Raw genomic sequence first — 204,133 nt, forward strand, 5'->3', positions numbered from 1 at the left:
GAACACTCCGTGCGCCAAGCACAGCACTGTTTTCAGTGCGTCCATCCGTCTCAGGTTCGCTCCGACAAAAATCCACCGCCTGGATAGTTGGAGAGCCCGTGATGAGCACAGAAATAAAAAGTACAAAACTGAAAAATACCGTGCACCTGAGTGAATCGGCCAAGGTCGACACCGGCTCCGTGCAACCCTTTACCCGCTCGCAAAAAATCTACGTGCAGGGCACTCGCCCGGATATCCGCGTGCCGATGCGCGAAATCAGCCTGGACGTCACCCCCACCGACTTCGGCGGCGAAATCAACGCGCCGGTCACCGTTTACGACACGTCCGGCCCCTACACCGACCCGAATGTGATCATCGACGTGCGCAAAGGCCTGGGCGATGTGCGTTCGCCATGGATCGAATCGCGCGGCGACACCGAGCGCCTGCCCGGCCTGAGCTCGCACTTCGGCCAGCAGCGTCTCAACGACGCCGAACTGACTGCGCTGCGTTTCGCCCATGTGAAGAACCCACGCCGGGCCAAGGCCGGTGCCAACATCACGCAGATGCACTACGCCCGCAAAGGCATCATCACCGCCGAGATGGAATACGTCGCCATCCGCGAAAACATGAAGCTTGAAGAGGCCCGCGCCAGTGGCCTGCTCGACCAGCAACACGCCGGCCACAGCTTCGGCGCCAGCGTGCCGAAAATCATCACCCCGGAATTTGTGCGCGAGGAAATCGCACGCGGCCGCGCGATCATCCCGGCCAACATCAACCACACCGAGCTGGAACCGATGATCATCGGCCGTAACTTCCTGGTGAAGATCAACGGCAACATCGGCAACAGCGCCCTGGGTTCGTCCATTGAAGAAGAAGTGGCGAAACTGACATGGGGCATTCGCTGGGGTTCGGACACGGTGATGGACCTGTCCACCGGCAAGCACATCCATGAAACCCGCGAGTGGATCATCCGCAACTCGCCGGTGCCGATCGGCACCGTGCCGATCTACCAGGCACTGGAAAAAGTGGGTGGCGTCGCCGAAGACCTGACCTGGGAATTGTTCCGTGACACCCTGATCGAACAGGCCGAGCAGGGCGTCGACTACTTCACCATCCACGCCGGCGTCCTGCTGCGCTACGTGCCGCTGACCGCCAAACGCGTCACTGGCATCGTGTCCCGTGGCGGTTCGATCATGGCCAAGTGGTGCCTGGCGCACCACAAAGAGAACTTCACCTACACGCATTTCGACGAAATCTGCGAAATCATGAAGGCCTATGACGTCAGTTTCTCCCTCGGCGACGGCCTGCGCCCGGGCTCGATTGCCGACGCCAACGACGCCGCGCAATTCGGTGAGTTGGAAACCCTCGGTGAACTGACCAAGACGGCCTGGAAGCACGACGTGCAAACCATGATCGAAGGCCCCGGCCACGTGCCGATGCAGTTGATCAAGGAGAACATGGACAAGCAGTTGGAGTGCTGCGACGAGGCGCCGTTCTATACCCTCGGCCCGCTGACCACCGACATTGCACCGGGCTACGACCACATCACCTCCGGTATCGGTGCCGCGATGATCGGCTGGTTCGGTTGCGCCATGCTCTGCTACGTCACGCCCAAGGAACACCTGGGTTTGCCGAACAAGGATGATGTGAAGACCGGGATCATTACCTACAAGATCGCAGCCCATGCCGCCGACTTGGCCAAAGGGCATCCGGGCGCGCAGATCCGCGACAATGCCTTGAGCAAGGCGCGCTTCGAGTTCCGTTGGGAAGACCAGTTCAACCTGGGCCTGGATCCGGACACCGCGCGTTCCTATCACGACGAAACCCTGCCGAAAGACTCGGCCAAAGTCGCGCATTTCTGTTCGATGTGCGGGCCGAAATTCTGCTCGATGAAGATCACCCAGGAAGTGCGTGAGTACGCGGCCAACCAGCGGATCGATGCGGTGGATGTCGACGTGGCCAAGGGCTTGGCCGAGCAGGCGCAGCGGTTCAAGCAGGAAGGCAGCCAGCTCTACAAAAAAGTCTGATCGCAGATGCTGGGCGCCTGTACGGGCCTCATCGGGGGCAAGCGCCCTCCCACATTTTTGAATGTATTCGCAGTTCAAACAGTGGGAGGGGCTCGCCCCCGATAGCACTTCAACAAACAACCCATGCCCCTCAGAGATACAACCCTTGAGCATTCAACCGAGTACCTACTCTCCTGAGATAGCAGTGCCAAGTGACAAGCGCGTATTCGGCGCCCGCGATTTGTTTTCCCTGTGGTTCTCCCTCGGCATCGGCCTGATGGTCCTGCAGACCGGTGCCTTGCTCGCGCCGGGCCTGGGCCTGTCCGGCTCGTTGCTGGCGATCTTCCTCGGCACCCTGGTAGGGGTGCTGTTACTGGCCGCTGTTGGCGTAATCGGCAGCGACACCGGCCTGTCCGCCATGGCGGCCCTCAAACTCAGCCTCGGCACCCAAGGCGCGAGCCTGCCGGCGTTGCTGAACCTGTTGCAGCTGGTCGGCTGGGGCTCGTTCGAAATTATCGTCATGCGCGACGCCGCCAGCTTGTTGGGCACGCGGGCGTTCAGCGAAGGCAGCCTGTTGGCGAGCCCTCTGTTGTGGACGTTGGTGTTCGGTGGTTTGGCGACCCTGCTGGCGGTCAGCGGCCCTTTGACTTTTGTACGCCAGATCCTGCGCAAATGGGGCATCTGGCTGCTGCTCGCCGCTTGCCTGTGGCTGACCTGGAACCTGTTCGCCAAGGCCGACCTCGCTGCGCTGTGGTCCCAGGCCGGTGACGGTACGATGCCGTTCGCGGTGGGTTTTGATATCGCGATCGCCATGCCGCTGTCGTGGCTGCCGCTGATTGCCGACTACTCGCGTTTCGGCAAACGCGCAAAAAGCGTGTTCGGCGGTACCGCGCTGGGCTTCTTTATCGGTAATTTCTGGCTGATGAGCCTGGGTGTGGCCTACACCCTGGCGTTTGCGCCCAGCGGCGAAGTGAATGCGCTATTGCTCGCGCTGGCCGGTGCGGGCCTGGGGATTCCGCTGTTGCTGATCCTGCTGGATGAAACGGAAAACGCCTTTGCCGATATTCACTCGGCGGCGGTGTCCAGCGGGATGCTACTGCGCTGGAAGGTCGAGCACCTGGCGCTGGTCATCGGGGTGATCTGCACCTTGATCGCCTGCCTTGCGCCGCTGGCGCAATACCAGAACTTCCTGCTGCTGATCGGCTCAGTGTTTGCGCCGTTGTTCGGCGTGGTGCTGGTGGACCACTTCATCCTGCGCCGCCGTGGCCGCGGCGCCGTCACTCATCTGCACTGGCCGGCGCTGGTGGCCTGGATGGGCGGCATCGCTGCCTATCACCTGCTGGCCAACCTGTATCCGAATGTCGGTGCGACCCTGCCGGCGCTGGTGCTGGCAGGGCTGCTGCAGTTCATCCTGGGCCGGGCCTTCAGTGGCGTGCGGGCATCAGCTCAGGCTTGAGTACGCCGGTGAGACGTGCGTAGGGGATGGTCATTTCGATCAGCCCCAATGCGTACGGGCCGATGGTGGCCACGTTGTACTTGAGCACCACGCCATTGCTGGTCAAGGCCACGTTCGGGGTCTTCTGGAATGGCCAGTTCTTCACGAACTCCGGGTCACGGTCCATCTGCGAGTTGATCAGCCAACTGTTGTGAGCGACTTTCGCAGTGTTCCAGAACGCCTGTTCCTGGCCTGGCAGCAACATGTCGGCGAGGCTCAGCTCCTTGTGCAGCTGGCGCGAATAGTTGATGAAACCACGGCCCGGCTCACCGTGGGCTGCGCCGGTATCCAGGTAGCTGGACACTTCGATGATCACCAGTCCGTCATGCTGCTCGCGTACCTTGGCTTGCAGATACATGCTGTTGCGGTCGGCGGACTCGCGCAGGAACTTGTCCCGGTAAGCGTTCAAGGTCGGCGGCACGCTTGCCCCCGGCGTGGTCCGGGTCATCTGCAGCAGGCGCTGTTCCACCAGGGTGTCGAGTTGCGGCTCGGTGGGGAAATGCACGGTATCGATGTTGACCAGCGGGCAATCCGGGCTGTTGCAGCCGGGCTTGATCTGTTCCGAGGCGTCCGGCTGGGTGTCCAGCGGTTTGAGATAGCTGGGTTGGAACAGACTCTGGCAGGCACCCAGAGTCAAGGCAATGCAAGCCACGGAGGCGATTTTTAAAAGCGACATGTGCGTCCTTCGTAAATCGATGGAAAGCGAAAAGAGTAGCGCTTGGACTGCCCACAAGGCAGTCAGTTCGCCACTAGACTGATGAGAGTGAGTTTGACGCCCGCCGTCTATCCCGGCAACTGGAAAGGGGCTGCATCCGGGGGCGTGAGCGCGTTAGGATGGCGCCAATTGTATGGGTACAACGGGAATGGATATGACGGACATTGCGAAGTCGACGCCGAGCAAGATCGAAATCGTTCAGCACGACAATGCCTACCAGGGCTTCTACAAGCTTGATCGCGTGCAGTTGCGCCATGAAAAGTTCGATGGCGGCATGAGCCGGGTGATCAACCGCGAAGTCTTCGTTCGGCATGACGCAGTCTGCGTGCTGCCTTACGACCCGCAGCGTGACGAAGTGGTGTTGATCGAGCAGTTTCGCGTAGGCGCCATGGGCCGTACCGACAACCCCTGGCTGGTGGAAATGGTTGCGGGGCTGATTGACAAGGACGAGCAACCGGAGGAGGTTGCACACCGCGAAGCCGAGGAGGAAGCTGGGCTGACCTTCTCCGCTTTATGGCCGATTACGAAGTATTTCCCTTCGCCCGGCGGCAGTACCGAATTCGTTCACCTGTACCTGGGCCGTTGCGACAGCACAGGCGCCGGAGGCGTTCATGGACTGGAAGAAGAGGCCGAAGATATCCGCGTCACCCGCTGGGCGTTCGAAGATGCTCTGCAGGCGGTGCGTGACGGTAAGATTTCCAATGCAGCCAGCATCATCGCCCTGCAATGGCTTGCGCTTAATCGCGCGGAAGTGAGGGGGTTATGGCAGTAAAGGCACGGGAACGATATCGAGTTGACCTGATCGGGCTTCAAGCCGCCTGCGAGGCCAACTATGCGCGGCTGATGCGCCTGCTTCCCGACATGCGCCATGCGCCCGAGGCACGGCGCATTGCCGTGACCCATGGCGACCAGATGCTCGGCGTGTTGACGCTTGAAGTCATCATCAACTGCCCCTACACCACCACCCTGCGCGTGCGTCAGGAACACAGCCTGCCATGGTTGCCGGTGCCGCAGCTGGAAGTGCAGGTGTACCACGATGCACGGATGGCCGAAGTGATCAGCGCCGAACATGCGCGGCGTTTTCGCAGCATCTATCCGTACCCGAATGTGTTCATGCACCAGCCCGATGAGAAAGCACAGCTCAATGTGTTCCTCGGTGAGTGGTTGAGCCACTGCCTGGCCCTGGGCCACGAGTTCGAAGTCGTGCGGTAGATGTGAACTGCGTCTGCTTCCCCAGGTTTCCTCTTTGTGTCCTGCCCAGCATAATCGCGCCAGTCGCCCATTTTCCTGTGATTGCCTTGGGAGAACGCCTTGCCGAGCGTATCCACCGTGAACCCTGACGCACCCGCATTGCTGGTGCAACTGTCTGACAGCCACCTGTTTGCCGAGGCAAGCGGCACGTTGCTGGGCATGAACACCCGCGAAAGCCTTCAGCGGGTGATCGAGTTGGTGCGCGCGCAGCAGCCGCAGATCGATCTGGTGCTGGCGACAGGCGATTTGTCCCAGGACGGTACGCTTGAGTCGTATCAGCAGTTTCGTGACATGACCCGTCAGATCGACGCGCCGGCGCGCTGGATTCCCGGCAACCATGACGAACCGCAAGTCATGGCCCATGCTGCCGTGCACAGCGATTTGCTGGAGCCGGTGCTCGACATTGGCCACTGGCGGGTCACCTTGCTGGATTCCGCCGTGCCCGGCTCGGTACCCGGCTACCTGCAAGACCAGCAATTGCAATTGCTCGCCCAGGCCCTGAGCGAGGCGCCGAACCGGCACCATCTGGTGTGCTTTCACCATCACCCGGTGCCCATCGGGTGTGCGTGGATGGAGCCGATCGGCCTGCGCAACCCGGAAGCCTTGTTTGCCGTGCTCGACCGTTTCCCGCAGGTCAGGGCTGTGCTCTGGGGGCATGTGCATCAAGAGATTGATGGCGAACGCAACGGCGTGCGCCTGCTGGCCTCGCCGTCCACGTGCATCCAGTTCGCCCCGGGCAGTGAAGACTTCCAGGTCAGCGAGCAGGCGCCGGGCTACCGCTGGCTGCGCCTGCATGCCGACGGACGGTTGGAAACCGGTGTTGAGCGGGTAAAAAATTTTGTGTTCACCATAGATTACGGCAGTAACGGCTACTAGTAGTGAGCGGGGCAAGCCCTAATGCCAGTCAGTTAAGGATTAACGCGGTCACTGTGGGAGGGGGCTTGCTCCCGATGGACTGCGTAGCAGGCCCATTTTTGAGGCCGCTGCGCGGCCTATCGGGAGCAAGTCGAATCGTCGCACCGCCCCTCCCACAATTTATTCATCGCCCGCTTTATCGCTTAACTAACTGGCATTAGGGCAAGCCCGCTCACTACTGAGATTTACCTGTAAACTGCGCCTCTTTGGCTGCTGCACGGAGAGCCCGGCATGTCCGCTTCGATCTTGTATATCCACGGTTTCAACAGCGCGCCTGCGTCCAACAAGGCCAGCCAGTTGACTGCTGTGATGGATAGCCTCGGCTTGGCCGACCAGTTGCGCGTGCCGGCGCTGCATCACCACCCGCGTCAGGCGATTCCTCAATTGGAGGAGGCCATTGCGCAGTTGGGGCGGCCGCTGCTGGTCGGCAGCTCACTCGGCGGCTACTATGCAACCCATCTTGCCGAGCGCCATGGCCTCAAGGCGCTGCTGGTCAACCCGGCGGTCAGCCCCCATCGGATGTTCGATGGTTACCTGGGCACTCAGACCAATCTTTACACCGGTGAGGCCTGGGAATTGACCCACGATCACGTCGCGGCCCTGGCCGAGCTGGAAGTGCCGGCGCCGCTGGACGCCGGGCGTTACCAGGTGTGGTTGCAGACCGGGGATGAAACCCTGGATTATCGCCTCGCCCAACAGTATTACCGGGCCTGTGCCTTGCGTATCCAGGCCGGTGGCGACCATGGTTACCAAGGGTTCGCCCAGCAATTGCCGGCGATGTTGAGTTTTGCCGGCATCGGCGCAGATCAGTATCAATCCTTCGACTTTGCGGCACTGTAAAGTCGCAGGTCATTTTTTAATCGAACGACTCACGACGAGACCCCATGGCCACTCCCAGCGCTAGCTCTTATAACGCCGACGCCATCGAAGTCCTCTCGGGCCTCGACCCGGTGCGCAAACGCCCCGGCATGTACACCGACACCAGTCGGCCGAACCACCTTGCCCAGGAAGTCATCGACAACAGCGTCGACGAAGCCTTGGCCGGGCATGCCAAGTCGGTGCATGTCATTCTTCACGCCGACCACTCCCTTGAAGTGTCCGACGATGGTCGCGGCATGCCGGTGGACATCCACCCGGAAGAGGGGGTGCCGGGCGTCGAGCTGATCCTCACCAAGCTGCATGCCGGTGGCAAGTTTTCCAACAAGAACTACCAGTTCTCCGGCGGCCTGCACGGTGTAGGCATTTCCGTGGTCAACGCCCTGTCCACGCTGGTGCGGGTCAAGGTCAAGCGTGACGGCAACGAGTACCAGATGACGTTCGCCGATGGCTACAAGGCCACCGACCTGGAAGTGATCGGCACCGTTGGCAAGCGCAACACCGGCACCAGCGTGTACTTTGCGCCGGACCCGAAATACTTCGATTCACCGAAATTCTCCATCAGCCGCCTCAAGCATGTGCTCAAGGCCAAGGCCGTGTTGTGTCCGGGCCTGCTCGTCACCTTTGAAGACAAAGGCACCGGCGAGAAGGTCGAGTGGCACTACGAAGACGGCCTGCGCTCCTATCTGGAAGACTCGGTCAGCGATTTCGAACGCCTGCCCAACGAGCCGTTCTGCGGCAGCCTGGCGGGTAATAAAGAGGCCGTCGACTGGGCTCTGCTGTGGTTGCCCGAAGGTGGCGACAGCGTGCAGGAAAGCTACGTCAACCTGATCCCCACCGCTCAGGGCGGCACTCACGTCAACGGTTTGCGCCAGGGTTTGCTGGACGCCATGCGCGAGTTCTGCGAATACCGCAGCCTGTTGCCACGCGGTGTGAAGCTGGCGCCGGAAGACGTGTGGGAGCGCATCGCGTTCGTGCTGTCGATGAAGATGCAGGAACCGCAATTTTCCGGCCAGACCAAGGAGCGCCTGTCGTCCCGTGAAGCGGCGGCGTTTGTTTCCGGAGTGGTCAAGGATGCCTTCAGCCTGTGGCTCAACGAGCACCCGGAGCTGGGCCTGGCCCTGGCGGAACTGGCGATCAGCAACGCCGGCCGACGCCTGAAGGCGAGCAAGAAAGTCGAGCGCAAGCGCATCACCCAAGGCCCGGCGCTGCCAGGCAAACTGGCCGATTGCGCGGGGCAGGACCCGATGCGTTCCGAACTGTTCCTGGTGGAGGGTGACTCCGCCGGTGGTTCCGCCAAGCAGGCGCGGGACAAGGAATTCCAGGCGATCCTGCCGTTACGCGGCAAGATCCTGAACACCTGGGAAGTCGACGGCAGTGAGGTCCTTGCCAGCCAGGAAGTGCACAACATTGCCGTGGCTATTGGCGTGGACCCGGGCGCAGAGGACATGAGCCAGCTGCGTTACGGCAAAATCTGCATCCTGGCCGACGCCGACTCCGACGGCCTGCACATCGCCACCTTGCTCTGCGCGCTGTTCGTCCAGCACTTCCGCCCGTTGGTGGAGGCCGGCCACGTTTATGTCGCCATGCCGCCGCTGTACCGTATCGACCTGGGCAAGGATATCTTCTACGCCCTGGACGAAGCCGAGCGCGATGGCATTCTCGATCGCCTGGTGGCCGAGAAGAAGCGTGGCAAGCCGCAGGTCACGCGATTCAAGGGGCTGGGTGAGATGAACCCGCCGCAGCTGCGCGAAACCACCATGGACCCGAACACTCGGCGTCTGGTGCAACTGACCCTGGACGATTTCGTCGCCACCGCCGAAATGATGGACATGCTGCTGGCCAAGAAACGCGCCGGCGACCGTAAATCCTGGCTGGAATCCAACGGCAACCTGGCCGAGGTTTTGGGCTGATGCGCACAGGTTTCGCCTTGGCGATCCTGATGTTGAGCGGGTTGGCGGCCACCGAAGGGGTCGCCGCGCCCGTGGCTGAGCTCAAGCTGGTAGGCGAACACCCGGTGGACGGTATGCGCGGCGGTAACCTGTCGGGCCTGGCCTTGTGCGGCAAGGAACTGTGGACGGTGTCGGACCGTGACGACGACCAGATCTATCGCCTGGATATCAGTGCGCCGACCTGGAAGGCCGAAACGGTAAAGATCGACGTGCCACCGGTGCCTGACTCCGGGTTGCCGTGGGGCTTGCGTTCGCGGACCAAGGCCGCGTCCTTCATTCGCGGGGGCGACCTGGATTTTGAAGGCATCACCTGCGATGCCGTAGGCAATCGTTACATTGTCAGCGAAGCCCATGCGGCGGTGCTGCAGGTGCCGGCAACGGGGACTGCCGAGTGGTTGAAAATTGCTCCGGGCATGGTGCGTGAAGCCCGGGCCAGTGGCATGTTGCTGCACTTCAATGCCTTGTTTGAGGGCCTGGCGGTGAATGCCGAGGGCAATCAGATCTGGCTGGCGGCCGAACGCGAGCGACGTGGCCTGATCGCCATCAAGCGCGGGCAGAGCGTATGGGACTGCGACGGCCCCTGCGTATTGCTCAGCGAAGCGGGCCAGGAAGTGCAGCCGGCGCAGTTTGAAGATGCCAAGGCGGTGTCCAAGGACTTCGCCGATCTGGCGCTGTACAACGGCAAGCTGTTTACCCTGGAGCGCAATGCGTTCCAGATTTGCCGGCGCGATACCCTCACCGCCAAGGTCGAGCTGTGCTGGTCATTTGCCGACGAGGCGCTGACGCCCAACCGACGTTATGCCCAGCCCTACGGCCTGGCTGAAGCCCTGATAGTGGATGCAGACGGTGCCTGGGTGGGCATCGACAATAATTTCGGCCCACGGGCCGATGGTGAGAAACGCCCAATGGTCTATCGTTTCGCCGCCCCGGCCGGTGGCTGGAGCGCCCAGCCATGAACCACTGCTTTTTTGAATTGACTCAGCGCGGCGGCAATTCCGCTGCGCCTTACCTGATATTGATGAGGCCCGCATGAGTGACATCCTCGCAGACAGCTTAGATGGCGTAGAACGCCGGTCGCTGGCTGACTTCACCGAAAAGGCCTACCTCAACTACTCCATGTACGTGATCATGGACCGTGCTTTGCCGCATATCGGCGACGGCCTGAAACCCGTGCAGCGGCGTATCGTCTACGCCATGAGTGAGCTGGGCCTGGACGCCGACTCCAAGCACAAGAAATCGGCGCGTACCGTCGGTGACGTGCTCGGTAAGTTCCACCCCCACGGCGACTCGGCCTGCTACGAAGCCATGGTGCTGATGGCGCAGCCGTTCAGCTACCGCTACACCTTGGTGGACGGGCAGGGTAACTGGGGTGCGCCGGATGATCCGAAGTCCTTTGCCGCCATGCGTTACACCGAGGCGCGTCTGTCGCGTTACTCGGAAGTCCTGCTCAGCGAGCTGGGCCAGGGCACGGCGGACTGGGGGCCGAACTTTGACGGCACCCTCGACGAACCCTTGGTGTTGCCTGCACGTTTGCCGAATATTCTGCTCAATGGCACTACCGGCATCGCGGTCGGCATGGCCACCGACGTGCCACCCCACAACTTGCGCGAAGTCGCCACGGCGTGCGTACGTTTGCTGGATGAGCCCAAAGCGACGGTCGAGCAGCTCTGCGAGCATATCCAGGGCCCGGACTATCCGACCGAAGCGGAAATCATCACGCCGCGCGCCGACCTGCTGAAGATGTATGAAACCGGCAAGGGCTCGGTGCGCATGCGCGCCGTGTACCACATCGAAGATGGCGACATTATCGTCACCGCGCTGCCGCATCAGGTGTCCGGCGCCAAGGTGTTGGAGCAGATCGCTGCGCTGATGCAGGCCAAACCGTCGAAATTGCCGCAAGTCGCCGACCTGCGTGACGAGTCCGACCACGAGAACCCCTGCCGCATCGTGATCATCCCGACCAACAGCCGGGTCGATCACGAGGTGCTGATGCAGCATCTGTTCGCCAGCACCGATCTGGAGTCCAGCTACCGTGTCAACGTCAACATTATTGGCCTGGACGGCAAGCCGCAGTTGAAGAACCTGCGCAACCTGCTGGTGGAGTGGCTGGAGTTCCGCGTGCAGACCGTGCGCCGCCGCCTGCAGTTTCGCCTCGACAAGGTCGAGCGCCGCCTGCACCTGTTGGACGGTTTGCTGATTGCCTACCTCAACCTGGATGAAGTGATCCACATCATCCGCACCGCCGAGCACCCGAAAACCGAACTGATCGCGCGTTTCGAGCTTAGTGAGATCCAGGCGGACTACATCCTCGATACCCGCTTGCGTCAGCTGGCGCGGCTGGAAGAAATGAAGCTGCGGGATGAACAGGACGCACTGCTCAAGGAGCAAGCCAAGCTGCAAGCCCTGCTGGGCAGTGAAGCCAAGCTCAAGAAACTGGTGCGCAGCGAGCTGATCAAAGACGCGGAAACCTACGGTGATGAACGTCGTTCGCCAATCGTCGAGCGTGCGGAAGCCAAGGCGCTGACGGAAACCGAACTGCTGCCGAACGAGAAAATTACCGTCGTTCTGTCGGAAAAGGGTTGGGTTCGTTCCGCCAAGGGGCATGATATTGACGCTACCGGGCTCTCCTACAAAGCCGGTGATGGCTTCAAGACCGCTGCGGCCGGCCGTTCCAACCAGTTTGCGGTGTTCATTGACTCCACCGGGCGTAGTTATTCGGTGCCGGCCCACACCTTGCCTTCGGCGCGGGGCCAGGGCGAGCCGCTGACAGGCCGCCTTACGCCGCCGCCGGGTGCGAATTTCGAGTGTGTGCTGCTGCCGGATGATGATGCGCTGTACGTGATCGCCTCCGACGCTGGTTACGGCTTCGTGGTCAAGGGTGAAGACCTGCAGGCCAAGAACAAGGCGGGCAAGGCTCTGTTGAGCCTGCCGAATAATGCCAAAGTGATATTGCCGCGCCCGGTGGATGATCGTGAGAGCAACTGGCTGGCCTCGGTGACCACTGAAGGCCGTTTGCTGGTGTTCAAGATCAGCGACCTGCCGCAGTTGGGCAAAGGCAAGGGCAACAAGATTATCGGGATTCCCGGGGAGCGGGTGGCCAGTCGTGAGGAGTACGTGACCGACATCGCCGTGATCCCGGAAGGCGCGACCCTGGTGCTTCAGGCCGGTAAGCGCACATTGTCGCTGCGCCCTGACGACCTTGAGCACTACAAGGGTGAGCGCGGTCGACGAGGCAACAAACTGCCGCGAGGCTTCCAGCGAGTGGATGCTTTGTTGGTGGAAGCGCCGCTTTAAGGCGTACTAAGACGCTCGATCTACGATTTAACCCGTAGATCGACGCTTTGGCGCTGGAGTCATGGCGCATATTCACGGATGATATGGCCTTTCCAGCGCCGGCGTGGCCGAGCGTGTTTAGGTATTTTTTGTATTACGTTGTGGTTCGCCTTGTGGCAGCCACCTGGATGGGATGATGACTGCTCCACGCCTTCCTCTATTTTTAATGCTCGCTGGCCTCCTGGGGTTGGCGGGTTGCAGCACGCACCAACCGGTGTCGCTGTACCAGCTGGACAGCGGAAGTCCGGCTCAGCCTGCCCAAGCGGCGGGCATGGCCGTATTGCTGGGCCCGGTGGTCGTTGCCGATTACCTGCAACGCGAGACCCTGCTACAACGTCAGAACGACGGCAGCCTGCAAGGTTCCACCGATGGGCGTTGGGCGGGCAGTTTGTCGTCCGATATCAATCAGTTGATGCTGCGTCAGGTGGCCGGTCAATTGGACAGCCAGCGTGTGGTGCTGGCACCTGCTCCAACCGGGTTTACGCCGGATGTGCAGGTTTTGCTGACCATCACCCGGCTCGACTCTGGTGCATCGCAGCCAGCAATCCTGGATGCCCAGTGGCGCTTGATCGATCGCCGTGGCCAGGTGCGTGATAACCGCATCGTGCACCTGCAGGAAGAGCACGTCGGCACCACCGCGTCCCAGGTCCAGGCCCAAGGCGTGTTGTTGCAGCATTTGGCGCAGCAGTTGTCGGTAGCGATCAAGCCATTGGCCAATCAGCCGGCGGTCGCCGAAGCGCCGCGCAAACCAGCGCCGGTACATGCCAAGCCGGCAGCCCCGGAAAAGCCGAAGATGCCGATGGCCACGCCGATTCGTACGGACATGGAAGTGTTCAGGTTCTAAGCCAAACCGCAGATACAAAAAAGGCCCGCTGATTCAGCGGGCCTTTTTGTGTGCGCCGGATTTGAGTGGCGCTGAAGATCAATTGTGGGAGGGAGCAAGCCCCCTCCCACACAAGCCCGCACCGCCGTGTTTCAAGGCTTGGTGCGGGTTTCATGCATCCGCGCCAACTGCCGTTCGAGCATCGACGGGTACGGCTCCATCAGGCGTTCCACGCAGCTTGCACCTTCGGGGCTGGCGATTGGACGGATACGTGCGCGCTGGCGAATCAAGGCGTCTTCGCTGATCTTGCGCTCCACCAGCAGCAAATTGCGGCTGTGTTGGGACAAGGCCAGCGCATCCTGGGCGATCTCGGTCAACAGCAAGTCGATCTGGCTCATGCCGAACAGGTCGTCGCCGACGGTCAGGCCCAGTTGCAGTTGCAAGGTAATGCCGCTGTCCGCCACTTCGATTTGCAGGGCATGGCCCAGGGCGCGCAGCAGCTCACCGCAGCAGATGGCGTTGGTCAGATAGTCTTCGCCACTGTCTTCGCTGTGGAACAGCATCAAGGTGCTGCCATCGTTCAGGGTGTGCAACTCGCTTTGATACAGCGAGGCGGCCTGGTCGAGGCAGTCACGGTAGCGTTCGAGCAATTCCGTCAGGCGGGCGCGGGGCAGACGACGCAGTTGGTCCTGGGCACCCAGTTGTACCGCCAATACCGCGCTGTGCTGGGGCTCGGCGTTCTTCACGGGGACCGGCTTGGGGGCCATGACTGGCGCAGCGGCCGACGTGTCGCGCAAGTCGGCGAACGGGTCTTCGTCGTCCAGTTCGTCTTCTTCAGCCTTGACCACGTGGCGCGGCATTGCCTTCAACCCGGCTACCGGGGCGCTGTCATCAAAGCCTGGGTCACGCAGGTCGCGTACTTCAAACTCGGGCTCATCGGCCTCGTTGTATTCGGGCTCGGGTTCCGGCTCAGGTTCGCGCACCACCGGCTCCGGGGCGAAGCTGGCGTGAAGCTGGCGGGCGAGATCGCCGATTTCGTCCTGGCGGTCGGTGGCCGGGGTATGTTCGTCGATATCCCGCAGCCAGATGCGCAACTGCATCAGCGGCGTGGAGATATGCCGACCCAGGCGCAAGCTCAAGGCCAGGGCCAGTGCCAACAGGATCGCACTGAGAATGCCCATGCTTTGCAGGCTGATGGTCATCGGCTGCTGGAATTGCTGCATATCCAGGCTGATACGCAACTGGCCGGCCTTCACGTCCTGGAACGTGATGTTGCTCTGGTACAGACCCTCGGCCTCACCCAGCAGGCCGTTTTTCGGGCGCTGCCCGGCTTCGGCCATGATCCGGTTATCCACACTGTAGATAGCGGCGTGAGCCACCAGCGGGTTCTTGGTCAGGTTATTGAGTAGCACGTTCAGGCTGAGGATGTCGTTGGACACCAGCAACTCAGTCGCCGACGTGGCGGTCTGGGTTGTCAGGCTCGCGCCCAGCGCGTCAGCTTGTTCGTGCATGGCCTGCTTGAACTGCAAACCCATCACACAGGCGTAGATCACCAAGGCCAGGGCGACCAGGATCACGTTATGGCTGGCGATGCGTAATGCGATCGGCACACGGCGGTGGCGCAGTGCCCGGAAGATCAGCAGGAAGAAGTTATCGGTTTTTACTGGCGTGGGCCGGTTCACTTGCGCTCGGCTCTTGGTCCGTGAAGTTGACGCGCAGTATAGCGATAGCCCTAGGGCCGGCAAAGCGCTGGCTGTGCCCGATGGTCACTGAAAGTGGGTAGAATGCGGTTTTTTTCCAGCCTGGGGGTGCGCTTTGCGCGAAATTGTCCTGATAAACATCACCGGTGAAGACCGCCCGGGTCTCACCGCAGCCATTACCGGCGTGCTGGCCCAGGGTGGTGTGAACATTCTCGACATCGGTCAGGCGGTGATCCACGACACCTTGTCCTTCGGCATCCTTGTCGAAATCCCGAGCACCGAGCAGGCGTCCTCGGTACTCAAGGACATCCTGTTTACGGCATACAAGCTCGATCAACAGGTGCGATTCACCCCCGTGTCCGAAGAGGACTACCAGCATTGGGTCGACGGTCAGGGCAAAAAACGCCACATCGTGACCCTGTTGACCCGCAAGGTGACGGCTGAACAATTGCAGCGCGTCAGTTCGATCACTGCCCAGTATGGTTTGAATATCGACCACATCGACCGTCTGTCGGGTCGTATGCCCCTGGACACGCCAGCCGACAAAGGCAAGGGCTGCATCGAGTTCTCTGTGCGTGGCGAGCCGGCTGACCCACAGGCATTACGCGCCGAATTCCTGAGCGTGGCCCAGGCGCTGAATGTCGACATCGCCTTCCAGGAAGATTCGCTGTTCCGCCGCAATCGTCGCCTGGCGGTGTTCGACATGGACTCCACGCTGATCGAGGCCGAAGTGATTGACGAGTTGGCCAAGGCCGCCGGTGTGGGCGAGCAGGTCTCCGAGATTACCGAGCGCGCCATGGCCGGCGAACTGGATTTCCGTGCCAGTTTCAAGGAGCGCCTGGCGCTGCTCAAGGGGCTGGACGTGAGCGTGCTGGATTCGATCGGTGCTTCGCTGCGATTGACCGAAGGCGCTGAAACCCTGTTCGCTGAACTCAAGCGCCTGGGTTACAAAACCGCGATCCTGTCCGGCGGCTTCACCTACTTTGCCAAGCAACTGCAGGCCAAGCTGGGTATCGACTATGTGTTCGCCAACGAATTGGAAGTGGTGGATGGCAAGGTGACCGGCGTGGCGGTAGAGCCGATTGTCGATGCGCAGCGCAAGGCCGACCTGCTGAAGGAATTGGCGCATAAGGAAGGTTTGCGCCTGGAGCAGACCATTGCGGTCGGCGACGGCGCCAATGACTTGCCGATGCTGGCGATTGCCGGGTTGGGGGTGGCGTTCCGCGCCAAACCACTGGTCAAGCAATCGGCCAAGCAGGCGATTTCGACCCTGGGGTTGGATGGCGTGTTGTATCTACTGGGCTTTCGTGACCGCGATGGTCAGCTCTAAGCGGCTCTCACTGTAGGAATACAAGCAAAAAATGTGGGAGGGGGCTTGCTCCCGATAGCAGGTCATCAGTCAGTACATCTGTTGACTGAATCACCGCTATCGGGAGCAAGCCCCCTCCCACATTTGATTTTCGTCGGCTTCAGGTCAGGCTTTAGGTGAGCCAATACCCTGGCCCATCTGCACGGGCGAACCTGCCACCAGTTCTTCAGCCCACTTCACCTGATCCGGCCCGAACAGCACGATGGCGGTCGAGCCCAGCTTGAAGCGGCCCAGCTCCGCACCTTTCTCCAAGTGAATCGGCGCACGCGCGGCTTCGTCGTAGCGGAAGGTTTTCAGCTCGCGTTTCGGTGGTGTCACCAGGCCTGCCCACACGGTTTCAATCGACGCCACGATCATTGCACCCACCAGCACTACCGCCATCGGGCCGCGTTCGGTGTCGAACAGGCAGACAACACGCTCATTACGCGCAAACAGCTCCGGCACGTTTTCAGCCGTGGTCTGGTTCACCGAGAAAATCCGCCCGGGCACATACACCATCTCACGCAACGTACCGGCCAGGGGCATGTGCACGCGGTGGTAGTCTTTGGGCGACAGGTAGATCGTGGCGAAATCGCCGCCCATGAACGGCGCAGCAACCGCTGTATCACCACCCAACAGTTCCACCACGCTGAAGCTGTGGCCCTTGGCCTGGAACACGCGGCCGTGTTCGATAGGGCCAAGCTGGCTGACCGCGCCATCGGCAGGGCTGAGCACTGCGCCTGGGGTTTGATCCAGCGGGCGAGCACCGTCTTTCAGCGCGCGGGTGAAGAAGGCATTGAAGTGCTCGTAGGCGGTCAGGTCTTCAACCAGGGCCTGGGACATGTCCACTTGATAGCGCTTGGCAAACCATTGGGTGAAAGCATTCTTGAACCAGCGCACGCGACACTCGGCAATGCACCCGGCCAGGCGCGACAGCAAGTGGTGCGGCAACAGGTACTGGCTGAGGATGAATAACTGCTTTTTCATTGACTGTCCTTAAACCTTAAATCTCAACGGGGGTGTCGGGGTGGTTGCCCCATTCGCCCCAGGAACCGGCATAACCTTTGACTCGCGGATAACCGAGCGCCTTGGCCACCAGGTAGGTGAAGCCAGAGCGATGGTGAGTCTGGCAGTGGGTGATGATTTCTTTGTCGCGGGTCAGCCCGAGGTCTTCGAGGATCTGCGGCATGTCACGACGGATGCGCAGGTTGCGTGCCTTGTCCATGCCGGCAGTCCACTCGAAGTTCACCGCGCCGGGAATGTGACCGCCCTTGGCGGCGAGGACTTTCTCGCCGGAATATTCCAGCGGTCCGCGTGCGTCCCAGATGCCCAGGTCAGCCGCGCCGAGACGGCTTTGCAGGTATTCGCGGGTGGCGGTAGGGCCGTCGTGCAAGGTCAGGCTGACCGGGCCACCAACGGGGGCGGGCACCTCGGTGGAAAGCGGGTGCTGGCTTTCCAGCCATGCGAGCAGGCCGCCGTCCAGGTAGTGGTATTTCTGGTGGCCGATCACGTCGAGCATCCAGATAAAACGTCCGGCCCAGCCACCGCCTTCGTCGTCGTAGACCACGTAGGTTGCGTTCGGGGTGTGGCCCAGTTCGCCGAACAGCTTTTGCAGGTCGGCTTTGCTCGGCAGCAAGCCGGGAGCCGGTGGCTGGCCCAACTGGGTGCGCTTGGGGTCAACGAAATGCGCGCCTGGGATATGACCCTCGGCGTAGCGGGCGGCGCTGGTGAGGTCCACCAGAATCAGGTGTTCGGCATCCAGTCGACCGAGCAGGTCGCCGGGTTCGATCACCAGCGGCAAGCCAGAGAAGTCAGGCATGTGAGGTCTCCTGGGCACAAATGTTGGCGATAAAGGACGGCGATTGTAGCGCAAGCATCAAGTGCTGCGGTTGGTAAAGCTGTGCAGTGCTTTCTCGACGCATTGCGCTGTTTTGCCGAAGGCCTGCACCGTGGTTTCCGAGAACGGCCCGCCGCCCTGGTCGGCGACCATCAGCATGACCACTCGGCCGTTGCAGCTCAGGGAGCGCAACAACAGGTGTTCGCCGGTAAACAGGCGACGCAGCACTGGCGGCAGCAGTGCAGAGAACTGTGCGTGGTTGTCGGGTGTGAGACGCACCTGCGCGGACTTTTCCAACAGCCGTTGCAGCAGCGTGCTATTGACCACGTCCAGGCTCAGGTTTGCGGCGTCCTTGGGCAACCCTTCGGCTTGATGCACGCGCAAGGTACTCAAGGCGCGGTCGGCCATGAACAGCAGCACCCGTTGCATGCCGCTCGCCACCAATGCTTCTTTGGCGCAAGTGGTCAGGTGCATGGCGTTGGCAAAGCGGTTCGGTTCAACCAGCAACTCGGTACAGCGCTTGCGCCATACGGCCAAGGCTTCGGCGGTGGGCGGTGGTGCGGGCAGCAAGCCGCGATGGACCTTCTGCACATGCCACGGCCAGATCAGCGACAAGGCCGGGTGCCAGAGGTCGGGCATCAGGGTATGGCGGGCGCTGGTCACCGCTTGCTGGTGGGCTTGCTGCTGCACATCGCCCAGGGGGGCTTCCAGGTAGAGCGCAGTCAGATATTGCCAGCGTTCGGTATGCGGGCAGGTCCAGGATTCCTGGGCCGACATTGCCAGGCCGTTAGCCAGCAGCACCGTATTGGCCGGCTGGTTCAACCAACGGCGCAGGTTGGGTTCGGCGTCGAGCAACTGCTGGTGGCGCAGTTCATCTTCCTCACGGGCGATATGCAGCGCCTTGACCAGCAAGCGTTGTTCGCTCAGCAGCAGGTTGTAGCCCTGGGACACCCAGATCGGCAAGTGCCACGCTTCGGTCAAGCCAAGGCACAAATCCAGCAGCCGTACGCCGAACAATTCCTGCTCGACCTGGCGTGCCGGCTGGCCCTTGTGGATCACCCGCAATTCCCATTCTTCCAGGAGCTTGGGGTAGGTGACGGCCATCGGCCAAAGCGGCGATAAAAACAGCAGGCTGCCCCAGTGAATGTCTTGCCACAAGCGCGCCAGGCGACTGCCGAATAAACCGTTGGCTTGCTGCGATGCGTGCAGGCTCACCAGCAGCAGTTGGCGCAAGGCCACGGGGATTTCCTTGGCCGGCACCGAGGGCAGGCGCGCCAGTAATTCTTCGGCACGCTTGAGGCCGAGGCGGTTGAGCGCCACTTCGAGGTTTTCCGCAGGGGCCGCGAGGCTGCCGTGGGTGTGGCTGTTGGCCTCGCGCATCACGCTGAGTACCAACGCCGGGCTGTCTTGCATCAGCTCGGCAATATCTCGCAATGAACTGCGGCTATCGCGAATGGCTTTGCACACGCGCTCGTGGCTGGCTTGGGGAATGGGCAGCAGCACATCATCCAGGCGCTTGATCCAAGCGGCGAGGGTGGTCGGTTTTGCAGTTGGGACTGTCGTTTCATTAGCCATGATTGGGGCGCGGTCATCACATGCATTCAACACGCCCGGAATGGGCCGAATTGGCTTTTCGCCTTAACGGGCTATAGTCTGGCGCAGTTTTGCCGATAAGTAGAACAAGAGTTTTTCTGCTACACCCACTATGTCCATGAACCCGACGGCGCAAGTACCCATCTCCTATGGCTAAAATTATCGGCATCATCGTCGTCCTCGCGAGCGTGCTCGGCGGTTACGTCCTTTCCCACGGTAAAATTGCCGCGTTGATCCAGCCTTTCGAAGTGATGATCATCGGCGGGGCGGCATTCGGTGCATTCCTGCAAGCCAACCCTGGGTACATGACCATGCATGTGGTCAAAAAATCCCTGAGCATGTTTGGTTCACGCTTTTCCCACACCTTCTATCTGGAAGTGCTGGGCCTGGTCTACGAGATCCTCAACAAGAGTCGCCGCGAGGGGATGATGGCCATCGAGGCCGACATCGAAGATGCGGCGGCCAGCCCGATTTTCGCCAAGTACCCGGCCGTGCTCAAAGACGAGCGCATGACCGCCTATATCTGCGATTACCTGCGCATCATGTCTTCCGGCAACATGGCTCCCCACGAGTTGGAAGGCCTGTTCGACATGGAGCTGTTCAGCCTCAAGGAAGAACTGGAACACCCCTCTCACGCTGTCACCGGCATTGCCGACGGCATGCCGGGCTTCGGTATCGTCGCGGCGGTACTCGGTATCGTGGTGACCATGGCGTCCCTGGGCGATGGCGACCAGAAGGCCATCGGCATGCACGTGGGTGCGGCGTTGGTGGGTACATTCTTCGGTATTCTTGCGGCCTACGGTTTCTTTGGCCCGCTGGCGACTTCCCTGGCGCATGATGCCAAGGAAGAGATCAACCTCTATGAAGCGATCAAGGCGTGCCTGGTCGCTTCGGCCTCCGGCATGCCGCCATCGCTGGCGGTGGAGTTCGGTCGCAAGGTGCTGTACCCGAAACATCGCCCAAGCTTCGCCGAGCTGGAACAAGCGGTTCGTGGTCGCTAAGTCATGGAAAACAACCAGCCGATAATCATCAAGCGCGTCAAGCGCTTCGCAGCGGGGCACCACGGCGGCGCCTGGAAAATCGCCTTCGCCGACTTTGCGACGGCGATGATGGCGTTCTTCCTGGTTCTGTGGCTGATGTCTACCGCCACGCCGGAACAGAAGATCGCCATTGCCGGTTACTTCAAAGACCCCATTGGCTTCTCGGAAAGCGGTACGCCTTTTGTGATCGACCTCGGCGGTTCGCCGCAGTTGGCGCCTGAGCGCACGATCAACCCGGAGGTCAAGACCGAGGCCCCCCAGGAAAAAATCCCCGTCGAGCGCGACACGGTCGAGGCCATGGCTGAGCAAGTCGAGCAGGAGCGCCTGGAACTGCTGCTCAAGGAACTGCAGACCAAGGTCGAAGAAAACCCGCAACTGCTGAAGTTCAAGGATCAGATCTCCTTCGAGATCACGCCCGAGGGCCTGCGTATCCAGATCACCGACGCCGCTAACCGGCCGATGTTCGACTCCGGCAGTGCTCGCTTGAAGCCGTACTTCGAAGATATCCTGCTGGCCATGGCCGACACCATCAAGGCGGTGCCGAACAAGATCAGCATCAGCGGCCACACCGACGCCAAGCCCTATGCAGGCCAGGGCGACTTCGGCAACTGGGAACTCTCGGCCAACCGCGCCAACGCTGCCCGTCGTGCGCTGGTGGCGGGCAGCTATCCGGACCCGCAAGTGGCGCGAGTGGTGGGTTTTGCTTCGTCGCAATTGTTTGATCCCGCAGACCCGTTCAACCCGGTCAACCGCCGGATCGATATCGTGGTGCTGACCAAAAAGGCCCAGCGCGCGATCGAGGGTGATCACAGTGCGGCGCCTGCGGTACCGAAACCTGGCGAAGGCGCGCCAGGGGAAGTTCCGGCTGACCCGAACGCCATTCCTCCAGGGCAGGAGCCGTTGCCGGCCCATGAGCTACGGCAGAAGCTGAACCTGTTTGATGATGGTGGAGTGAAGGATCCTACGGTGCCTGCACCCAAGTCGTAATCACCATGCAAAAAGGCCGCGATGATCGCGGCCTTTTCGTTGGTGCAGGTTAGTAACTGTTCTCCGGCAAACTCGCAATGATCGACCGATAGCTGTTCATCCGTTGCTGCTGCACACGGCCATCTTCCAGGGCCTTGAGCAACGCACAGCCCGGCTCACGGTCGTGTTTGCAGTCGCGGAAGCGGCAGGTGCCGATCAGGTCGTTGAATTCGATGAAGCCCGCCTCCACATCGCTGCGGCTGACATGGCCGAGGCCGAATTCCCGGATGCCCGGGGAGTCGATCAGCTCACCGCCACCGGGGAAGTGGAACAGTCGCGCGGTGGTGGTGGTGTGGGTGCCCTGGCCGGACAGCTCCGACAGCGGCCCCACGCGGGTCTCGACTTCCGGCAGCAGGCTGTTGACCAGCGATGACTTGCCTACGCCCGACTGGCCGACGAATACGCTGATGCGCCCGTCCAGTTGTTGTTGCAGCTGTTCCATGCCATTGCCGTGATGCGCCGAGACTTCCAGCACCGGGTAACCCAAGGTGCGGTAGACCGCCAGCAATGCGTTGAGCGCCGGCGCGTTTTGTTCGTCGATCAAGTCGAATTTGTTCAGCAGCAACAGCGGGCGAATGCCGGCATGTTCGGCGGCCACCAGGTAGCGGTCGATCAGGTTGGCATGGGGCTCGGGCAGCGGCGCGAACACAATCACGATCATGTCGACGTTGGCGGCCACCGGCTTGAGCTGGCCACGGCTGTCCGGGCGGCGCAGTTCGGTGGTGCGTGGCAACTGGGCGACGATTACGCCAATGCCCTGGTTGCCGGCACGCCACACAACCCGGTCGCCGGTGACCAGCGCTGGCAGGTTGGCGCGCAAGTGGCAGCGGAAAACCTGGCCGGCGAGTTCGCCTTCCAGCGCCTCGACCTCGACCTGCACGCCGAAGTGCGCGATCACCAGGCCCGTTTGTTCGGGGCCCAGGTCGCCGCCTTCGAGCGCTTCCACGGCGGAGGATTCACGTTTGGCGGCGCGAGCGGCGCGTTCACCCTGAATCTTTTCGATGCGCCAGTTTTGGCGGCGATTGAGCTGGCGTTTGGCCATTGGTGTTCCGTGTCGATAATGCAAAGGATAGGTGAAACGGTCGCGAGTCTAGCATGCCCCCGCCTGCTAAACTGCGCAGCCACGCCAAGGTGCCAAGAGAATCAAGCCATGCAAAACCCACAGAACCTGATTTGGATCGATCTGGAAATGACCGGTCTGAACCCCGACACCGACGTCATCATCGAGATGGCAACCATTGTCACCGACAGCAACCTCAACACCCTGGCCGAAGGTCCGGTGATTGCCATCCATCACAGTGATGCAGTGTTGGCCACCATGGACGAGTGGAATACCCGCACCCACGGCAACTCCGGCCTGACCCAGCGGGTGCGCGACAGCCGTATCAGTATGGCCGAAGCCGAGGCCCAGACCATCGCCTTCCTGGAGAAGTGGGTGCCCAAGGGCAAGTCACCGATCTGCGGCAACAGTATCTGCCAGGACCGCCGCTTCCTTTATACCCACATGAAGGCGCTGGAAAGCTACTTCCATTACCGCAACCTGGATGTGTCCACCTTGAAAGAGCTGGCCGCACGCTGGGCGCCGGAAGTCAAAGACAGCTTCCACAAAGGCAGCACGCACCTGGCGCTGGATGATATTCGCGAGTCGATTGCCGAGTTGCAGCACTACCGCAAGCATTTCATCAAGGCTTGATGATAAGGACTGCTTCATGCTGCTTATGCTTTACCTCATCGCCATCACGGCCGAAGCCATGACCGGCGCTCTGTCCGCCGGGCGCCGTGGCATGGACTGGTTTGGCGTGGTGCTGATCGCCTGCGTCACTGCCCTGGGCGGTGGTTCGGTGCGCGATGTGTTGCTGGGGCATTACCCGCTGACGTGGGTCAAGCACCCGGAATACCTGGTGCTGACGTCGGTTGCCGCACTGGTGACGATCTTTATCGCACCGCTGATGCGCCATCTGCGCTCGCTGTTCCTGGCGCTGGACGCCGTGGGGCTGGTGGCGTTTACCTTGATCGGCTGCATGACCGCCCTGGAAATGGGTCACGGCATGCTGGTGGCTGTGGTCAGTGGCGTGATCACTGGGGTGTTTGGCGGCATCCTGCGGGATATCTTCTGCAACGACATTCCCCTGATCTTCCGCCGTGAGCTATACGCCAGCGTTTCGTTCCTTGCCGCGTGGTTCTACATGCTGTGCCTGTATCTGGAGCTGCCGAGCGAGCAAGCGATTTTGCTGACGCTGTTCAGCGGCTTTCTATTGCGGTTGCTGGCGATCCGTTTCCACTGGGAAATGCCCAAGTTCGTCTACAACGACGACGTGCACTGACGCCCGGCGTGCTGGTTCAGCGCCCACTCGACGTGTTCGCGTACCAGTTCCGACGGATAATCCCGGCGTGCCTTCAACGCCTCCAGCACCGGGATGCTCGACGGCGCGTTGCCCAGGCCCACCGCCAAGTTGCGTAGCCAGCGCTCGTAACCGGCGCGACGTAGCGGTGAGCCCTCGGTGCTGCTGAGGAATTTATCCTCGTCCCACATGAACAGCTCGGCCAGTTCGGCGTTATCCAGGTTGTGGCGTGGCTTGAAATCACCCTCGGCGGTAGGCCGGGCGAAACGATTCCACGGGCAAACGATCTGACAGTCATCGCAGCCGAACACGCGATTGCCGATCAGCGGGCGCAGGTCTTCGGGGATCGCACTCTTGAGCTCGATGGTCAGGTAGGAAATGCAGCGTCGGGCGTCCAGCACATAGGGGCCGATGAAGGCATTGGTCGGGCAGATGTCCAGGCACGCGGTGCAGCGGCCGCAGTGTTCGGTGTCATGGGGCGCGTCCACCGGCAGCGGCAAGTCGACAAACAGTTCGCTCAGGAAGAAGTAGCTGCCGGCCTTGCGGTTGAGTACCAGGGTGTTCTTGCCGATCCAGCCCAACCCGGCTTGTTCGGCGATGGCTTTTTCCAGCACGGGCGCGCTGTCCACGAAGGCGCGAAAGCCAAACGGGCCGATCTGTGCCTGAATGCGCTCGGCCAGTTGCTGTACGCGCTTGCGGATCAGCTTGTGATAGTCACGACCCAGGGCATAGCGCGAGATATAGGCTTTTTCCGGTTGCGCCAGCAATTGCGCCATTTGCGTGTCGCCGGGCAGGTAGTCCATGCGCAGCGAGACCACGCGCAAGGTGCCCGGTACCAGCTCGTCCGGGTGGGAGCGCTTGCTGCCATGGGCGCCCATGTACTCCATCTCGCCGTGATAACCCGCGGCGAGCCAGCGTTGCAGGTGCTGTTCATGCTCGGCCAGGTCCAGGCCGCTGATGCCGACTTGTTGAAAGCCCAGTTCGCGGCCCCAGTCTTTGATCGATTGGGCGAGGGCGGGCAGATCGGAGGTAATAGCAGGCATGAGACACGGGAAACCACGGGTGAGATGCGTATAATTCTGCCAGACATCGGAGCTTGAAGACGCATGCCGCAGACAAAACACGAAATAACCGACGTTCAGCCTTTGTTGCCCGGCCATTTGCCGCAACTGGCTGCGCGTCCTCCGCAGGCCCATAAAGGCTCGTTCGGCCACCTGCTGGTCATCGGCGGTGACCACGGCTTTGGCGGTGCTGCGCTGCTGAGTACCGAAAGCGCCTTGCGCAGTGGTGCCGGCATGGTGTCCCTGGCGACGCGGGCGGAGCATGTGCCGGCGGCGCTGGCGCGCTTGCCGGAGGTCATGACCGTCGGCGTCAGTTCGGCTAACCAATTGATGGGGTTGCTGGAAAAAATCTCGGTGATTGTCATTGGCCCTGGCCTGGGTGAGGCATCCTGGGGCAAAAGCCTGCTGTCGGCTGCCGCCAACGCCCGGCAGCCGCAAGTCTGGGATGCGGATGCGTTGAATCAACTGGCCAAGGGCGGTGTCAGTTTGCCGGTTGGCTCGGTCATCACCCCGCACCCTGGCGAAGCGGCGCGTTTGTTGGGGCTCACGACAGCCGAGGTTCAGGCCGAGCGTCTTAAGGTGGCGCGCGCTTTAAGCCAGAAATTCAATGCAGTCGTTATCCTCAAGGGTGCTGGCAGTTTGATTGCCAGCCCGGACGGTCGGGTTTCCCGCTGTGATCGTGGTCATCCGGCGATGGCCACGGCGGGGCTGGGTGATGTCCTGGCGGGCTTGGTCGGCGCCTTGCTGGCTCAAGGTATGCCGGCCTATGAGGCGGGCTGTCTGGCCGTGTGGCTGCACGCCGCGGCGGGAGAGCGCCAAGGTACCCTGGGTCGCGGGCTGGCTGCCAGTGACCTGATTCCTGCCATTCGTCAATTGCTGGAGGAGCAATCGCCGTGTCTGAAGTAACCCTGTTTCTGGCAGATGAAGACGCAATGGTCGCATTCGGCCATCGCATCGCCCAAGTGACGGCGGGCACCGGGCTGATTTTTCTTGAAGGTGACCTGGGGGCGGGCAAAACCACGCTCTCGCGCGGCATCATTCGTGGCTTGGGCCACACGGGCGCGGTTAAAAGCCCGACGTTCACACTGGTCGAGCCTTACGAAATTGGCCAGGTGCGAGCTTTCCATTTCGACCTTTATCGCCTGGTCGATCCCGAAGAGCTGGAGTACATGGGCATCCGGGATTATTTCGACGAAGACGCGTTGTGCCTGATCGAGTGGCCAGATAAAGGCACAGGCTTTTTGCCAAAGCCGGACCTGACCATTACCATTACGCCGCATGAATCAGGACGTCAGTTGAAGTTGTTGCCCCAAAGCGTGCGCGGCCAGTCCTGGTGCGCCGCTTTGGCATTGGAATTCAAATAATTGGTGGGGTTAGGTATGCGCTTTCGCGCGTTGGTTGCTGTCGTAGGGGTATTGCTTGCGGCAATGACTGTCAATGCTCTGGCTGCTTCGCAGGTGAAAAGTGTTCGCCTGTGGCGAGCGCCGGATAACACGCGACTGGTGTTCGACCTGTCTGGCCCGGTCCAGCACAGTGTCTTTACCCTGACGGCGCCCGATCGCCTGGTGATCGACATCAATGGCGCGTCCCTGGCCGCGCCGCTCAAGGTGTCCACCGCCAACACCCCGATTACCGCCATGCGCTCGGCCCAGCGTACGCCGACCGATCTGCGTGTGGTCATCGACCTGAAAAAGGCCGTGACCCCGAAAAGCTTCTCCCTGGCGCCGAATGCCCAGTACGGCAACCGGCTGGTGGTCGATCTGTTCGACAATGCCTCCGATGCCAACCCGACGCCCGTGCCGACCCCGAGTGTTGCCACGGTACCGGCCGTGCCGGTCAACCCGTCGCAGCCGCAGGTCAAGTTGCCGCCACCCCCACCGGCCCCGCCGGGCAAGCGTGACATTATTGTGGTGATCGATGCCGGCCATGGTGGCGAAGACCCGGGCGCATCCGGCTCGCGGGGCCAGCATGAAAAAGACGTAGTGTTGGCCATCGCCCGTGAGCTGCAGCGCCAGGTCAATGCGATGAAAGGCTATCGCGCCGAGCTGACCCGTACCGGTGACTACTTCATTCCATTGCGCGGCCGTACGGAAATCGCCCGCAAGAAAGGCGCCGACCTGTTTGTGTCGATCCACGCCGACGCCGCACCCTCGTCCGCCGCCTTCGGCGCCTCGGTGTTCGCCCTGTCCGATCGCGGCGCGACTTCCGAGACTGCCCGTTGGCTGGCCGACAGCGAAAACCGTTCCGACTTGATCGGCGGGGCCGGCAACGTGTCTCTGGATGACAAGGACAAAATGCTCGCCGGCGTGCTGCTCGACCTGTCGATGACTGCTTCGCTGACTTCCAGCCTGAATGTCGGCCAGAAAGTGCTGAGCAATATTGGCCGGGTCACTTCGCTGCACAAGCAGCGTGTCGAGCAGGCTGGGTTCATGGTGTTGAAGTCGCCGGATATCCCGTCGATCCTGGTGGAAACCGGCTTTATCTCCAATTCCAACGAAGCCTCCAAGCTGGCCAGTACCAGCCACCAGCAGGCGCTGGCGCGTTCGATCAGCGCCGGTATCCGCCAGTTCTTCCAGCAGAACCCGCCGCCGGGCACTTACATTGCCTGGCTGCGCGACTCCGGGAAAATCGCCCAGGGCCCGCGTGACCACCGCGTGCAGCCCGGCGACACCCTGGCCATGCTGGCCGTGCGCTTCCAGGTTTCGCCTGCCACGTTGCGCAGTGCTAATGGCCTGAAAACCGATGAATTGAAAGTCGGCCAGGTATTGACCATTCCCGGCACTGAATTGGCGGCGCAGTAATGAGCGAATCACAGTTGAACAGCGGCGCACGCATCGAACTGCTCAGCCCGCGCCTGGCCAACCAGATTGCCGCGGGCGAAGTGGTTGAGCGTCCGGCGTCGGTGATCAAGGAGCTGCTGGAGAACAGTATCGACTCTGGCGCCAAGCGTATCGATGTCGATGTGGAGCAGGGCGGCGTCAAGCTCCTGCGCGTGCGCGACGACGGTAGCGGCATCTCCTCCGATGACCTGCCGCTGGCTCTGGCGCGTCACGCCACCAGCAAGATTCGCGACCTGGAAGACCTTGAGCGGGTGATGAGCCTGGGTTTTCGCGGTGAGGCCTTGGCCTCCATCAGCTCCGTGGCCCGCCTGACCCTGACCTCGCGGACCCGTGGTGCCGACCAGGCCTGGCAGGTAGAAACCGAAGGCCGTGACATGGCGCCTCGAGTCCAGCCGGCTGCGCACCCGGTGGGCACTTCGGTGGAAGTGCGCGACTTGTTCTTCAATACCCCGGCGCGCCGCAAGTTCCTCAAGGCTGAAAAAACCGAATTCGATCACCTGCAGGAAGTCATCAAGCGCTTGGCGCTGGCCCGTTTCGACGTGGCTTTTCATCTGCGCCACAACGGCAAGACCATCCTCAGCCTGCATGAAGCCAATGACGACGCTGCCCGTGCACGGCGTGTGGCGGCTGTTTGCGGGTCGGGTTTCCTGGAGCAGGCACTGCCGATTGAGATCGAGCGCAACGGCTTGCGCCTGTGGGGTTGGGTCGGGTTGCCGACGTTCTCCCGTAGTCAGGCGGACCTGCAGTATTTCTTCGTGAATGGTCGTGCAGTACGCGATAAGTTAGTGGCCCATGCGGTGCGCCAGGCGTATCGCGACGTTCTGTTCAATGGGCGGCACCCCACGTTTGTGCTGTTTTTTGAGGTCGACCCGTCGGTGGTCGACGTCAACGTGCATCCGACCAAGCATGAAGTGCGTTTTCGTGACGGGCGCATGGTGCATGACTTCCTCTATGGCACGTTGCACCGTGCCTTGGGCGATGTGCGTCCGGATGATCAGTTGTCTGCGCCGATCGTGACGGCGGTGGTGCGGCCGAGCGGTCCGGAGGCCGGCGAGTTTGGTCCACAGGGCGAAATGAGCCTGGCGGCCAATTTGTTGCAATCGCCGCAGCCACAGCCGTCATACACCGCGCCGGGTTCCGGTTCGGGCGCGGGTTATCAGTACCAATACACGCCGCGTCCGCAGTCGACAGTGCCGGTGGCGGAGGCCAAGGCGGCCTATCGCGAGTTTTTTGCGCCATTGCCGGGTGCCGAGCCGGGCGCCGTTGCGTTGCCGGAGGGTGGGGGTGATATTCCACCGCTGGGTTATGCGTTGGCACAACTCAAAGGCATCTACATCCTGGCGGAAAACGCGCACGGCCTGGTGCTGGTCGATATGCATGCCGCCCATGAGCGGATCATGTACGAGCGCTTGAAGATCGCCATGGCCAGCGAAGGTCTCAGCGGTCAGCCGCTGTTGGTGCCCGAATCCCTGGCGGTCAGCCAGCGGGAAGCCGATTGCGCCGAAGAGCATCACGGCGTGTTCCAGAAACTGGGCTTCGAATTGCAGCGCCTTGGGCCGGAAACCCTGGCGATCCGCCAGATTCCTGCGCTGCTCAAGCAGGCTGAAGCCAACCGCCTGGTCGCTGATGTGCTGGCGGACCTGATGGAGTACGGCACCAGCGATCGTATCCAGGCGCACATCAATGAGCTGCTTGGCACCATGGCCTGTCATGGCGCCATCCGCGCCAATCGCCGCCTGGCCCTGCCGGAAATGAACGGGCTGCTGCGCGACATGGAAAACACCGAGCGCAGCGGGCAATGCAACCATGGTCGACCGACCTGGACCCAGATGGGCCTGGACGATCTGGACAAACTGTTCCTGCGCGGCCGTTGATGAGTGCCTTGCCCCCCGCCATCTTCCTGATGGGCCCCACGGCCGCCGGCAAGACCGACCTGGCCATCGAGCTGACCAAAGTGTTGCCGTGCGAGCTGATCAGTGTCGACTCTGCCCTGGTTTACCGGGACATGGACATCGGTACGGCCAAGCCCTCAAAAGCGCTATTGGCCCAATATCCGCACCGGTTGATCGACATTATCGACCCGGCCGAAAGCTATTCTGCGGCGGATTTCCGTACCGACGCTCTGGCTGCCATGGCTGAGATCACCGCGCGGGGCAATATTCCGCTGCTGGTGGGCGGTACGATGCTCTACTACAAGGCTTTGCAGGAAGGCCTGGCGGATATGCCGCCGGCTGATGCCCAGGTGCGCGCCGAGCTTGAAGAGGAGGCTGCACGCCTTGGTTGGCAAGCGCTGCACGATCAGTTGGCGGCGGTTGACCCGGTCTCTGCCGCGCGCATTCACCCCAATGACCCCCAGCGCCTCACGCGCGCCCTGGAAGTCTGGCGTGTGAGCGGCCAGACCATGACTGAACACAGGCTGAAACAAACTGCGCAAAGTGCTGATGCAGACGCATCTGGACAGTCACAATTGCCCTATACTGTGGCGAATCTGGCGATTGCTCCGGCAAATCGCCAGGTGCTGCATGAACGAATTGCACAAAGATTCACAATTATGTTGGAACAGGGGTTTGTGGACGAGGTCGTAGCACTGCGTTCAAGAGGTGACCTGCATCCCGGGCTACCTTCCATACGTGCTGTAGGCTATCGCCAAGTCTGGGATCACCTGGATGGCAAGCTGACGTGGGCCGAAATGCAGGAGCGCGGCATCATCGCCACGCGCCAATTGGCCAAACGCCAGTTCACCTGGCTGCGCAGCTGGAGCGATTTGCACTGGTTGGACAGCCTGGACAGCGACAATCTGTCACGCGCCTTGAAATACTTGGGAACGGTCTCCATATTGAGCTGAGTCCTTGCAATTGCCGTCTATCCTTGGGGGTGTGACGGCCATAAGCTATCTATTTTCCGCTTTTTTATTATTGATCCTTATAGGAGTGCGACACATGTCAAAAGGGCATTCGCTACAAGACCCTTACTTGAATACTTTACGTAAAGAGAAAGTGGGGGTTTCCATCTACCTGGTGAACGGTATCAAACTGCAAGGTACGATCGAATCGTTCGACCAGTTCGTGATCCTGCTGAAGAACACCGTCAGCCAGATGGTTTACAAGCACGCTATCTCGACAGTTGTTCCAGTTCGTCCAATCCGTCTGCCTAGCGCAGCAGGTGACGATGCAGCTGACGCTGAGCCAGGTAACGCCTGATAGGAGTCTCCTTTGTTCTTTGAGCGCCACGGTGGTGGTGAGCGAGTCATTCTCGTTCACTTGGATGGACAGGACCCTGAGGCGCGCGAAGATCCGCAGGAGTTTCAGGAGTTGGCAAATTCGGCCGGCGCCGAGACCGTTGCGTTTTTTAACGTGCCGCGTCATCGGCCAACCGCCAAATTCCTGATTGGCAGCGGCAAGGTCGAGGAACTGCGTGACCTGGTGCACGCCGAAGAAGCCGATCTGGTGATCTTCAATCACGTCCTCACACCCAGTCAGGAACGTAACCTCGAACGTGTCTTCGAGTGTCGCGTGATCGACCGTACCGGTCTGATTCTCGATATCTTCGCCCAGCGCGCCCGTACCCATGAAGGCAAGCTCCAGGTTGAACTGGCCCAGCTTGACCACATGAGCACCCGGCTGGTTCGCGGCTGGACTCACCTTGAACGCCAGGGTGGTGGTATCGGTATGCGCGGCCCGGGTGAAACCCAGCTTGAAACCGACCGACGCCTGTTGCGGGTTCGCCTGCGTCAGATCAAGGGCCGCCTGGAAAAAGTGCGTAGCCAACGCGAACAGTCACGCCGTGGTCGTTCCCGTGCGGATATTCCTACCGTTTCCCTGGTGGGCTACACCAACGCCGGTAAATCCACGCTGTTCAATAACGTGACGAAGTCCGACGTATACGCGGCCGACCAACTGTTCGCCACGCTCGACCCGACCTTGCGCCGTCTGGACCTGGATGACCTGGGGCCGATTGTCCTGGCGGATACGGTGGGCTTTATTCGTCATTTGCCCCACAAGCTGGTCGAAGCGTTTCGGTCTACGCTCGAAGAGTCGAGCAACTCGGATCTGTTGTTGCACGTGATCGATGCGGCCGAACCGGATCGCATGTTGCAGATTGAACAGGTGATGTTGGTGCTGGGCGAGATTGGTGCACAGGACTTGCCGATCCTCGAGGTCTATAACAAACTCGATTTGCTTGAAGGCGTAGAGCCACAAATTCAACGCGATGAGAACGGCAAGCCCCAGCGGGTATGGCTGTCAGCGCGTGATGGCAGTGGTTTGGAATTACTCGAACAAGCCATTGCCGAGCTGTTGGGCAGCGATTTGTTTATCGGCACCTTGCGCTTGCCGCAGCGTTTTGCTCGACTGCGTGCACAGTTTTTCGAGTTGGGCGCAGTGCAGAAAGAAGAACATGACGACGAAGGTGTCAGCTTGCTGGCCGTTCGATTGCCGCGCTCGGAACTGAATCGGCTGGTCAGCCGTGAAGGCGTCGTACCGGCGGAGTTCATCGAACAACACACTTTGCAATAAAAGCCTGAGAAAGCGGTTGTGTCGCAGTAGCAGGCATTCTGTAGCATTGGTCGGCGCGCCGTGGGCGCGTCTTTGCTTTATCAGATGGAGAGCGCTATGGCTTGGAATGAGCCGGGTGGCAACTCGAATAATCAGGATCCTTGGGGTGGTAAGCGCCGCAATAATGGCGACCGCAAGGGGCCGCCGGATCTCGACGAGGCCTTCCGAAAGCTGCAGGAAAGCCTGAATGGGTTGTTCGGTGGTGGGAAAAAAAGTGGTGGTGACGACGGCGGTCGCACAAGCAAGGGTGGCGGCTATGGCCTGCTGGGCCTGGGTCTTGTCGTGCTGGCGGCCGTATGGCTGTACAGCGCGGTCTACGTAGTCGACGAGCAGGAGCAGGCTGTCGTGCTGCGCTTCGGCAAGTACTACGAGACGGTAGGGCCGGGCCTGAATATCTACTTCCCGCCGATCGACAAGAAGTACATGGAGAACGTCACGCGTGAGCGTGCCTACACCAAGCAGGGCCAGATGCTGACCGAAGACGAGAACATCGTCGAAGTGCCGCTGACCGTGCAGTACAAGATCAGCAACCTGCAGGACTTCGTGCTGAACGTCGACCAGCCTGAGATCAGCCTGCAGCACGCAACCGAAAGCGCCCTGCGCCATGTGGTGGGGTCCACTGCGATGGACCAGGTGCTGACCGAAGGGCGTGAGTTGATGGCCAGCGAAATCAAGGAGCGCCTGCAACGGTTCCTCGATACCTATCGCACCGGTATCACCGTCACTCAGGTGAACGTGCAGAGCGCAGCGGCACCGCGTGAAGTGCAGGAAGCCTTTGACGACGTGATCCGCGCCCGTGAAGACGAGCAGCGTTCGCGCAACCAGGCTGAAACCTATGCCAACGGCGTCGTGCCGGAAGCCCGTGGTCAGGCCCAGCGTATCCTTGAGGATGCCAACGGTTACCGTGACGAAGTGGTTTCCCGCGCCAAGGGTGAGGCAGATCGCTTTACCAAGCTGGTTGCCGAGTACCGCAAGGCTCCGGAAGTCACGCGTGAGCGTTTGTACCTGGACACCATGCAGGAAGTCTTCAGCAACACCAGCAAGGTTCTCGTGACCGGCAACAAAGGTGGGCAGAACAACCTGTTGTACCTGCCGCTGGACAAGATGATCGAAGGTGGCCGTAGCGGCACCAACGCGCCGTCTACCGGTTCGACGGCTGCTGCCAACGAAGCGAGCGCCCGTTCGGCCGCTGACTTGCTGCAACAGCAAACACGTACCAGGGAGAGTCGTTGATGAGCAATAAATCGCTGACCGCCCTGATTGTGGGCGTCGTCGTGGTCATCGCTGCCTGGAACTGCTTCTACATCGTGTCTCAGACCGAGCGTGCGGTGTTGCTGCAATTCGGTCGCGTGGTGCAGGCGGACGTCCAGCCAGGCCTGCATGTGAAGGTTCCTTACGTCAACCAGGTGCGCAAGTTCGACGCCCGCCTGATGACCCTGGATGCACCGACGCAACGCTTCCTGACCCTGGAAAAGAAAGCCGTGATGGTTGACGCCTATGCCAAGTGGCGCGTCAAGGATGCCGAGCGTTTCTACACTGCGACCTCCGGCCTCAAGCAGATTGCCGACGAGCGTTTGTCGCGCCGCCTGGAATCGGGCCTGCGTGACCAGTTTGGTAAGCGCACCCTGCACGAGGTGGTGTCCGGTGAACGTGATGCGCTGATGGCTGATATCACGCGCTCGTTGAACACGATGGCGGAAAAAGAGCTGGGCATTGAAGTGATCGATGTTCGGGTCAAGGCCATCGATCTGCCGAAGGAAGTGAACCGCAGCGTGTTCGAGCGCATGAGCACCGAGCGTGAGCGTGAAGCCCGCGAGCACCGTGCCAAGGGTAACGAGTTGGCCGAAGGTATCCGTGCGGATGCCGACCGTCAGCGCCGTGTACTGTTGGCGGAAGCCTATCGCGAGTCTGAAGAGGCCCGTGGTGATGGCGACGCTCAAGCCGCGGCGATCTACGCCAAGGCCTATGGGCAGGACCAGGAGTTCTACGCGTTCTACCGTAGCCTGCGTGCCTACCGTGAAAGCTTCGCAAACAAAACCGACGTCATGGTGCTGGACCCAAGTAGCGAGTTCTTCCGCTACCTGGAAAAAGCCAAGTAATCAGCGCGTTGCTGTGTAGGACTTACTCCGTCGGGCGGCTAAAACGCCTGGCGGGGTGATCCTTTCAGAAAACGGGTGTATGATGCGGCAGCCGGGAAATTCCCGGCTTTTTTGCGTCTGCATGTTTGATTCGGCAGGCGTGACAGGTTTTTCGAGGAAAGTGCCCGACGAGGCCGCTGGCAGGCCGATCGTCACGTCGCTCTTGCGCGTGGTTTATGCAGGCGGCGGGTATTTTCTGCTTCACTCAAGGCTCGGCCGAGGGCTGGCCGCCCGGATCATAGGGGAATGGCGTAATGGCAACGGTAGACCGCTGGCTGCTGCCAGATGGCATCGAAGAAGTACTGCCACCGGAAGCTGCGCGCATTGAAGTAGCGCGTCGCCAGGTGTTGGATCTGTTCCAGAGCTGGGGTTACGAGTTTGTCGTCACCCCTCATATCGAGTACCTGGAATCCCTGCTGACCGGCGCGGGCCAGGACCTGGATTTGCGCACCTTCAAGGTCATCGACCCGCAATCAGGCCGGCAAATGGGTTTCCGTGCCGACATCACGCCGCAAGTGGCGCGTATCGATGCGCACACCCTGCGTCGCGAAGGCCCGAGCCGTCTGTGTTACGCCGGTAGCGTGCTGCACGCGCAGCCTCGTGCCTTGTCGTCTTCCCGCAGCCCGATCCAGCTGGGTGCCGAGTTGTACGGCGATGCCAGTCCAAGCAGCGACGTTGAAGTGATCAGCTTGATGCTGGCCATGCTGCAACTGGCTGATGTGCCGGATGTCCACATGGACCTGGGGCATGTCGGTATCTACCGGGGCCTGGCCCGTGCGGCCGGTTTGTCCGGTGAAGTGGAACAACAGTTGTTCGATGCCCTGCAACGCAAGGCTATCGATGAAGTCATTGCCCTGACCGCTGGCGTGCCTGCCGACCTGGCCGACATGCTGCGTGCGCTGGTGAACCTGTGCGGTGGCCGTGAAGTGCTGGTGGCTGCGCGTGAGCGCCTGGCCAATGCGCCGGCGCCCGTACTGGCTGCACTGGACGACGTGCTGGCAATTGCCGAGCAGTTGTCGGCGCGCTTCCCGCAGTTGCCGCTGTACTTCGACCTGGGTGAATTGCGCGGCTACCACTACCACACCGGTGTAGTGTTCGCCGTATTTGTCCCGGGTGTTGGCCAGGCCATCGCCCAGGGCGGTCGTTATGACGACATTGGCGCCGACTTCGGTCGAGCCCGCCCGGCGACTGGCTTTTCCACCGATTTGAAAACCCTGGTGACCCTGGGGCGTGCTGAGGTCGAGCTGCCGTCTGGTGGCATCTGGATGCCCGACAGTACGGACGCAGCACTCTGGCAGCAGGTTTGCCAGTTGCGCGGTGAGGGTCAGCGTGTCGTCCAGGCGTTGCCTGGGCAGCCATTGGCCGCCGCCCGTGAAGCGGACTGTGACCGGCAATTGATTCTGCAGAACGGGCTTTGGCAAGTATCGCCACTGGCTTCTTGAGTTTTCCTGCCGGCTATTGCCGGCACCAAGTTTGCGCGAATGAGGACAAGTGTTATGGGTAAGAATGTCGTAGTCCTGGGCACCCAGTGGGGTGATGAGGGCAAAGGCAAGATCGTTGATCTGCTGACCGAACATGCTGCCGCCGTAGTGCGCTACCAAGGTGGCCACAACGCTGGCCACACTCTGGTCATCGATGGCGAAAAAACCGTCTTGCACCTGATCCCGTCGGGCGTGCTGCGCGAAGGCGTGCAGTGCCTGATCGGCAACGGTGTGGTGGTTGCACCTGACGCCTTGCTGCGTGAGATCACCAAGCTGGAAGAGAAAGGCGTACCGGTGCGCGAGCGCCTGCGTATCAGCCCGTCCTGCCCGCTGATCCTGTCCTTCCATGTTGCGTTGGACCAGGCTCGTGAAAAGGCGCGTGGCGAGCTGAAGATCGGTACCACCGGTCGCGGTATCGGCCCGGCCTATGAAGACAAGGTCGCACGCCGTGGCCTGCGTGTGGGCGACCTGCTCAACATGCCGCGCTTTAAAGACAAGCTGCGTGAGCTGGTGGATTACCACAACTTCATGCTGGTGGGTTACTACAAAGAGCCGGCGATCGAGTTCGACAAGACCCTGGCTGAGTGCAAGGAATACGCCGAGCTGCTCAAGCCGTTGATGCTGGACGTGACTGCCGAGCTGCACGAGCTGCGTCGCGCCGGTAAAGACATCATGTTCGAAGGCGCCCAGGGTTCGCTGCTGGACATCGACCACGGTACCTATCCGTACGTGACCAGTTCCAACACCACCGCAGGTGGCGTTGCAACGGGTTCGGGCGTGGGGCCTATGTTCCTGGACTACATCCTGGGCATCACCAAGGCCTACACCACGCGTGTCGGTTCGGGTCCGTTCCCGACTGAGCTGTTCGACGAAGTCGGTGCACACCTGGCCAAGCAAGGTCACGAGTTCGGTGCGACCACCGGGCGTGCCCGTCGTTGCGGCTGGTTCGATGCCGTTATCCTGCGTCGCGCTATCGACGTGAACAGCATCTCGGGCATCTGCCTGACCAAGCTGGACGTACTCGATGGTCTGGAAACCATCAATATCTGCGTTGGCTACAAAGATGCAGATGGCAATAGCGTTGCCCCGACTGACGCCGACAGCTATGTGGGCCTGCAGCCGGTGTACGAAGAAGTGCCGGGCTGGACCGAATCGACCGTGGGTGCCAAGACCCTGGAAGAGCTGCCGGCCAATGCCCGCGCTTACATCAAGCGCGTGGAAGAGCTGATTGGCGCACCGATCGACATTATTTCGACGGGCCCTGACCGCAACGAAACCATCGTTCTGCGTCATCCGTTCGCTTAATAAGCTGTTGATGTAAAAAGCAAAGGGCTCCTTCGGGAGCCCTTTGTCGTTTGTGACGGGCGAACGGCACGGCCCTTGCTTCGCTTCTTCCTTTCGCGGCGCCATCAGATTAATGGCACCCAGGGTGGAGGGATTCTCGATGTCTGCCGTTCTCTCATTGTTACAAAGCCGTCTGTTGCGGCCGGTGTTCGTTACTCTTGGTATCGCTCTTTTGGTGCAAGTGCTGGTGGCCGTCGCTCTGACGCGGAGCACCGTCACTGCGCTTGAGGCTGATTTGGGCAATCGGCTGGGGGTCGATAGCCAGAAGCTGTCTGGCGAGTTGGCCCAGGCCGGTAAGGAAGTCACGTCCAGCCTGGACAGCTTGTCGACCAATACCCGTCAGCGCCTGACAGTGGGGCTTTCAACCCGACTGCAGGAAGAGCAGAAGCAACTGCGTGCGACCCTGGAAAAAGACCTGAAGGACTCCGCCAATGACATGGCGCAACTGCTGGCCTCGGTGGCGCCCCGCGCCATGTGGGACAGTGACGTGCCGACGCTGTCGGAGTTCGCCCGGCGTGCCCAGCGCAATCCCAACGTACTGTTCGTGGTCTATGACGACGCGGCGGGCGAGCATTTGACCCGCTACCTCAATCGCGAAAACCCGATCAACCAGGCGCTGCTGGAAAAGGGCAGGGGTGAGCGCGCGCTGGATAAAGTGCTGGATGCGGCGAAAGATGATCCGTCAGTGTTCTATGTCGAAGCGTCCATCAGCCCCAACGGTGTGGAAATCGGCAAGGTGCGCATGGGGGTTTCCACCGCTGCAGTGGAGGCGGATCTGGCTGCGCTGGATAAGCGCTTCGCAGCCCTGATCGCCAGTGGCGACCAGTTGGTGGGCGACAGTCTCAAGGGGGCGGCGGCTGACAGCGCTGCCGCCATGGGGGCCCGCTTGCAATCCGCGCAAGCCACGGCCACCCAGATGAGCGCCAACACCGCCAGCGTTGTGCAGGACGCCGCCGGCACCTTGCGCTGGCGCATCGGCATGGGCTTGGCGCTGGTTGGTTTCGGCGTGTTGCTGCTGATCGCTATCGTGCTGGGGCGTCGTGTGGTCAATCGCTTGAAGTTGCTGATTGCGGCCATGGATGACTTGGCGGCGGGCGAGGGGGATCTTACCAAACGTGTGCAAATCAATAGCCAGGACGAAATCGGCGCCATGGCCTCGGCGGTCAATCGCTTTGTCGACAAGTTGCAGCCGATTGTGCGCGAGGCGGGCGATGTGGCTCAGCGAACCGGCGTGGAAATCGGAGCCATGACCCAGCGCAATGCCGGTGCTGATGCGGCGGCTGGTTTGCAGCGCGACGAAGTGGCCGAGAGCTTGCGCGCGCTGTCGCAGATGGCGGATGAGGCTCAGGCCGAAAGCCATGCGATGCAGGCAGCGTTGCAGCAGGTAGTGGATATTCGTCAGGCCACGGATGAGAACTCGCGGACTTCCGCGCAAGTCGGTAACTTGATCGAGGCCTTGGCGGGGCAAGTGCAGGCCGGTTCCCAGGTGATCGAGCGGTTGGCGCAGCAGAGTGAGCAGATCGAGGTGGTACTGACGGTGATCCACGGGATTGCCGAGCAGACCAACCTGTTGGCGCTCAACGCCGCAATCGAGGCGGCGCGGGCCGGAGAGACCGGACGCGGCTTTGCGGTCGTGGCAGATGAGGTGCGGGCATTGGCCAGTAAAACCCAAAGCTCCACCGGTGACATCCAGGCCCATATCGTGGCGTTGCAGCAGGGCGCGCGTGAGGCGGTGGAAACCATCGGCAAGGCAGGGCGCCAGGCCAGCGAGGGGCTGCTGGTGTTGCGCGACAGTGTGCGCTTGCAGCAGACCGTACAGGTGTCGGTTGAGCAGGTGCATGCGGCGATCGGTTTGGCGACGCGTGCGGCCGAGCACCAGGCCCAGGGTGCTCATGCGGTACGGGGGCGGGTCGAGGTGATCCATGCGCAGGCGGAGCGTGCCGCGCAGGCAGTGGTAGAAACCACCGCCAGCGGCAAGGTGCTGGACGGGTTGGCGGCGCAATTGAAGGCGAGCCTGGGGCAGTTCCGGGCCTAGTGGCTCAGGTGCATCCGGGGGTGTCAGCGCAGATGCTGGCACCCCGGCACTGGAGAATGAGCTGTTGGGAATATTTTCGAACGTCAGAAACGAAAAAACCCGCTTTCGCGGGTTTGATCTGAATTTGGTGCCCAGGAGAAGACTCGAACTTCCACGACCGTAAGGTCACCAGCACCTGAAGCTGGCGTGTCTACCAATTTCACCACCTGGGCATTATCAGCAGCGCTTGCGCTGTTGATGGAGCGAACTATACGGAGGGCTTTTTGATCTGTAAACCCCTGATAACAAAAATATAAATCAATATTCCCGTTAAAAATCAAAGGCCTGAAACGAAAAAACCCGCTTTCGCGGGTTTGATCTGAATTTGGTGCCCAGGAGAAGACTCGAACTTCCACGACCTTGCGATCACCAGCACCTGAAGCTGGCGTGTCTACCAATTTCACCACCTGGGCAGCATCAACAACGTTGCCGTCGTCGATGGCGCGCACTATACGGAGCGATTTTTTGGCTGTAAACCCCTGCGATGAAAAAAACCTGGAAAATTTCGCCAATGGTCGTGCAAGGTAGCCGTCAGGGGCTGCAAAAGGCTTTTAAACGCTTGTTGAAACCTGAAATTTCCCGTTTCAATACGCGTATGCCAAACTAACCCTCATATAGACAAGGTGAAAACTCTCTAATGGCCGATTGGCAGTCCCTCGATCCCGAGGCCGCTCGTGAAGCGGAAAAATATGAAAACCCTATTCCTAGCCGCGAACTGATCCTGGCGCATCTCGCCGATCGGGGTTCGCCTGCTAGCCGCGAGCAATTGGTTGAAGAGTTCGGTCTGACCACCGAAGACCAACTCGAAGCGCTGCGCCGCCGCCTGCGTGCCATGGAGCGCGACGCACAACTGATCTACACCCGCCGTGGTACTTACGCGCCGGTGGACAAGCTCGACCTGATCCTGGGCCGTATTGCCGGCCACCGTGACGGTTTCGGCTTTCTGATCCCGGATGACGGCAGCGACGACCTGTTCATGAGCCCGGCGCAAATGCGTCTGGTATTCGATGGCGACCGTGCCCTGGCGCGCGTGTCCGGCCTGGACCGTCGCGGTCGCCGTGAAGGCGTGATCGTCGAGGTCGTATCGCGTGCCCACGAGTCCATCGTCGGCCGTTATTTCGAAGAAGGCGGTATCGGCTTCGTTGTACCGGATAACCCGAAGGTTCAGCAGGAAGTGCTGATTACCCCCGGCCGCAATGGCGCCGCCAAGGTCGGTCAGTTCGTTGAGGTGAAAATCACCCACTGGCCAACGGCGCGCTTCCAGCCACAGGGCGATATCGTTGAAGTGGTCGGCAACTACATGGCGCCGGGCATGGAAATCGATGTCGCGCTGCGTACCTACGATATTCCTCACGTCTGGCCTGAGGCTGTGCTCAAGGAAGCCGGCAAGCTCAAGCCTGAAGTGGAAGAAAAGGACAAAGAGAAACGCATCGATCTGCGCCATCTGCCGTTCGTCACCATCGACGGCGAAGATGCCCGCGACTTCGACGATGCGGTCTACTGCGAAGCCAAGCCCGGCAAGCTGCGTCTGTTCTCCGGCGGCTGGAAGTTGTACGTGGCGATTGCCGACGTATCCAGCTATGTGAAGATCGGCTCGGCGCTGGACAATGAAGCCCAGGTACGCGGCAACTCGGTTTACTTCCCCGAGCGCGTGATCCCGATGCTGCCTGAGCAGCTGTCCAACGGCCTGTGCTCGCTGAATCCGAAAGTCGACCGTTTGGCCATGGTGTGCGAGATGACTATCTCGAAAACCGGCGAAATGACCGATTACCAGTTCTACGAAGCGGTGATCCATTCCCAGGCGCGCCTGACCTACAACAAGGTCAGCACCATCCTGGAAACACCGAAGACCAGCGAAGCCAAGGCCCTGCGTGCCGAATACGCTGGCGTGGTGCCGCACCTCAAGCAGCTGTATGCGCTGTACAAGGTGTTGCTGGGTGCACGTCATACCCGTGGCGCGATCGATTTTGAAACCCAGGAAACCCGGATTGTCTTCGGTTCCGAGCGCAAGATCGCCGCAATCACCCCGACCACGCGTAACGATGCGCACAAGCTGATCGAGGAATGCATGCTGGCGGCCAACGTGGCCACCGCCGAATTCCTGAAAAAGCATGAAATCCCTGCGCTGTACCGTGTGCACGATGGCCCGCCACCTGAGCGACTGGAAAAACTGCGCGCGTTCCTCGGTGAGCTAGGCCTGTCCCTGCATAAAGGCAAGGACGGCCCGACGCCGAAGGATTACCAGGCTTTGTTGGCCGGCATCAAAGATCGTCCGGATTACCATGTGATCCAGACCGTCATGCTGCGCTCGCTGAGTCAGGCGGTGTACAGCGCCGACAACCAGGGGCACTTCGGTCTGAATTACGAGGCGTACACCCACTTCACCTCGCCGATCCGCCGTTACCCGGACCTGCTGACGCACCGGGCGATCCGCAGCGTGATCCACTCCAAGCAGAACACTCCGCACGTCAAGCGCGCCGGTGCGATGACCATTCCGAAGGCGCGCATCTATCCGTACGACGAAGCGGCCCTGGAACAGTTGGGCGAGCAGTGCTCCATGAGCGAGCGTCGTGCCGATGAAGCGACCCGCGACGTGGTGAACTGGCTCAAGTGCGAGTTCATGAAGGATCGCGTGGGCGAGTCGTTCCCTGGCGTGATCACGGCCGTGACCGGTTTTGGTTTGTTCGTCGAGCTGACCGACATCTACGTCGAGGGCCTGGTGCACGTGACCGCCTTGCCAGGTGACTACTATCACTTCGATCCTGTGCATCACCGCCTGGCGGGTGAGCGTACCGGTCGCAGTTTCCGTCTGGGCGACACCGTGGAAGTGCAGGTCATGCGCGTTGATCTCGACGAGCGCAAGATCGACTTCGGCATGTCTGACAAACCCGCCGAATCACCGGGCAGTCGCAAAAAACGTGGGGGTGATACCCCGGCGCCAGCCTCCAAAGGCAAAAGTGCTCCTGCGAAAGCCGCCGAGCCTGAGTCCGCCAAGGCCGGCCGTCGTTCTTCCAGCAAGGACAAGGTCTCCGAAGCCTACCGCCCAAGCGATGCCGCGGCTAAAAACGCTGAGGTACGCAAGAGTCGCGAGTTGAAGCAGCAGTTGCTCAACGAAGCCAAAAGCGGTGGTAAACCGGCGTCGGGCGGTAAGTCGCGTGGGCCGGAAAGCTCGTCGAGCAAGACCAGTAAACATCGTAAAGGCCCGTCCAAGACGGGTTCGGCTCCTGCAAAGAGCAGTGGGTCGCGCAAACCTAAGGCCAAGTCATGAGTCTGGAAAAAATCTACGGCGTGCACGCCGTAGAAGCACTGCTGCGTCACCATCCCAAGCGCGTCAAACAAGTGTGGCTGGCGGAAGGCCGCAGTGAGCCGCGTGTGCAAACGCTGGTCGAGTTGGCCAACGAAAACCGCGTCGCCATCGGCCAGGCTGAGCGTCGTGAGATGGATGCGTGGGTGGAAGGTGTGCACCAGGGTGTGGTCGCGGACGTCAGTCCGAGCCAGGTCTGGGGCGAAGCGATGCTGGATGAACTGCTCGACCGCACCGAAGGTGCGCCGCTGCTGCTGGTGCTGGACGGCGTGACCGACCCGCACAACCTCGGCGCTTGCCTGCGCTCGGCAGATGCCGCCGGTGCGCTGGCGGTGATCGTGCCTAAGGACAAGTCGGCTACCTTGACGCCGGTCGTGCGTAAAGTCGCCTGTGGCGCGGCGGAAGTTATTCCGCTGGTGGCCGTGACCAACCTGGCGCGTACCCTGGAAAAACTCCAGCAGCGTGGCCTGTGGGTGGTGGGTACGGCAGGGGAGGCCGAGGTCAGTATTTATGACCAGGACCTCACCGGCCCGACCATCTTGATCATGGGCGCCGAAGGCAAGGGCATGCGCCGCCTGACCCGTGAGCATTGCGATTACCTGGTGCATTTGCCGATGGCCGGTAGCGTCAGCAGTCTTAACGTGTCGGTCGCGACGGGTGTGTGCCTGTTCGAGGCCCAGCGTCAGCGTGGCGCGAAGGCTAAAACCAAGAAGTAATCTCGAGCCGGGCCTGGATCCAAACTGTGGGAGGGGGCTTGCTCCCGATAGCGGTGTGACAGTCGCCAGATGCAGTGACTGATACTCTGTCATCGGGAGCAAGCCCCCTCCCACAGTTATTCTGGGGTGTATGGAAGATTGTTCAAATAATCACCAATCACCTTGCGCGCTTTCTCCCCCTTCTCTACAATTGCGCCCCTTGCCTTCCTGGCAGGCACCGATGTGCCTCCGTGCGGCAAGATCCATAAGTGTCATTCACTCCTTGTCTGACCGTTTTTGAGCGGCAGGCTACAACCCGTAAGGAGCATTCATGCGTCATTACGAAATCATCTTTTTGGTCCACCCGGATCAAAGCGAGCAAGTCGGCGGCATGGTTGAGCGTTACACCAAGCTGATCGAAGAAGACGGCGGCAAAATCCACCGTCTGGAAGATTGGGGCCGTCGTCAACTGGCCTACGCAATCAACAATGTTCACAAGGCTCACTACGTGATGCTGAACGTTGAGTGCACCGGCAAGGCCCTGGCCGAGCTGGAAGACAACTTCCGCTACAACGATGCAGTGATCCGTAACCTGGTCATCCGTCGCGAAGAAGCCGTTACCGGCCAATCCGAGATGCTCAAGGCTGAAGAAAACCGCAGTGAGCGCCGTGAGCGTCGCGACCGTCCTGAGCACGAAGGCGCTGATAGCGCTGACAGTGATGACAGCGACAACAGCGATAACGCTGACGAGTAATCCACGGACCTTTTAAGGAGCCTATCAAATGGCACGTTTCTTCCGTCGTCGTAAATTCTGCCGCTTCACCGCTGAAGACGTGAAAGAGATCGATTACAAAGATCTCAACACTCTGAAAGCCTACGTATCCGAGACCGGCAAAATCGTTCCAAGCCGTATCACCGGTACCAAAGCTCGTTATCAGCGTCAGCTGGCCACCGCTATCAAGCGCGCCCGCTTCCTGGCCCTGCTGGCCTACACCGACAGCCACGGCCGCTGAGACCGGGCAGTCGACAAGTAGTAAGGGATTGAATGCATGCGCGCCTTAGCTGAGTTCATCATGCGCGGCCGTGTGCAGGCCACTCTGGTAGTGGCTGGCTTTGCGGCATTGCCGTTGTTTTATTGGTTGGGTGCTGCTGCAGGCTGCCTTGTGCTCCTGCGGCGCGGTTTGAAGGACGCCGTTGGCGTTCTTGCCCTGGGATTGTTGCCGGCCTTGATCTGGTGGCTGCAATTGGGTGATCCACGGGTACTTCTGGTACTGCTGGGGTCATCGAGCCTTGCGTTGGTTTTGCGCGCAAGTGAGTCCTGGGTCCGTACGCTGCTGGTCAGCGTGGCATTGGGTTTGGTGTACTCGGTGATGCTTGGCGCGGCTTTCCGCCCACAGATCGAGGCGCTGGCACAAGAGATCGTCAAGATCCTGCCGCTGGCCCTCGGGGATATCTACCAGCAATTGTCGGTAGATGAGCGAGCGCGGTTTGTGTCACTGATTGCCCCGGTCCTGACCGGCCTGATTGCGGCATTGTTGCAGGTTGTCAGCGTTATGAGCCTGATTCTTGGGCGTTACTGGCAGGCGTTGTTGTACAACCCGGGTGGTTTTGGTCGCGAATTTCGCAGTATCAGAATCCCGACGGGGCCGGCGATGTTGCTGCTGGCGTGCATGGTTGTCGGGCCGAACTTCGGTCCTCAGATGGCCTTGCTGGCGCCGATTTGCAGCGTACCGCTGGTGTTTGCCGGACTGGCCCTGATTCATGGGCTGGTTGCGCGAAAGCGCCTGGCCAGGTTCTGGCTGGTGGGGTTGTACGTCACGCTGTTGCTGTTCATGCAGCTGATCTATCCGTTACTCGTGGTTTTGGCCATTGTCGACGGCCTGATTGATTTTCGCGGTCGTCTGGCGCCGAAAGACGCCGATAACGCGAACGGTGAAGGTTAAAAGTTAGAGGATTTTCACATGCAACTGATCCTTCTGGAAAAAGTCGCCAACCTGGGCAACCTGGGCGACAAAGTGAACGTTAAGGCCGGCTACGGTCGTAACTACCTGCTGCCATACGGCAAAGCCACCGCTGCAACCGCTGCCAACCTGGCTGCGTTTGAAGAGCGTCGTGCTGAGCTGGAAAAAGCAGCAGCAGACAAAAAAGCTTCGGCTGAAACTCGCGCTGCCCAACTGGCTGAGCTGGAAGTGACTATCACTGCCACCGCCGGTGACGAAGGCAAGCTGTTCGGTTCGATCGGCACCCACGACATCGCTGATGCACTGACCGCCTCGGGCGTTGAAGTGCAGAAGAGCGAAGTTCGTCTGCCGAACGGCACCATCCGCAACGTAGGCGAATTCGACGTAGCTGTGCACCTGCACGCTGAAGTTGAAGCCACCGTACGCGTTGTCGTGGTAGCAGCTTAAGTCGCACCTAACTGGCTGGCACCTCGTGTGCCGGGCGGTTAACATCGGGCACGATCCTGTTTACAGGTCGTGCCTTTTGTTTTTCTACAGACCCCCAATTCCAAGTGGCCATGAACGATATTTCAGCTCCTGAGCAATACGATCTGCAAACCGCTGCCCTGAAGGTGCCGCCGCATTCCATCGAGGCCGAACAGGCCGTGCTCGGTGGCTTGATGCTGGACAACAACGCCTGGGAACGCGTGCTGGATCAAGTCTCGGACGGTGATTTCTATCGGCATGACCACCGCTTGATCTTCCGCGCCATCGCCAAGCTGGCCGATCAGAACTCGCCGATCGACGTGGTAACCCTGGCCGAACAACTCGACAAGGAAGGCCAGACCTCCCAGGTTGGCGGCCTCGGTTACCTGGGTGAACTGGCGAAAAACACGCCGTCCGTCGCCAACATCAAGGCCTATGCCCAGATCGTTCGCCAGCGGGCCACTCTGCGTCAATTGATCGGTATCAGCACCGAAATCGCCGACAGTGCGTTCAACCCCGAAGGGCGTACCGCCGAAGAGATTCTGGATGAGGCCGAGCGCCAGATCTTCCAGATTGCTGAGGCACGCCCCAAGACCGGCGGCCCGGTAGGCGTCAACGAGCTGTTGACCAAGGCCATCGATCGCATCGACACCCTGTTCAATACCGATGCCGCCATTACCGGTATTTCCACCGGCTACACCGACCTCGACGAGAAAACCAGCGGCCTGCAACCTGCCGACTTGATCATCGTCGCCGGCCGTCCATCCATGGGTAAGACCACCTTTGCGATGAACCTGGTGGAAAACGCCGTGTTGCGCAGCGACAAGACCGTCCTGGTGTATTCCCTGGAGATGCCAGGCGAATCGCTGGTCATGCGGATGCTCTCGTCGCTGGGGCGTATCGACCAGACCAAGGTACGTTCCGGCCAGTTGGAAGATGACGATTGGCCACGCCTGACCTCGGCGGTCAATCTGCTCAACGATCGCAAGCTGTTCATCGACGACACCGCGGGCATCAGCCCCTCCGAGATGCGTGCGCGTACGCGGCGCCTGGTGCGTGAACACGGTGACATCGCCCTGATCATGATCGACTACCTGCAGTTGATGCAGATCCCAGGCTCCAGCGGCGACAACCGTACCAACGAGATTTCTGAAATCTCCCGGTCCTTGAAAGCCCTGGCCAAGGAATTCAACTGCCCGGTGGTGGCGCTGTCCCAGCTCAACCGCTCCCTGGAGCAACGTCCCAACAAGCGTCCGGTGAACTCCGACTTGCGCGAATCCGGAGCGATCGAGCAGGACGCCGACGTGATCATGTTCGTCTACCGCGACGAGGTGTATCACCCGGAAACCGAGCACAAGGGCATTGCCGAGATCATCATCGGCAAGCAGCGGAACGGTCCTATCGGATTTATCCGCCTGGCGTTTATCGGCAAATACACCCGCTTCGAGAACCTCGCGCCGGGTAGCTACAATTTCGACGACGACGAATAAGCCATCTGCTCAATTCCGACCGTTATCGTCGGAATTGGTCAAAATTTGTGCTATATTTCGCGCCCGCGATTTTTCATCGCAGTTTTTTCATCTCAACACCGGTCACCGTCATGCAAACAGCCAAGCCGTTATTTGACTATCCCAAGTACTGGGCCGAGTGTTTCGGTCCAGCGCCGTTCCTGCCGATGAGCAGGGGGGAGATGGATCAGCTTGGCTGGGATTCCTGCGACATCATCATCGTCACCGGTGATGCCTACGTTGACCATCCGTCGTTCGGCATGGCGATCATCGGCCGGCTGCTGGAGTCCCAGGGCTTTCGCGTCGGGATCATTGCCCAGCCGAACTGGCAGTCCAAAGACGACTTCATGAAGCTCGGCGAGCCGAACCTGTTCTTCGGCGTCGCGGCCGGCAACATGGACTCCATGATCAACCGCTACACCGCCGACAAGAAAATCCGCTCCGACGACGCCTACACTCCCGGCGGCATGGCCGGCAAGCGCCCGGACCGTGCAAGCCTGGTGTACAGCCAGCGTTGCAAGGAAGCCTATAAGCACGTGCCGATCGTGCTCGGCGGCATTGAAGCGTCCCTGCGCCGCATCGCCCACTATGACTACTGGCAGGACCGTGTGCGCAACTCGATCCTGATCGACGCCAGCGCCGATATCCTGCTGTACGGCAACGCCGAGCGGGCGATCGTCGAGGTTGCCCAGCGCCTGTCGTGGGGCCACAAGATCGAAGACATCACCGACGTACGCGGCACCGCATTCATACGCCGTGATACACCGGCGGGCTGGTACGAAGTGGACTCCACCCGTATCGACCGTCCGGGCAAGATCGACAAGATCATCAACCCGTACGTGAACACCCAGGACACCCAGGCTTGCGCCATCGAGCAGGAAAAGGGGCCGGTTGAGGATCCGACGGAGGCCAAGGTTGTGCAGATCCTGGCCAGCCCGAAGATGACCCGCGACAAGACCGTGATCCGCCTGCCCTCGGTGGAAAAGGTGCGCAACGACGCCGTGCTCTACGCCCACGCCAACCGCGTGCTGCACCTGGAGACCAACCCGGGCAACGCCCGCGCCCTGGTGCAGAAGCACGGTGAAGTGGACGTGTGGTTCAACCCGCCGCCCATCCCGATGACCACCGAAGAAATGGACTACGTGTTCGGCATGCCTTACGCACGTATCCCGCACCCGGCGTATGGCAAGGAAAAAATCCCGGCCTACGACATGATCCGTTTCTCGGTGAACATCATGCGTGGCTGCTTCGGCGGCTGCACGTTCTGCTCGATCACCGAGCACGAAGGTCGCATCATCCAGAACCGCTCCGAAGAGTCGATCATTCGCGAGATCGAAGAGATCCGCGACAAGGTTCCCGGCTTTACCGGAGTGATCTCCGACCTCGGCGGCCCGACCGCGAACATGTACCGCATCGCCTGCAAGAGCCCGGAAATCGAATCTGCGTGCCGCAAGCCATCGTGTGTGTTCCCGGGCATCTGCCCGAACCTGAACACCGACCATTCGTCGTTGATCCAGCTGTACCGCAGCGCCCGTGCATTGCCGGGTGTGAAGAAGATCCTGATCGCCTCCGGCCTGCGTTACGACCTGGCCGTCGAGTCGCCGGAGTACGTCAAGGAGTTGGTCACCCATCACGTCGGCGGCTACCTCAAGATCGCCCCGGAGCATACCGAGGAAGGTCCGCTCAACCAGATGATGAAGCCGGGCATTGGCAGCTATGACAAGTTCAAGCGCATGTTCGAGAAGTACACCAAGGAAGCGGGCAAGGAGCAGTACCTGATTCCTTACTTCATCGCGGCTCACCCCGGCACCACCGATGAAGACATGATGAACCTGGCCCTGTGGCTCAAGGGCAACGGCTTCCGCGCCGACCAGGTGCAGGCGTTCTACCCGTCACCGATGGCCACGGCCACGGCGATGTACCACTCGGGCAAGAACCCGCTGCGCAAGGTCACCTACAAGAGCGACGCGGTGACCATCGTCAAGAGCGAGGAGCAGCGCCGCCTGCACAAGGCGTTCCTGCGTTACCACGACCCGAAAGGCTGGCCGATGCTGCGTGAGGCATTGACCCGCATGGGCCGTGCCGACCTGATCGGGCCGGGCAAGGACCAACTGATCCCGCTGCATCAACCGGCTACCGACAGCTACCAGAGCGCCCGTCGCAAGAACTCGACACCGGCAGGCAGCCACAAGGTCGCCAAGGACACCACCACCAGGGTCCTGACCCAGCACACCGGCCTGCCACCGCGTGGCAGCGACGGCAGCAACCCGTGGGACAAGCGCGAGCAAGCCAAGGCCGCGGCCCAGGCGCGCAACAAGCAGGCCGCCAAGGAGCGCACCGATGCGGCCAAGGGCAAAGGCAAGAAGCCTGCCCGCAAGCCGGTCGTACCGCGTTGATCGCAGCCTGAAACGCAAAACGCCAGCCTCGTGCTGGCGTTTTGCTTTCTAGGCGTTGGGTAGCCTGTTTGTTAAGGTGTCGCCCATTGAACCGTCATCGGGGGCAAGCCCCCTCCCACATTGGATCGGGTTCACACATCAAAGGGTGGGAGGGGGCTTGCCCCCGATAGCGTCAGTCCAGTCACCCCCCTCTTTTCAAGGAAGAACACCCATGGGCAACCCCCTGGCCAGCATCGGCATGGACTTCAACCGCTCCCAGTTCATGGCCCGCCAGCGCATCGAAAGCCAGATCAACCTGCCGCGCCTGTTTGCGGCCATTGACGCCGACCCCGGCATTGTCGGCGCGGGTGTCGTGTACATCGACGCCGACTTTAATGTCGTGACCCTGCGTGAATTCAAGCCCATCTGCAGCATCAAGCCCAAGCGCGTCATTATCCGTGAGGCGCAGAAGTACATCGCGCCAGCTCAGTTTGTCGAGCAGGTGAAGACCGACCCGCGAGAAGAGCGCCTGAGGAAAGAGGTGTTCGACATGGGCTTGTCCTGCGGCGCCGCCGTGATCGGCTGGATTGTGGTGTTCAGCGGTAGCGTTGCGGTGCCGTTCACGGCGGGTGCCAGCGCTTTTGTGGTCGGCATTGGCGTGACGGCGGCGCTGGCCGGCAGTGCGCAATGTGGGTTCGGTGTAGCGCGCACCTACAACGAGATTCTTGACCCCGACGCTAACGATCGCTTGGACGATACCGAGTGGTACAACGCCGTTTCCCCCGTGCTCGATGCGGTCTCATTGGTGGGTATCGGGACCGGCGCGCTCACAACCGTGAAACTGCTCAAGGCCAACAAGGCCGCCGCGCTTGGCAAGAGTTGGTACCAGTTGCTCAAGGGCTTGAGCCGTCAGGAGCGTAAAAAGCTGACCAAGGAGCTGTTAAGCCTGCGCGATCCCAGCCTCACGCCCAAGTTGCTCAAGTTGCAGCAGCGCGCGGGCAAATTGACCAAGAGCTATACGTCCACCGAAATTCGTCACGCCACCCTCACCCAGATGAAGGATGCGCTGGGCGGCCTGCTGGGTATCGTGGGCAGCTATCGCAGCGGTAACGTGGGCACCGCCAGTACCCTGGCGATCGGCTTGTACGAGGACCTGACGGAATGAGCGGCTTTCCCGACATGGCGGCCTTCCTGCGCCGCTATTTTCCGGTTTTCATGGGCACGATCTTCATGGCGATCTTTTCCGGTTCGTCTGCTGTGTCCATGGCAGGGGTGACTTATTGGCGCGACGCTGATCCGGCGCTCAAGTCCAGCTACTCCGGGCTGCTGATCCTGCTGCTGGTAGTCGTGATCGTATTCAGCAACGTCATGATTGCGCGCGGACGCACCTGGGCCACTGGCCTGATGGCGGTTTACCTGGGCGGCTGTCTGCTGTTTGTATTGCCGATGATTCAGTATCACCTTCATGCGCTGGCTTACGGCTCGGGAGTGTTTTTCCCGCTGATGGGGTTGTTATTGCTCAACAGCAAACGCCACCGTGAAATGCGCCAGAAGCTGGTCGAGGTCCGTCACCTGCGTGAAACCATGATCGCCCAACGCAAAAACCATTGACTGGGTAGATTCGCCACCTGTCTTCGCAGGTTCGCCACAATTATGTGCGAGCCTCGCACCACGGCACTCACCTGGGCGCCGTTTTGGTGCTGTACTGCACCGGGTCCTACGATAAAGCGCAATGACCGCTGCTCTGGCATAAGTCTTGCGCGCTTTGTTTCCATGCCCTGGCTCGCAGGAGGCCGCCGTGTCGATTCATGTCGCGTTGCACCACGTCACCCATTACCGCTACGACCGTGCGGTAGAACTCGGCCCGCAGATCGTGCGTTTGCGTCCGGCGGCCCATAGCCGCACGCGGATACTGTCCTACGCGCTGAAAGTGCTGCCCGAGCAGCATTTCATCAATTGGCAGCAAGACCCCCAGGGCAATTACCTGGCGCGGCTGGTGTTCCCGGAAAAAACTGACGAGCTGCGTATCGAAGTGGACCTGGTCGCCGAGATGGCAGTGTTCAACCCGTTCGATTTTTTCCTTGAGCCCTATGCCGAAAAAATCCCTTTCAGCTACGCCGCCGACGAGCAGCGCGAGTTGGCGCCATACCTGGAAACCCTGCCGCTGACGCCGACGTTTGCCGCCTACCTGGCCGGCATCGACCGTACGCCGCTGCCGGCGGTGGACTTCCTGGTGGCGCTCAATCAGCGGTTGGCTAGCGATATCGCTTACCTGATCCGTATGGAACCCGGTGTGCAAACCCCGGAGTTCACCCTGGAAAACGCTTCCGGTTCGTGCCGCGACTCGGCCTGGCTGCTGGTGCAATTGCTGCGCAACCTCGGGCTGGCGGCACGATTTGTGTCCGGCTACCTGATCCAACTGACCGCCGACGTCAAAGCCCTCGACGGCCCGTCCGGCACCGACGTGGACTTCACCGACCTGCATGCGTGGTGCGAAGTGTATTTGCCCGGTGCAGGATGGATCGGCCTGGATGCCACTTCCGGGTTGTTCGCCGGTGAAGGTCATATTCCTTTGGCTTGTAGTCCCGACCCATCCTCTGCCGCGCCGATCAGTGGGCTGGTGGAACCGTGCGAGTGCGAATTCACCCATGAAATGTCGGTGGAGCGCATTTGGGAAGCGCCACGGGTGACCAAGCCCTACACCGAAGAGCAGTGGCTGGCGATCCAGGCGCTGGGCCGTCAGATCGACAGTGACCTGCTCAAGGATGACGTGCGCCTGACCATGGGCGGCGAGCCGACCTTTGTCTCCATCGACGACCCCGACGGTGCCGAGTGGAACACCGCCGCGCTGGGGCCGAATAAGCGGCGCCTGTCTGCCGAGCTGTTCCAGCGCATGCGCAAGCACTACGCGCCGACGGGGCTGGTGCACTTCGGGCAGGGCAAGTGGTACCCCGGCGAGCAACTGCCGCGCTGGTCGCTCAACTGTTACTGGCGCCGCGACGGGGTGCCGATCTGGCACAACCCTGCGCTGATCGCCGATGAACAGCAGGACTACGGCGCCGACGAGGCGCTGGCCGGGCGCTTCCTGGCCAGCGTCGCCGAGCGCCTCAAGCTGCCTGCGCGTTTCGTGTTCCCGGCCTTCGAAGACAACTTCTACTACCTGTGGCGCGAGGGCGCGCTGCCGCAAAACGTCACCGCCCAGGATCCGCGCCTGAGCGATGAGCTGGAGCGCGAACGCCTGCGCAAAGTCTTCAGCCAGGGCCTGGATAAAGTCATCGGCCACGTGCTGCCGCTGGCGCGCACGGCGGCCAATGATCGTTGGCAGAGCGGGCGCTGGTACTTGCGCGATAACCACTGTCGGCTGGTGCCGGGGGACTCGCCGCTCGGCTACCGCCTGCCATTGGCGTCGCAACCATGGGTGAGCGCGGCGGAGTATCCCTTCGTGCATCCGGTTGACCCCAATCAGGATCAACCGGAGCTGCCGACGCCTGCGCAACTGAAGAGTCACGACGAGCCCGCGCCTGGCGACGAGCGCGTGCCCACAGTGGATGAGTCCGCCGATTGGCTGACCCGCACCGCGCTGTGTGCTGAAGCGCGGGGCGGGCGCCTGTACCTGTTCATGCCGCCGCTGGAGCGCGTCGAGGATTACCTGGAGCTGGTGGCCGCCATCGAAGCCACCGCCGAAGAGTTGCATTGCCCCGTACTGCTGGAAGGTTACGAGCCGCCGTTTGACATGCGCCTGAGCAACTTTCGCGTCACGCCGGACCCGGGTGTGATCGAGGTCAACGTGCAACCTTCCGCCACCTGGGACGAGTTGGTGGAGCGCACCGAATTCCTCTACGAAGAGGCGCGACAAACCCGCCTGACCACCGAAAAATTCATGATCGACGGGCGCCACACCGGCACCGGTGGCGGTAACCACTTTGTCATGGGCGGCGCAACGCCCAAGGATTCACCGTTCCTGCGCCGGCCGGATCTGCTGCGCAGCCTGATCAGCTACTGGCACAACCACCCTTCGCTGTCCTACCTGTTTTCCGGGTTGTTCATCGGCCCGACCTCCCAGGCACCGCGGGTCGACGAGGCGCGTAACGACGCGCTGTACGAGCTGGAAATCGCTTTCGCCCAAATGCCGGCGCCCGGCGAAGAGTGCGCGCCGTGGCTGGTCGATCGCCTGCTGCGCAACCTGCTGATCGACGTGACGGGTAACACCCACCGCGCGGAATTCTGCATCGACAAACTTTACTCGCCCGACGGTGCCACTGGCCGCCTGGGCCTGCTGGAGCTGCGCGCTTTTGAGATGCCGCCCCATGCGCGCATGAGCTTGACTCAGCAACTGCTGCTGCGCGCCTTGGTTGCGCGTTTCTGGCGCGAACCTTATGCGCCGCCGAAACTGGCGCGCTGGGGTACCGAGCTGCATGACCGTTTCCTGTTGCCGCACTTTATCGAGCAGGACTTTGCCGATGTGATCGTCGAGCTGAATGCCGCCGGTTATCCGCTGCGTGCCGAATGGTTTGCGGCGCATCTGGCGTTTCGTTTCCCCAAGGTCGGCGACTACGCGGTCGGTGGCATCGAGCTGGAACTGCGCCAGGCCCTCGAACCCTGGCACGTGCTGGGCGAAGAGGGCGCGGCGGGCGGTACGGTGCGCTATGTGGATTCGTCGCTGGAACGCCTGCAAGTGAAACTCACCGGGTTGGCGCCGCAACGCTACCTGCTGACCTGCAACGGTATTGCGGTACCGCTGCAAGCCACCGGGCGAGTCGGTGAATTTGTCGCCGGCGTGCGTTACCGCGCCTGGCAACCGGCCAACTGCCTGCAACCGACCATCCCGGTGCATGCGCCGCTGGTGTTCGACCTGCTCGACACCTGGATGCAACGCTCCCTCGGCGGCTGCCAATACCATGTGGCCCACCCGGGCGGGCGTAATTACGACAGCTTGCCGGTGAACGCCAACGAAGCCGAGAGCCGGCGCATGGCGCGGTTTTTCCGTCTTGGCCATAGTCCGGGCAAGCTCCCTGTACCGCCGGTGGTCATCAACGATGAGTTACCGATGACCCTGGATTTGCGGCGTTTTCCCAATAAAAATGACTGACGCGGATCAACTATGAGACGGCGCTTGTGTGGCGAGGGAGCTTGCTCCCGCTGGAGTGCGAAGCGCTCCCGGGATCTCCGGGGCCGCTACGCAGCCCAGCGTGAGCAAGCTCCCTCGCCACACAAACCCTGTCCACATTAGACTGCGGTGACTTTGACCCCCTTTGCCCTGCCGAGCGTTCCATGTCCGACTTGCTCGACCGTTACCCGCTGACTGCGGGCACTTATCACGAATTGCTGGATGACAGCGGCGCGGTGCGTGCCCATTGGCAGCGCCTGCTCGACCACTTGCAACGCAGTACGCCTGCGCAACTGGCCCAGCGTCAGGCGCTGTTGACCCGGCAGATCCAGGAAAACGGCGTGACCTACAACGTCTACGCCGACCCCAAGGGCGCCGACCGCCCGTGGGAACTGGATCTGCTGCCCCATGTGCTGGCTGCCGATGAATGGCAGCACCTCGCTGCGGGGATCGCCCAGCGCGCGCGCTTGCTCAATGCCGTGCTGGCCGATCTCTACGGCCCGCAACGCTTGATCAAGGAAGGCTTGCTTCCGGCCGAGCTGGTGTTCGGGCATAACAACTTCCTGTGGCCGTGCCAGGGTATCCAGCCGCCGCAGGGGACGTTCCTGCACCTGTATGCGGTGGACCTGGCGCGTACGCCGGATGGCCGCTGGTGGGTCACCGCCGACCGCACCCAGGCGCCGTCGGGTGCGGGTTATGCCTTGGAAAACCGCACTATCGTGTCGCGTGCGTTCCCGGACCTGTACCGCGATCTGCAAGTGCAGCACCTCACCGGTTTCTTCCGCACCCTGCAGGAAACCCTGGCTCGCCAGGCGCCTGGCGATGACCAGCCGCCGCTGATTGTGTTGCTCACGCCGGGGCGCTTCAACGAAAGTTATTTCGAACATCTCTACCTTGCGCGCCAGCTCGGTTACCCGCTGGTGGAGGGCGGTGATCTCACCGTGCGTGACAGCACGGTGTTCCTCAAAACCCTCAGTGGCCTGCGCCGGGTGCACGCCATCATGCGCCGGCTGGATGACGACTTCTGCGACCCGCTGGAATTGCGCACCGACTCGGCCCTCGGCGTGCCCGGCCTGCTGGATGCGGCGCGCCAGGGCAACGTATTGGTCGCCAATGCGTTGGGCAGCGGTGTGTTGGAGTCCCCAGGCCTGCTCGGCTTTTTGCCGAAGATCAACGAGTTTTTATTTGGCGAAGCATTGATCCTGCCGTCCATCGCCACCTGGTGGTGCGGTGAGGGGCCGGTGCTCGCAAAAGCCTTGGAGAAACTCCCGGAACTGCTGATCAAACCGGCGTTTCCTTCGCAAAGTTTCACCCCGGTCTTCGGGCGTGATTTGAACGACGAACAACGCGAAGCCCTGGCCGAACGCATGCGTGCGCGACCCTATGCGTATGTCGCCCAGGAGTTGGCGCAACTGTCCCAGGCTCCGGTGTGGCATACCGTGGATGACCACCTGCAACACCGCGCCATTGGCATGCGCGTCTACGCCGTGGCGAGTGAGGAAGGTTATCGCGTGCTGCCGGGCGGGCTGACCCGCGTGGCGGCCGAGGCGGATGCCGAAGTGGTGTCGATGCAGCGCGGTGGCGCGAGCAAAGACACCTGGGTGCTCGGCGAACGCGCCGCCGGGGGCGAGCATTGGCGCGCACAGCGGGCGATCGGTGTGCATGACCTGGTGCGCCGCGATCCTTATCTGCCGTCGCGGGTGGTGGAGAACCTGTTCTGGTTTGGTCGTTATTGCGAGCGCTGTGATAACAGCGCGCGCTGGCTGCGCATCGTGTTGGCGCGCTATGTCGACGGTGACGATCCGCGGGCGTTGCAGGCGGCGGTCGAGCTGGGTGACAGCCTGCACTTGTTGCCGGAGGAGGGTGAGTTGCCTGAGCGCCTGTTGGCGGCCTTGCTGGGCGATGACTGGCCGTCGAGCCTGCGCGCCAATCTGCAGCGTTTGCAGTGGGCGGCGTCCCAGGTGCGCGGTAAGTTGTCGCGGGAAAACTGGCAGGCGTTGGTGGAGCTGCAACGCGAAGCGCTGGAGTTGGAAAGCGAAGCGCCGGACTTCGGCGAGCTGCTGGACTTCCTCAACCGTTTGGTGATGTCGCTGGCGGCGCTGTCCGGGTTTGCCCTGGACGATATGACTCGCGACGAAGGCTGGCGCTTCTTGATGATGGGGCGGCGCATCGAGCGCCTGCAATTTCTGAGCAGCAGCCTCGCGGCGTTCCTGCGCGGTATGGCGGTGTTCGATCAGGCGGGGCTGGAATGGTTGCTGGAGCTGGGTAACAGCAGCATCACCTATCGTTCTCGCTACCTGGCGGTGCCGCAATTGATTCCGGTGCTCGACTTGTTGCTGCTGGATGAGCAGAACCCCCATGCCGTGCTGTTCCAGCTCAAATTGGTGAGCCGTACCCTGCGCCGTCTCAACGATGACTTCGGGGTGCCACGGGAAACCGGCCTCGGGCCTCTGGTGGAGCGCCTGACGCGGTTTGACCTGGGCTGCCTGGAGAACCCGCTGTTCGGCGAGTCCAGCGTACGCGCCGCATTGGACGGCCTGGCCGACCTGCTGCAGGCGGTGGCCGATGAGAGTGGGCAGGTGTCGGATCGCCTGGCGTTGCGTCACTTTGCCCATGTGGATGATGTCAGCCAACAAACGGTGTCGGTGTGATGAGTGCGCGCTACCAGATTTTCCATGATACCCATTACCACTATGACAGCCCGGTGTCCCTGGCTCAGCAATTGGCACACTTGTGGCCCAGGCCCTGCGCCTGGCAGCGCTGCAGTTCGCAGCAACTGGATATCAGCCCGCAGCCGTCTTCGCGGCGGGATGAGCTGGACGTGTTCGGCAACCCGATCACCCGTCTCGCGTTCGAACGGCCTCATGACGAGCTGCTGGTGAATGCCGGGCTGACCGTAGAGGTGCTGGCGCGGCCGGCGCTGGACTTTGAGCAGTCACCCGCCTGGGATCAGACCCGTGACAGCCTGACCTACAGCAGCCAGCCGATGTCGGCGCCACTGATCGAAGCCTGCCGCTATCGCTTTGAATCGCCTTACGTGCACTTGAAGAAAACCTTCGTTGAGTTCTCCGAAAGCTGTTTCCCCCCAGGCATGCCGTTGCTGCTGGGGACGCAAGCGTTGATGGAGAAGATCTTCAGTGAGTTCACGTTCGATGCCGAAGCCACCCAGGTCGCCACGCCCCTGGTGGAAGTGCTGGAGCGCCGCCGCGGCGTCTGCCAGGACTTTGCCCACCTGATGCTCGCCTGCCTGCGCTCGCGGGGCCTGGCGGCGCGCTACATCAGCGGCTACCTGCTGACCCAGCCACCGCCGGGGCAGCCGCGTCTGATCGGCGCGGACGCGTCCCATGCCTGGGTTTCGGTGTATTGCCCGGTGTCGGGCTGGGTGGATTTCGATCCGACGAACAATGTGCAGCCGGCACTGGAGCACATCACCCTGGCCTGGGGCCGGGATTTCTCGGATGTATCGCCGTTGCGAGGGGTGATTCTGGGAGGGGGGAGCCATGACCCGGAGGTGCGGGTGACGGTGATGCCGCTGCAATGACCCTGGATTGTGGTGAGCCGGTCGGGCCTGCTCACCACAAAGCAATTTATTGCGCCGGATCCTTTGGTGTTTCAGCCTCGTCGTTCGTCTCTTCACCATCCACATCATGGTTCAGCGCGTTCGCTTCTCCTTCTGCGGCGGCTTTCTTGCGTTGCAGTTTTTCCTCTTTCTTCTGCTCCTTGGCCAAGTCTCTCTGACGTTTGGCGAAGGAGTAATTAGGTTTGGCCATGGGCGATCCTCTAGGGTCGAAGGTGAGGGTGGCGGCGCTCGGCTGCCTTGGGCTGCCATGGTAGCAGCTTAGCCGCGCGCTTGGCCTTCACTTACCGCAGGCGTAGGCCGCGAACAGGCCTTTGAACAATTGATTGAGGTGCATGGCTCGGACTCCGTTGGGTGATGGGCCGATCATAGACAGGTCGTAGTACTTTGGCTGGTAGATTGTGTTGATACGGCTGATAGCCTAAAGTTGTATACAATCTGTTGATTCAGATCATAAGAATTCCTGCCTGCTTGAGGCACCCTTGTCGCAATCCGCGTTTTTTAAACCCTGCCTTGGAGATTCACATGTTTGCCAAACTCGTTGCTGTTTCCCTGCTGACTCTGGCGAGCGGCCAGTTGCTTGCTGCAGAGTGCAAGGTCACCGTCGACTCCACTGATCAAATGTCCTTTAACACCAAGGCCATTGAAATCGACAAAAGCTGCAAGACATTCACCGTCGAGCTGACCCACTCCGGCAGCTTGCCGAAAAACGTCATGGGCCATAACTGGGTGCTGAGTTCCGCTGCCGACATGCCAGGTATCGCCAGCGACGGCATGGCCGCCGGTCTCGACAAGAACTACCTGAAAGACGGCGACACCCGCATCATCGCCCACACCAAGATCATCGGTGCCGGCGAGAAAGACTCGGTGACCTTCGATGTGTCGAAGCTGGCAGCGGGTACCGACTATGCGTTCTTCTGCTCGTTCCCGGGCCACATCTCGATGATGAAAGGCACTGTGACCGTCAAGTAAGACCGCGTCATCGTTCATCGGGGGCAAGCCCCTCCCACAGGTTGGAATGCATTCCAAGTGTGGGAGGGGGCTTGCCCCCGATGACATTCTGCAAATCAACCCAACACTATCGAGTTCGCCTCAAGGCGCAAACGGCATCACCCGCTTGTGCTCGGTCTTGCGATACGTATCGCAAATGATCTTGAACGCTTCCTCACGTACCGGCTCGCCGTGCAGGAACGCATCGATCTCGGCATAGGTCACGCCGTGGGACGCCTCGTCCGGCTTGCCCGGTGACAGGTCTTCCAGGTCGGCCGTCGGCACCTTCTCCACCAACGACTCCGGCGCGCCAAAGTGCCGCGCAATCGCTCGCACCTGATGCTTTACCAGCCCGCTCAGCGGTGCCAGGTCACAGGCCCCGTCACCGAACTTGGTGAAAAAGCCCATGACCGCTTCCGCCGCATGGTCAGTGCCGATTACCAGCCCACCCGTAGCCCCCGCGATGGTGTATTGCGCGACCATGCGCATGCGCGCCTTGGTGTTGCCCAGTACGAAATCGCGGGAGACTGCCGCCTTGCCTTCAAACGCCGCCACTTCATTGGCCAGGGATTTCACTGCCGGGCCGATGTTCACGGTGTGGCGCTCGTCCGGCTCGATAAAGTCCACCGAAGCCTGGGCATCGTGTTCGTCGAACTGGGTTTCGTAAGGCAGGCGCACTGCGATAAAGCGGTAGGCTTGGTCACCGGTGGTGGCGCGCAGCTCCTTCATCGCGCGCTGGGCCAGGAGGCCCGCGGTCAGCGAGTCGACGCCGCCGCTGATGCCCAGCACCAACGTCTTGAGCCCGGAATTGCGCAGGCAATCCTGGATAAAAGCCACGCGGCGAGCCACTTCGGCCTCAAGGGCGGCCGGGTCTTTGAACGGCGCTTGGACCTTGAGCTGCTGCGCAATCTCACGCTGTACGGCTTGCATGATTCACTCCTTGCTGGATAGGGCAGGTACTTTGAAAACGTGACGCAAATAGGCGACGAAATTCGGGTCGGTGCAATGGGTCTTGCCCGCCTCATCAGAGATCTTCGCCACCGGCTGGCCATTGCAGGCCGTCATTTTAAGCACGATGCTCATCGGCTCAACCCCTGGGATATCACAGGTCAGGTTGGTGCCGATGCCGAAGCTCACATTGATCCGACCGCGCAGCGCTCGGAATATCTCCAGGGCCTTGGGCAGTGTCAGGCTGTCGGAGAACACCAGGGTCTTGCTCATCGGCTCGATACCGAGCTTGTGGTAGTGGGCGATGGCTTTCTCGGCCCACTGCACGGGGTCGCCGGAGTCGTGGCGCAGGCCGTCGAACAGCTTGGCGAAGTACAAATCGAAGTCGCCGAGGAACGCATCGGTGGTGATGCAATCGGTCAGGGCAATGCCCAGCAGGCCACGGTATTCGCGGACCCAGCAGTCGAGCGCGGCGATCTGGCTGTCGATCAGGCGCGGGCCGAGCTGCTGATGCGCCATGATCCACTCGTGAGCCATGGTGCCCAGGGGTTTCATGCCCAGCTCGCGGGCCAGGTGCACGTTGCTGGTGCCGACGAATCGACCGGGGAAGTCATGCTTGAGCACATTGACCACTTCTTCCTGCACCCGGTACGAGAAGCGTCGACGCGTGCCGAAGTCGGCCACCTGCAACTCCGACAGCTCGTCGCTGCTGGCGTTGTCGGTGAGCCAGTCGAACTTGCGATACAGCTGCTCGCGGGCCTGTTCCAGGATCACGGTCTGGTAGCGGTAGCGGTTACGTACTTCGCTGACGATGGCCAGCATCGGCACTTCAAACAGGATCACATGCAGCCACGGCCCGCGCAGGCGGATGAACAACTCGCCGTTCTCGATGCCGGTTTGCACGTAACGCAGGTTGAAGCGGAACAACCCGAGAAAACGCAGGAAGTCCGGCTTCATGAAGCTGATGCGCTCCAGGAAACTCAGTTGGTCAGCGCTCAGGCTCAGTTCGGCGAGACGCTCGATCTGGTAGCGGATTTCTGCCAGGTACGGGCGCAGGTCTTCGCTGTTACGGCAACGGAATTCCCATTCAACTTCCACGTTGGGGTAGTTGTGCAGCACCGCCTGCATCATGGTCAGCTTGTAGAAGTCGGTGTCGAGCAGGTTCTGCACGATGCGATCGGCAAACACACTCTCGCTCATTATGGGAATCTCCAGACGGGTCGGCGAGGGGCGCCGGCCGTTACGCACGATTAAGGAATGGCGCTAGTGGCGCATAGACCCATGGGGTTTTGCCAGTGATTTTTTCGGGTGTGACGACTGGCCTCATCGGGAGCAAGCCCCCTTCCACAGGTTGGAATGCATTCCAAGTGTGGGAGGGGGGTTGCTCCCGATTGCGGTATCCCGGGTACTAAGCCACTTGCTCCATCATCCATTTCACGAATTCGCGTACCTTGGGCACCTCTGCCGAGTGCTCGGGATAAGCCAGGTAATACGCGTCCTGGCTTGGCATCGCATGCTGCCAGGGAATCACCAGCTTGCCCTCGGCCAGCTCTTCCTCCACCAGAAACCGCGGCAGCAGCGCCACGCCACAGCCCACCTGTGCCGCACGAATGCACATATAGAAGGTGTCGAAACGCGGCCCGTGGTAGCTGTGTTCGGTCTGGTAGCCTTGGCTCGCGAACCAGTCGTGCCAGCCTTGGGGGCGTGAGGCGTTTTGCAGCAGTACCAGCTCGCTCAGTTGGGTCGGATCGCTGAACGGCTTGGCCGGCAGGCTCTCCGGCGCGCACACCGGCACCAATTCCTCGCTGAACAGTTTCAGGCTCTCGGTGCCGGCGCGTGAGCCCTGGCCGAAGTAAAAGGCCATGTCCGCCTTGCCTTGCAGCAGTTCATCGGGGGCTTGCTCGTTGCACAGGTCGAGGTGGATCTGCGGGTGACGCAAACGCCAGCCCTTGAGGCGTGGCACCAGCCAGCGTGCGCCAAAGGTGTACGGCGTGGACACGCGCAATACCTCGGTCTCGCCGCCGTAGGAACGCAGGTAATGGGTGGACATCTCCACCTGCGTGAGGATCTTGCGCACTTCCACCAGGTACAGATCCCCTGCCGGCGTCATCTGCAGGCGGCGGCGTACTCGGCGGAACAGCAGGTGTTGCAGCAGTTCTTCCAGTTGCGCCACTTGCTTGCTCACCGCGCTCTGCGTGAGGTTCAACTCCTCGGCGGCGCGGGTGAAGCTCAAATGGCGGGTGGCGGCTTCGAAACACTGCAGGGCGGTGATCGAAGGCAAATGTCTTTTGTTCAGCACGGCACGCCTCGTCTGATGCTTTGCATGAATAAACGGAATGATATCTCGCCTAATCGTCGTTTGTTGGCAAGTCTTGGGCCAGCTACAAATAAGCTCTGGATCGCCGTGCTGGGCGCGGCGCGAATTTTCTGTCTGCAGATTGAAGGAGCGACCCATGGTTGCCGCATTGCTTGATCGCCTCGGGGTAGACCCGGCGTTGTACCAGTCGGGTAAACAACCCGTGCATTCGCCGATTGATGGCAGCCGTATCGGCAGCGTGCATTGGGAAGGTGCCGCCGAGGTGGAGCAACAGGTCAGTCGCGCCGAGCATGCATTCGAAGCCTGGCGCAAGGTGCCGGCCCCGCGTCGTGGCGAGCTGGTGCGCCAGTTCGGCGACGTGCTGCGCGAATACAAGGCCGACCTGGGCGAACTGGTGTCCTGGGAAGCGGGCAAGATCACCCAGGAAGGCTTGGGTGAAGTACAGGAAATGATCGACATCTGCGATTTCGCCGTCGGCCTGTCCCGCCAGCTGTACGGCTTGACCATTGCCTCCGAGCGCCCCGGCCACCACATGCGTGAAACCTGGCACCCGCTGGGTGTAGTCGGAGTGATCAGCGCGTTCAACTTCCCGGTGGCGGTGTGGGCGTGGAACACGGCCCTGGCGTTGGTGTGCGGTAACGCGGTGATCTGGAAACCATCAGAAAAGACCCCGCTCACCGCCCTGGCCTGCCAGGCGCTGTTCGAGCGCGTGCTGAAGCATTTCAACGATGCGCCGCCGTACCTGAGCCAAGTCATCATCGGTGGCCGCGATGCTGGCGCCGCGTTGGTGGATGACCCGCGCGTGGCTCTGATCAGCGCTACCGGCAGCACCCGCATGGGCCGCGAAGTGGCGCCCAAAGTCGCCGCACGCTTTGCCCGCAGCATTCTCGAACTGGGCGGCAACAACGCGATGATCCTCGGTCCGAGCGCCGACCTGGACATGGCCGTGCGCGCCATCCTGTTCAGTGCGGTCGGCACCGCCGGCCAGCGTTGCACCACCTTGCGCCGCCTGATCGCCCATGAGTCGGTCAAGGAAGAAATCGTCACCCGCCTCAAGGCTGCCTATGCCAAAGTGCGCATCGGCCACCCGCTGGAAGGCAACCTGATCGGCCCGCTGATTGATAAACACAGCTTTGAAAATATGCAGGACGCGCTGGAGCAGGCCCTGAGCGAAGGCGGCAAGGTGTTCGGCGGCAAGCGTCAGTTGGAGGACAAGTTCCCCAACGCCTATTACGTATCGCCTGCCATCGTGGAAATGCCCGAGCAGAGCGACGTGGTGTGCAGCGAAACCTTTGCGCCGATCCTGTATGTGATCGGCTACAGCGACTTCAACGAGGCCCTGCGCCTGAACAACGCCGTGCCGCAAGGGTTGTCGTCGTGCATCTTCACCACGGATGTCCGTGAAGCCGAACAGTTCATGTCGGCGGTGGGCAGTGATTGCGGGATCGCCAACGTCAACATCGGCCCGAGCGGCGCGGAAATCGGCGGCGCGTTTGGCGGTGAGAAAGAAACCGGCGGCGGGCGTGAGTCGGGTTCGGATGCGTGGCGCGGCTATATGCGTCGCCAGACCAACACCGTGAACTACTCGCTGGAATTGCCGTTGGCACAGGGCATCACCTTCGACTGATGATGATCGTTCCCACGCTCCGCGTGGGAATGCATCCTGTGACGCTCCGCGTCACGACCTGAAGCGGGCGCGCAGCGCCCAGTGCTACATTCCCACGCAGAGCGTGGGAACGAGCGGTGGTGAATTCATCCCGGAGTCTGGCAATGGCACTACGCGAAACATGTTTATGGGAATACCTCACCCCCGGCCGGCCGGATCGTGCCGCGCTCAAGGGCGAGGTCAAGGTGGATGTGTGTGTGATCGGCGCCGGGATCACGGGTTTGTCGGCCGCCATTCACTTGCTGGAACAGGGTAAGAGCGTTGCTGTGCTGGAGGCCCATCGCACCGGCCATGGTGGTTCGGGGCGTAACGTCGGGTTGGTCAACGCCGGTTTGTGGATTCCTCCGGACGAAATCGAAGCCGGTTTCGGCGAAGCGGTAGGCAGCCAGCTCAACCGCATGCTGGGCGCAGCACCGTCCCTGGTGTTCAGCCTGGTCGACAAATACAACATCGATTGCCAATTGCGTCGCGAGGGCACCTTGCACATGGCGCACAACGCGCGTGGCGAGGCGGATCTGCGCAGTCGTGAAGAACAATGGAAGCGCCGTGGCGCGCCGGTTGAGCTGCTCACCGGGCAGGCGTGCGAGCAGGCTACGGGCACCCGCAAGATTGCCGCCGCGCTGCTGGATCGGCGTGCTGGCACCTTGAATCCAATGGCCTATACCACCGGATTGGCGAATGCCGCGGTTGGCCTGGGTGGGCAGTTGTTCGACCATTCGCCGGTCACCCAGCTCGAGCGCCAAGGTTCACACTGGTCGGTGCAGACCGCGCAGGGCTCTGTGCAGGCTGCGCAGGTGGTGATCGCCTCCAATGCCTACACCGAAGGTGAGTGGACTGAGCTGCGGCGCAATTTTTTCCCCGGCTACTACTATCAGGTCGCCTCCGCGCCGCTGACTGACGCCGCCGCCGAGCAGATTCTGCACGGTGGGCAAGGTTCATGGGACACCCGCCAGGTGTTGAGCAGTATCCGCCGCGACGCCGACGGCCGCCTGTTGCTCGGCAGCCTGGGCAACGGCAATCAGAAGCCGGCCTGGTTCCTCAAGGCGTGGGCCGATCGGGTGCAGCAGCATTACTTCCCGTACCTCAAATCGGTGCAGTGGGAATACACCTGGACTGGCTGTATTGCCTTCACCCCGGACCATTTGATGCGCCTGTTCGAGCCTGCGCCGGGCCTGGTGGCCGTCACGGGTTATAACGGGCGTGGCGTGACCACCGGTAGCGTGGTCGGCAAGGCGTTCGCCGACTATTTATGCCACCAGGATCCCCAGGCGTTGCCGATTCCTTTTGCGCCGATGCAGCCGTTGGTCGGGGTGGGCCTGCGCAGTTGCCTGTATGAGGCCGGATTCTCGCTGTATCACGCGGGGCAGTGCCTGCGGATCGTGATCTGATCGGCGAGATACCTGTCAAAAGCCTGCATTTTCTTAGCCGGCTACTAATCTGTATTGGTGCAAGTCGTAGCAATCGCGCACTGTAAATGTGCAGTTCCGTTACGCACGTTGTTACAGGTGTAGGAACTGTCGTTTATCCGTCTGGTTGCAGGTGCGACCTGCTCGGGTTGTACTTTTTGCGGTGGAAGGTTGCACCTCCTGACGCTAGACGGTTGCACGTCCTGGCGAAAGGCGGCGAAACACCCGTGATAACAATGACACCGTGTCTTTTTGAAGAATAAAAACGTAATGGCACGCGCCTTGCTCTGGGCTTTCAGTGGAAAGTTTGAATGCAAGTTGTCGTGCCATAAATCAAAAATATCGGAGCACCACTCATGTCCCAGACGTTTTACAAGAAAGGTTTCCTGGCTCTCGCCGTCGCAGCGGCGCTGGGTGTTTCTACGTTTGTTCAAGCTGATGTGAAGATTGGCGTGGCCGGCCCGATGACGGGTGCCAACGCAGCTTTCGGTGAGCAGTACATGAAGGGTGCCCAAGCGGCGGCCGATGTGATCAACAAGGCGGGCGGTATCAACGGCGAACAGATCAAGCTGGTCGCCGGTGACGACGCCTGTGAACCCAAGCAGGCCGTGGCCGTGGCCAACCGCCTGGCGGACCAGGATAAAGTGATCGGCGTGGTCGGGCACTTCTGCTCGTCCAACACCATCCCGGCCTCCGAGGTCTACGACGAAGCGGGCATCATCGCGATCACCCCAGGCTCCACCAACCCACAAGTGACCGAACGCGGCCTGGGCGCCATGTTCCGCATGTGCGGGCGGGACGACCAGCAAGGTATCGTCGCCGGCGACTACATCGTCGACGTGCTCAAGGGCAAGAAAGTCGCAGTCATCAACGACAAGGACACCTACGGCAAGGGCCTGGCCGACGCTACCTCCGCCCAGTTGACCAAGCGCGGCGTGAAGCCTGTGCTGGAAGAGGGCCTGACCCGTGGCGAGAAAGACTTCAGCGCCCTGGTGACCAAGATCCGCTCCCTGGACGCCGACGTTGTGTACTTCGGCGGCCTGCACCCGGAAGCCGGTCCTTTGGTTCGTCAGATTCGTGAAGCGGGCCTCAAAGCCAAGTTCATGTCCGATGACGGCGTAGTGACCGACGAACTGGCGAAAACAGCCGGTGGCAACCAGTACGTAGACGGCGTGCTCATGACATTCGGCGCCGATCCGCGCTTGCTGCCTGACAGCAAGGCCGTGGTGGATGAGTTCCGTAAGGCCGGTTACGAGCCTGAAGGCTACACCCTGTACGCCTATGCCTCGATCCAGGCCCTGGCCGCCGGTTTCAACGGTGCCAAGTCCAACAAGGGCGAAGACGCCGCCAAGTGGCTCAAGGCTCACCCGGTGAAAACCGTCATGGGCGAAAAAGCCTGGGATGCCAAGGGCGACCTGAAGGTCTCCGACTACGTGGTTTACGAGTGGGATAAAGACGGCAAATACCACCAGCTGGAAAAACAGAAGTAAGCATTAGCACCACAGCTCCAATGTGGGAGGGGGCTTGCTCCCGATCGCGGTGTGTCAGTCAGCCTGTTCAAACCTGATCCACCGCCATCGGGAGCAAGCCCCTCTCACAGGGGAGTGGTGTTGTCATCAAGATCTGTCTTTTCCTCCAGAAGTGCCGCACACCCACCGGTGTGCAGGTGCTCACCGCGTGAGATTGCGTTATGGATGGTATTTTCCTGCAGCAACTGGTCAACGGCCTGACCCTCGGGTCGGTCTATGGCCTGATCGCCATCGGCTACACAATGGTCTATGGCATCATTGGCATGATCAACTTCGCCCACGGCGAGGTTTATATGATTTCCGCTTACCTCGCGGCGATCAGTCTGGCACTGCTGGCTTACTTCGGCATCGAATCCTTTCCGCTGCTCATTCTCGGCACCTTGATCTTCACCGTGGTCGTCACCGGCGTGTACGGTTGGGTCATCGAGCGTGTCGCCTACAAACCCCTGCGTAACTCCACCCGCCTGGCACCGCTGATCAGCGCTATCGGCATCTCCCTGATCCTGCAGAACTACGCGCAGATCGCCCAGGGCGCCAAGCAACAAGGTATTCCCACCCTGCTGGCCGGGGCCTGGCGTGTCGACATCGGCAGCGGGTTCGTCCAGCTCACGTACACCAAGGTCTTCATCCTGGTCGCCGCCTTCGCGGGCATGGCCCTGCTGACCTATGTGATCAAGTACACCAAGCTCGGCCGCATGTGCCGCGCCACCCAGCAAGACCGCAAGATGGCCTCGATCCTGGGCATCAACACCGACCGGGTGATCTCCTACGTGTTCGTCATCGGCGCCGCCATGGCCGCGCTGGCCGGCGTGCTGATCACGCTCAATTACGGCACCTTCGACTTCTATGCCGGCTTCATCATCGGCATCAAGGCGTTCACCGCAGCGGTACTCGGCGGCATCGGCTCCCTGCCTGGGGCGATGCTGGGCGGGATCATCCTCGGTATCTCCGAGTCGTTGTTCTCGGGGTTGATCAACTCTGACTACAAAGACGTGTTCAGTTTCTCCCTGCTGGTGGTGATTCTGATTTTCCGTCCTCAGGGCCTGCTTGGTCGCCCACTTGTGGCGAAGGTGTAAACATGTCTGCTGCCAAATCTATCGATATCAAGAAAAGCGTGGTCGATACGGTCCTTGCCGGGCTGATTGCGCTGGTTGTGTTCGGCCCCATCGTCGGCGTGGTCCTCGACGGCTACAGCTTCAACCTGGAACCGGCCCGCGTGGGCTTGCTGGTCGCCATTGTGATGGTCGGCCGTTTCGCCATGAGCCTGTTCCTGCAAACCTCGAAGGGCCTGAAGATTCTGCAGGGCTTCGAGACCAGTGGTTCCGGCGTGCACGTGCTGGCGCCGGACTACAAGTCGCGGCTGCGCTGGATCATCCCGGCGCTGATCGTGATTGCCATCGTGTTCCCGATCTTCGCCAACAAGTACCTGCTGACCGTGGTGATCCTCGGGCTGATCTACGTATTGCTGGGCCTGGGCCTCAACATCGTGGTGGGCCTGGCCGGTCTGCTCGACCTGGGTTACGTGGCGTTCTACGCCATCGGTGCCTATGGCTTGGCGCTGGGTTATCAATACCTGGGGCTGGGTTTCTGGTCGGTGCTGCCACTGGCGGCTATCGCGGCGGCATTAGCGGGGTGCATTCTCGGCTTCCCGGTGTTGCGAATGCACGGCGATTACCTGGCCATCGTGACCCTGGGCTTCGGTGAGATCATCCGCCTGGTGCTGAACAACTGGCTGTCGTTCACCGGTGGCCCGAACGGCATGCCGGTGCCATCACCGACCTTCCTCGGCCTGGAGTTCGGCCGCAAGGCGAAGGACGGCGGGGTTCCTTTCCACGAGTTTTTCGGTATCGATTACAACGCCAACATCAAGTTCATGTTCATCTACATCGTGCTGTTCCTGGTGGTGCTGGCCGTGCTGTACATCAAGCACCGCCTGACCCGCATGCCGGTGGGTCGCGCCTGGGAAGCCTTGCGCGAAGACGAGATCGCCTGCCGCTCCATGGGCCTGAACCACGTACTGGTCAAGCTCTCGGCGTTCACCATCGGTGCGTCCACGGCCGGTTTGGCCGGGGTGTTCTTTGCCAGCTACCAGGGTTTCGTCAACCCGTCGTCGTTCACCTTCTTCGAGTCGGCGCTGATCCTGGCCATCGTGGTCTTGGGCGGCATGGGCTCGACGGTGGGCGTGGTCATCGCGGCGTTCGTGCTGACGGTCGCGCCGGAGCTGCTGCGTAGCTTCTCCGAATACCGCGTGCTGCTGTTTGGCGTGTTGATGGTGGTGATGATGATCTGGCGGCCACGCGGCCTGATACGGATCAGCCGCACGGGTGTGACGCCACGCAAGGGGGTCGCACCATGAGCAAGGAAATCGTGCTGTCCGTGGAAAACCTGATGATGCACTTCGGTGGCATCAAGGCCCTGAGCGATGTGAGTCTCAAGGTCGAACGCAACTCGATCTTCGCCCTGATCGGCCCCAATGGTGCGGGCAAGACCACGGTGTTCAACTGCCTCACCGGCTTTTATAAAGCCAGTGGCGGCAAGATCGAACTCAATGTGCGTGGCAAGCAGACCAACGTCATCCAGTTGCTCGGCGAGCGCTTCCAGCCTGTCGACTTCGTATCGCCGAAAAGCTTCTTCAGCCGGGTGTACTACAAGATGTTCGGTGGCACCCACCTGGTGAACCGCGCAGGTTTGGCGCGGACTTTCCAGAACATTCGCCTGTTCAAGGAAATGTCGGTGGTGGAAAACCTGCTGGTGGCCCAGCACATGTGGGTCAACCGCAACATGCTCGCGGGCATCCTCAACACCAAGGGCTACCGCAAGGCCGAAAGCGACGCGTTGGACCATGCGTTCTACTGGCTTGAAGTGGTGGACCTGGTGGACTGCGCCAACCGCCTGGCCGGCGAACTTTCCTATGGCCAGCAGCGCCGCCTGGAAATCGCCCGCGCCATGTGCACACGGCCGCAGATCATCTGCCTGGACGAACCGGCAGCCGGCCTCAACCCCCAGGAAACCGAAGCCCTCAGTGCGATGATTCGCCTGCTGCGCGACGAACACGACCTCACGGTGGTGCTGATCGAACACGACATGGGTATGGTGATGAGCATTTCCGACCACATCGTGGTGCTCGACCACGGTAACGTGATTGCCGAAGGGGGGCCGGACGCGATCCGCAACGACCCGAAAGTGATTGCCGCCTACCTGGGCGCCGACGAGGAGGAGCTGGCATGAGCGCACCCATCCTCGAAATGAAGGACCTGGACGTGTACTACGGCCCGATACAGGCCCTCAAGAAAGTCTCGCTGCACATCAACGAAGGCGAAACCGTGAGCCTGATCGGCTCCAACGGTGCGGGTAAATCCACACTGCTGATGTCGATCTTCGGCCAGCCACGGGCCGAGTCGGGGCAGATTCTTTATAGCGGCGTCGACATTACCCACAAGTCCTCGCACTACATTGCCTCCAACGGCATCGCACAGTCGCCGGAAGGGCGGCGGGTATTCCCCGACATGACCGTCGAGGAAAACCTGCTGATGGGCACTATCCCGATTGGCGACAAGTACGCGCAGGAAGATATGCAACGCATGTTCGAGCTGTTCCCGCGACTCAAGGAACGCCGTAACCAGCGCGCCATGACTATGTCGGGTGGCGAACAGCAAATGCTCGCCATCGCCCGCGCCCTGATGAGCCGGCCCAAGCTGTTGCTGCTGGACGAGCCTAGCCTGGGCCTGGCGCCGATCGTGGTGAAGCAGATCTTCTCCACCTTGCGCGAGCTGGCGTCCACCGGGATGACTATCTTCCTGGTGGAGCAGAACGCCAACCATGCGTTGCGCCTGTCGGACCGGGCCTATGTGATGGTCAACGGCGAGATCCGTCTCACAGGTACCGGTAAAGAGCTGTTGGTGAACGAGGAAGTGCGCAACGCCTACCTGGGCGGGCACTGATCCTCGTCATCTGATCGTTCCCACGCTCCGCGTGGGAACGCCTCTTGTGACGCTCTGCGTCACGCTTTGGACGCGGAGCGTCCTCGGATGCATTCCCACGCAGAGCGTGGGAACGATCAGGTGTCCACAGGCACTCGACCAAATTGTGGAAAACAAATCCAGCCTGCCTCTAAAGCGCGACATATAGCCGCCGCAAATCCCTGTTTTGTCACAGTTTTGACTTGTCCCCATCCGCTGTGGAACCGGCTGTGGGTAACGTGGGAGTAGCTGGCTGAAAGCCTTTAACGGCGTGGCCTGCAGCGCGTCGATTGTTTTTTGATCAGGGGCTTTTTCGCGACCGCCCGAGGGGTTTGTCAACCTGTTTAAAGACACAGGTATATGACGGTTTTGTGTTGATCAAGCCTGTGGATAAGTCTGTGATTAAACTCTGGAAAGACCGCCGCAGAGGCCGAAATGACTGGCCTGGAGCCATCGCTCGAACTTTTTCCTTCAGTCAGGGCCTACATACGCCTTGGCCCAGGTCAAGCAAAAAACTTTCTAAAACTCCCTGGAGCCCTTGTATTGAGCGGCCTGAGCGGTTTTTTACTTGCCCCCAAAGACTGTGGGTGCAGTTGTGGATAACCTGCGTGCATATGGCTACAGGCCACGGTTTGTAAGGGTTTGCTGGGTCTGGTTAAAAAGTGATCAGCTGTGCGTGAAGTTATTTGCTTAATGGTTGCTGCAACGTCGGGGTAAGGGCATTCTGCTGGCAACTTTTTTCCCGATGCCCGCAAGGAGAACACCATGTCCGACACGCTGTTTATTACCGGCGCCACTTCAGGTTTTGGCGAAGCTTGTGCCCGTCGTTTTGCCGACGCCGGCTGGAAACTGGTGCTCACGGGGCGTCGTGCCGACCGCTTGAACGCACTGGTCGAAGAGCTTTCCAAGCAGACTGAAGTACATGGCCTGGTGGTGGACGTACGGGACCGCAAGGGCATGGAAGACGCCATCGCCAACCTGCCGCCGTCGTTCGCCAAGCTGCGCGGGCTGATCAACAACGCCGGCCTGGCCGTGGGCACCGATCCTGCGCCCAAGTGCAACCTCGACGATTGGGAAACCATGGTCGACACCAACATCAAAGGCCTGTTGACCACCACCAACCTGCTGTTGCCACGCCTGATCGCCTACGGGCGTGGCGCCGGCATCATCAACCTGGGCTCCATCGCCGGTAACTACCCGTACCCGGGCAGCCATGTGTATGGCGGTTCCAAGGCATTCGTGAAGCAGTTTTCGCTGAACCTGCGCTGCGACCTGCAAGGCACTGGCGTGCGTGTGACCAACATCGAGCCGGGCCTGTGTGAGAGCGAGTTCTCGCTGGTGCGCTTCGGCGGTGACCAGGCACGGTACGACGCTACCTATGCGGGTGCCGAGCCGATCCAGCCGCAGGACATTGCCGATACCATTTTCTGGGTGTTGAACACGCCGGCACATGTGAACATCAACCGCCTGGAGCTGATGCCGGTGAGCCAGACCTGGGCGGGTTTTACGATTGAGCGCGGGGCCAAGTAAGGCGTCAGACCGTGTCGCGGCCATCGGGAGCAAGCCCCCTCCCACACTTGACCGTATTTCAAAGTTGAAACTCAGTCGAATGTGGGAGGGGGCTTGCCCCCGAAGGCGTCAAATCGGCCAAAACACGACATAAGGTACACTCCACCCCTGAAAACCCCTCCGCACTGTGCGGTTTAAAGGTTTTGACGGGAGGAAATGTGAGTAACCGAGGTGAGCAGGCACTGCTCAAACAATCGACCATCCTGATGTTCGCCGTTGCGATCGCCGGGATTGTCACGGGTGTGATTTCTGGCGCCCAATCCATTTTATTCGACGGCTTTTTCTCGCTGATCGCCACCGCCATCAAGGTGTTGATGCTGATCACGGCCAAGCTGATCGCGAAAAAAAGCAACGAGCGTTTCCAGTTCGGTTATTGGCACCTGGAGCCGATGGTGTTGCTGATCGAAGGCAGCTTCCTGCTGCTGATCGCCATCTACGCGTTTCTCAACGGTGTATTCGGCATTATCAATGGCGGGCGTGAGATCGAGTTGGGGCTGGTGATCCTCTATGCGGCGGTGTTTACCGTCGTCGAGTTCGCCTACTTTTTTTACGTGCGCTATCGCAATCGCCGGCTGAAATCTTCACTGATCCAGTTCGATAACATCAGCTGGCTGGTGGACGCGATGCTGTCGGTGGGCTTGCTGATCAGCTTTCTCGCTGCCCTGTTACTCAAGTCCCAGGGCTACGGCGAGTGGGCTGTGTATGTCGACCCATTGATTCTGATCCTGCTGGCCCTGAGCATGCTGGCCCCGGCCTTGAAGATCCTGCGCCCGGCGCTGCGCGAGGTGCTGGGGATCGCCCCGGACCAGTTGGACGACACCGTGCGCAAAGTGATGGACGCGGCGCAGGCCCGACATGGTTTCGACGACTACGTGTCTTACGTACAGAAGCACGGGCGTGCACGGTTTATCGAGATTCATGTGGTACTGCCGGCGGATTACCCGGTGGATAACATCGCGACGCTGGATCGGCTGCGCGAAGAGATATCCACAGGGCTCGGCACGCCGGATGCGGCGCGCTGGCTGACGATCAGCTTTACCGCAGATCGCAAGTGGATTGCATGAGGCCCTGGTAGCAGGTCGCCAAGTGGTAGGGCGTGGTCGACGGCATGTCCCGTCGGCTCACGTCGCCCTTGGCATCCAGGCATTCATGCCAGCCTTTGTCATGCAGGAAGCGTTGTTGCAGCGCCAGCAACTGGCGTTGCAACACTGCCTCACTGCCCGGTCGCAGGGTCAGGGCCCGCAGGTATTCGGCCTGGGCCCAGATCCGTTGGGTGCCGTCGCGCACATGGCCGTTGAGGGCAAGCATGCCGCTGACCGCGCCGCTGGCTTTATCCACACCCTTGAGTTCGGCGTAGGCAAATGCCCGCGACAATGCTGCATGCAGCGGCGTGCCGCGCAGCACGGGTGAAGACTCCAGCAAAAAGAACCATTCGAACTGGTGCCCCGGCTCAAACCAGTTATCCACAGCGCCCAGCGGTTTTTCCATCATCACGCCATGCTGAGGATCGATAAAGCGCTTGTGCAGCGCACCTGCCAAATCCAGCAGCGCATCTTGGGTGACTGCATCTTCACGCACCGCCAGCGTCGCGAGGAAGCCTTCGGCGAGGTGCATCAGCGGGTTTTGCAACGGGCCGGATTTGAGGGATGACCAGTTGCGCTCCAAGACCGCTTCGTACAGGCCGTCGCCGGTAGCGAAACGTTCGGCGACCACTGACAGGGCGGCGTCCAGCACGGATTCGACCAACGGCTCGCGCACCTTGGCCCAGTAGTGGGCGCAGGCGAAGATGATGAAGGCGTGGGTGTACAGGTCTTTGCGCTTGTCCAGCGGCTGGCCGGTCGGGTCGATGCTGTAGAACCAGCCACCGTGCTCGGCGTCATGGAAATGCCGTTGCAGGGAGCGGAACAGCGCCGCTGCACGCTCTTGGGCAAAGGCGGCGCCCGGCTCGCCGATCAGGCTGGCGAACAGGTACAACTGCCGGGCACAGGCCATGGCGCGGTAGCGTTGCGGGGGCAGTGGCCGGTGATCGGCGTCCAGCGCCTCGTAGGGCAGCGCCAGGTCGGCATTCCAGCCCGGGCCTTGCCAGAGTGGCACGATCAGGTCATGGAAGTGCGTGAGCACAGAATTCAAGGAGGGTTGGGAAGCGATGGGCATCAGCTGGCGTCGTCACGGCAGGGGTGTAGGCGCGCATGGTAGCAGGCTTGGGTTCTGTGGTGTCCGGTCTACCGCTATCGGGAGCAAGCCCCCTCCCACACTCGACACTGTTCCAACTTTGAAACACCGTTAAGTGTGGGAGGGGGCTTGCTCCCGATGACGCCTATACAGGCACTGCAATATTCAGCCGGCGAGCAGCCACACCCCCGTCGCCGCCGATGCCGCACCGGCGACTCGCACCAACGGCGCGGCCGCCGCCGGCAGGAAGCGCACCACCGCATAACCGGCAGCGTGCAGGGCAGCGGTCGCACCGACGAACCCTGCCGCATACGCCCAAGGGCTGGACATAGCCGGCAGTTCCAAGCCATGCGCCACGCCATGGAACAACGCAAACAACGCCGTCGCCCCCACGGCCACGAACAATGGCGGCCGTACCACCAAGGCAACGGCCAGGCCCAATGCCAGCACCGAGGCGGCAATCCCGCTTTCCAGTGCCGGCAACTGCAGCCCTTCGAAGCCCAGCAAGCCACCTATCAGCATGGTGCCGACAAAGGTACAAGGCAGTGCCCAGCGCGCATTGCCTGTTTGCTGCGCCGCCCACAAGCCGACTGCAACCATGGCCAGCAGATGGTCGATACCGCCCAGTGGGTGGCTGATGCCGGCCACCAGGCCATTGTCGCCATGGCCCGGGTGGGCGAAGGCGAGGGCGGGGGCCAGCAGCAGGCTGGCGGCGGCGAAAAGTTTCTTGAGGCTCATAACAGGCTCCTTAAAGGGATGATCAGGCGGCGGTCAGCAAACCCTGACGTTCGATAAAGGCGACGATGTCATCCAGGCCGACGCCGGTTTTCTGGTTGCTGAACACAAAGGGTTTACCGTTGCGCATCCGCTGGGTGTCGCTGTTCATCAGTTCCAGCGAGGCGCCCACCAGCGGCGCCAGGTCGATCTTGTTGATCACCAGCAAGTCGGATTTGCAGATGCCCGGCCCGCCTTTGCGCGGCAGTTTGTCGCCGGCGGACACATCGATGACATAGATGGTCAGGTCCGACAGTTCCGGGCTGAAGGTCGCCGACAGGTTGTCGCCGCCGGACTCCACCAGGATCAGGTCCAGGCCAGGAAAGCGACGGTTGAGCTGGTCCACCGCTTCCAGGTTGATCGAGGCATCTTCACGAATCGCCGTGTGCGGGCAGCCGCCGGTTTCCACGCCGATGATGCGCTCAGGCGCCAAGGCTTGGTTGCGTACCAGGAAGTCGGCGTCTTCGCGGGTATAGATATCGTTGGTGACCACCGCCAGGTTGTAGCGGTCGCGCAGCGCGAGGCACAGGGCCAGGGTCAGGGCGGTCTTGCCGGAGCCCACCGGGCCACCGATGCCGACACGCAGGGGTTGTGTGTTCATGTGTCTCTCCAAGATAAACCGCTCCTAGGAACGGAACAGGCGGCTGTACTGGCGTTCGTGGGCCATACACGCCAGGGACAGGCCGAACGCGGCGCTGCCGAAGTGGTTGGGGTCGATATGCGTGGCATCCTGCTGGGCTTGTTGCAGCAACGGCAGCAGTTCGCTGGTCAGGCGTTGAGCGGCCTGCTGCCCCAGGGGCAGGGTTTTCATCAGCACGGCCAGTTGGTTTTCCAGCCAGCTCCACAGCCAGGCGGCGAGGGCGTCGTCGGGGCTGATGTGCCAGGCGCGTGCCGCCAGCGCCCAGCCCAGGGCCAGATGCGGTTCGGCGCACGGCTCAAGAAATGTACGGGCGGCGGCATCCAGCTCGGGCAGGCCGTTGAGCAGTTGTTGCAGGGAATAGCCCATCTGGCGGCTTTCCTGATACAGCTCGCGGGTCTCACGGCTGGCGCGATGTTCTTCGCATAGCTGCGTGAGGCGCGGCCAATCCTGTGCGGCGGCGGCGTTGCAATGGGCGAGCAGCAGCGGTGCTTCGAAGCGGGCGAGGTTGAGCAGCAACTGGTCGCTGATCCATCGCTGGGCGCTGGCCGCATCCTTCACACGGCCATTTTCCACGGCCATTTCCAGGCCCTGGGAATAGCTGTAGCCACCAATCGGCAATTGCGGACTGGCCAGGCGCAGCAAGGCCCAGGCTGGGTTCACGGGCGCACGCCGAACTGGTGCAGCTTGGGCGGGTAGTTGAAATCTTCATCGCCATGGCGCGAATGATGGTGACCACCGCCGTAGGCACCGTGCTCCGGTTGAAAGGGCGCTTCGATGGTTTGCGTCTGTGCCCCCAGTTGTTCGAGCATGGCCTTGAGCACGTAGTCATCGAGCAGACGCAACCAGCCGTCCCCGACCTGCAGCGCCACATGGCGGTTGCCCAGGTGGTAAGCCGCCCGCGTCAGTTCAAACGCACTGCTGCAGGTGACGTGCAGCAGTTGTTCAGGCCGGGCGCACACACGTACGACGCGTCCGTCTTCGGCCTGCAGGAATTCGCCATCGTGCAACGGGGGCTGGCCACGCTCCAGGAAAAGGCCGACGTCTTCACCGTCGGCACTGAAACAGCGCAGGCGGCTTTTGCTGCGCGCTTCAAAATTCAGCAGCAACTCGGCGGCCCAGAGGGCTTGGGGGGCGATTCGGCGGTGGATCACCAGCATCAGAAAGCTTCCGGCTAAGAGCGATGAAACAGCTAGAGCAAGGGGCTTGCCAACCTGGATGGGAAGTAGGAATTGCCTGTAGGTAAGTACGTCGGCGCCACCTAATAGGGCGTCGGAATATTCTCGGAGTGTTCCAAATTGGTGCGCTAATTGGCTTGGTGCACCCGTCATGGGCGTTTTCGGATTTGTCCTACAGGTACTCAGGATTTGCCGTTCAAGACGTTACCGACATGATCATTAGGCTGTGCGTCGTGTTTAATCCACTGCGACGTTCATCATGTTTAGATCATTGTGTTGTTTAGTACTCATCAGCCTGTCTTTTGTCATCTCATCGGCTTCGGCTTCCTTGCAGCCCCAGCCCACCTTCAGTCGCTCGCTGAAGGAAACGGCAATCGACGATATCGTCGACCGCGCCCATGAACTGCTGGGCACGCCGTACAAATGGGGCGGCACGTCAGTGCAACAGGGCTTCGATTGCAGCAGTTTCCTGGTCTACCTGTTCAAGACCGAAGCCCAGATCCAGATCCCCCGCACCACGGCCGCGATGCACCGCTCCTCGGCTCCAACCATCAAACGCAACGCCCTCAAGCCTGGCGACGCGGTGTTTTTCAAAGGCAATGGGCGCGGTCAGGTCAGCCATGTCGGCCTTTATATAGGCGAGGGTAAATTCATCCATTCGCCGCGCACCGGCAAGAACATCCGCATCGACTCGTTGAGCAACCGCTACTGGAACAAGAACTACACCACGGCCAAGCGCTTTCACTCAGCGGGCTGATGGCGTCATTCGGTGCTGCCCAGGCCTTGCCAGTGCTTCAAGCCGATAAAGATAAAGCGCAATTGCTGGGTGATTTTCGCCTGGGGCGTGAGGTGCGCGGGCAACGCATGGGCGGGTGGGTCAATGATGTCGGGCAGGGTGGCGAAGACGCTCTTGACGATCAAGTCGGCCATCACATGCAAGCCTTCGGCATCCAGGTGTTGCAGCTTGGGCATCAGGGTGAGGTCCGCCGCCAGGTCGCGGGTGATGTCTTCGCGCAGTGCGCCGATGGCTTGGCGCACGGCCAGGCAACCACCGTATTGCTCGCGTGCCAGAAACAGGAACTGTGAGCGATTGGCCGACACCACGTCCAGAAAGATACGTACCGAGGCGTCAATAATGCCGCCCATCACGAATTCGTTGTGGCGTACCAGGCGAATCGTGGCGCGGAAGGTCTGGCCCACTTCACTCACCAACACCAGGCCAAGTTGGTCCATATCGGCAAAGTGGCGGTAGAAGCCGGTAGGCACGATCCCCGCCTTCTTGGCCACTTCGCGCAGGCTCAGGCTGCCAAACCCTCGGCCACCCTCCATCAGATGGCGGGCTGCATCCATCAGGGCGAGGCGGGTCTGTTGCTTCTGTTCGGCGCGGGGCAGCATGGGCGGGAGGGCTTAAGTCGGCAAGTACAGCGACGCACTCTAGCAAAAGCGCTTTGCCGGCGTCGAACTTGGCGAGAACAATGCGTGACGCGGTCTATATAAAAGCAAAAGCCCGATCGGCTGATCGGGCTTTTTTCTGGGCCACCACGGGCTTAGCTCTGTGCTTGATGCAGTTCTTGCAGGCGGTCTGCACCACCTTCAGCAACGCCGTCGGTGTAAGCACGTTTGTTAGCTTGTTCTGCGCCGCCTTCTACCAAACCTTTCTCTTGCAGGCGATCATAGCCACCTTCAGCAACGCCTTCGGTGTAGGCGCGTTTGTTGGCGTGTTCCGAACCGTTTTCAGCAACGGCGCCTTTGGCGTAGTCGCGATTTTCGTCTTCTTGCGAACCGCTGCGGGCCAGGGTTTGGCTGGATTGCACGGCTTGGGCTTTATTCTGTGGAGTCGCTTGTTCGGCGGCTGGCAAGGCAAAAGCACTGGAAGCCAGGACGGACAGCAGTACGGTAGCGAGTATTTGGCGTTTCATGATAGTTGCTCCTTGGGAGGGCGATAAATTGGGTACAGGGCTAATGCTACTCTTGATAAGTCGATATAAAAGTTCATAAACACAATGGTAATAATCAACGGAATTGATTGTTCCGTGCAGAGGCTCTAGCGCGGGCCTCTCAAGCCCGCGCTTTTGCACCGTGGTGGGTATTTTCGACACGAACACGGGTAACAATGGTGCGCCGTTGATGATGGAAATTGCCTGTTCGGTCAGAAAAATAGCTTTTTGCGGCTAAAACCGCAGGCCGGTTAAACCCCCAGGCGGTTTGCCAGTCACAGCTTTATAAGCGGCTCCAAAGGAGCAGCCTTGCCAGTCGTATTCAGGAGTCCTGTGCAATGACGCGCACTCGTAAAATTGTGGTTTGGAGCTGCGCCAGCTTCGTTCTGTTAATCGCCGTGGCGGTAGTGGTCCTGGCATTCTTTGACTGGAACCGCATCAAGCCGCCGCTCAATGCCAAAGTCTCCGAAGAACTGCATCGCCCGTTCGCCATCAACGGCAACCTCGCGGTGGTGTGGCAGCGTGAGCCCGATGAAGGTGGTTGGCGCGCCTGGGTACCGTGGCCTCATGTGATCGCTGAAGACCTGACCCTGGGCAACCCCGACTGGTCGAAAAAGCCGCAGATGGTCACGCTCAAGAAAGTCGAGTTGCGTATTTCGCCGCTGGCGTTGCTGGTGCAGCGCGTGGTGATCCCGCGTATCGACCTCACCGAGCCGAGTGCCGACTTGCAACGCCTGGCTGACGGCCGCGCCAACTGGACGTTCAAGTTTGACCCCAAGGATCCGAATGCCGAACCTTCGAGCTGGGTGGTGGACATCGGTGCCATCGGCTTCGACAAAGGCCATGTGACCCTTGACGACCAAACCCTCAAGACCCAGCTGGACGTCATCATCGATCCGCTGGGTAAACCCATCCCTTTCGGTGAGATCGTCGGCGATGCCGATGCCAAGAAGGCCCTGGAAAAAGGCTCGGCGCCCCAAGACTATGCGTTCGGGCTCAAGGTCAAAGGCCAGTATCACGGCCAGAAACTCGACGGCACCGGCAAGATCGGCGGCCTGCTGGCGTTGCAGGACGCCGCCAAGCCATTCCCGTTGCAGGCCCAGGTGCAGGTGGCCGACACCCGTATAGCGCTGGCCGGCACCCTTACCGATCCGCTGAACCTCGGCGCCCTCGACCTGCGCCTGAAACTCTCCGGCAGCAGTTTGGGCAACCTGTACCCGTTGACCGGTGTAACCCTGCCGGACTCCCCGGCTTATTCCACCGACGGTCACCTGATCGCCAAGCTGCATGAAGCCAGCGGCGCGTCCTTTCGCTACGAAAACTTCAACGGCAAGATCGGCAACAGCGATATCCACGGCGACCTGGGCTATGTAGCCAGCCAGCCACGCCCAAAGCTCACGGGCACCTTGCTCTCCAACCAACTGTTGATGGCCGACCTCGCGCCCTTGATCGGCGCGGACTCCAATGCCAAGCAGAAAGCCCGTGGCGGCGCGAGCAAGCAGCCGGCAACGAAGGTCCTGCCGGTGGAAGAGTTCCGCACCGACCGCTGGCACGATATGGATGCCGACGTGGAGTTCACCGGCAAACGCATCGTGCACAGTGCCGAGCTGCCCTTCACCGACCTCTATACGCATCTGGTGCTCAATGACGGCCAGCTCAGCCTCGAACCCCTGCGTTTCGGCGTGGCGGGCGGCAAGCTGGATGCGCAGATTCGCCTGAATGGCCGCACCACACCGATGGAAGGCCGCGCCAAACTCACCGCGCGCAACTTCAAGCTCAAGCAGTTGTTCCCCACCTTCGAACCGATGAAAACCAGCTTTGGTGAACTCAACGGCGACGCGGATATCGCCGGGCGCGGCAACTCCGTGGCGGCGCTGCTGGGCACCTCCAATGGCGACCTGAAGATGTTGATCAACGATGGCGCCATCAGTCGTGGCCTGATGGAGATCGCCGGGCTTAACGTTGGCAACTACGTGGTGGGTCGCCTGTTCGGCGACAAGGAAGTGAAGATCAATTGCGCGGCGGCCGATTTCGGCATCAAGACCGGCTTGGCGACCACGCGGCTGTTTGTGTTCGATACCGAGAACGCCATCATCTACATCGATGGCACGGCGAATATGGCCACGGAGCAGTTGGACCTGACCATCACGCCGGAATCGAAAGGCTTCCGCCTGTTCTCCCTGCGTTCACCGTTGTACGTCAATGGGCCGTTCATCAAGCCCAATGCCGGGGTAAAAGCCATCCCGCTGGCCTTGCGGGGTGCGGGCATGGTGGCGCTGGGTGTGATCGCGGGGCCCGCTGCGGGGTTGCTGGCGTTGGTTGCACCGAGCGGTGATGAGCCCAACCAGTGCGCGCCGTTGCTGCAGCAGATGAAGGAGGGCAAGGCGCCGAAAACCGTAAAAGGTTAAGGCCCCAATATCCATCCCAAATGTGGGAAGGGGCTTGCTCCCGATGGCGATGAGTCAGTCAATTGCGATATCGACTGATTCACCGTCATCGGGAGCAAGCCCCCTCCCACAGAGACAGCGTTAAGCCTTAACTGACTGGCATTAAGGCAAACCCCCTCCCATATTGGCCATGCATGTTGCCGGGTTACAGGCTTTCCAGAATGTCGGCCATGTCGTCGGCATGCTCTTCTTCCTGGGCGAGGATTTCTTCGAAGAGGCGGCGGGTGGTCGGGTCTTTATCGCCGATGTACTGGATGATTTCGCGGTAGCTGTCCACTGCGATACGCTCGGCCACCAGGTCTTCGTAGACCATCTCTTTCAGCGAGTTGCCGGCCACGTACTGGGCGTGGGAGTTTTTCGTCAGCAGGTCCGGGTTGAACTCCGGCTCACCGCCCAGTTGCACAATGCGTTCGGCAAGTTTGTCGGCGTGCTCGGCTTCCTGGGTCGCGTGTTCAAGGAATTCATCGGCGGCGACGGAGGCTTTGATACCGCTGGCCATGAAGTAGTGACGCTTGTAGCGCAGTACGCAGACCAATTCAGTGGCCAACGACGCATTGAGCAAGCGGATGATTTCTTCGCGGTCGGCGTCGTAGCCTTCGGTGACGGCACCGTTTTCGACGTTCTGGCGGGCGCGGCTGCGCAAGGTGGCGACGTCGGTCAAGTTTGCTTGGGTCATCTCGATCTCCTGGTACTAATCCGGTGTTGCGCCACGCTCTGCCGGCGTGATCGCGTCCAGTTGTGAGTCCCAGGCAAGGGCAAAAGTTTTATCGGATTTGCGCCGACTTCACTTCTTCTTGCATCCATTGGAAAAACGCCCGCACGGGGGGATGCCGCTCGCGCCCCGGTACGCAAAGCGCGCTGTAACCGGCGCCGTCGACGCTGACGTCGGGGCGATAAGGCACCAGCAAGCCGCTGGCGATACTTTCCGACACGAGGATATTGCTTGCCAGTACCAAGCCCTGGCCGGCAATCGCCGCCTGCAGCGCATAGTGTTCTTCGTCGTATTCGCGCAATGGCGAAGCTTGCGCCAGCCATTGCTCCCCGGCTTTGTCGCACCAGGCTTGCCAACCCAGGGCGTAGAGCTTGGAGTTATGCCAGCGCACGCTGATCAACGTCGGCACCTGGCTGCCGGCCCGCGCCACCTGCTCAGGGGAGCCATACACCGCAAAGTGTTCATCGAACAGGCACTGGCCATACAACTGCGGGTAGTCGCCGAGGCTGTAGCGAATCACCAGATCGATGCTGGCATCCTGTTGCAAGTCGACGACTTCGCATTGGGTGTCCAGGCGCAGGTTGATATCCGGATGAGCGGCGTAGAAGCGGCCCAGGCGAGGCACCAGCCATAGCGCGGCAAAGGCCGGTGTCGTCGACACCGTGAGCTGCCCGGCACTGCGTTGCGGGCGCAAGCTGTCCAGGCTTTGCGCCACATCCAGCAACGCGCCGTGCAGGCTGTGAAACAGCCGCTCGCCGCCTTCGGTCAGGCGCACCTGGCGCGGCAGGCGTTCGAACAGCGCAAGGCCCAGCCAGGTTTCCAGTGAGCGAATCTGATGGGACACCGCCGTAGGCGTTACCGCCAGTTCCTCGGCGGCCGCCTTGAAGCTCAACAGGCGCGATGCGGATTCAAACGTACGCAGGGCGGTCAGGGGCAGGGCAGCGAACATTCGGGCTCCATAGATGAAATTTATTCATCCGGATTAACTATTGCTCATTTGTCGGTGGGCACGCTCGATTTTAGATTGGCGAGCATAAAGGCGCCATCCAGGTTGCCTGAGTGTACCCTCTGAAGGTTTGCATAGATGAAAAAAATGCTTGTTATACACGCCAGTCCACGCGGTGAGCGCTCCCATTCCCGGCGCCTGGCCGAGTCGTTCCTCTCCGCTTGGCAAGCCGCCAACCCCGACGCTCGCCTGACCCGTCGTGAAGTCGGACGGGCCTTTATTCCCCACGTCACCGAAGCCTTCGTCGCGGCGAATTTCTACCCTGAGCCGCAAGCGTTGCCGAACGTGATGAAGGCTGATTTGCAATTGAGCGACGAACTGGTCGGTGAACTGATCGAACACGAGCTGCTGGTGATTTCCATGCCGCTGTACAACTTCGGCGTACCCAGTGGGCTCAAGGCCTGGATCGATCAAATCGTGCGTTTGGGCCTGACCTTCGACATCACGCAAGACAGCCAGGGCATCGCCCAGTACCAGCCGTTGCTCAAGGGCAAGCGCGCATTGATCATCACCAGCCGCGGCGGCAATGGGTTTGGACCGGGCGGTGAATACGAATGGATGAACCATGCCGACCCGCACCTGCGCACGGTGCTGGGTTATATCGGTATCGATGATGTGCGGGTGATTGCCGCCGAGGGCGAAGAGTCGGACAAGCGTGTATTCCTGCGCGCCTGTGACGAAGCCGAGCGCCAACTGCATGACCTGGCCGGGCATTTCTGAACCCCCCGGCAGTCACGGGGCGGTCATATCGATTGGACTAGGATGGTGTTATTGCCGACACGATCAGGATATGCGCTCCATGCCCGACTCCCTCGCCACGCGTTACCCCCTGGTATTGGTCCCCGGCATGCTGGGCTTTGTGCGCCTGGGCGGGTTTCCATACTGGTACGGCATAGTCCCGGCGCTGCAGGCGGGCGGGGCGCAGGTCTTTCCTGTGCAAGTCGCGCCGCTCGACTCCAGCGAGGTGCGCGGCGAGCAATTGCTGGTGCACATCGAGCGCATTTGCCGTGAGACCGGCGCCGACAAGGTCAACCTGATCGGCCACAGCCAGGGCGCGCTCACTGCTCGCTATGCAGCGGCCAAGCACCCGGAATGGGTGGCATCGGTGACCTCGGTGGCCGGGCCCAACCACGGCTCGGAACTGGCCGACCATTTCCATCTCCATTACCCGCCCGAGGGTGTAAAAGGTCGCATCATCAGCGCGCTGTTTCATCTGGTCGCCTGGGGCATGGGCGTGCTGGAGACCGGCTATCGCGGGCCGCGCTTCAAGGCGGATCTGCGCGCTTCGCATCAGTCACTGACTAGCGAGGGCGTAACGCTGTTCAATCGCCAGTACCCACAGGGGCTACCCCAGGCATGGGGCGGGCAGGGCCCGGAGGAGGTCAACGGTGTGCGCTATTACTCGTGGTCGGGCACCTTGCAGCCGGGCATCACCGACCGAGGGCGCAATCTGTTCGACGGGAGCCATCGAAGCTGCCGCTTGTTCGCCCGCAGCTTTGTGCGGGAAAAGGGCCAGTGCGACGGCATGGTCGGGCGCTACAGCTCGCACCTGGGGGTGGTAATCGGTGACGACTATGCCTTGGATCACTTCGACATCGTCAACCAATCCATGGGCCTGGTGGGCAAGGGCGCCGAGCCTATCCGCTTGTTTGTCGAGCATGCGCGGCGCTTGAAGGATGCCGGGGTTTAAAGCGTGATGAGTTCAGGCCGCTCTGACCGGTGTGGTCCAGCGCTCCGACAGAATCACCCCACCCAACGTCAGCAAACCGCCCACCAAGTGATACAGCGCCAACTCTTCCTTCAATACCAGCGCAGCAATCAGCGCCGTGATCAACGGCAGCAGGTTGAAAAACAGCGTGGTGCGGCTGGGGCCCAGGGTCTTCACCGAGTGCATCCAGGCCAACGGCGCGAGCATCGAAGCCAGCAAGCAGGCGTACAGCACCAGTGGAATATTCGCCCAGCCCAAGCCGGCCTTGGCCGAGAACAGGAACAGCGGAAACAGCACTACCACGGCCACCAGCACTTGCAGATACAGCAACACCAGCGGTGGCAGGCGCAACTGCCATTTTTTCAACAGGGTGCTGTAGACCGCGTAGGCGAGCGTGGCCACCAGCATCATGCCGTCGCCCAGGTTGACCCCATGTTGCAGCAGCGCGCCCAGGCTGCCGGCCGATACCACCACGACCACGCCGGCAAATGACAGCACAGCACCGGTAAGGGCGCCGAAGGTGAGACGCTGGCCGAGGCTGATGATCGCGGCGGTCAGTGCCATCAACGGCATCAACGACAAGATGATGCCCATGTTGGTCGCGCTCGTCAGGGACGCTGCGTAGTACGCCAGGCTCTGGTACACGGCCATGCCGAGCACGCCGAGGATAAAGATCTTGCCAAGGTTCGGGCGGATGTTCGACCAATGGGCAATCACCGGCTTGAGCATGAACGGGGTGAACAACAGTGCCGCCAGCAGCCAGCGATAAAAGCCGATCTCCGACGGGAAAATCGAGCCCACGGCCAGTTTGTTGACAACGGTGTTGCCGGCCCAGATAAAAATGGCCAGCAGGGGATACGCGTATTGCATCGAGAGAAACCTGGTGTATTGACGAGGCGCGATTATCCGCTGTCTGGATAGCGGCTTATACTGCAAACCAGACAACCGACCCTTGTATCCAGACAACATGGCCAGACATACCGTACGCCTCGCGGATTTCCGCCAGCTGCCAAGCCCCGTGTACTTCCGTTACTCCGATTTCGCCCCCGATACCGAGTGCACCCCACACGAGCACTTCTGGGGATCGCTGGATTATTCCGCCAGCGGCGTCATGCGCATGGAGGTGGCGGGCAGCCGCTTCATGTCGCCCCCGCAGTATGCGGTGTGGGTGCCGCCGCATACCGAGCACAGTTCCTACAATGCCGAGGCGATTGTCTACCATTCGGTGGGCCTGGCCCCGGAGCTTTGTGAGCAGCTACCCGCGCAGCCGTGCACCCTGGCCATCAGTGACATTCTCAAGGCCATCCTGCGCGATTTCGCCCAGCGCGGCGTCAATATCCCGCAGGCCGACGCTGATATTCGCCTGGCCCAGGTGCTGGTGGACCAGCTCAAGCAAGCACCGATCCACGATTGCTTTCTGCCTTACGCACGCCATCCCGGGCTGTTGAGTGTGTTGGAAGGCATGCAAGCCGAGCCCGGCGATAATCGGCCGTTGGCACAATGGGCCGAGCAGGTGCACGTCAGCGAACGCACCCTGGCGCGGCAATTTGTGCGGGAGTTGGGCATGAGCTTCGGTGAGTGGCGCCAGCGTCTGCGCTACCTGGCCGCCATCGAGGCGCTGGACAGCGAACGCAGTGTGCAACACGTCGCTTTTGACCTCGGCTACAGCACCGCGTCGGCCTTCATCGCCATGTTCCAGCGCCACGCCGGTTGCACGCCGGAGCAGTACCGTCGGTCAAATATTCGCGGACGCTGAAGATGTAACAGGTTTTGGCTACACTGCTCGTAGGCCGTGCCCCTTCGGCACGGTAACAGGGAGAAAACTCCATGAAGATGTTGCGTGTTCCGCTGTTGATGATCGGTTTGTTGCTGTGTTCCCAGAGCTTTGCCGAGACCGCTCAGCAAAACAAAATGACCACCTGTAACGCCGATGCCACCACCAAGGCGCTCAAGGGCGATGAGCGCAAAGCCTTCATGAGCACATGCCTCAAGGCCGCCCCGGCTCCGGCTGCGAAAACCCTGACCCCTCAGCAGCAAAAGATGAAAGACTGCAATGCCACGGCGAAAACCCAGGCCTTGACCGGCGATGCGCGCAAGACTTTTATGAGCACTTGCCTGAAGAAGTAATAGCCCCAAGCCATAGAAGGCTGCGACACTCGCACACAGCCCTCTGCTGCCGGGACGAGCGATTTCGTTCCGGCGGCAACATCCTTTAACGTCGTCCGTTTTGAGGCTGTATGCCAACGTTTTCTCAGCGTCACGTATTGTTGCTGGTCAGTTGCATCATCATTTTCGGCGGGTTGCTGCTGGTCCTGCCATTGAAACTACTGCCTAGCCTGCTGGCGGGTTTGCTGGTGTATGAGCTGGTCAATATGCTCACCCCGCAATTGCAACGGCTGATCGAAGGGCGACGTGCGCGTTGGCTCGCGGTGGCCTTGCTCGGCACATTGATCGTCAGCGTTCTGACGCTGATCTTCGCCGGTGCCATCAGCTTCCTGCTCCACGAAGCGGAAAACCCCGGGGCTTCCCTCGACAAATTCATGGGGGTGGTCGACCGCGCACGCGGCCAGTTGCCGCCGTTCCTCGATGCCTACCTGCCCGCCAGCGCCGCCGAGTTCCGCGTGGCCATCGGCGACTGGCTGAGCAAACACCTGAGCGAACTGCAACTGGTGGGCAAAGATGCCGCCCACATGTTCGTCACCCTACTGATCGGTATGGTGCTCGGTGCGATTATCGCCTTGCAGCGCGTGCCCGACCTGACCAAACGCAAACCCCTGGCCGCCGCGCTGTTCGACCGTCTGCACCTGCTGGTCCAGGCGTTTCGCAACATCGTATTCGCCCAGATCAAGATCGCCGCGCTCAACACCGCCTTCACCGCCGTGTTCCTGGCCGTGGTGCTGCCTTTGTGCGGCATCCACCTGCCGTTGACCAAGACCCTGATCGTACTGACCTTCCTGCTGGGCCTGCTGCCGGTGATCGGCAACCTGCTGTCCAACACCCTGATCACGATCGTGGCGTTGTCGCTGTCGATTTGGGTGGCGGTCGCGGCGTTGGGGTATCTGATCGTGATCCACAAGGTCGAGTACTTTCTCAACGCGCGCATTGTGGGCGGGCAGATCAGCGCCAAATCATGGGAGCTGCTGTTGGCGATGTTGGTATTCGAGGCGGCGTTCGGCTTGCCCGGCGTTGTAGCGGGGCCGATTTACTATGCGTATCTCAAGAGTGAGCTGAAGCTCGGGGGGATGGTTTAAGGCTTGTGCTGTCTGGGCCGGCCCCATCGGGAGCAAGTCGAATCGTCGCACCGCCCCTCCCACACTTTGACCTGTGAATACATTCAGAATGTGGGAGGGGGCTTGCTCCCGATGGGGGCGCCACGGTCTTCCAGCTGAAACTCAGTAGCCGTACCGCTTGCTGGCTTCAATCGCCAGGCCACTGCCGATACTGCCGAAGATATTCCCTTCCACATGCCGCGCCTTCGGCAGCATCGCCGAGATGCTGTGGCGCAGTGCCGGAATACCGCTGGAACCGCCGGTAAAGAACACCGTGTCCACCTGCTCGACGCCTACGCAGGCGTCGTTGAGCAACTGCGTCACGCTACCGCGCACCCGCTCCAGCAGGCTGTCGATGGACGACTCGAACAAGGCCCGGCTGAGGTCGACGCTCAGGCCTTTTTCGATACGGTCCAGTGGCACATGGCGGTTTTCTTCGTGGGTCAGCTGGATCTTGGTCTCTTCCACTTCCATCGCCAACCAGTGGCCGGCGCGCTGTTCGATCAGCTTGAACAGCCGGTCGATGCCGCCGGTGTCTTCGATGTCGTAGCGCATGCTGCCCAGCGCCAGTTGGGATTTTTGCGAGTACACCGAGTTGATGGTGTGCCAGGTCGCCAGGTTCATGTGATGGCTGGTGGGCATATAGGCACCGCTTTTCATGCGGCTGCCGTAGCCGAACAACGGCATCATGCCGGCCAGCGACAGTTGCTTGTCGAAGTCGGTGCCGCCGATGTGCACGCCGCCGGTGGCGAGGATGTCGGCGTGGCGATTATCGACGGTGCGGCGTTCCGGGCTCAGGCGCACCAGGGAAAAGTCTGAAGTACCGCCGCCGATGTCGACGATCAGCACCAACTCTTCTTTTTCGATGGTGGACTCGTAGTCGAATGCCGCCGCAATCGGTTCGTACTGGAACGAGACTTCCTTGAAGCCCAGCTTGCGCGCCACCTCCACCAGAGTGTCTTCGGCTTCTTTATCGGCCAGCGGGTCGTCATCGACGAAGAACACCGGGCGGCCCAGCACAACTTCCTCGAACTCGCGGCCGGCGGTGGCTTCGGCGCGATTCTTGAGCTGGCCGATAAACAGGCCCAGCAAGTCCTTGAACGGCATCGCAGTGCCCAGCACGCTGGTGTCGTGCTTGATCAGCTTGGACCCCAGCAGGCTCTTGAGCGAGCGCATCAAACGGCCTTCGTAGCCTTCGAGGTACTCGTGCAGGGCCAGGCGGCCGTAGACCGGACGACGTTCCTCGATGTTGAAGAACACCACCGACGGCAGGGTAATCTTGTCGTCTTCCAGCGCGATGAGCGTTTCCATGCCGGGGCGGATCCAGCCGACGGTGGAGTTGGACGTGCCGAAGTCGATGCCGCAGGCACGGGCTGGGGAGGGGCTGTTCATGGCTATCGGGTTCCGGTCGAAAAAACGGCCGCGCAGTGTATGCCAGTCGAAGGCGGATGCGTAGGCCAACGCTCTGTTAAATCGTGCTTGAAAGTGCGCAATTTGCCCCCACATCTGTTGCATACGGCAAGCGCCGATAACACTTTGACGCACTCCCAGGCCACAAGACTCAACAGGTGCAAAGCAGCGCACGTTGTGCCCCGGGCTGTGCGATCCCGATTTAGGATGGTGAACCGCCGATGGATTTCAAAGACTACTACAAGATATTGGGCGTTGAGCCGAGCGCGGACGACAAGGCAATCAAGGCCGCCTATCGCAAGCTCGCGCGCAAATATCACCCCGATGTAAGCAAGGAAAAAGACGCCGAGGAGAAATTCAAGGACGCGTCCGAAGCCTACGAGGCGCTCAAAAGCGCCGACAAACGTGCCGAGTACGATGAACTGCGCAAGTACGGCCAGCATGGCCAGCCGTTTCAGGGGCCGCCGGGCTGGCAGAGCCGTGGCGGTTTCGGCGGCGGCCAGGATGCGGGCGATTTTTCGGACTTCTTCAGCTCGATCTTCGGCTCGCGTGGCGACGCTTTCGGCGGTGGCCAGCGCCGACCTGCCGGGCGTAAAGGCCAGGACGTGGAGATGCAACTGACGGTGTCCCTCGAGGAGACGCTGTCTGCCGAGTCCAAGCAGATCAACTTCCAGGTGCCGCAATACGACGCCTCGGGCCGTCACGTCAGCAACACCACCAAGAGCCTGAATGTGAAGATTCCCGCCGGCGTGGCCGACGGCGAGCGCATCCGCCTCAAGGCGCAGGGCGCACCGGGTATTGGCGGCGGGGCCAATGGCGACCTGTACCTGATCATCAAGTTTGCACCGCACGCCAAATTTGAAGTGGACGGCGAAAACCTGGTGATCAACCTGCCGCTGGCGCCCTGGGAATTGGCGCTGGGTGCCGAGGTGGCGGTGCCGACCCTCACCGGCAAGATCAACCTCAAGGTGCCGGCCGGCAGCCAGAATGGCCAGCGCATGCGCGCCAAGGGCCACGGTTTGCTGAACAAGGCCGGGCAGCGGGGTTACCTGTTCGTGCAGCTCAAGGCGGTGATGCCGAAGGCGGCTGACGATGAGGTCAAGGCGCTGTGGCAGGAGCTGGCACAGAAAGCCGCGTTCAACCCGCGCGAAAACTTCTGATCCTCAGTGCAGCGCCCCGGCGGGGGCGCTGCATGGCGACAACTATCTACGCCCGCCCGCCGCTATTGACGTGATGTGCTAGCGCTCCCATCTACTGGAGCGACACCATGCCCGACGTCACCCGCCCTGCCGTTTCATCCGGCATTCACGGCGCTTTCCTCACGCGCGCCATCCCGCCCTGGTTTTCCCAGGCTCGCCTGCCCCGCCAGCAAGCACTGGCCGAGCATGCCCTGGTCATCCCCGCCTGGTACATCAAGGCCACTGCAGCACAAAAAAACGCCTTGGCCGCCAGCCATGCCAAATACCGCACGGTCTTCAATCAGGTCGACGCTACGCTTGCGACGATCCAGGATGTCCAGGCATTCGCCGAACCGCTGCTCAAGGCCGCGATCAAGGAGCGTTTCAAGCTCGATATAGACGTGCGCAACGTCTACCTGGCGCGCAAATTCGCGCCCGGCGCCCGTGATGACTTCTATAGTTTTTTCAGCTTTGACCGCACTCGCACATCGCCGCTGGATGAGGAGTACCGGGGCGTCTCATTGTTGGAGGTGGCCCTGGCCAACTTCCTGCCTGAAGAAGAACACCCGGCGCGCTGCGCAGATTGCGAAATCATCACCGGTTGGAGTGACTACGACGGTGAGGTCATTGCCGATTTTGCGGCGGTCAATTCCCTGGCCAAACCCATTGCGCCCGCCGCTTTCGCCAAACTGTGCCGCAGCCTGGATCTGGGTCGCCAGTATCAACAGCACATCAAGGCCATCCTGCAACCCAGGGGGGTGATTGAACGCCAGGCGCTCGCCGGTCAGCTGCAGGAGCACCAGCGCCAGCAATTGGCGCTCAGCACTGAAATCGCCCGGCAGCAATTTGCCAAGAAGCCCGACAGCGACCTGGTCGGCGCAGGGATCAGCAGCGCTGTTTACCTGATGCTCAAGCAGGTCCTGGTCGCCAATGCCGCCCCGACGCTGGACAGTCGCCCCGTCACTTTCGCCAACCTGCAGTTGCTCGGGGTGGAACTGGTCGGCCCGCTGTTGATCGGCCCCTCGCGCATCCGTGCGGCGCGCGTTGAGCGCCTGGCGGTGTATCTGCCCGATGACCCGCAGCAGCCACTGAAGGAGTACGCCAACCTGTACGAGTTCCTGACCGACCTGGGTGGTCGTCTGAAAGATACGGAGTACCGGCGCTATTTCAGCCGGTTCGTGCCGGTATCTCAACAAGGTGAGTTCTTTCGGCAGCTCAACGCCTTATATCAGGCGTCGCGGCTGCCTCAACCGCCTGACTGGCGGATGGGCGAAGCGACCATCAAGGGCGATCTGTGGCAGCACAGCTACCAGGCCAGTGTCGACAAGATACTGGCCGATGCCCGCGCCGTGGCAGTGCCCACCGATGACGAAGACGCCAAGGCCCGGGCAGCGCGAATGCAGGGATTCAAGGACGCCGTGGTCAGCGTGTTCAACCTGGCCTCCTTTGTGGTGCCGGGCCTGGGGCCGATCATGCTGGCGGTGGGCGCGGTGCAGATGTGCGAAGAAGTGTATGAAGGCATCGAAGCCTACGAACAAAGCGAAATCCGCGAAATGTGGGCGCACTTTTCCAGTATTGCGCTGAACGTGGCCATGCTTGCCACCGGCGCTACGGTACTGCCCCAAGTGCAAATGTCCGGCGTGGTGGATGCGCTCAGGCCGGTGATCCTGGCCGACGGCAAGCAAAAGCTGTGGCGGGCGGACCTGTCGGTGTATCACCAGGACCTCAAGCTTGAGGGCCAGGCCAACCCGCTGGGGCAGTATGCAGTCGCCGGCAAACATTATCTGCGCCTGGGCGACAAGGTGGTCGAGCACGCCTTTGATGAGTCGACGCAGCGCTGGCGCATCCAACACCCCAGCGATGCGCTGGCCTATCAACCGCCACTGGTGCATAACGGCGCCGGAGCCTGGCGCCAGGTGCATGAGCAGCCGCTGGCGTGGGACCGCCTGACGTTACTGCGGCGTATGGGGCCGATTGTCGACGGCTACAGTGACGCCGCGTTGCTCAGGGCCGCCGATATCAGCGGGGTCAGCGACAGCAGCCTGCGCAAGATGCATCTGGACAACGCCGCGCCGCCGCCTGAGTTGGCCGATACCCTGCGCCTGTTCGAGGCCGAACGAGGCGTGCAGCAGGTCTTGGCGCAGTTGGAGGGCAAGCAGCCGATCGATGAACGTTACCTGTACGCCCCGGCACTGGTCTGCGAATTACCGCGCTGGCCCGTGGGGCGAGTGCTGCAAGTGTTCGAGAACGCCGAGCTGAGCGGCCCTTCGATTCAATACGGCAGCCAGCATTTACCTTCGGGGAGCACGGCCAAGGCGCCGATCAAAATCAGCCGCGCTGACGTGCTCGGCGGCCAGCTACCGGTGCGTCTTCTGGCGTCCCTCGATGAGGCGCAAATCACCCGTTTACTGGGCGGTGAAGCGGCCCGCGTCGAAGCCGCCCGGCCCGAGGAGTTTCGCAAGCAGTTGGCCGACTTTGCCCGTACCCGCCAGCCGGCGTTGTTCGAAAGCCTCTACCAAGGCCGAGCGGCCAAGGACCCCGATGTACAGAAACTGCAGCGCCTGACCCCAGGTTTAAGCGAACCGGCGGCGCAAAGTGTGCTGGACCACGCCTCTGCCGAAGAATTGACCCGCTTGCGCACTACGCGCGCGCCTCTGTCACTGTTGGAACAATCACGTTGGCATGCACGCCAGGGGCGCATCAGCCGAGCACTGGCCGGATTGCATATGGACAACCTGGCCGCTACCGACAGCAAACGCCTGGCCCTGCATGCCCTGGGTCAATTGCCGGGCTGGCCGGACGACCTGCGCCTGGAAATCCGCGACGGCGGCATCGATGGGCAGTTGATTGCAGGCGTTGGTGACATCCGTGCCACGCAGCGCAAATACCTGGTCAAGAAAGGCCCGTCCTACCAGGCCTTCAACGAGCGTGGCGAAACCCTCAACAGCGTACCGAGGGACAACGACAACTTTTACCCTTCGCTGATGCATGCCTTGCCCGACGCAGCCCGCCAGGCCCTGGGCATTGCCGAGGTGGCCCGCAGTGCCGAGTTGCGCCAGGCGATCACCGAGTATGCGCTCGCCCACCCGGCCGACGCGGTGCAGGTCCTCGACAGGCACCTGCCGCGCTTGCGACCGCCGCAGCGTATCGGCCGGATGCGTTTGGGCTACCCGGCCAGTGGTCGTGGGGAAGGGCAAGCGCCGGCACTGGTCAGACGAGTGCGGGACGTTTACCCGCAACTGACGGAGCAGCAGGCCAACGGGTTTATTCTCGAACAACTGCGCACGGGTAAGAGCAACTCGCAAATTCTCAGCCTGCTTGATGATCGCCTGAGCGAATGGCAACGCCTGGAAGCCAGGCTCGACCAGTGGGTTGCCGCACGTGGTGGTAACCGCAGAAGCAAGCAGCGCGCAGCACTGAGCATCAAGGACAGTTGGCGCAACGCGCCGCTGGCCGCCGAAGACCCACGCTATACGGCACTGGATATCTCGGCCCAGGATCGACTGCCGGCGTTATTGGATGTCGATTTTTCCCATGTGCGTAAGTTGCGGATTAGCGGGGATACCCCGACGGATCGCGACATCAACCAGATGCTGGAGCGTTTTCCCAATGTGCGTGAACTCAGGTTGGATGTGCCCTCGGAGCGTGTACCCCATCTACCCTCGGGCCTGTATCGCCTGCCCGAGCTGAGGGCGCTGACCCTCGACGGCCTCGTAGAGTTCGAACCCCAAGCGGCCGCCGAATTGGCGAGCCTGGTCAACCTGCATTCGCTCAAGCTGCATCGCGTACTCACCTCGTTCGATCATCTGGACGTTCGCCCGTTGACCCAGCTGCGCGAACTGACGATTTCCGACACCCACCAGGGCCACTTTCCAGAAAGCACGTTGGACCTGCCTCAACTCGAACGCCTGAACTTGCAATACGCGACCGTGCGGCAATTACCTGCGCGTCTGCTCCAGCCGGGGCATGAAAAGCTTTGGGCGGGCCTGTCGCTGGACTGGTCGAAATTGACGCGAGAAAACTTCAAACCGGCGTATGAGTACATCAAGAACCACCCCCAGCACGAGGTCGACCTGGAGCAGATGGTGGCCGGGCATGCCATGGGCCAGATCGAGCGAATGGGCCAGTTCATTGCGCCGGTCACATACCACCCGAGCTCGCGTCTGTATGTCTTGATCGACAGGATTGTCGATCGCTGGCCGGACGCCCAGGCCCGCTTCGAAGCCGTCGAGGCGTTCAGCGATGAATACGCAGCGCAGTTGCGTGAACTGGAGCAATGGCATGACAGCGGGACGTCGGTGGCCGTGAGGCTGGGCAGGCAACAAACGATGCGGATGTTCATGGCTTGTTGGATTGAAGGCTTGATGAAGCGCTACGACGTGCCAGGGGTTTCCACGAGCCTGGACCTCTCCGGCGTACCCACTGACGAACTGCGGGACCTGCCTGTCCTCAGCGGTGATTTCTCCCATGTGACTGAGCTGGAAATGGGGGCGGATCGGTCTCTTTGGCAGTTGAACTACGATTTTCGCAACAGCTTTTCCAGCGTGCCGCCTCTGGATACCGGCCCGGCATCGGAGCCTTTGGGCTGGGCAATTGGGATTCCACGGCCTGACTACCACATTGATAGCGTGGAGGATTCGCCTCTCGGGAGCCCCCTGTCCGGTCCTCGTGCAATGAGACCGATGCAGCCCGCAAGGACCCTGCCGGATATTGAACCGGATAGCGATGAAGAGACCTTGGGAACTCATGTGTCATCTGCTCAAGGCTACGAGGTGCTTGCGCAGGATGACTCCGGTAGTTCGGAGTTGTTACCCTGGGTCTTCAGTTTGTCTTTGCCCGAAACTCACGTGCGCAGCAAGCAGTGGCTGCAATTGGCAAGCGAGCCCGACAATCGGGCGTTTTTCCATTTGCTGGCCCGGCTGCGGTTATCCGCAGACTATCGCGCGGACTCCGACGACCTGACCCGCCGCGTATGGACGGTGATTGAGGCCGCCACTGCCAATACCGAATTGCGTCAATTGCTGTTCAGCCTGTCGAGCACGCACGGTACCTGCGCGGACGGACGCATGCTGACCTTCAGCGAGCTGGAAGTGAAGGTGTTCGAGTACCAGGCGGTACAGGCGATCGACCCGCATGACCTGCCGGCCAGAGGCGCGGCATTGCTGCGCCTGTCACGGCGCCTGTTTCGCCTGGGCGAGGTGGAGAAACTGGCGGATGGGGTGGCGGGGCCGCATGTGGACAAGGCCGAAGTGCGCCTTGAATACCGCCTTGGCCTCAAGGTCCCACTGGACTTGCCCGGGCAGCCGCAGGGCATGCTGTCCGGCCAGCCCATTCGGGGGCAGGTGCTGAAACAGGCGATTGAAATCGTACAGCAGGCCGAACAGGGCGAGCCGTTTTACGAAGACCTGATCAGCCGCAGCTACTGGGTGGATTACCTCCAGGCCAGATACCTCGAGTCGTTCGACACCCTCGAGCGCGAGTCCGAGCAGCGTCGCTCGCGCCTGGAGGATGAGCATCAGGCCCTGGACGAAGCCTACGGTGCGGCGGTGACCGCGCTGCAGATCGAACTCGACACCACGCGCAACCAACGGCTGCTGGCCTTATCACGCCAGGAAGTCGCAGCTCTCGAGGCCACCGCCTGAGGCGGCAGTTCAGTGCCGCTGTGCGGTAAGCAGGCACTGTGGCGCACGGTCGTTGCGTAGGCTGAGGTTTCCATCAGTGACGGACGACCGCTCATGTCAGACCGCAAAACCCCAGCACCGCGCCCCGAAGGTGTGTTCCATGCCGACCTTCGGGGTGTCCACTACGACTTTATCAAGGCCCGCGTGCCGAGCTGGTTCAGCCAGGCGCGGGCGCCGCGCCGGCAGGAACTGGCCGACCACGCGCTGGTATTGCCCGCGTGGTACGTCAAAGCCTCGGGCACCCAAAAACAAGCGCTGGCCGCCAGCCATAGCCGGTACCGCGCAATCTTCAATCAGGTCGATGCCACCCTTGCAACGATCCAGGATGTGCAAGCGTTTGCCGAACCCTTGCTTAAAGCCGCGATCAAGGAACGCTTCAAGCTCGATATAGACGTGCGCAACGTCTACCTGGCGCGCAAGTTCGCGCCCGGCGCCCGTGATGATTTCTATGGTTTTTTCAGCTTTGACCGCACCCGCACATCGCGGCTGGATGAGGAGTACCGGGGCGTGTCGTTGCTGGAAGTGGCCCTGGCCAACTTCCTGCCCGAAGAAGAACACCCGGCGCGTTGCGCCGATTGCGAAATCATCACCGGCTGGGGCCGCTACGACGGCGACGTCATCCCGGACTTCGCGGCGGTCAACTCCCAGGCCAAGCCCATTGCACCTTCTGCGTTCGCCAAACTGTGTCGCAGCCTGGATCTGGGTCGCCTGTACCAGCAACACATCAAGGATATCCTGCAACCCAAGGACGAGAAAAAACGCCAGGCGCTGGTCAAGCAACTGCAGGAGCATCAGCGCCAGCAACTGGCGCTCAGCACTGAAATCGCCTGGCAGCAATTCGCCAAGAAGCCCAACAGCTACCTGGTCGGTGCCGGGATCAGCAGTGATGCCTACCGGATGCTCAAGCATGTGCTCGCCGCCAAGGCCGCTCCGACGCTGGATGGCCGCCCGGTGACGTTCGCCAACCTGCAGTTGCTGGGCGTGGAGCTGGTCGGGCCGTTGTTGATCGGACCCAGGCGCAAGCGTGCGGCGCGGGTCGAGCGCCTGGTGGTGTACCTGCCCGATGACCCTCAGCAACCGCTGAAGGAATACGCCAATCTGTACGAGTTTCTGGCCGACTTGGGCGAGCGCTTGAAGAGCCTCGAGTACCGGCGCTTCTTCAGCCGGTTCGTGCCGGTGCCCGAGCAAGGAGCATTTTTCGACAAAATCAGCGCGCTGTGCCGGCCTTCGCGGTCGGTCCAACCCGCGGAGCTGGCGATGGACGAATCGACCATCAAAGGCGACCTGTGGCAGCACCGCCACCAGGCCCATGTCGACAAAATCCTCGCCGACGCCCGCGCCGTGGCGGTGCCCACCGATGACGAGGACGCCAAGGCCCGTGCGGCACGGTTGGAAGGTTTCAAGGACGCCGTGCTCAGCGTGTTCAACCTGGCTGCCTTCGTGGTACCGGGCCTTGGCCCGCTCATGCTGGTGGTGGGCGCCGCGCAGATGTGCGAGGAAGTGTACGAAGGCATCGATGCCTACGAACAAGGCGAGCCCCGTGAAATGTGGGCGCATTTTTCCAGCATCGCGCTGAACGTGGCCATGCTCGGCACGGGCGCAACCGTGCTGCCTCACGTGCAAGTCTCCGGTGTGGTCGAGGCACTCAAGCCGGTGATCCTGGCCGACGGCAAGCAGAAGCTGTGGAACCCGGACGTGTCACGCTACAAAGCCAATATCCAGCTGGCCACGGATGCCAAACCCGACGGACTGGGCCTGTACCGTCACGAGGGAAAACCGGTGCTGGTCCTTGAAGGCGAGCACTATCAGGTCGAGCAGGAAACCGGCACCGGCCAGTACCGTGTGCAGCACCCAGTCCGCACGGACGCCTATCGTCCGCTGCTGGAGCACAACGGTGAAGGTGCCTGGACCCACGAAGGCGAAGACCCGCTGACCTGGGGCGAGGCGACCTTGCTGCGGCGACTGGGCAAACCGGCCGCCCACCTCAGCGCCGAGCACTTGCAACAGGCGCGGCTGGCCAGCGGGGTCGAGATCGAAGCGCTGCGTGAAGCATTGTTCGACCAGCACGCCACGCCGCGGCTGTTGGCCGACAGCCTCAAGCGCTTTGCCTTGCATCGCGAGCTGGAGAACAGTATCGAGCAATTGCGCAGTCGCAATCCTGCAACCTACGCCAAGGCCGATGCGACGCTGCAACTGGAGCTGATGAAACGCCGTGGCATGCTCTCCAACGAGCCCTCGCTGCGTGTGCTCGGCAGTGACGGGCGTGAGCTATGGAACGACCCGGCGCCCGCGTCCCAGGTTCGCCGGGTCGTCGCACTGGATGCGGTGCAACAAGCGCGGGGCGAATTACTCGAACAGGTGCTGTACACCCTGCAAGGCAGCGACCCGGCGCTCAAGGACATACCCGGCATGGCCGCGCAGACGCTCGGTGAGCGCGCCACCCAGTTGCGCCTGTACCTGGCCGACGCCGCCGAACAGCTCAAAGGCTCGCTGCTGGAAGAGCGCTATAAGGCGCAGAACTGCTCCGCCGATGTCGACGTGCAGCGTGTGCTCAACACCTACCCGCAATTGCCCGCGCCGGTGGCCAGGCTGTTGCTCGATGGGATGAGCGCCGAGGATCTGCAAGTCTTTCGCAGCAGCCGGCGCCTGCCCGGCCCGATCCATGAGCGGCTGCGCTGGAGCGAGCAGGAGGTCCGGGTGTCCCGCGCCTATGAGGGCCTGTTCCTCGACTCGATGAGCAATATCGACACTCAGCGTCTTGCGCTGCGCACCTTGGAACTGTTGCCGGGTTGGGCACGCGGTACACGCCTGGAACTGCGCGAGCATTTTGCCGAAGGCCAGGTGCTGGATGCCATCGGCCATCCCGAGGCCACTGCGCGGCGAATCCTGGTGCAGGACGCCGATGGGCAGTTTCAGGGCGAGGACTTTTACACGGCGCTGTGGCAAGTGCTCACGCCGGCCGAACAACAGGCGATGAATTTCACCCACGTGACGCAGCTCAAGTCGGCCATCCTGCGCAACCCTTTGCCACGCGAACCCTTGCGTACGGTGTTGCTCGACCACCCGTTACGCCGCCCGGTCATTGACCCCACGATGCGCCTGCTCGGGGGAGGGCGCGGTTTCAAGCAACTGGTGAACACACTGCGCAGCAATGAGGCGCGGGTGCGGCGCTTGTACCCTTCGTTTTCCGATGCCGATGTCAGTGTGTATATCCAGTTCCTGGGGGCCGATGTGCGGGTCCGGTTGACGCAATTGGAAGCCGACTACGCCAACCTGGATCGCAGCCTCAAGACCTGGGTGCGCGCCACCGATACGCCGTCCGATGCCAGTGGCGCGCGGTTCGCCATGGACATCCGACGTTGCTGGCGCCGCGAAACCGGCAGCGAACTGTCGCTGTCGGCCATCGCCCCGCGCAGCCTGCCGGCGCTGACCGCCGATTTCAGCCACGTGCAGGAACTGGCCCTCGGCAAAATCGTCTGGAATGCCGACACCCAGGTCTTCCTGAAAAACTTCATGCACATCCGCGAACTGCGCATCAGCGATACCGGCATGACGGAACTGCCCGATATCGTCGGCGACCTGCGCCAGCTGACTCATCTGCGCTTGCGCGGCAACCGCATTCGCCTGACCGACGCCAGTGCTGGAAAACTCGCCGGGCTGGATCAACTGCAAAGCCTTGACCTGGCCGGCAACCCCCTGCACATAACGCCGGATTTCACTGCCCTGCAGCGCCTCAAATTCCTCGACCTGAGCAATACCGGCATCACCCAGTGGCCCCGGGGCCTGCTGAGCCAGGCCGACCTGCTGCGCGTGGACCTGCGCAACAACCAACTGAGCGAGATCCCGCGAGAACACCTCTACCCGCAGGCCGAACATTTCCAGCGCACGATACAGATCAATGGTGTGACGGTGATCGGCGGCAACCCGTTCTCCGAGGCCTGCATGCTGGAAGTGGACAACTATTGGAAGCGTTTGGGCGAGGTCGTACCGGAGTTGGCGCAGAGTGGTATTGCCGATGCGTTTTCCGTCGAGTCCCCCGCCATTTTGACGGTGCAACGCATGTACCCGGACAAGACCATCAAGGCCGCCAGAGAGTTGATCTGGAGCCTGGGCGAGGGCGCCGAAGCGGAGTTGACGAGGCGTGCGACCGAATTCGACAGGCTGACCGAACAGCTCAACGCCTGGGCTTTCTCCGGTGGCGGCGCCAGTGAACGCTATATTCGCTCCGATCAACTGCGCAGCAACGCGACGACGCGGGATGACCGCTACATCGCCAAGTCACGCATCCTGCAATGCTGGCGTCGCGAGACGCCGATGAAACTGGCCCATGACGGTACTCCCATCGGCCTGGAGCTGGACCTGGGCAATCTACGGCTGCCCAGCCTGCCGGACCTGGACGCGGATTTCTCGCATGTCGGTTCGCTCAAGCTCAGCGGGATGGCACTGAGCGCCTCTCCCGAAGGCTTCCTGGCGCGTTATCGCAGCGTGCGCTGGCTGGATCTGTCGAACAACCAACTGCGTGAACTGCCACCGGCCCTGGGCGAGATGCACGGGTTGACGCGCTTGTTCTTGCAGAAAAACCAGATCCAGTTGACCCCGCAGACCGCCGAGGTCCTGGCCGGTCGCAGCAGCCTGCGGGCGTTGTGGCTGGACAACAACCCACTGGGCATCGCGCCGGATTTCAGCCGGATTCCCGACATGCGTTCGCTGAGCCTGAAAAACGTCAATATCGACACCTGGCCGCCGGGGTTGGGTGAGCAGCCGCTGCTGGACATGGTCGACTTGAGTGGCAACCAGATCACCACGCTACCGGACTTCCTGGTCGCGCCGCTGCCCGAACAACGGGCGCAATCGGTGCGCCTGAGCCGGGTGGCCAACGTGAGCAACAACCCGCTGAGCGAAGCGACGCTGGCGCAGGTGCGGGTGTATTCCGAACGCCTCGAGCAGAACGCATTGAGTGAGCCGGGCAGCCCGAACCTGTTGGTGGTCTCGGCCTTGCGCATTGCTCACCGTGAACTCTTGAATACGGCCCCAGGGTTGGTGTTCGAGCGCTGGAGCCTGGGTTTTTCCGAGGAGCAATTGGCGACGCGCAGGGCTCAGTGGCTGGCACTGCGGGAACGGCCGGGGAGCGCGGGGTTTTTCCGGATGCTCACCGATTTGCACGTGGTCAGCGAGCAGCACACCGACCTGCAAGGCCGCGTCTGGGAGGTGATCGACTGCATCACGCAAAACAGCAGCGAGTCGGAGCGCCTGCGCGAGCAGATGTTCGAATGGGCCGGCCGGCCGGCGTGTTGTGATCGGGCGGCGTTGTCGTTCAGCAACGTCGAAGTCATGGCGATGGTCTACAAGGCACGGGCAGCCGCCACGGACGCGACCCAGGGCGCGGCATTGCGCAAACTGTCGCGGGGGTTGTTCCGCTTGGATGAGGTGGAAAAAATCGCCCTCAACGACATTGCCGAACGGACCGCTGCCATCAACGCCACGCCGCATTTGAGCGATGCCGAGAAAGCCCGACGCGTCAGCCGCCTGGAGGAGGTCGAAATCCGCCTGGCTTATCGCTTCGGCCTCAAGGGCGCCGACCAGCTCGACTTGCCCGGCCAACCGGAACAGGTGCGATTCACCAATATGGGGAATGTCACCCAGGCGATGCTCGACAGCGCTCGCACGCGGGTGCTCGCACTCGACAATTCGCCGCAGGAGTTCGAAGCGCTGCTGTCCCGGGACTTCTGGCTCGACTACGTGACGCATAAATACCGTACGCAGTTCGATGCCCTGAGCAAGCCGTACCAGGAGCGCCTGGCGGTGCTGTACGAGCAGTCCGCAACCGGCCTGCTGACCGGCGATGAATATGCCGCACAGGCCAAGGACTTGCAGGCCCAACTAGCGATCGAAGAGGCCAACCTGATCGAAGCGTTGACCCGTGAGGAACTGGCCGCAAGTTAAAACAGGAAATAGCGCTGCGCCATCGGCAGCATTTCCGCCGGCTCGCACCACAGCAACACGCTGTCGGCCTTGACCTGGTAGGTTTGCGGGTCGACGTCGATCTGCGGCAGGTAGTCGTTATGGATCAGGTCGCTTTTCTGTACCGAGCGGCAGCCCTTGACCACGCCGATCTGCTTTTTCAAACCCAAGGCTTCGGGCAGCCCGGCGTCAAACGCCACCTGGCTGATAAAGGTCAGGCTGGTGGCCTGTAGCGAGCTGCCGAAGCTGGCGAACATCGGGCGGTAGTGCACCGGTTGCGGGGTGGGAATCGACGCGTTGGCATCGCCCATCAGGCTCGATGCGATCGCCCCGCCCTTGAGAATCAACGTCGGCTTGACCCCGAAAAACGCCGGGCGCCACAGCACCAGGTCGGCCCACTTACCCACTTCGATCGAGCCCACTTCATGGCTGATACCGTGGGTGATCGCCGGGTTGATGGTGTACTTGGCGATGTAGCGCTTGATGCGGAAGTTGTCGTTGCCGGCGCCGTCGCCGGGCAGGGCGCCGCGCTGTTTTTTCATCTTGTCGGCGGTCTGCCAGGTGCGCGTGATGACTTCGCCGACGCGGCCCATGGCCTGGCTGTCGGAGCTGATCATGGAGAATGCGCCGAGGTCGTGCAGGATGTCTTCGGCGGCGATGGTTTCGCGACGGATGCGGCTTTCGGCAAACGCCACGTCTTCGGCAATGCTCGGGTCCAGGTGATGGCAGACCATCAGCATGTCGAGGTGTTCGTCGATGGTGTTGCGGGTGAACGGCCGCGTCGGGTTGGTCGAGCTGGGCAGCACGTTGGGGAAACCACAGGCCTTGATGATATCCGGCGCATGGCCGCCCCCGGCACCTTCGGTGTGATAGGTGTGGATGGTACGCCCCTTGAGCGCGGCGAGGGTGGTTTCGACGAAGCCGGACTCGTTCAGGGTGTCGCTGTGGATCGCCACCTGCACGTCGTACTCATCGGCCACGCTCAGGCAGTTGTCGATACTCGCCGGGGTGGTGCCCCAGTCTTCATGCAGCTTCAGGCCGATGGCGCCGGCCTTGACCTGCTCGATCAGCGGCTCGGGCAAGCTGGCGTTGCCCTTGCCGGTAAAACCGATGTTCATCGGGAACGAATCGCTGGCCTGGAGCATGCGTGCCAGGTGCCATGGCCCGGAGGTGCAGGTGGTGGCGTTGGTACCGGTGGCAGGCCCGGTGCCGCCGCCGATCATGGTGGTGACGCCGCTGGTCAGCGCCTCTTCGATCTGCTGCGGGCAGATGAAGTGTACGTGGCTGTCGATACCGCCGGCGGTGAGGATCATGCCTTCGCCGGCGATCACTTCGGTGCTGGCGCCGATGGCGAGGGTCACGCCGGGCTGGATGTCCGGGTTACCGGCCTTGCCAATGGCGGCGATGCGGCCGTTCTTCAAACCGACGTCAGCCTTGACGATGCCCCAATGGTCGATGATCAGCGCGTTGGTGATGACCGTGTCGACGACTTCATGGGCGAGCAATTGGCTCTGGCCCTGGCCGTCGCGGATCACCTTGCCGCCGCCGAATTTTACTTCTTCGCCATAGACCGTGAAGTCTTTCTCCACTTCGACGAACAGCTCCGTGTCGGCCAGGCGGACCTTGTCACCGACGGTGGGGCCGTACATGTCGGCATAGGCTTGTCTGGAAATTTTCATCGCACGTTATTCCTCGATCGTTCCCACGCTCTGCGTGGAAATGCAGCCCTGGACGCTCTGCGTCCGCTCTTAAAGTCGTGACGCAGAGCGTCACCGGATGTATTCCCACGCGGAGCGTGGGAACGATCAGTGAAGCCCTAAAGATCACCCATGACTTTCCCGGCGAAGCCAAATACCCGCCGTCCACCGCTCAAATCCACCAACTCGATTTCACGACTTTGCCCCGGCTCAAACCGCACCGCCGTGCCCGCCGGAATATTCAGGCGCATGCCACGGCTGGCGGCGCGGTCGAAGGTCAGTGCGTTGTTGGTCTCGAAAAAATGGTAATGCGAGCCGACCTGGATCGGCCGGTCGCCGCTGTTGGCCACGCTCAGGCTGACGGTGCGCCGGCCCACGTTGAGTTCGATGTCGCCAGGCTGGATCTGATATTCGCCAGGAATCATGCAGGTTGCCCCAGTGTCTTGAAGTAGATGGCGGTCGGGGTGTAGCGCCCGTCCGGGCTTTGGCAGTAATCGGGCAGTTCGCCGAGCTTGGTGTAGCGCAGCGCCTGGTAGAAGGCTTCGGCGGCCGAACCGGCCTCGGTGTCCAGGTACAGCAGGCCACGCTTGTGCTGGCGGGCGGCGAGCTCCAGGGTATGCATCAATTGTTGGCCCAGGCCATGACGCCGCGCGCTGCTGTGCACCAACAGCTTCTGCACCTCGGCGCGGTTCAGGCCGTTGGCCTTCTGGCACAGCGCCAATTGCACGCTGGCGATCACCTGCTCCTCACGGACCACCACCCACAGCAACAGGCTGCCATCCTCGATGCTGGCCTGCACGCCGCTCAGATAGACGCGGGCCTGGGCCTCATCAAAGTCGGCCATGAACCCGACGCTGGCGCCATGCTTGACCGCGTCCAGCAACAGCTCGACCAGGCCCAGACGGTAATGGGCAAAACTTTCAGCATTCACTCGACGCAGGTGCGTGGCGCTCATCGGGGTCACTCCTGGGGTGGCTCGGCACCCGGGTTCAGGGCCAGTTGCATGAAGGTCAAGTCCAGCCAGCGGCCAAACTTGATACCTACTCGGGGCATCTGCCCGGTCGTTATAAAACCTTGGCGCTCATGCAGGCGGATCGAGGCCTGGTTGCCGCTTTCGATGGCGGCGACCATGACGTGTTTGCCGCAAGCCCGCGCGCGTTCGATCAGGGCCTCCATCAAGCGTGGACCGACCCCTTTACCGCGTTGGTCGCTGCGCACATACACCGAGTGCTCGACGCTGTAGCGAAAACCTTCGAACGGCCGCCAGTCACCGAACGAGGCGTAGCCGGTGACTTCATTGTTTTCGGTGGACACCAGCACCGGATAACCCTGGGCCTGACGCGCACTGAACCAGGCCAGGCGGTTGGCCAGGTCCACCGGTTGTTCGTTCCAGATCGCCGTGGTGTTGCGCACCGCGTCGTTATAGATATCGCGGATCGCCGGCAGATCCTGTTCGGTTGCATCACGAATCATGGGCGTGCCTCAGGCGATGGGTTGGTGGACGGTGACCAGCTTGGTGCCGTCGGGGAAGGTGGCTTCCACCTGGATGTCCGGGATCATTTCCGGGATGCCCTCCATCACTTGTTCACGGCTGAGCAAGGTGGTGCCGTAGTGCATCAGGTCGGCCACGGTGCGGCCATCGCGGGCACCCTCCATCAAGGCGGCGGAAATGTAGGCGATGGTTTCCGGGTAGTTGAGCTTCACGCCGCGCGCCAGGCGCCGCTCGGCGACCAAGCCTGCTGTGAAGATCAACAGCTTGTCTTTTTCCCGTGGGGTCAGGTCCATGGTTCAGGTGCTCCAGATTCGGGGTGAAACGGCTTCGCGGCCCAGCGTCGCCGGGCGCAGCAGCCGCCATAAATCGATCAGCCAGGCGCGTGCCAGCAGCGCTTCGCCGGCCAGGCAGCGGGCGACCAGCAGGCCGGGCAGTTGGGTCAGGTCGCCGCGCACGGCGTGGGGCAGGGCGCGGCAGGTGTCCAGCAGTTCAGGCTCGATGTCGGCCGTCAGCAGCAACGTCGCAAAGACCGGCTGCCCGTCCAGGCCGATGGGCGAGTCGAGCAAACCGTCGGCACCCACAATGCGCTGGCGCTCATGCCAGAGCAACCGGCCGTCGCGGCGGATATCCAGGTGTGATTGAAAGTGGCCGAGGTCGAAGCGTTCGTCGCTGGCCGGGCGGCCCAGGGCGACCACATCCCAGTAGAACAGCCGTGCGTCGCCGTGCAGCTCAATACGGGTGCTGAGCTCGGCTTGAGCGGCGCTGAACACGATGGTTTCCTGGGGCAGCCACTCCAGGGTGGCGCCGGCTTCGACGGTCAAGTCCAGGTGCTGGAAGGCCGGGCTCTGGGCGCGGTACCACTTGGCCGCGCCGGGGCTGGTCAACTGCGCCCAGGCGCCTTCGCCCACCCGTGCGCTGATCGCCAGGCGGTCGCCGCCGGCGATTCCGCCGGGCGGGTGCACGATGATGTGTTGGCACACCTCGGGGCCTTCAGCGTACAAGTGCTTCTGCACCCGTAGCGGGCCGAGGTGGCGACGCATCACCGGGCGCGTCGTGTCGCCGAAACGCGCGTAGCCGAGTTCCAGCGCAGCATGCCAGCTGGGGGTGAACAGGGCAGGGGAAACGGGCAGGTTCATGGCAGAGTGCTTATCGTTAGAAGGCTACAGATTAGATGGTTACCAAGCCGCGTACACCCTCGCGTTCCATATTTTCACCACGGCCTTGCTGCAGGATTTCACCGCGAGACATCACCAGGTACTGGTCGGCCAATTCGGCGGCAAAGTCGTAGAACTGCTCGACCAGCAAGATGGCCATATCCCCGCGCTCAGCGAGCTTCTTGATCACCGCGCCGATCTCCTTGATCACCGACGGCTGGATGCCTTCGGTGGGTTCATCCAGGATCAGCAGCCTCGGTCGACTGGCCAGCGCCCGACCGATAGCGAGCTGTTGCTGCTGGCCGCCGGACAGGTCGCCACCACGGCGATGTTTCATCTGCAGCAGCACCGGAAACAATTCGTAGATGAAAGCGGGCACTTCCTTGGCTTCTGAGCCTGGAAAACGCGAGAGCCCCATCAGCAGGTTTTCTTCCACCGTCAGCCGCCCGAAAATTTCACGACCCTGGGGCACATAGGCGATACCGGCCTGTACGCGCTGGTGCGGTTTGAATCCAGTGATGGCCTTGCCCTCCCAATTGACTGCGCCTTCCTTGGCCGGCAACAGGCCCATCAGGCACTTGAGCAGGGTGGTCTTGCCCACGCCGTTACGGCCGAGCAGGCAAGTCACCTCGCCGATCTTCACCTCGAAGGACAGCCCGCGCAGGATGTGGCTACCGCCGTAATACTGGTGCAACTTGTCGACTTGCAGCATGTTCAAACTCTCCTCAATCGATCGTTCCCACGCTCTGCGTGGGAATGCCGCTAAAGTCGTGACGCGGAGCGTCACTGGATGCGTTCCCACGCGGAGCGTGGGAACGATCAGCGGTCCGTCGCAGGTTTAGCGACCGAGATAGACTTCGATCACCCGCTCGTTTTCCTGTACCTGCGCAAGCGACCCTTCGGCCAGCACGCTGCCCTGGTGCAACACGGTGACGTGGTCGGCAATAGAGCCGACAAAGCCCATGTCGTGTTCCACCACCATCAACGAATGCTTGCCCGCCAGGCGCTTGAACAGTTCGGCGGTGAATTCGGTTTCGGCGTCGGTCATGCCCGCTACCGGTTCGTCCAGCAGTAACAACTGAGGGTCTTGCATCAGCAGCATGCCGATTTCCAGGAACTGCTTCTGGCCATGGGACAAGAGCCCGGCCGGGCGCTGCGCCGAGGCGCTGAGGCGGATGGTGTCGAGTACCTCGGCAATGCGGTCTTTCTGTTCGCCGCTCAGGCGCGCGCGCAAGCTGGCCCATACCGACTTGTCGGTCTTCTGCGCCAGCTCCAGGTTTTCGAACACACTGAGGGCTTCGAACACCGTGGGTTTCTGGAACTTGCGGCCAATCCCGGCCTGGGCGATCTGGACTTCGCTCATGCCGGTCAAGTCCAGGGTTTCGCCAAACCAGGCGTGGCCCTGGCTGGGGCGGGTCTTGCCGGTGATCACATCCATCAGCGTCGTCTTGCCTGCCCCGTTGGGGCCGATGATGCAGCGCAGTTCACCGACGCCGATGTACAGGTTCAAGTCGTTGAGCGCCTTGAAGCCATCGAAGCTCACACTGATGCTCTCAAGGGTCAAAATGGTGCCGTGACGGGTATTCAGGCCCTTGCCGGCGGCCTGGCCCAGGCCGATGGCGTCGCGGCCGATGCCGGCATCAAAAATAGGTTCGAGCATGACGTTCCTCATTTCTTCAACAGCCCGATAACGCCCTTGGGCAGGTACAGGGTGACGATGATGAACAGCGCCCCGAGGAAGAACAGCCAGTATTCCGGGAACGCCACGGTGAACCAGCTTTTCATGCCGTTGACCACACCGGCGCCGAGCAGCGGGCCGATCAACGTGCCGCGCCCGCCCAAGGCCACCCACACGGCCGCTTCGATGGAGTTGGTCGGCGACATTTCGCTGGGGTTGATAATGCCCACTTGCGGCACATACAAGGCCCCGGCCAACCCACACAACACCGCGCTCAATACCCACACGAACAGCTTGAAGCCACGCGGGTCGTAGCCGCAGAACATCAGGCGGTTTTCCGCGTCACGCAGGGCCGTGAGCACCCGGCCGAACTTGCTCTTGGCCAGCCGCCAGCCGATCAACAGACTCGCGACCAGCAGCAGCACCGTCGCGACGAACAACACCGCTCGCGTGCCAGGCTCGGTAATGCCGAACCCGAGGATGCTGCGAAAATTGGTGAAGCCGTTGTTGCCGCCAAAGCCGGTCTCGTTGCGAAAGAACAACAGCATCCCGGCAAAGGTCAGGGCCTGGGTCATGATCGAGAAGTACACGCCCTTGATCCGCGAACGAAAGGCGAAGAACCCGAACACCAGCGCCAGCAGGCCGGGCGCCAGGACCACCAGGCACAACGCCCAGAGAAAGTGTTGGGTGCCGAACCAGTACCAGGGCAATTCGGTCCACGACAAAAAGGTCATGAACGCCGGCAATTCATCCCCGGCCGCCTGGCGCATCAGGTACATGCCCATGGCGTAACCGCCCAGCGCAAAGAACAGGCCGTGCCCGAGGGACAACATGCCCGCATAACCCCACACCAGGTCCAGCGCGAGGGCGACGATGGCGTAGCAAAGGATCTTGCCCACCAGGGTCAGGGTGTAGGCCGAGACATGCAATGCGTTGTCCGGCGGCAACAATGACAGCAGCGGCAGGGCGAGCAACACCACGAGGACCAGCGCGCCCAGCGCAATCGTCAGCTTGGGGCCGGCCTTCTGCGTGGCCGTCAGCATCAATGGTTGGTTCATCAGTCGATCACCCGTCCTTTCAGTGCGAAGAGTCCCTGCGGGCGTTTCTGGATAAACAGAATGATCAGCGCGAGGATCAGGATCTTGCCCAGCACCGCACCGATCTGCGGTTCCAGGATCTTGTTGGCGATGCCCAGCCCGAAGGCCGCCGTCACGCTGCCGGCCAACTGGCCGACACCGCCGAGCACCACCACCAGGAACGAATCGATGATGTAGCTCTGGCCCAGATCCGGGCCGACGTTGCCGATCTGGCTCAGCGCGACGCCGCCCAAGCCGGCGATGCCGGAGCCCAGGCCAAAGGCAAGCATGTCCACACGCCCGGTGGGCACGCCACAGCAAGCGGCCATGTTGCGGTTCTGGGTGACGGCGCGTACGTTCAGGCCCAGGCGTGTCTTGTTCAGCAGCAACCAGGTCAGCACTACCACGCACAGGGAGAAGGCGATGATCACGATGCGGTTATAGGGCAGCACCAGGTTGGGCAGCACTTGAATACCGCCGGACAGCCACGCGGGGTTGGACACCTCGACGTTCTGGGCGCCGAATACCAGACGCACCAGCTGGATCAGCATCAGGCTGATGCCCCAGGTGGCGAGCAGGGTTTCCAGCGGGCGGCCATAGAGGTGGCGGATCACCGTGCGTTCCAGGGCCATGCCGATGGCGGCGGTGACGAAAAACGCCACCGGCAGCGCAACCAGCGGGTAGAACTCGATGGCATGCGGCACATAGCGCTGCATCATCAATTGCACCACGTAGGTCGAGTAGGCACCGAGCATCAGCATCTCGCCGTGGGCCATGTTGATCACGCCGAGCAGGCCAAAGGTAATCGCCAGGCCGAGCGCCGCGAGCAACAGGATCGAGCCCAGCGACAGGCCGCTGAACGCCTGGCCGAGCAGTTCACCCAACATCAATTTACGCTTGACCTGGGCCAGGCTGGTTTCGGCGGCGGTGTGCACGGCCGCATCGGTTTCCACGCCGGGGGCGAGCAGGGCTTCAAGGCGGGTGCGCGCCAGCGGGTCGCCGGTGCCACCCAATAGGCGTACGGCGGCGAGGCGAACAACTGGGTCGGTGTCCACCAATTGCAGGTTGGCCAAAGCCAAGCTGAGGGCGGTGTGCACGCCTTCGTCGGTTTCAGCGGCGACTTGCTGGTCGAGAAATTTCAGTTGCGTGGGCTGTGCGCTTTTTTGCAGGGTCTGTGCAGCGGCCAAGCGCAGCTTGGGATCGGCAGCGAGCAATTGCTGGCTGGCTTGTACGTTGTCGATCAGGCCGCGCAGACGGTTGTTCAGGCGTACGGTTTTGGTTTCACCGTTGACCGTGAGTTGGCCTTGTTGCAGGGCGTCCACCAACTCGATGCGTGCAGGGTCGGGCTGGGCGGCCCAGTCCTGGAGCAGCCTGGCTTGTTGGGCCGGGTTGGCGGCAAGGAAGTCTTCGGCGTCGTTGGCGTGTGCGGCAAAGGGCAGCAACAGCAGTGCCGTCAGGATGAAGCGGTAAAGGGCAGTGGGCATAAACAAGTTTCCTATAGATCGTTCCCACGCTCTGCGTGGGAATGCCGCCTTGGACGCTCTGCGTCCGCGTTGTGACGCAGAACGTCACGCGATGCATTCCCACGCAGAGCGTGGGAACGATCAGTACCGCGGGCTTAGTTGCTCTTGACGGCGTAATCCGGCTTCTTGTCATTCCCCGGGATGTACGGGCTCCACGGTTGAGCACGGATTGGCTCATTGGTTTGCCACACTACGGAGAACTGCCCATCGGCCTGGATTTCGCCGATCATCACCGGCTTGTGCAGGTGGTGGTTGGTCTTGTCCATGGTCAGGGTGAAGCCCGACGGCGCGGCGAAGGTCTGGCCGGCCAGGGCTTCGCGCACTTTATCGACATCGGTGGACTTGGCTTTCTCGGCGGCCTGCGCCCACATATGGATGCCCACGTAGGTGGCCTCCATCGGGTCGTTGGTCACTGCTTTATCCGCGCCCGGCAGGTTGTGGGCCTTGGCATAGGCTTTCCAGTCGGCGACGAACTTCTTGTTCACCGGGTTTTCCACCGACTGGAAGTAGTTCCAGGCAGCGAGGTTGCCCACCAGTGGTTTGGTGTCGATACCGCGCAGTTCTTCTTCACCGACGGAGAACGCGACCACCGGCACTTCGGTAGCTTTCAGGCCCTGGTTGGCCAGTTCCTTGTAGAACGGCACGTTGGAGTCGCCGTTGACCGTGGAGATCACCGCGGTCTTGCCGCCGGCGGAGAACTTCTTGATGTTGGCGACGATGGTCTGGTAGTCGGCATGGCCAAACGGTGTGTAGACCTCTTCGATGTCTTTGTCGGCGACGCCTTTGGAATGCAGGAACGAGCGCAGGATCTTGTTGGTGGTGCGCGGGTAGACGTAGTCGGTGCCCAGCAGGAAGAAGCGCTTGGCGCTGCCGCCTTCTTCGCTCATCAGGTATTCCACGGCCGGAATCGCCTGCTGGTTCGGCGCCGCACCGGTATAGAACACGTTGGGCGACATCTCTTCGCCTTCATATTGCACCGGGTAGAACAGCAGGCCGTTGAGTTCTTCGAACACCGGCAACACGGATTTACGCGACACCGAAGTCCAGCAGCCGAACACCACGGCGACCTTGTCCTGGGTCAGCAACTGTCGGCCTTTCTCGGCGAACAGCGGCCAGTTCGACGCCGGATCGACGACCACCGGTTCAAGCATCTTGCCGTTCACACCGCCCTTGGCGTTGATCTCATCGATGGTCATCAGCGCCATGTCTTTGAGCGACGTCTCGGAGATGGCCATGGTGCCGGACAGAGAGTGCAGGATGCCGACCTTGATGGTCTCGGCGGCCTGTACGGTCCAGGTCAGGCCCATGGCGGCAATGGATGCCGAAAGAGTGAAAGCCTTGATCAAGCTGCGACGCTTCATGGTGCGTTCTCCGTGAACCCAAGTTTTTGTTGGACAGATGACAAGGCTTTTGCAAGGGGCATGCCCGCTTTGTCCGCCTGCACAATCAGCGTCTCGGGCGCGGGTTCGCTGCGCAGGGCGTGCACTATATCGGCGCTCGCTTTCAAGGCGGGTTCACGCGTTGCACAGTGCTGGTGCGGGACGATTAACTATCTAACGCCTTGGTCAGGTTGGGGTGTTCAGGATGTCGGGACATTCGAACACACACCCAAGGAGCCCCCATGGACGATTCTTTTTCACGCGATAAACGCGCCGCGTTGCCCCAGGGGCACGCCAAGCTGGGTGCCTTGACCCCGGCGTTCATCAGCGCCGACGACGTGGCGCGCTATCTTCATGAGCGTATCGGCAACCAGCACGACAAGGAGTACGGTTGCGTGATCCTGCAGCGGCACTCGGACCAGCTGTATGTCGGCACAGAGCCCCGGGCGGATCGGCCGACGACGTTCGACTTCACACTGTTGCTCGACCGCATCAGCGCCGATGGCGAATACCGCCAGCCGGACGGCTACACGCTGGTTGCGACATTGCATTCGCACCCTGACACCCAGGCCGACACCCAGAAGCAGAACCCGCGCTTTACGATGCAGCAGGTCAAGGCCTTCATGAGCTTCTATTCCATTCCGGATGTGATCCTTGCCCAGCAAGACCGGCGGACGCTGCCGTATGCGTATCTGTCCGGCCCGGACGGCACGTTGCTGCGCTATCAGGTCAGCCACTCGGAGGAGGAAACGCAGTATGCACGCTGGTTGTCCGAGAGCGGCCCGTGGGACTCGCCGCATGCCCATGACGGCAGCCTCGAGGGGGTATTTAAAAAGCTCGCTGCGGTCGGCACTCTGCGATTTCTGCTTTCCAGTCCCAATTGGGGGGGATCGGTAGGGGACGTGCCTGCCGATTGGCAACCCTATCAGCCCTTCAGCGCGGCGCCGCTGCCCCTGCCGTGTGGCCCGGTGTTCACCCGCCAGGAGCAGGCGCTGACACAGGCCTGGACGCGTATCCAGCGCCAACCCACCGTACGACAGCAGGTGCTGGTGTTACAGCACAGCGTCAAAGGCCTGTATACCGCCGCCGAACCGCAACCGCCCGCTCAGCTCAAGCAACTGCCGCCCCTGCCGGAAGGCTTTCACCTGCACGGTGTGTACCTGCATTCGCGACCCTTGCCTGGCAACTATCCCGAGCTGGAAGCCTGGTTGTACAAGAACTTCATCAGCCCGCTGGAGCTGGCGCAGTGCATTGCCCAGTTTCGTGGCTATGCGCTGGCACAGCCTTCGACCCTGGGCGCCTCGCTGTTTATTCGCCTGCGTGATGAGGCGCTGTTGCGTTATCGGTTCTCCGGCTCGGCGGACGAATCACTGCTGTTTGCGACTGAGGCCGATGGTGCGGTTCGTGATCAGGGCTTGCAGGCGCAGTTGGCCGGCGGCGCTTTGCTGACGCGCGACTATGTGCTGCGCGTGGCCAGGGCCGGCGAGCTGACGGTGGAAAAAACCAGTGCCCTGTGGGATCGCCCCGGAGTGGTCGACGCCCACTGGCGCCCCTATTCGAACCGCGTACTGATGCCGCTCAAGCAGGCTTTTCTATCGGCCGACGACGCCGCCCGGCATGCGCACCTGCACATCGACGAACAACGCGACCAGGCCTATGGCGGGTTGATCCTGCAGCGCAGCGACGGGCGTTTCGTGGCCACTGACCCGGTGCGGGCCCAGGGCAGCCCGTTCACGCTGGATGGCGGCTACCCGAAGGACCGCCAGGGTGGCCTGATCATTTTGCACGCCGGCCATCGCCTGCATGCACGATATGGGTCGCGGCGGGCATTGTGGAAAACTGACCGCGCCCAGGGCACGCGACTCAAGTGGAGCCACAAGGAGGCCGAGCTGCATGCGCAGATGTTCAGCGACCTGGATATACAGGCCATCCTGCAATCCCATTGTCCGGGTTACCTCTCGGGAACGCAGGACAGCCTGATCGCGTTCCAGCCGGGCGAGGCGACGGCGGCTTGGCGCCAGCAGTGGCAGACACCGGCCTCCGGCGGCATGAGCCCGATCGCCCAACGTCTGGACAGCGGCGCGATCAAGCCTGCCGATATTGTGCGCATCCTGGCCGAGCCTGGCACTCTGCGTGTGATGACCGCCAGCAAGCTGTGGGGGCCGGCGGAAAAGGTCGAGACGGATTGGGCGCCGTTCGTGCGGGTGCTGGAGTTTCAACGGCCCGGCGCGTTGAGTTATGGCGCCGTGTTCGCCAGCGCCGACGCTGCGGCCCTGGACCTGCAGCATCGGCAACCGGAGCGCGCCTACCCGCGCTATGCCAACGTGTTCTTTGCGTTCATCTTCAAACACCAGAGCCGTGAGGAATATGTCGCCAGCGAGTGGGTGCCGGTCACGCAGAAAACCCCACTGCTGTCGCTGCCTGGTGTGTCCGCCAACCCGGTGCCTGAAGGCTTTGCCTGCCAGGGCGTGTACTACACCCGGCAAACGGCGGGCAGCCGTTCGACGGCATGGCTGGAGCGACTGTTTATCCTGCCCGATGATTTGAGCACGGCCATCATCGAGGGGCGCGCCGCGATTCCCTCATCGAGCCGTGGTGCGACGATTTATATCGCGCCGCCGGAAGGTGCCTTGTTGAGTTACCGATCACCCTCGCCCCGTGGTCTGTTCGAGGCCGAGAGCAGCGGTGACAGCGTCGAGCAGATCAAGGCCAAGTTGAGTTTCGGTACCCTGGACGGGCCTGGGTTCGTGCGCAAGGTGGCTGCCGCCGGCGAGTTGCGGGTGGTTGCCGCCAGCCCGTGCTGGGACCGCCCGGGTATCGTCTCGGCCACCTGGGAGGCTTATGCGCATCTGCCGCGTCGGCCCATGAGCGCGGCGTTCCTGTCGATGGACGATGCCGCGCGCTACGTGTGCAGCAGAATGTCAGGAGGAGGGGGCACAAGAAGCTATGGCGGGGCGATTCTGCGTCGCGATGACGGCTGGTTCATCGCCAGCGAACCCCTGTGGCTTGCCGATGAGGCGTTGGAGCAGAGCTGGCTGTTTCCCGATGAGTTGGTGGCCCGTGGGCTTTACCCTGAGCGCTGCAAGCTGGTGGCCTATTACTCTTCGCGTCCGGTGATGCGGATGCCGTTCCTGCTGACGAGCGAGCAGGCCACGGTGTACAGCAACATGTTTTCCACCCGGCTGCTGGCCCACGCGATGAGCGAGGGCCACAAGGGCATCACGCACTATTCGCTGGGCCAGGACGGCTCGCTGATCCGCCTGCTGGCGACGGCCCGGGTCAAATACCCGCTGATCACTCAGGCCAACCTGGTCATGCGCCCGCACAACCGTCGCGACTGGCTCTATGGTGAGACTGAATGCGCGTTGCGTTCCGGCGAGTTGACGCCTGTGGAGTACGTCAACCGGGTCGCCGCGTCGTTCTCTCTGGACGTGGTGCTGGGCGGCGCTCTATGGGGCACGCAGGGGCCGGTGTCGGGCTGGGTGCCTTACGCCACACCACACACCGCCGAGCGCGGTTATCTGCGAGCGCGGCATGACCCGGCGTTTGGCCCGGTCTGTACGCAACCGGACGATGCTGCGCGGTTGTTGTCCCAGGCGCTGACCACGTGCGACGAGCTGCAAGTCGGTTATCTGCTTAAGTCCCAGGACGGCCACTACGTCGCGACCTTGCCGATCAAGGACAGTGGTGCGCGGTTCGCCCATCGACGGGTGTTCAGCGACGCGGGTTACCCGCTTGGCTACGCAATGGCCGGGCTGTACTTTTGCGTGTCGCAGCCCGTCGAGTTGCGTCCCCGTGGCGTCACCATCAGTGGCGACGAGATTTTTCAGGGGCTGTTTTCGCCCTACGACCTCAAGGATGCGCTGTATCAGGTCCGTGGCACCCGTGAACGTGCCAGCCTGCCGTTGTACATCTTCTGTGCCGACGGCGCCTTGCTTAAGTTCGTGGTGGTCAACGATCGGTTTGTTCAATACCGCGACCTGTCGGATTTGCACGCACGGGTGCTGAGCCCGCGCGATTTCATCCGGCGCATGGCGGCGGCCGGCGACTTGCGCATCCTGCGTTCCAGTGACAACTGGCCGGGCCTTGGGGTGGTGGACAGCCAGTGGCAACCGGGGCGTTCGCAGGGTGTGCCGGCAGAAGACGAACACCCCCTGAGCCTGGGGCCGGTGTACATCCATGCCGAGGATGCGGCGCTGCATATCCATGAACTGGCGGGGCAGTTTGCCGGTAAACAGTACCTGGGGGCGCAGCTGAAAAACACGGGGGGCAGTGGCTACCAACCGGTCCTTCCGACGCTGGACCAAGGCTACCCCTCCCTAGTTGCCGAACGCTTGTTCCCCCAGGCTTTCAAGGGCATCGGCCCGGCCCGCAGGGTGCCGCAGCTGCCGGAGGGCTACCGGTTCTGCGCCGCGCACCTGGTGTTTCACGACGGGCTCGACCAGCCTGAAAGGGCGAGTGAGGACAATTACCGCAGGTCCTTCGTCTCGTGGCGTGAAGTGGGTTTCTACGTCCACGCCTTGAAGAGTGCCGGGGTGGCGATCAACGCGCTGTACCTGACCACACGCGATGGTGCCCTGTTGAGCTACCAGCCAAGTTTCAGCAACGATGAGTACAACCTGTTGGACACCGGCCTCAAATGGTCCCTGGCCGGCGGCTACACCGCGTATGCACCAGCCCCCTCCCATGTGGTTCTGGAGCTGGCGCGCCTCGGTGAGTTGCGGGTGATTCACCCGTCGGCGTTCTGGCGTCTGCGCGGAAAACTCGGCGCGGACCTGGCCTCCTCGGTCGGCGAGGTGGTGCTGGTACCGACCAAAGACGAGCTATGAGCCGCTCGCGCTTTGCCAGAAAAACCGTGACAGCACCAGCCGGTCCAGGGCCCACATCAATACCAGTGAAACCCCCACCAGCGGGAACAGGAGCGCCAGGCCGAACATAATCACCATTGCGGTTTTCCACCTGGGCAGGTCATGGCGCAGCGGCGGAACCCCTAAACCGCCTGCTGGGCGGCGCTTCCACCAGATCACCAGGCCGCTGACCGCGCTGAGCAGAATCATCAGGCAGATCAGCAAGACGATGATCTGGTTCACCACGCCGAACATCTTGCCCTCGTGCAGCATTATGCCGGTCTCGGTGGCGCGTGCGACGTTGTTGTAGTGTTGCCAGCGCACATCGGCCAGGACCTTGCCGGTGTATTGATCCACATGCAGGGTGGCGTCGTTGCGCGGGTCGTCGGCGAATACCGCGACCGTGAACACGCCGGTGGTCGTGGTGGGGAAGGTGATGCTGTAGCCGGGCTCGACCTTGCGTGCGCTGGCCAGGTCGACCACTTGTTGCAGGCGCAGCGCCGGTGCGGCTGGGCCTGCATGCATGGCGCCGTGGTTCATGTGTTCGGCATGGTCGCCGGACATCGGCATGGGGGTGTTTTCCACGGCCCACGGCACGGTCTGTTGGCTGGCGGTATTGAGGGTGCGTGCCTGCTGGTCGGACTGCGGCACGTTGTTCCACATGGCGTCCGGGAAGCGGTTCCACAGCTCGGCATACTGCTTGCCCCAGAAGCCGGTCCAGGTCATGCCGCTGAGCAACATCACCAGCAGAAACGCGGCGCCCCAGAAACCGACCACGGCATGCATATCGCGCCAGAACACCCGGCCGCGTGCATTCAACCGAGGCCACAACACACCGGCCGCCGACTTGCCGCGCGGCCACCACAGGTACAGGCCCGACACCACCAGCATCACGCCCCAGCCGGCGGCGAGTTCCACCAGGCGATCGCCGACGGTACCGATCATCAACTCACCGTGCAGGGCTCGGGCGATGGCTTGCAGGTTGTATTTGGCGTCCTGTTGGCCGAGCACGGTGCCACGATACGGGTCGACGAATACCGTCACTTCGCGGCCGTCGTTGTGCATGATGAACTGTGCGCTGCGGGTGGCGTCGGCCGGTGGCAGGTATTTGCTGATCCGGGCTTGGGGGAACGCTGCCTGGGCTCGTTGCAATTGCTCATCGGCACTCAGGGCATGCTCGGCGCTGGGCACGGTCAGCAGGTCGCCATACATCAGCGGGTCGAGCTGGGGTTTGAACAGGTAGATGATGCCGGTGAGGGTCAGCAACACCATGAACGGGGCGACGAACAGGCCGGCGTAGAAGTGCCAGCGCCAGGCCAGGTTGTAGAAGGAAACTTTTTGAGTGGACATCAGGGGCTCCGCAAGGCGTTGGTTTTTTTGTGTCAGGTAGGCCGCTAATCGGGGGCCAGCCCCCTCCCACATTGGAATGCATTGCAAATGTGGGAGGGGGCTTGCCCGCGAGGCGGTCAGAAGCTCATGTCGACTTTGGTCCAGAGGGTGCGCCCCGGTTCCTTGAGGGCTTGCGGGTCGTTGGCCGGGTAGCCGAACCCGGCATTACCGGCCAGGTTCAGGTGCTCGGCATAAGCCTTGCCGAACAGGTTGTCGACGCCGGTGCTGACCTTGAAATTCTTATTGATGCGGTACGCGGCGTTCAGCGAGAACACGCCAAAACCGCCGCTCTTGTCGAAGTCCTTGCCGACCACGTTGCCTTGGTTCGGGGCGATGCGATTCTGCGCCGCGACCACTCGCCACAAGGCGCCGGCGCTCCAGTCATCTTCGCTGTAGGTCAGGCCGAAACGGGCATCGAGCGGTGGCATTTGCGGCAGGGCCTTGCCATCGCTGCTGTTCTTGCCCCAGGCGTAGGCGAGGGTGGCGTCGGCCTTCCAGTTGCGCGTCAGCTTGTAGGCTGCGCCCAGTTCACCGCCCATGATGCGTGCATCGATATTACGTGCCTGGGAGGTGGTGCCCATCATGCCCGGCCTGTAGTCGAACAGAATGAAGTCCTGCACCCGGCCGATGTAACCCGAGGCCCAGGCTTCCAGGTCGGCGGTTTTGTATTGCGCGCCGAAGTCGAGTTGCGTGGTTTTCTCCGGCTTGACGCCATCGAAGGCGTTGACCGAGCCGGCCGCGCCGGTGTTGGGGGAAAACAGTTCCCAGTAGTCCGGGAAACGTTCGGCGTGGCCCAAGCCTGCATAGACGGTGGTGGGTGTGTCAGCCAGGTCGTGCTCGTAGCGCACAAAGCCCGACGGCAGGGTATCGGCGCGCGTGTCGTCGGCGGTGGGGTTGGGGCGGGACATCATGCCCGAGCCGGTGGTCTGGCGGAAATCCTTGGCCGAGGCGCGGTCCAGGCGTGCCCCGGTGATCAGGCGGTCGCGGTCGGCGGCGTACCAGGTCAGTTCGCCGAACACGCCGTAGTTGTGGAAGTTGGCGTCCTTGTTGCGCGGCAGATCCTTGTACGTGTCGATGCCCATGCTGCTGCGCTGGCGGTGTTCATTGGTTTGCGCGTCCAGGCCGCTGATCAATTGCACATCGGCCCAGCGCCAGGTGGCCTTGATGCGGGCACCGAGGGTGCGACGGTCGACGTTGGAGGCCATCGGCCCGGCCATCATGCCCGTGCCCGACGGTACGCGCAGGCTGTAGTTGTCCATCACGTGGTCGGCATAGTTGTAGTAGACCTGGGCTTCGACCTTGTCCAGCACTTCGCCGATATTGGACTTCTCGAAACGCAGGCCCAGGCTTTCGCGCAGGAACTGCGAGCCGTCCATGCCGCGCCCGGCGTAACGCGCTTCCCCATCACCGCGCCCGGCGGTGAGTTCCAGCAGGGTGTCGGCGTCGGGCGTGAAACCGACGGCCACGTCGCCGTTCCATTTGTCGTAGCGCGAGGCGACCGTTTTGTTGTTGCCGTCCTTGTAATCATCGGCGTGGGCTTGGTTGCCGATCACCCGCACATAGCCCAGCGGCCCGCCGGCGGCTGCATCGATGACCTTGTCGAAACGCCCATTCGAACCGGCCAGTACGCTGGCGTTGACCCGCGTGCCCAACTCACCGAACTGCTCGGGTTCGCGGTCGAACAGGATCGTGCCGGCCGATGCGCCAGGGCCCCAGAGCACGGTTTGCGGGCCTTTGATCACGGTCAGCTTGTCATAGGTCTCCGGTGAGATGTACGAGGTGGGCGCATCCATCCGCCCGGGGCAGGCGCCGAGCATCATGCCGCCGTTGGTGAGGATATTCAGGCGCGAGCCGAACATGCCGCGCAGCACCGGGTCGCCATTGGTGCCGCCATTGCGCACCAGGGCAAAGCCGGGGATGGTCTTGAGGTAGTCGCCACCGTCGCTGGCGGGCACCGGTTGGCGCGGGTCTTTCGGGTTGGTGATGACCGTCAGCGGCGAGCTCGGCGCGATCGCGGTGATCACGGTAGGGCTCAACTCGTGCTCGTCGGCATGGGCCTGTGGAACCAGCAGTGCGCCGCACAGAACGGCGAAAACGGGGGAGCATCCCAAACGGGAGTCAGCAGAAAACCTGGACATGAAAAATTCCATCAATCATTCGTAAACAACACGGCCAGCAGCCTGCGGCTGTCTGTCTAAAGTCGGCCGGGGTGAAGTAACGGTGCTTGGTGCGCTTACGTAAGGATGGGTGGGGCGCGGCTGCGGGCGCCGGGGAAGATGCTCTGCCGGGCATGGCCCAGGCGCGTGGCGGGGGTGAGGGCGTTGGCGGGCGGCGGGGTATCAAGCAGCACCGGCGAAACGCTGCCGGGCAAGGCCGGGCAGCTGAAGAGCAGGTCGCAATAGCCGCACTTGGCCCAGAGTGCGTGGTGTTCGTCAGGTGCTTTTTTGTGATGGGCTTGGCCATGCTCCATCGGCATGTTCATCGACATACCGGCGTGATGATCCATCGGCATCGCTTGGGAGATCAGCGGACCGATAAAGATCATCAACATGGCGAACAGGCTGATCCAACTGCCGCGTTTCACGCGGCGGTGCACCGATAGCCTGGCGCGAGGGGCGCCCATTGTGTGTCAGCCTATTGGGCGTGCTTATGCTCGTGGCCGGCCATCGGTGGTGTTTTCTGCACCGAGACCTGTACCTGCACCTTGCCGGCTTTTTCGAAGGTCAATACCAGTGGGAACTGCTTGCCATCGGTCAACAGGCTGCGGTCTTTGAGCCCCAGCAACATCACGTGATAGGCCATCGGTGCGAAGGTCAGCTCGCCCTTGGCCGGCACTGCCACGCTGGGTACTTGCTGCATCTTCATCAAGTCGCCCTGCATCACATGCTCATGCAGCTCGGCCTTGTCCGCCACCGGCGTTTGCACGCTGAGCAGGCGGTCCGGCGTTTCACCGGTGTTATGAATCACAAAATACGCCGCGACGGTCGGCGCATTGGGCGGCAACTCCTGGGACCAGGGTTGGCTGACCAGCAAGTCGCCGGCCTTGTAGTCCTCGGCGTTGGCAGCACTGAACACCGGCAACAGCAACGCAGCCAGAAGCAGGGAAGATTTGAGCATGGCAGTTCTCCAGAACGGTTCTAAACGCAGTTCACTTGCGAAGACATCAGGCCGTTGGAGAGGCGCGAGGGTTGAGGCTGGGCCATTGCTGGCGCGGGGTTGGGGTTTGCACCCGGGGCGCCGGCAAGCTTTGCGCGGCGTCGAACCGGGTGACATACAACTGCGGCACATGCCCCGGCAGCGCCACCAATGGCGCCGAGCCCGAGCAACACCAGCAGTGCTGCATGGCGGAATGATCGTCCTGCTGCGGCGCCGGAATCTCCAGTTTGCCCAGGGCGATGGTCTTCAGGCTGGCGCCATTGGAGGAGCAGAAACTGCCCCACAGCAATTGCTGCACGGGGTCCTGGGACTGTTGCATCGCCCCGGCCATCGGCATGGCAAAGGCGTTGAACAGCACTGCAAGGCAGGCGATCCACACAATTGCAAAGCGTTGACGGGCCATGGCGGACAATCCGTAGGGGTTTAACGATCAGGGGGGTATTTAGCCTGATCGGGGGGGATAAGTAAAAAGCGGTGGTGTGGTTTGGTGTCGCAGTGCTATCAGCGAGCGCTGGCGTGGAGCTTCAGCCCCAGCGCTTTCATGACCTTCATGATAGTCGCGAATTCGGGATTGCCAGTGCTGGAAAGGGCTTTGTACAAGCTTTCGCGTCCGAGGCCGGCGTCGCGGGCGATTTGGGTCATGCCTTGGGCGCGAGCGATATGATTAAGGGCTGAACGAATCAGCAATCCGTCACCTGAATCCTCCTCGAAAGAGGCTTCAAGATACTCGGCCATGTCCTCGGGGGTCTTGAGGTATTCGGCTATGTCGAAATCTTTAAATTCAGTCATGGACCACTCCTTTTTTTCTAAACTCATCTGCAATTTGTTTCGCACGCTGAATGTCGCGCTGTTGCGTTGATTTATCGCCTCCTATCAACAGCAGGTAAACCACCTCACCTATGCGCATGAAGTAAACCCGGTATCCCGGGCCATAGTGGATGCGCATTTCCGATACGCCATTTCCAACGGTTTCGCAGTCTCCGAAGTTGCCCATCGTTGCGTTATCTAATCTTGTCAGTACTCGTCCACGGGCGGGTTTATCGCGCAACGAATGAAACCACTCCTGAAACTCGGCGGATCTCTTGAAACGGATCATCTCGAATCGTATTCCTTGGGATACAGCATGACAAGTGCGACGCACTGCAAAATCAGTGCATCCCCATCGCGGATGCCGGTGCGAAACCGCGAGAGGGGAGGTTAGAGCGGTGGCTTTTGGCTGAACCAGCCGGCTGGTTCGGAAGTGTTTGTAGGGGAATTCGGCTTCAAGGTGAGGAGCGAAATCGGTGACGGTCCGGCTGATTGTTCGTGCAAACGGAAATATCCGACAAGTCTTTGAGGTTGCCCCTAGGACACTCGATCTCTAGTCTCCGTACACCGCTGTGAACTCAGCGGTCGGGCGTCGCGGCCCGGATAGATCAAGCATTGCCTCCTTTCAGTTGACGCTTTTTTATCGTTTACTGTGCGGCGCTATGGTGGCTGTGCGTGGGATACCCTCGGGTATGCCGGCTTCCTTGATCTCCGGTCCGCGAACCTGCGCACAGCTGCCACCCCATCGCGTCGCGGCGATGAGTGGCAGTTCCACTTAGATTGAGGAGTTCATCATGTTTAAACCCACCCCAAATCCCCCCATCCGGCTCTTCACCGTGGCCGATGAAATCAGCACCGAGGACCTGTTGGTCAACCTCAGCGAAACACTCGCCTCGGCCAATGCACTGAGTTGCGATATTGCGTTTAACCTGGAAGGCTCGAAACGAGAGGAGTTGCTGGGCGTTGCGCAGTTGATTGAGTTGGCGCAGTTGCTTGCGGATCGCGTGCGCGACGGTGTTGGACAAACAATGCCTACGATGAGTTAGAAGCCTTATGTCAAATCGTTCCTGCGTTCACCCGGAGGAACGATTGGTGACGTGGAGCTGTAAATTATGCAGTTGGAACTCCGTGGACCTGCATATCAACGCCCAAGGCTTTTCTAATCACCGCAAAAATCGCCGCAAGGTTATCCATGCTTGGGTTGCCACTGGCTGACAGCATTCGGTGCAGGCTTTTACTCGGTTTGGCGGTTTCTTTCGCAAGTCCCTCGAAACCCACCGTTGCGTTAACTAGATCACGCAGAATCACGCGTGAAATTTCCGGTTCACCATTGAGAAACAGCGTAGCTGCCTCGTCAAGGAGCGCTTGGGCAAATTCAGGGTCGCGCTGAGCACGTTCGGCGATGGTGTGTTTGTAGCTGCGGGTTAGCGCCATGCGGGTCACCTCTTTTGTTCCAGTTTCTTGCAACGCTGATGCTCAATAACCAGCGACTTTACGGCTTTGATATCGCGCTTCTGAGTGGACTTGTCTCCACCACCGAACAGGATGATTAGTCGTTGACCTTCTTGTATGAGATAGATTCTTAGGCCAGGCCCCCAGTCGATGCGGTATTCGCCGATCCCATCGAACCACTTGATGTTGCTGGTGTTACCCATTTCAAGTCGAACCAACGCCGTGGAAACTCTGCTTGCCGCCGGTACACTCAAAGATGAAAACCATTCATCGAACGGGCTCGACTGGTTATCGCGTCGGTATTCTTCAATCTCAATCATCAGCCGTCCTGAAGGTAACAAATAGGTTACTAATCAAGCAAGCGAGCAATCCTGACTTATCGAATGAAATTTGCCAATGCGATGAGTGTTTCTTCAGGCGACAAGAATTCGCGCTCTACTAGAGCCAACACCGGCCGCTTCAACACCAGCACCGGCACCCCTCGCTCCCTCGCCACTTCCAGCTTCGGCTCCGTCGCTGCGCTACCGCTGTTCTTGCTGATCAACACATCAATCGCGCGCCGTTCAAACAACGCGCGTTCGTCTTCGATCAAAAACGGCCCACGTGCGCCGATCACTTCACACCGCTCATTCCCCGGATACACGTCCAGCGCGCGCAGTGTCCAGAACTGGTCAACCGGGATTTCATCGAGGTGCTGCAACGGTTCGCGGCCCAACGTGAACAGGGGGCGCTTGAAGGGTTTTAGGGCGGCGATCAAGTCGGCCCAATCGCTGACCTCGCGCCAATCATCCCCGGCCTGCGGCTGCCATGCCGGACGCCGCAGCGCCCAGCATGGGATGTCGCTCAACTGTGCAGCCTCGGCGGCATTGCGGCTGATCTGCGCCGCGTAGGGGTGGGTCGCGTCGAGAATCAGGCCAATCCCCTCGTCCCGAACAAACGCCGCCAAGCCCTCGGCGCCGCCGTAGCCGCCAACCCGCACCTGGCACTTGAGGTCCGTCGGCACGCGGCCCACCCCGGCCAGACTGTAGATATGCTCCGGCCCCAGAGTCCGCGCAATTGCCAGTGCCTCGGTCACGCCGCCCAGCAGCAAGATGCGTTTCATAGCGGCTTGACCACTTCAAGCAGCGTGATCGGCAACGCCTGGCGCCAGGTATCGAACTCGCCCAGCGGCTGCGCCTGCGCCACATGGACACGGGTCAGCTCGCCGCCATGCTGGGCGCGCCAGTTCATCAAGGTCATTTCGCTTTGCAGGGTCACGGCATTGGCGACCAGCCTTCCACCAGGCCGCAGCTGTTGCCAGCAGGTCTCGAGCACGCCGTCGCGGGTGACGCCGCCGCCGATGAAGATCGCGTCCGGTGCTTCCAGACCGCGTAACGCCTCGGGAGCCTTGCCGCGAACCAGTTGCAGCCCAGGCACGCCCAGCGCATCGCGGTTGTGTTCGATCAGGCCCTGGCGACCTTCATCCGCTTCAATCGCCAGCGCACGGCAACTGGGGTGCGCACGCATCCATTCGATACCAATGGAGCCGCTGCCCGCGCCCACATCCCACAGCAGTTCACCGGGCATCGGCGCGAGGCGGGCCAGGGTCATGGCGCGCACGTCGCGCTTGGTCAATTGACCGTCGTGCTTGAAGGCGGAATCGGGCAGGCCCGCCAGGCGTGACAGGCGGGGTGTTGCGCAGGAGGCTACGCAGTCGATGGCGACCAGGTTCAAATCGGCGACTGAAGCCTGTTGCCAATCAGCCGCCAAACCGTCGATACGCCGCTCGTCCGCGCCGCCCAGGTGTTCGAACACGCTCAACCGGCTGGGCCCGAACCCGGATTCAGCCAGCAACGAGGCGATCGCAGCAGGGCTGCGACCGTCGTTGCTCAACACCAGCAACCGCACGCCGCTGGCCAAGTGCATATTCAGCGCCGCCAAGGGCCGGGCCACCACGGATAACGTCACCACTTCCTGCAATGGCCAGCCCAATCGCGCCGCCGCCAGCGACACCGACGACGGCGCCGGCACTATCAGCGACTCTGCCGCCGGCACCTGCCGCGCCAGGCTGGCGCCCACGCCATAGAACATCGGATCGCCGCTGGCCAGCACGCACACCGGTTCGCCACGCCGAGCCAGCACCGGCTCCAGGGAAAACGGGCTTGGCCACACTTGGCGCTCACCCCGAATGCATACCGGCAACAGGTCCAGCTGGCGCTGGCCGCCTATGATCCGCGTGGCGCGCAACAGGGCATGCCGGGCATTCCTGCCCAGCCCCTTGAAGCCGTCTTCACCGATGCCTACAACCGTCAGCCAGGGCGACATATCAATTCCTTGAACGACATCCGACGGGCAGGCTTTTCATGCCGCCGGACAAAGCAGGCATAATACCGCGCCTTGACCCGTCAACCGGTAGCCCCGTGAACCCAACGCCCGCTGTGAATACCTTGCGCCCCTCGGCTTGTCCGGGGTTGCTGCGTATTGTCCAGGCGCTGGATGGCGGCATTTGCCGGGTCAAACTGGCGGGCGGTTCAATCACCGCCGCCCAAGCCAGCGCCGTGGCAGACGCGGCCCAGGCCTATGCCGGTGGGGTGATCGAGGCGACCAACCGCGCCAACCTGCAGATTCGCGGAATCGGTGCCGACCAGGAAGCGCTGATTGCGACGCTGCTGGCCGCAGGTCTTGGCCCCCGCAACGCCGGCGGCGACGACGTGCGCAACCTGATGCTCAGCCCCAGCGCCGGTATCGACCCGCAAATGCTGTTCGACACTCGCCCGTTGGCCGACCAGATTCTCGCCACCTTGCAAAGCCATCCGCGCTTTCATGAGCTGTCGGCCAAGTTCGCGGTGCAGCTGGATGGTGGCGAAGCCCTGGCGATGCTCGAACATCATCACGATCTGTGGCTGTCGGCGTTTGTACGCGACGGCCAGACGCTGCTCGCGTTCGGCCTGGCCGGTTGCCCTGGGCTGAATGCACCGTTGGGCGCCGTACCGCTGGAGCAGGGCCATGCCCTGGTGGTGGTGGTCCTGGAAGCGTTCCTCGATCTGGCGAGCCCTGCGCAAACCCGCATGCGCCATCTGCCCGTGGAGAGTGTGTTGGGCCGTCTCAACCTGCCGCTGCTGTCCACCGACGGCTTCAAACGCCCGCCCAGCGGTGCGTTGCTGCACCTCGGAACCTATCCACAGGAGCAAAAGAACCAGTTCTACGTCGCGGCTATCGCCCCGTTGGGCCGCCTGGATTCGACGATGCTCAAAGGCGCTGCGCAACTGGCCAACGAGTACGGCGACGGCACCTTGCGTTTCACGCCTTGGCAGGGCGTGCTACTGCCCTACGTCGAAAAGCCGCACGCAGTGACCCAACGCCTGGCGCAGTTGGGCTTTCTCTGTTCTATCGAGCAGCCCCTGGCGCGCATGATCGCCTGCACCGGCTCCAGCGGCTGCGGCAAAGCCCTGGCCGACACCAAGGCTGACGCGGTGCAACTCGCCGCGTTGCACCCCGGCCATGACGTGCACCTGTCCGGCTGCCCGCGTTCCTGCGCCGCCGCGCACACCGCGCCGGTCACGCTGCTGGCGGTAAGCCCGGGTCACTACGACCTCTATTTTCGTGATCCAGCCAAACCCGGTTTCGGCCGGCTGCACGCGCACAACCTTTCCATTGAAGCGACGGGCGCCTTGCTACGCGCCCGCCCACGGAGCAACACCGATGATTGATTACATCCGCGACGGTCAGGAGATCTATCGCAACTCCTTTGCCATTATTCGCGCGGAAGCCAAGTTGGACCGTATCCCGGCCGACCTGGAAAAACTCGCGGTGCGCGTGATTCATGCGTGCGGCATGGTCGAGGCAATCGACGGCCTGCAGTTTTCCGAAGGCGCGGGCCAGGCCGGGCGCGCTGCGTTGGCCGCTGGCGCGCCGATTCTGTGTGATGCGCGAATGGTCTCCGAAGGCGTGACCCGAGCACGCCTGCCGGCCAATAACCCCGTGATCTGCACCCTGCGCGACGACAGCGTGCCGCAATTGGCGAGGGAGCTGGGCAACACCCGTTCCGCTGCCGCCCTGGAGCTGTGGCGCCCGCACCTGGAAGGTAGCGTGGTGGTGATCGGCAACGCGCCGACGGCCTTGTTCTACTTGCTGGAAATGCTCGACGCCGGCGCCCCGAAACCGGCATTGATCCTGGGTTTCCCGGTGGGGTTTGTCGGCGCTGCCGAATCCAAGGCCATGCTTGCAGCCGATAGCCGTGGCGTGCCCTTTGTGATCATGCAGGGCCGCCTGGGCGGCAGTGCGATGGCTGCCGCTGCGGTCAACGCCTTGGCCACGGAGGTCGAATAATGCCGGTACGCGGACGTTTGATCGGCCTGGGCGTCGGCCCCGGTGACCCGGAACTCATCACCCTCAAGGCCCTGCGCCTGCTGCGCGAATCGCCGGTGGTGGCGTACTTCGTGGCCAAGGGCAAGAAGGGCAACGCCTTCGGCATCATCGAAGAGCACCTGGTGCCGCAGCAGACCCTGATGCCGCTGGTGTACCCGGTGACCACCGAGGTGTTGCCGGCACCGATGTCCTATGAACAGGTCATCAGCGATTTCTACGACGCCGCCAGTGTCGACGTGGCCGCGCACTTGGACGCCGGCCGCGACGTGGCGGTGATCTGCGAAGGCGACCCGTTCTTCTATGGCTCCTACATGTACCTGCACGACCGCCTGGCCGAACGCTATGAAGCCCAGGTCATTCCGGGGGTGTGTTCGATGCTCGGTGGTGCGTCGGTGCTCGGCGCGCCGTTGGTGTATCGCAACCAGAGCTTGTCGGTGCTTTCGGGCGTGTTGCCCCACGACGATCTCAAGCGCCGCCTGGCGGACGCCGATGCCGCGGTGATCATGAAGTTGGGGCGCAACTTTCCCAAGGTGCGCCAGGTGCTCGAAGAGCTCGGCCTGGCCAAGCGTGCGCTGTATGTGGAGCGCGCGACCATGGCCAACCAGAAGATCGTACCGCTGGACCAGGTGGATCCGGCTTCGTCGCCGTACTTTTCGTTGATCATCGTACCCGGTGAACGGTGGCAAGGTTGATGAGCCCAGCGATTGTCATCCTCGGCCAGGGCAGCCTGGCCACTGCGCGCAAGATCCAGCAGGTGTACCCCGGCGCCTTGATCTACGGCCTGGCGGCTCGGGTCGACGGCGCCGACCGGGTCTACAGTGAGTTCGGTACGACCCTGCGCCAGCTCTATCAACAAGGCACGCCGCTGATTGCGCTGTGCGCCGCCGGCATTGTGATCCGCACCCTGGCGCCGCTGCTGCTGGAAAAGGGCGAAGAACCCGCCGTGCTGGCGGTTGCCGAAGACGGTAGCGCCGTGGTGCCGCTGCTCGGCGGGCTGGGCGGCGTGAACGTCATGGCACGCGACATTGGTGCTGCGCTGCAGGTGGCCGCTGCGATTACCACCAGTGGCGAGCTGCGTTTCGGCACTTGTCTGCTCAACCCGCCCAAGGGCTATGAGTTGGCGGATCTGGAGCTGGGCAAGCGCTTCGTTTCCGACCTGCTGGCCGGTGAAAGGGTACGCATCGAGGGCGTAGCGCCGTGGTTGGACCAGGCCAACCTGCCCCAGGACGCACAGGCACGCCTGGCGATTCACGTGGGCAATGCCGAGCGCAGCCCAGTCCCCGATGAATTGCTGATTTATCCGAAGAACGTGAGCGTAACCTGCAAACCAGGTGCACAACTGGCTGAGCGTGTGCGCACGGCGCTGGGTGAGGCGGGTATCGCCGTGCAATCCCTGGCGTGCCTGCTGGCCAGCGATACGCACATGGCTGAAGCGTCGTTGCACGCAGCGGCGTTGGAGCTGGGTGTACCGCTGCGTTTCGTCAGTGCCGGCCGCGATGCCGATATCGTCATCGATGTCGCCGAGCAACCATTGGACCTGTCGCAAGTCGGCCGGGTGCGTGGCCGCCTTGCCGTGATCGGCCTCGGCCCTGGCGCCGCCGAATTGATGGTGCCGGCGGTCAAGGCTGAACTGGCGCGTTGCACCGACGTACTGGGTTACGAAACCTACGTGCGCATGGCCGGCCCGTTTCGTGACGATCAGGTGCAGCACTGCACCGATAACCGCGAAGAAATGCAGCGCGCGCGCCACGCTTTCGAGCTGGCGGCCCAGGGGCGCTCGGTGGTGGTGGTGTCGTCCGGCGACCCGGGCGTGTTCGCCATGGCCGCCGCGGTGATCGAGGCTTTGCACGAGTCCACCGACCCGACGTGGCATCAGGTCGACCTGCAAATCCTGCCGGGTGTCTCGGCCTCGCTCGCCACCGCCGCCCAGGCGGGGGCGCCGTTGGGCCATGACTTCTGTGTGATGTCGCTGTCGGACAACCTCAAGCCGTGGTCGATCATCGAAAAACGCCTGGACCTCGCGTCCCAGGCCGATCTGGCGCTGGCGTTCTACAATCCGATCTCCCGCTCACGCCCGTGGCAGCTGGGGCGTGCACTGGAAATCGTGGCACTGCACCGCACGCCTGAAACGCCCGTGGTGCTGGGGCGCGATATCGGTCGTCCGGGCCAGACCCTGCGTGTCACTACGTTGGGGCAACTGACGCCGGAGCAGGTGGACATGCGCACCATGGTGTTGATCGGCTCGTCCACTACCTGCACATTCCCGCGTGCCGGTGGCGGTCAATGGGTATATACACCGCGCTGGTACGGCGAAAAGCCTGCGTCCTGAAAGCGCTTCATTGGTCGCCGGAAAGCTCCGAATGACCCAGGGATTTTCCTGGCGTCGTTCGGGGCTTTTTCTTTTTTCTGCGACGAAATCCGCCAGCCTGCCCGTCACGCGGCGTGATTGCTGGGCAGCGCGCTTCGCCGGGTTGGGCCAAGGGATTTATAGCGTCTGGAAAGCCCATCAGCCCGTGGACTAGGGTGGACATAAGCCCCGAGTTGGGGTGCTTGTGGAGAATCAAAATGGAGCGACATCACAGAGGGATCAGCAGTACAAAACGGCGCAAGTTGATTGCTGCCTATAAGCTGCCGGGAGCATCAGCCAGGCAGGCGGTTTTACCGCAGGACGCCGAGGACGACTTCAATGCAGCCGTGGTCAACAATGGCGTCATCTCGTTTGCCGAAGGCTTGTCCGGCCTGAACAGGGAGTACGTGCGTAAAAGCTATTTGCTGGCCAGCAGCTACGTCAGCGATGTGCTGAAAGTGCACCGTGGAACCGAGGATTGGTACGACGAATTCATCAAGGTGATGGTCAGCCTGGGGTGGTTGCCGGTGCGCAGCAGCTTCGAGCGGGTCTCACGTATGGGCAAGGGCCTGACCGTGCAATTGGCGGCGCTGAACCTCATCGCCGGCATGCTGGCGTCGAGTGCCTTGTCCGGGCCGCTGCTCACTGCGCTGCCGAAACTGGCGGCCGATGCATTGGAGGCGTTGAAGCAGACGCCGGCGTCGTTCGAGTTGTTCAAACGCAATAGCTCGGTGCATCAGGGCGGTGATTTTGGCCTGGCGTCTTGTGCGCAAACAGAGGGTGGATTGATGATGGTGCTGGTGACCTACAGCACCCGTGGCGTGGATAAACAGGTGGGCTTGCCCTTCCTGGAGTGGGACAGCTCCTCGTTCGAGGCTTTCAGCGGGCAGACCTGCCTGGTGCTGAACACCACGGTGGTCAACGAAAAGACCCTTCAGCTGATGCGCGAGAGTGCGGGAGACAAGGTGCAACTGGCGATCGCCAAGTACCGCATCTAGGGCACCAGGTAACCGCGCACGCCGGTAAAGATGATCTGCGCGGCCAGCGCGCAGACGAACAACCCCATCAGCCGGCTGACAATCTGCAAGCCCTGGTCGCCAAGAATGCGTTCAATGCGGTTGGACAAATACAGCACCACACCGACCGTGAGGCTGGCCAGGGCGATGCTGAGGATGGCCATGATCTTGTCATCCCAATGCGGCTGGCTCACGCCCATCACCAGCAGGGCGCCGATCGTACCGGGGCCGACCGTGAGGGGGATGGTCAGCGGTACGATGGTCACGTCCTGCTGCACATTGTCGGCCTGTACCGCCGACTTGCCCTGGGCCATGCCCAGGGCGGAAATGAACAGTACGCTACCGGCGCCGATGCGGAAGGCATCCACCGTGATGCCGAAGACACTGAAAATCACGCGGCCGAACAGGTAGAGCAGCACGCTCGACACCAGTGTGGCCAGCGCCACTTTCCACGCCAGGCGCCGACGCTCCTTGCTGGAATAACCCCGGGTAAGGCTGATAAAACAGGACAGCACGAAGAACGGGCTGTAGAGCACCAGCATTTTCAGGTAGACGCTGAATAACACGTGGAGCATGTGAGTGGCTCGTGGCGGATAAAGTGTGTGGAGTCTATCAGGCGGCACACACCAAATCTGCAAGGGGCTTTGTAGTGAGCGGGCTTGCCCCGCGCTGGGTGGCGAAGCCGCCCTAAAACCAGACACCTCGGTCTTTCTGAAACACTGCGGCGTTGTTATTGGGGCGGCTCCGCCCCCCAGCGCGGGGCAAGCCCGCTCACTACAAGTTTCTCAGGAGGGGGCGTGTTCCGGGCGCTGTTGACGCTGCGCCACCCAGTATTCCACCAACTCACGTAACTGCGACAATTCCACCGGCTTGGCCATATGCCCATCCATCCCGGCCAGGCGTGCGCGTTCTTTGTGTTCCGACAGAATGTGCGCCGTCAGCGCCACGACCGGCGTACGGATGCGCTGGTGGCTGACTTCCCAGGCACGCAGTTGCTGGGTCGCCGAGAAGCCATCGAGGATCGGCATCTCACAGTCCATCAGGACCAGGTCGTAACGCTGGGCTTTCATGGCCTCCAGTGCTTCTTCGCCGTTGCTGGCGGTGTCCGGGTTGAGGTTGAGCTTGCCGAGCATGCCACGGATCACCTTGGTGGAGATGCTGTTGTCTTCAGCCACCAGGATGCGGAAATCGGCAGGTACGGTGATGGCTGCCGGTGCACTGAGGACGGGGCGTGGCGGCACGTTGCCTTTGCTGCGCTGCGTCAGTTCGTCGGCCAGGGTGGTCTTGAGCGTATACCCGGCCACTGGCTTGGCGAGAATGCGCTTGATCCCGCAATTGCGCGCGATGATCTTGCTCGGCGCGTTGCTGATGCCGGTGAGCATGATCAGCAGGATGTCGTGGTTCAGGCTCGGGTCTTCCTTGATCTTTGCCGCCAGCTGCATGCCGGTCATGCCCGGCATGTTCTGGTCCAGCAGCACCACATCGAAGTAATCGCGCAGGTGCGCCTTGGTGCGCAACAAGGCCAGGGCCTCTTTGCCGGAGGGCGCGGCACTCACGTTCAGGCCCCAGGCCGAGCATTGCTGCACCAGCACTTTGCGACAGGTGTCGTTGTCGTCCACCACCAGCACCCGTGCGCCCTTGAGCGGGCCATCGAGATCGGAGGTCGGGTGTTCCAGACGTTCCGGGTCCAGCGGCAGGGTCAACCACAGGGTGCTGCCCTGATGGCTGCTGCTCTTGATGCCGAACTCGCCGTTCATCAGCAGGATCAGTTGGCGGGCGATGACCAGGCCCAGATGGCCACTCAAACGGGTGGCCGAGAGGAAGTTCTTGCTGTGCAGTTCGCTGTGCAGCAGGGCATCGCGCTCGATGGCGTCCATGGGGACGCCACTGTCTTGCACGGCAATGCGCAGGCGCGGCTTGGGGCTGCGCTCGTCCAGGGCGACGACGATCAGCACTTCGCCTTCGTCGGTTTTCTGCAGGGCGTTTTCCAGCAGGCTCAACAGTGCCTGGCGCAGACGTGTCGGGTCGCCACTGATCACACGAGGCACCTGGGGCTGGATAAAACTGATCAGTTCGACGTTTTGCTGCTCGGCCTTGGCGCGGAAGATACTCAAGCAGTCTTCAATCAGTGCGTTGAGGTCGAACTGCACATCATCGAGCTCGATCTGCCCGGACTCCAGCTTGGAGATATCGAGGATCTCGTTGATCAGCGTGAGCAGCTCATTCCCGGCGCTGTGGATGGTCTGCACGTAGTCCCGCTGTTTGACCGACAACGGCGTTCCCAGCAGCAATTCGGTCATGCCCAGCACGCCGTTCATGGGGGTGCGGATTTCGTGGCTGATCTTCGCCAGGAACTCGGCCTTGGCCGCGATCTCGGCGTTGCTGGCGGCCAGGTCGCGGCTGAGGCTGAAGCGGGTTTCAACAATTGCACGCTGGCGCTCGCCCAGGGCCAGGCTCATCAGTAGGCCACTGAGGCAGATAAAGCTCAGTAGGGTGACGATCAAACCCTGCGGTGCTACCAGTGTCAGGCCGAGCAGGGCCGGCAGGATGATCAGCGTGCCGAGGTTGAACACCACCATGGCCGCCACGAACAAGCGTGCCGGGCGATAGCCTTTCTGCCAGTGGTAGGCCGAGATGAACAGCATGCTCAACCCGGCCAGGGCGACCAGGGCATAGGTGATGATGTTCAGCGGCAAGGTGTTGACGAACAACAGCAGCAGACCGCACAGCACGATGAACAGGATGTCCGCCATCAACAGTTTGTTCAGCGGATGCGGGCCCAGCGGCATGAAGAAGCGGTAGGCAAACATCAGCCCGCAGGGGGCGGTCAGCAATAGCGCGAGGTAGGCGCCGGGCGTCTGGATGGCTTGCCAGTTCGGCAGCCAGGGCCCGATCAGGTTGAGCAACAGCAGCAGGCTGAGCATCAACAGGAACTCGCAGGCGGCCAGCCATAGGCTGCTCCGCGAGCGGTGGTAGGCGAAGCGCGTGAGGTTGTGCAGGATCAGCATCAAGAGGACGCCGAACAGCAGCCCGTAGATCAGCGTCTGGTGCTGGTCGGCCGCCGCCAGTACGGCCGGCTCCAGGGTGATATAGGGGCGCAGCTCATGCTCCGACACCAGGCGCAGGTAGACGTCGAGTGGTTTGGGGCTCTGGGGCATCGGCAGCATGAAGTCGCTGCTCGGTAGCGGCCTTTCAACCTGGGGTTGGCGGGTGCCGGTGGTCTGTTGTTCCACCAGGGTGTCGCCGTCCAGCACATACAGGCTCAGATGGGACAAGTCCGGGGCAAACACCCGCAGCACTTGTTCGTGCTTGCCGGGTTGCAGCCTGAAGCGCACCCACAACGCGCCGTCCGGTTGCGCAGCGGTAATCCGGTCCAGTTCGATGGGGCTGAATTGATTGGTGTAGCGTGAGGAGCGGATGTCGCTCAGTTGCAGGTCGGCCTGTTCATCAAGTAATACCGCCCAACCACTGCCTTGCGCCGCGGCCTGGGCCGGGAACAAGCAGAGCAGTGTCAGCAGGCTGACGGTGAAACCTATGGCGATCCTGAGCCAGCGCACGGCGAAATCCCTTCGTAGGTTGATGCACGTGATGCATGGGTTAACTATGCGCGGGGCGACATGCGTAGGGCAAGGGCCGAAGGCCCTTACCTAACCGAACGGATAGCTACTGGAGAGTAGCGGCTCAGCTGTTCTGGCCACGTTCACGGGCAATGGCGCGATAGCCGATGTCCGTACGGTAGAAACAGCCTTTCCAGTCGATTTTCGCCGCCAGCTTGTATGCCTGTTGTTGCGCCGCGTCGACACTGGCGCCCATTGCCGTGGCGCACAGCACGCGGCCACCCGCGGTCACGACTTTGCCATCCTTGAGCGCGGTGCCCGCGTGGAACACCTTGCCTTCCAGCGCAGCTGCCGCGTCCAGGCCTTCAATCACATCGCCCTTGGCGTAGTCGGCAGGGTAGCCACCGGCCGCCAGCACAATGCCGACGCTCGGGCGAGGGTCCCACTGCGCTTCAACCTTGTCCAGCGCCTGGGCCAGGGCGGCTTCCACCAGCAGCACCAGGCTCGATTGCAGGCGCAACATCACCGGCTGGGTTTCCGGGTCGCCGAAACGGCAGTTGAACTCGATGACTTTCGGGTTGCCGGCTTTGTCGATCATCAGGCCGGCGTACAGGAAACCGGTGTACACGTTGCCTTCGTCGGCCATGCCGCGCACGGTCGGCCAGATCACCTGGTCCATGACGCGCTGGTGCACCTCGCTGGTGACCACTGGGGCAGGGGAGTACGCACCCATGCCGCCGGTGTTCGGGCCAGTGTCGCCGTCGCCGACGCGTTTGTGGTCCTGGCTGGTGGCCATTGGCAATACGTTCTTGCCGTCGACCATCACAATGAAGCTGGCTTCTTCGCCATCGAGGAATTCTTCGATGACGACGCGCGAGCCGGCCTCACCAAAGGCGTTGCCGGCGAGCATGTCGCGCACGGCGTCTTCGGCTTCCTGCAGGGTCATGGCAACGATCACGCCTTTGCCGGCGGCCAGGCCATCGGCCTTGATCACGATCGGTGCACCTTTTTCACGCAGGTAAGCCAGGGCCGGCTCGATCTCGGTGAAGTTCTGGTAGTCGGCGGTCGGGATCTTGTGGCGAGCCAGGAAATCCTTGGTGAACGCCTTGGAGCCTTCCAGTTGGGCCGCGCCGGCGGTTGGGCCGAAGCAATCCAGGCCACGGCTGCGGAACAGGTCCACGACGCCTGCAACCAGCGGGACTTCCGGGCCGACGATGGTCAGGGCGACGTTCTTTTCGGCGAAGTCGGCCAGTTGCTCAAGGGCCAACACGTCGATGGCGACGTTTTCACACTTGGCTTCAATCGCGGTGCCGGCGTTGCCGGGGGCCACGAAGACTTTCTGAACGCGTGGGTCCTGGGCAACTTTCCAGGCCAGGGCGTGTTCACGGCCACCGCTGCCAATGATCAAAACATTCATTTCAAAAACCTCGTTTGGGTCATCGTTCCCACGCTCTGCGTGGGAATGCCTCTTGTGACGCTCTGCGTCACGCTTTGGGACGCGAAGCGTCCCAGGCTGCGTTCCCACGCGGAGCGTGGGAACGATCGATCAGTGACGGAAGTGGCGCATGCCGGTGAAGACCATGGCAATGCCGGCTTCATCGGCCGCGGCGATCACCTCGGCATCGCGCATCGAGCCGCCCGGTTGGATCACGGCGGTTACGCCGGCTTTCGCGGCGTTGTCCAAACCGTCACGGAAGGGGAAGAATGCGTCGGAGGCCATCACCGAACCGGCAACCTGCAGGCCAGCGTGTTCGGCCTTGATCGCGGCGATACGCGCCGAGTTCACACGGCTCATCTGGCCAGCGCCGACACCGATGGTCTGGCGGTTCTTGGCGTAGACGATGGCGTTGGACTTGACGTACTTGGCCACTTTCCAGGCGAAGATCAGGTCGTTGATCTCGTGTTCGGTCGGGGCGCGCTGGGTCACCACTTTCAGGTCGGCGCTGCTGATCATGCCGATGTCGCGGCTCTGTACCAGCAAGCCGCCGTTGACGCGCTTGTAGTCCCAGGCAGCGGCTCGTTCGGCCGACCATTCGCCGCAGGCCAGCAGGCGTACGTTGGCTTTGGCGGCAACGATTGCACGTGCCTCTTCGCTCACGCTTGGCGCGATGATGACTTCGACGAACTGACGATCAACGATCGCCTTGGCGGTTTCGGCATCCAGTTCGCGGTTGAAGGCGATGATGCCGCCGAAGGCCGATTCGGTATCGGTGGCGTAGGCCAGTTCATACGCCTGGCGAATCCCGCCTTCTGCGTCCGGGCTCACGGCCACGCCGCATGGGTTGGCGTGTTTGACGATCACACAGGCCGGCTTGACGAAGCTCTTCACGCATTCCAGCGCGGCGTCGGTATCGGCCACGTTGTTGTAGGAAAGCTCTTTGCCTTGCAGTTGGGTCGCGGTGGCGATGCCCACTTCGGCCGGCTTGGCTTCCACGTAGAACGCCGCGCTCTGGTGCGGGTTCTCGCCGTAGCGCATTTCCTGGGCCTTGATGAACTGGCTGTTGAAGGTCCGCGGGAACTGGCTGCGGCCTTCTGTGCTCAGGGTTTGCGCGGCCTGGTTCACGGTGCCCATGTAGTTGGCGATCATGCCGTCGTAGGCGGCGGTGTGTTCGAACGCCTTGAGCATCAGGTCAAAGCGCTGGGCGTAGGTCAGGCCACCGGCTTTTAGGCTTTCCAGCACTTGGCCGTAGTCGCCGGCGTTGACCACGATGGCCACATCTTTGTGGTTCTTGGCCGCCGAGCGCACCATGGTCGGGCCGCCGATATCGATGTTTTCGATGGCGGTCGGCAGGTCGCAGCCTGGCTTGTTGATGGTAGCTTCGAACGGGTACAGGTTGACGGCGACCAGGTCGATCGGCTTGATGCCGTGCTCGCTCATGATGGCGTCATCGATACCGCGACGGCCGAGGATGCCGCCATGGATTTTCGGATGCAGGGTCTTGACCCGACCGTCCATCATTTCCGCGAAACCGGTGTAGTCCGCGACTTCTACTGCGGCCACGCCGTTGTCCTGCAGCAGTTTGAAGGTCCCGCCCGTGGAGAGGATTTCCACACCCAGAGCTTCCAGCTCCCGGGCAAATTCGAGGATCCCGGTCTTGTCAGAAACACTGATCAAGGCGCGGCGGATCGGAAGGCGGGTAGTCTGGTCGGTCATTTCAATTTCCATCAAAAGCAAAGGAGTCAGCAAAAAAGGCGACCGTTTTTACGCGGGCGCCTTTCTGGGTTGATTGAATGCTTACAGCAAATCGTACTGCTTGAGCTTTTTGCGCAAGGTGCCCCGGTTGAGGCCCAGCAGCTCACTGGCTTTGGTCTGGTTGCCCTTGACGTAGTTCATCACGCTTTCGAGCAAGGGCGCCTCGACTTCCGAGAGGACCAGGTTGTACACGTCCGTGACGGAAGCGCCCTCAAGGTGGGCGAAATAATTGTGCAGCGCCTTCTCGACACTCCCGCGAAGGGTCTGGCCTTCTTCGCTCGGTGTGTTGAGGTGCTGTTTCAAATTGACGTTGTCGCTCACGGGTGTTGTTCCACTCACTAAAGTCTCGGTCATCATCGTCATGCGGCCACCCCCTCTCCGTTCCCTGTCCTCAGGCTCTTTTCGCGCTCGCTGAAGTACTCTCGAACGGTGGTGACCTGTGCTTGCGTATCTTCCAAACGATTGAAGTGGGCGCGAAACTCCCTGGCGCCCGGCAGGGTTGCGAGATACCAGCCGACATGCTTGCGAGCAATGCGTACACCCATCACGTCCCCATAGAAGGCGTGCAGGGCGGCCAGATGCTCTAGCAGAATACGTTCCACCTCGATCAGCTCCGGTGCCGGCAAGACTTCGCCGGTACGCAGAAAGTGATCGACCTCACGGAAAATCCACGGCCGCCCCTGGGCAGCCCGGCCAATCAACAAGCCATCGGCACCGGTTGCGTGCAGCACGCGCCGGGCTTTCTCGGCTGAGTCGATATCGCCGTTGGCAAAGACCGGCATCGACACCGCCTGCTTGATCGCGGCAATGGTGTCGTACTCGGCTTCACCGGTGTAAAGGTCGGCGCGGGTGCGACCATGCACTGCCAGCGCTGTAATTCCTGCCTGTTCGGCGATCTTCGCCACCGTCAGGCCGTTCTTGTTGTCCCGGTCCCAGCCGGTGCGAATCTTTAACGTGACCGGCACATCCACTGCGCCAACAACGGCCTGCAGGATCTCGGCAACCAACTGCTCATCTTTCAACAGCGCGGAACCGGCGGCCTTGTTGCAGACCTTCTTGGCCGGGCAGCCCATGTTGATATCGATGATCTGCGCACCCAGTTCCACATTGGCCCGGGCCGCATCCGCCAGCATCTGTGCATCACCACCGGCGATCTGTACCGAGCGGGGCTCGGGATCACCTTCGTGGATCATGCGCATCCGCGATTTGCGGGTATTCCACAAACTCATGTCGCTGGTGACCATTTCCGAGACTACTAGACCCGCGCCCAAACGCTTGCACAACTGACGAAAGGGCTGGTCGGTGACGCCCGCCATTGGGGCGAGAATCAAGCCGTTCTGCAATGTGTATGGGCCGATGCGTACCGCCGACATAGGACTTCCCTGTTGTGGGGCCGGATCATTAGAGTTCGAAAAAGGGTTGGCATGATACCCGCTCTCGATGACTGGATAAAGGCTGAATTGGATAAAATCTGAGCAGCTATTTCTTTATCGCCGTCGGTTTGGTCGGCGGCGATGCAGTCAATAATCCGTCGCCAAACCTTCGGTCGTGCACCGCTTCACTCGGGCGAGTGAAAGCTCAGGCTGTAATTCACGGCTTTATTGCCCGGGTCGAGGATGTCCAGGGAGATGTGGATGGGAGTTTGCGAGGGCATTTCGCTCACGCCGGCCAGCTCGCCGCTCAGGTATTCGGCGGGTTTGAAGCGACGACTGGCGATCAGGTTGCCGTTCAGGTCCGCGAAACGCAGTTCCAGCAGCGGAAACGGCTGGGAGAACGTCGCACGGTTATAGATGATCGCATCCACCACCAATGCTCCGGCGAATTCCGGGTGGCTGCGCACCACCAGGTTGCTGCTCTTGATATGAGCAATGTCGACCCGTGATGGCACCGTACATCCCAATTTCGGGCACAACTGCTGGAACCAGGGGCGGTAGGCATCCTGGCGCGACAGGTCGTCGAATTGGTAGGCGATGTACTGGCCGGCGAGGCCGCCGGCGGCGATTACTACCAGCAGCAGCCAGAGCAGTCGACGGCCCCAGCCTGACGGACGTTTCTGTGAATAAAGGTGCAGCGGATCGTCTTCCAGGTCCTGGAGGACGTCGTCGTGAACGCTTGCCTGCGGCCGTGCCTGTTTGCGGCGCGGCTGTGATTCCTCGGGAGCGGGCTCTTCCACTTCGTCGATGACCGGCGTCACGGGCGGGTCGAAAACCTCATCCTCAGGGCCTGAACTCAGCGGCGGTTCATCATCCAGATCGTCGATAGGATGCGACATGGACGGTTCGGTGCGCTGCCGGGTCGCAGAGGGTGGTTCGGCGTCATTGGCCTGGGCGCGTTCTTCCGGCGGTTCGCTGAACAGGCTGGCGGCCCATTTTTCTTCCTCGGCCTTGGCGGTGTCGCGGCTGGCGCTGAGGGCGTCTTTTTGCCGGCGGTCGGGGCCCGCCTGGCGGCGCTCTGCGTTCAATGGCTGAGTATGCTGAATCTCACGGCGTTCCAGCTTGGCCAGTTCTTCGTCCAGGTCCAGGTTATCCAGGTCCAGTACTTCGGCGGTCCACTGCTTCTGGCTGATGGCCCGTGGCGTCGCGGGTGCTGCCTCGACGGCGGTCGGTTGTTCAGGTTCCGGCGCAGGTGCGGGTACAGGTGCTTGAGCGCGTTGCTCCAGCAACTGGCGAGCCGCGTTGAACACTTGCAGGCACGAGCCGCAGCGCACCACGCCACGGGCCACGCTCAACTGGGCGTGGCTGACGCGAAAGCGGGCTTGGCAATGCGGGCACTGGGTGACGAAACTGTCGGTCATGCGGCCATCCGATTCAGGCAAGCGCTCATTCTAGCGCCGACGACCGCTGATGCGTACCCAACCATCACGATTGGCGATCGGGTCCAGTTCGAAATCCTCGGCGTAAGCGGCGGCGACATCCTCGCCTTGCTCGGCCAGGATGCCCGACAACGCCAGGCGGCCGCCCGGCTTGACCAGGCTCGACAGTTGCGGCGCCAAGGCAACCAGCGGCCCGGCGAGGATGTTGGCCACCAGCACGTCGGCCTGCACCTGGGGCAATTGCTCCGGCAGGTAGAGCGGGAATTTGTCCTCGGGAATGTGGTTGCGCCCTGCGTTATCGCGGGAGGCTTCCAGGGCTTGCACGTCGATGTCGGTGCCCACGGCTTGCTTGGCGCCCAGCAACAGCGCGGCAATCGCCAGAATCCCCGAGCCGCAGCCGAAGTCCAGTACGTTGCAGTCGGTGAGGTCCTGGCCATCCAGCCATTCCAGGCACAGCGCAGTGGTGGGGTGGGTGCCGGTGCCGAACGCCAGGCCCGGGTCCAGCAGCAGGTTGACGGCGCCAGGCTCCGGTGCGGCGTGCCAGCTCGGCACGATCCACAGGCGCTGGCCGAAACGCATCGGCTGGAAGTTGTCCATCCAGCTGCGTTCCCAATCCTGGTCTTCGATCACTTCGCTGTGATGCTCCGGCAGCGGGCTACCGGTGAGCAATTCCATATGGGCCAGCACGCTGGCGGCATCGGTGCCGTCTTCGAACAGGGCCAGCAGGTGGGTGTGGGACCACAGCGGCGTGGTGTTGAGTTCGGGTTCGAAGATCGGCTGGTCTTCGGCGTCCATGAACGTGACCGAAACGGCGCCTACTTCGAGGAAAGCGTCTTCATAGGTTTCGGCTTGTTCTGGGCTGATGGCGAGACGGACTTGCAGCCAAGGCATGGCAGGCACCTTTGAAAAAATGAGTGTACGACTACATGTGTCGCGAAAGCGCGCAAGTTTACGCGAGAGGCGGGCAGAAGACGACTGCGCCGACGATCGTTCCCACGTTCGTGACGCGGAGCGTCACATGATGCATTCCCACGCGGAGCGTGGGAACGATCACATCAGCAGGCCAGAAACAACAAAGCCGCCCGAAGGCGGCTTTGTTGGGTAGAGCACTTACTGGTTGGCCAGCTTGTGTTCCAGGTAGTGAATGTTTACACCACCTTCGCAGAAGCCTTCATCACGAACCAGGTCCCGATGCAGGGGGACGTTGGTCTTGATGCCGTCGACCACGATTTCGTCCAGGGCGTTACGCATGCGGGCCATGGCCTCGTCGCGGGTCGCGCCCCAGGTGATCAGCTTGCCGATCAGCGAGTCGTAGTTGGACGGAACCTTGTAGCCGCTGTACAGGTGCGAGTCGACGCGAACGCCGTTGCCGCCGGGAGCATGGAAATGCTTGACCAGGCCTGGACTTGGGATAAAGGTTTTTGGGTCTTCGGCGTTGATCCGGCACTCCAGGGAGTGACCGTGGATCTTCACGTCGTCCTGGGTGAAGGACAGCTTATTGCCAGCGGCGATGCTGAGCATCTCCTTGACGATGTCGACACCGGTGACCATCTCCGTGACCGGATGCTCTACCTGCACACGAGTGTTCATCTCGATGAAGTAGAAGCGGCCGTTCTCGTAGAGGAACTCGAAGGTGCCGGCGCCACGGTAGTTGATGTCGATGCACGCCTTGACGCAGCGAGCCAGCACTTCCTGGCGAGCCTTTTCGTCCAGGCCCGGTGCCGGAGCTTCTTCCAGTACCTTCTGGTGACGACGTTGCAGCGAGCAATCGCGGTCGCCCAAATGGACGGCGTTGCCCTGGCCGTCGGAGAGTACCTGCACTTCCACGTGACGTGGGTTGGTCAGGTACTTTTCCAGGTAGACCATCGAGTTGCCGAACCAGGCACCGGCTTCGGCACGGGTCTGTTTGGCCGCTTCGATCAGGTCTTCTTCCTTGTGCACCACACGCATGCCGCGACCACCACCACCACCAGCGGCTTTGATGATCACCGGGTAACCGACTTCGCGACCGATGCGCAGGGCGGTTTCCTCGTCTTCAGGCAGCGGGCCATCAGAACCTGGAACGGTTGGCACGCCGGTCGCAATCATCGCGTCCTTGGCCGACACCTTGTCGCCCATCAGGCGGATGGTGTCGGCTTTGGGGCCAATGAAGGCGAAGCCGGACTTTTCCACCTGTTCGGCGAAGTCGGCGTTTTCCGCGAGGAAGCCGTAGCCCGGGTGGATGCCATCAGCGCCGGTCACTTCCGCGGCCGCGATGATGTTGGAGACTTTCAGGTACGAGTTCGAGGCCAGTGGCGGGCCGATGCAAATGCTTTCGTCCGCCAGCTTCACGTGCATCAATTCGGTATCGGCCGTCGAGTAAACAGCGACGGTCTTGATGCCCTCTTCCTTACAGGCGCGCAGGATACGCAGCGCGATCTCGCCGCGGTTGGCGATCAGGACTTTTTGCAGTTTCTTCGCAGGTTTCAACATCGAAGGCGCTCCGCGGTTCAAACGATGGTGAACAGCGGCTGGTCGTACTCAACCGGCTGACCGTTTTCTACCAGGATGGATTCAATGACGCCGGCTTTTTCAGCGGTGATGTGGTTCATCATCTTCATCGCTTCAACGATGCAGATGGTGTCACCCACTTTCACGGTTTTGCCGACTTCAACGAAGGATGGCGAACCCGGTGCCGGGGTACGGTAGAAAGTACCGACCATTGGCGACTTGACCACGAAACCGTTCAGCGCAGGTGCGGCTGGGGCGGCAGGTGCAGCAGCGGCAGCGGGTGCGGCGGCCGGAGCAGGTGCGGCGGGAGCCGGTGCCTGCATTTGTGGTGCGTAGTAGGGTTGGGCCGGAGTCTTGCTGTGACGGCTGATGCGTACGGACTCTTCGCCTTCCTTGATTTCCAGCTCGTCGATACCGGATTCTTCCAGCAGTTCGATCAGTTTCTTAACTTTACGGATATCCATGAATCATCAACTCCCAAGGGTCGGTCAGGGGCGCTTGGCCGGTTGTTCAAGTTGTTCCAGGGCGGCCTCCAGGGCCAGTCGGTAACCGCTGGCGCCAAGGCCGCAGATCACTCCTACCGCTACGTCGGAGAAATAAGAGTGATGGCGGAAAGCTTCGCGTTTATGCACGTTGGACAAATGCACTTCGATGAATGGGATGCTCACCGCCAGCAATGCGTCACGTAATGCAACGCTTGTGTGTGTAAAAGCGGCGGGATTGATCAGGATAAAGTCCACGCCTTCACCGCGAGCGGCATGGATACGATCAATCAATTCGTACTCGGCATTGCTTTGCAGGTAGAGCAGATGGTGGCCGGCTTCACGGGCCCGTCGCTCAAGATCAAGGTTGATCTGATCCAGGGTCACTGCCCCATAGACGCCCGGTTCGCGGGTGCCGAGCAGGTTCAGGTTGGGTCCGTGAAGAACCAGTAAGGTCGCCATCGGCTGTTCCTTGTTATGGATGGGGTACGGCAGAACCCGGCGACTATGCCGCAAAGCCTTTGTGACTGTCCAGTTCTATGCAGTAGGCGGCACGATTAGCGAGGATAGCGCAAAGTTTGTGACTGCGCCGCAGGATCCGGTCATTGGCGGCACACTCCGAATCCAACGAACATCAACTGTGGGAGGGGGCTTGCTCCCGATTGCGGTGGATCAGTCATGGATACTGAGACTGACACTCCGCAATCGGGAGCAAGCCCCCTCCCAAATTTATCCTCATATGGTGTTGGAACGGCTCAGACGCGGAAGGCTTTGACTGCCGTATTGAGCTGGCCTCCCAGCACCAGCAGGTGCTCGCCCTGACTGCGCCCTTGGCCGATGCGCTGCAGGTTGTCCTCACCCAGCTGGTGAATCCGCTCGCTGTTATCGCGAATCTCGCTGACGGCGCCGCTCTGTTGTGCCGTCACATCGGCGATGCGCACTGCCGTGTCGGAGATGGTCTGGATCGCCCCGACGATTTCATCCAGCGCGCCATCCGCCGCCTGGGCTTGCTGGGCTGTGGCTTCGGCGTGTTCGACCTGGGCGCGCATGCCTTGCACCGATTGGTGGGCAGCGGTTTGCAGGCCGGCGATCAGGTCCTGGATCTGCGCCGTGGCGCCCGCCGTGCGTTGGGCCAGGGAGCGCACCTCATCGGCGACCACGGCAAACCCGCGCCCGGCCTCACCCGCGCGGGCGGCCTCGATGGCAGCGTTGAGCGCGAGCAGGTTGGTCTGGTCGGCAATCGAGCGGATCACCGTCAGCACGCCGCCAATCGTGGCGGACTCCTCGGCGAGTTTTTCGATCATCTGCGCATTTTGCTGCACTTCGCCGACCAGCGAATGCAGCCCGGTGAGGCTCAAGCCGATCACCCGTTGACCCTGTTCCACAGCCTGGCCCGCGCTGCGGCTGGCGTCGGCGGCCTGGCTTGCATCACCCGCCACTTGCTGGATGGTGGCTTCCAGCTCGCCCAGGGAGTCACGAATCTGCGCCGTATCGCCCGCCTGACGCTCGGCGCCGTCGTGAAGGCCGCTGCTCAGCTCGGCGAGGGTACGGCTGGTGCCGGCAACTTCCTCGGCATTGCCGCGAATGGTGCCGACTAAGTCCACCAGGTAGGCGCGCAGACGGTTCAGGGAGGCTTCGATGTCGTGCAGTTCGCGGTTGGTCTTGCCCAGGGCGATCGGTTGGCCGAAGTCGCCTTCGGCCCAGGTCGAAAGCGCCGGGGCAAGATGGGTCAGCACCCGCGCCAGGCGCCGTTGCAGGGTATCGATCAACAATGCGATCAGCAGGATCAGGCCGATCATCACGCCCTGCATCAAGCGTACTTCGCCTTGGATCTTGCCGTGTTGCGCACGCACCACGGGCTCCAGGCCGGCGATGGCTTGCTGCACGGCGGCGATTTTCAAATGGGTGGCCGTGGCGAGGTCGGCCCGTTGCTGGATCTGCTCGCGGGTGCGCTTGAGTTCGGCGGGGTAGCGGGTCAGCAGGCTGTTGAGTTCGCGCTTGAGGTCGACGCCGGTGTCTTGCGCTTCGGTCTTTTCGTTGTTTTCCAGGCCCATCATGGCGGAGAAGTCATCGGCGCTGGATTCGCTACTGGCCTTGACGCCCAGCAGGGGCAATTGCGCCAACCGTTCGGCCTGGGTGCGGATGCTGCCCAGCTCTCGCTCTACATCGTCGGCCAGTTCGGCGCGCCCGCTGCTGACCAGCTTATCGCGGGCCAGGGATAATTTGCCCAGGTGCTGGGACGCGTCCAGCAGCGGCGGCAGGTAGCGCGCCGCCTCAGGCGAGTTGACGCCCATCGCGTACTGGCTCAGTTGTTCCAGGTTCGCACCCACTTCACGTTCGGCTTGCAGCAACAGCGCTTGCGGGTCACCCGCCAGTTTGCCGGCGGCCAGCAGGTCGGTTTTGCTGAACGCATCAAGGTCAACGAGGCTGGGGCGCAGGTTCTGCGCGAGCTCCGCCGGCAGGTCATCCAGATGCTGCAGCAGGCTTTCCAGGCTCTGGCCGGCACTGCTCAGGCGCAAGGCATCACCGCTGGCCAGGTAATCGTCGATATTGCGCGCGGCCTGGTTCTGAAAGGTCTGGGACAAACCCAGATAACGCTCCATCAACAGGTAAGGTCGTTCCAGCGCCCGTTGCGACCACCAGAGTGTCGCACCCAGGGCCAGGCACACGGCCACCAATAGAAGGGTATTGAGATTGGTCAGCAGCTTCAGGCGCATGCGGGGTTTCAACCGACGGCGAAAGATAAGTGCCTGAAGTTATTGCGTTTCTATTACATAGTTATGACGGAATCAGTGGATTCCGGTGAAAAAGTGGCACTTTGCCTTGTCGTGCGTGCGGCCAGTACGCGGTTGCGTCCGGCATCCTTGGCGCGGTACAGCGCCTCGTCGGCCTGGGCGGCCATCATCAAACTGTCGGAGCCATCACACAATTCCACCAGGCCGGCGCTGAAGGTGCACCACAAATCCTGGGGTTGGGCCGGGTAATGAATTTCGGCAAAGCGCCCGCGGATTTCATCCAGCACCTTGCAGGCCGATTCCAGGTCGGTGTCGGGCATCACGATGGCGAACTCTTCACCGCCGTAGCGCCCGATATAGTCGGTCTTGCGCAAGCGCTGCTTGAGAAACAGCGCCAGGCTCTTGATCACGCGGTCGCCCATAGGGTGGCCGTGGCTGTCATTGACCCGTTTGAAATGGTCGATATCGAGCATGGCGAAGCTCAACGGCTTGTTCTCGCGCCGCGCGCGGAAGCTGCAGTCTTCGAGCAGTTGCAGGATATGGGTGTGGTTATACAGGCCGGTCAGGCTGTCGCGCACCATCCGCGCCTTCAAGTTGCGCGCACGCGCGGCGCGGTTGCGCACGGTGGTGATCAGGTGGCGCGGCTTGATTGGTTTGGTGAGGAAGTCGTCACCGCCTTCGCTCATGGCGTCCAGCTGTTTGTCCAGGTCATCCTCGGCCGACAGGTAAATGATCGGCACGCTGACGTAGCGGTCGTTGTGGCGGATCACCTTGGCCAGTTCGGTGCCGGTGCAGGCGGGCATGTACATGTCGAGGATGATCAGGTCTGGCTGGAAATCCGCCAGTTCAGCCATGGCCTGGATCGGTTCGATCAGGGTGCGGGTGACGATACCGGCACTGTTGAGCAGCCGCTCGGTGTGCAATGCCTGGGCGCGTGAGTCATCGATGATCAGGACTTTATAGGGTTCGTACTGGGCAACGCAGGTCAGCACTTCGATCTTTTCCAGCAGGCTTGAGGCTTCCAGCGTGCCGGTGAGGAACTCCTGGCCGCCGGCGCGCACGGCGGCCAGGCGGGTCGGGGTGTCGGTTTCATGCAAGCTGAAGAACAGCAGCGGCAGCTTTTGCTCCAGGCCCTCCTGGGCTTCGGCGGCGAGCTTGAGGCCCTGGCCTTCGCCGCAGAAGTCCACATCCATCACGATGGCGGACGGCAGGCGCTCGGCCATGGACGCCCGAAAAGCCGCGATGCTGTCCAGGGACTGGGCGCTCATGCCAAAGAATTCCAGCTGCTTGGCAAGGCGCTCGGCGCGGTCGTGATCGGCCAACATCACGTAGATCGGCTTGCGCATCGGTGGCAGGAAGGTTTGTTCCAACTGGTCGCCCTGGCGCAGACCGGTGCGTGACAGGCGTTGCATCAGGCGGTTGAGTTCGGTGATCAGTTGGCTGCTCAAGCGCCCGCGATTTTCGTCCACAGCCTGCAGGGACTCGCCGATATGCCGTGCCAGCTGACCGTGCTCCGGCTGTTCGAAGCGCTCGGCAAAGCGCAGCAGGCGCAGGTTGGCTTCGCTGAGTTCGGAAAAATCGGCGTTCGACCATTCACTGCGTTGCAGGCGTTGCCAGATCTCAAGAATTTGACGTGCCTGATGAATTACCCGCTGGGCAAAATGGTGCTTGAGACGCTCACGGCTGGGGTCTTCTGGCTCGGTCATATCCTGACTACTAGTGAGGGTGCATGCTGAGGTCGACTGATGGCTCTATGCTAGCACCTCTTTTATGTTGCATGAGTGTCATACGTCAATTAAGTGCAAGTCTCTGCCATTCAGTTTTTGACCGAGTGGTCGCGCAGCGTAAAAAGCGTGCATCCTTTATAGTCGAATCTGCCTGTGTGCCACTTTCGTTTAAAAGGCCCGCACCGGCGGGCACGATGGGGTAGGGTTGTGGTCGGAGTGTTTGAACGCACCCGGACAATTGATGTGCATGAACTCAAGTGATTGAAAGGATATCGCCATGCTGGACTGGAAAAACCGTGAAGGCAGTGCCAAAGGCCCCGCCCCTGAGCCCAAGTCGGCCAATCGTGGCTACTTTCGCAACCTGCTGATGAGCAAAGCCTTGCTCAGCGTGTTGGGCTTGTACCTGTTGGTCACCGGTGCCCTGGGTTGGTACTGGAGCGAAGAGCCGGCGCTGTTCCCGGTCCAGCAAAACGCCCAGCTTGCCGCCGAGAAGGAAGGCAAGCAGATGGTGGTGGGCTACACCACCGTTGAAACCCTCAAGACCGTGGTCGGCACGTTGCTGAACAAGCCCGGTGGCTACATTTCCAACGATCGTTTCCCGCCTGGCCTGTGGATGGACAACATGCCGAGCTGGGAGTACGGCGTACTGGTACAGGTGCGTGACCTGACCCGCGCCCTGCGTAAGGATTTTGCCCGATCCCAGTCGCAGTCGGCTGAAGACGCCGATCTGGCCAAGGCCGAGCCGCGCTTCAACTTCGACAACAAGAGTTGGGTGCTCCCGTCCAGTGAGTCGGAATACCAGGAAGGTATCAACTCCCTGAGCCGCTATGAAGCGCGCCTGTCTGATCCGAACCAGCGCGGCGCGCTGTTCTATGCGCGTGCCGACAACCTGAACAACTGGCTGGGGGATGTCGCCACCCGCCTGGGTTCGCTGTCGCAACGCCTGTCGGCCAGCGTGGGCCGGGTCAAGCTGAACACTGCACTGAAAACTGAAGCCCTGGCTCCAGGTGAGGTGCCGCAGGTCGATGAAGAAGTGGTGGAAACGCCGTGGATGCAGATCGACAACGTGTTCTACGAAGCCCGTGGCCAGGCGTGGGCATTGTCCCATTTGCTGCGCGCCATTGAAGTCGACTTTGCCGATGTGCTGGCCAAGAAGAACGCCACCGTCAGCGTGCGTCAGATCATTCGTGAGCTGGAGGCCTCGCAGGAAACCGTTTGGAGTCCTATGATCCTTAATGGCAGTGGTTTCGGCGTTCTCGCCAACCACTCGTTGGTGATGGCCAACTATATTTCCCGGGCAAACGCTGCAGTGATCGATTTGCGTCAGCTCCTCAACCAGGGTTGATGATGGACGCTATTCCAAACGAGGCCGCGCACCGCGCGGCCTCTGATGCTGAACTGATCTGCTGGGTCGACAGGCAAGACAACCTGCTCGGCCACCTCGTCAGGTCTGACCTGCGCCAGCGCGGCCTGATCGGCCGTTGCACCTTTATCTTCCTGTTCAATTCGGCAGGTTTGCTGTGTGTGCACCGACGCACCCTGAGCAAGGCGTTGTATCCCGGGTTCTGGGACACGGCGGCGGGTGGCATGGTGGCGGCAGGCGAGTCCTACGCTGAATCGGCGGCGCGGGAGCTGGAAGAAGAACTGGGCGTCGCCGGGGCGGTACTGACCGAGCACGATCACTTCTTCTTTGAAGACGGCGACAGCCGGCTTTGGTGCAAATCCTACTCCGCCGTGTGGGATGGCCCCCTGCGGTTGCAGCCCGAGGAGGTCATGGAAGCACGCTTTTTACCCATTGAAACCGTGCTGCTGGAGGCTGAGCAAAAGCCTTATTGCCCGGACGCTCAAGAGGGCCTGCGGCGCTATCTGGCCTCGCGTCGCTAAAGTTGTATAAATTGGCGCCATTTGGCTCTTAGCAAGTCGGCTTTTTGTGGTTACACTGCGCGACTTTTCACCCGAACCACCCTGTGCGGTTCGGTAGCGCTGCCCCTGCCTGAGTGGGGCTTCGCGGTCGGTGACCTCTTCGCAGGTACCGATCTGTCTTTGTCCTCCCAAGAGGATTGCCGGTGGCCAAAAAAGCCGCATCCTTCGCCGCCCTTGGTGGCCTGGTATTTTCCACCGACGCAGGTCGACACTGCCCGGACTGTCGTCAGCCCGTGGCCGCTTGCACCTGCAAACAGACCCTGATCCCTGAAGGCGACGGCATTGCCCGCGTGCGACGCGAGAGCAAAGGCCGTGGCGGCAAGACGGTGACGACCATCACCGGCGTACCGCTGGCCGAAGATGCCCTGAAGGAGCTGGCCACGACGCTGAAAAAGCGCTGTGGCACCGGTGGCGCGTTGAAAGACGGCGTCATCGAGATCCAGGGCGATCACGTCGAGTTGCTGTTGGCCGAGCTGATCAAGCTCGGGTACAAGGCCAAGAAGTCCGGCGGCTGAAAGCCTCTTCCCGACCTGTGTCTAAACTCTGTCCTGCGAGCGGGGTCTACCTCTCTTACAGGCAAATCGTCATTTTAATTCTTTAGACTGCGCCAGCCTCAGATGGGGGCGGTGCCTTCGACTTCATTTATAGGGGACTTCGATGTCCGTACGACGCACACGCAAAGACGATGGCAGCCAATGGACAGTTGCGGACAGCCGCAGTGTTTACGGGATTCGCCATTGGGGGGCCGGGTATTTCGCGATCAATGATGCCGGTCGCGTTGAAGTCCGTCCGAACGGCCCGAACAGCACACCCGTCGACTTGTACGAGCAAGTCGACGAGTTGCGCAAAAGCGGCTTGTCCTTGCCGCTGCTGGTGCGCTTTCCTGACATCCTGCAAGACCGCGTGCGCCAACTGACCGGCGCGTTCGATTCGAACATCGAGCGCCTGGAATACCAGAGCAAGTACACCGCGCTGTATCCGATCAAGGTGAACCAGCAGGAAGCGGTGATCGAAAACATCATCGCCACCCAGAACGTGTCCATCGGCCTGGAAGCCGGTTCCAAGCCTGAGCTGCTGGCCGTGCTGGCCCTGGCACCGAAGGGCGGCACCATCGTCTGCAACGGTTACAAGGACCGTGAGTTCATCCGCCTCGCGCTGATGGGCCAGAAGCTGGGCCACAATGTATTTATCGTGATCGAGAAAGAGTCCGAAGTCGGCCTGGTGATCGAAGAGGCCGCGAGCCTCAAGGTCAAGCCACAGGTTGGCTTGCGCGTGCGTTTGTCGTCGCTGGCGTCGAGCAAATGGGCGGACACCGGCGGCGAGAAATCCAAGTTCGGTTTGTCGGCGGCGCAGTTGCTGTCGGTGGTCGAGCGCTTCCGCGCTGCCGGCCTGGACCAGGGCATCCGCCTGCTGCACTTCCACATGGGCTCGCAGATCGCCAACCTGGCCGACTACCAGCATGGGTTCAAGGAAGCCATCCGTTACTACGGCGAGCTGCGCAACCTCGGCCTGCCGGTGGACCACATTGACGTCGGCGGCGGCCTGGGCGTGGACTACGACGGTACGCACTCGCGTAACGCCAGCTCGATCAACTACGACATGGACGATTACGCCGGCGTGGTAGTGGGGATGCTCAAGGAATTCTGCGATGCGCAGAGCCTGCCGCACCCGCACATCTTCTCCGAAAGCGGCCGCTCGCTGACCGCGCACCACGCCATGCTGGTGGTACAGGTCACCGACGTCGAGAAACACAACGACGACGTGCCGCAGATCGAGAACAAGGAAGCGCTGCCGGAGACCGTGCAGTGGCTGGTCGACCTGCTCGGCCCGACCGACATCGAAATGGTCACCGAAACCTACTGGCGCGCCACGCATTACATGAGCGACGTGGCCGCCCAGTACGCCGACGGCAAGCTGACCCTGGCCGAGAAAGCCCTGGCCGAACAATGCTACTTCGCCGTGTGCCGCCGCCTGCACAACTCGTTGAAGGCGCGTCAGCGCTCGCACCGCCAGGTGCTGGACGAACTCAACGACAAGCTGGCCGACAAGTACATCTGCAACTTCTCGGTGTTCCAGAGCCTGCCGGACACCTGGGCTATCGGCCAGGTGCTGCCGATCCTGCCGCTGCACCGCCTCGACGAAGAGCCGCTGCGCCGTGCGGTATTGCAGGACCTGACCTGCGACTCCGACGGCAAGATCAAGCAGTACGTCGATGAGCAGTCCATCGAGACCAGCCTGCCCGTGCACGCCCTGAATGAAGGTGAGGACTACCTGCTGGGTATCTTCCTGGTGGGCGCCTACCAGGAAATCCTGGGAGACATGCACAACCTGTTCGGCGATACCGATTCGGTGAACATCTACCAGCGCGAAGACGGTTCGGTGTACAGCGCCGGGATCGAGACCCATGACACCATCGAAGACATGCTGCGCTACGTGCACTTGTCGCCGGAGGAGTTGATGACGCACTACCGTGACAAGTGCGCCAGCGCGAAGATCAGTGCGAGTGAACGTACCCAGTTCCTGGATGCATTGCGTCTCGGGTTGACTCGCTCGTCTTACCTGTCGTCGTGAGTCGATAGCGGTTGAGCAAAAACCCACCTTCTCAGGTGGGTTTTTTATTTCATGACCCGACCAACCAGCGATTCTGCGTGTTCAGGCGCCAGCCGATGAATGCCAGGGTCAGGCTGCGCAGCGCCATGAAGAGCAGGAAGGTTATCCACAGGCCGTGGTTACCCATGCCCTGCAACGCCCAGGCGAATGGCAATGTCAGCAAGACCGTCAGCAGCATGCCATTGCGCATTTCCCGTGCCCGCGTTGCGCCGATGAACAGGCCGTCCAGCAGGTAACTCCAGACGGCGATCAACGGCAGCACGGCCAGGTAGGGCAGGTAGCGGTCGGCGGTTTCGCGCACACTGGTGATATCGGTTTGCATGGCGATAAACAGGTGGCCGCCGAAGGTGAACAGTACGGCGAATCCCGTACTGGCGATCAGTGACCAGCCGCCGGCTACCACCAGTGAGCGACGCAAGGCCTGGCGATCATGCGCACCAATGGCGTGACCGCACAGCGCTTCCACCGCGTGTGCCAGGCCGTCCAGCGCGTGAGCCGTCAGCAGCAGGCCGTTGAGCAGCAGTGCATTGGCCGCCACGGTGGCGTCACCCAGGCGCGCACCTTGCACCGTGATCATGAAAAACACCGATTGCAACGTGAGGCTGCGGATGAAAATGTCGCGGTTGACCGCCAGCAGCGGGCGCCAGCTTTTCCACCGCGTCAACGCCGCCCAGGCGATATGCCCGGGGTAGGCGCGCAGGGCTTTGTGCGTCATCGCCAGGCCGAGCAGGGCGCCGGCCCACTCGGCCACCACCGACGCTCGCGCCGAACCGACTACCCCCCAATCCAGGCCAAGCACGAACCACAGGTTCAAGGCGATGTTGACCAGGTTGGTGGTCAGCAGGATCGCCAGCGGTGCACGGGCGTTCTGGGTGCCGAGGAACCAGCCCACCAGCGCATAGCTGGCCAGTGCGGCGGGCAGGCCGAACAGGCGGGTGTGGAAGAATTCGCGGGTCAGCTCAGTCAGTTCGGGGGACGGTTGCATCCATTCCAGGGCCAGATGGCTGAGGGGAATGCCGACTGTGCCCAGCACTATCGCCAGGCCCAGCGCGAGCGACAGACCTTGCAGCAGGATTTGCCGCAACGCCGCGCCATCGCCGCGCCCGGCGGCTTGCGCGGCAAACCCGGTGGAGCCCATGCGCAAGAACCCCATGGCCCAGGCGAGAAAGGTATACAGGCTGGCGCCAACGGCCACGGCGCCCAATTGATGGGCGTGGGGCAGGTGACCGATGACCATGCTGTCCACCAGGGCCACCAGCGGCACGGAGATATTGGACAGGATCATCGGTGCGGCCAGGGCCCAGACGCGACGATGGGTGGAACGGTGGCGCCAGTCGGTGAGTAGGGTATTCAATTATTAATGCACGACCCAGCTGAGCAGCCAAAGGCCCAGCATCAGCCAGATGATCCCGACGATGATCGACGCCCGCATAAATGCGCGCACCGCCGAGTACAACAGCATCAGGCCGATGATCAGGGTAATGATGCTGATGATCGAGGTGTCCATGCCCAAGGTGCGTGACAGTCCATCGACGAAGTTGCCACCGGCGTTGGTCAAGGCACCGAATAGCCCGCTGAGTCCGTCGACGATAAAGCGGATGATGGAACCGAGCGCCTGGCCCAACCATCCGAAAAAGCTTTCTACCTGCATGTGTGTGCCCTGATGAGAGAGTGGACGTTGCTGTGCCTTGGGTTGCGATTGCGCCCGGCGAGTTCCCTATAAGCATAGAGGTTTGCCGCGTGGTAATCATGGGCTGTGTTGGGCGTCGCTGGATTCACTTGCCTTGATGGCTTATCCGCCCGAAGCTATACGCCTTCAGGAGCCCGCGCATGAACCTCGAACACCTCACCGAACGCTTGCATCGCATCCGCGATACCAACGATTGGAAGCAATTTCACAGTCCGAAAAACCTGGCCATGGCCGCCAGTGTGGAAATGGCCGAGCTGGTGGAAATTTTCCAGTGGCTGACCGAAGACCAGTCGCGCCAGTTGCCCGCGGACAAACTCGCCCACGCCGGCCAGGAAGTCGGCGACATCGTACTGTACCTGTTGTTGCTGTGCAGTGAGTTGGGCCTGGACATGAACGAGGTGGTGCGCGCCAAGCTGGCCGATAGCGAACGGCGGTTTGCCCATGAGTGACCGTCATTTCGACCAACTGGCCACACGGTTCGCCGAGAAGATTTATGGCGGTGCCAAGGGCGCCATTCGCCTGGCCGTGCTGCAGGCCGACCTGAGTGAAGCGCTGCCGGATCGTCCGTTGCGCGTATTGGACATCGGTGCGGGCCTGGGGCACATGTCGCTGTGGTTGGCCGAGCGCGGCCATGACGTGACGTTGGCCGAACCTGCCGAGCCGATGCTCGAGGGCGCTCGTCAACGTTTTGCCGAGGCCGGGCAGGCCGCGACTTTTATCCATGCGCCCTGGCAGGACTTGCTCGGGCAACTCACCGAGCCCTATGACCTGGTGCTGTGCCACGCCGTGCTGGAATGGCTGGCCGAACCCCACGCGATCCTGCCGGTGCTGCACCAACTCACCGTGGCTGACGGCTGGCTGTCGCTGGCGTTCTACAACCGCGATGCGCTGATTTATCGCAACCTGCTCAAAGGCCACTTCCGCAAGATGCGCAAGAACGACATGGCCGGCGAAAAGCAGAGCCTCACCCCGCAACAGCCGCTTGATCCACGGGAGTTGGCGGCGCAACTTGAGGGGCTGTGGCAAGTCGAAAGTCAAAGTGGCGTGCGGGTGTTCCACGACTATATGCCCGTGGAGTTCCAGGCCCGTGCCGACCTGCAGGATTTGTTGGAGATGGAACTCGCTCATCGTCGTCACCCAAGCTTTGCCGGACTTGGGCGTTATTTACACTGGATCTGCCGTCCGGTTTGAGCGGCCCAGTTGCGGAGGTCGAAATGCGTCGTCTGTGTTTGATCCTGTTGTCCCTCGGTCTGGGCGCCTGTTCCAGCCCCAACCCCTATGTGGCGGCTTCGGCGCCAATGCCGCCGGCACCGGCCCAGGCGGCCAAGATTTTCGATGCCAGCGCCTACCCGGCGCCGGTGCGTGACTACGGTGCCTACCGCAGTTGGGCCTGGCTCAACGGCCAACTGCCGGCGGGCTCTGCCTGGGTCGACTCGGCACAGATTGCCGAGGCGGTGAATGGTGCCCTCGATCAGCGCGGCCTGCGCCTGTTGCATGACAACCGTGCGCCAGACCTGCTGGTCAGTGCCGACGTGCGCCTGGAAAAGCGCCTGCGGCAGGTGCAGGACGACTATGGCTACGGCTATGGCGGCTATAACCGCTATGGCAATGGCTACGGCATGTACAACACGGTGCCGGTGGTGCGCACCTATGAAGTCACCGTCGCGGTGGCGCGGATCAGCCTGTTCGATGCGCGCACCCGCCAGCCGGTCTGGAGCACCAGCGCCGAAACCAGCAGCCAGGGCAGCCTGAGTGAGCGAGCTGATGCATTGCGCGAGGCGATGCAGAAGGCAATGTCCGCCTATCCGCCCAGTTAGCCGCTATTCTCATTTCAGGCTCGAACGTCTTTTGGAGAACCTCCATGTTTCGTCGCATTGCTGCACTTGCCGTTGTTGTATTGCTGGGCGGCTGCCAGACCAGTCAGGTCAACCATGACTTCGATGCCAGCCGCGACTTTGGCGCCTACCGCAGCTGGGCCTGGAAAGACCCGGCGCTGCAATACCGCCCGGATGATCCACGGATCAAGAGTGACCTTACCGAACAACGCATCCGCCAGGCTGTGGGCGAACAACTCGACCAACGCGGCTTGCGCCCTGCGGCGGCGGGTGGGCATGCCGACCTGAAGGTGCAGGCCTACCTGATCGTCGAGGACCGCCAGCAGCAAGTCACCACCAATTACGGCGGCGCCTGGGGCGGCCCATGGAATGGTTACTGGGGGGCGCCGATGTACAACGAAACGCGCAACATCACCTACAAAGTGGCGACTATCCAGATCGACCTGCTCGACGGCAAGGACGGCAAACTGGTATGGCGGGGCAGTGACGAACAGATCATGGCCAGCTCGCCGAACCCGCAGGACCGCAGCAATGCGATTCGCTCCACCGTGGGCAAGATCCTGTCCAACTACCCACCCCGATAAAGACAGCGCAAATCCCGTGGGAGGTGGGCTTGCCCTAATGCCTGTCAGTTAAGCGATAAAGCGGACGATGGATAAATTGTGGGAGGGGCGGTGCGACGATTCGACTTGCTCCCGATGGACTGCGTAGCAGGCCCATTTTTGAGGCCGCTGCGCGGCCTATCGGGAGCAAGCCCCCTCCCACAGTGACCGCGTTAATCCTTAACTGACTGGCATTAGGGTTTGCTCCCGATAGCGGAGCAAGCCCCCCCCACAAGACCTTCGGTACCCTGACGCCTGCGTTTGCATGAGCCCTCATCTACACTCCAGGAGAGTAAGCGCTCGGCGACTCGCCGGCACAGGAGTGCTCGATGTCTCCCCGATTTCATGACAAGCAGCGTGGCGCCGTGGGTCTGATGACGGTAGGCGTGTTGGCATTGGCGTTGATGTGCACATTACTGGTGATCGACAGCGGCCGTTTGTACTTGGCCAAGCGCCAGTTGCAAGGCGTGGCGGACACGGCCGCGCTGGAGGCCGTCAGCCGCGGGGGAACGTGCCAGGCCGGTTTGAGCGCTGCGGCTTTTGCTGCGCAGAGTGTGGCGCGCAATAATTTTGTACTGGGCAATGGCAATACCTTGGTGGCCCGCTGCGGTTCGGTGACCACCGGCGCTTCGGGCATGCGCACCTTCAGTGCCAACCCGGCGCTGTCGTCAGCGATTCAAGTGGTGGTCAGCAATACCGTGCCAACCAGCATCGCGGCAGGCGTCTGGGCACTGACCTCCGGCAACCCTCTCAGCCTCAGTACCGTCTTGACCGCCACGGCCGTGGCGGCGATACCCACGCCGGCATTGGCCCAGCTCACCATCAACAGCACGCTGGCCAGCGTCAATACGGCCAATGCCGGCCTGTTGAACCCGCTGTTTTCCGGGCTGCTCGGCGGCAACGTCAACCTGACGGTCGCCGGTTGGAATGGCCTGATCAATACCAATATCAACCTGCTCAGTTACCTTAACCAATTGGCGATCAACCTGAACCTGACCGCTGGCAATTACACGCAGTTGCTCAACACCAACGTCACCGCGACGCAGTTGATCCAGGCCGCGATCAATGTGTTGACCGCCAACGGCGCCTCGGTGGATGTGTTGACCGCCCTGGGCAACCTGCAATTGGCCGCAATCAACCAGGCACCGCTGACGCTTGGGCAGATCCTGCAGGTGCAGACCGGCACCACGGCGTCGGCGCTGAACGCCAACCTTCAAGTCTTCCAACTGGTCCAGGGCATTGTGCAACTGTCCAACAGCCAGAGCGCGGTGGCGGCGACCTTGCCGGTCAGCCTGCTGGGGCTGGCCAACATCACCACCCAGGTCAAAGTCACCCAGCCGCCGCAACTGTCGGCCGTCGGCAACCCGGCGCTGGCGGCGGCCAACCCACAGGGGCCGAATGCGATCTACGTGCGTACGGCCCAGGTACGCACCGAAGTGACGGTGAGTTTGCCGGTGTTGAACAGTTTGTCGGGGTTGACTACGGCGGTGGATAACTTGCTGGGGCCACTGACCCCCGTGGTCAATGGCCTGCTGAGCTTGAACCTGGTGACCTCGATCAATTCGGCCTTGTGCTTGCTGGGGGCTGGTTGCCAGCAATTGGATTTGCTGGTGATGCCGGGCAACCTGCCGCTCAATGTCGTGTTGGATGCCGGTGGCGCCAGCAGTTATGTCACCGCCTACAATTGCCCAACGGGCGGCACGGGCACCAAGAGCCTGACGGCCAGCACCACTACCTCGCTGGCCTCGCTGAATATCGGCAGCATCACCAATGCTTTTTCGACCACCCAGCCGATGACGGTGGCGCCGCTGGCGCTGATCGATATCGGCACCAAGACCTGCCATATGATTGCCTTCATTGGCAGCTGTGACAGCCGTGTGCCGTTTGCCGGCGGTGGCATCGGGATCAAGGTGCAAAGCCCGATCGCCGGAAGCAACCAGACCCAGGTGTTCTCCAGTACCGCGCCATTTGCCACGCCGCCTAACGTCGGCCTTGCACCGACCTATCAAGCCGCCACGCCGGCCACCAATGTGGTCAGCAGCCTTTCCGCGACCCTCAGCGGCGTCGGTCTCACGGCCTACCAGCCGGTGGGCAGTAACCCGCTGGGCAGCCTGATCACCAATACCGTGTCGCTGCTCAGTGGCGTCAGCGCTATCGTCACACCGGCGGTGGATGGCCTGTTGGGCTCGCTGTTGAACCCGATCCTCAACAACCTGTTGAACAGCTTGGGGATCAGCCTGGCGAACGTGAATGTCGGCGCCAACCTGAGCTGTGGCCAGACCGGGGAAGCCTACCTGGTGATTTAAGCGTCGGTGGCCCTGGGCAGTTCCACGCAAAAGCGTGCGCCGTGCTCGCCGTTGCTGACGCTCAGGCGCCCGCCCATGTTTTCCACAATGCCATAGCTCACCGACAAGCCCAGCCCGGTGCCTACGCCTATCGGCTTGGTGGTGAAAAAGGGTTCGAAGATGCGTTCCAGCAAGCGAGGGTCGATGCCACCCCCGTTGTCTTCGACCCAGAGGCGTACGTGCTGGCTATCGTGCTCGGTGTGTAGGGCGATCCACGGGCGCAACTCGGGGTTTCTCTCGCGCTGGCCGAGCAGCGCATCACGGGCGTTGACCATCAGGTTGATCAGCACCTGTTCAAGCTGATCGATGTGGCCTTTGACTTGCACCGGGATATCCGCCTGGCTCACGCGCACCTCGACGCCTTTGCCGCGCAGGCCTTCGCTGAGCAACGACAGGGTGCCTTCGACCGCCTGCGCCGGGTCGAACGGTTGCTGCTCGACTTCCGAGCGGCGGCCGAACACGCGCATATGGTCCACCACCCGTGCCGCGCGCTGCACCTGGGCGTCGATGCGCTGGAGTTTTTCAGTGAGGTAATCCACCTGTGCGTTGCCGGTGCTCAGGCGCTTGAGCACGTTGACGATCGCCATGCGCATCACGTTCAGCGGCTGGTTGATCTCATGGGCCAGGCCCGTGGCCATTTCGCCGAGGGTGGCCATTTTCGCGCTTGGGTCAGTTGTTGCTGGGAGCGGCGGACTTCCGTGTTGTCGCGGCCCACGGCCTGCACTTCCAGCAACGCGCCCTGCTCATCAAACACCCCACGGTCCGACCATACCCACCAGGCATGCTCGCGCCCCGGCAGTTGCAGGCTGATTTCCGCGGTACTGACCGGAAATTCGGGGGTCAATTGGTGGATGCGTTGTAAAAACGCCTGGCGTTGTTCGTCCGACAACCAGCCGCCCAGGTTCAGGCCCGGCAGTTGGGCCGGCAGGCATTCCAGGTAGTTGGCCAATGGCGTGTTGCCGAAGGTCAGGGTCAGGTCCGGGCGGTAGCGGCAGATCATCGCCGGGGAGTCCTCCACCAGAATTCGGTAGCGCTCCTCGCTGTCCTTGACTTGCTGCGCGGTCAAGGTCGCCTCGGTGACGTCCAGCCATAGGCCGACCGCCTCCACCGGCAGGCCGAGGTCGTCGCGCAGCAGCTTGGCTTCATCGAGCAGCCAGTGGTAACCGCCCTGTTTGTCTTGTACCCGATAACGGCTGCGTACGCTGCCTTCGCGCAGCAACTGGCGGGTGCGTTGGAAGTACAGGTCACGATCATCCGGGTGCACCCATTGCACCAGGCTTTCGTGGTTGCATTCGGCCAGGGTACGGCCCAGCAGCGGCAGCAGGCTGTCGCTGAAAAAAACCGGTTGCAGCGCGCCATCCACATAGCGTTGCACGTAGATGATCGCGGGCGAGCTGGCGATCAGGTTTTCCAGGCGCGAATGGGCGACGTCGGCCTGCAACTGCTGGTTTTTGATGTCGCTGATGTCGAGCATGAAACCGATGCAACGGCGTTGCTCACCGGTGCCCAGCACTTGGCCCTGGACGCGATACCAGGTGCTGTCGCTGCGGCTTAAGCGCACGCTGGCGAGCAGAGGTTTGCCAAGGTGATGCAGATCCCGCAGACGGCTCTGCAGTTCAAGACGGTCGGCGGGGTGGATCAGGTGCAGCCAGGTGTCCAGGGCTTGCCGGGTCGGTTCTTCTGCCTGGCCCAGGTTGCGCATCAATTGCGGGGCAAGCTGGATCTCGTCGCTGCTGGGCAACAGCTCCCACCAGCCGGTACCCAGCAAGCCTTGCAGGGCTTCCAGGCGCTCCAACTGCTGGTGGTGGTGCTGTTCGCGCACGCGGCTGAGCAACGGCGCGGCGAGGGCGGCGGCGAGGTTCAGCCAGTCGCGATCCGTGCAGTGGGGATGGCCGTTGTAGGGGCCGCACAGTAGCCACGCGGCGACGCCCTGGCCGTCGCGATAGGGCACCAGGAAGCCATCGGCGTTGCCGAACACACTGTGTAAACGCGGGTGCTCGCCACGCCCATAGGGTGCTTTGAGCGCCAGTGGGGTGGTGCCGTTGAGGTTGTCCAGGCAGGTGCCGAGGCGCTGCCCGGTGTGCCAGAGCTGCGGCGCATCATGGTTGGCGTACTGGCTATAGATCTGCCAGCCTTGATCTTCCTGATCGAGCAATGCGAGAGCCACACAGGGAATGCGCCAGCGCTGCGCCACACTGCACAACTGTTCGTTGAACACCTCGGACAAACGGCTGAGGCTGCACACCCGCAGTTGCGCGCTGACCAGGCTGGTGAGCTGGTGGTTCTGTTCGCGTTGCTCGGCCAATTGCCGGCCGCCGAGTAAATCGCCGATATCCACCGCATGCAGCAACCAGCCGTTGGCGTGCGGCTCCAGCGTGCCACGGGTGTGCAAGGGCTGCCCGGCGGCCCCCTGGAAATCCAGGTCGAGGCTGTGGCGTTGCCAGTCGGCGGGAATACCTTCCACCGCCAGGGCGCTGTCGGCGCACAGCAAGTCTTGCAACGGTAACGCGACTGCGTGCGGCGCGAGGTATTGGCGCAAGGTGCCGCTGATATCGAGCACGCGCCCCTGGGCATCCAGGTGCAGGTGCAGCCCGGCGCTAGGTGGCGCCGGCGTGTCGAGGGCCAGCGCGCCGCTGCGGCCGAGCAGACGCCCGAAGAGTTTGTCCCCGGCGGTCAAAACTGCAGGCTCGACTGGGCCTGCAGCGTCGCCGGCAACTGCGGCACGCTGCCAATGCCGGGCAACACGATAAAGGGCATCACATTCTGCAGATTGGCCGTGGGGTAGTTGATTTTTACCGTTACCAGGCCGCTGACCAAGGTGGTGGTGACCTGTGTCGCTGCGTTGAAATTGAAGGCTGCGGGAAGCCACCCCAGGCGTGTCGCAACGGTGGTATTGGCCATGTTGATCACCGCCGCGTCATAGCCTTGCATCGTGGGGTCCAGGCCCACGACCAGGCGCACGGCTTCAGCGGTCGCCTGGTTGAACGACTGTTTTAACAGCAGTGGCAGGCTATAGCTGACCATTGCGTAGAACACGCCGAAAAAAATCATGAACACGGCGACGAATTCGATCGCCGCCGTACCCTTTTGCTTTTTGGGGAGGCTTGTTCTCATCACCGCGTCTACCCTGACGGCTACTACTTGATATCAGCATAGAATCAATCAGCAAAAAGGGATGTTTTTTACGTGATCCAGGGTGCCGTGGTATTGGTGTGGTTGGGGCTGTGTGCGGCGCAGGACGCTCGGCAGCGGTTGCTGGCTAACCGCCTGACGCTGGGGGCGGCCCTGTTGGCGTTGATCTACCTGCTGGGCACGGGCAGCACATGGCTGGGCGCGCCGGCCGGGCAGGGTGCGCTGGCGTTGGTGCTGGCGCTGCTGCTGACCCTGCCAGGTTACGCCCTGGGTCGCCTGGGTGCGGGCGATGTGAAGTTGCTCGCGGCGTTGGCGCTGGCCTCGAATGCCGAGTATCTGCTGGGGGCTTTTATCGGGGCGGCATTCGCCAGTGTGCTCTGGCTGATGCTTGCGTCAAAAGTGTGGGCGCTTCTGGGGCCGGTGTTTAAAAACCAAATGGCCGGTTTGGCGCCGCAATCGTCAAAAAAACTGCCGTTCGCGCCGTTTTTGCTGGTGGGATTCGTACTTACGTGGTTTTGGATCCATTAGTCGCCATGGGGGGATTAACGCTATGTACATAGTCGGAAAGTACGTCTACGTTTAAGTTGTGTAGGAATGTTGTTTAAGTTGTGTAGGGATATTCGTCGTAAAAGATGGGCCAATCTTTTGGCGTGCCTGGCATGGAGTAGCGTGTGAACAAGCTTACCTCTGCGGTTAAAGTGCTCGTGGTCGACGATCAGCCACTGATCGTGGAGGAGCTCTGTGAGTTTCTCGAAAGCAGCGGCTATCGTTGCGTCCCTTGTCAGTCCAGCCAGCAGGCCTTGACGTGTTTCAGCGAAGACGCCGAGATCGGCCTGGTGTTGTGCGACCTGCATATGCCGGACATGGACGGCATCGAATTGGTCCAGGCGTTGCAAAAGGTCGCCGGTAAGCAGCGGGCTTTCGAAGCCATCATGTTGACCGGGCGCGCCGACAAGCAGGATGTGATCAAGGCTCTGCGGGCCGGCTTCGCCGACTACTATCAGAAGCCGATCAACCTGGATGAATTGCTCGAAGGCTTGCAGCGCCAGGACGCAGCATTGCAAGAGCGCAGGAAGGATCTGCAACTGGGGCACTTGAATCAGAAGCTGCAATTTCTGTCCGAGTCCATCAACGAGCTGTATCAGGACATCGATAAAGTCCGCCGCAGCCCGCCAGGGGCGCAGGGCGAAGCGGTCCCGGCGGGGCCGTCGGAAATTCCGGCGATCTTCAAACCGCTGTCACCGCGCCAGTGGGATGTGGCGCGGCTGGTGGGCACAGGCCAGACCAACTATCAGATTGCCTGCGAATTGGGCATTACCGAAAACACTGTGAAGTTGTACGTCTCCCAGGTGCTGCGCCTGACCCACATGCATAACCGTACGCAACTGGCACTGGCGCTGTCGCCTGGCAAATTGGCGCCGCACCAGCAGGTGACGGCTCACTGATCACCGCACCATTCCCCCTCCCACAAACTACTGATGATTGCCGCCGGTTTGCCCGCCGACTTTCTGTTCGAAAAACTCCGGGATCGGATGCTTGTAGCTGTCCAGCAACCGCTGGGCAGCCTGTTCGCGTTCGGCGGCGGTGGCTTTTTGCTGGGTGCTGGATGCGAGCTTGCCGCTGACCTGCAACGTCAGCCAATTTTCAGTGGCGGCCTGTTGTGGGGATGAGGGCCCGGGCTCTATGGCCAGGACACTCATGGGCAATGTCAGCACTGCCAGGCTGGTGAGATAGGGTCGTTTCATCATCAATTCCTCGAGTTACCGGTGGTCTCACTGACCGTGGCGAGCTGATCGCTGGCTTTGGCGACAGGAGCGCCGGAGCCTTTGAGTTTCTCGGCCCTGGCCTGGGCCTCGGTGACTTGTTCCGGGCTCAGGCCCATCTGGCCGACCACTTGTGCGGCCTGCTTCCAGTTGTCCTGATAGATCAGCAAGGTCACCAGGTTGATCGCCGCCAGCGGGTCGCTCTGCTTGAGTTCCATGGCGGTCATGAATTCGAAGCGGGCGTCTTCCAGGCGCAGTTGGTTGAGGTACACCACGCCCAGGTCATTGCGGATTTTTTCGTCGGTGGGTGCCAAGCGTGCCGCACGTTGCAAGTGCGCCATGGCTTGCCCGTTGTCGCCTTTGGCCGAGGCCAGTTGGCCCAGGCCGTGTTCACCTTCGGCGGCCATGCAGGTGCCGAGCAGGCTGCGGTATAACGGCTCGGCTTCGCCGCGGCCCAGCAAACGATAGGCCTTGGCCTGGCGCAGGCGCACCTGGGGCAGGTGCGAGGGCAGGTTCTGCAGGTTGGCCAGGCTGGCGTGCAGCTTGCCGTCGTTGGCCATTTCATCGGCCAGGTTCAATGCCAGCTCCTGGTCGGAAGCGGGCTTGGGGCAACTGCCGGTGGCCGTGAGCGCGCTCCACGGGGTTTGACCATTGGTGGCACAACCGCCGAGCAATAACAGGCTCAAACCGGCTATCAAGGCTTTCATCGGGTGCTCCTCATAGGTTACTCAAGGCTCGGGAGATGCCGATGAATGCAGGCCCTCCGAGCACGATCAGCAAGGCGGGAAACAGAAAAACCATCATCACCACCGACATCTTCGCCGACATCTTCGAAACGAACTCCTGGATGCGGGTCAGGCGGCGGTCGTCGAGCAACTGCTTGAGCGCCAGCAACGACTTCATCGCGCCGCCCCCTTGCTGGACCAATTGCTGGAGGATGGTGCAGGTATCGGTGAACTCATCCACGGCCAGCAGCCGGGCGGTCTTACCCAGCTCCTCGCTGAGTTCCAGGCCGGAGTCGACCCGTGTCAGGATCAGGCGCAGCTCATGGGTCAAGGCCGGCAGCAGGCGCTGCGCTTCAAGGCTGAGCACGCGCAGTGTCTGTTCGACGGCCATGCCTGACTCGAACAGGATGCGCAGCAGCGGGATGAAGGTTGCCACTTCGCGGGCGATCTGCTGCTGCCGACTTTTAGCGAGGCTGGACAGCACGCGCTTGGGCAGCAGGTAGCCAATGGCCAAGGCGATCAGGGGCGCGAGCCAGGGCGAGTCGCTGTGGGCAAACAACACGCCCTGGGCCACCCCCACAAGGCCCATCAGCACCAGCGGCGTGCCGATCTGGAAGGCGGCGAACATCGAGCGTTGGCTGGCTTTACGCCAGCCGACCCGGTTGAGCAGGACCTGGGTTTCGTTGTCCAGGCTGAGCGAACGTTGCGCCAGCGGGCTACTGCCCAGTTGCTGCATCAGGCTGCCGAACTTATCTTTGCGGCCCAATTGGCCCTGCAAGCGCTGGGCAACCAGGCGTTGGCCGCGTCGCTGCCTGACCAGGTTGGCGAGCACCAGCGCCAGGGCGGCAAGGAACAGGACGGCGCTGATCAGCAGGGCAATCGCCATGTCATACACTCCGCAACATACGCCATAAGGTGAAGCAACCCATGAGCTGCATGGCCAGGGCCACGAACAGCAACAGGCGACCCGTGTCGTCGTTCCACATGGTCATCAGGTACGCGGGGTTCACTGCCAGGAAGTAGCCCACCATGGAAATGGGCAGGGCGGTGAGGACATAGGCGGTCACCCGAGTTTCGCCGGTCAGGGCGCGCAGCTGACGGGCGGCTTGCTCGCGTTCGCGGATCATCTTGATCAGGTTTTCCAACAGCTCGCTGGCGTTGCCGCCATAGCGGTGGTTAACCTTCAAGCCCAACGCGAACAGGCGAAATTCGTCGCGCTCATAGAATTCGGCAAAGTCATGCGTCGACTCCGGCAGGCTGACGCCCAACTGCACGTTGCGCTGGATGCGGCCCATGGCTTTTTTCAGTGGGTCTTCGCTGACCTCGATGCCGCCCAGCACCGCGTCGGTCAAGGTGCGCCCGGCCTTGAGGCTGCGTACGGTGTGATCGAGCAACTGCGGCAGCTGTTCGATCATGCGCTTGATGAGCCGCTGATACCGCCAGGCGAGGTACAAACGCAGCAACAGCGGTGGCACCAGCAGCATCATCACCAGGCCAAACCAGCCGGCAACCATCAACCCCAACGCGACGCCCAGGGCCCACAACGCCAGCCACAGCCCCAGGCTGTCACTGGGTTTGCCCAAGCCTGCGCGCAGGAACATGCGCTCCAGGCCGTTCCAGTGGCTGGCTTCTTCGGCGAGCTTGGGCTGGCCTTCGGCAAGGCGGTCCAATACGCGTTCGGTCTGGGCGCGGCGCAGGCCATGGTAAAACGATCGAATCGACAGGCCGGTCAGGATCAGGCAAATCAGCAGCAGGATGGCCCCAGTCATGGTCGAATCCCTTTCACGGCAATGCCGGTTCGCGGCGCAGCTTTTCACCGGCCGGGTTGACCGCCTCGCGCAGGAAGCCGAAGCCGGTTCGCCGGTCATGGCGGAACAGCGTGTTGGTCACGTACACGTCTTCGCGAATGCCCACCACCTCGACCACTTCGCTCACACAGCGGCGGCCGTCGGGCAGGCGGGTCAGTTGAATCACCACATCCAGCGCCGCACAGATCATTTGGCGCAGGGTTTTTTCCGCCACCGTCCGGCCAGTCAGGCCCACCAGTGTTTCCAGGCGCAGCAGGGCATCGGCGGCGTTGTTGGCATGCACGGTACTCATGGAACCGTCGTGGCCGGTGTTCATGGCGGTGAGGACATCGAGCACTTCCACGCCACGGATCTCACCCAGGATGATGCGGTCGGGGCGCATCCGCAGGGCGTTGCGGATCAGGTCGCTGGCCTTGACCTCGCCATGCCCCTCGGCATTCGGCGGGCGGGTTTCCAGGCGCACCACATGGGGGTGGCCCAGTTGCAGTTCGGCCACGTCTTCGATGGTCACCAGCCGTTCATGGGGGTTGATCAGTTGGCTGAGGATGTTCAGCAATGTGGTTTTGCCGGTGCCGGTGCCGCCGCTGATGAGGATGTTGCAACGCTTGCCCACGGCCTCCTGGAAGAAGTCGAAGATGTTCTGGTCGATGGTCTGCATGGCCACCAGGTCGCTGCTCTTGAGCATGTCCTTGCGAAACTTGCGAATCGACAGGCATGGCCCGTCCAGGGCTATCGGCGGGATGATCGCGTTGACCCGGCTGCCATCGGGCAGGCGCGCATCGACCATGGGCGAGGACTCGTCCAGGCGTCGCCCGAGGGGCGCGAGGATGCGTTGCATCACGCGCTCCACATGGTGCGCGTCGATGAACCGCAGGTCGCTCTGGTGCAGCAGGCCGTCGCGTTCTATAAACACCCGGTGCGGGCCGTTGACCAGGATCTCGGTGACGGATGGGTCGCGCAGCAGCACTTCCAGCGGGCCGAAGCCGGTCAGCTCGTCGACGATTTCTTCGGCCAGGCGTTCCATCTCATAGCGGGAGATCGCCAAGTGCATGCGGTTGCTGTATTCGGCCACTTTGTCGATGACAAACTGCGCCAGCAACTGGCGAGAACCTTCCAGCAGGTTTTTCCCCGACTCCTCGATGGCATCGATGATGTAGCGATGGAACACCAGCTTGAGCCCGTCGTGCTCGGTGTTGCTACCGAAGCCTGCGGTAGGGGCACCGAAAAGTTTTTCACTGTTCATTTGCCGGCTCTCAACAGGCGATCAAGCCATTTGTTGGAGGGTTGTTCGTTGCCTGCCGAACGTTTTGCCAGGCGCTCTCCGAGGGTTTTCAGACCCTGGGTCAGGGGTTCGCGTGGCGCCAGGGCGAACAAGGTCTGGCCCTGGTTTTTTGCATTCAGGCGCACGTCCGGGCTCAGCGGCAGCACGGCAATCACCTCCAGGCCAAAGCTTTTGCCCAGGGTTTCGGCGTCCGGTGCACAGCTCTTGAGGTAGCTGTCGACCAACAGTTTGGCGTGCTCCAGCTTCATGCCCTTTTCGCGCCACAGGTTCAGCACCGCGAGGTTGCGTCGGCAGTCCAGCACGCTCTGGTCGGTGTACCACAACAGCTTGTCGCAATGGCTGACGAAGGTGCGCAGGGCTTCGCTGTCCGGTTGGCCAACCAGGTTCACCACAATGTGCTGGAAATGTTGGCGCAACGCGCTGAGCAGCATGTACAACTCGGCGGCGCTGGTGCGCTCCAGGGGCTCATCGTTGGGGGCGTAGGCCAGGATGCGCAGGCCGTCTTGCGCGCTGGTGAATGCGCTGTTGATCAGGGTCGTGTCCAACCGTCGCAGGTGGCGCAGGGCATCGCCGAAATGGAACGAGCTTTCCAGCCCCAGCAGCGCCAGGCTGTCACCTCGGGGCAGGCCCAAGTCCAGCAGCAAGGTGTGCTGACCACTCTTTTGTACGACCAGCGCCAGGTGGCTGGCCAACAGTGCGCCATCGGCATTGCCTTGGGTGCCATACAGCACGCTGAGGCCACCCAGCTGGGTGTTGGTGGTGACCGGCGGCAGGCGTTTGCTCAGGCGCCTTACCAGCCCGGCCACTTCGCTGGAGCGCGAGCCGTAGGCGACAAAATCCCGCGCGCCGGCGCGCATGGCATTGAGTACCAGCTGGTTGTCCATGCCGTCACCGAGGGCGACGATGGCGAGCATCGGTTTGGCTTCCAGGGCGCCTTCGATCAACGCGCTTTGGGCCACCACGTGTTCGCGGTCAAGGCCGATAAACACCAGGCCGGCGAAGGTCACATCGACCAAGGCAAGCAGTTCGTCCAGGGTGCCGCTGCCGGCGCTGACCACTTGGCCAAGTGGGGCCAGCGCGCCCTGCAGCCATTCCAGGTCGGTGGTGTTGCGCGTGATTGCCAGGAACGTCTGGCTCAGGCTATCGCTCATTGGGACAGTCCGTTGAGTCGGTCGAAGTTGCCGTTTTCCAGGAAGTACAGGCGATACCAGTTCGGGTCGTAATTACGCAGTTTCTCGCCTGGCAAGGACGGCAACTGGGCATTGGCCGCCAACGGCTGCACCAGGTGCGGGGTGACGATCATCAGCAGTTCCTTGTCCTGGCGATTGATGTTGGAATCGCGAAAGAACGCGCCCAGGATCGGGATGTCACCCAGGCCGGGAAACTTGCTGATGCTGGTGGTGTTGCTACTGCTGATCAGCCCGCTGATCACGAAGCTTTCACCGTCTGCCAGGGACACGCTGGTGTCCGTGCGGCGAATGGTCAGGGCCGGGACCTTGATATTGTCGATGACCACCGCGTTGGTGTAGTCCAGCTCACTGACTTCCGGTGCGACTTTGAGGGAGATCCGGTTACGGTCGATCACGGTCGGGGTCAAGGTCAGGCGGATGCCGAACTCTTTGTATTCGATCGAGATATTGTTGCTGGCGCTGCTCGGCACCGGGATCGGCACCTCGCCGCCCGCCAGGAAGGTCGCACTCTGGCCGCTCATGGCCACCAGGCTTGGACGTGCCAGGGTATAGGCGAACCCGCTGCTTTCCAGGGCATTGATCATCGCGGATACGCGCCCCCCGCCAAACCCGATATTGAAGTTGTCGGGGCTCACCGGCAGTTTGAAGACCCCTTCGGAAGGCGATACCAGGCTGGGGCTGCCCAGGAAGAAGTTTTTACCATTGCCCAGAATCTTGGTGCTGGCCTCCTTGAGCTTGGTGCGGCTGACCTCGACAAAACGGATATCGGTCTGTACCTGGCTGGGCAGCAAGGGGTCTTCCGATGGCGACAACGACAGGCTGGTCAGCGCCGAGATGGCCTTGCCCTTGACGAACACCATGCTCTGGCGCGGCGTGTTCGAACAGGCGGTCCAGACCATCAGGCTGGTGGTGCCGGAGGCGACGCCGGTCAGCAGGAAACCCCGGTCGCCGTTGAGGTGGACGTCGGCAATTTTCGGGTCACCAATCGCCAGGCGGGTGATGGCTACCGGTGATTGCAGTTCCTGTTGCAAGCCTTCACCCACCGACAGGGCGGCGGGTAGCTGACCCAGGCTGGCGCAATTGCCAGGGGCAGCCACGGCCAGTTCCACGGACAGGTTCGACAGCAGCAGGGCACAGGCGATTTTCAGCGTGAACACGGGTGCGAAACGTCGGTTCATGCAGGGCATCCTTGTTCAGTCAGGCGTTTGTTGGGTGGCTTGATTGCCGCGGATCACCTCGATACCGGTGCGACGTGGGCTGCCCTGGACGAGTTTTTTCGGCGCTTGGGCGAAGGCCAGTTGCGTGAACTGATAGAGGTCGCGGTTGGCGCTTTGCACCTTGCCCGGCACATCGCTTTCGCCGGCCCAGTATTGGCCCAGTAAACGTTCGTCGGCACTGCGTACTGCCAGGCGTAAAGTGCCGGCTTGGGTGGCGAGCATCAGGCGGCTCAGCAGGGCCTCGGGCACCGCCAGCACCACGGTGCGTGGCGGGCCGCGACGCTGGGCTCGTTCCTCGGCGGTGAGCGCAGGCGGGGAGGCTGGGGTGCCATCATTGCTCAAGCCCATTTGATCGCCGACGCTGAGCAAACGCATGGCGGGCACCACCACCTGGGCCGATTGTTCGAGGTTGGCGGCGTCCTGGCGCAGGTACAGCAATACGTCCACATAATCACCGGGGCTCAGTTGGCCGGCCGCGCCAATCACTTCATCCACGGCTACGGCCAGTGCGCGTTCGTCGGGGCGAATCATTCGCGCCAGCGGGCCACCTGGGGTGAAACTGTCTTCATTCAACCAGGTGCCTGCCCGCAGGGCTCGCCAAGGCGTGCGGCCGATGGCCTGGTCGACGCTGCTCATGCTGCCGGCCGGTACGGTACGCAGTTTTTCCACCGCGAGATCGGCGGCGCTCAGGGGCACAAAGGGTGGGACGTCGCGGGCCAGTACCACCACCGGTTGGCGGGTCTGGTCTTCCACCACGGTAACGGCTTTTTCGACAGGTGCTGCCTGGGGGACCGGGGGAGGCGGTGCCGGTACAGGCGCCCGGCTCAGGACCAATCCCCAATAACCGGCAAACAGCGCACCGAGCAGAAGCACCCCGGCCAACACCATGCTCAGACGCGTGTTCATGACGGCGCTCCCTTTGCTGTTGCACGACACACCCGTCTCTCCGAGCGGGCTAATTTCGCAACGCGGCTGCTATGAACCTGTGACTAACTATTTCGCTATTTGAAGGTAGTTCAGCTAGGACAAAATGCCATTACTGACAGCAAGTTTTCTTGTGCGAAGGGCGGGATGACGTTGAAAACCACGGAATTAAGGCGTCAATAAAGTAACCCCCTACTTTGTGATTAATCAGTTCTTACAGTTGTGAGGCTGGGGTTTGTTGACAATGCTCAGATGGCACATCGCAATTACTGTGCGGCGTGCTGATAAGGCGCCCAGCGCCTGAGGAGAAGTACGATGATCCTTGAGTTGTTGGTAAAACTTCATATTCAACTTCAGTTGCTTTTTCAGCGCAAAGACGGCGCTACGGCGATTGAGTACCTGATTCTGGTAGCCATCGTGGCCCTGGTGATCCTGGCTGCCGGGACAACCCTGGGACCTAAAATCACGACCTTCTTCGGTAAAATCAACACTGCCCTGACCTGAGTTCCAGACCGTATCCTGCGACTGAGGAGAAGTGCTATGGTCCTTGATCTGTTGATGAAAGTGCGTAACCAGCTACTATTGCTGTTGTATCGCAAAGACGGCGCTACGGCGATTGAATACCTCATTCTCGTGGCTATCGTGGCGCTGGTCGTACTGGCGGCGGGGGCGACCCTGGGGCCGCAGATCACGACGTTCATTGCTAAAATCACGACCGCTATAACCTGAGCTTCAGACAGCATCGGTGAGTACACACGTCATTGTTTGGCAACGCTAGGTAGTACCCATGAATGCTGCAACTGCACCTTTTCGCCAACAAATCCTGTTGGTGGACGACGAAGAAGATGCCCTCGTAGAACTGGCCGAGTCGCTGGAGAACGAGGGCTTCGTTTGCTTTACCGCCACCTCCGTCACCCTCGCCTTGCAGGAGTTGACCCTGAACCCGGACATCGCCCTGGTCATCACCGACCTGAGCATGCCCGAGGAAAGTGGTATCTCACTGATCAAGCGCCTGCGCGAACACACTGAGCGCCAGCACTTGCCGGTGATCGTGATGTCGGGGCATGCTCAGATGGATGATGTCAGCGATATGCTGCGTTTGCAGGTGCTGGATCTGTTTCGCAAGCCCATCTACCTGGTGCGCTTGATCGATACCCTCAACAACCTCTTCCCCCTGATCAAACACCCCTTGTAGTGAGCGGGCTCGCCCCGCGCTGGGCTGCGCAGCAGCCCCAACAAGGACGCCACGGTGTTTCAGAAAACCGGAGTTGGCCGGCTTTGGGGCGGCTTCGCCACCCAGCGCGGGGCAAGCCCGCTCACTACAATCATCAGAGCTGATAGCTGAAGCTCAGCGTATACCGCGGCCGCCGGTTGAGGCTGTCGAGGGCGATATCCGACATGGGTTTGGAGGCTTCCAGCGCGATGTTGTAGTACTTGTTATCGCCAAAACGCAGGCCCACGGCCGCCGATGACATGTCGTTGCCCTTGACCGGCAGGGTGTTGAACCAGGTCTTGGCACGATCGAGCACAACGTAGGGTTGCAGCACCTTCACCCAGTCACCGGCGCGGTTGAAGCTGTAGTTGACCTCGTACGCCACGCCCCAACCCTTGTCACCGGAAGCCTGGTCGTCAGGGTAGCCACGGCCGAAGTTCTGCCCGCCGAAGGTGGCGCGTTCGCTGTCGGGCAGGGTGGCATCGCTCCAGTAGAACGCGCCCGACAGTACCCCTTGTCAGTTATCGAAGAACTTGTCGCTCTGCACGCCGGAGAGGCGCAGGCGGAAGAAGTCGAGGTCAGGCGTGGTACTGGTCAGATCACTGTGGGTCCTGGCGCCCAGGCCGTTGATACCCTGATACAGACCGGCGCTGAGGATGCGCAATTGCCGGGCGTCGGCCTTGCGCCAGTCACCTTCGAACGCCAGCGCGCGCAGGTTGGTTTCGATATCGAAGCGGTTGGGGTAGCCCACCAGTTGATAGCGTGTGGTTTGGTCCACCGCATACAGGCGCGCGCCCAGGGTCAAGGATTCGGTGGGCGAGGCGATCAGTGGGTGGCTGAGGCCGATGGTGTAGCGATCGATCGACTGGTGCGGCTTGAGTTCGAAGCCGCCGTCCAGCTGGATATTGCTTTTGGGGTCGGCGCGATAACGTTCGGCCCCCAGCACAAGCTGGCTGCCTTCGGCATTGATGAACTGGCTGTAGCCCACGCGGTAATAGTGCTTTTTGTCGTCGCCGGGCGGGAACAGGCCGCTGACGTTGAGCTGTTCGCCCATGGATGTCTGGGCATTGCTGGTGGCGGTGAGCAACGCTTGGGTGCCGCTGCGGTTGTCTTCCACCAGGCTCATGCTGGTGGTGAAGGGTTTGCGGCTGGCCTGGATCACCATGTGCGCGGCGCCATCGGTGGTCCCAGGCGGCGGTACTTGCGCTTGCAGCGTCACGCCGGGGATACGCCCCATGAGCGTGGTATAGCGCTCGAACGTCTTGCGTGTAAGTGGGCGTTCGGCGAGGAGTTTGTTCGCCAGTTTATCGACATAGGCCGACACCGAACCGATGTCGCTGCTTTGTTGGTAGTCCTTGATGTAACCCTCCACCAGCACCACGCGTACCAGGCCGTTTTCAAAGTTCTGTTGCGGCAGGAAGGCGTAGGACAGCAGGTAACCGTCCTCTTGATAACGACGGGTGATGCTGCGGGTGGCTTCGATCAATTGCGCCAGGTTGGTCTCATGACCGATCAACGCCGAGTAGGCTTTGGCGGTCTCGCCGAGCGGGTAGATCGTGCCGCCCTCGATCTGCAGCTTGCGGATGGTGATTTTGGTGTCCATCAACAGAGGCTGGCCCTGGGAAGCGGGGGCCTCCGGCACCTGGGTCTTGGGCGTGACCGGTCGGTAGGCGTCGGCGGGCAGGTTAGGCACCGGCAGGTTGCGGATGGTGTCGTTGCTGTTGAGAAAGTTGGGCAGGCTCTCGGCTTGGGCGTAAGCACTGAGGGAAAGGACTAACAACGGTGTGAACACGCGCATAGGACACTCCATGGTCAACTGCAGCAGCGTCTCGGGCCCGCCGGGTTCTGGGACTCGGTTCGGGAGGACCAGGCGTTGTTCGACAAGGCCGGCCCATAAAAAAGACGAGAGACTTACTCAGGGTCTCTCGTCTCAACCAAGCGTAGGCGCTGGAGGGGAGGCCGTCTAATCGGCCAGGTGCAATTCTAATTAGGGCCTGTCAGGCCGTTCAGCAAGCCTCCCAGGCCACCCGTTGTCCCGGTGCTGGCACTGCCGTTGACCGAGGTGTTGGTCGTGGTGCTGGCGCCGACGTTCAAGCCACCGAGCAGGCCGCCACCCGTGCTGCCGGTTCCGCCGGTGACCAAGCCACCCACTGAGCCTACGGTGTTGCCGAGCGACGTTACCGTCGTGCCTACGGCGTTGGTGACCGGGTTGGCGTTGGCGGTGGTCAGGTTGGTGCCCAGGCTGCTGACAGCGCCGCCGACCTGGGTGACCAGACCGTTGACCGGAGCGCCGATGCCGGTGGTGGTGCCGACGTTTTGCGTCAGGCTGGTGACGCCGTTGGTGACCGGGGCCAGCGCTGTGCCGACGTTGGTCGCCAAGCCTGCGACTGGCGTCGTGGGGGCGGTATTGGCGACGCCGGTGCCGCCGATGACAGTGCCCAGCGAGGCCACGGTATTGCCCAGTGCCCCACCGGTGACACCCGCAGTACCGACTGTGCCGTTAGTACTGCCGGCCGTCAGGCCGTTACCTACGTTGGCGACTACACCGCCGACCAGTTCCGGCAAGCCGGGAGCAGCGGCACCGCCGGCGGGCGCAACATAGCCACCCGACTGGTTGAGCACGCCACCGACGCTGGCCAGCGCGCCGCCGGCCGCCGTGGTGACAGGGTTGCCTGCGCCGCCGGCACCGGCGACTTGGCCGCCTACGCCAGTAACGGTCGAGCCGACTTGATTCAGCAGGCCGTTGAGCGGAGTGCCCAGGCCGGTAGCTCTACCGAGGTTGCCAGTAGTGTTTTCCACCAGGGAAACCACCGGTACCAGTGCACTCCTGCTCAGGGTGTTGGTTGCGCTGCCCAGTGGTCCGGTGGTGCTGGCGGTACTCAGGGTATCGCCGAGCATGGTCACGGCTTGGCCAACGTTACTCACCAGCCCCCCCGCTGCGGTGCCGACGCCGCCGGTCAACCCGCCGACGACTGGCACGCCACCCAACGTGGTGCCCAGGGTGCTGCCGGTGTTCGACACGCCGGTGCCGAGGTTGGCCACGCCAGTACCGATGCCGGCGACGGTGGTGCCCAGCGCATTGCTGTTGGTGCCCAGGGTACCCAGGCCATTGGTCACGCCGCTGCCGATGCTGGTGACGGCATTGCCGGTCGCGGTGACGAGGCCACCGGCCGTAACACCGACGACGGGGACGCCGTTGAGTGTCGAGCCAAGATCGCCGACGGCAGCACCGACGTTACCGACGGTAGTGCCCAGCGTGCCTGCGATCTGGCCTGTGACCAGCGGGGTGGTTGTCGAACCGGTGCCGCCAGTGCCACCGCCGGTGCCGCCAGTACCGCCGCCGGTGCCGCCAGTGCCGCCGCCAGTACCAGCAGTGCCACCGCCGATGCCGCCAGTACCGCCGCCGGTGCCGCCAGTGCCACCGCCGGTGCCGTCAGTGCCACCGCCGGTGCCGTCAGTGCCGCCGCCAGTGCCAGCAGTGCCACCGCCGGTGCCGTCAGTGCCGCCGCCAGTGCCAGCAGTGCCACCGCCGGTACCGCCAGTGCCGCTTCCAGTCCCACTACCGCCACCTGTGCCTCCACTACCACTTCCCGCACCCGCATCCGGGGAAGACGCCGCCACACTGCTGTGATGGCCGCCGCCACCGCTGCTGCAGCCGCCAAGGCTCATCGCCATGACCAGGGCCAGCGCGGTACTTGCTTTCCATAGCACTACTTGAGTTTGAGTTTTCATGATTGAGTTCCCTTGCACCTGTACAACCTTGGTTGTTTCAAACGTCGACTATTTCTAGGGATAGGCATACGTTTGTCCGTGGGTTAATCACAGACCTGAGTGCTCTTTCTCGCAATGCTCAACTTGGTATTAACGATTTATATAGGCGCGGCGTTAGTTGGCTTAATGACTAATACCAAGTATGTAAAATAGAGGGCTTTTGGATGGGGTTCTTTCATGAAGAACAATGAGTTAAGTAAAAAAAAAGCGGACGCCGAAGCGTCCGCTATAACTTAGGGTTTATATACAATTAATTCCTGTGGTTCACGCAATAGGTCGCCACTTGCTGAGCATATGTTGAATGTCGCCGGCCCCCTTGAGTTGCAACTCGCCACTGGAACCCGCAGCCGTGGTGAGTAATACAACTTCACTGGGCAGGCGCACCGGCTTTTTGAATTCGACGTCTATCTCGACATTGGCGGCGGGCAAATGCTCGTGCAATGCGGCCAGTGTCCGGGCGGTATTCCACAGCCCATGGGCGATAGCCTGGGGGAACCCGAAGAGCCTGGCCGTCAATGCGCTCAGGTGGATCGGGTTGTAATCGCCCGATACCCGAGCGTATCGGCGGCCAATATCGGCGGGCGCCTTCCAGCGGGCCAGTTCGCTGACGTTATCGGTTACCGACAAATGCTCTTCCTGGGCGTCGCCTTCGAGTTTCACTGCGCGGCAGAGCATACGGCTATCCGCCTCCCACAACAGTCCCAGTGAATCCTCGACCGTGGTCACAATATCAAAGGTCGCCCCCTTGGCATGGGGCCGCAGGTTGTGCGCGTACACGCTGATCAGCACATTGCTCACGCCTCCCAGCGGACGATGGATACGGATCCGATTGCTCAGGTGAATCAGCCCCAGCAAAGGAAAGGGAAACTGTTTGTCGGTGAGTAATTGCATCTGCAAGCCAAACGCCAGGATATGCGGATAAGTCCCTGGCAGGACCGAACTGTCAGCGAACCCGCAGACCTGGCGATAGGCGGCCACCTCCGTGGGGTTCAGGCGAATGTGACAGCGCAGTCCTGCATCGGGCAGGGTGTCGCCGGTGATCTTGCGCTTGAGCGCGGCCCGCCAGTACAGCGGCGGCAGAGGCGGGGTGCGGTCGAGTGTCTGCCATTCCATGTTCAGGCTCCCAGCAGGCTTTGCCCACACACGCGCAAGGCTTGGCCGCTGACCGCACCAGAGCCCGGTTGGCCAAGCCAGGCCACGGCCTCAGCCACGTCTTGGGGCAGGCCGCCCTGGCCCAACGAACTCATGCGCCGCCCGGCTTCACGCAGGGCGAAGGGAATATGCGCGGTCATCTGGGTTTCGATAAACCCGGGTGCCACTGCGTTGATGCTGATCCCGCGTTCCTTCAGCAACGGCGCCCACGCCTGCGCCAACCCGATCAAGCCGGCCTTGCTCGCGGCATAGTTGGTTTGCCCACGGTTGCCGGCAATGCCACTGATGGAGGCCAGCAGCACCACGCGGGCGTTGTCATGCAGGGTGCCGCTGTCGAGCAACGCCTTGGTCAGCACCTGGGGTGCATTGAGATTGACCGCCAGTACCGCGTCCCAATATTCCGGGGTCATGTTCGCCAGGGTTTTGTCGCGAGTGATACCGGCATTGTGCACCAGGATATCGAGGCCATCCGGCAGTTGTTCGATCAGCCGCGTGGCGGCGTCTTCTGCGCAGATATCCAGCACGAGGGTACGTGCCCCTAGGCGGGCGGCGAGGGCTTCGAGATCCGACTTGGCCTGGGGCACGTCGAGCAGGATCACCTCTGCACCGTCGCGGGCGAGGGTTTCAGCAATGGACGCGCCAATACCTCGGGCGGCACCGGTCACCAGGGCCTTGCGCCCGGCGAGAGGGCGAGTCCAATCCTCGACCGCAGTGACGCAGGCTTGCAGGCGAATGACCTGGCCGGAGATATAGGCGCTTTTAGGCGAGAGGAAAAACCGCAGTGCGCCTTCCAACTGCTCCTCGGCACCGTCGCCGACATACAGCAACTGCGCCACGCCGCCGTTGCGCAGTTCCTTGGCCAACGAGCGGCTGAAACCCTCCAGGGCCCGTTGTGCGCTGGCGGCGAACGGGTCGCTGAGGCTCTCCGGCGCACGGCCGAGAATCACCAGGTGCGCGCTGTTATCCAGGTTTTTCAACAAGGGCTGGAAGAACTCACGCAACTGCTTGAGCTGGTCGGTGTATTGCAGGTCACTGGCATCGAACACCACCGCCTTGAGCTTGGGACCGTGGCCCGGAATCCACGTCGACGTTGTGGTGCCGTAGCTGTAGATGGCATCGGTGAGTTTGTGGGCGAAGGCCTGCACCTGGTTCGCCAGCGCGCCGCCGCCGAGCAGCAGGGCGCCTTCGACCGGGCGCAGGCGTCCGGCCTGCCAGCGTTCCAGGCGTACCGGTGACGGCAGGCCAATGGCGGCGACCAGGCGATGGCCGAGGCTTGAGTTGGCGAAGTCGATATAACGGTCAGACATGGAACGCTCTCCGAGTGCTGGGGTTCAAACGGTGGACCATCAATGGGTAACGGTCGTTCGATTGAGCCTAGGCTAGGCTTGATGATTCCACCCACCACCATCAGGGAGCTTTCCATGACTCAATTGCGCCGTGTAGCGATCATTGGCGGTAACCGCATTCCCTTCGCCCGCTCCAACGGCCCCTATGCCACAGCGAGCAACCAGGCCATGCTGACCGCTGCCCTGGAGGGCCTGATCGAACGCTACAACCTGCACGGCCTGCGGATCGGTGAGGTGGCGGCCGGAGCGGTGCTCAAACATTCCCGCGACTTCAACCTCACCCGCGAATGTGTGCTGGGCTCACGCCTGTCGCCGCAAACCCCGGCGTACGATATTCAACAGGCTTGCGGCACGGGGCTTGAGGCGGCATTGCTGGTGGCCAACAAGATCGCCCTGGGCCAGATCGAATGCGGGATTGCCGGTGGGGTGGATACCACTTCCGACGCGCCGATCGGCGTGAATGAAGGGCTGCGCAAGATTCTGCTGCAGGCCAACCGCAGCAAATCCATGGCAGATAAATTAAAACTGCTGTTACAACTTCGCCCTCATCACCTCAAGCCCGAGCTGCCGCGCAACGGTGAACCGCGCACGGGTTTGTCCATGGGCCAGCACTGTGAGCTGATGGCGCAAACCTGGCAGATTCCGCGTGCCGAGCAAGACCAGCTGGCACTTGAAAGCCACCAGAAAATGGCCGCGTCCTACGCTGAAGGCTGGCACAACGATCTGCTGACACCCTTTTTGGGCCTGACCCGCGACAACAACCTGCGCGCCGACCTGACCCTGGAAAAACTCGCCAGCCTCAAGCCGGTATTCGAGCGCAGCGACAAGGGCACGCTGACCGCCGGTAATTCCACGCCGCTCACCGACGGTGCGTCATTGGTATTGCTGGGCAGTGAAGCCTGGGCCAAGGAGCGTGGCTTGCCGATTTTGGCGTACTTGCGCGATGGCGAGGCGGCGGCGGTGGATTTCGTCAACGGCGCCGAAGGCTTGTTGATGGCGCCCGTGTATGCGGTGCCGCGTTTGCTGGCAAGGAATGGCCTGACGCTGCAGGACTTCGATTACTACGAAATCCACGAAGCCTTTGCTGCCCAGGTGTTGTGCACGCTCAAAGCCTGGGAAGATGCGGATTACTGCAAAACACGCCTGGGGCTGGATGCGCCGTTGGGTGCCATTGACCGCAGCCGGCTCAACGTCAAGGGCAGTTCGCTGGCCGCCGGGCACCCGTTCGCCGCCACAGGCGGGCGTATCGTCGCCAACCTGGCCAAACTGTTGGATGCGGCGGGCAAGGGGCGCGGCCTGATTTCCATCTGTGCAGCCGGTGGGCAGGGGGTTACCGCGATCATTGAGCGTTGAAACTGGCATATTGGATGCATTCTTAAGTGATCAACGGTCGGTAGCCCCTCCCACCGGCGAGCCGATTGCCGTATAACGAGTGCCACACGCGTGTTTGGTAATACAGGACCCACAATAAAAGCTGATGAAGACTCCTAAACGCATTGAACCCCTGATCGAAGACGGTCTGGTCGACGAAGTGCTGCGCCCACTCATGAGTGGTAAAGAAGCAGCTGTTTATGTGGTGCGCTGCGGTAACGAATTACGTTGCGCCAAGGTTTACAAGGAGGCGAATAAACGAAGTTTTCGTCAGGCGTCCGAATACCAGGAGGGCCGCAAGGTCCGCAACAGCCGGCAAGCCCGCGCCATGGCCAAGGGTTCCAAGTTCGGCCGTAAAGAAACCGAAGATGCCTGGCAGAACGCCGAAGTGGCGGCGTTGTTCCGCCTGGCCGGTGCCGGTGTTCGCGTGCCTAAACCCTACGACTTCCTTGAAGGCGTGCTGTTGATGGAGCTGGTGGCCGACGAGTACGGCGATGCGGCGCCGCGTCTGAATGACGTGGTGCTGGAGCCGGACCAGGCGCGCGAGTACCACGCCTTCCTGATCTCCCAGATCGTGCTGATGCTGTGTACCGGCCTGGTGCACGGTGACTTGTCCGAGTTCAACGTGCTGCTCACCCCGACCGGCCCGGTGATCATCGACCTGCCCCAGGCGGTGGATGCGGCGGGCAACAACCACGCGTTCAGCATGCTGGAGCGGGACGTGGGCAACATGGCGTCCTACTTCGGGCGCTTTGCCCCGGAGTTGAAAAAGACCAAGTACGCCAAGGAAATGTGGGCGTTGTACGAAGCCGGTACGCTGCACCCGGCCAGCGTCTTGACCGGCGAGTTCGACGAACCGGAAGAGCAGGCGGATGTGGGTGGCGTGATGCGCGAAATCGAAGCGGCACGGCGGGATGAAGAACGTCGCCAGGCAATTCGTGCGGCGGATGATGCGCCACCCGGCAAAGCGTCTGACGAACCCCCGCCACCGCCCTGGATGCAGTGATCTTGCAAGAAATGAAGATCTGAAAAATGTGGGAGGGGGCTTGCTCCCGATAGCGGTGGATCAGTCAACTTATCTGTAGCTGACCCACTGCAATCGGGAGCAAGCCCCCTCCCACATTTTGATGTGTGGAGTCAGTCATGCATCAGGTACAGCAACTGCCTGAGGCCAATTCCTTGAGGATCGGGCAGTCCGGCCGATGATCGCCCTGGCAATGTTCCACCAGGTCCTGCAGCGTATCGCGCAGTTGTCCCAGCTCCAGAATCTTCTGGTTCAGCTCATCGATATGCTGGCGCGCCAAGGCTTTCACATCAGCACTGGCCCGTTGCCGGTCCTGCCACAGGGTCAGCAGCTTGCCGACCTCTTCCAATGAAAACCCCAGATCCCGCGAGCGCTTGATAAACGCCAGCGTGTGCAGGTCGTCGGGGCCATATACACGGTAGCCGCTGTCGGTGCGGTGCGCGGCTTTGAGCAGGCCGATGGATTCGTAGTAGCGAATCATCTTTGCGCTCAGCCCGCTTTGGCGAGCGGCTTGGCCGATGTTCATGGGCGTTGATCCTCCAGGTCCTTGGGTTTCCACGTCTTCAACAGTAACGCATTGCTCACCACGCTGACGCTGGACAAGGCCATCGCCGCGCCCGCCAGTACCGGGTTAAGCAGGCCGAAAGCCGCGAGGGGAATGCCAATCAGGTTATACACAAAGGCCCAGAACAGGTTCTGGCGGATTTTTGCGTAGGTCTTGCGGCTGATGTCCAGTGCCGCGGGCACCAGGCGCGGATCGCCACGCATCAGGGTGATGCCGGCGGCGTGCATGGCCACGTCGGTGCCGCCGCCCATGGCGATGCCGATATCGGCCGCGGCCAGGGCTGGAGCATCGTTGATACCGTCGCCAACCATGGCCACCACCCCAGTTCTTTTCAGCTCGGCGACCGTGGCGGCTTTGTCCGCCGGCAGCACTTCGGCGTGCACATCTTCGATGCCCAGCGCTTGCGCAACCACCCGGGCGCTGCCGCGATTATCGCCGGTCAGCAAGTGGCTGCTGATGTGTTGCGTCTTGAGCCGCTCCACCGCTTCCAGCGCGCCGGGCTTGAGTGTGTCGCCGAACGCGAACAGCCCGAGCACACGGGGTTGGGAGCCTTGCTCGATCAGCCAGGATAAGGTGCGGCCTTCGGCCTCCCAGGCCTTGGCGGATGCGGCCAAGTCACCCGCGTTCAAACCGGCCTCTTCCAGCAGACGGCGATTGCCCAGGGCCAGTTGCCGACCGTCGAGCGTGCCGGCGATACCGCGACCGGTCAGGGCTTGGCTGGCACTCACATCCGCCACGTTCAGCCCCTGCTCGTGGCAGGCGTCCAGCACGGCCTTGGCCAGGGGGTGTTCGCTGCCGCGTTGCAAGGCGCCGGCCTGTTGCAGCAACAAGGCTTGATTGCCATCCACCGCCGCCATATGGGCAATTTTCGGAGCACCGGAAGTGAGGGTGCCGGTCTTGTCGAACACCACGGCGCTGACTTCATGCGCACGTTCCAGGGCTTCGGCGTCCTTGATCAAGATGCCATGACGCGCGGCCACGCCGGTACCGGCCATGATCGCCGTCGGTGTCGCCAGGCCCAGGGCGCAGGGGCAGGCGATCACCAGGACGGCGACGGCATTGATGATTGCCGTCTCCAGGGATGCGCCGTACCACCACCAGCCCACCAGCGTGATCAACGCCAGCACCAGCACGGCGGGCACGAATACTTGGCTGACTTTATCCACCAGTTTCTGGATCGGCGCCTTGGCCGCCTGGGCCTCTTCCACCAGGCGGATGATTCGCGCCAGCACACTTTCTGCGCCCAGGGCCTGGGTACGCACCAGCAAGCGGCCTTCACCGTTGATGGCGCCGCCGGTGACTTTGTCGCCTGGCTGTTTCGGCACCGGCAGGCTTTCGCCGCTGATCAGCGCTTCGTCGGCATGGCTCTGGCCGTCCACCACTTCGCCGTCCACCGGGAAACGTTCGCCGGGCTTGACCAGCACCAGGTCGTCGAGCTTCAACGCGTTGATCGCCACCTCTTCTTCACGGCCATCGAGCACCCGCACCGCACGTTCCGGACGCAAGGCTTCGAGGGCGCGGATGGCGCTGGCGGTCTGGCGTTTGGCGCGGCTTTCGAGGTATTTGCCGAGCAGTACCAGGGCGATCACTACCGCCGAGGCTTCGAAGTACAGGTGCGGCATGCCGCCTGCCGGGGTGGTGAGCCATTCATAGATACTCAAGCCGTAACCGGCGCTGGTGCCGATGGCCACCAGCAGGTCCATATTCCCGGCGCCGGCGCGTACGGCTTTCCAGGCGGCGATATAAAAGCGTGCACCAAAGATGAACTGCACCGGCGTGGCCAGCGCGAACTGCATCCAGGCGGGCAACATCCAGTGCAGGCCGAAGGGCTCCACCAGCATGGGCAACACCAACGGCAGCGCCAATAGAATTGCCAGCAGCAACGACCAGCGCTCGCGATGCAGGCGCTGGGCCTGGTTGGCGTCCGTAGCGGTTTCACTCTGGGGCAGGCTGGCGCTGTAGCCGGCTTTGTCGACGGCAGCGATCAACACGCCGGGGTCCAGCTGCCCCAGGACTTCGACATGCGCACGTTCATTGGCCAGGTTGACGCTGACGCTTTTCACCCCCGGCACCTTGCTCAGGGCGCGTTCGACGCGGCCGGCACAGCTGGCACAGGTCATGCCGCTGATGGGCAGGTCAAAGGCGGTGGATCCATTCATGGGGCAGTCCTCCAGAAGAAGTTGCCCCTAGGATCAACCTTGACCTGTGGGGAAGGTCAAGGGCCGATCAGTATTCCAGTGCGGCGGGTTTCAGGTACATGCCTTCCGGGCCCTGAGCGATACGCAACTTGCGTACATCCCCGGCCTTCAGCGTGATGTTCTGCGCCGGCGGCGCCAGCAGGCCCGGCAGGCAACCCGGAGCCTGGCCCGGCAGCAGTTTCAGGCGTAATGACAGGTTGCCCGCCGGCAGGTTGAAGGAATTGGCCTGCTCCTGGAACAGTCGGCCTGCCAGTTGGTCATTCAGGTACAGGCCGATTTCACAATTGGTCGGCACTTCCAGGCGCTCCCGGGAAATGATCAACACCGCATAGTCTTCAGCAGCCAAGGCTTGTGGCGCAGCGACAGATAAGCCCATCAGCCCGGCAAGGGCAAAAAACAACCAGCGCATGGCGAATGCTCCGTGGTTTGAATCAACGATAGGTGAAGCTTGGCCTTTGAAGCCGCCGAATACCAGCCCGGCAGAAATTTTCAGAACTTGACCTTGCCATCGTGGCAAGCCCAAGACTCCCTCAAACCTTGTAGTGAGCGGGCTTGCCCCGCGCTGGGTGGCGAAGCCGCCCCAACAAGGCCGCCGCCGTGTTCCAGGAAAACTGCGGCGCCTGGTTATAGGGCGGCTTCGCCCCCCAGCGCGGGGCAAGCCCGCTCACTACTCCCTACCTCGTTCAAGGAGAAATATCATGCAAGTATTCAGTGTTGAAGGAATGACCTGCGGCCATTGCGTCCGGGCCGTGACCCAGGCGGTGCAAAGCCAGGACCCGGCGGCGAGTGTGAAGGTCGACCTGGCGGCCAAGGAAGTCGGGGTTGAAAGCCGTCTGTCTGCCGAGCAGGTGATCAGCCTGATCAGTGAGGAAGGCTACAGCGCCAGGCTCGCTTGAATTTTCTGATAGTTAGCGAGCTAACTTAATGTTCATGACACCCAAGCGCGGCTAGACTGTCGAGCTGCCGACTCACTTGGGTGTCTGATGAACCTCCGCATAATCCTGATTCTGGGCGCCTTGAGCGCCTTTGCGCCGTTGGCGATCGATTTCTACTTGCCCGGCTTTCCGGCCATGGCCACGGCCTTCGCGACCGACGAGAAGCATATCCAGTTGACCCTGGCGGTGTATTTCGGCGGCTTGGCCATCGGCCAATTGATCTACGGCCCGCTGGCGGACCGGTTTGGCCGACGCGGCCCACTGCTCAGCGGTGTGACCTTGTTCACCCTGGCCTCATTCGCGTGCGCCTATGCGCCGTCGCTGGAGTGGCTGATCGGTGCGCGTTTCGTCCAAGCCCTCGGCGGATGTGCGGGCATGGTGATTTCCCGTGCGGTGGTCAGCGACAAATGTGATGCCGTGGGCTCGGCCAAGGTGTATTCGCAACTGATGCTGGTGACCGGCCTGGCACCCATCCTCGCGCCGTTGGCGGGCGGGGTGATGGTCGGCCTGTGGGGCTGGCAGTCGATCTTTTTGGCGCTATCGATGTTCAGCGTGATGGCGGCCCTGGCTGTCGCGGTCGGCTTGCCGGAAACCTTTCCGGCCGACAAGCCGCGCCAGCCGCTCTCCGGCTCGCTGCGCCGCTACGGTGCGCTGCTGTCGGATCGGGTCTACCTCGGCTACGCCCTCACCGGGGGGATCTCGATTGCCGGGATGTTTGCCTACATCGCCGGTTCACCGTTCGTGTTCATCAAGCTCTATGGCGTGGCCCCGGAGCATTACGGCTGGCTGTTCGGTTCCAATGCCGCAGGTTTCATTCTGGTGGCGCAACTCAATGCACGGCTGCTGTCCAAGCGCGGCCCGGCGTTTCTGCTGTCGCGCACGGTGTGGGTGTACGTGCTGGCGGCGTTGACTTTGCTCGGTATCGCCGCGTTGCGCACCGAAGCGTTGTGGCCATTGCTGGTGCCGCTGTTCATTTGCATCGCAAGCCTGGGCTGCATTTTGCCCAACACCTCGGCCTGTGCCATGGCCGGGCAGGGGGCACGGGCCGGCAGTGCGTCGGCGTTGCTCGGTTGCATTCAGTTTGGTGTGGCGGCAGGGGCTGCTTCGTTGGTCGGCGTGTTGCACGACGGCACGGCCATGCCGATGGCAATGGTCATCAGCTTGTGCGGTGTCTTGGCGGTGACGGTGGCGGTGTCGACCCAGCGCCTGCAACGGGCCAGGGCCATGCAGGCGCAGGTCTGACGCGCGATCAGCCGGCGGCGTAGTGCTGCTGGCTGAGGGGAATGTGGTGGGGCGCCTGGATTCGGGCTTTCAGGGTGTCGGCAAAAGCTCGGGCTTCGGCCTCACTGCGAAAGGTAATGGCTTTTTGGTCCAGGCGTACTTCCCATTGGGATTTTGCTAACGCTTTTATCAGGATCTTCATTGCTGACTTCCTCACGTAAAAGAATCGTGGCAAAGGCGGCCAATATAAACCCGAATGCGCGCGTAAATATGACAAAGATCAACTCTCGGACTAATGGTGTCGTCCATTACCCACATGAATAATGGACGCCTCCGACCGCTGTTATTCAGAACCCTTCAAGCACGATCTTGCCCTTGGCCTTGCCGCTTTCCAGCAGGGCGTGGGCGCGTCGCAGGTTCGCTGCGTTGATCACGCCGAAGTGCTCGCCGACCGTGGTTTTCAAGGTGCCGGCGTCGATCAGTTGAGCGACGCGATTGAGCAGGTTGTGCTGTTCGATCATGTCAGGGGTCTCGAACATCGAGCGGGTGTACATGAACTCCCAATGCAGCGACAGGCTCTTGCGCTTGAGCTTGCTCACGTCCAGCGCCTTGGGGTCGTCGATCAGCGCCAGCTTGCCTTGAGGTAGCAGGGCCTCGACCAGTTGGTCCAGGTGAAGGTCGGTCTGGGTCAGGCTGGCAACGTGGGTCACCTGCGGGTGGCCGGCGGCTTTCAAGGCTTCGCTCAGTGGTTGACTGTGGTCGACCACCAGATCGGCGCCCAGCGCCTTGGCCCATTCTTGAGTCTCGGGGCGCGAGGCCGTGCCGATGACTTTCAGCGCAGTGAGCTGGCTGGCCAACTGGGTCAGGATCGAACCTACGCCACCGGCCGCGCCAACGATCAGCAAGCTCTGGCCTTGGTCTTCCTGACCTTCACGGATTTGCAGGCGCTCGAACAGCAGCTCCCAGGCGGTGATGGCGGTCAGCGGCAGCGCGGCGGCTTCGGCGAAACCCAGGCTCTTGGGCATATGCCCGACGATGCGCTCATCCACCGTGTGCAGCTCACTGTTGCCACCCGGGCGCACCAGCGAACCGGCGTAGAACACTTTGTCGCCGGCCTTGAACAGCGTCACGTCGCTGCCGACCGCCTTGACCACACCGGCCACATCCCAGCCCAGCACCTTGGCGGCGCCATTTTCCGGGGCGACGTTGTGGCGCACCTTGGTGTCCACCGGGTTGACCGAGATGGCTTTGACTTCTACCAGCAAGTTGCGTGGGCCGGCGACGGGCTCCGGCAGTTCGATGTCTTGCAGGGATTGGGGATCGTTGATCGGCAGTGAGGCGTAGTAGGCAATGGCTTTCATGGGGGCTCCGGAAAAGGGCGGTAATCAGGCGAGAAATTTCAGGCGCTTGAGTTCGAAGTGTTCGAGGACATCCGCGGCTTTGGCGCGGAAACTCTGGATATGTGCACTCTGGTCGTGGTCGGCCAGCGCCGCATCGTCGCTCCAGCGTTCGAGCATGTAGAAAGTTTCGGGGTGTTGCAGGTCCTGGTGCAGGTCGTACTGCTCGCAACCGGCTTCGAGGCGGGTCGGTTCCAGCAGGCCGCGCAGCAGGGTTTCCAGCGTGGCCTGTTGGCCGGGTTTGGCAACCAGCGTGGCGATGACATTAAAGGCAGCAGACATACTCAACTCCTGGCACGTGATAAGCGGTGGATAGATGATTGGCTATTTCCCGTGAAGGAAAAAGCGGCTAAAACAGCAGGCTGTATCAATAAATTTTTGATAATGAGCGAGAACACATGCTGCGCTTCGATGATTTGCAGCTGTTTGTGCGCGCGGCGGACCTGGGCAGCCTGTCTGCCGCGGCGAGGGTCATGGACCTGTCGCCCGCGGTGGCCAGCGCTGCGCTCAAGCGCATCGAACAGCAACTGGGCACGCGCTTGTTGGCGCGCTCGACGCGCAGCCTGCGGTTGACTGCCGAAGGTGAAGGTTTCCTGGAATACGCCCGTGCCGCATTGAGTTCGCTGGACGAAGGACGGCGCTTATTGGCCAGTGGCCAGGACCATGTCAGCGGCGTGTTGCAATTGTCGGCGCCCTCGGACTTCGGGCGTAACCAGCTGTTGCCATGGCTGGATGAGTTCCAGCGTGAATACCCGCAACTGGCGGTGCGCCTGTTGCTGGGCGATCGCATTGCCGACCTGTTCCGCCAGCCTGTCGATATTGCCTTGCGCTACGGCGAGCCCGAGGACTCGAGCCTGATTGCACTGCCCATCGCCCCGGACAATGTTCGCGTGCTGTGTGCCGCCCCCAGCTACCTCGCCCGGCATGGCGAGCCCCGGCACCTGGAGCAACTGGCCCAGCATAATTGCCTGCTCTATATGCTCGGCAGCCGAGTCCACGATCGCTGGAGTTTTCACGACGGCCGGCGTGAAGTGAGCCTGACGGTGGCCGGCGACCGTTTCAGTGACGATGCCGACGTCGTTCGTCGCTGGGCTGTCGCGGGTGTCGGCATTGCCTACAAGTCCTGGTTGGATGTGAGCACGGATGTGCTGGCCGGGCGTTTGCGGGTGATCCTGCCTGAGCTGCGGGGGGAGCGCACACCGCTCAACCTGCTATGTGCCCACCGTGCGCAATTGAGCAAGCCGATCAACTTGCTGCGGGAAATGCTGGTATCCCGTTGTGCGACATTGACTGCGCATTGGTCGGAGCGCTTGAACCCTGGGCAATAGCTTCCACCACAGCAGGAAATTTCACTCAGACCCTGTCCCTATCTGCAGCGTCAGACCCGGCGGTGCGTGCGGGGTGCGCACCTATACTTTGGCGCCAACCGCAGCAGATAAATGATTCAACAGGGAGTGAATACGTGGAAGAAGCACCTTGCATCAGTCAGATCGCCAGCTTGCTTGCCGAGCCTAAACGTACGGCCATGCTCTGGGCCTTGATGGACGGTTCCGTGAAATCTTCAGAGGAGTTGGCAGTGCTCACCGGGTTGTCCGCCGCGTCGGCCAACGCCCATTTGGCTCGGCTGACCGCAAGCGGCCTGCTGCTCACCGAGGCCCGACGCGGCAAGCGCCTGTTTCGTGTGGCGGCCGCCGATGTGAGTGCCGCCATCGACGCGCTGGCCAGTACCACCATGGCCAGCGCCGCCCGTAGCCGCCCCGCTGTTTCGCCACCGGCGTTGGTGGCGCCGCCGCTGTTGCGCCGTGCCCGGTTGTGCCATGGGCACCTCGGTGGGGAGTTGGCGGCGGGGTTGTATCAGCGCATGTTGGCGGCGGGTTGGATTGAGCGTCACGAACAACGTATCGAGGTCACGGTCAAGGGCGCGCAATGCCTGGCAGACCTGGGTATTTTTACTCAGGCGCTGGCGTCGCCGCTGGTCTGCGACTGTTTCGACTGGAGCCAGCCACAACCCCACTTGGGTGGCGCATTGGGCGTGGGGCTGCTGCAACTGTTCCTGCAGTCGAACTGGATCAGTGTGATCAACGAGTTTCGGGCCTTGTTGGTGAACGACGTCGGGCTTGCACACATCCAGTTGATCGCGGCGCCTGAGCAACCCTGATGCCCGTCGGCCGGCGTCGTTCAGGGTTTCGACCAGGTCGCATCCAGCAATAACCCGCGCCAATGATGCCGCACACTGACCGAGGGGATTTTCACACTGGGGGTGCGGCATGGGTTTACAGGGCTATAGCGCGGCGGAGCGTCTGGAACGGTTGCCCATCAGCGGCTACCACCGAATCATCTTCATCATTATCGCCCTGGCGTTTTTCTTCGACTCCATGGACTTGGCGATGATGACCTTCCTGTTAGGTTCCATCAAAACCGAGTTTGGCCTGAGCACGGCCCAGGCCGGGTTACTGGCCAGTTCGAGCTTTTTCGGCATGGTGGTCGGCGCCTCGTTGTCGGGCATGTTGGCTGATCGCTTTGGCCGTAAGCCGGTGTTCCAGTGGAGCATCGTGTTATGGGGCATTGCCAGCTACCTGTGTTCCACGGCGCAGACGCTGGAGATGCTGACGTTGTTTCGCATCTTGCTGGGGATCGGCATGGGCATGGAATTCCCGATTGCCCAGTCGATGCTGTCGGAGCTGATTCCGGCCAAGGGGCGTGGTCGGTACATTGCGTTGATGGATGGCTTCTGGCCGCTGGGGTTTGTGGCGGCGGGTGTGCTGTCTTACTTCCTGCTGCCGGTGATTGGCTGGCGTGACATCTTCCTGGTGCTGGCGGTGCCGGCGGTGTTTGTACTGGCGATTCGGTTTTTTATCCCGGAGTCGCCGCGCTGGCTGGAGCAGGCCGGGCGGCATGCGGCTGCCGACCAGGTCTTGCAGGGTATCGAACAGAAGGTGCGTGCTTCATTGGGCCGCGTCGATTTGCCGGAGCCGATCCGCCTGCCACGGGTGGAAGGCACGCCGGGGACGTTTTTTTCGGCATTCCAGCAATTGTGGTCGGCGCAGTATCGCCAGCGCACGATGATGATCTGGTGCGTCTGGTTCTTTGCCTTGCTCGGCTTTTACGGCCTGACTTCGTGGCTGAGTGCATTGCTGCAGCAGTCAGGTTTTGCGGTGACCCAGTCGGTGTATTACACCGTGATCATTTCCCTGGGCGGCATCCCCGGGTTCCTGATGGCCGCCTGGTTGGTGGAGCGCTGGGGGGCGTAAGCCGGTGTGCGTGGTGACCTTGCTCGGCGGCGGGGTGATGGCGTTTGTGTATGGGCAGAGCGCGGTATTCGGTGGCAATGTCGGTTTGCTGATCACCTCGGGTTTATTGATGCAGTTCTTTCTGTTTGGCATGTGGGCGGTGCTGTACACCTACACGCCGGAGTTGTATCCCACCTCGGCACGGGCGACCGGCTCGGGGTTCGCTTCGGCGATTGGTCGGGTCGGCTCATTGCTGGGGCCGTTGGTGACGGGGTTGGTGTTCCCGGTTACCGGGCAGGGCGGGGTGTTTGCCTTGGGCGCGCTGTGCTTTGCAGTGGCGGCGCTGGTGGTGTGGGTATTCGGGATGGAGACGAAGGGCAAGACTCTGGAAGAGCTGACGCAAGCCTGAAGTTGATGAGCGCAGTGTGAGAGGGGGCCAGCCCCCTCTCACCTGTCGAGCAGCATTTATTCCGTTATGGCTTTACCAATCGCGCATCCAGGCTGTTCTGCGCCAGGCGCTTGGCCTGGTCCTGGGTCATGCCCAGCGAGGTGTACAGCGCGTGGAAGTTCTCGGTGACATAACCGCCGAAGTACGCCGGGTCATCCGAGTTCACCGTCACCTTCACGCCACGCTCAAGCATGTCGAGGATGTTGTGCTGGGCCATGTCGTCGAACACGCACAGTTTGGTGTTGGACAGCGGGCACACGGTCAATGGGATCTGCTCGTCGATGATGCGCTGCATCAGGCGCTCGTCTTCGATGGCCCGCACGCCATGGTCGATACGCTGGATTTTCAGCAGGTCGATGGCTTCCCAGATGTACTCGGGCGGGCCTTCTTCACCCGCGTGGGCCACGGTGAGGAAGCCTTCGTGGCGGGCACGGTCGAACACGCGCTGGAACTTGCTCGGCGGGTGACCCATCTCCGAACTGTCCAGGCCCACAGCCACGAATGCATCACGGAACGGCAGGGCCTGGTCGAGGGTTTTCTCGGCCTCGGCTTCGCTCAGGTGGCGCAGGAAACTCAAGATCAAACCGCTGGTGATCCCCAGTTGCTGCTCGCCATCTTTCAGTGCGGCGGCGATGCCGTTGAGCACCACTTCGAACGGCACGCCACGGTCGGTATGGGTTTGCGGGTCGAAGAAGGGTTCGGTGTGGATCACGTTCTGTGCTTTGCAGCGCAGCAGGTAGGCCCAGGTCAGGTCGTAGAAGTCCTGGGAGGTGCGCAGCACGTCGGCGCCCTTGTAATACAGGTCGAGAAATTCCTGCAGGTTGTTGAAGGCGTAAGCCTTGCGCAGGGTTTCGACGTCGTTCCACGGCAGCGCAATCTTGTTGCGCTCGGCCAGGGCGAACAGCAACTCAGGCTCCAGCGAGCCTTCCAGGTGCAGGTGCAGTTCAGCCTTGGGCAGGGCGTTGAGCCAATCGTACATGTCTAGTTTCTCATCAGGTGCAATGGCGGCATTCTACAGGCCATGGACGAAATATTTGGCAAAACCTGACCAGCAGGAGAGTTTTGCTTGGTTCACGCCAGAGCAGCGTGAACTAAGGTGTAACGAAACGTTAGCGATGTGCCGTAGTCTTTACCCCATCAATGACTGATTAGCTGTTTGATAAGGCCCGGAATGCTCACATCCCTCAAGCAAGAAAAATTCATGCTCCTGGCGCTGGTTGCCGCCATCGCCGCCTACCCGCTGGAGCACTGGATGCTCCACAGCGGACAAATGGTCGCGTTGCTCGCCGGCCTGGCGCTGATCGTTTTTATCGTGATGGCTTCGATGCGCGTGGCCCATCACGCCGAACAATTGGCGGAAAAGGTCGGCGACCCCTACGGCACCATGATCCTGACCCTGGCCGCCGTGCTGGTGGAAGTGGTGATCCTGGCGATCATGATGAGCAATGAGCCGTCGCCCACCCTGGTGCGCGACACCATCTATTCGGCGGTGATGCTCGATATCAACGGCATCCTCGGCCTGGCCGCGCTGATGGGCGGTATCAAGCATGGGGAACAGTCCTACAATGACGATTCGGCGCGCACCTACAGCGTGATGATCCTCACCGCCATGGGGGTGTCGATGGTGGTGCCGGAATTTATCCCTGAAGCTGACTGGAAAATCTACTCGGCGTTTACCATCGGTGCGATGGTGTTGCTCTACACCTTGTTCCTGCGCATGCAGGTGGGGCCGCACAGTTATTTCTTCAGCTACAGCTACCCGGAAAAGCGTCGTAAGAAACAGCCGGAAGAACACCAGGAGCCGCCGATCAACCTGGCGTTTTCCATCGCGACGTTGGTGTTTGGGGTGATTGTGATTGGCGCATTGGCCGAGGTGATGTCCAAGACCCTCGACCTGGGCCTGGAAGGCACGGGCGCGCCGCCGGTGATTACGGCGATCGTGGTCGCGGCCATTTCGGCCGCACCGGAAATCCTCACCGCGTTGCGCGCCGCCTTGGCCAACCGCATGCAGTCGGTGGTGAACATCGCGTTGGGCGCTTCGTTATCGACGGTGATCCTGACCGTGCCGGTGATGGAGGCCATGGCGCTCTACACCGGCCAGCCGTTTCAGATGGCGATGACGCCGGTGCAAACGGTGATGGTGTTTATCACGCTGATCGTCAGCGCGATCAACCTCAACGATGGCGAAACCAACGCCATCGAAGGGATGACCCATTTCGTGTTGTTCGCGACCTTTATCATGTTGTCGCTGTTGGGTTTGTAATCAGCCGGCGATCAACTGCCGTGCCGCCTGGGTGTGATCGGCAATCAAGCCTTTCAGATCCAGGCCCTCGACCTGGCCGTCGATGACCCGCCATTGGCCGCCGACCATGACCCGATCCGCACGATCCGCGCCGCACAACAGCAGCGCCGAGATCGGGTCGTGGCTGCCGGAAAAACGCAGTTCATCGAGCTTGAACAGCGCCAGGTCGGCCTGCTTCCCGACCGCCAACTCACCGATATTCGTACGCCCAAGCAATTGCGCCGAGCCTTTGGTGGCCCAGCCCAGCACGCCTTCAGGGGTGATTTTTTCCGCACCATAACGCAGGCGTTGGATATACAGGGCCTGACGGGCCTCAAGGATCATGTTCGACGCATCGTTGGACGCAGAACCGTCCACGCCCAGGCCAATGGGCGCGCCGGCGGCGAGCAGGTCCAGGGTGGGGCAGATACCCGAGGCCAGGCGCATATTCGAACTGGGGCAATGGCAGATACCGGTGCCGGCGGCACCCAGGCGTGCGATCTCGTCGGGGTTGAAATGGATGCCGTGGGCCAGCCACGTGCGCGGGCCGAGCCAACCGACACTGTCGAGATAGTCCACGGTGCGCAGGCCGAAACGTTGCAGGCAGAAGTCTTCTTCATCGAGGGTTTCCGCCAGGTGCGTATGCAGGCGGACGTCGAGCGTGTCGGCCAGTTCGGCGCTGGCTTGCATGATTTGCGGGGTGACGGAAAACGGCGAGCAGGGCGCCAGGGCTATCTGGATCTGCGCGCCCTCGCCACGCTCGTGGTAGGTGTGGATCAGGCGTTGGCTGTCTTCGAGAATCACTTGGCCTTGTTGGACGGTCTGCTGCGGTGGCAGCCCACCGTCGGCTTCGCCCAGGCTCATGGAGCCGCGGGTCAGCATGGCGCGCATCCCCAGTTCACGCACGCTCTGCACTTGCACGTCGATGGCGTTTTCCAGGCCGTCGGGGAACAGGTAGTGGTGATCCGCTGCCGTGGTGCAGCCCGAGAGCAGCAATTCGGCCAGCGCCACCTTGGATGCCAGCGCGAGTTTTTCCGGGGTCAGTCGCGCCCAGACCGGGTAGAGGGTTTTCAGCCACGGGAACAACGGCTGGTTGACCACGGGCGCCCAGGCGCGGGTCAGGGTCTGGTAGAAGTGGTGGTGGGTGTTGATCAACCCGGGAAGAACGACATGTTCGCGAGCATCGAACACCTGTGCACAGGGCTGCGCGGGTTCTTGCCCTGGGGCCAGCAGTTCGGCAATCACGCCGTCTTGCAGCACCAGGCCGCCACGGGCGTCGAGGCCGTTGGCAGTGAAAATTGCGAGGGGGTTTTTTAACCAGATACGGGTCGCAGGCATTGGCCGGCTCCTCTGAATGATGGGTTCAGGTTTGCCAGCTCAGTGTTGCCCTGTCTGCTGATCCAGGGTCGCCGGTGAAGGCGAGGGGGCAGTCTACGCGTGGGGCGTTATCGACCGCAATCGATCGATAACGCCCCACCGGTTTACCAGGCGATGGTATCGCCCTTGTAGTCGATGAAGTGATGGCCGCCTTTGCCGGTGTAGGCGTTCACCTGGTCCACCAGGCCGCGTACGCTGGTGTCGACATCGATGTGCGCGTTTTCCCCGCCCATGTCGGTCTTCACCCAGCCCGGGTGCAGCGACAGCACGGTGAGCTTGTGATCGCCAAGTTGAGTGATGAAGCTGTTGGTCATGGAGTTGAGCGCGGCTTTGCTGGCTTTGTACAGCGCCAGGTCCGAGCCGTCGGGAATGGTCACGCTGCCCAGCACCGAACTCATGAACGCCAGTACGCCGCTGTCCTGGCGGATCCGCCCGACAAAGCGTTGGGCCAGGTTGATCGGCGCCACCGCGTTGGTGAAGAACAATTGGCCGACTTCCGCCAGTGTGGCGTGGCCCGGCTCCTGATTGGCCGGGCCCTTGACGCCGGCATTGACGAACAGCAGGTCGAAAGTGCGGTCCTTGAGGCGCTGGCTCAAGGCGATCACGGCTTGTTGATCATCCATATCCAGCTTCTCGATATGCACCGGGCCCAATGCTTTCAGGGCATCGGCCTTGTTCGGATCACGCACGGTGGCGGTCACGTCCCAGCCGTCCTGAAGCAATTGCTTGACCAGGCCAAGGCCCAGCCCGCGCGAGGCGCCGATGATCAATGCGGTTTTTGGCGTAGACATGAAGGCTTCCTTTGGAGTCGCGGTTCAGTGAATTCGGCTGACCACATTACCCCAGGCTTGGGCAAATGGGGTCAAGTGTTGTTGAGCAAAAAACGAACAGTGCTCGCAACCCCTTGTGACAGAAGGGTTACAGGCCGATGTGCTCAGGTTATCCACAGGCAGGTGCACAGTACATGTGGGCAGTTTCACCGTTGTAGCAGGATGCGCCCACGGCTGAGGTCGGCGAGTTGGGTTTGCAGGGTATCGATGTGAGCCTCGCCCAGTGCGAGCTGTAGTTCGACGCCATTGGCGGTGAAGTGTTCGTCGACCACCAGGCCGCCCAGTTCGGCGACGCGCAGTTTCACCAGGTTCAACTCGGAGAACCCGCAGGCACAGCTCAGCGGTACACGGCTGATCAGTTCGATACGCTCGGCATTCTGCAGGCATTTGTTCGCGCCACCCCCATAGGCACGGGCCAAACCGCCCGTACCCAGCTGGATACCGCCGTACCAGCGAATCACCAGCACGGCGACCTGATCAAACCCCTGGGCTTCGATAGCCGCCAGGATCGGCCGCCCGGCCGTGCCGCCTGGTTCGCCATCGTCATTGCTACGGTACTGATCGGCGAGCTTCCAGGCCCAACAGTTGTGCGTGGCGTTGAGGTCGCTGTGTTGCTCGAAGAACGCCTGGGCGTCCTGCGGGCTGGTGATCGGCGCGGCGAGAGTGATGAAGCGGCTTTTGCGGATTTCTTCACGAAATTCGCAAAGGCCGGTGAGCGTGAAAGGCATAAGTCGCTTCGTTCAGAGGGCCGGCTTGATGCCACAGCCTTTGAGAATGATATGGATCAGGTTGGTACCGGCGTCTTCCATATCCTGTTTGGTCAGCTTGGTACGGCCGGTGACGCGGCAGATTTGCGTTGCGAAGTCGGCATAGTGCTGGGTGCTGCCCCAGAGCAGGAAGATCAGGTGCACGGGGTCGATGGGGTCCATCTTGCCTGCCTCGATCCAGGCCTGGAACACCGCCGCCCGGCCGCTGAACCAGGCGCGATAGTCTTGGCTGAAGTATTCGGTCAGGCATTCACCGCCGCTGATGATCTCCATGGCGAAGATCCGCGAGGCTTGTGGGTGTCGCCGGGAAAACTCCATCTTGGTGCGGATGTAGCGGGTAAGGGCCACCGCTGGGTCGTCCTCGGCGGTCAGCGCGTTGAAGGTACTGTCCCACAGTTCGAGGATGTTGCTGAGCACGGCGATATACAGGCCCAGTTTGTTGGTGAAGTAGTAATGCAAGTTGGCCTTGGGCAGCCCGGCACTCGAGGCGATGGTGTTCATGCTGGTGCCTTTGTAGCCGTGGCGCGCGAACTCATCTTCAGCTGCTTGAAGAATCGCTTGTTCGTTCTTTTGTCGAATGCGGCTGGCGGGCTTGCCGGCGTGGTGGCTGTGGGCAGGAACTTCGAGGCTCATGGAGGTTTCCGTGCTGATCGATAGAGGCGACGTGTGCACAGATAACCCACCCTCAAGCCTCAGACAAGTCCCGATGCAATAAAACCCTTAAAGCGGTTACAGCGTGTCGCTTTGCGCCGTGTGATTTGCGGCAATGTGCGTGGCTTTGGCTTCGGGCAATAACAGGCACAACAGGATGGCGGTCAGGCCGCCGCTGGTGATGGCCGAGTCGAACAGGTTCTGCACCAGGGGTGGCATCAAATGCAGCAGGTTGGGTTGGGCGGCGATACCCAGGCCCACGCCAAACGAGGTGGCGATGATCAGCATGCTGCGCCGGTCCAGCGGCGCCTGGGCGAGGATGCGCACGCCGGCGGCGGCCACGCTGCCGAACATCACCAGGGTTGCACCGCCCAGCACCGGCTTGGGGATTTGCTGCAGGATGGCACCCACCAGCGGAAACAAACCCAGGCAGAACAGCAAGACGCCTATGTATAAACCGACGTAGCGGCTGGCCACGCCGGTGAGCTGGATGACGCCGTTGTTCTGCGCAAAGGTGGTGTTGGGAAAGGCGCTGAACGTGGCGGCGATCATGCAACTGACACCATCGCCCAGGACGCCGCCCTTGAGTCGGCTTATGTAAGAAGGGCCGCTGATAGGTTGACGGGCAATCATGCAATTGGCGGTGAGGTCGCCAACGGTTTCGATGCTGCTGATCAGGTAAATCAGCGCGATCGGCAGGAAAGCGCTCCAGTCGAAATTGAAACCAAAGCGAAACGGGATCGGCAAGCTGATCACGGGCAAGTCGGGCAGGGCTTGAGGGACCAGTTTGCCGCTCAGCCACGCCGCAAGGCTGCCGAGGGCCAGGCCGATGATGATCGCCGAGAGACGCACCCACGGCGTGTTCGAGCGATTGAGCAGGATGATCGTCAGTACCACGAACAGGCCCAGGGCCAGATTGCCGGGAGCGCCGAAGTCCGGCGCGTTGAAACCTCCGCCCAGGTCGGTGATGCCCACTTTGATCAGGCTGATGCCGATCAGCGTGATGACAATCCCGGTCACCAACGGCGTGATTACCCGGCGCAACTGGCCGATGAAACGGCTCAACAGAATCTGCACCGCGGCGCCGAAAAAGCACACGCCGAAGATCATCGCCATGATGTCCTCCGGGCTGCCGCCGCGTTGTTTGACCAGGAAACCCGCCGACAGCACCGCGCCGAGAAACGCAAAGCTGGTGCCTTGCAGGCAGATCATGCCGGCGCCTATCCCAAACGGCCTACGCGCCTGGATGAAGGTCCCTACACCGGAGACCATGAGCGCCATGCTGATCAGGTAGGGCAAATGGGCGGTCAGGCCCAAGGTGGAGCCGATGATCAGCGGCGGGGTGATGATGCCGACGAAGGCGGCCAGCACGTGTTGCAGGGCGGCCAGGCAGGCGGCGGCGGGTTTTGGCCGGTCGTTGAGGCCGTAGATCAGGTCATTGGTGCTGGCGGAATCTGGTGGCATGGCGGGCAAACTCAAGGCGGACGGTTCAAGGTCCTGGCTCTCTTGCAAAAAGCTGTCCAGTTGCTCAGCTTTTTGTGCGAGGCCCGAGTTAGCGCGTTGCGGCCAGGCTTTCGAGGAAGCTTTCCAGCACCAAATGAGGGCGCCGGCCCTTGCGCGTGACCGATGCCAGGCTTAAATCGTAAAAGCGTGTAGCCGGTTTCAGCGCACGTAGTCGGCCTTGTTGTACCCAGAGGCTGGCGTAGTGGTCGGGCAGATAACCGATGTAACGCCCGGTGAGGATCAGGAACGCCATGCCTTCGCGGTCCGATGCGCTGGCGGTGCAGTTGAGGGCCTGATAATGGGCCTGGATCTCGGCGGGCAGGCGGAAGGTGGGGGCGATGGCGTCCTGGCTGTCGATGCGGGCGTCGTCCAGCAGCGTGTCGTCGGCATAAAACAGCGGGTGGCCGACCGCGCAGTAAAGCAGCGACCGTTCGCTGTACAGCGGTTGGTATTCAAGCCCCGAGAGGGCGCTGGCCTGGGGGACTACGCCGACATGCAGGCGGCCGTCGAGCACGCCTTGTTCGACCTCATTGGGCGCGATCATGCGGATCTGGATCTGCACGTCCGGGCCGCGTTCTTTCAACTGCGCCAGGGCATGGGTGATGCGCATGTGCGGCAGGGTGACCAGGTTGTCGGTGAGACCGATGATCAGCTCGCCGCGCAAATGCTGGTGCAGGCCGTTGACCTCGGTGCGGAAACTTTCCAGGGCACTCAAAAGTTGCAGGGCCGACTGATAAACCTCGCGGCCTTCTTCCGTCAGGGAAAAACCGGCACGTCCGCGCTGGCACAACCTCAAGCCGAGGCGTTGCTCCAGGTCGCTCATTTGTTGGCTGATGGCTGAGCGCCCAATGCCCAGCACGGTTTCAGCTGCCGAGAAGCCACCGCATTCCACCACGCTGCGAAAAATGCGCATCAGGCGAATATCGAAGTCGCTGACTTGGGCCAGGGGATCGGGGCGACGGCTGCTCATAGTTTAGTAAAAGCCTGACTGAAGGTTAGAAGAGTTGGATTTCACCGACTTTATCGCCGTGGCAACTTAGCTGCAACCTGTGCTTTCCAATCCCGACGCTGCCTTTTGCCCTGCGAGGTTTTGCTGATGAACATGCCCGAAAACGCCCCTTCGTCCCTGGCCAGCCAACTGAAGTTGGATGCCCACTGGATGCCTTACACCGCCAACCGTAACTTCCAGCGTGACCCGCGCCTGATCGTGGCTGCCGAAGGTAGTTGGTTGACCGATGACAAGGGCCGCAAGGTGTACGACTCGTTGTCGGGCTTGTGGACCTGCGGCGCAGGGCACACCCGCAAGGAGATTCAGGAGGCGGTCGCCAAGCAATTGAGTACCCTGGATTACTCCCCAGGCTTCCAATATGGTCATCCACTGTCCTTTCAGTTGGCGGAAAAGATCACCGATCTGACCCCGGGCAACCTGAACCACGTGTTCTTCACCGACTCCGGCTCCGAGTGTGCCGATACGGCGGTGAAGATGGTGCGCGCCTACTGGCGCCTGAAGGGCCAGGCGACCAAGACCAAGATGATCGGCCGCGCCCGTGGCTATCACGGTGTGAACATCGCCGGCACCAGCCTGGGTGGCGTCAACGGCAACCGTAAGATGTTTGGCCAGGCAATGATGGACGTTGACCATCTGCCGCACACCTTGCTGGCGAGCAATGCTTTTTCCCGTGGCATGCCGGAGCAGGGTGGGATTGCGCTGGCCGATGAGCTGCTCAAATTGATCGAGTTGCACGACGCCTCGAACATCGCCGCTGTGTTTGTCGAACCGATGGCTGGCTCCGCTGGCGTACTGGTGCCACCTCAGGGGTATCTGAAGCGTCTGCGTGAAATCTGTGATCAGCACAATATCTTGTTGGTGTTCGATGAAGTGATCACCGGTTTCGGTCGTACCGGCTCGATGTTCGGTGCGCAGAGCTTTGGAGTGACCCCGGACCTGATGTGCATCGCCAAACAGGTCACCAACGGCGCGATCCCGATGGGCGCGGTGATTGCCAGCAGCGAGATCTATCAGACCTTCATGAATCAGGCGACGCCTGAGTACGCCGTGGAGTTCCCGCACGGCTACACCTACTCGGCGCACCCGGTGGCTTGTGCAGCCGGCCTGGCGGCACTGGACTTGTTGCAGAAGGAAAACCTGGTGCAGAGCGTGGCTGAAGTCGCCCCGCACTTTGAGAATGCGCTGCATGGTTTGAAGGGCAGCAAGAATGTGATCGATATTCGCAACTATGGCCTGGCCGGCGCTATCCAGATTGCCGCGCGTGACGGTGATGCGATCGTGCGTCCATTCGAAGCCGGTATGGCCTTGTGGAAGGCTGGTTTCTATGTGCGCTTTGGCGGGGACACCCTGCAGTTCGGGCCAACCTTCAACAGCAAGCCGCAGGATCTGGATCGCTTGTTCGACGCGGTCGGCGAAGTGCTGAACAAGATCGACTGATTTCTCCTTCTATATAGAACAATTTTTCAGGAGCCTTGCATGAGCCTTATCCAACACTTGATCAACGGTGAACTGGTCAATGACAGCGGTCGTAGCGCCGATGTGTACAACCCGTCTACCGGCCAGGTGATCCACCAGGTGCCATTGGCCAGTCGCGAAACCATTCAACAGGCGATCGACTCGGCCAAGGCTGCGTTTCCGGCCTGGCGTAATACCCCACCAGCCAGGCGTGCCCAGGTGATGTTTCGTTTCAAGCAATTGCTGGAGCAGAACGAGGCGCGTATCTCGCAGTTGATCAGTGAAGAGCACGGCAAGACTCTGGAGGACGCCGCAGGTGAGCTGAAGCGCGGGATCGAGAACGTGGAGTACGCCTGTTCGGCGCCGGAGATTCTCAAGGGTGAATACAGCCGCAACGTGGGGCCGAACATTGATGCATGGTCGGACTTCCAGCCGCTGGGTGTGGTTGCGGGTATCACCCCGTTCAACTTCCCTGCGATGGTGCCATTGTGGATGTATCCGCTGGCGATCGTCTGCGGTAACTGTTTTATCCTGAAACCGTCGGAGCGTGATCCGAGTTCAACGTTGCTGATCGCGCAACTGCTGCAAGAAGCGGGTCTGCCAAAAGGCGTGCTGAACGTGGTACACGGGGACAAGGGGGCAGTGGATGCGCTGATCGAAGCACCCGAAGTAAAAGCCCTGAGCTTTGTCGGCTCGACTCCGATTGCCGAGTACATCTATGCCGAAGCCACCAAGCGTGGCAAGCGCGTGCAAGCGCTGGGTGGGGCGAAGAACCATGCGGTTCTGATGCCGGATGCCGATCTGGACAACGCCGTCAGTGCTTTGATGGGAGCGGCGTATGGTTCCTGTGGCGAGCGTTGCATGGCTATCTCGGTGGCCGTATGCGTGGGCGACCAGGTGGCGGACGCGTTGATTGCCAAGTTGGTGCCGCAGGTCAAGGCGCTGAAGATTGGTGCGGGCACTTCTTGTGGCCTGGATATGGGGCCGTTGGTGACAGGCCAGGCACGGGATAAGGTCAGTGGTTATATAGAAGACGGTGTGGCGTCGGGTGCCGAGCTGGTGGTGGATGGTCGTGGCCTGAGTGTTTCCGGGCATGAAGAAGGCTTCTTCCTGGGCGGCAGCCTGTTTGACCGTGTGACCCCCGAGATGCGGATCTATAAAGAAGAGATCTTTGGGCCTGTGTTGTGTGTGGTCCGGGTGAACAGCCTGGAAGCCGCGATGCAACTGATCAACGATCACGAATACGGTAATGGCACCTGCATCTTCACCCGTGACGGGGAAGCGGCACGCTTGTTCTGTGATGAGATTGAAGTGGGTATGGTTGGCGTAAACGTTCCACTGCCGGTGCCGGTGGCCTATCACAGCTTCGGAGGCTGGAAGCGTTCGCTGTTTGGCGACTTGCATGCCTATGGGCCGGACGGGGTGCGTTTCTATACCCGTCGCAAGGCGATCACCCAGCGTTGGCCGCAACGTGCCAGCCATGAAGCGTCGCAGTTTGCCTTCCCTAGTTTGTAAGGTGAACGGAAAGCCGGCCCTTTGGGCCGGCTTTGTGTTTTTGGGGCTTTTTTGGCTGATATGACAGAAATGTGAAAAAAAGCGGTTGACGGCAAATTGTATCTGTCTATAATTCGCCCCACTTCCGGCGCAGTCGAAACTGAAAACTCCTTGGTAAACAAGAAGTTACGAAGATTCAGGCAGCGAAAGGCTTCAATTCATCGAAGCCCAGAAGGAGTTGATAGGGTGGTGTTGTTTGGCTCTATCAACGGTTCGATCTTCTCGGTCGAAAGCGGAGAAAAAGAGGTGTTGACAGCAGCGTGTA

Annotated in this window: 173 protein-coding genes, 2 tRNA genes and 5 pseudogenes; 92 read left to right on the top strand and 88 right to left on the bottom strand. The window is 61.6% G+C overall.

What is annotated here, in order from left to right:
- Window positions 1-101: 101 nt before the first annotated feature.
- Window positions 102-2,006, top strand: coding sequence for a phosphomethylpyrimidine synthase ThiC (gene thiC / locus DK870_RS01930; protein ID WP_256679791.1), 1,905 nt, complete (start codon window positions 102-104; stop codon window positions 2,004-2,006).
- Window positions 2,007-2,151: 145 nt separating this feature from the next.
- Entirely contained in the window at window positions 2,152-3,441 is a 1,290-nt protein-coding gene (cytX, locus tag DK870_RS01935) for a putative hydroxymethylpyrimidine transporter CytX (protein WP_161547759.1), read from the top strand.
- Here the strand turns inward: cytX and DK870_RS01940 are convergent.
- Complete coding sequence (locus tag DK870_RS01940; protein WP_161547760.1) at window positions 3,410-4,156, bottom strand: RsiV family protein; 747 nt, start codon at window positions 4,154-4,156, stop codon at window positions 3,410-3,412. The genes cytX and DK870_RS01940 overlap by 32 nt on opposite strands.
- A 193-nt stretch (window positions 4,157-4,349) precedes the next feature.
- Between DK870_RS01940 and DK870_RS01945 the strand changes: the two genes are divergently transcribed.
- The 8 genes from DK870_RS01945 (at window position 4,350) to DK870_RS01980 (ending at window position 13,366) form a co-directional block, all read left to right on the top strand.
- Window positions 4,350-4,967, top strand: coding sequence for an NUDIX domain-containing protein (locus tag DK870_RS01945; protein WP_060755128.1), 618 nt, complete (start codon window positions 4,350-4,352; stop codon window positions 4,965-4,967).
- Window positions 4,958-5,407, top strand: coding sequence for a DUF1249 domain-containing protein (locus tag DK870_RS01950; protein WP_060755127.1), 450 nt, complete (start codon window positions 4,958-4,960; stop codon window positions 5,405-5,407). Before DK870_RS01945 ends, DK870_RS01950 begins: the two co-directional genes overlap by 10 nt.
- 99 nt (window positions 5,408-5,506) lie before the next feature.
- The gene (gene cpdA, locus DK870_RS01955; RefSeq protein WP_161547761.1) at window positions 5,507-6,322 is read left to right on the top strand and encodes a 3',5'-cyclic-AMP phosphodiesterase; all 816 of its coding nucleotides are present in this window, start codon (window positions 5,507-5,509) and stop codon (window positions 6,320-6,322) included.
- A 270-nt stretch (window positions 6,323-6,592) separates the two neighbouring features.
- Entirely contained in the window at window positions 6,593-7,201 is a 609-nt protein-coding gene (locus DK870_RS01960; protein WP_060755125.1) for a YqiA/YcfP family alpha/beta fold hydrolase, read from the top strand.
- Between the two features lie 44 nt (window positions 7,202-7,245).
- Window positions 7,246-9,150 (top strand): DNA topoisomerase IV subunit B, encoded by a 1,905-nt coding sequence (parE, locus tag DK870_RS01965; protein ID WP_060755124.1) that lies wholly within the window; start codon window positions 7,246-7,248, stop codon window positions 9,148-9,150.
- Window positions 9,150-10,145, top strand: coding sequence for an esterase-like activity of phytase family protein (locus DK870_RS01970; protein WP_161547762.1), 996 nt, complete (start codon window positions 9,150-9,152; stop codon window positions 10,143-10,145). The genes parE and DK870_RS01970 overlap by 1 nt, the downstream gene beginning before the upstream one ends.
- Window positions 10,146-10,218: 73 nt before the next feature.
- Complete coding sequence (gene parC / locus DK870_RS01975) at window positions 10,219-12,483, top strand: DNA topoisomerase IV subunit A (protein ID WP_161547763.1); 2,265 nt, start codon at window positions 10,219-10,221, stop codon at window positions 12,481-12,483.
- Between the two features lie 172 nt (window positions 12,484-12,655).
- Window positions 12,656-13,366: a membrane integrity-associated transporter subunit PqiC gene (locus DK870_RS01980; RefSeq protein ID WP_060755121.1), complete on the top strand. Its 711-nt coding sequence runs from the start codon at window positions 12,656-12,658 to the stop codon at window positions 13,364-13,366.
- Window positions 13,367-13,497: 131 nt separating this feature from the next.
- Here DK870_RS01980 and DK870_RS01985 read toward each other — a convergent pair whose 3' ends face one another.
- On the bottom strand, window positions 13,498-15,027 hold the full coding sequence (locus DK870_RS01985; RefSeq protein WP_161547764.1) for a histidine kinase: 1,530 nt from the start codon (window positions 15,025-15,027) through the stop codon (window positions 13,498-13,500).
- Between the two features lie 133 nt (window positions 15,028-15,160).
- Between DK870_RS01985 and serB the strand changes: the two genes are divergently transcribed.
- Window positions 15,161-16,375 carry a phosphoserine phosphatase SerB gene (gene serB, locus DK870_RS01990; protein ID WP_090367158.1) on the top strand — a complete coding sequence of 405 codons (1,215 nt, stop codon included), beginning with the start codon at window positions 15,161-15,163 and terminating at the stop codon, window positions 16,373-16,375.
- A 144-nt stretch (window positions 16,376-16,519) separates the two neighbouring features.
- Here the strand turns inward: serB and asd are convergent, their stop codons facing one another.
- The 3 genes from asd to DK870_RS02005 are packed head-to-tail and all read right to left on the bottom strand — an operon-like array spanning window position 16,520 to window position 19,805.
- The gene (asd, locus tag DK870_RS01995; protein WP_060755118.1) at window positions 16,520-17,380 is read right to left on the bottom strand and encodes an archaetidylserine decarboxylase; all 861 of its coding nucleotides are present in this window, start codon (window positions 17,378-17,380) and stop codon (window positions 16,520-16,522) included.
- A gap of 16 nt (window positions 17,381-17,396) precedes the next feature.
- Window positions 17,397-18,212, bottom strand: a complete 816-nt coding sequence (rhdA, locus tag DK870_RS02000) for a thiosulfate sulfurtransferase (protein WP_060755117.1) — start codon at window positions 18,210-18,212, stop codon at window positions 17,397-17,399.
- Window positions 18,213-18,269: 57 nt separating this feature from the next.
- The gene (locus DK870_RS02005; protein WP_060755116.1) at window positions 18,270-19,805 is read right to left on the bottom strand and encodes an HDOD domain-containing protein; all 1,536 of its coding nucleotides are present in this window, start codon (window positions 19,803-19,805) and stop codon (window positions 18,270-18,272) included.
- A gap of 167 nt (window positions 19,806-19,972) precedes the next feature.
- Between DK870_RS02005 and motA the strand changes: the two genes are divergently transcribed.
- Both motA and motB read left to right on the top strand, forming a co-directional pair.
- Window positions 19,973-20,824 carry a flagellar motor stator protein MotA gene (gene motA / locus DK870_RS02010; RefSeq protein ID WP_060755115.1) on the top strand — a complete coding sequence of 284 codons (852 nt, stop codon included), beginning with the start codon at window positions 19,973-19,975 and terminating at the stop codon, window positions 20,822-20,824.
- 3 nt (window positions 20,825-20,827) lie between these two features.
- Complete coding sequence (motB, locus tag DK870_RS02015) at window positions 20,828-21,850, top strand: flagellar motor protein MotB (RefSeq protein WP_090367151.1); 1,023 nt, start codon at window positions 20,828-20,830, stop codon at window positions 21,848-21,850.
- Between the two features lie 49 nt (window positions 21,851-21,899).
- On the opposite strand, the gene rsgA is transcribed toward motB, so the two are convergent.
- On the bottom strand, window positions 21,900-22,931 hold the full coding sequence (rsgA, locus tag DK870_RS02020; protein ID WP_161547765.1) for a small ribosomal subunit biogenesis GTPase RsgA: 1,032 nt from the start codon (window positions 22,929-22,931) through the stop codon (window positions 21,900-21,902).
- A 108-nt stretch (window positions 22,932-23,039) separates the two neighbouring features.
- Here rsgA and orn point away from each other — a divergent pair, with 108 nt between their 5' ends.
- The gene (gene orn / locus DK870_RS02025; RefSeq protein ID WP_034105723.1) at window positions 23,040-23,582 is read left to right on the top strand and encodes an oligoribonuclease; all 543 of its coding nucleotides are present in this window, start codon (window positions 23,040-23,042) and stop codon (window positions 23,580-23,582) included.
- A 16-nt stretch (window positions 23,583-23,598) separates the two neighbouring features.
- Window positions 23,599-24,213 (top strand): trimeric intracellular cation channel family protein, encoded by a 615-nt coding sequence (locus tag DK870_RS02030; RefSeq protein WP_060755111.1) that lies wholly within the window; start codon window positions 23,599-23,601, stop codon window positions 24,211-24,213.
- Here the strand turns inward: DK870_RS02030 and queG are convergent.
- Window positions 24,192-25,274, bottom strand: a complete 1,083-nt coding sequence (gene queG / locus DK870_RS02035) for a tRNA epoxyqueuosine(34) reductase QueG (protein ID WP_161547766.1) — start codon at window positions 25,272-25,274, stop codon at window positions 24,192-24,194. The genes DK870_RS02030 and queG overlap by 22 nt on opposite strands.
- Before the next feature lie 63 nt (window positions 25,275-25,337).
- Here queG and DK870_RS02040 point away from each other — a divergent pair, with 63 nt between their 5' ends.
- The 13 genes and pseudogenes from DK870_RS02040 to DK870_RS29905 all read left to right on the top strand — a co-directional run.
- Complete coding sequence (locus DK870_RS02040; RefSeq protein WP_161547767.1) at window positions 25,338-26,198, top strand: NAD(P)H-hydrate dehydratase; 861 nt, start codon at window positions 25,338-25,340, stop codon at window positions 26,196-26,198.
- A complete protein-coding gene (tsaE, locus tag DK870_RS02045; RefSeq protein WP_090367145.1) occupies window positions 26,186-26,656 on the top strand; it encodes a tRNA (adenosine(37)-N6)-threonylcarbamoyltransferase complex ATPase subunit type 1 TsaE in 471 nt (156 codons plus the stop codon). Before DK870_RS02040 ends, tsaE begins: the two co-directional genes overlap by 13 nt.
- 15 nt (window positions 26,657-26,671) lie before the next feature.
- On the top strand, window positions 26,672-28,093 hold the full coding sequence (locus tag DK870_RS02050; protein WP_104995358.1) for an N-acetylmuramoyl-L-alanine amidase: 1,422 nt from the start codon (window positions 26,672-26,674) through the stop codon (window positions 28,091-28,093).
- Window positions 28,093-30,006, top strand: coding sequence for a DNA mismatch repair endonuclease MutL (gene mutL / locus DK870_RS02055; RefSeq protein WP_060755106.1), 1,914 nt, complete (start codon window positions 28,093-28,095; stop codon window positions 30,004-30,006). The genes DK870_RS02050 and mutL overlap by 1 nt, the downstream gene beginning before the upstream one ends.
- Window positions 30,006-30,977 carry a tRNA (adenosine(37)-N6)-dimethylallyltransferase MiaA gene (gene miaA, locus DK870_RS02060; protein ID WP_104995359.1) on the top strand — a complete coding sequence of 324 codons (972 nt, stop codon included), beginning with the start codon at window positions 30,006-30,008 and terminating at the stop codon, window positions 30,975-30,977. Before mutL ends, miaA begins: the two co-directional genes overlap by 1 nt.
- A 94-nt stretch (window positions 30,978-31,071) precedes the next feature.
- On the top strand, window positions 31,072-31,332 hold the full coding sequence (hfq, locus tag DK870_RS02065) for an RNA chaperone Hfq (RefSeq protein ID WP_003171355.1): 261 nt from the start codon (window positions 31,072-31,074) through the stop codon (window positions 31,330-31,332).
- 12 nt (window positions 31,333-31,344) lie between these two features.
- The gene (gene hflX / locus DK870_RS02070) at window positions 31,345-32,646 is read left to right on the top strand and encodes a ribosome rescue GTPase HflX (protein ID WP_090367139.1); all 1,302 of its coding nucleotides are present in this window, start codon (window positions 31,345-31,347) and stop codon (window positions 32,644-32,646) included.
- Window positions 32,647-32,742: 96 nt separating this feature from the next.
- Window positions 32,743-33,918, top strand: coding sequence for an FtsH protease activity modulator HflK (gene hflK / locus DK870_RS02075; RefSeq protein ID WP_090367136.1), 1,176 nt, complete (start codon window positions 32,743-32,745; stop codon window positions 33,916-33,918).
- Complete coding sequence (gene hflC / locus DK870_RS02080) at window positions 33,918-34,784, top strand: protease modulator HflC (RefSeq protein WP_060755102.1); 867 nt, start codon at window positions 33,918-33,920, stop codon at window positions 34,782-34,784. The genes hflK and hflC overlap by 1 nt, the downstream gene beginning before the upstream one ends.
- 293 nt (window positions 34,785-35,077) lie before the next feature.
- Window positions 35,078-36,265 (top strand): ATP phosphoribosyltransferase regulatory subunit, encoded by a 1,188-nt coding sequence (locus tag DK870_RS02085; protein WP_060755101.1) that lies wholly within the window; start codon window positions 35,078-35,080, stop codon window positions 36,263-36,265.
- Between the two features lie 54 nt (window positions 36,266-36,319).
- Entirely contained in the window at window positions 36,320-37,609 is a 1,290-nt protein-coding gene (locus DK870_RS02090; RefSeq protein ID WP_161547768.1) for an adenylosuccinate synthase, read from the top strand.
- A 1,018-nt stretch (window positions 37,610-38,627) separates the two neighbouring features.
- Window positions 38,628-38,825: pseudogene (locus tag DK870_RS29900) on the top strand (HAMP domain-containing protein); the annotation flags it as partial.
- Window positions 38,826-39,167: 342 nt separating this feature from the next.
- Window positions 39,168-39,683, top strand: a pseudogene (locus tag DK870_RS29905) (methyl-accepting chemotaxis protein); the annotation flags it as partial.
- 125 nt (window positions 39,684-39,808) lie between these two features.
- On the opposite strand, the gene DK870_RS02100 reads toward DK870_RS29905, so the two are convergent.
- Window positions 39,809-39,895: transfer RNA gene (locus DK870_RS02100), tRNA-Leu, on the bottom strand.
- A 153-nt stretch (window positions 39,896-40,048) separates the two neighbouring features.
- Window positions 40,049-40,135, bottom strand: a tRNA-Leu gene (locus tag DK870_RS02105).
- 224 nt (window positions 40,136-40,359) lie between these two features.
- Between DK870_RS02105 and rnr the strand changes: the two genes are divergently transcribed.
- The 13 genes from rnr (at window position 40,360) to DK870_RS02170 (ending at window position 58,678) form a co-directional block, all read left to right on the top strand.
- Window positions 40,360-42,990: a ribonuclease R gene (gene rnr, locus DK870_RS02110; protein WP_161547770.1), complete on the top strand. Its 2,631-nt coding sequence runs from the start codon at window positions 40,360-40,362 to the stop codon at window positions 42,988-42,990.
- Window positions 42,987-43,742: a 23S rRNA (guanosine(2251)-2'-O)-methyltransferase RlmB gene (gene rlmB / locus DK870_RS02115; RefSeq protein WP_161547771.1), complete on the top strand. Its 756-nt coding sequence runs from the start codon at window positions 42,987-42,989 to the stop codon at window positions 43,740-43,742. Before rnr ends, rlmB begins: the two co-directional genes overlap by 4 nt.
- 310 nt (window positions 43,743-44,052) lie before the next feature.
- Complete coding sequence (gene rpsF, locus DK870_RS02120; RefSeq protein WP_003236224.1) at window positions 44,053-44,475, top strand: 30S ribosomal protein S6; 423 nt, start codon at window positions 44,053-44,055, stop codon at window positions 44,473-44,475.
- A gap of 28 nt (window positions 44,476-44,503) precedes the next feature.
- Window positions 44,504-44,734 (top strand): 30S ribosomal protein S18, encoded by a 231-nt coding sequence (rpsR, locus tag DK870_RS02125; protein ID WP_002551829.1) that lies wholly within the window; start codon window positions 44,504-44,506, stop codon window positions 44,732-44,734.
- Window positions 44,735-44,770: 36 nt separating this feature from the next.
- Window positions 44,771-45,664, top strand: coding sequence for a hypothetical protein (locus DK870_RS02130; protein WP_060755096.1), 894 nt, complete (start codon window positions 44,771-44,773; stop codon window positions 45,662-45,664).
- A gap of 18 nt (window positions 45,665-45,682) precedes the next feature.
- Complete coding sequence (rplI, locus tag DK870_RS02135) at window positions 45,683-46,129, top strand: 50S ribosomal protein L9 (RefSeq protein ID WP_003171376.1); 447 nt, start codon at window positions 45,683-45,685, stop codon at window positions 46,127-46,129.
- A 110-nt stretch (window positions 46,130-46,239) separates the two neighbouring features.
- Entirely contained in the window at window positions 46,240-47,637 is a 1,398-nt protein-coding gene (gene dnaB / locus DK870_RS02140; RefSeq protein ID WP_060755095.1) for a replicative DNA helicase, read from the top strand.
- Between the two features lie 110 nt (window positions 47,638-47,747).
- Entirely contained in the window at window positions 47,748-50,051 is a 2,304-nt protein-coding gene (locus DK870_RS02145; protein WP_161547772.1) for a YgiQ family radical SAM protein, read from the top strand.
- 211 nt (window positions 50,052-50,262) lie between these two features.
- Window positions 50,263-51,195: a hypothetical protein gene (locus DK870_RS02150; RefSeq protein WP_060755093.1), complete on the top strand. Its 933-nt coding sequence runs from the start codon at window positions 50,263-50,265 to the stop codon at window positions 51,193-51,195.
- Complete coding sequence (locus tag DK870_RS02155; protein ID WP_161547773.1) at window positions 51,192-51,641, top strand: hypothetical protein; 450 nt, start codon at window positions 51,192-51,194, stop codon at window positions 51,639-51,641. Before DK870_RS02150 ends, DK870_RS02155 begins: the two co-directional genes overlap by 4 nt.
- Window positions 51,642-51,828: 187 nt before the next feature.
- Window positions 51,829-55,119: a transglutaminase family protein gene (locus DK870_RS02160; protein ID WP_161547774.1), complete on the top strand. Its 3,291-nt coding sequence runs from the start codon at window positions 51,829-51,831 to the stop codon at window positions 55,117-55,119.
- A 182-nt stretch (window positions 55,120-55,301) separates the two neighbouring features.
- Window positions 55,302-57,788: a circularly permuted type 2 ATP-grasp protein gene (locus DK870_RS02165; protein ID WP_161547775.1), complete on the top strand. Its 2,487-nt coding sequence runs from the start codon at window positions 55,302-55,304 to the stop codon at window positions 57,786-57,788.
- Window positions 57,788-58,678 (top strand): transglutaminase family protein, encoded by an 891-nt coding sequence (locus tag DK870_RS02170; RefSeq protein ID WP_060755089.1) that lies wholly within the window; start codon window positions 57,788-57,790, stop codon window positions 58,676-58,678. The genes DK870_RS02165 and DK870_RS02170 overlap by 1 nt, the downstream gene beginning before the upstream one ends.
- A 46-nt stretch (window positions 58,679-58,724) precedes the next feature.
- On the opposite strand, the gene DK870_RS02175 is transcribed toward DK870_RS02170, so the two are convergent.
- Complete coding sequence (locus DK870_RS02175; protein WP_060755088.1) at window positions 58,725-58,907, bottom strand: hypothetical protein; 183 nt, start codon at window positions 58,905-58,907, stop codon at window positions 58,725-58,727.
- A gap of 332 nt (window positions 58,908-59,239) precedes the next feature.
- Here DK870_RS02175 and azu point away from each other — a divergent pair, with 332 nt between their 5' ends.
- Window positions 59,240-59,686, top strand: a complete 447-nt coding sequence (azu, locus tag DK870_RS02180) for an azurin (RefSeq protein WP_060755087.1) — start codon at window positions 59,240-59,242, stop codon at window positions 59,684-59,686.
- Window positions 59,687-59,806: 120 nt separating this feature from the next.
- Here the strand turns inward: azu and nadE are convergent, their stop codons facing one another.
- From nadE to DK870_RS02195, 3 genes are all read right to left on the bottom strand, one after another.
- Window positions 59,807-60,634, bottom strand: coding sequence for an ammonia-dependent NAD(+) synthetase (nadE, locus tag DK870_RS02185; protein ID WP_090367120.1), 828 nt, complete (start codon window positions 60,632-60,634; stop codon window positions 59,807-59,809).
- A 3-nt stretch (window positions 60,635-60,637) separates the two neighbouring features.
- The gene (gene pncB, locus DK870_RS02190; protein WP_060755085.1) at window positions 60,638-61,852 is read right to left on the bottom strand and encodes a nicotinate phosphoribosyltransferase; all 1,215 of its coding nucleotides are present in this window, start codon (window positions 61,850-61,852) and stop codon (window positions 60,638-60,640) included.
- A 208-nt stretch (window positions 61,853-62,060) separates the two neighbouring features.
- The gene (locus DK870_RS02195) at window positions 62,061-62,951 is read right to left on the bottom strand and encodes a LysR family transcriptional regulator (protein WP_060755084.1); all 891 of its coding nucleotides are present in this window, start codon (window positions 62,949-62,951) and stop codon (window positions 62,061-62,063) included.
- A 154-nt stretch (window positions 62,952-63,105) separates the two neighbouring features.
- On the opposite strand from DK870_RS02195, the gene DK870_RS02200 reads away from it, so the two are divergent.
- From DK870_RS02200 to DK870_RS02240, 9 genes are all read left to right on the top strand, one after another.
- Window positions 63,106-64,596 (top strand): aldehyde dehydrogenase family protein, encoded by a 1,491-nt coding sequence (locus DK870_RS02200; RefSeq protein WP_161547776.1) that lies wholly within the window; start codon window positions 63,106-63,108, stop codon window positions 64,594-64,596.
- Window positions 64,597-64,739: 143 nt separating this feature from the next.
- The gene (locus tag DK870_RS02205; RefSeq protein WP_161547777.1) at window positions 64,740-66,023 is read left to right on the top strand and encodes an FAD-binding oxidoreductase; all 1,284 of its coding nucleotides are present in this window, start codon (window positions 64,740-64,742) and stop codon (window positions 66,021-66,023) included.
- A 374-nt stretch (window positions 66,024-66,397) separates the two neighbouring features.
- Entirely contained in the window at window positions 66,398-67,531 is a 1,134-nt protein-coding gene (locus DK870_RS02210) for a branched-chain amino acid ABC transporter substrate-binding protein (RefSeq protein ID WP_161547778.1), read from the top strand.
- Between the two features lie 200 nt (window positions 67,532-67,731).
- Window positions 67,732-68,646 (top strand): branched-chain amino acid ABC transporter permease, encoded by a 915-nt coding sequence (locus DK870_RS02215; RefSeq protein WP_010213575.1) that lies wholly within the window; start codon window positions 67,732-67,734, stop codon window positions 68,644-68,646.
- Window positions 68,647-68,648: 2 nt separating this feature from the next.
- Window positions 68,649-69,926 carry a high-affinity branched-chain amino acid ABC transporter permease LivM gene (livM, locus tag DK870_RS02220; RefSeq protein ID WP_060755081.1) on the top strand — a complete coding sequence of 426 codons (1,278 nt, stop codon included), beginning with the start codon at window positions 68,649-68,651 and terminating at the stop codon, window positions 69,924-69,926.
- On the top strand, window positions 69,923-70,798 hold the full coding sequence (locus DK870_RS02225; protein ID WP_060755080.1) for an ABC transporter ATP-binding protein: 876 nt from the start codon (window positions 69,923-69,925) through the stop codon (window positions 70,796-70,798). The genes livM and DK870_RS02225 overlap by 4 nt, the downstream gene beginning before the upstream one ends.
- Window positions 70,795-71,511, top strand: coding sequence for an ABC transporter ATP-binding protein (locus DK870_RS02230; RefSeq protein WP_060755079.1), 717 nt, complete (start codon window positions 70,795-70,797; stop codon window positions 71,509-71,511). Before DK870_RS02225 ends, DK870_RS02230 begins: the two co-directional genes overlap by 4 nt.
- 783 nt (window positions 71,512-72,294) lie before the next feature.
- Window positions 72,295-73,059, top strand: coding sequence for an SDR family oxidoreductase (locus DK870_RS02235; RefSeq protein WP_161547779.1), 765 nt, complete (start codon window positions 72,295-72,297; stop codon window positions 73,057-73,059).
- A gap of 197 nt (window positions 73,060-73,256) precedes the next feature.
- On the top strand, window positions 73,257-74,162 hold the full coding sequence (locus tag DK870_RS02240) for a cation diffusion facilitator family transporter (RefSeq protein WP_161547780.1): 906 nt from the start codon (window positions 73,257-73,259) through the stop codon (window positions 74,160-74,162).
- Here DK870_RS02240 and DK870_RS02245 read toward each other — a convergent pair.
- The 5 genes from DK870_RS02245 to ureE all read right to left on the bottom strand — a co-directional run bounded on the left by DK870_RS02245 (window position 74,134) and on the right by ureE (window position 77,841).
- Window positions 74,134-75,252, bottom strand: a complete 1,119-nt coding sequence (locus DK870_RS02245) for an AGE family epimerase/isomerase (protein WP_161547781.1) — start codon at window positions 75,250-75,252, stop codon at window positions 74,134-74,136. The genes DK870_RS02240 and DK870_RS02245 overlap by 29 nt on opposite strands.
- A 183-nt stretch (window positions 75,253-75,435) precedes the next feature.
- Entirely contained in the window at window positions 75,436-76,008 is a 573-nt protein-coding gene (locus tag DK870_RS02250; protein WP_161547782.1) for a HupE/UreJ family protein, read from the bottom strand.
- A gap of 22 nt (window positions 76,009-76,030) precedes the next feature.
- A complete protein-coding gene (gene ureG / locus DK870_RS02255; protein WP_003188109.1) occupies window positions 76,031-76,645 on the bottom strand; it encodes an urease accessory protein UreG in 615 nt (204 codons plus the stop codon).
- 24 nt (window positions 76,646-76,669) lie between these two features.
- Window positions 76,670-77,344, bottom strand: coding sequence for an urease accessory protein UreF (locus DK870_RS02260; protein WP_161547783.1), 675 nt, complete (start codon window positions 77,342-77,344; stop codon window positions 76,670-76,672).
- Entirely contained in the window at window positions 77,341-77,841 is a 501-nt protein-coding gene (gene ureE / locus DK870_RS02265) for an urease accessory protein UreE (RefSeq protein ID WP_060755073.1), read from the bottom strand. Before ureE ends, DK870_RS02260 begins: the two co-directional genes overlap by 4 nt.
- Before the next feature lie 277 nt (window positions 77,842-78,118).
- On the opposite strand from ureE, the gene DK870_RS02270 reads away from it, so the two are divergent.
- On the top strand, window positions 78,119-78,616 hold the full coding sequence (locus tag DK870_RS02270; RefSeq protein ID WP_161547784.1) for a C40 family peptidase: 498 nt from the start codon (window positions 78,119-78,121) through the stop codon (window positions 78,614-78,616).
- Between the two features lie 5 nt (window positions 78,617-78,621).
- On the opposite strand, the gene DK870_RS02275 is transcribed toward DK870_RS02270, so the two are convergent.
- Together DK870_RS02275 and DK870_RS02280 are read right to left on the bottom strand one after the other, a co-directional pair.
- Window positions 78,622-79,254 carry a TetR family transcriptional regulator gene (locus DK870_RS02275; RefSeq protein ID WP_090367101.1) on the bottom strand — a complete coding sequence of 211 codons (633 nt, stop codon included), beginning with the start codon at window positions 79,252-79,254 and terminating at the stop codon, window positions 78,622-78,624.
- A gap of 152 nt (window positions 79,255-79,406) precedes the next feature.
- Window positions 79,407-79,778: a hypothetical protein gene (locus DK870_RS02280; RefSeq protein WP_060755070.1), complete on the bottom strand. Its 372-nt coding sequence runs from the start codon at window positions 79,776-79,778 to the stop codon at window positions 79,407-79,409.
- A 356-nt stretch (window positions 79,779-80,134) separates the two neighbouring features.
- Between DK870_RS02280 and DK870_RS02285 the strand changes: the two genes are divergently transcribed.
- Window positions 80,135-82,204 carry an AsmA family protein gene (locus DK870_RS02285; protein ID WP_060755069.1) on the top strand — a complete coding sequence of 690 codons (2,070 nt, stop codon included), beginning with the start codon at window positions 80,135-80,137 and terminating at the stop codon, window positions 82,202-82,204.
- Between the two features lie 184 nt (window positions 82,205-82,388).
- Here the strand turns inward: DK870_RS02285 and DK870_RS02290 are convergent, their stop codons facing one another.
- Both DK870_RS02290 and DK870_RS02295 read right to left on the bottom strand, forming a co-directional pair.
- Window positions 82,389-82,919, bottom strand: a complete 531-nt coding sequence (locus DK870_RS02290) for a bacterioferritin (protein WP_060755068.1) — start codon at window positions 82,917-82,919, stop codon at window positions 82,389-82,391.
- A gap of 88 nt (window positions 82,920-83,007) precedes the next feature.
- Window positions 83,008-83,904, bottom strand: a complete 897-nt coding sequence (locus DK870_RS02295; RefSeq protein ID WP_161547785.1) for a LysR substrate-binding domain-containing protein — start codon at window positions 83,902-83,904, stop codon at window positions 83,008-83,010.
- Between the two features lie 135 nt (window positions 83,905-84,039).
- Here DK870_RS02295 and DK870_RS02300 point away from each other — a divergent pair, with 135 nt between their 5' ends.
- Together DK870_RS02300 and DK870_RS02305 are read left to right on the top strand one after the other, a co-directional pair.
- Window positions 84,040-84,681: an FMN-dependent NADH-azoreductase gene (locus tag DK870_RS02300; RefSeq protein ID WP_161547786.1), complete on the top strand. Its 642-nt coding sequence runs from the start codon at window positions 84,040-84,042 to the stop codon at window positions 84,679-84,681.
- 79 nt (window positions 84,682-84,760) lie between these two features.
- A complete protein-coding gene (locus tag DK870_RS02305) occupies window positions 84,761-85,651 on the top strand; it encodes a triacylglycerol lipase (protein ID WP_161547787.1) in 891 nt (296 codons plus the stop codon).
- Window positions 85,652-85,663: 12 nt separating this feature from the next.
- Here DK870_RS02305 and DK870_RS02310 read toward each other — a convergent pair whose 3' ends face one another.
- The gene (locus tag DK870_RS02310; protein ID WP_161547788.1) at window positions 85,664-86,539 is read right to left on the bottom strand and encodes a DMT family transporter; all 876 of its coding nucleotides are present in this window, start codon (window positions 86,537-86,539) and stop codon (window positions 85,664-85,666) included.
- A gap of 97 nt (window positions 86,540-86,636) precedes the next feature.
- Between DK870_RS02310 and DK870_RS02315 the strand changes: the two genes are divergently transcribed.
- From DK870_RS02315 to DK870_RS02325, 3 genes are all read left to right on the top strand, one after another.
- Window positions 86,637-87,425, top strand: coding sequence for a helix-turn-helix transcriptional regulator (locus DK870_RS02315; RefSeq protein ID WP_161547789.1), 789 nt, complete (start codon window positions 86,637-86,639; stop codon window positions 87,423-87,425).
- A gap of 71 nt (window positions 87,426-87,496) precedes the next feature.
- Entirely contained in the window at window positions 87,497-87,796 is a 300-nt protein-coding gene (locus tag DK870_RS02320) for a PsiF family protein (RefSeq protein ID WP_060755062.1), read from the top strand.
- Between the two features lie 110 nt (window positions 87,797-87,906).
- Window positions 87,907-88,920: an AI-2E family transporter gene (locus tag DK870_RS02325; protein WP_090367095.1), complete on the top strand. Its 1,014-nt coding sequence runs from the start codon at window positions 87,907-87,909 to the stop codon at window positions 88,918-88,920.
- Window positions 88,921-89,061: 141 nt separating this feature from the next.
- On the opposite strand, the gene DK870_RS02330 is transcribed toward DK870_RS02325, so the two are convergent.
- Window positions 89,062-90,330, bottom strand: coding sequence for an Hsp70 family protein (locus DK870_RS02330; protein ID WP_161547790.1), 1,269 nt, complete (start codon window positions 90,328-90,330; stop codon window positions 89,062-89,064).
- 239 nt (window positions 90,331-90,569) lie between these two features.
- Between DK870_RS02330 and DK870_RS02335 the strand changes: the two genes are divergently transcribed.
- The 3 genes from DK870_RS02335 (at window position 90,570) to DK870_RS02345 (ending at window position 103,150) form a co-directional block, all read left to right on the top strand.
- On the top strand, window positions 90,570-91,508 hold the full coding sequence (locus DK870_RS02335; protein ID WP_090367094.1) for a DnaJ C-terminal domain-containing protein: 939 nt from the start codon (window positions 90,570-90,572) through the stop codon (window positions 91,506-91,508).
- Window positions 91,509-91,615: 107 nt separating this feature from the next.
- The gene (locus tag DK870_RS02340) at window positions 91,616-97,168 is read left to right on the top strand and encodes an NEL-type E3 ubiquitin ligase domain-containing protein (protein WP_161547791.1); all 5,553 of its coding nucleotides are present in this window, start codon (window positions 91,616-91,618) and stop codon (window positions 97,166-97,168) included.
- A gap of 93 nt (window positions 97,169-97,261) precedes the next feature.
- Window positions 97,262-103,150: an NEL-type E3 ubiquitin ligase domain-containing protein gene (locus DK870_RS02345; protein WP_161547792.1), complete on the top strand. Its 5,889-nt coding sequence runs from the start codon at window positions 97,262-97,264 to the stop codon at window positions 103,148-103,150.
- Here the strand turns inward: DK870_RS02345 and ureC are convergent.
- From ureC to urtA, 11 genes are all read right to left on the bottom strand, one after another.
- Window positions 103,147-104,847, bottom strand: a complete 1,701-nt coding sequence (gene ureC, locus DK870_RS02350) for an urease subunit alpha (protein ID WP_161547793.1) — start codon at window positions 104,845-104,847, stop codon at window positions 103,147-103,149. The two genes, DK870_RS02345 and ureC, sit on opposite strands and share 4 nt — an antisense overlap.
- 137 nt (window positions 104,848-104,984) lie before the next feature.
- On the bottom strand, window positions 104,985-105,290 hold the full coding sequence (locus tag DK870_RS02360) for an urease subunit beta (protein ID WP_161547794.1): 306 nt from the start codon (window positions 105,288-105,290) through the stop codon (window positions 104,985-104,987).
- On the bottom strand, window positions 105,287-105,820 hold the full coding sequence (locus tag DK870_RS02365; RefSeq protein ID WP_090367086.1) for a GNAT family N-acetyltransferase: 534 nt from the start codon (window positions 105,818-105,820) through the stop codon (window positions 105,287-105,289). Before DK870_RS02365 ends, DK870_RS02360 begins: the two co-directional genes overlap by 4 nt.
- A 5-nt stretch (window positions 105,821-105,825) precedes the next feature.
- Window positions 105,826-106,338, bottom strand: a complete 513-nt coding sequence (locus tag DK870_RS02370) for a GNAT family N-acetyltransferase (protein WP_090367084.1) — start codon at window positions 106,336-106,338, stop codon at window positions 105,826-105,828.
- A gap of 9 nt (window positions 106,339-106,347) precedes the next feature.
- Complete coding sequence (ureA, locus tag DK870_RS02375) at window positions 106,348-106,650, bottom strand: urease subunit gamma (RefSeq protein WP_003171437.1); 303 nt, start codon at window positions 106,648-106,650, stop codon at window positions 106,348-106,350.
- Window positions 106,651-106,653: 3 nt separating this feature from the next.
- The gene (locus DK870_RS02380) at window positions 106,654-107,493 is read right to left on the bottom strand and encodes an urease accessory protein UreD (RefSeq protein WP_060755052.1); all 840 of its coding nucleotides are present in this window, start codon (window positions 107,491-107,493) and stop codon (window positions 106,654-106,656) included.
- Between the two features lie 31 nt (window positions 107,494-107,524).
- Window positions 107,525-108,223, bottom strand: a complete 699-nt coding sequence (gene urtE / locus DK870_RS02385; protein ID WP_090367080.1) for an urea ABC transporter ATP-binding subunit UrtE — start codon at window positions 108,221-108,223, stop codon at window positions 107,525-107,527.
- A 126-nt stretch (window positions 108,224-108,349) separates the two neighbouring features.
- Window positions 108,350-109,183: an urea ABC transporter ATP-binding protein UrtD gene (urtD, locus tag DK870_RS02390; RefSeq protein WP_162493818.1), complete on the bottom strand. Its 834-nt coding sequence runs from the start codon at window positions 109,181-109,183 to the stop codon at window positions 108,350-108,352.
- Entirely contained in the window at window positions 109,180-110,247 is a 1,068-nt protein-coding gene (urtC, locus tag DK870_RS02395) for an urea ABC transporter permease subunit UrtC (RefSeq protein WP_161547795.1), read from the bottom strand. The genes urtD and urtC overlap by 4 nt, the downstream gene beginning before the upstream one ends.
- Window positions 110,247-111,749 carry an urea ABC transporter permease subunit UrtB gene (gene urtB, locus DK870_RS02400; protein ID WP_161547796.1) on the bottom strand — a complete coding sequence of 501 codons (1,503 nt, stop codon included), beginning with the start codon at window positions 111,747-111,749 and terminating at the stop codon, window positions 110,247-110,249. Before urtB ends, urtC begins: the two co-directional genes overlap by 1 nt.
- 134 nt (window positions 111,750-111,883) lie before the next feature.
- Window positions 111,884-113,149, bottom strand: coding sequence for an urea ABC transporter substrate-binding protein (urtA, locus tag DK870_RS02405; protein WP_104995386.1), 1,266 nt, complete (start codon window positions 113,147-113,149; stop codon window positions 111,884-111,886).
- A 260-nt stretch (window positions 113,150-113,409) separates the two neighbouring features.
- On the opposite strand from urtA, the gene DK870_RS02410 reads away from it, so the two are divergent.
- Window positions 113,410-117,996, top strand: coding sequence for a DUF4329 domain-containing protein (locus DK870_RS02410; RefSeq protein WP_161547797.1), 4,587 nt, complete (start codon window positions 113,410-113,412; stop codon window positions 117,994-117,996).
- Here DK870_RS02410 and DK870_RS02415 read toward each other — a convergent pair.
- From DK870_RS02415 to DK870_RS02445, 7 genes are all read right to left on the bottom strand, one after another.
- Window positions 117,991-119,364, bottom strand: coding sequence for a PepSY domain-containing protein (locus DK870_RS02415; RefSeq protein ID WP_161547798.1), 1,374 nt, complete (start codon window positions 119,362-119,364; stop codon window positions 117,991-117,993). The genes DK870_RS02410 and DK870_RS02415 overlap by 6 nt on opposite strands.
- Window positions 119,365-119,480: 116 nt before the next feature.
- Window positions 119,481-121,541, bottom strand: a complete 2,061-nt coding sequence (locus DK870_RS02420; RefSeq protein ID WP_161547799.1) for a TonB-dependent copper receptor — start codon at window positions 121,539-121,541, stop codon at window positions 119,481-119,483.
- A gap of 95 nt (window positions 121,542-121,636) precedes the next feature.
- Window positions 121,637-122,026 (bottom strand): DUF2946 domain-containing protein, encoded by a 390-nt coding sequence (locus tag DK870_RS02425; RefSeq protein WP_161547800.1) that lies wholly within the window; start codon window positions 122,024-122,026, stop codon window positions 121,637-121,639.
- An 11-nt stretch (window positions 122,027-122,037) separates the two neighbouring features.
- Window positions 122,038-122,520 (bottom strand): copper chaperone PCu(A)C, encoded by a 483-nt coding sequence (locus DK870_RS02430; RefSeq protein WP_161547801.1) that lies wholly within the window; start codon window positions 122,518-122,520, stop codon window positions 122,038-122,040.
- A 46-nt stretch (window positions 122,521-122,566) separates the two neighbouring features.
- Window positions 122,567-122,962, bottom strand: a complete 396-nt coding sequence (locus tag DK870_RS02435) for a DUF2946 domain-containing protein (RefSeq protein WP_090367063.1) — start codon at window positions 122,960-122,962, stop codon at window positions 122,567-122,569.
- 98 nt (window positions 122,963-123,060) lie between these two features.
- A complete protein-coding gene (locus DK870_RS02440; protein WP_060755040.1) occupies window positions 123,061-123,348 on the bottom strand; it encodes an addiction module antidote protein in 288 nt (95 codons plus the stop codon).
- A complete protein-coding gene (locus DK870_RS02445) occupies window positions 123,341-123,655 on the bottom strand; it encodes a type II toxin-antitoxin system RelE/ParE family toxin (protein WP_060755039.1) in 315 nt (104 codons plus the stop codon). The genes DK870_RS02440 and DK870_RS02445 overlap by 8 nt, the downstream gene beginning before the upstream one ends.
- Before the next feature lie 505 nt (window positions 123,656-124,160).
- Between DK870_RS02445 and DK870_RS02455 the strand changes: the two genes are divergently transcribed.
- Entirely contained in the window at window positions 124,161-124,412 is a 252-nt protein-coding gene (locus tag DK870_RS02455; protein ID WP_161547803.1) for a DUF6124 family protein, read from the top strand.
- A 64-nt stretch (window positions 124,413-124,476) separates the two neighbouring features.
- Here DK870_RS02455 and DK870_RS02460 read toward each other — a convergent pair whose 3' ends face one another.
- From DK870_RS02460 to DK870_RS02475, 4 genes are read right to left on the bottom strand one after another with little or no spacing between them, the layout of a single operon-like run.
- The gene (locus tag DK870_RS02460) at window positions 124,477-124,800 is read right to left on the bottom strand and encodes a DNA-binding protein (protein WP_046485680.1); all 324 of its coding nucleotides are present in this window, start codon (window positions 124,798-124,800) and stop codon (window positions 124,477-124,479) included.
- A gap of 5 nt (window positions 124,801-124,805) precedes the next feature.
- The gene (locus DK870_RS02465; protein ID WP_161547804.1) at window positions 124,806-125,138 is read right to left on the bottom strand and encodes a type II toxin-antitoxin system RelE/ParE family toxin; all 333 of its coding nucleotides are present in this window, start codon (window positions 125,136-125,138) and stop codon (window positions 124,806-124,808) included.
- 56 nt (window positions 125,139-125,194) lie between these two features.
- Window positions 125,195-125,920, bottom strand: a complete 726-nt coding sequence (locus tag DK870_RS02470; RefSeq protein ID WP_161547805.1) for a cobalt-precorrin-6A reductase — start codon at window positions 125,918-125,920, stop codon at window positions 125,195-125,197.
- On the bottom strand, window positions 125,917-127,122 hold the full coding sequence (locus DK870_RS02475; protein ID WP_060755034.1) for a bifunctional cobalt-precorrin-7 (C(5))-methyltransferase/cobalt-precorrin-6B (C(15))-methyltransferase: 1,206 nt from the start codon (window positions 127,120-127,122) through the stop codon (window positions 125,917-125,919). Before DK870_RS02475 ends, DK870_RS02470 begins: the two co-directional genes overlap by 4 nt.
- Window positions 127,123-127,160: 38 nt before the next feature.
- Between DK870_RS02475 and cobG the strand changes: the two genes are divergently transcribed.
- From cobG to DK870_RS02500, 5 genes are all read left to right on the top strand, one after another.
- Window positions 127,161-128,507, top strand: a complete 1,347-nt coding sequence (gene cobG / locus DK870_RS02480) for a precorrin-3B synthase (RefSeq protein WP_161547806.1) — start codon at window positions 127,161-127,163, stop codon at window positions 128,505-128,507.
- Window positions 128,500-129,126 carry a precorrin-8X methylmutase gene (locus tag DK870_RS02485; protein WP_090367047.1) on the top strand — a complete coding sequence of 209 codons (627 nt, stop codon included), beginning with the start codon at window positions 128,500-128,502 and terminating at the stop codon, window positions 129,124-129,126. Before cobG ends, DK870_RS02485 begins: the two co-directional genes overlap by 8 nt.
- Window positions 129,126-129,857 carry a precorrin-2 C(20)-methyltransferase gene (locus DK870_RS02490; RefSeq protein ID WP_161547807.1) on the top strand — a complete coding sequence of 244 codons (732 nt, stop codon included), beginning with the start codon at window positions 129,126-129,128 and terminating at the stop codon, window positions 129,855-129,857. Before DK870_RS02485 ends, DK870_RS02490 begins: the two co-directional genes overlap by 1 nt.
- Window positions 129,857-131,494, top strand: a complete 1,638-nt coding sequence (gene cobJ / locus DK870_RS02495; protein ID WP_161547808.1) for a precorrin-3B C(17)-methyltransferase — start codon at window positions 129,857-129,859, stop codon at window positions 131,492-131,494. Before DK870_RS02490 ends, cobJ begins: the two co-directional genes overlap by 1 nt.
- Before the next feature lie 236 nt (window positions 131,495-131,730).
- On the top strand, window positions 131,731-132,510 hold the full coding sequence (locus DK870_RS02500; RefSeq protein ID WP_161547809.1) for a hypothetical protein: 780 nt from the start codon (window positions 131,731-131,733) through the stop codon (window positions 132,508-132,510).
- Here the strand turns inward: DK870_RS02500 and DK870_RS02505 are convergent.
- The 13 genes from DK870_RS02505 to DK870_RS02565 all read right to left on the bottom strand — a co-directional run bounded on the left by DK870_RS02505 (window position 132,507) and on the right by DK870_RS02565 (window position 149,503).
- Complete coding sequence (locus DK870_RS02505; RefSeq protein WP_060755028.1) at window positions 132,507-133,103, bottom strand: MarC family protein; 597 nt, start codon at window positions 133,101-133,103, stop codon at window positions 132,507-132,509. The genes DK870_RS02500 and DK870_RS02505 overlap by 4 nt on opposite strands.
- 210 nt (window positions 133,104-133,313) lie before the next feature.
- Window positions 133,314-136,085, bottom strand: coding sequence for a hybrid sensor histidine kinase/response regulator (locus DK870_RS02510; RefSeq protein WP_060755027.1), 2,772 nt, complete (start codon window positions 136,083-136,085; stop codon window positions 133,314-133,316).
- 124 nt (window positions 136,086-136,209) lie between these two features.
- Entirely contained in the window at window positions 136,210-137,502 is a 1,293-nt protein-coding gene (gene purD / locus DK870_RS02515; RefSeq protein ID WP_060755026.1) for a phosphoribosylamine--glycine ligase, read from the bottom strand.
- A gap of 129 nt (window positions 137,503-137,631) precedes the next feature.
- Entirely contained in the window at window positions 137,632-139,239 is a 1,608-nt protein-coding gene (gene purH, locus DK870_RS02520) for a bifunctional phosphoribosylaminoimidazolecarboxamide formyltransferase/IMP cyclohydrolase (protein ID WP_060755025.1), read from the bottom strand.
- A gap of 81 nt (window positions 139,240-139,320) precedes the next feature.
- Window positions 139,321-139,641: a DNA-binding transcriptional regulator Fis gene (fis, locus tag DK870_RS02525; RefSeq protein WP_002555375.1), complete on the bottom strand. Its 321-nt coding sequence runs from the start codon at window positions 139,639-139,641 to the stop codon at window positions 139,321-139,323.
- Entirely contained in the window at window positions 139,638-140,651 is a 1,014-nt protein-coding gene (gene dusB, locus DK870_RS02530) for a tRNA dihydrouridine synthase DusB (RefSeq protein ID WP_161547810.1), read from the bottom strand. The genes fis and dusB overlap by 4 nt, the downstream gene beginning before the upstream one ends.
- Window positions 140,652-140,836: 185 nt before the next feature.
- Window positions 140,837-142,072, bottom strand: a complete 1,236-nt coding sequence (locus DK870_RS02535) for a DUF3426 domain-containing protein (RefSeq protein ID WP_161547811.1) — start codon at window positions 142,070-142,072, stop codon at window positions 140,837-140,839.
- Between the two features lie 30 nt (window positions 142,073-142,102).
- Window positions 142,103-142,981 (bottom strand): 50S ribosomal protein L11 methyltransferase, encoded by an 879-nt coding sequence (gene prmA, locus DK870_RS02540; RefSeq protein ID WP_060755022.1) that lies wholly within the window; start codon window positions 142,979-142,981, stop codon window positions 142,103-142,105.
- Window positions 142,982-143,200: 219 nt separating this feature from the next.
- Window positions 143,201-144,562 (bottom strand): acetyl-CoA carboxylase biotin carboxylase subunit, encoded by a 1,362-nt coding sequence (gene accC, locus DK870_RS02545; protein WP_060755021.1) that lies wholly within the window; start codon window positions 144,560-144,562, stop codon window positions 143,201-143,203.
- 17 nt (window positions 144,563-144,579) lie between these two features.
- Window positions 144,580-145,044, bottom strand: coding sequence for an acetyl-CoA carboxylase biotin carboxyl carrier protein (accB, locus tag DK870_RS02550; RefSeq protein ID WP_060755020.1), 465 nt, complete (start codon window positions 145,042-145,044; stop codon window positions 144,580-144,582).
- Window positions 145,045-145,068: 24 nt separating this feature from the next.
- Window positions 145,069-145,524 carry a type II 3-dehydroquinate dehydratase gene (gene aroQ / locus DK870_RS02555; protein WP_010213488.1) on the bottom strand — a complete coding sequence of 152 codons (456 nt, stop codon included), beginning with the start codon at window positions 145,522-145,524 and terminating at the stop codon, window positions 145,069-145,071.
- A gap of 293 nt (window positions 145,525-145,817) precedes the next feature.
- On the bottom strand, window positions 145,818-147,779 hold the full coding sequence (locus DK870_RS02560) for a methyl-accepting chemotaxis protein (protein WP_161547812.1): 1,962 nt from the start codon (window positions 147,777-147,779) through the stop codon (window positions 145,818-145,820).
- A 53-nt stretch (window positions 147,780-147,832) separates the two neighbouring features.
- Window positions 147,833-149,503 (bottom strand): PleD family two-component system response regulator, encoded by a 1,671-nt coding sequence (locus tag DK870_RS02565; protein ID WP_060755018.1) that lies wholly within the window; start codon window positions 149,501-149,503, stop codon window positions 147,833-147,835.
- Window positions 149,504-149,891: 388 nt separating this feature from the next.
- Between DK870_RS02565 and DK870_RS02570 the strand changes: the two genes are divergently transcribed.
- From DK870_RS02570 to speA, 4 genes are all read left to right on the top strand, one after another.
- Complete coding sequence (locus tag DK870_RS02570) at window positions 149,892-150,869, top strand: DUF2333 family protein (protein WP_372241630.1); 978 nt, start codon at window positions 149,892-149,894, stop codon at window positions 150,867-150,869.
- A 2-nt stretch (window positions 150,870-150,871) separates the two neighbouring features.
- Window positions 150,872-151,408: an NUDIX hydrolase gene (locus tag DK870_RS02575; protein WP_161547813.1), complete on the top strand. Its 537-nt coding sequence runs from the start codon at window positions 150,872-150,874 to the stop codon at window positions 151,406-151,408.
- A 182-nt stretch (window positions 151,409-151,590) separates the two neighbouring features.
- Window positions 151,591-151,962: a translation initiation factor Sui1 gene (locus tag DK870_RS02580; protein WP_060755015.1), complete on the top strand. Its 372-nt coding sequence runs from the start codon at window positions 151,591-151,593 to the stop codon at window positions 151,960-151,962.
- Window positions 151,963-152,104: 142 nt separating this feature from the next.
- Complete coding sequence (gene speA / locus DK870_RS02585; RefSeq protein WP_060755014.1) at window positions 152,105-154,018, top strand: arginine decarboxylase; 1,914 nt, start codon at window positions 152,105-152,107, stop codon at window positions 154,016-154,018.
- 49 nt (window positions 154,019-154,067) lie between these two features.
- On the opposite strand, the gene DK870_RS02590 is transcribed toward speA, so the two are convergent.
- Window positions 154,068-155,411: an MATE family efflux transporter gene (locus DK870_RS02590; protein WP_161547814.1), complete on the bottom strand. Its 1,344-nt coding sequence runs from the start codon at window positions 155,409-155,411 to the stop codon at window positions 154,068-154,070.
- Between the two features lie 3 nt (window positions 155,412-155,414).
- A complete protein-coding gene (locus DK870_RS02595; protein WP_060755012.1) occupies window positions 155,415-155,708 on the bottom strand; it encodes a hypothetical protein in 294 nt (97 codons plus the stop codon).
- Window positions 155,709-155,887: 179 nt separating this feature from the next.
- Here DK870_RS02595 and DK870_RS02600 point away from each other — a divergent pair, with 179 nt between their 5' ends.
- From DK870_RS02600 to DK870_RS02620, 5 genes are all read left to right on the top strand, one after another.
- The gene (locus DK870_RS02600) at window positions 155,888-156,196 is read left to right on the top strand and encodes a MazG-like family protein (RefSeq protein WP_003188211.1); all 309 of its coding nucleotides are present in this window, start codon (window positions 155,888-155,890) and stop codon (window positions 156,194-156,196) included.
- Entirely contained in the window at window positions 156,189-156,938 is a 750-nt protein-coding gene (locus DK870_RS02605; RefSeq protein ID WP_161547815.1) for a methyltransferase, read from the top strand. Before DK870_RS02600 ends, DK870_RS02605 begins: the two co-directional genes overlap by 8 nt.
- 23 nt (window positions 156,939-156,961) lie before the next feature.
- Window positions 156,962-157,564: a DUF4136 domain-containing protein gene (locus DK870_RS02610; RefSeq protein ID WP_161547816.1), complete on the top strand. Its 603-nt coding sequence runs from the start codon at window positions 156,962-156,964 to the stop codon at window positions 157,562-157,564.
- 44 nt (window positions 157,565-157,608) lie between these two features.
- On the top strand, window positions 157,609-158,166 hold the full coding sequence (locus DK870_RS02615) for a DUF4136 domain-containing protein (RefSeq protein ID WP_060755009.1): 558 nt from the start codon (window positions 157,609-157,611) through the stop codon (window positions 158,164-158,166).
- Between the two features lie 347 nt (window positions 158,167-158,513).
- Window positions 158,514-160,490, top strand: a complete 1,977-nt coding sequence (locus tag DK870_RS02620; RefSeq protein ID WP_161547817.1) for a pilus assembly protein TadG-related protein — start codon at window positions 158,514-158,516, stop codon at window positions 160,488-160,490.
- On the opposite strand, the pseudogene DK870_RS02625 reads toward DK870_RS02620, so the two are convergent.
- A pseudogene (locus tag DK870_RS02625) lies at window positions 160,487-163,206 on the bottom strand (ATP-binding protein). The gene DK870_RS02620 and the pseudogene DK870_RS02625 sit on opposite strands and share 4 nt — an antisense overlap.
- Window positions 163,203-163,643 (bottom strand): TadE/TadG family type IV pilus assembly protein, encoded by a 441-nt coding sequence (locus DK870_RS02630; RefSeq protein WP_060755711.1) that lies wholly within the window; start codon window positions 163,641-163,643, stop codon window positions 163,203-163,205. The pseudogene DK870_RS02625 and the gene DK870_RS02630 overlap by 4 nt, the downstream one beginning before the upstream one ends.
- A 72-nt stretch (window positions 163,644-163,715) precedes the next feature.
- Here DK870_RS02630 and DK870_RS02635 point away from each other — a divergent pair, with 72 nt between their 5' ends.
- Window positions 163,716-164,189: a prepilin peptidase gene (locus DK870_RS02635; protein WP_161547818.1), complete on the top strand. Its 474-nt coding sequence runs from the start codon at window positions 163,716-163,718 to the stop codon at window positions 164,187-164,189.
- A 143-nt stretch (window positions 164,190-164,332) separates the two neighbouring features.
- On the top strand, window positions 164,333-165,106 hold the full coding sequence (locus DK870_RS02640; protein WP_060755713.1) for a response regulator transcription factor: 774 nt from the start codon (window positions 164,333-164,335) through the stop codon (window positions 165,104-165,106).
- Window positions 165,107-165,133: 27 nt separating this feature from the next.
- Here the strand turns inward: DK870_RS02640 and DK870_RS02645 are convergent, their stop codons facing one another.
- The 8 genes from DK870_RS02645 to cpaB are packed head-to-tail and all read right to left on the bottom strand — an operon-like array spanning window position 165,134 to window position 172,552.
- Window positions 165,134-165,406, bottom strand: a complete 273-nt coding sequence (locus tag DK870_RS02645; RefSeq protein ID WP_060755714.1) for a DUF3613 domain-containing protein — start codon at window positions 165,404-165,406, stop codon at window positions 165,134-165,136.
- Window positions 165,407-165,408: 2 nt separating this feature from the next.
- Window positions 165,409-166,131 carry a tetratricopeptide repeat protein gene (locus DK870_RS02650; RefSeq protein ID WP_161547819.1) on the bottom strand — a complete coding sequence of 241 codons (723 nt, stop codon included), beginning with the start codon at window positions 166,129-166,131 and terminating at the stop codon, window positions 165,409-165,411.
- Window positions 166,132-166,141: 10 nt separating this feature from the next.
- The gene (locus DK870_RS02655) at window positions 166,142-167,035 is read right to left on the bottom strand and encodes a type II secretion system F family protein (RefSeq protein ID WP_161547820.1); all 894 of its coding nucleotides are present in this window, start codon (window positions 167,033-167,035) and stop codon (window positions 166,142-166,144) included.
- 1 nt (window position 167,036) lies between these two features.
- Window positions 167,037-167,918: a type II secretion system F family protein gene (locus DK870_RS02660; RefSeq protein WP_060755716.1), complete on the bottom strand. Its 882-nt coding sequence runs from the start codon at window positions 167,916-167,918 to the stop codon at window positions 167,037-167,039.
- A 13-nt stretch (window positions 167,919-167,931) separates the two neighbouring features.
- Window positions 167,932-169,200, bottom strand: coding sequence for a CpaF family protein (locus DK870_RS02665; protein ID WP_104995412.1), 1,269 nt, complete (start codon window positions 169,198-169,200; stop codon window positions 167,932-167,934).
- A complete protein-coding gene (locus DK870_RS02670) occupies window positions 169,197-170,390 on the bottom strand; it encodes a pilus assembly protein (protein WP_060755718.1) in 1,194 nt (397 codons plus the stop codon). Before DK870_RS02670 ends, DK870_RS02665 begins: the two co-directional genes overlap by 4 nt.
- Complete coding sequence (locus DK870_RS02675; protein WP_060755719.1) at window positions 170,387-171,607, bottom strand: type II and III secretion system protein family protein; 1,221 nt, start codon at window positions 171,605-171,607, stop codon at window positions 170,387-170,389. Before DK870_RS02675 ends, DK870_RS02670 begins: the two co-directional genes overlap by 4 nt.
- 15 nt (window positions 171,608-171,622) lie before the next feature.
- Window positions 171,623-172,552, bottom strand: a complete 930-nt coding sequence (gene cpaB, locus DK870_RS02680) for a Flp pilus assembly protein CpaB (protein WP_161547821.1) — start codon at window positions 172,550-172,552, stop codon at window positions 171,623-171,625.
- Window positions 172,553-172,885: 333 nt separating this feature from the next.
- Between cpaB and DK870_RS02685 the strand changes: the two genes are divergently transcribed.
- From DK870_RS02685 to DK870_RS02695, 3 genes are read left to right on the top strand one after another with little or no spacing between them, the layout of a single operon-like run.
- A complete protein-coding gene (locus tag DK870_RS02685) occupies window positions 172,886-173,074 on the top strand; it encodes a Flp family type IVb pilin (protein WP_060755721.1) in 189 nt (62 codons plus the stop codon).
- Between the two features lie 36 nt (window positions 173,075-173,110).
- Entirely contained in the window at window positions 173,111-173,299 is a 189-nt protein-coding gene (locus DK870_RS02690; protein ID WP_161547822.1) for a Flp family type IVb pilin, read from the top strand.
- A gap of 58 nt (window positions 173,300-173,357) precedes the next feature.
- Complete coding sequence (locus DK870_RS02695) at window positions 173,358-173,765, top strand: response regulator (RefSeq protein WP_060755723.1); 408 nt, start codon at window positions 173,358-173,360, stop codon at window positions 173,763-173,765.
- Window positions 173,766-173,898: 133 nt separating this feature from the next.
- Here the strand turns inward: DK870_RS02695 and DK870_RS02700 are convergent.
- From DK870_RS02700 to DK870_RS02715, 4 genes and pseudogenes are all read right to left on the bottom strand, one after another.
- A pseudogene (locus DK870_RS02700) lies at window positions 173,899-175,581 on the bottom strand (ShlB/FhaC/HecB family hemolysin secretion/activation protein).
- 185 nt (window positions 175,582-175,766) lie between these two features.
- Window positions 175,767-177,515 (bottom strand): collagen-like triple helix repeat-containing protein, encoded by a 1,749-nt coding sequence (locus DK870_RS02705; protein WP_256679793.1) that lies wholly within the window; start codon window positions 177,513-177,515, stop codon window positions 175,767-175,769.
- Between the two features lie 303 nt (window positions 177,516-177,818).
- Window positions 177,819-178,667, bottom strand: coding sequence for a MaoC/PaaZ C-terminal domain-containing protein (locus tag DK870_RS02710; protein WP_161547823.1), 849 nt, complete (start codon window positions 178,665-178,667; stop codon window positions 177,819-177,821).
- Window positions 178,668-178,669: 2 nt separating this feature from the next.
- Window positions 178,670-180,013: a 3-oxoacyl-ACP reductase gene (locus DK870_RS02715; RefSeq protein WP_161547824.1), complete on the bottom strand. Its 1,344-nt coding sequence runs from the start codon at window positions 180,011-180,013 to the stop codon at window positions 178,670-178,672.
- A gap of 114 nt (window positions 180,014-180,127) precedes the next feature.
- Between DK870_RS02715 and DK870_RS02720 the strand changes: the two genes are divergently transcribed.
- Together DK870_RS02720 and DK870_RS02725 are read left to right on the top strand one after the other, a co-directional pair.
- Complete coding sequence (locus tag DK870_RS02720) at window positions 180,128-181,405, top strand: acetyl-CoA C-acetyltransferase (protein WP_060755727.1); 1,278 nt, start codon at window positions 180,128-180,130, stop codon at window positions 181,403-181,405.
- A gap of 124 nt (window positions 181,406-181,529) precedes the next feature.
- Entirely contained in the window at window positions 181,530-182,429 is a 900-nt protein-coding gene (locus DK870_RS02725; RefSeq protein WP_060755728.1) for a PA4780 family RIO1-like protein kinase, read from the top strand.
- 142 nt (window positions 182,430-182,571) lie between these two features.
- On the opposite strand, the gene cueR is transcribed toward DK870_RS02725, so the two are convergent.
- The 3 genes from cueR to DK870_RS02740 form a co-directional block, all read right to left on the bottom strand.
- A complete protein-coding gene (gene cueR, locus DK870_RS02730) occupies window positions 182,572-182,973 on the bottom strand; it encodes a Cu(I)-responsive transcriptional regulator (protein WP_060755729.1) in 402 nt (133 codons plus the stop codon).
- The gene (locus tag DK870_RS02735) at window positions 182,970-185,171 is read right to left on the bottom strand and encodes a cation-translocating P-type ATPase (protein WP_060755730.1); all 2,202 of its coding nucleotides are present in this window, start codon (window positions 185,169-185,171) and stop codon (window positions 182,970-182,972) included. Before DK870_RS02735 ends, cueR begins: the two co-directional genes overlap by 4 nt.
- Before the next feature lie 67 nt (window positions 185,172-185,238).
- Window positions 185,239-185,619: a hypothetical protein gene (locus DK870_RS02740; protein ID WP_161547825.1), complete on the bottom strand. Its 381-nt coding sequence runs from the start codon at window positions 185,617-185,619 to the stop codon at window positions 185,239-185,241.
- Between the two features lie 289 nt (window positions 185,620-185,908).
- On the opposite strand from DK870_RS02740, the gene DK870_RS02745 reads away from it, so the two are divergent.
- On the top strand, window positions 185,909-186,106 hold the full coding sequence (locus DK870_RS02745; protein WP_060755732.1) for a heavy-metal-associated domain-containing protein: 198 nt from the start codon (window positions 185,909-185,911) through the stop codon (window positions 186,104-186,106).
- An 87-nt stretch (window positions 186,107-186,193) separates the two neighbouring features.
- Complete coding sequence (locus DK870_RS02750) at window positions 186,194-187,387, top strand: multidrug effflux MFS transporter (protein WP_090366998.1); 1,194 nt, start codon at window positions 186,194-186,196, stop codon at window positions 187,385-187,387.
- Window positions 187,388-187,394: 7 nt separating this feature from the next.
- Here the strand turns inward: DK870_RS02750 and DK870_RS29285 are convergent, their stop codons facing one another.
- From DK870_RS29285 to DK870_RS02760, 3 genes are all read right to left on the bottom strand, one after another.
- Window positions 187,395-187,568, bottom strand: a complete 174-nt coding sequence (locus DK870_RS29285; protein WP_162843517.1) for a hypothetical protein — start codon at window positions 187,566-187,568, stop codon at window positions 187,395-187,397.
- 145 nt (window positions 187,569-187,713) lie between these two features.
- A complete protein-coding gene (locus DK870_RS02755; RefSeq protein WP_161547826.1) occupies window positions 187,714-188,727 on the bottom strand; it encodes a zinc-binding alcohol dehydrogenase family protein in 1,014 nt (337 codons plus the stop codon).
- Between the two features lie 24 nt (window positions 188,728-188,751).
- Entirely contained in the window at window positions 188,752-189,045 is a 294-nt protein-coding gene (locus tag DK870_RS02760) for a putative quinol monooxygenase (protein WP_060755735.1), read from the bottom strand.
- Window positions 189,046-189,161: 116 nt separating this feature from the next.
- Here DK870_RS02760 and DK870_RS02765 point away from each other — a divergent pair, with 116 nt between their 5' ends.
- The 3 genes and pseudogenes from DK870_RS02765 (at window position 189,162) to DK870_RS02775 (ending at window position 192,402) form a co-directional block, all read left to right on the top strand.
- Window positions 189,162-190,091 (top strand): LysR family transcriptional regulator, encoded by a 930-nt coding sequence (locus DK870_RS02765; protein WP_161547827.1) that lies wholly within the window; start codon window positions 189,162-189,164, stop codon window positions 190,089-190,091.
- Window positions 190,092-190,225: 134 nt separating this feature from the next.
- On the top strand, window positions 190,226-190,921 hold the full coding sequence (locus DK870_RS02770; RefSeq protein ID WP_161547828.1) for a helix-turn-helix transcriptional regulator: 696 nt from the start codon (window positions 190,226-190,228) through the stop codon (window positions 190,919-190,921).
- A 109-nt stretch (window positions 190,922-191,030) separates the two neighbouring features.
- A pseudogene (locus DK870_RS02775) lies at window positions 191,031-192,402 on the top strand (MFS transporter).
- Window positions 192,403-192,466: 64 nt separating this feature from the next.
- Here DK870_RS02775 and DK870_RS02780 read toward each other — a convergent pair.
- Window positions 192,467-193,420, bottom strand: a complete 954-nt coding sequence (locus tag DK870_RS02780; protein ID WP_043051475.1) for an adenosine deaminase — start codon at window positions 193,418-193,420, stop codon at window positions 192,467-192,469.
- A gap of 192 nt (window positions 193,421-193,612) precedes the next feature.
- On the opposite strand from DK870_RS02780, the gene DK870_RS02785 reads away from it, so the two are divergent.
- The gene (locus tag DK870_RS02785; RefSeq protein ID WP_060755740.1) at window positions 193,613-194,704 is read left to right on the top strand and encodes a calcium:proton antiporter; all 1,092 of its coding nucleotides are present in this window, start codon (window positions 193,613-193,615) and stop codon (window positions 194,702-194,704) included.
- Here DK870_RS02785 and DK870_RS02790 read toward each other — a convergent pair whose 3' ends face one another.
- From DK870_RS02790 to DK870_RS02815, 6 genes are all read right to left on the bottom strand, one after another.
- On the bottom strand, window positions 194,705-196,060 hold the full coding sequence (locus tag DK870_RS02790) for an 8-oxoguanine deaminase (RefSeq protein WP_161547829.1): 1,356 nt from the start codon (window positions 196,058-196,060) through the stop codon (window positions 194,705-194,707).
- 143 nt (window positions 196,061-196,203) lie between these two features.
- Complete coding sequence (locus DK870_RS02795; protein WP_161547830.1) at window positions 196,204-196,890, bottom strand: SDR family oxidoreductase; 687 nt, start codon at window positions 196,888-196,890, stop codon at window positions 196,204-196,206.
- A gap of 185 nt (window positions 196,891-197,075) precedes the next feature.
- Window positions 197,076-197,657 (bottom strand): YigZ family protein, encoded by a 582-nt coding sequence (locus DK870_RS02800; protein ID WP_060755743.1) that lies wholly within the window; start codon window positions 197,655-197,657, stop codon window positions 197,076-197,078.
- A 12-nt stretch (window positions 197,658-197,669) separates the two neighbouring features.
- A complete protein-coding gene (locus DK870_RS02805) occupies window positions 197,670-198,329 on the bottom strand; it encodes a TetR/AcrR family transcriptional regulator (protein ID WP_060755744.1) in 660 nt (219 codons plus the stop codon).
- A 96-nt stretch (window positions 198,330-198,425) separates the two neighbouring features.
- Window positions 198,426-199,811, bottom strand: coding sequence for a uracil-xanthine permease family protein (locus DK870_RS02810; protein ID WP_104996202.1), 1,386 nt, complete (start codon window positions 199,809-199,811; stop codon window positions 198,426-198,428).
- A gap of 88 nt (window positions 199,812-199,899) precedes the next feature.
- Window positions 199,900-200,820: a LysR family transcriptional regulator gene (locus DK870_RS02815; protein WP_161547831.1), complete on the bottom strand. Its 921-nt coding sequence runs from the start codon at window positions 200,818-200,820 to the stop codon at window positions 199,900-199,902.
- Window positions 200,821-200,946: 126 nt separating this feature from the next.
- Here DK870_RS02815 and DK870_RS02820 point away from each other — a divergent pair, with 126 nt between their 5' ends.
- Together DK870_RS02820 and DK870_RS02825 are read left to right on the top strand one after the other, a co-directional pair.
- The gene (locus DK870_RS02820) at window positions 200,947-202,296 is read left to right on the top strand and encodes an aspartate aminotransferase family protein (protein WP_060755746.1); all 1,350 of its coding nucleotides are present in this window, start codon (window positions 200,947-200,949) and stop codon (window positions 202,294-202,296) included.
- 39 nt (window positions 202,297-202,335) lie between these two features.
- Complete coding sequence (locus DK870_RS02825; protein ID WP_060755747.1) at window positions 202,336-203,829, top strand: CoA-acylating methylmalonate-semialdehyde dehydrogenase; 1,494 nt, start codon at window positions 202,336-202,338, stop codon at window positions 203,827-203,829.
- Window positions 203,830-204,133: the final 304 nt, after the last annotated feature.

The sequence above is a fragment of the Pseudomonas sp. Q1 genome, from assembly GCF_009935975.1.
GTDB lineage: Bacteria > Pseudomonadota > Gammaproteobacteria > Pseudomonadales > Pseudomonadaceae > Aquipseudomonas > Aquipseudomonas palleroniana.

Bases quoted from the DNA above. Each gene is read 5' to 3' on its own strand.
- DK870_RS02600 (WP_003188211.1), top strand. From the start codon at position 155,888: ATGAACCTCGAACACCTCACCGAACGCTTGCATCGCATCCGCGATACC.
- DK870_RS02805 (WP_060755744.1), bottom strand. From the start codon at position 198,329: ATGAGCCTCGAAGTTCCTGCCCACAGCCACCACGCCGGCAAGCCCGCC.
- DK870_RS02425 (WP_161547800.1), bottom strand. From the start codon at position 122,026: ATGGGCGCCCCTCGCGCCAGGCTATCGGTGCACCGCCGCGTGAAACGC.
- DK870_RS01940 (WP_161547760.1), bottom strand. From the start codon at position 4,156: ATGTCGCTTTTAAAAATCGCCTCCGTGGCTTGCATTGCCTTGACTCTG.
- DK870_RS02745 (WP_060755732.1), top strand. From the start codon at position 185,909: ATGCAAGTATTCAGTGTTGAAGGAATGACCTGCGGCCATTGCGTCCGG.
- DK870_RS02030 (WP_060755111.1), top strand. From the start codon at position 23,599: ATGCTGCTTATGCTTTACCTCATCGCCATCACGGCCGAAGCCATGACC.
- DK870_RS02475 (WP_060755034.1), bottom strand. From the start codon at position 127,122: ATGTCGCCCTGGCTGACGGTTGTAGGCATCGGTGAAGACGGCTTCAAG.
- DK870_RS02005 (WP_060755116.1), bottom strand. From the start codon at position 19,805: ATGGCTAATGAAACGACAGTCCCAACTGCAAAACCGACCACCCTCGCC.
- DK870_RS02360 (WP_161547794.1), bottom strand. From the start codon at position 105,290: ATGATTCCTGGCGAATATCAGATCCAGCCTGGCGACATCGAACTCAAC.
- rhdA (WP_060755117.1), bottom strand. From the start codon at position 18,212: ATGCCTGACTTCTCTGGCTTGCCGCTGGTGATCGAACCCGGCGACCTG.
- DK870_RS02630 (WP_060755711.1), bottom strand. From the start codon at position 163,643: ATGAGAACAAGCCTCCCCAAAAAGCAAAAGGGTACGGCGGCGATCGAA.
- parC (WP_161547763.1), top strand. From the start codon at position 10,219: ATGAGTGACATCCTCGCAGACAGCTTAGATGGCGTAGAACGCCGGTCG.
- DK870_RS02415 (WP_161547798.1), bottom strand. From the start codon at position 119,364: ATGTCCACTCAAAAAGTTTCCTTCTACAACCTGGCCTGGCGCTGGCAC.
- mutL (WP_060755106.1), top strand. From the start codon at position 28,093: ATGAGCGAATCACAGTTGAACAGCGGCGCACGCATCGAACTGCTCAGC.
- DK870_RS02785 (WP_060755740.1), top strand. From the start codon at position 193,613: ATGCTCACATCCCTCAAGCAAGAAAAATTCATGCTCCTGGCGCTGGTT.
- purD (WP_060755026.1), bottom strand. From the start codon at position 137,502: ATGAATGTTTTGATCATTGGCAGCGGTGGCCGTGAACACGCCCTGGCC.
- dusB (WP_161547810.1), bottom strand. From the start codon at position 140,651: ATGTCGGCGGTACGCATCGGCCCATACACATTGCAGAACGGCTTGATT.
- DK870_RS02595 (WP_060755012.1), bottom strand. From the start codon at position 155,708: ATGCAGGTAGAAAGCTTTTTCGGATGGTTGGGCCAGGCGCTCGGTTCC.
- dnaB (WP_060755095.1), top strand. From the start codon at position 46,240: ATGAACGATATTTCAGCTCCTGAGCAATACGATCTGCAAACCGCTGCC.
- DK870_RS02780 (WP_043051475.1), bottom strand. From the start codon at position 193,420: ATGTACGATTGGCTCAACGCCCTGCCCAAGGCTGAACTGCACCTGCAC.
- rlmB (WP_161547771.1), top strand. From the start codon at position 42,987: ATGAGTCTGGAAAAAATCTACGGCGTGCACGCCGTAGAAGCACTGCTG.
- rplI (WP_003171376.1), top strand. From the start codon at position 45,683: ATGCAACTGATCCTTCTGGAAAAAGTCGCCAACCTGGGCAACCTGGGC.
- DK870_RS02505 (WP_060755028.1), bottom strand. From the start codon at position 133,103: ATGCTCCACGTGTTATTCAGCGTCTACCTGAAAATGCTGGTGCTCTAC.
- DK870_RS02275 (WP_090367101.1), bottom strand. From the start codon at position 79,254: ATGCTGCCCCGCGCCGAACAGAAGCAACAGACCCGCCTCGCCCTGATG.
- cpaB (WP_161547821.1), bottom strand. From the start codon at position 172,552: ATGAACACGCGTCTGAGCATGGTGTTGGCCGGGGTGCTTCTGCTCGGT.
- DK870_RS02040 (WP_161547767.1), top strand. From the start codon at position 25,338: ATGCCGCAGACAAAACACGAAATAACCGACGTTCAGCCTTTGTTGCCC.
- DK870_RS02290 (WP_060755068.1), bottom strand. From the start codon at position 82,919: ATGACCCAAGCAAACTTGACCGACGTCGCCACCTTGCGCAGCCGCGCC.
- DK870_RS02810 (WP_104996202.1), bottom strand. From the start codon at position 199,811: ATGCCACCAGATTCCGCCAGCACCAATGACCTGATCTACGGCCTCAAC.
- motB (WP_090367151.1), top strand. From the start codon at position 20,828: ATGGAAAACAACCAGCCGATAATCATCAAGCGCGTCAAGCGCTTCGCA.
- DK870_RS02620 (WP_161547817.1), top strand. From the start codon at position 158,514: ATGTCTCCCCGATTTCATGACAAGCAGCGTGGCGCCGTGGGTCTGATG.
- ureE (WP_060755073.1), bottom strand. From the start codon at position 77,841: ATGCTGGTGATCCACCGCCGAATCGCCCCCCAAGCCCTCTGGGCCGCC.
- DK870_RS02365 (WP_090367086.1), bottom strand. From the start codon at position 105,820: ATGAGCGCCACGCACCTGCGTCGAGTGAATGCTGAAAGTTTTGCCCAT.
- asd (WP_060755118.1), bottom strand. From the start codon at position 17,380: ATGAAAAAGCAGTTATTCATCCTCAGCCAGTACCTGTTGCCGCACCAC.
- DK870_RS02090 (WP_161547768.1), top strand. From the start codon at position 36,320: ATGGGTAAGAATGTCGTAGTCCTGGGCACCCAGTGGGGTGATGAGGGC.
- urtB (WP_161547796.1), bottom strand. From the start codon at position 111,749: ATGCCCACTGCCCTTTACCGCTTCATCCTGACGGCACTGCTGTTGCTG.
- DK870_RS02335 (WP_090367094.1), top strand. From the start codon at position 90,570: ATGGATTTCAAAGACTACTACAAGATATTGGGCGTTGAGCCGAGCGCG.
- DK870_RS02320 (WP_060755062.1), top strand. From the start codon at position 87,497: ATGAAGATGTTGCGTGTTCCGCTGTTGATGATCGGTTTGTTGCTGTGT.
- DK870_RS02670 (WP_060755718.1), bottom strand. From the start codon at position 170,390: ATGAGCGATAGCCTGAGCCAGACGTTCCTGGCAATCACGCGCAACACC.
- urtC (WP_161547795.1), bottom strand. From the start codon at position 110,247: ATGAACCAACCATTGATGCTGACGGCCACGCAGAAGGCCGGCCCCAAG.
- DK870_RS02825 (WP_060755747.1), top strand. From the start codon at position 202,336: ATGAGCCTTATCCAACACTTGATCAACGGTGAACTGGTCAATGACAGC.
- DK870_RS02560 (WP_161547812.1), bottom strand. From the start codon at position 147,779: ATGCGCCTGAAGCTGCTGACCAATCTCAATACCCTTCTATTGGTGGCC.
- DK870_RS02250 (WP_161547782.1), bottom strand. From the start codon at position 76,008: ATGAGCCTCAAGAAACTTTTCGCCGCCGCCAGCCTGCTGCTGGCCCCC.
- DK870_RS02370 (WP_090367084.1), bottom strand. From the start codon at position 106,338: ATGATTCGTGATGCAACCGAACAGGATCTGCCGGCGATCCGCGATATC.
- DK870_RS02705 (WP_256679793.1), bottom strand. From the start codon at position 177,515: ATGAAAACTCAAACTCAAGTAGTGCTATGGAAAGCAAGTACCGCGCTG.
- accC (WP_060755021.1), bottom strand. From the start codon at position 144,562: ATGTTGAAACCTGCGAAGAAACTGCAAAAAGTCCTGATCGCCAACCGC.
- pncB (WP_060755085.1), bottom strand. From the start codon at position 61,852: ATGAGCGAGAGTGTGTTTGCCGATCGCATCGTGCAGAACCTGCTCGAC.
- orn (WP_034105723.1), top strand. From the start codon at position 23,040: ATGCAAAACCCACAGAACCTGATTTGGATCGATCTGGAAATGACCGGT.
- hfq (WP_003171355.1), top strand. From the start codon at position 31,072: ATGTCAAAAGGGCATTCGCTACAAGACCCTTACTTGAATACTTTACGT.
- DK870_RS02765 (WP_161547827.1), top strand. From the start codon at position 189,162: ATGCTGCGCTTCGATGATTTGCAGCTGTTTGTGCGCGCGGCGGACCTG.
- DK870_RS02420 (WP_161547799.1), bottom strand. From the start codon at position 121,541: ATGTCCAGGTTTTCTGCTGACTCCCGTTTGGGATGCTCCCCCGTTTTC.
- livM (WP_060755081.1), top strand. From the start codon at position 68,649: ATGTCTGCTGCCAAATCTATCGATATCAAGAAAAGCGTGGTCGATACG.
- DK870_RS02470 (WP_161547805.1), bottom strand. From the start codon at position 125,920: ATGAAACGCATCTTGCTGCTGGGCGGCGTGACCGAGGCACTGGCAATT.
- DK870_RS02750 (WP_090366998.1), top strand. From the start codon at position 186,194: ATGAACCTCCGCATAATCCTGATTCTGGGCGCCTTGAGCGCCTTTGCG.
- motA (WP_060755115.1), top strand. From the start codon at position 19,973: ATGGCTAAAATTATCGGCATCATCGTCGTCCTCGCGAGCGTGCTCGGC.
- DK870_RS02790 (WP_161547829.1), bottom strand. From the start codon at position 196,060: ATGCCTGCGACCCGTATCTGGTTAAAAAACCCCCTCGCAATTTTCACT.
- DK870_RS02050 (WP_104995358.1), top strand. From the start codon at position 26,672: ATGCGCTTTCGCGCGTTGGTTGCTGTCGTAGGGGTATTGCTTGCGGCA.
- DK870_RS02130 (WP_060755096.1), top strand. From the start codon at position 44,771: ATGCGCGCCTTAGCTGAGTTCATCATGCGCGGCCGTGTGCAGGCCACT.
- DK870_RS01945 (WP_060755128.1), top strand. From the start codon at position 4,350: ATGACGGACATTGCGAAGTCGACGCCGAGCAAGATCGAAATCGTTCAG.
- DK870_RS02410 (WP_161547797.1), top strand. From the start codon at position 113,410: ATGGACGATTCTTTTTCACGCGATAAACGCGCCGCGTTGCCCCAGGGG.
- ureA (WP_003171437.1), bottom strand. From the start codon at position 106,650: ATGGACCTGACCCCACGGGAAAAAGACAAGCTGTTGATCTTCACAGCA.
- DK870_RS29285 (WP_162843517.1), bottom strand. From the start codon at position 187,568: ATGAAGATCCTGATAAAAGCGTTAGCAAAATCCCAATGGGAAGTACGC.
- prmA (WP_060755022.1), bottom strand. From the start codon at position 142,981: ATGCCTTGGCTGCAAGTCCGTCTCGCCATCAGCCCAGAACAAGCCGAA.
- DK870_RS02535 (WP_161547811.1), bottom strand. From the start codon at position 142,072: ATGACCGACAGTTTCGTCACCCAGTGCCCGCATTGCCAAGCCCGCTTT.
- DK870_RS02225 (WP_060755080.1), top strand. From the start codon at position 69,923: ATGAGCAAGGAAATCGTGCTGTCCGTGGAAAACCTGATGATGCACTTC.
- cueR (WP_060755729.1), bottom strand. From the start codon at position 182,973: ATGAACATCGGCCAAGCCGCTCGCCAAAGCGGGCTGAGCGCAAAGATG.
- DK870_RS02800 (WP_060755743.1), bottom strand. From the start codon at position 197,657: ATGCCTTTCACGCTCACCGGCCTTTGCGAATTTCGTGAAGAAATCCGC.
- DK870_RS02655 (WP_161547820.1), bottom strand. From the start codon at position 167,035: ATGGCGATTGCCCTGCTGATCAGCGCCGTCCTGTTCCTTGCCGCCCTG.
- cobG (WP_161547806.1), top strand. From the start codon at position 127,161: ATGCCGCCGGACAAAGCAGGCATAATACCGCGCCTTGACCCGTCAACC.
- ureG (WP_003188109.1), bottom strand. From the start codon at position 76,645: ATGAACACACAACCCCTGCGTGTCGGCATCGGTGGCCCGGTGGGCTCC.
- DK870_RS02440 (WP_060755040.1), bottom strand. From the start codon at position 123,348: ATGACTGAATTTAAAGATTTCGACATAGCCGAATACCTCAAGACCCCC.
- DK870_RS02605 (WP_161547815.1), top strand. From the start codon at position 156,189: ATGAGTGACCGTCATTTCGACCAACTGGCCACACGGTTCGCCGAGAAG.
- DK870_RS02485 (WP_090367047.1), top strand. From the start codon at position 128,500: ATGATTGATTACATCCGCGACGGTCAGGAGATCTATCGCAACTCCTTT.
- DK870_RS02610 (WP_161547816.1), top strand. From the start codon at position 156,962: ATGCGTCGTCTGTGTTTGATCCTGTTGTCCCTCGGTCTGGGCGCCTGT.
- DK870_RS02755 (WP_161547826.1), bottom strand. From the start codon at position 188,727: ATGAAAGCCATTGCCTACTACGCCTCACTGCCGATCAACGATCCCCAA.
- DK870_RS02575 (WP_161547813.1), top strand. From the start codon at position 150,872: ATGGACGCTATTCCAAACGAGGCCGCGCACCGCGCGGCCTCTGATGCT.
- DK870_RS02695 (WP_060755723.1), top strand. From the start codon at position 173,358: ATGAATGCTGCAACTGCACCTTTTCGCCAACAAATCCTGTTGGTGGAC.
- nadE (WP_090367120.1), bottom strand. From the start codon at position 60,634: ATGCAAGCCGTACAGCGTGAGATTGCGCAGCAGCTCAAGGTCCAAGCG.
- DK870_RS02345 (WP_161547792.1), top strand. From the start codon at position 97,262: ATGTCAGACCGCAAAACCCCAGCACCGCGCCCCGAAGGTGTGTTCCAT.
- DK870_RS02740 (WP_161547825.1), bottom strand. From the start codon at position 185,619: ATGCGCTGGTTGTTTTTTGCCCTTGCCGGGCTGATGGGCTTATCTGTC.
- DK870_RS02445 (WP_060755039.1), bottom strand. From the start codon at position 123,655: ATGATCCGTTTCAAGAGATCCGCCGAGTTTCAGGAGTGGTTTCATTCG.
- urtD (WP_162493818.1), bottom strand. From the start codon at position 109,183: ATGAGGAACGTCATGCTCGAACCTATTTTTGATGCCGGCATCGGCCGC.
- DK870_RS02380 (WP_060755052.1), bottom strand. From the start codon at position 107,493: ATGAACCTGCCCGTTTCCCCTGCCCTGTTCACCCCCAGCTGGCATGCT.
- DK870_RS02645 (WP_060755714.1), bottom strand. From the start codon at position 165,406: ATGAAACGACCCTATCTCACCAGCCTGGCAGTGCTGACATTGCCCATG.
- DK870_RS02675 (WP_060755719.1), bottom strand. From the start codon at position 171,607: ATGAACCGACGTTTCGCACCCGTGTTCACGCTGAAAATCGCCTGTGCC.
- DK870_RS02715 (WP_161547824.1), bottom strand. From the start codon at position 180,013: ATGTCTGACCGTTATATCGACTTCGCCAACTCAAGCCTCGGCCATCGC.
- DK870_RS02615 (WP_060755009.1), top strand. From the start codon at position 157,609: ATGTTTCGTCGCATTGCTGCACTTGCCGTTGTTGTATTGCTGGGCGGC.
- aroQ (WP_010213488.1), bottom strand. From the start codon at position 145,524: ATGGCGACCTTACTGGTTCTTCACGGACCCAACCTGAACCTGCTCGGC.
- DK870_RS02665 (WP_104995412.1), bottom strand. From the start codon at position 169,200: ATGAACAGTGAAAAACTTTTCGGTGCCCCTACCGCAGGCTTCGGTAGC.
- DK870_RS02300 (WP_161547786.1), top strand. From the start codon at position 84,040: ATGAAAAAAATGCTTGTTATACACGCCAGTCCACGCGGTGAGCGCTCC.
- DK870_RS02325 (WP_090367095.1), top strand. From the start codon at position 87,907: ATGCCAACGTTTTCTCAGCGTCACGTATTGTTGCTGGTCAGTTGCATC.
- DK870_RS02230 (WP_060755079.1), top strand. From the start codon at position 70,795: ATGAGCGCACCCATCCTCGAAATGAAGGACCTGGACGTGTACTACGGC.
- DK870_RS01980 (WP_060755121.1), top strand. From the start codon at position 12,656: ATGATGACTGCTCCACGCCTTCCTCTATTTTTAATGCTCGCTGGCCTC.
- DK870_RS01970 (WP_161547762.1), top strand. From the start codon at position 9,150: ATGCGCACAGGTTTCGCCTTGGCGATCCTGATGTTGAGCGGGTTGGCG.
- DK870_RS02315 (WP_161547789.1), top strand. From the start codon at position 86,637: ATGGCCAGACATACCGTACGCCTCGCGGATTTCCGCCAGCTGCCAAGC.
- DK870_RS02725 (WP_060755728.1), top strand. From the start codon at position 181,530: ATGAAGACTCCTAAACGCATTGAACCCCTGATCGAAGACGGTCTGGTC.
- DK870_RS02235 (WP_161547779.1), top strand. From the start codon at position 72,295: ATGTCCGACACGCTGTTTATTACCGGCGCCACTTCAGGTTTTGGCGAA.
- DK870_RS02650 (WP_161547819.1), bottom strand. From the start codon at position 166,131: ATGAAAGCCTTGATAGCCGGTTTGAGCCTGTTATTGCTCGGCGGTTGT.
- DK870_RS02165 (WP_161547775.1), top strand. From the start codon at position 55,302: ATGTCCGACTTGCTCGACCGTTACCCGCTGACTGCGGGCACTTATCAC.
- speA (WP_060755014.1), top strand. From the start codon at position 152,105: ATGTCCGTACGACGCACACGCAAAGACGATGGCAGCCAATGGACAGTT.
- DK870_RS02305 (WP_161547787.1), top strand. From the start codon at position 84,761: ATGCCCGACTCCCTCGCCACGCGTTACCCCCTGGTATTGGTCCCCGGC.
- DK870_RS02690 (WP_161547822.1), top strand. From the start codon at position 173,111: ATGGTCCTTGATCTGTTGATGAAAGTGCGTAACCAGCTACTATTGCTG.
- DK870_RS02200 (WP_161547776.1), top strand. From the start codon at position 63,106: ATGGTTGCCGCATTGCTTGATCGCCTCGGGGTAGACCCGGCGTTGTAC.
- fis (WP_002555375.1), bottom strand. From the start codon at position 139,641: ATGACGATGATGACCGAGACTTTAGTGAGTGGAACAACACCCGTGAGC.
- rnr (WP_161547770.1), top strand. From the start codon at position 40,360: ATGGCCGATTGGCAGTCCCTCGATCCCGAGGCCGCTCGTGAAGCGGAA.
- DK870_RS02155 (WP_161547773.1), top strand. From the start codon at position 51,192: ATGAGCGGCTTTCCCGACATGGCGGCCTTCCTGCGCCGCTATTTTCCG.
- DK870_RS02710 (WP_161547823.1), bottom strand. From the start codon at position 178,667: ATGGAATGGCAGACACTCGACCGCACCCCGCCTCTGCCGCCGCTGTAC.
- DK870_RS02085 (WP_060755101.1), top strand. From the start codon at position 35,078: ATGGCAACGGTAGACCGCTGGCTGCTGCCAGATGGCATCGAAGAAGTA.
- DK870_RS02310 (WP_161547788.1), bottom strand. From the start codon at position 86,539: ATGCAATACGCGTATCCCCTGCTGGCCATTTTTATCTGGGCCGGCAAC.
- DK870_RS02760 (WP_060755735.1), bottom strand. From the start codon at position 189,045: ATGTCTGCTGCCTTTAATGTCATCGCCACGCTGGTTGCCAAACCCGGC.
- azu (WP_060755087.1), top strand. From the start codon at position 59,240: ATGTTTGCCAAACTCGTTGCTGTTTCCCTGCTGACTCTGGCGAGCGGC.
- purH (WP_060755025.1), bottom strand. From the start codon at position 139,239: ATGACCGACCAGACTACCCGCCTTCCGATCCGCCGCGCCTTGATCAGT.
- DK870_RS02145 (WP_161547772.1), top strand. From the start codon at position 47,748: ATGCAAACAGCCAAGCCGTTATTTGACTATCCCAAGTACTGGGCCGAG.
- DK870_RS02210 (WP_161547778.1), top strand. From the start codon at position 66,398: ATGTCCCAGACGTTTTACAAGAAAGGTTTCCTGGCTCTCGCCGTCGCA.
- hflK (WP_090367136.1), top strand. From the start codon at position 32,743: ATGGCTTGGAATGAGCCGGGTGGCAACTCGAATAATCAGGATCCTTGG.
- rpsR (WP_002551829.1), top strand. From the start codon at position 44,504: ATGGCACGTTTCTTCCGTCGTCGTAAATTCTGCCGCTTCACCGCTGAA.
- DK870_RS02465 (WP_161547804.1), bottom strand. From the start codon at position 125,138: ATGATTGAGATTGAAGAATACCGACGCGATAACCAGTCGAGCCCGTTC.
- cobJ (WP_161547808.1), top strand. From the start codon at position 129,857: ATGAGCCCAGCGATTGTCATCCTCGGCCAGGGCAGCCTGGCCACTGCG.
- DK870_RS02820 (WP_060755746.1), top strand. From the start codon at position 200,947: ATGAACATGCCCGAAAACGCCCCTTCGTCCCTGGCCAGCCAACTGAAG.
- DK870_RS02720 (WP_060755727.1), top strand. From the start codon at position 180,128: ATGACTCAATTGCGCCGTGTAGCGATCATTGGCGGTAACCGCATTCCC.
- DK870_RS02460 (WP_046485680.1), bottom strand. From the start codon at position 124,800: ATGGCGCTAACCCGCAGCTACAAACACACCATCGCCGAACGTGCTCAG.
- DK870_RS01960 (WP_060755125.1), top strand. From the start codon at position 6,593: ATGTCCGCTTCGATCTTGTATATCCACGGTTTCAACAGCGCGCCTGCG.
- DK870_RS02205 (WP_161547777.1), top strand. From the start codon at position 64,740: ATGGCACTACGCGAAACATGTTTATGGGAATACCTCACCCCCGGCCGG.
- DK870_RS02175 (WP_060755088.1), bottom strand. From the start codon at position 58,907: ATGGCCAAACCTAATTACTCCTTCGCCAAACGTCAGAGAGACTTGGCC.
- queG (WP_161547766.1), bottom strand. From the start codon at position 25,274: ATGCCTGCTATTACCTCCGATCTGCCCGCCCTCGCCCAATCGATCAAA.
- DK870_RS02455 (WP_161547803.1), top strand. From the start codon at position 124,161: ATGTTTAAACCCACCCCAAATCCCCCCATCCGGCTCTTCACCGTGGCC.
- accB (WP_060755020.1), bottom strand. From the start codon at position 145,044: ATGGATATCCGTAAAGTTAAGAAACTGATCGAACTGCTGGAAGAATCC.
- DK870_RS02330 (WP_161547790.1), bottom strand. From the start codon at position 90,330: ATGAACAGCCCCTCCCCAGCCCGTGCCTGCGGCATCGACTTCGGCACG.
- DK870_RS02795 (WP_161547830.1), bottom strand. From the start codon at position 196,890: ATGTCTACGCCAAAAACCGCATTGATCATCGGCGCCTCGCGCGGGCTG.
- DK870_RS02340 (WP_161547791.1), top strand. From the start codon at position 91,616: ATGCCCGACGTCACCCGCCCTGCCGTTTCATCCGGCATTCACGGCGCT.
- DK870_RS02285 (WP_060755069.1), top strand. From the start codon at position 80,135: ATGACGCGCACTCGTAAAATTGTGGTTTGGAGCTGCGCCAGCTTCGTT.
- DK870_RS02570 (WP_372241630.1), top strand. From the start codon at position 149,892: ATGAGCAAAGCCTTGCTCAGCGTGTTGGGCTTGTACCTGTTGGTCACC.
- DK870_RS02270 (WP_161547784.1), top strand. From the start codon at position 78,119: ATGTTTAGATCATTGTGTTGTTTAGTACTCATCAGCCTGTCTTTTGTC.
- DK870_RS01950 (WP_060755127.1), top strand. From the start codon at position 4,958: ATGGCAGTAAAGGCACGGGAACGATATCGAGTTGACCTGATCGGGCTT.
- ureC (WP_161547793.1), bottom strand. From the start codon at position 104,847: ATGAAAATTTCCAGACAAGCCTATGCCGACATGTACGGCCCCACCGTC.
- DK870_RS02295 (WP_161547785.1), bottom strand. From the start codon at position 83,904: ATGTTCGCTGCCCTGCCCCTGACCGCCCTGCGTACGTTTGAATCCGCA.
- rpsF (WP_003236224.1), top strand. From the start codon at position 44,053: ATGCGTCATTACGAAATCATCTTTTTGGTCCACCCGGATCAAAGCGAG.
- DK870_RS02245 (WP_161547781.1), bottom strand. From the start codon at position 75,252: ATGCCCATCGCTTCCCAACCCTCCTTGAATTCTGTGCTCACGCACTTC.
- DK870_RS02170 (WP_060755089.1), top strand. From the start codon at position 57,788: ATGAGTGCGCGCTACCAGATTTTCCATGATACCCATTACCACTATGAC.
- urtA (WP_104995386.1), bottom strand. From the start codon at position 113,149: ATGAAGCGTCGCAGCTTGATCAAGGCTTTCACTCTTTCGGCATCCATT.
- DK870_RS02280 (WP_060755070.1), bottom strand. From the start codon at position 79,778: ATGAAACGCCAAATACTCGCTACCGTACTGCTGTCCGTCCTGGCTTCC.
- DK870_RS02500 (WP_161547809.1), top strand. From the start codon at position 131,731: ATGGAGCGACATCACAGAGGGATCAGCAGTACAAAACGGCGCAAGTTG.
- DK870_RS02435 (WP_090367063.1), bottom strand. From the start codon at position 122,962: ATGGCCCGTCAACGCTTTGCAATTGTGTGGATCGCCTGCCTTGCAGTG.
- thiC (WP_256679791.1), top strand. From the start codon at position 102: ATGAGCACAGAAATAAAAAGTACAAAACTGAAAAATACCGTGCACCTG.
- urtE (WP_090367080.1), bottom strand. From the start codon at position 108,223: ATGCTGCAAGTCGACAAGTTGCACCAGTATTACGGCGGTAGCCACATC.
- DK870_RS02150 (WP_060755093.1), top strand. From the start codon at position 50,263: ATGGGCAACCCCCTGGCCAGCATCGGCATGGACTTCAACCGCTCCCAG.
- DK870_RS02565 (WP_060755018.1), bottom strand. From the start codon at position 149,503: ATGACCGAGCCAGAAGACCCCAGCCGTGAGCGTCTCAAGCACCATTTT.
- hflC (WP_060755102.1), top strand. From the start codon at position 33,918: ATGAGCAATAAATCGCTGACCGCCCTGATTGTGGGCGTCGTCGTGGTC.
- rsgA (WP_161547765.1), bottom strand. From the start codon at position 22,931: ATGGCCAAACGCCAGCTCAATCGCCGCCAAAACTGGCGCATCGAAAAG.
- DK870_RS02215 (WP_010213575.1), top strand. From the start codon at position 67,732: ATGGATGGTATTTTCCTGCAGCAACTGGTCAACGGCCTGACCCTCGGG.
- parE (WP_060755124.1), top strand. From the start codon at position 7,246: ATGGCCACTCCCAGCGCTAGCTCTTATAACGCCGACGCCATCGAAGTC.
- DK870_RS02490 (WP_161547807.1), top strand. From the start codon at position 129,126: ATGCCGGTACGCGGACGTTTGATCGGCCTGGGCGTCGGCCCCGGTGAC.
- DK870_RS02660 (WP_060755716.1), bottom strand. From the start codon at position 167,918: ATGACTGGGGCCATCCTGCTGCTGATTTGCCTGATCCTGACCGGCCTG.
- DK870_RS02735 (WP_060755730.1), bottom strand. From the start codon at position 185,171: ATGAATGGATCCACCGCCTTTGACCTGCCCATCAGCGGCATGACCTGT.
- DK870_RS02685 (WP_060755721.1), top strand. From the start codon at position 172,886: ATGATCCTTGAGTTGTTGGTAAAACTTCATATTCAACTTCAGTTGCTT.
- miaA (WP_104995359.1), top strand. From the start codon at position 30,006: ATGAGTGCCTTGCCCCCCGCCATCTTCCTGATGGGCCCCACGGCCGCC.
- DK870_RS02430 (WP_161547801.1), bottom strand. From the start codon at position 122,520: ATGCTCAAATCTTCCCTGCTTCTGGCTGCGTTGCTGTTGCCGGTGTTC.
- DK870_RS02815 (WP_161547831.1), bottom strand. From the start codon at position 200,820: ATGAGCAGCCGTCGCCCCGATCCCCTGGCCCAAGTCAGCGACTTCGAT.